General features: G+C 69.4%; 212 protein-coding genes, 2 tRNA genes and 5 pseudogenes (1 of these 219 only partly in view). 116 read left to right on the forward strand and 103 right to left on the reverse strand.

The genetic code is table 11. The features are described 5' to 3' along the window. From AB0B64_RS30010 to AB0B64_RS30025, 4 genes are all read left to right on the forward strand, one after another. Positions 1–154, forward strand: partial view of a hypothetical protein gene (locus tag AB0B64_RS30010; protein WP_357939863.1) — the 3' end only. Its footprint begins 227 nt before the window's first position; the window shows 154 of its 381 coding nt (coding positions 228–381); its start codon lies beyond the left edge, outside the window; the stop codon is at positions 152–154. A 29-nt stretch (positions 155–183) separates the two neighbouring features. Then, the gene (locus AB0B64_RS30015) at positions 184–870 is read left to right on the forward strand and encodes an SRPBCC family protein (protein WP_357939865.1); all 687 of its coding nucleotides are present in this window, start codon (positions 184–186) and stop codon (positions 868–870) included. A gap of 125 nt (positions 871–995) precedes the next feature. Then, positions 996–2,243, forward strand: coding sequence for an MFS transporter (locus tag AB0B64_RS30020; RefSeq protein WP_357939866.1), 1,248 nt, complete (start codon positions 996–998; stop codon positions 2,241–2,243). After that, positions 2,240–3,061, forward strand: coding sequence for a metal-dependent hydrolase (locus tag AB0B64_RS30025; protein WP_358181294.1), 822 nt, complete (start codon positions 2,240–2,242; stop codon positions 3,059–3,061). The genes AB0B64_RS30020 and AB0B64_RS30025 overlap by 4 nt, the downstream gene beginning before the upstream one ends. A gap of 3 nt (positions 3,062–3,064) precedes the next feature. Here the strand turns inward: AB0B64_RS30025 and AB0B64_RS30030 are convergent, their stop codons facing one another. Continuing rightward, positions 3,065–3,802: a dienelactone hydrolase family protein gene (locus AB0B64_RS30030; protein ID WP_357939870.1), complete on the reverse strand. Its 738-nt coding sequence runs from the start codon at positions 3,800–3,802 to the stop codon at positions 3,065–3,067. A gap of 90 nt (positions 3,803–3,892) precedes the next feature. On the opposite strand from AB0B64_RS30030, the gene AB0B64_RS30035 reads away from it, so the two are divergent. Further along, positions 3,893–4,108 carry a helix-turn-helix domain-containing protein gene (locus tag AB0B64_RS30035; protein WP_357648152.1) on the forward strand — a complete coding sequence of 72 codons (216 nt, stop codon included), beginning with the start codon at positions 3,893–3,895 and terminating at the stop codon, positions 4,106–4,108. A 4-nt stretch (positions 4,109–4,112) separates the two neighbouring features. Beyond that, positions 4,113–4,643: a Clp protease N-terminal domain-containing protein gene (locus tag AB0B64_RS30040; RefSeq protein ID WP_358181297.1), complete on the forward strand. Its 531-nt coding sequence runs from the start codon at positions 4,113–4,115 to the stop codon at positions 4,641–4,643. Positions 4,644–4,691: 48 nt separating this feature from the next. Here AB0B64_RS30040 and sigJ read toward each other — a convergent pair whose 3' ends face one another. Beyond that, positions 4,692–5,585 (reverse strand): RNA polymerase sigma factor SigJ, encoded by an 894-nt coding sequence (gene sigJ, locus AB0B64_RS30045; RefSeq protein ID WP_358181300.1) that lies wholly within the window; start codon positions 5,583–5,585, stop codon positions 4,692–4,694. A gap of 76 nt (positions 5,586–5,661) precedes the next feature. On the opposite strand from sigJ, the gene AB0B64_RS30050 reads away from it, so the two are divergent. After that, positions 5,662–5,734 (forward strand) — tRNA-Ala (locus tag AB0B64_RS30050). 318 nt (positions 5,735–6,052) lie between these two features. On the opposite strand, the gene AB0B64_RS30055 is transcribed toward AB0B64_RS30050, so the two are convergent. The 5 genes from AB0B64_RS30055 to AB0B64_RS30075 form a co-directional block, all read right to left on the reverse strand. Next, complete coding sequence (locus tag AB0B64_RS30055) at positions 6,053–6,628, reverse strand: dihydrofolate reductase family protein (RefSeq protein WP_357939876.1); 576 nt, start codon at positions 6,626–6,628, stop codon at positions 6,053–6,055. Positions 6,629–6,757: 129 nt separating this feature from the next. Further along, the gene (locus AB0B64_RS30060; protein ID WP_357939878.1) at positions 6,758–7,585 is read right to left on the reverse strand and encodes a trypsin-like serine protease; all 828 of its coding nucleotides are present in this window, start codon (positions 7,583–7,585) and stop codon (positions 6,758–6,760) included. Positions 7,586–7,806: 221 nt separating this feature from the next. Then, entirely contained in the window at positions 7,807–11,130 is a 3,324-nt protein-coding gene (locus AB0B64_RS30065; RefSeq protein ID WP_358181303.1) for a NucA/NucB deoxyribonuclease domain-containing protein, read from the reverse strand. 12 nt (positions 11,131–11,142) lie between these two features. Further along, positions 11,143–13,464 (reverse strand): hypothetical protein, encoded by a 2,322-nt coding sequence (locus tag AB0B64_RS30070; RefSeq protein ID WP_358181306.1) that lies wholly within the window; start codon positions 13,462–13,464, stop codon positions 11,143–11,145. A 163-nt stretch (positions 13,465–13,627) separates the two neighbouring features. Beyond that, on the reverse strand, positions 13,628–14,464 hold the full coding sequence (locus AB0B64_RS30075) for a DUF2690 domain-containing protein (protein WP_358181309.1): 837 nt from the start codon (positions 14,462–14,464) through the stop codon (positions 13,628–13,630). A gap of 310 nt (positions 14,465–14,774) precedes the next feature. Between AB0B64_RS30075 and AB0B64_RS30080 the strand changes: the two genes are divergently transcribed. Continuing rightward, positions 14,775–15,587 carry a hypothetical protein gene (locus AB0B64_RS30080; RefSeq protein WP_357939886.1) on the forward strand — a complete coding sequence of 271 codons (813 nt, stop codon included), beginning with the start codon at positions 14,775–14,777 and terminating at the stop codon, positions 15,585–15,587. Further along, positions 15,584–16,198 (forward strand): hypothetical protein, encoded by a 615-nt coding sequence (locus tag AB0B64_RS30085; RefSeq protein WP_357939888.1) that lies wholly within the window; start codon positions 15,584–15,586, stop codon positions 16,196–16,198. The genes AB0B64_RS30080 and AB0B64_RS30085 overlap by 4 nt, the downstream gene beginning before the upstream one ends. Positions 16,199–16,202: 4 nt before the next feature. On the opposite strand, the gene AB0B64_RS30090 is transcribed toward AB0B64_RS30085, so the two are convergent. Both AB0B64_RS30090 and AB0B64_RS30095 read right to left on the reverse strand, forming a co-directional pair. Beyond that, positions 16,203–17,009, reverse strand: a complete 807-nt coding sequence (locus AB0B64_RS30090; protein WP_358181312.1) for an SAM-dependent methyltransferase — start codon at positions 17,007–17,009, stop codon at positions 16,203–16,205. Positions 17,010–17,254: 245 nt separating this feature from the next. After that, a pseudogene (locus AB0B64_RS30095) lies at positions 17,255–17,560 on the reverse strand (transposase); the annotation flags it as partial. On the opposite strand from AB0B64_RS30095, the gene AB0B64_RS30100 reads away from it, so the two are divergent. Then, entirely contained in the window at positions 17,529–17,789 is a 261-nt protein-coding gene (locus AB0B64_RS30100; protein ID WP_357939893.1) for a hypothetical protein, read from the forward strand. The pseudogene AB0B64_RS30095 and the gene AB0B64_RS30100 sit on opposite strands and share 32 nt — an antisense overlap. Here AB0B64_RS30100 and AB0B64_RS30105 read toward each other — a convergent pair whose 3' ends face one another. Further along, positions 17,790–18,320 (reverse strand): hypothetical protein, encoded by a 531-nt coding sequence (locus AB0B64_RS30105; RefSeq protein ID WP_357939895.1) that lies wholly within the window; start codon positions 18,318–18,320, stop codon positions 17,790–17,792. 94 nt (positions 18,321–18,414) lie between these two features. On the opposite strand from AB0B64_RS30105, the gene AB0B64_RS30110 reads away from it, so the two are divergent. Next, a complete protein-coding gene (locus AB0B64_RS30110; protein WP_357939897.1) occupies positions 18,415–19,134 on the forward strand; it encodes a phytanoyl-CoA dioxygenase family protein in 720 nt (239 codons plus the stop codon). Positions 19,135–19,160: 26 nt separating this feature from the next. Here AB0B64_RS30110 and AB0B64_RS30115 read toward each other — a convergent pair whose 3' ends face one another. The 7 genes from AB0B64_RS30115 to AB0B64_RS30145 form a co-directional block, all read right to left on the reverse strand. Beyond that, a complete protein-coding gene (locus AB0B64_RS30115) occupies positions 19,161–20,543 on the reverse strand; it encodes an amidase (RefSeq protein ID WP_358181315.1) in 1,383 nt (460 codons plus the stop codon). Between the two features lie 166 nt (positions 20,544–20,709). Then, complete coding sequence (locus AB0B64_RS30120; protein WP_357939902.1) at positions 20,710–20,910, reverse strand: DUF4236 domain-containing protein; 201 nt, start codon at positions 20,908–20,910, stop codon at positions 20,710–20,712. A gap of 60 nt (positions 20,911–20,970) precedes the next feature. Continuing rightward, on the reverse strand, positions 20,971–24,990 hold the full coding sequence (locus AB0B64_RS30125; protein ID WP_358181318.1) for an Ig-like domain-containing protein: 4,020 nt from the start codon (positions 24,988–24,990) through the stop codon (positions 20,971–20,973). An 18-nt stretch (positions 24,991–25,008) separates the two neighbouring features. Further along, the gene (locus AB0B64_RS30130) at positions 25,009–27,129 is read right to left on the reverse strand and encodes a beta-L-arabinofuranosidase domain-containing protein (protein ID WP_358181321.1); all 2,121 of its coding nucleotides are present in this window, start codon (positions 27,127–27,129) and stop codon (positions 25,009–25,011) included. Beyond that, entirely contained in the window at positions 27,122–27,889 is a 768-nt protein-coding gene (locus tag AB0B64_RS30135) for a carbohydrate ABC transporter permease (RefSeq protein ID WP_357939908.1), read from the reverse strand. The genes AB0B64_RS30130 and AB0B64_RS30135 overlap by 8 nt, the downstream gene beginning before the upstream one ends. A gap of 81 nt (positions 27,890–27,970) precedes the next feature. Next, positions 27,971–28,885: a sugar ABC transporter permease gene (locus tag AB0B64_RS30140; RefSeq protein ID WP_357939909.1), complete on the reverse strand. Its 915-nt coding sequence runs from the start codon at positions 28,883–28,885 to the stop codon at positions 27,971–27,973. Then, positions 28,882–30,156, reverse strand: coding sequence for a sugar ABC transporter substrate-binding protein (locus AB0B64_RS30145; RefSeq protein WP_357939912.1), 1,275 nt, complete (start codon positions 30,154–30,156; stop codon positions 28,882–28,884). The genes AB0B64_RS30140 and AB0B64_RS30145 overlap by 4 nt, the downstream gene beginning before the upstream one ends. A 125-nt stretch (positions 30,157–30,281) precedes the next feature. Between AB0B64_RS30145 and AB0B64_RS30150 the strand changes: the two genes are divergently transcribed. From AB0B64_RS30150 to araA, 9 genes are all read left to right on the forward strand, one after another. Then, positions 30,282–31,289 carry a LacI family DNA-binding transcriptional regulator gene (locus tag AB0B64_RS30150; protein WP_357939914.1) on the forward strand — a complete coding sequence of 336 codons (1,008 nt, stop codon included), beginning with the start codon at positions 30,282–30,284 and terminating at the stop codon, positions 31,287–31,289. 226 nt (positions 31,290–31,515) lie between these two features. Beyond that, entirely contained in the window at positions 31,516–32,499 is a 984-nt protein-coding gene (locus AB0B64_RS30155; RefSeq protein ID WP_357941456.1) for a LacI family DNA-binding transcriptional regulator, read from the forward strand. Between the two features lie 71 nt (positions 32,500–32,570). Further along, complete coding sequence (locus AB0B64_RS30160; protein WP_357939916.1) at positions 32,571–33,536, forward strand: ABC transporter substrate-binding protein; 966 nt, start codon at positions 32,571–32,573, stop codon at positions 33,534–33,536. A 67-nt stretch (positions 33,537–33,603) separates the two neighbouring features. Continuing rightward, the gene (locus AB0B64_RS30165) at positions 33,604–35,127 is read left to right on the forward strand and encodes a sugar ABC transporter ATP-binding protein (RefSeq protein WP_357939918.1); all 1,524 of its coding nucleotides are present in this window, start codon (positions 33,604–33,606) and stop codon (positions 35,125–35,127) included. After that, the gene (locus AB0B64_RS30170; protein ID WP_358181324.1) at positions 35,124–36,137 is read left to right on the forward strand and encodes an ABC transporter permease; all 1,014 of its coding nucleotides are present in this window, start codon (positions 35,124–35,126) and stop codon (positions 36,135–36,137) included. Before AB0B64_RS30165 ends, AB0B64_RS30170 begins: the two co-directional genes overlap by 4 nt. After that, on the forward strand, positions 36,134–37,117 hold the full coding sequence (gene yjfF, locus AB0B64_RS30175) for a galactofuranose ABC transporter, permease protein YjfF (protein ID WP_357939922.1): 984 nt from the start codon (positions 36,134–36,136) through the stop codon (positions 37,115–37,117). Before AB0B64_RS30170 ends, yjfF begins: the two co-directional genes overlap by 4 nt. A 42-nt stretch (positions 37,118–37,159) precedes the next feature. Further along, a complete protein-coding gene (gene araB, locus AB0B64_RS30180; protein ID WP_357939925.1) occupies positions 37,160–38,812 on the forward strand; it encodes a ribulokinase in 1,653 nt (550 codons plus the stop codon). After that, positions 38,809–39,471 (forward strand): L-ribulose-5-phosphate 4-epimerase, encoded by a 663-nt coding sequence (locus tag AB0B64_RS30185; protein ID WP_357939927.1) that lies wholly within the window; start codon positions 38,809–38,811, stop codon positions 39,469–39,471. Before araB ends, AB0B64_RS30185 begins: the two co-directional genes overlap by 4 nt. Next, positions 39,468–40,922, forward strand: a complete 1,455-nt coding sequence (gene araA / locus AB0B64_RS30190) for an L-arabinose isomerase (protein WP_357939929.1) — start codon at positions 39,468–39,470, stop codon at positions 40,920–40,922. The genes AB0B64_RS30185 and araA overlap by 4 nt, the downstream gene beginning before the upstream one ends. Here the strand turns inward: araA and AB0B64_RS30195 are convergent. Beyond that, complete coding sequence (locus AB0B64_RS30195; protein ID WP_357939931.1) at positions 40,919–41,272, reverse strand: PLD nuclease N-terminal domain-containing protein; 354 nt, start codon at positions 41,270–41,272, stop codon at positions 40,919–40,921. The two genes, araA and AB0B64_RS30195, sit on opposite strands and share 4 nt — an antisense overlap. 151 nt (positions 41,273–41,423) lie before the next feature. Between AB0B64_RS30195 and AB0B64_RS30200 the strand changes: the two genes are divergently transcribed. Next, complete coding sequence (locus AB0B64_RS30200; RefSeq protein WP_358181327.1) at positions 41,424–42,587, forward strand: FAD-binding protein; 1,164 nt, start codon at positions 41,424–41,426, stop codon at positions 42,585–42,587. A gap of 36 nt (positions 42,588–42,623) precedes the next feature. Then, on the forward strand, positions 42,624–43,016 hold the full coding sequence (locus AB0B64_RS30205) for a DUF3224 domain-containing protein (protein ID WP_358181330.1): 393 nt from the start codon (positions 42,624–42,626) through the stop codon (positions 43,014–43,016). Here the strand turns inward: AB0B64_RS30205 and AB0B64_RS30210 are convergent. Then, positions 43,004–43,981 (reverse strand): hypothetical protein, encoded by a 978-nt coding sequence (locus tag AB0B64_RS30210; RefSeq protein ID WP_358181332.1) that lies wholly within the window; start codon positions 43,979–43,981, stop codon positions 43,004–43,006. The genes AB0B64_RS30205 and AB0B64_RS30210 overlap by 13 nt on opposite strands. A 130-nt stretch (positions 43,982–44,111) precedes the next feature. On the opposite strand from AB0B64_RS30210, the gene AB0B64_RS30215 reads away from it, so the two are divergent. Next, positions 44,112–45,650, forward strand: coding sequence for a carboxyl transferase domain-containing protein (locus tag AB0B64_RS30215; protein ID WP_357939939.1), 1,539 nt, complete (start codon positions 44,112–44,114; stop codon positions 45,648–45,650). 93 nt (positions 45,651–45,743) lie between these two features. Here AB0B64_RS30215 and AB0B64_RS30220 read toward each other — a convergent pair whose 3' ends face one another. Next, a complete protein-coding gene (locus tag AB0B64_RS30220; protein ID WP_358181334.1) occupies positions 45,744–46,433 on the reverse strand; it encodes an SDR family NAD(P)-dependent oxidoreductase in 690 nt (229 codons plus the stop codon). A gap of 80 nt (positions 46,434–46,513) precedes the next feature. On the opposite strand from AB0B64_RS30220, the gene AB0B64_RS30225 reads away from it, so the two are divergent. Beyond that, a complete protein-coding gene (locus AB0B64_RS30225; protein ID WP_357939943.1) occupies positions 46,514–47,047 on the forward strand; it encodes a helix-turn-helix domain-containing protein in 534 nt (177 codons plus the stop codon). Here the strand turns inward: AB0B64_RS30225 and AB0B64_RS30230 are convergent. Then, positions 47,044–47,454, reverse strand: coding sequence for a hemerythrin domain-containing protein (locus AB0B64_RS30230; protein WP_358181337.1), 411 nt, complete (start codon positions 47,452–47,454; stop codon positions 47,044–47,046). The genes AB0B64_RS30225 and AB0B64_RS30230 overlap by 4 nt on opposite strands. 50 nt (positions 47,455–47,504) lie before the next feature. Between AB0B64_RS30230 and AB0B64_RS30235 the strand changes: the two genes are divergently transcribed. From AB0B64_RS30235 to AB0B64_RS30260, 6 genes are all read left to right on the forward strand, one after another. Next, positions 47,505–48,203 (forward strand): helix-turn-helix domain-containing protein, encoded by a 699-nt coding sequence (locus AB0B64_RS30235; RefSeq protein WP_358181340.1) that lies wholly within the window; start codon positions 47,505–47,507, stop codon positions 48,201–48,203. Further along, the gene (locus AB0B64_RS30240; protein ID WP_358181343.1) at positions 48,187–49,272 is read left to right on the forward strand and encodes a class I SAM-dependent methyltransferase; all 1,086 of its coding nucleotides are present in this window, start codon (positions 48,187–48,189) and stop codon (positions 49,270–49,272) included. Before AB0B64_RS30235 ends, AB0B64_RS30240 begins: the two co-directional genes overlap by 17 nt. 114 nt (positions 49,273–49,386) lie before the next feature. Continuing rightward, the gene (locus tag AB0B64_RS30245; protein WP_358181346.1) at positions 49,387–50,406 is read left to right on the forward strand and encodes a 3-oxoacyl-[acyl-carrier-protein] synthase III C-terminal domain-containing protein; all 1,020 of its coding nucleotides are present in this window, start codon (positions 49,387–49,389) and stop codon (positions 50,404–50,406) included. Continuing rightward, the gene (locus tag AB0B64_RS30250) at positions 50,403–50,966 is read left to right on the forward strand and encodes an isoprenylcysteine carboxyl methyltransferase family protein (RefSeq protein WP_358181349.1); all 564 of its coding nucleotides are present in this window, start codon (positions 50,403–50,405) and stop codon (positions 50,964–50,966) included. Before AB0B64_RS30245 ends, AB0B64_RS30250 begins: the two co-directional genes overlap by 4 nt. Positions 50,967–51,060: 94 nt before the next feature. After that, a complete protein-coding gene (locus AB0B64_RS30255; protein ID WP_358181351.1) occupies positions 51,061–52,584 on the forward strand; it encodes a von Willebrand factor type A domain-containing protein in 1,524 nt (507 codons plus the stop codon). Between the two features lie 107 nt (positions 52,585–52,691). Further along, positions 52,692–52,764: transfer RNA gene (locus tag AB0B64_RS30260), tRNA-Ala, on the forward strand. 233 nt (positions 52,765–52,997) lie between these two features. Here AB0B64_RS30260 and AB0B64_RS30265 read toward each other — a convergent pair. Together AB0B64_RS30265 and AB0B64_RS30270 are read right to left on the reverse strand one after the other, a co-directional pair. Then, on the reverse strand, positions 52,998–53,216 hold the full coding sequence (locus AB0B64_RS30265) for a type II toxin-antitoxin system VapB family antitoxin (RefSeq protein WP_358181353.1): 219 nt from the start codon (positions 53,214–53,216) through the stop codon (positions 52,998–53,000). A gap of 529 nt (positions 53,217–53,745) precedes the next feature. Further along, the gene (locus AB0B64_RS30270; protein WP_357939959.1) at positions 53,746–54,051 is read right to left on the reverse strand and encodes an ArsR family transcriptional regulator; all 306 of its coding nucleotides are present in this window, start codon (positions 54,049–54,051) and stop codon (positions 53,746–53,748) included. Between the two features lie 58 nt (positions 54,052–54,109). Between AB0B64_RS30270 and AB0B64_RS30275 the strand changes: the two genes are divergently transcribed. Together AB0B64_RS30275 and AB0B64_RS30280 are read left to right on the forward strand one after the other, a co-directional pair. Beyond that, complete coding sequence (locus AB0B64_RS30275; protein WP_358181356.1) at positions 54,110–54,463, forward strand: putative quinol monooxygenase; 354 nt, start codon at positions 54,110–54,112, stop codon at positions 54,461–54,463. A gap of 213 nt (positions 54,464–54,676) precedes the next feature. Continuing rightward, on the forward strand, positions 54,677–55,324 hold the full coding sequence (locus AB0B64_RS30280) for a 2'-5' RNA ligase family protein (RefSeq protein ID WP_358181359.1): 648 nt from the start codon (positions 54,677–54,679) through the stop codon (positions 55,322–55,324). Between the two features lie 261 nt (positions 55,325–55,585). Here the strand turns inward: AB0B64_RS30280 and AB0B64_RS30285 are convergent, their stop codons facing one another. Next, positions 55,586–55,732 carry a hypothetical protein gene (locus AB0B64_RS30285; protein WP_358181362.1) on the reverse strand — a complete coding sequence of 49 codons (147 nt, stop codon included), beginning with the start codon at positions 55,730–55,732 and terminating at the stop codon, positions 55,586–55,588. Between the two features lie 33 nt (positions 55,733–55,765). Between AB0B64_RS30285 and AB0B64_RS30290 the strand changes: the two genes are divergently transcribed. The 7 genes from AB0B64_RS30290 to AB0B64_RS30320 all read left to right on the forward strand — a co-directional run bounded on the left by AB0B64_RS30290 (position 55,766) and on the right by AB0B64_RS30320 (position 62,223). Continuing rightward, the gene (locus AB0B64_RS30290) at positions 55,766–56,224 is read left to right on the forward strand and encodes a MarR family transcriptional regulator (protein ID WP_358181365.1); all 459 of its coding nucleotides are present in this window, start codon (positions 55,766–55,768) and stop codon (positions 56,222–56,224) included. Positions 56,225–56,267: 43 nt separating this feature from the next. Further along, a complete protein-coding gene (locus AB0B64_RS30295; protein ID WP_358181368.1) occupies positions 56,268–57,656 on the forward strand; it encodes an MFS transporter in 1,389 nt (462 codons plus the stop codon). A 34-nt stretch (positions 57,657–57,690) separates the two neighbouring features. Beyond that, on the forward strand, positions 57,691–57,984 hold the full coding sequence (locus tag AB0B64_RS30300) for a DUF1330 domain-containing protein (RefSeq protein WP_357939971.1): 294 nt from the start codon (positions 57,691–57,693) through the stop codon (positions 57,982–57,984). 406 nt (positions 57,985–58,390) lie between these two features. Continuing rightward, a complete protein-coding gene (locus AB0B64_RS30305; protein WP_357939975.1) occupies positions 58,391–59,029 on the forward strand; it encodes a response regulator in 639 nt (212 codons plus the stop codon). Between the two features lie 35 nt (positions 59,030–59,064). After that, entirely contained in the window at positions 59,065–60,561 is a 1,497-nt protein-coding gene (locus AB0B64_RS30310) for a PAS domain-containing protein (protein WP_358181371.1), read from the forward strand. A gap of 232 nt (positions 60,562–60,793) precedes the next feature. Further along, positions 60,794–62,017, forward strand: coding sequence for a cytochrome P450 (locus AB0B64_RS30315; protein WP_358181373.1), 1,224 nt, complete (start codon positions 60,794–60,796; stop codon positions 62,015–62,017). Between the two features lie 8 nt (positions 62,018–62,025). Next, entirely contained in the window at positions 62,026–62,223 is a 198-nt protein-coding gene (locus AB0B64_RS30320; protein ID WP_358181376.1) for a (4Fe-4S)-binding protein, read from the forward strand. 227 nt (positions 62,224–62,450) lie between these two features. Here AB0B64_RS30320 and AB0B64_RS30325 read toward each other — a convergent pair whose 3' ends face one another. Continuing rightward, complete coding sequence (locus AB0B64_RS30325; protein WP_358181379.1) at positions 62,451–63,404, reverse strand: sigma-70 family RNA polymerase sigma factor; 954 nt, start codon at positions 63,402–63,404, stop codon at positions 62,451–62,453. A gap of 18 nt (positions 63,405–63,422) precedes the next feature. Beyond that, on the reverse strand, positions 63,423–64,622 hold the full coding sequence (locus tag AB0B64_RS30330) for an FAD-dependent oxidoreductase (RefSeq protein WP_358181382.1): 1,200 nt from the start codon (positions 64,620–64,622) through the stop codon (positions 63,423–63,425). Positions 64,623–64,843: 221 nt separating this feature from the next. On the opposite strand from AB0B64_RS30330, the gene AB0B64_RS30335 reads away from it, so the two are divergent. The 5 genes from AB0B64_RS30335 (at position 64,844) to AB0B64_RS30355 (ending at position 68,375) form a co-directional block, all read left to right on the forward strand. Beyond that, positions 64,844–66,004: an acyl-CoA dehydrogenase family protein gene (locus tag AB0B64_RS30335; RefSeq protein WP_357939987.1), complete on the forward strand. Its 1,161-nt coding sequence runs from the start codon at positions 64,844–64,846 to the stop codon at positions 66,002–66,004. Between the two features lie 9 nt (positions 66,005–66,013). Continuing rightward, the gene (locus tag AB0B64_RS30340; protein ID WP_357939989.1) at positions 66,014–66,400 is read left to right on the forward strand and encodes a hypothetical protein; all 387 of its coding nucleotides are present in this window, start codon (positions 66,014–66,016) and stop codon (positions 66,398–66,400) included. A 52-nt stretch (positions 66,401–66,452) separates the two neighbouring features. Beyond that, positions 66,453–67,238 (forward strand): SDR family NAD(P)-dependent oxidoreductase, encoded by a 786-nt coding sequence (locus AB0B64_RS30345; protein WP_358181385.1) that lies wholly within the window; start codon positions 66,453–66,455, stop codon positions 67,236–67,238. A gap of 100 nt (positions 67,239–67,338) precedes the next feature. Beyond that, positions 67,339–67,863, forward strand: a complete 525-nt coding sequence (locus AB0B64_RS30350) for a flavin reductase (protein ID WP_357939993.1) — start codon at positions 67,339–67,341, stop codon at positions 67,861–67,863. A gap of 65 nt (positions 67,864–67,928) precedes the next feature. After that, a complete protein-coding gene (locus tag AB0B64_RS30355) occupies positions 67,929–68,375 on the forward strand; it encodes a group II truncated hemoglobin (protein ID WP_357939995.1) in 447 nt (148 codons plus the stop codon). A gap of 77 nt (positions 68,376–68,452) precedes the next feature. Here AB0B64_RS30355 and AB0B64_RS30360 read toward each other — a convergent pair whose 3' ends face one another. Further along, a complete protein-coding gene (locus tag AB0B64_RS30360) occupies positions 68,453–69,160 on the reverse strand; it encodes a hypothetical protein (protein ID WP_358181388.1) in 708 nt (235 codons plus the stop codon). A gap of 517 nt (positions 69,161–69,677) precedes the next feature. Here AB0B64_RS30360 and AB0B64_RS30365 point away from each other — a divergent pair. From AB0B64_RS30365 to AB0B64_RS30375, 3 genes are read left to right on the forward strand one after another with little or no spacing between them, the layout of a single operon-like run. After that, positions 69,678–70,301, forward strand: coding sequence for a TetR family transcriptional regulator (locus tag AB0B64_RS30365; RefSeq protein ID WP_358181391.1), 624 nt, complete (start codon positions 69,678–69,680; stop codon positions 70,299–70,301). Further along, a complete protein-coding gene (locus AB0B64_RS30370; RefSeq protein WP_358181393.1) occupies positions 70,298–71,782 on the forward strand; it encodes an FAD-dependent monooxygenase in 1,485 nt (494 codons plus the stop codon). The genes AB0B64_RS30365 and AB0B64_RS30370 overlap by 4 nt, the downstream gene beginning before the upstream one ends. Positions 71,783–71,809: 27 nt before the next feature. Beyond that, entirely contained in the window at positions 71,810–72,574 is a 765-nt protein-coding gene (locus AB0B64_RS30375) for a class II aldolase/adducin family protein (RefSeq protein ID WP_357940003.1), read from the forward strand. Between the two features lie 230 nt (positions 72,575–72,804). Here the strand turns inward: AB0B64_RS30375 and AB0B64_RS30380 are convergent, their stop codons facing one another. Next, positions 72,805–73,752: a DJ-1/PfpI family protein gene (locus AB0B64_RS30380; protein ID WP_358181396.1), complete on the reverse strand. Its 948-nt coding sequence runs from the start codon at positions 73,750–73,752 to the stop codon at positions 72,805–72,807. 71 nt (positions 73,753–73,823) lie between these two features. Here AB0B64_RS30380 and AB0B64_RS30385 point away from each other — a divergent pair, with 71 nt between their 5' ends. Together AB0B64_RS30385 and AB0B64_RS30390 are read left to right on the forward strand one after the other, a co-directional pair. Further along, positions 73,824–75,086, forward strand: a complete 1,263-nt coding sequence (locus AB0B64_RS30385; protein WP_357940007.1) for an MFS transporter — start codon at positions 73,824–73,826, stop codon at positions 75,084–75,086. After that, positions 75,083–75,742, forward strand: a complete 660-nt coding sequence (locus tag AB0B64_RS30390) for a peptidyl-tRNA hydrolase (protein ID WP_358181399.1) — start codon at positions 75,083–75,085, stop codon at positions 75,740–75,742. The genes AB0B64_RS30385 and AB0B64_RS30390 overlap by 4 nt, the downstream gene beginning before the upstream one ends. Positions 75,743–75,748: 6 nt before the next feature. Here the strand turns inward: AB0B64_RS30390 and AB0B64_RS30395 are convergent, their stop codons facing one another. Continuing rightward, entirely contained in the window at positions 75,749–76,717 is a 969-nt protein-coding gene (locus AB0B64_RS30395; RefSeq protein ID WP_358181402.1) for a DUF3616 domain-containing protein, read from the reverse strand. Positions 76,718–76,888: 171 nt separating this feature from the next. Here AB0B64_RS30395 and AB0B64_RS30400 point away from each other — a divergent pair, with 171 nt between their 5' ends. The 6 genes from AB0B64_RS30400 to AB0B64_RS30425 all read left to right on the forward strand — a co-directional run bounded on the left by AB0B64_RS30400 (position 76,889) and on the right by AB0B64_RS30425 (position 82,737). After that, entirely contained in the window at positions 76,889–77,680 is a 792-nt protein-coding gene (locus AB0B64_RS30400) for a hypothetical protein (protein ID WP_358181405.1), read from the forward strand. A 34-nt stretch (positions 77,681–77,714) separates the two neighbouring features. Continuing rightward, positions 77,715–79,676, forward strand: coding sequence for an ATP-dependent zinc metalloprotease FtsH (gene ftsH / locus AB0B64_RS30405; RefSeq protein ID WP_358181408.1), 1,962 nt, complete (start codon positions 77,715–77,717; stop codon positions 79,674–79,676). 29 nt (positions 79,677–79,705) lie between these two features. Beyond that, a complete protein-coding gene (locus AB0B64_RS30410) occupies positions 79,706–80,248 on the forward strand; it encodes a DUF937 domain-containing protein (protein ID WP_358181411.1) in 543 nt (180 codons plus the stop codon). A 16-nt stretch (positions 80,249–80,264) separates the two neighbouring features. Beyond that, complete coding sequence (locus AB0B64_RS30415) at positions 80,265–80,846, forward strand: nucleoside triphosphate pyrophosphatase (protein ID WP_358181414.1); 582 nt, start codon at positions 80,265–80,267, stop codon at positions 80,844–80,846. Between the two features lie 10 nt (positions 80,847–80,856). After that, entirely contained in the window at positions 80,857–81,597 is a 741-nt protein-coding gene (locus AB0B64_RS30420) for an EI24 domain-containing protein (RefSeq protein ID WP_358181417.1), read from the forward strand. 69 nt (positions 81,598–81,666) lie between these two features. Continuing rightward, positions 81,667–82,737, forward strand: a complete 1,071-nt coding sequence (locus AB0B64_RS30425; protein ID WP_358181420.1) for a DUF4192 domain-containing protein — start codon at positions 81,667–81,669, stop codon at positions 82,735–82,737. 661 nt (positions 82,738–83,398) lie between these two features. Here AB0B64_RS30425 and AB0B64_RS30430 read toward each other — a convergent pair. Beyond that, positions 83,399–83,542 (reverse strand): annotated as a pseudogene (locus tag AB0B64_RS30430) (transposase family protein); the annotation flags it as partial. Positions 83,543–83,565: 23 nt separating this feature from the next. Between AB0B64_RS30430 and AB0B64_RS30435 the strand changes: the two are divergent. The 9 genes from AB0B64_RS30435 (at position 83,566) to AB0B64_RS30475 (ending at position 92,769) form a co-directional block, all read left to right on the forward strand. Further along, on the forward strand, positions 83,566–84,594 hold the full coding sequence (locus AB0B64_RS30435; protein ID WP_358181423.1) for a hypothetical protein: 1,029 nt from the start codon (positions 83,566–83,568) through the stop codon (positions 84,592–84,594). 39 nt (positions 84,595–84,633) lie between these two features. After that, positions 84,634–85,089 carry a hypothetical protein gene (locus AB0B64_RS30440; RefSeq protein WP_358181426.1) on the forward strand — a complete coding sequence of 152 codons (456 nt, stop codon included), beginning with the start codon at positions 84,634–84,636 and terminating at the stop codon, positions 85,087–85,089. Positions 85,090–85,732: 643 nt separating this feature from the next. Then, a complete protein-coding gene (locus AB0B64_RS30445; protein WP_358181429.1) occupies positions 85,733–85,885 on the forward strand; it encodes a hypothetical protein in 153 nt (50 codons plus the stop codon). Between the two features lie 677 nt (positions 85,886–86,562). After that, positions 86,563–87,639, forward strand: coding sequence for a LacI family DNA-binding transcriptional regulator (locus AB0B64_RS30450; RefSeq protein WP_358181431.1), 1,077 nt, complete (start codon positions 86,563–86,565; stop codon positions 87,637–87,639). Positions 87,640–87,764: 125 nt separating this feature from the next. Further along, entirely contained in the window at positions 87,765–89,021 is a 1,257-nt protein-coding gene (locus AB0B64_RS30455) for a sugar ABC transporter substrate-binding protein (protein ID WP_358181434.1), read from the forward strand. 19 nt (positions 89,022–89,040) lie between these two features. Next, the gene (locus AB0B64_RS30460) at positions 89,041–90,006 is read left to right on the forward strand and encodes a sugar ABC transporter permease (RefSeq protein WP_357940035.1); all 966 of its coding nucleotides are present in this window, start codon (positions 89,041–89,043) and stop codon (positions 90,004–90,006) included. Between the two features lie 7 nt (positions 90,007–90,013). After that, a complete protein-coding gene (locus AB0B64_RS30465) occupies positions 90,014–90,838 on the forward strand; it encodes a carbohydrate ABC transporter permease (RefSeq protein ID WP_358181437.1) in 825 nt (274 codons plus the stop codon). A 24-nt stretch (positions 90,839–90,862) separates the two neighbouring features. Beyond that, positions 90,863–91,642: a ThuA domain-containing protein gene (locus AB0B64_RS30470; protein ID WP_357940039.1), complete on the forward strand. Its 780-nt coding sequence runs from the start codon at positions 90,863–90,865 to the stop codon at positions 91,640–91,642. Beyond that, the gene (locus tag AB0B64_RS30475) at positions 91,639–92,769 is read left to right on the forward strand and encodes a Gfo/Idh/MocA family oxidoreductase (protein ID WP_357940041.1); all 1,131 of its coding nucleotides are present in this window, start codon (positions 91,639–91,641) and stop codon (positions 92,767–92,769) included. The genes AB0B64_RS30470 and AB0B64_RS30475 overlap by 4 nt, the downstream gene beginning before the upstream one ends. A gap of 19 nt (positions 92,770–92,788) precedes the next feature. Here the strand turns inward: AB0B64_RS30475 and AB0B64_RS30480 are convergent, their stop codons facing one another. Beyond that, the gene (locus tag AB0B64_RS30480) at positions 92,789–93,130 is read right to left on the reverse strand and encodes a hypothetical protein (RefSeq protein WP_357940043.1); all 342 of its coding nucleotides are present in this window, start codon (positions 93,128–93,130) and stop codon (positions 92,789–92,791) included. Between the two features lie 141 nt (positions 93,131–93,271). On the opposite strand from AB0B64_RS30480, the gene AB0B64_RS30485 reads away from it, so the two are divergent. From AB0B64_RS30485 to AB0B64_RS30515, 7 genes and pseudogenes are all read left to right on the forward strand, one after another. Then, positions 93,272–93,856 carry a DUF1707 and DUF4870 domain-containing protein gene (locus AB0B64_RS30485; protein WP_357941458.1) on the forward strand — a complete coding sequence of 195 codons (585 nt, stop codon included), beginning with the start codon at positions 93,272–93,274 and terminating at the stop codon, positions 93,854–93,856. Positions 93,857–94,052: 196 nt separating this feature from the next. Continuing rightward, on the forward strand, positions 94,053–94,385 hold the full coding sequence (locus AB0B64_RS30490) for a putative quinol monooxygenase (RefSeq protein ID WP_357940045.1): 333 nt from the start codon (positions 94,053–94,055) through the stop codon (positions 94,383–94,385). 77 nt (positions 94,386–94,462) lie between these two features. Then, a complete protein-coding gene (locus AB0B64_RS30495; RefSeq protein ID WP_357940047.1) occupies positions 94,463–94,948 on the forward strand; it encodes a MarR family winged helix-turn-helix transcriptional regulator in 486 nt (161 codons plus the stop codon). Between the two features lie 269 nt (positions 94,949–95,217). Beyond that, positions 95,218–95,883, forward strand: coding sequence for a nitroreductase (locus AB0B64_RS30500; protein WP_357940049.1), 666 nt, complete (start codon positions 95,218–95,220; stop codon positions 95,881–95,883). 92 nt (positions 95,884–95,975) lie between these two features. After that, positions 95,976–96,542 (forward strand): NADPH-dependent FMN reductase, encoded by a 567-nt coding sequence (locus AB0B64_RS30505; protein WP_357940051.1) that lies wholly within the window; start codon positions 95,976–95,978, stop codon positions 96,540–96,542. A gap of 117 nt (positions 96,543–96,659) precedes the next feature. Then, a complete protein-coding gene (locus AB0B64_RS30510) occupies positions 96,660–97,334 on the forward strand; it encodes a nitroreductase (protein ID WP_357940053.1) in 675 nt (224 codons plus the stop codon). Between the two features lie 188 nt (positions 97,335–97,522). Then, positions 97,523–98,587, forward strand: a pseudogene (locus AB0B64_RS30515) (low temperature requirement protein A); the annotation flags it as partial. On the opposite strand, the gene AB0B64_RS30520 reads toward AB0B64_RS30515, so the two are convergent. Continuing rightward, on the reverse strand, positions 98,573–99,370 hold the full coding sequence (locus tag AB0B64_RS30520; RefSeq protein ID WP_358181440.1) for a sigma-70 family RNA polymerase sigma factor: 798 nt from the start codon (positions 99,368–99,370) through the stop codon (positions 98,573–98,575). The pseudogene AB0B64_RS30515 and the gene AB0B64_RS30520 overlap by 15 nt on opposite strands. 196 nt (positions 99,371–99,566) lie before the next feature. On the opposite strand from AB0B64_RS30520, the gene AB0B64_RS30525 reads away from it, so the two are divergent. The 6 genes from AB0B64_RS30525 (at position 99,567) to AB0B64_RS30550 (ending at position 104,797) form a co-directional block, all read left to right on the forward strand. Next, positions 99,567–101,297, forward strand: a complete 1,731-nt coding sequence (locus AB0B64_RS30525) for an FAD-dependent oxidoreductase (protein WP_358181443.1) — start codon at positions 99,567–99,569, stop codon at positions 101,295–101,297. Positions 101,298–101,432: 135 nt separating this feature from the next. Then, positions 101,433–102,185: an SDR family oxidoreductase gene (locus AB0B64_RS30530; protein ID WP_358181446.1), complete on the forward strand. Its 753-nt coding sequence runs from the start codon at positions 101,433–101,435 to the stop codon at positions 102,183–102,185. A 59-nt stretch (positions 102,186–102,244) separates the two neighbouring features. Further along, on the forward strand, positions 102,245–102,475 hold the full coding sequence (locus AB0B64_RS30535; protein WP_358181449.1) for a hypothetical protein: 231 nt from the start codon (positions 102,245–102,247) through the stop codon (positions 102,473–102,475). 30 nt (positions 102,476–102,505) lie between these two features. After that, positions 102,506–103,411: an RNA polymerase sigma-70 factor gene (locus AB0B64_RS30540; RefSeq protein ID WP_358181452.1), complete on the forward strand. Its 906-nt coding sequence runs from the start codon at positions 102,506–102,508 to the stop codon at positions 103,409–103,411. Between the two features lie 103 nt (positions 103,412–103,514). Continuing rightward, entirely contained in the window at positions 103,515–104,261 is a 747-nt protein-coding gene (locus AB0B64_RS30545; protein WP_357940065.1) for a hypothetical protein, read from the forward strand. A gap of 50 nt (positions 104,262–104,311) precedes the next feature. Then, entirely contained in the window at positions 104,312–104,797 is a 486-nt protein-coding gene (locus tag AB0B64_RS30550; protein ID WP_358181455.1) for an Ohr family peroxiredoxin, read from the forward strand. Between the two features lie 144 nt (positions 104,798–104,941). Here the strand turns inward: AB0B64_RS30550 and AB0B64_RS30555 are convergent, their stop codons facing one another. The 5 genes from AB0B64_RS30555 to AB0B64_RS30575 form a co-directional block, all read right to left on the reverse strand. Next, a complete protein-coding gene (locus AB0B64_RS30555) occupies positions 104,942–105,379 on the reverse strand; it encodes a cupin domain-containing protein (protein WP_358181458.1) in 438 nt (145 codons plus the stop codon). A 212-nt stretch (positions 105,380–105,591) separates the two neighbouring features. Beyond that, positions 105,592–106,869, reverse strand: coding sequence for an MFS transporter (locus tag AB0B64_RS30560; RefSeq protein ID WP_358181461.1), 1,278 nt, complete (start codon positions 106,867–106,869; stop codon positions 105,592–105,594). A gap of 161 nt (positions 106,870–107,030) precedes the next feature. Continuing rightward, complete coding sequence (locus tag AB0B64_RS30565) at positions 107,031–107,732, reverse strand: septal ring lytic transglycosylase RlpA family protein (RefSeq protein ID WP_358181464.1); 702 nt, start codon at positions 107,730–107,732, stop codon at positions 107,031–107,033. Positions 107,733–108,035: 303 nt separating this feature from the next. After that, the gene (locus tag AB0B64_RS30570) at positions 108,036–109,562 is read right to left on the reverse strand and encodes an ATP-dependent DNA ligase (protein ID WP_358181467.1); all 1,527 of its coding nucleotides are present in this window, start codon (positions 109,560–109,562) and stop codon (positions 108,036–108,038) included. A 111-nt stretch (positions 109,563–109,673) separates the two neighbouring features. Further along, the gene (locus tag AB0B64_RS30575) at positions 109,674–110,048 is read right to left on the reverse strand and encodes an FKBP-type peptidyl-prolyl cis-trans isomerase (protein WP_357940076.1); all 375 of its coding nucleotides are present in this window, start codon (positions 110,046–110,048) and stop codon (positions 109,674–109,676) included. Between the two features lie 77 nt (positions 110,049–110,125). On the opposite strand from AB0B64_RS30575, the gene AB0B64_RS30580 reads away from it, so the two are divergent. Continuing rightward, positions 110,126–110,881 carry an SDR family oxidoreductase gene (locus tag AB0B64_RS30580; RefSeq protein ID WP_358181470.1) on the forward strand — a complete coding sequence of 252 codons (756 nt, stop codon included), beginning with the start codon at positions 110,126–110,128 and terminating at the stop codon, positions 110,879–110,881. 22 nt (positions 110,882–110,903) lie between these two features. Here the strand turns inward: AB0B64_RS30580 and AB0B64_RS30585 are convergent, their stop codons facing one another. Further along, positions 110,904–112,343 carry a GuaB1 family IMP dehydrogenase-related protein gene (locus AB0B64_RS30585; protein ID WP_357940080.1) on the reverse strand — a complete coding sequence of 480 codons (1,440 nt, stop codon included), beginning with the start codon at positions 112,341–112,343 and terminating at the stop codon, positions 110,904–110,906. Between the two features lie 94 nt (positions 112,344–112,437). On the opposite strand from AB0B64_RS30585, the gene AB0B64_RS30590 reads away from it, so the two are divergent. The 7 genes from AB0B64_RS30590 (at position 112,438) to AB0B64_RS30620 (ending at position 118,311) form a co-directional block, all read left to right on the forward strand. After that, the gene (locus AB0B64_RS30590) at positions 112,438–112,893 is read left to right on the forward strand and encodes a GyrI-like domain-containing protein (protein WP_357940082.1); all 456 of its coding nucleotides are present in this window, start codon (positions 112,438–112,440) and stop codon (positions 112,891–112,893) included. 127 nt (positions 112,894–113,020) lie between these two features. After that, the gene (locus tag AB0B64_RS30595) at positions 113,021–114,238 is read left to right on the forward strand and encodes an FAD-dependent monooxygenase (RefSeq protein WP_358181473.1); all 1,218 of its coding nucleotides are present in this window, start codon (positions 113,021–113,023) and stop codon (positions 114,236–114,238) included. 54 nt (positions 114,239–114,292) lie between these two features. Continuing rightward, positions 114,293–115,414, forward strand: coding sequence for a glycosyltransferase (locus AB0B64_RS30600; protein WP_358181476.1), 1,122 nt, complete (start codon positions 114,293–114,295; stop codon positions 115,412–115,414). Positions 115,415–115,425: 11 nt separating this feature from the next. Then, the gene (locus AB0B64_RS30605; RefSeq protein WP_358181479.1) at positions 115,426–116,136 is read left to right on the forward strand and encodes a hypothetical protein; all 711 of its coding nucleotides are present in this window, start codon (positions 115,426–115,428) and stop codon (positions 116,134–116,136) included. After that, entirely contained in the window at positions 116,133–116,477 is a 345-nt protein-coding gene (locus tag AB0B64_RS30610; RefSeq protein WP_357940089.1) for a hypothetical protein, read from the forward strand. Before AB0B64_RS30605 ends, AB0B64_RS30610 begins: the two co-directional genes overlap by 4 nt. Beyond that, positions 116,477–117,556, forward strand: coding sequence for a glycosyltransferase family 4 protein (locus AB0B64_RS30615; RefSeq protein ID WP_357940090.1), 1,080 nt, complete (start codon positions 116,477–116,479; stop codon positions 117,554–117,556). The genes AB0B64_RS30610 and AB0B64_RS30615 overlap by 1 nt, the downstream gene beginning before the upstream one ends. Then, positions 117,553–118,311 (forward strand): hypothetical protein, encoded by a 759-nt coding sequence (locus AB0B64_RS30620; RefSeq protein ID WP_358181482.1) that lies wholly within the window; start codon positions 117,553–117,555, stop codon positions 118,309–118,311. The genes AB0B64_RS30615 and AB0B64_RS30620 overlap by 4 nt, the downstream gene beginning before the upstream one ends. Here AB0B64_RS30620 and AB0B64_RS30625 read toward each other — a convergent pair. Next, entirely contained in the window at positions 118,274–119,431 is a 1,158-nt protein-coding gene (locus tag AB0B64_RS30625) for a cytochrome P450 (protein WP_358181485.1), read from the reverse strand. The genes AB0B64_RS30620 and AB0B64_RS30625 overlap by 38 nt on opposite strands. Before the next feature lies 1 nt (position 119,432). Further along, positions 119,433–120,554: a CaiB/BaiF CoA-transferase family protein gene (locus tag AB0B64_RS30630; protein WP_358181488.1), complete on the reverse strand. Its 1,122-nt coding sequence runs from the start codon at positions 120,552–120,554 to the stop codon at positions 119,433–119,435. Between the two features lie 140 nt (positions 120,555–120,694). Here AB0B64_RS30630 and AB0B64_RS30635 point away from each other — a divergent pair, with 140 nt between their 5' ends. The 4 genes from AB0B64_RS30635 (at position 120,695) to AB0B64_RS30650 (ending at position 126,024) form a co-directional block, all read left to right on the forward strand. Further along, on the forward strand, positions 120,695–122,230 hold the full coding sequence (locus AB0B64_RS30635) for a serine/threonine-protein kinase (RefSeq protein WP_357940095.1): 1,536 nt from the start codon (positions 120,695–120,697) through the stop codon (positions 122,228–122,230). A gap of 66 nt (positions 122,231–122,296) precedes the next feature. After that, on the forward strand, positions 122,297–123,280 hold the full coding sequence (locus AB0B64_RS30640; RefSeq protein WP_358181491.1) for an NAD(P)-dependent oxidoreductase: 984 nt from the start codon (positions 122,297–122,299) through the stop codon (positions 123,278–123,280). A gap of 130 nt (positions 123,281–123,410) precedes the next feature. After that, the gene (locus tag AB0B64_RS30645; protein ID WP_357941460.1) at positions 123,411–124,760 is read left to right on the forward strand and encodes an FAD-binding oxidoreductase; all 1,350 of its coding nucleotides are present in this window, start codon (positions 123,411–123,413) and stop codon (positions 124,758–124,760) included. A gap of 4 nt (positions 124,761–124,764) precedes the next feature. After that, positions 124,765–126,024 carry a cyclopropane-fatty-acyl-phospholipid synthase family protein gene (locus AB0B64_RS30650; protein WP_357940099.1) on the forward strand — a complete coding sequence of 420 codons (1,260 nt, stop codon included), beginning with the start codon at positions 124,765–124,767 and terminating at the stop codon, positions 126,022–126,024. 97 nt (positions 126,025–126,121) lie between these two features. Here AB0B64_RS30650 and AB0B64_RS30655 read toward each other — a convergent pair whose 3' ends face one another. Beyond that, positions 126,122–128,032 carry a S8 family serine peptidase gene (locus AB0B64_RS30655; protein WP_357940101.1) on the reverse strand — a complete coding sequence of 637 codons (1,911 nt, stop codon included), beginning with the start codon at positions 128,030–128,032 and terminating at the stop codon, positions 126,122–126,124. Between the two features lie 625 nt (positions 128,033–128,657). Here AB0B64_RS30655 and AB0B64_RS30660 point away from each other — a divergent pair. Then, positions 128,658–129,302 carry a hypothetical protein gene (locus AB0B64_RS30660; RefSeq protein WP_358181494.1) on the forward strand — a complete coding sequence of 215 codons (645 nt, stop codon included), beginning with the start codon at positions 128,658–128,660 and terminating at the stop codon, positions 129,300–129,302. Between the two features lie 419 nt (positions 129,303–129,721). On the opposite strand, the gene AB0B64_RS30665 is transcribed toward AB0B64_RS30660, so the two are convergent. The 4 genes from AB0B64_RS30665 to AB0B64_RS30680 all read right to left on the reverse strand — a co-directional run bounded on the left by AB0B64_RS30665 (position 129,722) and on the right by AB0B64_RS30680 (position 135,880). Beyond that, on the reverse strand, positions 129,722–132,415 hold the full coding sequence (locus AB0B64_RS30665) for a PQQ-binding-like beta-propeller repeat protein (RefSeq protein ID WP_358181497.1): 2,694 nt from the start codon (positions 132,413–132,415) through the stop codon (positions 129,722–129,724). Beyond that, the gene (locus tag AB0B64_RS30670; protein ID WP_357940107.1) at positions 132,409–133,251 is read right to left on the reverse strand and encodes a hypothetical protein; all 843 of its coding nucleotides are present in this window, start codon (positions 133,249–133,251) and stop codon (positions 132,409–132,411) included. Before AB0B64_RS30670 ends, AB0B64_RS30665 begins: the two co-directional genes overlap by 7 nt. 223 nt (positions 133,252–133,474) lie before the next feature. Further along, positions 133,475–135,184: a hypothetical protein gene (locus tag AB0B64_RS30675; RefSeq protein WP_358181500.1), complete on the reverse strand. Its 1,710-nt coding sequence runs from the start codon at positions 135,182–135,184 to the stop codon at positions 133,475–133,477. A 51-nt stretch (positions 135,185–135,235) separates the two neighbouring features. After that, entirely contained in the window at positions 135,236–135,880 is a 645-nt protein-coding gene (locus AB0B64_RS30680) for an HAD family hydrolase (protein WP_358181503.1), read from the reverse strand. A 117-nt stretch (positions 135,881–135,997) separates the two neighbouring features. Here AB0B64_RS30680 and AB0B64_RS30685 point away from each other — a divergent pair, with 117 nt between their 5' ends. After that, positions 135,998–137,089: a glycerophosphodiester phosphodiesterase gene (locus AB0B64_RS30685; RefSeq protein WP_357940113.1), complete on the forward strand. Its 1,092-nt coding sequence runs from the start codon at positions 135,998–136,000 to the stop codon at positions 137,087–137,089. 126 nt (positions 137,090–137,215) lie between these two features. Further along, entirely contained in the window at positions 137,216–138,970 is a 1,755-nt protein-coding gene (locus tag AB0B64_RS30690) for a sensor histidine kinase (RefSeq protein WP_357940115.1), read from the forward strand. Here the strand turns inward: AB0B64_RS30690 and AB0B64_RS30695 are convergent. Next, complete coding sequence (locus tag AB0B64_RS30695; protein WP_357940117.1) at positions 138,955–139,599, reverse strand: response regulator transcription factor; 645 nt, start codon at positions 139,597–139,599, stop codon at positions 138,955–138,957. The two genes, AB0B64_RS30690 and AB0B64_RS30695, sit on opposite strands and share 16 nt — an antisense overlap. 473 nt (positions 139,600–140,072) lie before the next feature. Here AB0B64_RS30695 and AB0B64_RS30700 point away from each other — a divergent pair, with 473 nt between their 5' ends. Together AB0B64_RS30700 and AB0B64_RS30705 are read left to right on the forward strand one after the other, a co-directional pair. Continuing rightward, a complete protein-coding gene (locus AB0B64_RS30700; RefSeq protein ID WP_357940119.1) occupies positions 140,073–140,813 on the forward strand; it encodes an ABC transporter ATP-binding protein in 741 nt (246 codons plus the stop codon). A 4-nt stretch (positions 140,814–140,817) separates the two neighbouring features. Further along, entirely contained in the window at positions 140,818–143,448 is a 2,631-nt protein-coding gene (locus tag AB0B64_RS30705) for an ABC transporter permease (RefSeq protein ID WP_358181506.1), read from the forward strand. 132 nt (positions 143,449–143,580) lie between these two features. On the opposite strand, the gene AB0B64_RS30710 is transcribed toward AB0B64_RS30705, so the two are convergent. Then, positions 143,581–146,211, reverse strand: a complete 2,631-nt coding sequence (locus AB0B64_RS30710) for an ABC transporter permease (protein WP_358181506.1) — start codon at positions 146,209–146,211, stop codon at positions 143,581–143,583. Between the two features lie 4 nt (positions 146,212–146,215). Then, a complete protein-coding gene (locus tag AB0B64_RS30715) occupies positions 146,216–146,956 on the reverse strand; it encodes an ABC transporter ATP-binding protein (protein WP_357940119.1) in 741 nt (246 codons plus the stop codon). 473 nt (positions 146,957–147,429) lie between these two features. Between AB0B64_RS30715 and AB0B64_RS30720 the strand changes: the two genes are divergently transcribed. Beyond that, complete coding sequence (locus AB0B64_RS30720; protein ID WP_357940117.1) at positions 147,430–148,074, forward strand: response regulator transcription factor; 645 nt, start codon at positions 147,430–147,432, stop codon at positions 148,072–148,074. Here AB0B64_RS30720 and AB0B64_RS30725 read toward each other — a convergent pair. Together AB0B64_RS30725 and AB0B64_RS30730 are read right to left on the reverse strand one after the other, a co-directional pair. Next, on the reverse strand, positions 148,059–149,813 hold the full coding sequence (locus tag AB0B64_RS30725; protein WP_357940115.1) for a sensor histidine kinase: 1,755 nt from the start codon (positions 149,811–149,813) through the stop codon (positions 148,059–148,061). The genes AB0B64_RS30720 and AB0B64_RS30725 overlap by 16 nt on opposite strands. 126 nt (positions 149,814–149,939) lie before the next feature. Continuing rightward, positions 149,940–151,031, reverse strand: coding sequence for a glycerophosphodiester phosphodiesterase (locus AB0B64_RS30730; RefSeq protein ID WP_357940113.1), 1,092 nt, complete (start codon positions 151,029–151,031; stop codon positions 149,940–149,942). Between the two features lie 117 nt (positions 151,032–151,148). Here AB0B64_RS30730 and AB0B64_RS30735 point away from each other — a divergent pair, with 117 nt between their 5' ends. The 4 genes from AB0B64_RS30735 to AB0B64_RS30750 all read left to right on the forward strand — a co-directional run bounded on the left by AB0B64_RS30735 (position 151,149) and on the right by AB0B64_RS30750 (position 157,307). Next, positions 151,149–151,793: an HAD family hydrolase gene (locus AB0B64_RS30735; RefSeq protein ID WP_358181503.1), complete on the forward strand. Its 645-nt coding sequence runs from the start codon at positions 151,149–151,151 to the stop codon at positions 151,791–151,793. Positions 151,794–151,844: 51 nt separating this feature from the next. Continuing rightward, entirely contained in the window at positions 151,845–153,554 is a 1,710-nt protein-coding gene (locus AB0B64_RS30740; RefSeq protein WP_358181500.1) for a hypothetical protein, read from the forward strand. A 223-nt stretch (positions 153,555–153,777) separates the two neighbouring features. Beyond that, positions 153,778–154,620 (forward strand): hypothetical protein, encoded by an 843-nt coding sequence (locus AB0B64_RS30745; protein ID WP_357940107.1) that lies wholly within the window; start codon positions 153,778–153,780, stop codon positions 154,618–154,620. Then, positions 154,614–157,307: a PQQ-binding-like beta-propeller repeat protein gene (locus AB0B64_RS30750; RefSeq protein ID WP_358181497.1), complete on the forward strand. Its 2,694-nt coding sequence runs from the start codon at positions 154,614–154,616 to the stop codon at positions 157,305–157,307. Before AB0B64_RS30745 ends, AB0B64_RS30750 begins: the two co-directional genes overlap by 7 nt. 419 nt (positions 157,308–157,726) lie before the next feature. On the opposite strand, the gene AB0B64_RS30755 is transcribed toward AB0B64_RS30750, so the two are convergent. Continuing rightward, positions 157,727–158,371 carry a hypothetical protein gene (locus tag AB0B64_RS30755; RefSeq protein ID WP_358181494.1) on the reverse strand — a complete coding sequence of 215 codons (645 nt, stop codon included), beginning with the start codon at positions 158,369–158,371 and terminating at the stop codon, positions 157,727–157,729. Between the two features lie 625 nt (positions 158,372–158,996). Here AB0B64_RS30755 and AB0B64_RS30760 point away from each other — a divergent pair. After that, positions 158,997–160,907, forward strand: a complete 1,911-nt coding sequence (locus AB0B64_RS30760; protein ID WP_357940101.1) for a S8 family serine peptidase — start codon at positions 158,997–158,999, stop codon at positions 160,905–160,907. A 97-nt stretch (positions 160,908–161,004) separates the two neighbouring features. Here AB0B64_RS30760 and AB0B64_RS30765 read toward each other — a convergent pair whose 3' ends face one another. The 4 genes from AB0B64_RS30765 to AB0B64_RS30780 all read right to left on the reverse strand — a co-directional run bounded on the left by AB0B64_RS30765 (position 161,005) and on the right by AB0B64_RS30780 (position 166,334). Next, the gene (locus tag AB0B64_RS30765; protein WP_357940099.1) at positions 161,005–162,264 is read right to left on the reverse strand and encodes a cyclopropane-fatty-acyl-phospholipid synthase family protein; all 1,260 of its coding nucleotides are present in this window, start codon (positions 162,262–162,264) and stop codon (positions 161,005–161,007) included. Positions 162,265–162,268: 4 nt separating this feature from the next. Further along, on the reverse strand, positions 162,269–163,618 hold the full coding sequence (locus tag AB0B64_RS30770) for an FAD-binding oxidoreductase (RefSeq protein WP_357941460.1): 1,350 nt from the start codon (positions 163,616–163,618) through the stop codon (positions 162,269–162,271). A gap of 130 nt (positions 163,619–163,748) precedes the next feature. Beyond that, positions 163,749–164,732 (reverse strand): NAD(P)-dependent oxidoreductase, encoded by a 984-nt coding sequence (locus AB0B64_RS30775; RefSeq protein WP_358181491.1) that lies wholly within the window; start codon positions 164,730–164,732, stop codon positions 163,749–163,751. A 66-nt stretch (positions 164,733–164,798) separates the two neighbouring features. After that, entirely contained in the window at positions 164,799–166,334 is a 1,536-nt protein-coding gene (locus AB0B64_RS30780; RefSeq protein WP_357940095.1) for a serine/threonine-protein kinase, read from the reverse strand. 140 nt (positions 166,335–166,474) lie between these two features. Here AB0B64_RS30780 and AB0B64_RS30785 point away from each other — a divergent pair, with 140 nt between their 5' ends. Both AB0B64_RS30785 and AB0B64_RS30790 read left to right on the forward strand, forming a co-directional pair. Beyond that, a complete protein-coding gene (locus AB0B64_RS30785) occupies positions 166,475–167,596 on the forward strand; it encodes a CaiB/BaiF CoA-transferase family protein (RefSeq protein ID WP_358181488.1) in 1,122 nt (373 codons plus the stop codon). 1 nt (position 167,597) lies between these two features. Beyond that, a complete protein-coding gene (locus tag AB0B64_RS30790) occupies positions 167,598–168,755 on the forward strand; it encodes a cytochrome P450 (RefSeq protein ID WP_358181485.1) in 1,158 nt (385 codons plus the stop codon). On the opposite strand, the gene AB0B64_RS30795 is transcribed toward AB0B64_RS30790, so the two are convergent. The 7 genes from AB0B64_RS30795 to AB0B64_RS30825 form a co-directional block, all read right to left on the reverse strand. Further along, the gene (locus AB0B64_RS30795) at positions 168,718–169,476 is read right to left on the reverse strand and encodes a hypothetical protein (protein WP_358181482.1); all 759 of its coding nucleotides are present in this window, start codon (positions 169,474–169,476) and stop codon (positions 168,718–168,720) included. The two genes, AB0B64_RS30790 and AB0B64_RS30795, sit on opposite strands and share 38 nt — an antisense overlap. Further along, positions 169,473–170,552, reverse strand: coding sequence for a glycosyltransferase family 4 protein (locus AB0B64_RS30800; RefSeq protein ID WP_357940090.1), 1,080 nt, complete (start codon positions 170,550–170,552; stop codon positions 169,473–169,475). The genes AB0B64_RS30795 and AB0B64_RS30800 overlap by 4 nt, the downstream gene beginning before the upstream one ends. Next, positions 170,552–170,896 (reverse strand): hypothetical protein, encoded by a 345-nt coding sequence (locus tag AB0B64_RS30805; RefSeq protein WP_357940089.1) that lies wholly within the window; start codon positions 170,894–170,896, stop codon positions 170,552–170,554. The genes AB0B64_RS30800 and AB0B64_RS30805 overlap by 1 nt, the downstream gene beginning before the upstream one ends. Beyond that, the gene (locus AB0B64_RS30810) at positions 170,893–171,603 is read right to left on the reverse strand and encodes a hypothetical protein (RefSeq protein WP_358181479.1); all 711 of its coding nucleotides are present in this window, start codon (positions 171,601–171,603) and stop codon (positions 170,893–170,895) included. Before AB0B64_RS30810 ends, AB0B64_RS30805 begins: the two co-directional genes overlap by 4 nt. An 11-nt stretch (positions 171,604–171,614) precedes the next feature. Then, positions 171,615–172,736, reverse strand: a complete 1,122-nt coding sequence (locus AB0B64_RS30815) for a glycosyltransferase (protein WP_358181476.1) — start codon at positions 172,734–172,736, stop codon at positions 171,615–171,617. 54 nt (positions 172,737–172,790) lie between these two features. Further along, positions 172,791–174,008: an FAD-dependent monooxygenase gene (locus AB0B64_RS30820; protein ID WP_358181473.1), complete on the reverse strand. Its 1,218-nt coding sequence runs from the start codon at positions 174,006–174,008 to the stop codon at positions 172,791–172,793. A 127-nt stretch (positions 174,009–174,135) separates the two neighbouring features. Next, the gene (locus tag AB0B64_RS30825) at positions 174,136–174,591 is read right to left on the reverse strand and encodes a GyrI-like domain-containing protein (protein WP_357940082.1); all 456 of its coding nucleotides are present in this window, start codon (positions 174,589–174,591) and stop codon (positions 174,136–174,138) included. 94 nt (positions 174,592–174,685) lie between these two features. Here AB0B64_RS30825 and AB0B64_RS30830 point away from each other — a divergent pair, with 94 nt between their 5' ends. Next, on the forward strand, positions 174,686–176,125 hold the full coding sequence (locus AB0B64_RS30830; protein ID WP_357940080.1) for a GuaB1 family IMP dehydrogenase-related protein: 1,440 nt from the start codon (positions 174,686–174,688) through the stop codon (positions 176,123–176,125). 22 nt (positions 176,126–176,147) lie between these two features. Here AB0B64_RS30830 and AB0B64_RS30835 read toward each other — a convergent pair whose 3' ends face one another. Next, on the reverse strand, positions 176,148–176,903 hold the full coding sequence (locus AB0B64_RS30835; RefSeq protein WP_358181470.1) for an SDR family oxidoreductase: 756 nt from the start codon (positions 176,901–176,903) through the stop codon (positions 176,148–176,150). A 77-nt stretch (positions 176,904–176,980) separates the two neighbouring features. Here AB0B64_RS30835 and AB0B64_RS30840 point away from each other — a divergent pair, with 77 nt between their 5' ends. The 5 genes from AB0B64_RS30840 (at position 176,981) to AB0B64_RS30860 (ending at position 182,087) form a co-directional block, all read left to right on the forward strand. Then, entirely contained in the window at positions 176,981–177,355 is a 375-nt protein-coding gene (locus AB0B64_RS30840) for an FKBP-type peptidyl-prolyl cis-trans isomerase (RefSeq protein ID WP_357940076.1), read from the forward strand. 111 nt (positions 177,356–177,466) lie between these two features. Further along, a complete protein-coding gene (locus AB0B64_RS30845; protein ID WP_358181467.1) occupies positions 177,467–178,993 on the forward strand; it encodes an ATP-dependent DNA ligase in 1,527 nt (508 codons plus the stop codon). A gap of 303 nt (positions 178,994–179,296) precedes the next feature. Further along, positions 179,297–179,998 (forward strand): septal ring lytic transglycosylase RlpA family protein, encoded by a 702-nt coding sequence (locus AB0B64_RS30850; protein WP_358181464.1) that lies wholly within the window; start codon positions 179,297–179,299, stop codon positions 179,996–179,998. Between the two features lie 161 nt (positions 179,999–180,159). Next, on the forward strand, positions 180,160–181,437 hold the full coding sequence (locus tag AB0B64_RS30855) for an MFS transporter (protein ID WP_358181461.1): 1,278 nt from the start codon (positions 180,160–180,162) through the stop codon (positions 181,435–181,437). A 212-nt stretch (positions 181,438–181,649) separates the two neighbouring features. Then, the gene (locus tag AB0B64_RS30860) at positions 181,650–182,087 is read left to right on the forward strand and encodes a cupin domain-containing protein (RefSeq protein ID WP_358181458.1); all 438 of its coding nucleotides are present in this window, start codon (positions 181,650–181,652) and stop codon (positions 182,085–182,087) included. Between the two features lie 144 nt (positions 182,088–182,231). On the opposite strand, the gene AB0B64_RS30865 is transcribed toward AB0B64_RS30860, so the two are convergent. The 6 genes from AB0B64_RS30865 to AB0B64_RS30890 form a co-directional block, all read right to left on the reverse strand. Next, the gene (locus tag AB0B64_RS30865) at positions 182,232–182,717 is read right to left on the reverse strand and encodes an Ohr family peroxiredoxin (RefSeq protein ID WP_358181455.1); all 486 of its coding nucleotides are present in this window, start codon (positions 182,715–182,717) and stop codon (positions 182,232–182,234) included. Between the two features lie 50 nt (positions 182,718–182,767). Then, positions 182,768–183,514 carry a hypothetical protein gene (locus AB0B64_RS30870; RefSeq protein ID WP_357940065.1) on the reverse strand — a complete coding sequence of 249 codons (747 nt, stop codon included), beginning with the start codon at positions 183,512–183,514 and terminating at the stop codon, positions 182,768–182,770. Positions 183,515–183,617: 103 nt separating this feature from the next. Next, positions 183,618–184,523, reverse strand: a complete 906-nt coding sequence (locus AB0B64_RS30875; RefSeq protein WP_358181452.1) for an RNA polymerase sigma-70 factor — start codon at positions 184,521–184,523, stop codon at positions 183,618–183,620. A gap of 30 nt (positions 184,524–184,553) precedes the next feature. Beyond that, on the reverse strand, positions 184,554–184,784 hold the full coding sequence (locus AB0B64_RS30880; protein WP_358181449.1) for a hypothetical protein: 231 nt from the start codon (positions 184,782–184,784) through the stop codon (positions 184,554–184,556). Between the two features lie 59 nt (positions 184,785–184,843). Then, positions 184,844–185,596: an SDR family oxidoreductase gene (locus tag AB0B64_RS30885; protein WP_358181446.1), complete on the reverse strand. Its 753-nt coding sequence runs from the start codon at positions 185,594–185,596 to the stop codon at positions 184,844–184,846. 135 nt (positions 185,597–185,731) lie between these two features. Further along, the gene (locus tag AB0B64_RS30890) at positions 185,732–187,462 is read right to left on the reverse strand and encodes an FAD-dependent oxidoreductase (RefSeq protein WP_358181443.1); all 1,731 of its coding nucleotides are present in this window, start codon (positions 187,460–187,462) and stop codon (positions 185,732–185,734) included. A 196-nt stretch (positions 187,463–187,658) separates the two neighbouring features. Between AB0B64_RS30890 and AB0B64_RS30895 the strand changes: the two genes are divergently transcribed. Next, a complete protein-coding gene (locus AB0B64_RS30895) occupies positions 187,659–188,456 on the forward strand; it encodes a sigma-70 family RNA polymerase sigma factor (protein WP_358181440.1) in 798 nt (265 codons plus the stop codon). On the opposite strand, the pseudogene AB0B64_RS30900 reads toward AB0B64_RS30895, so the two are convergent. The 7 genes and pseudogenes from AB0B64_RS30900 to AB0B64_RS30930 form a co-directional block, all read right to left on the reverse strand. After that, positions 188,442–189,653: pseudogene (locus AB0B64_RS30900) on the reverse strand (low temperature requirement protein A); the annotation flags it as partial. The gene AB0B64_RS30895 and the pseudogene AB0B64_RS30900 overlap by 15 nt on opposite strands. Positions 189,654–189,694: 41 nt before the next feature. Continuing rightward, complete coding sequence (locus AB0B64_RS30905; RefSeq protein ID WP_357940053.1) at positions 189,695–190,369, reverse strand: nitroreductase; 675 nt, start codon at positions 190,367–190,369, stop codon at positions 189,695–189,697. A gap of 117 nt (positions 190,370–190,486) precedes the next feature. Then, positions 190,487–191,053, reverse strand: a complete 567-nt coding sequence (locus AB0B64_RS30910; RefSeq protein ID WP_357940051.1) for an NADPH-dependent FMN reductase — start codon at positions 191,051–191,053, stop codon at positions 190,487–190,489. A gap of 92 nt (positions 191,054–191,145) precedes the next feature. Further along, positions 191,146–191,811, reverse strand: coding sequence for a nitroreductase (locus AB0B64_RS30915; RefSeq protein WP_357940049.1), 666 nt, complete (start codon positions 191,809–191,811; stop codon positions 191,146–191,148). Between the two features lie 269 nt (positions 191,812–192,080). Continuing rightward, positions 192,081–192,566 carry a MarR family winged helix-turn-helix transcriptional regulator gene (locus AB0B64_RS30920; RefSeq protein WP_357940047.1) on the reverse strand — a complete coding sequence of 162 codons (486 nt, stop codon included), beginning with the start codon at positions 192,564–192,566 and terminating at the stop codon, positions 192,081–192,083. A 77-nt stretch (positions 192,567–192,643) separates the two neighbouring features. Further along, the gene (locus AB0B64_RS30925) at positions 192,644–192,976 is read right to left on the reverse strand and encodes a putative quinol monooxygenase (RefSeq protein WP_357940045.1); all 333 of its coding nucleotides are present in this window, start codon (positions 192,974–192,976) and stop codon (positions 192,644–192,646) included. A 196-nt stretch (positions 192,977–193,172) separates the two neighbouring features. Next, positions 193,173–193,799 carry a DUF1707 and DUF4870 domain-containing protein gene (locus AB0B64_RS30930; protein WP_358181509.1) on the reverse strand — a complete coding sequence of 209 codons (627 nt, stop codon included), beginning with the start codon at positions 193,797–193,799 and terminating at the stop codon, positions 193,173–193,175. A gap of 99 nt (positions 193,800–193,898) precedes the next feature. Here AB0B64_RS30930 and AB0B64_RS30935 point away from each other — a divergent pair, with 99 nt between their 5' ends. Then, the gene (locus AB0B64_RS30935; RefSeq protein WP_357940043.1) at positions 193,899–194,240 is read left to right on the forward strand and encodes a hypothetical protein; all 342 of its coding nucleotides are present in this window, start codon (positions 193,899–193,901) and stop codon (positions 194,238–194,240) included. 19 nt (positions 194,241–194,259) lie between these two features. On the opposite strand, the gene AB0B64_RS30940 is transcribed toward AB0B64_RS30935, so the two are convergent. The 9 genes from AB0B64_RS30940 to AB0B64_RS30980 all read right to left on the reverse strand — a co-directional run bounded on the left by AB0B64_RS30940 (position 194,260) and on the right by AB0B64_RS30980 (position 203,463). Beyond that, positions 194,260–195,390, reverse strand: coding sequence for a Gfo/Idh/MocA family oxidoreductase (locus AB0B64_RS30940; RefSeq protein WP_357940041.1), 1,131 nt, complete (start codon positions 195,388–195,390; stop codon positions 194,260–194,262). Continuing rightward, a complete protein-coding gene (locus AB0B64_RS30945; protein WP_357940039.1) occupies positions 195,387–196,166 on the reverse strand; it encodes a ThuA domain-containing protein in 780 nt (259 codons plus the stop codon). Before AB0B64_RS30945 ends, AB0B64_RS30940 begins: the two co-directional genes overlap by 4 nt. A gap of 24 nt (positions 196,167–196,190) precedes the next feature. Further along, positions 196,191–197,015, reverse strand: a complete 825-nt coding sequence (locus AB0B64_RS30950) for a carbohydrate ABC transporter permease (RefSeq protein ID WP_358181437.1) — start codon at positions 197,013–197,015, stop codon at positions 196,191–196,193. A 7-nt stretch (positions 197,016–197,022) separates the two neighbouring features. Then, positions 197,023–197,988: a sugar ABC transporter permease gene (locus tag AB0B64_RS30955; RefSeq protein ID WP_357940035.1), complete on the reverse strand. Its 966-nt coding sequence runs from the start codon at positions 197,986–197,988 to the stop codon at positions 197,023–197,025. Between the two features lie 19 nt (positions 197,989–198,007). Next, positions 198,008–199,264: a sugar ABC transporter substrate-binding protein gene (locus AB0B64_RS30960; RefSeq protein ID WP_358181434.1), complete on the reverse strand. Its 1,257-nt coding sequence runs from the start codon at positions 199,262–199,264 to the stop codon at positions 198,008–198,010. A 125-nt stretch (positions 199,265–199,389) separates the two neighbouring features. After that, a complete protein-coding gene (locus AB0B64_RS30965; protein WP_358181431.1) occupies positions 199,390–200,466 on the reverse strand; it encodes a LacI family DNA-binding transcriptional regulator in 1,077 nt (358 codons plus the stop codon). 677 nt (positions 200,467–201,143) lie between these two features. Next, positions 201,144–201,296: a hypothetical protein gene (locus AB0B64_RS30970; protein WP_358181429.1), complete on the reverse strand. Its 153-nt coding sequence runs from the start codon at positions 201,294–201,296 to the stop codon at positions 201,144–201,146. 643 nt (positions 201,297–201,939) lie between these two features. Further along, on the reverse strand, positions 201,940–202,395 hold the full coding sequence (locus AB0B64_RS30975; protein WP_358181426.1) for a hypothetical protein: 456 nt from the start codon (positions 202,393–202,395) through the stop codon (positions 201,940–201,942). 39 nt (positions 202,396–202,434) lie between these two features. Further along, complete coding sequence (locus AB0B64_RS30980) at positions 202,435–203,463, reverse strand: hypothetical protein (RefSeq protein WP_358181423.1); 1,029 nt, start codon at positions 203,461–203,463, stop codon at positions 202,435–202,437. A gap of 23 nt (positions 203,464–203,486) precedes the next feature. On the opposite strand from AB0B64_RS30980, the pseudogene AB0B64_RS30985 reads away from it, so the two are divergent. Further along, positions 203,487–203,630 (forward strand): annotated as a pseudogene (locus tag AB0B64_RS30985) (transposase family protein); the annotation flags it as partial. A gap of 661 nt (positions 203,631–204,291) precedes the next feature. Here the strand turns inward: AB0B64_RS30985 and AB0B64_RS30990 are convergent. The 6 genes from AB0B64_RS30990 to AB0B64_RS31015 all read right to left on the reverse strand — a co-directional run bounded on the left by AB0B64_RS30990 (position 204,292) and on the right by AB0B64_RS31015 (position 210,140). Beyond that, the gene (locus AB0B64_RS30990; protein WP_358181420.1) at positions 204,292–205,362 is read right to left on the reverse strand and encodes a DUF4192 domain-containing protein; all 1,071 of its coding nucleotides are present in this window, start codon (positions 205,360–205,362) and stop codon (positions 204,292–204,294) included. 69 nt (positions 205,363–205,431) lie between these two features. Beyond that, positions 205,432–206,172 (reverse strand): EI24 domain-containing protein, encoded by a 741-nt coding sequence (locus tag AB0B64_RS30995; RefSeq protein ID WP_358181417.1) that lies wholly within the window; start codon positions 206,170–206,172, stop codon positions 205,432–205,434. A gap of 10 nt (positions 206,173–206,182) precedes the next feature. Next, a complete protein-coding gene (locus tag AB0B64_RS31000; RefSeq protein ID WP_358181414.1) occupies positions 206,183–206,764 on the reverse strand; it encodes a nucleoside triphosphate pyrophosphatase in 582 nt (193 codons plus the stop codon). A 16-nt stretch (positions 206,765–206,780) separates the two neighbouring features. Further along, entirely contained in the window at positions 206,781–207,323 is a 543-nt protein-coding gene (locus AB0B64_RS31005; protein WP_358181411.1) for a DUF937 domain-containing protein, read from the reverse strand. A 29-nt stretch (positions 207,324–207,352) separates the two neighbouring features. Next, positions 207,353–209,314 carry an ATP-dependent zinc metalloprotease FtsH gene (gene ftsH, locus AB0B64_RS31010; protein WP_358181408.1) on the reverse strand — a complete coding sequence of 654 codons (1,962 nt, stop codon included), beginning with the start codon at positions 209,312–209,314 and terminating at the stop codon, positions 207,353–207,355. A gap of 34 nt (positions 209,315–209,348) precedes the next feature. Further along, positions 209,349–210,140 (reverse strand): hypothetical protein, encoded by a 792-nt coding sequence (locus tag AB0B64_RS31015; protein WP_358181405.1) that lies wholly within the window; start codon positions 210,138–210,140, stop codon positions 209,349–209,351. Positions 210,141–210,311: 171 nt separating this feature from the next. On the opposite strand from AB0B64_RS31015, the gene AB0B64_RS31020 reads away from it, so the two are divergent. Continuing rightward, positions 210,312–211,280, forward strand: coding sequence for a DUF3616 domain-containing protein (locus AB0B64_RS31020; protein WP_358181402.1), 969 nt, complete (start codon positions 210,312–210,314; stop codon positions 211,278–211,280). A 6-nt stretch (positions 211,281–211,286) separates the two neighbouring features. Here the strand turns inward: AB0B64_RS31020 and AB0B64_RS31025 are convergent, their stop codons facing one another. Together AB0B64_RS31025 and AB0B64_RS31030 are read right to left on the reverse strand one after the other, a co-directional pair. Further along, positions 211,287–211,946 (reverse strand): peptidyl-tRNA hydrolase, encoded by a 660-nt coding sequence (locus AB0B64_RS31025; protein WP_358181399.1) that lies wholly within the window; start codon positions 211,944–211,946, stop codon positions 211,287–211,289. Continuing rightward, positions 211,943–213,205, reverse strand: coding sequence for an MFS transporter (locus AB0B64_RS31030; protein WP_357940007.1), 1,263 nt, complete (start codon positions 213,203–213,205; stop codon positions 211,943–211,945). The genes AB0B64_RS31025 and AB0B64_RS31030 overlap by 4 nt, the downstream gene beginning before the upstream one ends. 71 nt (positions 213,206–213,276) lie before the next feature. Here AB0B64_RS31030 and AB0B64_RS31035 point away from each other — a divergent pair, with 71 nt between their 5' ends. Further along, entirely contained in the window at positions 213,277–214,224 is a 948-nt protein-coding gene (locus tag AB0B64_RS31035) for a DJ-1/PfpI family protein (RefSeq protein ID WP_358181396.1), read from the forward strand. 230 nt (positions 214,225–214,454) lie between these two features. Here the strand turns inward: AB0B64_RS31035 and AB0B64_RS31040 are convergent, their stop codons facing one another. The 3 genes from AB0B64_RS31040 to AB0B64_RS31050 are packed head-to-tail and all read right to left on the reverse strand — an operon-like array spanning position 214,455 to position 217,351. Beyond that, entirely contained in the window at positions 214,455–215,219 is a 765-nt protein-coding gene (locus AB0B64_RS31040) for a class II aldolase/adducin family protein (RefSeq protein ID WP_357940003.1), read from the reverse strand. Between the two features lie 27 nt (positions 215,220–215,246). Beyond that, complete coding sequence (locus AB0B64_RS31045) at positions 215,247–216,731, reverse strand: FAD-dependent monooxygenase (protein ID WP_358181393.1); 1,485 nt, start codon at positions 216,729–216,731, stop codon at positions 215,247–215,249. After that, entirely contained in the window at positions 216,728–217,351 is a 624-nt protein-coding gene (locus AB0B64_RS31050; protein ID WP_358181391.1) for a TetR family transcriptional regulator, read from the reverse strand. Before AB0B64_RS31050 ends, AB0B64_RS31045 begins: the two co-directional genes overlap by 4 nt. A gap of 517 nt (positions 217,352–217,868) precedes the next feature. Here AB0B64_RS31050 and AB0B64_RS31055 point away from each other — a divergent pair. After that, a complete protein-coding gene (locus AB0B64_RS31055; protein ID WP_358181388.1) occupies positions 217,869–218,576 on the forward strand; it encodes a hypothetical protein in 708 nt (235 codons plus the stop codon). A gap of 77 nt (positions 218,577–218,653) precedes the next feature. On the opposite strand, the gene AB0B64_RS31060 is transcribed toward AB0B64_RS31055, so the two are convergent. From AB0B64_RS31060 to AB0B64_RS31080, 5 genes are all read right to left on the reverse strand, one after another. Continuing rightward, on the reverse strand, positions 218,654–219,100 hold the full coding sequence (locus tag AB0B64_RS31060; RefSeq protein WP_357939995.1) for a group II truncated hemoglobin: 447 nt from the start codon (positions 219,098–219,100) through the stop codon (positions 218,654–218,656). A gap of 65 nt (positions 219,101–219,165) precedes the next feature. After that, on the reverse strand, positions 219,166–219,690 hold the full coding sequence (locus AB0B64_RS31065; protein ID WP_357939993.1) for a flavin reductase: 525 nt from the start codon (positions 219,688–219,690) through the stop codon (positions 219,166–219,168). A 100-nt stretch (positions 219,691–219,790) separates the two neighbouring features. Continuing rightward, entirely contained in the window at positions 219,791–220,576 is a 786-nt protein-coding gene (locus AB0B64_RS31070; RefSeq protein ID WP_358181385.1) for an SDR family NAD(P)-dependent oxidoreductase, read from the reverse strand. A 52-nt stretch (positions 220,577–220,628) separates the two neighbouring features. Next, a complete protein-coding gene (locus AB0B64_RS31075) occupies positions 220,629–221,015 on the reverse strand; it encodes a hypothetical protein (RefSeq protein ID WP_357939989.1) in 387 nt (128 codons plus the stop codon). A 9-nt stretch (positions 221,016–221,024) separates the two neighbouring features. Further along, positions 221,025–222,185, reverse strand: coding sequence for an acyl-CoA dehydrogenase family protein (locus tag AB0B64_RS31080; protein ID WP_357939987.1), 1,161 nt, complete (start codon positions 222,183–222,185; stop codon positions 221,025–221,027). A 221-nt stretch (positions 222,186–222,406) separates the two neighbouring features. Between AB0B64_RS31080 and AB0B64_RS31085 the strand changes: the two genes are divergently transcribed. Then, positions 222,407–223,606, forward strand: a complete 1,200-nt coding sequence (locus AB0B64_RS31085) for an FAD-dependent oxidoreductase (RefSeq protein ID WP_358181382.1) — start codon at positions 222,407–222,409, stop codon at positions 223,604–223,606. An 18-nt stretch (positions 223,607–223,624) separates the two neighbouring features. Beyond that, the gene (locus AB0B64_RS31090; RefSeq protein ID WP_358181379.1) at positions 223,625–224,578 is read left to right on the forward strand and encodes a sigma-70 family RNA polymerase sigma factor; all 954 of its coding nucleotides are present in this window, start codon (positions 223,625–223,627) and stop codon (positions 224,576–224,578) included. 227 nt (positions 224,579–224,805) lie between these two features. Here the strand turns inward: AB0B64_RS31090 and AB0B64_RS31095 are convergent, their stop codons facing one another. Together AB0B64_RS31095 and AB0B64_RS31100 are read right to left on the reverse strand one after the other, a co-directional pair. Beyond that, positions 224,806–225,003 carry a (4Fe-4S)-binding protein gene (locus tag AB0B64_RS31095; RefSeq protein ID WP_358181376.1) on the reverse strand — a complete coding sequence of 66 codons (198 nt, stop codon included), beginning with the start codon at positions 225,001–225,003 and terminating at the stop codon, positions 224,806–224,808. A gap of 8 nt (positions 225,004–225,011) precedes the next feature. After that, positions 225,012–226,235: a cytochrome P450 gene (locus tag AB0B64_RS31100; RefSeq protein WP_358181373.1), complete on the reverse strand. Its 1,224-nt coding sequence runs from the start codon at positions 226,233–226,235 to the stop codon at positions 225,012–225,014. Positions 226,236–226,386 lie beyond the last annotated feature (151 nt).

The following is a 226,386-nucleotide window of genomic DNA, read 5'->3' on the forward strand; positions in this document are numbered from 1 at the left end:
GCTGGCGGGCGTGCTGCTCATCGGCACGGCCAGCGTCCTCGATCCGGCCGCTTTCCCGGAGGCCACCGTCTGGTCGGTCTACGGGAAGGGTTACCTGTTCATCCCGCTGGTCCTGCCGTTCGTCGGCCTCTACTGGCTGCTGCGCAGGCGTTAACGGGCCGAGGGCTCGGGCAGGGGCCCCTCATGAGCACGATCGAGCACTCCGTAGATGTCCAGGTCCCCGTCAGGGTGGCATACAACCAATGGACGCAGTTCGAGAGCTTCCCCGAGTTCATGGAGGGTGTCGAATCAGTCAAGCAGCTCAGCGACACACGTACGGCATGGGTCACCGAGATCGCGGGAGTCAAGCGCGAGTTCGAGGCCGACATCACCGAGCAGCACCCGGACGAGCGGATCGCCTGGCGATCGGTCGACCGGCCGCACCAGGCGGGTGTGGTGACCTTCCACCACCTCGACCCGAACACGACCAAGGTCACGCTCCAGATGGAGTACGACCCTGAGGGCTTCGTCGAGACGGTCGGCGACTGGCTGCAGATCGTCCGCCTGCGCATCAGGAACGACATGGAACGCTTCAAGTCGTTCATCGAGGCGCGCGGCGGCGAGACCGGCGGCTGGCGCGGCGACGTGCCCGGGCCGCACCAGAGCGGCTCCGGTTACGACCAGGGCGACCAGCCGGTACCGCCCGTGACCGGGGACCGGCCGACGCCGCCCGGTGGTGGTGATCGGCCGATGCCGCCCGGCACCATCGGCGGTGGCGGCGAGTTCCCCGGCGGCGCCACGCTCCCGCCGCCCGGCCCCGTGCCGAGCCCCCCGCCCGGCCCGGTGCCTCCGCGTGACGAGCCGCCGCAGGAGCCGCGCCCCATCCTGTGATGGCTTTACCGCAAACCCCCCGGGTGTTCTCGGGGGGTTTGCCATGTTTAGGAATAAATGCGGGTTTCGGGCCTGTTAACATGGCGATTCATCCCATGACTTGATGAGTGGAGGACCGTCCCCGCATGAGCGTGCTCGTCCAAGAGACCGACCAAGAGTCCAAAGGCAGATCCCTTGTCTGGCTCCTCGTGCTGGGAATCGTTCTCGCGGCGCTCAACCTGCGTACCGCCGTCACCAGCGTGGGCCCACTGCTCGACCAGCTCGCCGGCGCGCTCGGCATGTCGAGCGTCGGCACCGGACTGCTCACCACGCTACCCGTGCTGGCCTTCGCGACGGTCGGCGCCGTCACGCCCACGCTGGCCAGGCGCGTCGGCGAGCACCGGCTGCTGCTGCTCGCGCTCGTCACGCTCGGCGTGGGCCTGCTCGTACGCTCGCTGGTCGACTCCGCGCCGGTGTTCCTGCTGAGCAGCGCGGTCGCGCTGTCGGGCGGGGCCGTCGGCAACGTGCTCATCCCGACGCTGATCAAGCGTCACTTCCCGGGTCGTACCGGGGTCATGACCACCGTCTACACCGTGGCGCTGGCCGTCGGCACCATGCTCGCCGCCGCGGCCACCGTGCCGATCGAGCGCGCGTCAGGTGACTGGCACATCGCGCTCGGCGTGTGGGCGGCCCTGGCCGCCGTCGCCGTCATTCCGTGGCTTGCGCTCCTGCGCAGTGAGCCGGAGCGGCGCATCGGCCAGGAGGACGCGGGCATCCGCCGGCTCGTCAGGAGCAAGCTGGCCTGGATGGTCGCGATCTACTTCGGCACCCAGTCCATGATCGCTTACATCATGTTCGGCTGGCTCGCCACCATCCTCACCGACGGCGGCTACACCACCGGCCAGGCCGGGCTCCTGCTCGGCGTGTTCACCGCGTTGAGCATCCCGGTCTCGATCCTGGTGCCCGTCCTCGCCTCCCGCTTCCGCGACCAGCGGCCGGTCGTCGTCGGGCTCGTCGCCTGCTACGCCATCGGGTTCGCCGGGCTGTGGCTCGCGCCGATCTCGACGGCGGCGGTCTGGGTGACGTTCGTGGCGATCGGCATGGGGTCGTTCCCGCTGGCGCTGATGATGCTCGCCCTGCGTACGCGTACGCCGGAGACCACCGCCGCGCTGTCGGCGTTCGGGCAGAGCGCCGGCTACCTGATCGCGGGTGCGGGGCCGCTGCTCGTGGGGGTGCTGCACCAGATGACCGGTGGGTGGACGCTGCCGTACGCGCTGATGTTCGCGGTGCTGGTCGTGCAGCTTCTCACCGGGCTGTACGCGGGACGTGACCGGTATCTCGAGGACGAGTCCCTGCCGGTGAACAAGCCCGTCCCTGCCAGAATGGGCGGATGAACTCGACAGTTGTCACCTTCCCCGACGGTCATGTCAGTGGCCGCTCGGAAATCGTCGGGGCCGTGCCGGCGGGGGGCCGGCACGGTCTCGTCGTCGCCGAAACACCGTTCCACCCGCTCGATCACACCTGGCCGGACCAGCCCGCCGACCGGGGCACGATCGGCGGGCTGCCGGTGGCCGACTGCGTCACGGGGGCCCAGTCGGGCACCGGCGAGATCTTCCTCGGCCCCGACATCCCGGTACGCCGGGGCACCGAGGGCTGGGCCTGGCTGGTCGTCCACGTGACCGAGACCCCGCTGCCCGTGGGGACCGAGGTCGCGCTGGAGGTGGACCCCGGCCACCGGGCGGCCCTGTCGGCCGGGCACACCGCCTGCCACCTGGCCGCGCTCGCCCTGAACGCCGCCCTGGCCGGGCACTGGCGCAAGCCCGCGGCGCCCGACGGGCTCGGCCACCCGGACTTCGACCAGAGCGCGATCACCTCGTCGCGGATCTCCCCCTTCGGCAGCGAGGACGTCTACCGGCTCGGCAAGTCCCTGCGCAAGAAGGGGTTCTCCGCCGAGGGACTGGACCTCTCGCAGGTCACCTCGGAGATGAACGACCGGCTCAAGGCGTGGGTCGCGGCCGACGCGGCGGTCTGGCTCGACGTGCCGGGGCCCGGGCTGACGGCCCGCCGTACGTGGCACTGCGCGCTGCCGGAAGGGGAGACCTCGATCCCGTGCGGCGGCACGCATGTCCGGGGTACGGCGGAGCTCGGGGTCGTCACGGTCGAGCTGGATCTGGCGGATGCCGCGCTGACCATGCGTACTACTTGTCGCTGAGGACTACTTGTCTCTGAGGAAGGCGAGCACCCGCTGCCAGGCGTCGGCGCAGGCCTCCTCGTGCCCGGCGGCGGTGGCGTCGAAGAAGCCGTGCGGGGCGCCCGGGTACGTGATCAGCTCGTGCGCCACCCCCGCCTCCGTCAGCGCCTCGCCGAACTCGCTCACCTGCTCACCGGTGATCTTTTCGTCGGCGCCCCCGAACAGGCCCAGGATCGGCGCGCCCAGCTCGGCCGCGTGCTGCGTCGGCCCGGGACCGTACGGGCCCACGATGCCCGGCGCGCCGTAGAAGCCGATCACGCCCGCCAGCCCGAAGCGCGGCGCCGATGCCAGGAACGCGTTGCGCCCGCCCGCGCAGAACCCGAGCGCCACCGCCGGCCTGCCCAGCCGGTCGGCCGCGGCCATGATGTCGTCCTGGATGCTCTCCCTGCCGAGCTTGGAGACGTGCTCCATGAAGGGGAAGTCCTCGCCCCGATCGTCGTCGGTGGCGGTCCTGCCGTAGTAGTCGATGGCGATGGCCGGGTGACCCTGCTCCGCCAGCCGTACGGCCAGCTGCTTGTAGAAGTCGTGCAGCCCGCGCAGGTCGGGCAGGATGACCACGCCCGGCCCGCGGACGTCGTCGGGACGAGCCTCGTAGGCGGCGAACACGGTGCCGTCGGCCGAGGTCAGCCTTATGCCGGAGGCGCTCGTGCCGGTGATGGGGGCGGTGGGGACGGGTGGTTGCGCATCGTCGTCGTAGCACATGATGGGGCGAAATTACCAAAGCACCGACTCGGCCGACAGGCGTGTCAGCATGTGTTGACAAGCGGATGCTTGTCAGCGCATGCTGACACCATGAAGGTCAACGAGCTGGCCGAGGCGGCCACCGATCGCGATCCCGGCGTGGGTCTGGCGGCCGTGGCCGCCCTGAGAGCTCTGCTGGAGGAGCTCGAGGCCACGCACGTGTCCAACGCCCGGGACCAGGGGTGGTCCTGGGAGCAGATCGCCGACGCCCTCGGGGTCAGACGGCAGTCCGCGCACCGCAAGCACGCCCGCCGAGTCGGAAGGTAGCCACATGCTCGCCAGATTCACCGACCCCGCCCGCCGCACGCTGATCAGGGCCGGCACGCTGGCCCTCGACGCGGGGCGTCCGGCGCTCACCCCTGACCTCCTGCTGCTCGCCCTGGCCGAGATCCGGCCCTTCTCGCTGGAGCGGTTCACCGTGACGGCTGAGGATGTACGGGGGCAGGTGGATCTCGGTGACGCCCGTGAACTGCTCGCCACCCTGGGGATCGACCTCGACGCCGTGCACCGCCGTTCCAGGGAGGGGACCTCCGACCCCGCGCGGTGGCGACTGACGAGGTCGCGCCTCAAGCCGCTGCGGATGACCCTGTACGGGCCGTTGGGCGCGGTACCACTGGCCATGCACGCGCGCAAAGCGGTGGAGGTGGCGATGTGGCGGCCGGGGGCGGTGACGGGGGAGCGGCTGCTTTGGGGGTTGTTGGCCGACTATTCGAACGGAGTGGGGCGGATTCTGCGGGACGGCGGGGTGGACTTGCGGGCGCTGGTGGAGGAGGCGGGGATACCGGTGGCCCAGACGGCGTAGCGCCGGTGGAGGCGGGGATGCCGGTGGCCCAGGCAGCGTAGTGCTGCGTCAGGACGGGACGTTGAGGTGGGTGATCTTGTCTGGGTTCGCGATGAGGTAGATCGTGTCGATCTTGCCGTCCGTGACGAGCAGGGAGATGACGGTGACGACCCGGCCCGCGGCCGAGGCGACTATGGCGGGTGCGCCGTTCACGTTCGCCAGATCGTACGACAGGGTGACCAAGTCGCTTACGCCGATCGAGGCCATGAACTTGGCGATGCCGCCGGGGGTGACGATGGACGTCATGAAGCGCGTCACGTTCGCGGCGCCGGTCAGGGCGCGCAGCGGGGACCGGGCCTTGCCGCCGCCGTCGCTCACCAACGTCACGTCGGTGGACAGCAGCTCGATCAACCCGTCCAGGTCACCGCTGGTGGAGGCGCGGATGAAGCGTTCGGTGATGCGCCGCCGCTCGCCGCGGTCCACATCGAAACGGGGCCGCTTCTCCTGTACGTGATCGCGGGCGCGCCTGGCCAGCTGCCGCGTGGCGGGCTCGGCCCGGCCGATCACCTCGGCGATCTCGGAGAACGGCAGATCGAACGCCTCCCGCAGCACGAACACCGCCCGCTCCAGCGGCGAGAGCGTTTCGAGCACCACGAGCAGCGCGAACTCCACGGAATCGGCCAGCTCCGCGTGCTCCGCCACGTCGGGCGCGGTGCTGATGGGCTCGGGCAGCCAAGGGCCGACGTACGACTCGCGCCGCGACTTCGCCCACCGCAGCCGGTCGATGGCCAGCCGCGACGTGATCCTGACCAGGTACGCCTTGGGGTCGGCGACGGTCGTCTCATCCACGCCGGACCAGCGCAGCCACGCCTCCTGCACCACGTCCTCGGCATCGGTCACGGTGCCCAGGATCCGGTACGCGACGCCGGTCAGCAGGCCGCGGTGGTCTTCGAAGGTCGACATGAGACTTAAGACGTATCACGGGGGATCGTGTGTGACACAGCCGCCGCAGGATTCCTATACACTGAGATCGCACCAAGGGGCTATAGCGCAGCTGGTAGCGCACCTCCATGGCATGGAGGGGGTCTGGGGTTCGAATCCCCATAGCTCCACTCGATCGGCGGGGTTTTCGTGGTTGCTCGCCCCCTACGGGGGCTTCGCTTCCCCACGGCGACTTTGTCGAGATGGCGCGCCTCGCCAAGTGATCCACGATCTCGTTGTACGGCTGCTCCGCTGTGTGGCCGAGAAACCGCACCGCTCTGCGGGACGTCATCTCGGTTGATCGTGTGACTACGTTCGCCCGCATGGGCGCAAGTCGCGGGAGGCCGTTTCCCCGTGTTGGGGCTTCTTCGGCCCCAGCGGCTTCACGGGTTCTAGGCGTTCGTGGTCGGCGAGGTTGCGGAAGCCCAGGGCGGACGCCCCGTCGCCGATCAACCGTGTCGGGTCGGCCGGTAGGTCAGTACCTGCGTGTGGCCGTCGAAGGTCCGGGCCTCGAGCAGTTCGAGGTCGAAGTCGTCCGCACCGTCGAAGATCCGGTCCACGCCGGTCGTCCCGGAGATCACTGGGAAGACCGTTACCTCGATGGCGTCGATCAGGCCGGCGTTCAGCAGTGTCCGGTTGAGGGTCAGGCTGCCGTGGGAGCGCAGCGGCACATCGGATTCGGCCTTGAGGCGCGTGACCACCTCGACAGGGTCGCCGGACTCGATGGTCGTGTCCGGCCAATCGAGCGGCTCGGTCAGCCGGCTGGAGAGCACCGTGACCGGGGAGTCGAACATGCGCGTGATCCACCCGTCGAACAGGCTGCGGTCGAAGCCCGCGTCAAGGAACGGCGCGTTCGACGAGTAGGTCTTGGCCCCGAGCACCATGCGCAGCGGGTCGCGGTAGGCGGCGGCGCGATGGGCGAGGAATTCGGGGCCCTGCTTGCTCCAGTAGCCGCCCCAGTCGCCGTTGTGGTTGGCGAAGCCGTCGAGCGTGGAGAAGATGTCGAAGGTGTACGTGGCAGTCATGGGTGTCTCCTTGCGGGAAGTTGGCCGCGCCTGCTTTGTCGCGGCCTCACCCTTGCTACGAACACCACCGCCCCGATCCGACACGTCTCCCGGATTTGTGGCAAAACTTTCCGGGCTCATCCAGGGGCACTACCGGAGGTCGGCAGAAGCGCTGGCAGCTTCGGGAAGAGGAACGTACTTGCCGAGGAACTGCCGGGCTGTCGGCTTGTCCAGGCGGTAGTCGTAGTTGGTTCCCTTGCAGGCGTCGTCGGCCCCGCTGATCGACGTGGCCACGAGGAGGTGCGAGTCGGGGCCGCCCAGGAAGTTCGGGCCGCCTGAGTCGCCGAAGCAGGTGCTGCCGTCCCCATGGGAAGCCAGGGACAGGTCCAGCCATTTGGCGGACAGGTTCTCGAAGGAGATGGACGCTTGGCGGCGCGTGTCGGTGTAATGCCACTGCTCGCCGTGCCCTCCCTTGTCCTGGGCGCCGTGCTCACCCTTGGCCGGGGAGAGGGCGCCGTACCCGACGGGGGTGAAATGGGCGGACTTCAGCTTGCCGTCGGCCTTGAGGCGGTCGAGCATGCCCACCTCCGGCAACTGGGCCGGGCGGATGCCCGTGACGGGCTTGTCGAAGACGACGACTGCCATGTCGTGCAGATCCGAGTCCGTCGTGAACCGCGGGTCGGGGATGTACCGGCCGGAGTAGAGCTGGTCGCCGCGCGTGTAGTGGTGGGCGAAGGAGACCTGGGCCGTCTTCTGATTCCGCTCCCCGCAGTGCGCGGCGGTGAGGAAGACCGTCGGCGAGACGAGGGTGCCGGTGCAGTACGCCCAGGTACCGTCGGAGTGCGGCTTCTCGGCGACGAGGGCCCCTACTTCCGGGTGGGCGTCACCGTCGTCCGAGCCGTTGGTGATGGCTGCCGCGGGCGTAGCTGAATAAGCAACCGTGGCCGCAATAACTAGGACAAAAGGGACGTAACGCATCTGAGGAGTGTAGGCGGAACATAGCCTCCGCATGGAATACCGTGCAAAAAATTTACCTCCGCCAGGGCTGATGTGACGCTTGTGAGTGCGGGGACGCGGGATTCGGCGATGCTGCGCGCATAGACGGGTGATCTATGCGTGGTGACTCTGCTCCGCTGGGTGCCATCACGCGATCTCCAGATGATCGCGTGATGGCCGTTCACCTGCGTCCCGAGCGCCGATCAGCCGGAGTTGCCCGGCCATGATGACGGCACGTTGTTCAGGAACAGGGACTTGCCGCTCATCGGCTCGCACCACACGCCACGATTGCCCGTGCAGAAGTCGTCCCGCTCGTAGCCGGCCCAGTTGGCGATCGGGCCGCCGTCCGGCCCCGTGAGGTGCTTCCAGGTCGGCAGTGTGCCGTCGATGAGCGTGCTGCCGAAGGAGTACATCTTTGTGCGGTCGGGGTAGTAGGTGATGGATGCGTTATTGCTGGAATCGAGCTGCTTTTTCATGATGTTGTTGAAGAAGATGTTGTTGTAGCCGGATGATCCGGACCACTTCACCGCCTTCTTTCCCGCGGCCCACCAGATCGGGAACCATTGCGAGTCGTCCGGTGGGCTCCCGCCCTCGTCACCGCAGTTGCTGTAGCAGCTCCCCGGCCGGTGCCCGTACGGCGTGTTGACGCGGTTGAGCTCGAAGATGTTGTTGCGTTCCCAGCCGCCGTGCAGGTTGAGGTCGGAGTCGAAGTCGTTGCCGATGGCCACGTTGCCGGAGGCCGACCACTGGAAGGTGAAGTGCCGCAGGTTGCGGGTGGCGTTGCCGGCGTACACCGAGTCCCAGACGCGGGAGCCGCGGAAGTAGCCGTTGCCGCCCTTGCCCTTGTTCCATGAACCTTCCAGGTAGTTGTTGATCACCGAAAGGTTCTTGGCCTCCTCGGTCACGATGGCGTGGGAACCCGTCATGTACGACCGGACCCCCTTGACCCAGCCGTTGATCGCCCACTTCAGCACGATGCCGTGCATCTCCCCGGCCGGATCCATGTTGCCGTAGTTGTGGCTGGCCGAGACGGCCTCCTCGGAGGGCATGTCCTGGGTGAAGTACAGGTTCTCGATCCCCACCCCCAGGACCGGATCGACGATCGGCGAGGCCTTGGAGTCGAAGGGCTTGTCGAGCCCGGGAATGGGGTCCGAACCGTCGGAGGTGGAGTTGACCGGCACGTCGTACTCCAGCGGCTTGTCCAGCGTGATGGTCTTGCCGTTGACCGCCGTGATCTTGAAGATCTGCTGCCGCATGTGCAGGTTCTGGAGTTCGTGCTCGGTCGGCACGGCCTCCATCTGCTGGTAGAACTTCATCGTGTTGGCGGCGCGGATGTTCACGTACGCGCCGGCCTTGAAGTTCGCCATGATCTTGCTGTTGGTGCTGTCGGCCAGGGCGATCGTCATGTCGCCCGTCCGCGCGGCGAGTCCCTCGCCCCACTTCGCGCTCTCCTTGAGCTTCGCGCCGACCTTCCAGTGCACGTTCACCGTGCCCTCGAAGATGTCCTTGCGGTTCTGCGGCGCCGCCTTCCAGCCGTTCTCGTAGTCGGGATGGCGCTCTCTGGCCTGCACCCGGAACAGGCCGCGCCCCGGCCAGATCCATCCGCCGGGAGCGGGTTCGGCATTGCCGTCCCCGCGGTCGACGGTCATCGCGTCCTCGTCCCAGTCCGCTCCGTCGGCGGTGAGTTTGTCGTAGCGGGTGTTGGCATCGGGGGTGTAGACGACGCGGGTGCCGGTGTCGGGATCGGAGCCCTCGCCGCGCAGCACCATGTAGTCGGCGTCCACGTAGATCTGGTGGGTCACGTTGAGCGTTCCGGCCGGCAGGGTGATCTGGCTGAGGCTGTGGTATCCGGCGCTCGGTGAGCACGTGCCCTTGATGTGGTCGATGGCGTTCTGGATGCCGCCGGTGTCGTCCTGCCCGTCGTTCGGCCGCACGCCGTACTGGCTCCGCATGGCGGCGGAGGTGATGGCGCACGCGCCGTTCGGGTTGAAGTCACCGGCGCCGGGCAGGTCGCCGCCGTCCAGATATCCGGCCTTGGTCCAGTCGCGCAGGCCGATCTGGAGCCCGCGGCGGTTCCCCGCGGACAGGTCCAGGTCCTTCAGCGGCGCGGGCGGGGGAATGTACAGGTCGGGGTAGCCGCACGTGTGCTCGGCGTTGGGCGACCAGGCGCGTGGCGACACCGCGTTGTACTTACCGGTGATCTGGACGTAGAACGCGTCGCCCTTCTCCGCGGGATCGGCGGGATTGTCGATCTTCAGGACGTGGTGGTTCTGATAGAAGCGATTCAGATCGGTACCGCCCTGGCTGTTCTGCGCTGCGTTGATCATCCGGCACGAGACCCCCTTGCCCGCGGCCGCGCCCTCCGCCGTGGAGTTGAAGGGATATTCGTCGCAGCTGTCTAGATCACCCGGGGGACGCGGCAGGCTGCGGGGGCAGGCGATGTCCCGGTTGTCGCCCTCCTTGGCGCCCCGCGTCAGCGGGACGCCGCCCGGCTCGCCGGGGGCGGGGCCGCCGTCCTTCATGCCGGGTACGCCGCGCCGTCGCTGAGCGTCGCGGATGTGCAGCGCGTGTTCCTGCACCTCTCTGTTGTCGAGGGCGAAGGTCATCGTGTCCGGTTGCTGCGGGAACACGCAACCGGCGTCCTTGATGGTGGAGTCGATCCCGTCGCAGCGGATGTCCGGCTCGGTGGCCAGCACCGACATCGCGGGCTGATCCGGGTGCTCCGGGAAGATGATCTCCACCCGGCCGAGCACCGTCGCCCAGGACACCTCACCGCTCCGGGCCGACACGACGGTGTCGGTGGTCCAGGTGCCGCGCACCGGAGCGTCGTACACCAGCGGGTGCGTGGGCAGGCCATCACCGCGCGGGAACTCCTTGTAGTCGCTCCCGTCGTCGAGCACCCTCGGGCAGGACGGCTTGACGCCGAGCTTCTCGCAGTAGAACGCCTTGGCCGCGACGCCGGCGCCGTTCACCTCGCCCCAGCTGCCCAGGGGGATCGCGACGACCTCGGCCTCGTAGCTCCAGGTGTTCATGGCCCGGCCGTCGGCGTTGACCTCGGCGTGCCAGTACTGCGTCACGAAGTAGTTGAGCTGGCCCAGCTGCTCGGTGCGGTCCCGGTTGTAGACCTTGGCGGCCTGCAGCGGGGTTCGCGCGCAGACCTCCACCCGGCTGATGAAGTGCCAGGCCCCCTCCGGGGAGGCCGCGCACCCGGCGGGCAGCGACGTGGCGGCCGCGCGGGTGGCCGTGCGTGCCTTTCGCGTGGTGAGGTCGGCGGTCTTCGGCTTCGTGCAGCCGTCTTTCCGTCCCCCGAAGAGCTTCACGGCCGCGGCGGAGCAGCCGTCGTGCACCTTGAGCCGGGAACCGGTCAGTGGAGTGTCCCAGTCCGCGTCGGCGGCGGGGACGCTGCCGGCGGGGGTGGTGGTGGGCGGCGGGGCAGGCTCGGCCGCCGCCGAGATTCCGGTCAGAAGGGGGAGGATGACGATGAGTCCAGCGAAAACCGCTAATAACCTCGATAAGCGTTGTAACACCCTGCCAGCTCCTTAGGGGATGACGGTGAGGAAGAGGGACGACTGTGTGTCGGTCCCGGTGGCGTCCACTCCGTGGCCGCCGGTGTAGTCGCGGCGTTCGTTGCCGGCCCAGTCGGTGATCGGGACGCCGCCGACGTCGAGGTGCTGCCAGCCGGTCCCGTTCCAGCCGAAGCGGTAGATCGTCGTGGGGCTCGGGTAGTAGTCCTCGTACGGTGCGGCCGGCCCGTCGGCCTGCTTCTTCAGCACGTTGTTGAACAGCACGTTGTTCGGCCCCGACGAGCCGGACCACTTGACGGCCTTGGGACCGGCCGACCAGTAGACGGGGAACCACGTGCCGTCGTCCGTGCCGCCGCCCTCGCCCCCGCAGCGCGCGGTGCAGCTGCCGGACCTGTGGTCGTACGGCACCGTGCTCCGGTTGAGCTCGAAGAGGTTGTTGCGCTCCCAGCCGCCGTGCAGGTTGATGTCGGAGTCGAACTTGTTGCCGATCGCCACGTTGCCGGAGGCCGACCACTGGAAGGTGAAGTGCCGCAGGCCGGTGGTGGTGTTCCCGGCGTAGACCGAGTCCCACACGCGCGAGCCGCGCAGGTAGCCGTTGCCGCCCTTGCCCTTGTTCCAGGCGCCGTCGAGCGTGTTGTCGACCACCGACAGGTTCTTGGCCTCCTCGGTGACGATGGGGTGCGACCCGGTCATGTGCGTGCGGATGCCCTTGATCCAGATGTCGGCCGCGTGCTTGACGACGATGCCGTGCATCTCGGCGGCCGGTGCCATGTTGCCGTAGTTGTGCACGGCGGCCTGTTCGTCCAGGCCGGGCATGTCCTGGGTGAGGAAGAAATTCGCGAAGCCCACGCCCACCACCGGGTCGATCAGCGGCGCGACCTTGGAGGCGTACACGGTGTTGTCGATGGCCGCGGAGCCGTCCGAGGTCGAGTCGACCGGCACGTCGAATTCGAGGGGCTTGTCGAGCTGTACGGTCTTCGCGGTGGTGTCGACTGCCTTGACCTTGAAGAGCTGCTGCCGCATGTGCAGGTTCTCCACCTCGCCGCTGCCGGCGGGCACGGTCATCTGCGCGTAGAAGTTTCGGGTGTTGGCCGCGCGTACGTTGACGTAGCCGCCCACCTTGATGCCCGCCATCAGCGCCGCCGAGGTGCTCGTGCTCAGGTAGACCGTGTCCTGGCCGGTCTTGCCGGCGAATCCCGGCGTGCCGGGCATGGCGCGCAGCTTGACGCCCGACACCCAGTGCGCGTTGACCGTGCCCTCGAACATGTCCTTGCGGTTGGCCGGGGCGTCGTCGTAGGTCTCGTCGTCCTCGTCGGCGGTTCCTGCGCCGGGGCAGCCGGTCTGCGCGCCGACCCGGTATTGGGCCGCCACGCATCGCGACTCGACCCGGAACAGCCCGCGGCCGGGCCACAGCCAGCCGCCGTTGGCCTTGCCCCACTCCATCGCGGACTGGTCCCAGTCGGAGCCGTCGGAGGTCAGCGTGTCGTACATGGTGGCGGAGCCCGGCCGGTAGACGATCTTGGTTCCGGTGGCCGGGTCGGCGCCGGCGCCGGTGATCACCAGGTAGTCGGCGTCCACCTTGATCTCGCCGGTCACCAGCAGCTCGCCCTGGGGGAGCTGGATGGAGCTGAGCCTGTTCGGGGCCGCGGTGGGGGAGCACTGTGTTCGTACGAAGTCGATCGCCGCCTGCAGGCCCGCGGTGTCGTCGCCGCCGTCGCCGGGGAGCACGTGGTACGTGGCGGCCAGTGTCGCGGGGGTCAGGCGGCACGCGGTGTCGGTGGTGTAGTCGGACGCGCCGGGGAGGGGCGCGCCCTCCCGGTAGCCCGCCTTGGACCAGTCGTAGAGCCCTGCCACGGGGGCACGGCGGTTGCCGGTCGTCAGATCGAGGCCGGTGCGCGCCTCACCGTCGGCGGGCGGCGTGGGGGTGACAGTGGGCGTGGGCGTGGGCGTGGGGGTTGGGGTTGGGGTTGGGGTGGGAGTCGGGGTCGGGGTGGGTGGCTGTGTGGTCACCGTGAACGTGGCCTCGGCGGAGACCGTGGTCCCGGCCGCGCTCCATCTCGCCTTCAGCTCGTGGCCACCGGTCGAAGCGCTCACCGTCCACTGGTACGGCGCGGTCGTGTCCTTGCCGAGGTAGGCGTTGTCCAGCAGGAACTTCACGCCGTCGGTCACCACGCCCGGATCGACGAGGTCCGCGGTGAAGGGCGCGGTCACGCTGCCCCCGGCCAGCGGGACCCCGTTCACCGCGAGGTACGGGCCATCGGCCCAGGCGACCGGAACCATGCCTAAGCCGAAGACGGCCACCAAGGCGGCCACCGGCCGCCGGCGAAACCTGAACACGTGGGAAGTCCTTCCTGTCGGGAAGCGCCGCCGATTCACGGGCGGGTGAATCGTCGCCGCCCCGGCGAGGGAAGTACATGGATCACGCACTACGCGGGAAACCGCGGGAAAGCCCACCTCCGACCTGCGGGGACGCCCGGAAAGCCGGGAAATCCCGGGACGCTCAGCGCCCTGCGGCCGCACACTTCCTGGCGCCGCTGGTGAGCTCGGCGCAGGCGTAACCCACCTCCGGGCCGGCCGCGGCGACCATGGGCGTGGCGGCGGCGGAGCCGGCGCGGTCCTTGCCCTTGGCTTCCGCTCCGGCGTCACCGGTGACGTTGACTCGGTCGTAGCGGCGCGCGCCGGTCAGCACGGCCCACGCGGCCCGGCACACCGCGCTGTAGCGCAGTTCGAGCCGCGCGTAGTCCACCTGCACCGACGCGGTGACGACGGCGTCGCGAGCGCAGCCCAAGGGCTCCGCCGTCCGCCCGGTGCAGTCGCTCGCCTGGCAGCTGCCCGCCGGGGCGGGCGTACGCGGCCCGGTCGGTGAGGCCACCGGGCGGGAGATCGCACCGGTCAGCACCGCGACCACCAACCCGATGGCCACCACCACGACCCCGATGGCGAGGATCGCGAGCCACCGCCGCGTCGGTGAGGAGTCTCTGACCACCCTGAAGGGCATGGTCGACTCCGCGTCATCCTCCTCGTCCACCCCGGGGCCGTCGCCGGTCGCCGTGTACGCCCCTTCGCCGGCGCGCCCGCCGGACTCGGCGGCCAGCTCCCACAGCGCCCGCAGCCGGGCCTGGTCGGCATCGGCCAACTCGCCCAGCGCGGCGACCACCGCGTATGGGGCGAGCGCCTGGCCGTTGAGGTACCGGCTCCAGGCCGACTTGCTGCACGCCGTCTTCTTCGCCAGCTGCCCCAGGCTCAGCGAGGTGCGGTCCTTCATGACGCGCAGTTCGCCGGTGAGGAGCCGCATCTCCGGGCTCAGCGAATCGGCTAACGGTCGCCAGGCGCTCACGCATCCCCCGTCCCCCGCGCGCACGCGGCCGAACTCATGGGCGTCATGGACTGATCTCGAGCCGATGATATTCGGCGAAATCACTCGGTATCTGGAGCGACCAGGCATTCGACCATGAGGATCCGGCCGGTCGGCAGGTAGCTGGTCGGCCCGGCGGTCGAAACGCAGCGGGCCGATCTGCCCTCCGTAACCCAATGGTTGCTTTACGTGTGCTTAGGTAGTCCTTTGACAAGTTTGTGGGCCGGAGTGGGGTTGAAGGGTGTCAAAGTACGGCTGGCGTCACTCGGCGTTCGCGCCTGCGGTGGGCCTGATGGTTTCCGCGCTGCTGTTCGTGGCCGGAGCGGTGGAAACGCTGCTGGTGTCCGTGGGTGCGACCACGGCCCCGCCGGCCGCGGAGGTCGTGGTCACGCTGATCATCGCGGTGTTCCTGACCACCGTTCTCCGGCTCGTCAGGGCCGTACCGGATATCCGGCGGGAGAGTGCCGCGACGGCGCGGGCCGTGGCGAACGTGCAGGCGGTGAAGCCGAACGAGGACACGCTGGTGGGGCGGCGGCTCAAGCTGTTCAAGGAGGCGGCCGAGGCCGGGAACGACTGTGAGGCGGTGCTGGGCGCCCGGTCCGCGCTGGACGACAGCGAGATGGCCAACAAGCACCACCTCGACCACGCGCTCATCTGGGCGCTGCCGGTGTTCGGGTTCATCGGCACCGCGCTGACGATGGCCGCGATGGTCAGCTCCTTCTCGAACGCCCTGGACAACCAGGGGGACCCCAGCGTGCTGATCACCGCGCTCAAGCAGCACGTGCTGCCCGAGCTGGCGTCGGCGTTCGGTGTCACCCTGGTCGCGCTGTTCCTGAGCGTGCTCGCCTTCGGTGGGATGGCGCTGATCGAGCGGGCGGAGCGGGCCAGCGTGGTGGCCGCCGACGAGGTGTTCCTCATCTACATCGCGCGCCTGCCGGTCAAGCAGGTGGCGCCCGCCATGACGGGGCTCACCCAGGAGCTGTCCCAGTCCAGAGGCAGGACCGAGGAGCTGGTCAAGGGCCTGGACGCGCTGCGTACCGCGGTGGAGCGGTTGAGCGCCGCCGAGAGCCGGCCGCAGAAGTACACGCTGGTGAGGGAGCAGTGAGGAAGCGGGCCGTCAGATCGTTCGCGCCGCCGCTCGACCTGCGCTTCATCGACCTGTTCATGTCCATCGTCCTGGCGCTGTCCTTCGTGGCGATCATGCTGACCGTCGTGGCGCGGATGCTGCCGACCGACGTCCCCACGCCGCCGCGTCAGGAGACGCGTCAGAGCGTGGCCCAGCTGCAGAAGCAGCTCGACGCCGCCATGGTGGCCAAGCGGAAGGCCGAGGCCGAGCTGCGCACCACGCAGGCGCAGATCGCCGAGCAGACCGCCTTCGCGCTGCCGTGGTGGCTGATCGGGTTCTGCGCGCTGCTCGGCGTGCTCACCGTGTTCATGAGCTGGCGGATCCGGCTGTGGAACAACGGGAACCTACCGCGTATACGCAGCTGGCTGATGGTCACCGTGGTAGTGGCCGCGGTGACGGTGGTGATCAGATCGCTGAGTGACAGTGACGGCTATCTGCTGCTCGCCGAGATCCCCTGGTGGGGCGCCGACGCTCTCTGTCTCGGGCTGTTGCTGGTCGCGTACGTGCTGATCTCCGACATCCGGGCCAGCCACGCCGCGCTCGGCCAGATCAGGGCGCGGTCGGCGCGCGCCTCCGTCCCGGAGCGGTAGAGGATCACGGTTTGCGGGCGACTCCGGCCAGGACCCAGGCTCGCTTCGTCTCCTGGTCGGAGACCGGGGTGCTGGCGCGCCACTTACGGACATAGATGAAGCCGGGTTCGACGAGCTCCAGCCCGTCGAAGAAGCGCACCGCCTGATCGCGGCTGCGCGGACCGCCCTTGGGCCGGTTGAGCGCCTCCCGGAAGACGTCGGCGATCTGCTCGGCTATCTCCGGGCGGCCGTCGAAGACGGCGTGGGTGAGGCAGAGGAAGCTCCCGGGCGCCAGCCGCTCGCACAGCCGGGCCACATGCTCGAACGGGCCGTCCTCGTCGGGGATGTACTGGAGCGCGCCAATGATCAGGACGCCGACGGGCCGGTCGAAGTCGATCAGCTGGCTCAGAGTGGGATCGTCCAGCATGGCGTCGGGGTGGAGGATGTCCCCTTCGACCACTCCCGTGCGCTCGTTGGTGGCGAGCAGCGCCCGCGCGTGGTTGAGCGCGACCGGGTCGTCGGCGACGTAGACGACGTTGGCGTCCGGGTCGAGCGACTGGGCGACCTCGTGGACGTTCCGCTTGGTAGGCAGCCCGGAGCTGACATGGACGAACTGCGTGACACCCTGCTCGACCAGGTAGCGCACGACCCGTTCGCGGAACTCCTGGACGTACTCGCCCATCACCCCGGCGTCGGGGATCAGCGCCAGGACCCGCGCGGCGGCCTCGCGGTCGGCGGCGAAGTTGTCCTTGCCGCCCAGGAAGTAGTCGTTCATGCGGGCGACGCTGGGAGCGTTGGCCGACACCCCTGGCCGTCGGGGCGTGTCATTCATTTGTCATCTCCTTCGCTCCCACCCGGCTAAGAGGACAGTAGCAAGCCAAGGGCAGTCCGGGTGGCTTGTCCTGGTTTGTGCTGACAGAGACTCATGAAAAGTTCATCCGCCGCAAATGGCGTCTCAAGGGGTGTTTCTTAACTTTGCTGGCGTAAGGGAAGTTCTGCTCGGGCTGGGCGGCCTGCTCGCAGCCTGCGGCCAGGACGCGCCGGCGGTGATCACCTCGACAGGGGCGAGCGTGTGAAGCCGCACGACGTACAGCGGAAGGTTTCCTGGTTGGGCCGGTTGCGCTTGTCCACGTGCCCGCACGCCGAGCACCCCTGCGAGGTGTACGCGGGGTCCACGTAGACGAGCGCAACCCCGGTGCGGGCCGCCTTGTAGGCGATGAACCGGCCGAGCTGGTGGAAGCTCCACGTGTGTAGCGTGACCCGCTGGGGCTTACGGAGCCGTACCCGGTCGCGGATGCCCTGGAGGTCTTCCAGGGCGATGCCGCGTCCGGTGCGTGCAGCCTCGGTCACGATGGTCTTGGAAATCACGTGGTTGACGTTCCTGCCAGGACAGGCACCGCTCGTCGAACGGCTGGGAGGCGTCCGGGCGGAACCCGATCGGCTTGGTGAGGGGCTTGCGCAGCCTCGCCTTCACATGGGCTTTCACCGTTGTGTAGGCGTCGGAGACCTTCTTGGGGTTCATCGCCATGGATTGCTGAAGATGGCCGAGGAGGACGACGGCTATCTGGGGGCGATCGTCTTCTCCGCCGACTCAGACAAGGACGGCAAGTGATCAGGCTCCGGCCTCGGGCGGGCGCAGGCGCCGCAGGGCCTCGCTGACGCTCTCGCCTTGTCCGGTGGCGATCGGATTGCCGTCGGAGTCGCGGGCGACGGCGGAGTAGGCCGGTCCCGGCAGCTGGGTCAGCAGGATGGTGTTGCCGTCGCGCAGCAGGTCCTCCGGTGCGAGGCGGTGTTCGCGCCGGTCGGCCAGGTTGCGGGCGGCGACCAGGGCGGCCACGGGGGCGCGGTGGCGGGTGAGGAGTATCGGGCCGCTGTCGTGCGGCTGGGCGGCCTGTCGTACGAGGTCGCCGAGCTTGCGGCGGACCGTTGACAGCGGCAGGGTGGGCAGGCCGGTCAGCGGCCCGGACACCCCGGAGATGGGGACCAGCGCGGCCCATTCCCAGCGTTCGCGGGTGATCAGCGTCGTCTCGCCGTCCTGGGCGGCGCGCACCAACCGGCCCCAGTGGACACGCGCCTCCTCGACGCCGAGCGGGGGGCCGAGGCGGGCGACGAGCTCTTCATAGACGGTCGGGGTGTCGTACATCCGGAAAATGTAAGCCGCCTTACCGAGAAAATGCAAGCCGCCTTACAAAAGTCGCGCTCGAAAACCGGTTGCGGCCATCAATAGCGTGGGCGGCATGGAGGCACTGGTGGAGTCGTTCGTGCGGGACGGCTTCGTGAAGTTGACGATCGGTTCGCGCGAGCAGGGTGAGGCGGCGCAGGCGCTGCTGTGGAAGCAGATCGGCCTGTCGCCGGACGAGCCCGAAGGATGGCGCGAGCCGGTGGTGTGGGCCGCGGACATGACCGGGCAGGGGCCGTTCGGCGAGTTGGTCAGGTCGCCCGAGCTGGCGGCCGGGTTGGACGCGGTGTGCGGGAAGGGCGGCTGGCAGCCGCGTGGCGCGGCGGGCAACATCCCGATCCGGTTCCCGCGGCGACCGCCGGCCGACGACCGCGGCTGGCACCTGGACGCCAACGTGTCGCGGCCTGACGGCAGCTGGGGGGTGACCGTCCGCTCGACTACGCTCCTGGTGCTGATGCTGTTCTCGGAGGTCGGCGAGTCGGACGCGCCGACCCGGGTCAGGGCGGGGTCGCAGCGAGACAGCTTCCGGGCGCTGGACGAGCAGCAGGTGTACGACCACGTCAGCGCGGGCGCGCTGGTGGACGCGGCCAGCAAGGACCGGCCGGTGGCGCTGGCGACCGGCTCGCCGGGGGACGCCTACCTGGTGCACCCGCTGACCGTGCACGCCGCGCAGGAGCACCTGGGAGAGAGGCCCAGGTTCATGGCGCAGATGCCGTTCATGCTGGCCGAGCCGTTGGACCCGGCGGCCGACACGCCGCTGGCCAGAGCGCTCCGCTGAGACCTGTCACTACCTCGACCCAAGGGTTATCGGGGGTCGATCGGTGTCAGGGGCGGGGTGCCGGCCTCGATGGCGGCGGCCGCGTCCAGGCACAGGTCCTCGCGGAAGCGCGGTCCGATGATCTGTACGGCCTGCGGCAGCCCGTCCGCCAGACCGGTCGGGACGGCGACCGAGGGCAGCCCCAGCAGGTTGGCCACCACGCTCATGCGCAGCGCCGCCGGCCACCCGGCCAGCCACTCGGGATCGAGGTCGGCGCCCACCGGGAACGTCGGGATCGTGCAGATCGGCGCGAGGACCAGCGGGGTCGAGTCCGTCCAGTCGGCCCAGGCCCGCAGGATGGCGGCGCGTTCCATCATCGGGTCGAAGGCGGCGCGCCCGCCCGCTCGCGTCCAGATCTCCTCGTAGGCGGCCCAGAACTGGACGAACCCCTTGGAGGCGACCGTCTCGACGGGCGGCTGCTCCTCGTGGACGCGGCCGTAGGAGGACATGATCTGGGTGTAGATCTCCGAGGCCCGGTCCAGGGCGGGAGGCAGGCTCTCCGTCACCCGATAACCGGCGTCGGCGAGCAGTTTGGCCGCCTGCCGTACGGCGGCGGTGACCTGGGGGTCCGCGTCGAGGCCGGTGACCGCGGCCACCCCGATCGGCGTCGCCGGGGCGGGGCCCCGCAGGGGGACCGGGGCGTACCAGGGGTCGCCGGGCGCGTGGCCGCACATGTGGTCGAAGGCCAGCCGCAGGTCGGCCACCCGCCGCGCGATCGGCCCGTGCACGCCCAGCAACTGGAACGCGAACGGCGACGCCTGCCCTCGCTGGGCGATCCGGCCCAGCGACGGCTTCAGCGCGGCGACGCCGCAGCACTGCGCGGGCCAGCGCAGCGAGCCCGCGCCGTCGTTGCCGATGCCGAGCGGGGTCAGGCCGGTCGCCACCGCGGCCGCGTCGCCGCCGCTGGAGCCGCCCGGCGTGTGGCCGGCCGACCAGGGATTGCGGGTCGCGCCGCGCAGGTCGTTGTCGGTGTGCCAGCGGATGCCGAACTCCGGCATGTTCGTCCGGCCGATCGGGATCGCGCCCGCCGCGCGCAACTGGGCGATGTGCTGGGCGTCGCGCTGGGCGACGGCGTCGCGCAGCGGGACGATGCCGAGTGTTGTCGCCGAGCCGGCCACGTCGACGTTCTCCTTGACCGTCATGGGGACGCCGCAGAGCGGGCCCGGCGCCGTGCCGTCGCGCAGGCCCCGGTCGGCCGCGTCCGCCGCGTCGAGGGCCTGCTCCTCCAGCACCACCGTGATGGCGTTGACCTGCGGATTCACCTCGGCGATCCGCGCCAGATGGGCCTGGACCACCTCACGGCTGGACACCTCGCGGGTGCCGATCAGCCGCGCCAGATCTCCGGCGGCCAATGCCCATAGTTCAGCCACGACATCCTCCTTGAGGGGTAAGCGGTGCCGAGGAATCTAGGGCGAGAATTCAGAAAGAGGCAGTCTTGTCTTTCCCGGCCGCGTCAGCCAGCCGGAGAACGCGCAGGTGGGAGCGGTACGAAAAAAGGGCCGGAGGCGATCGCCTCCGGCCCTTCGGAATATCCGGCTAGTTATGCCGGGTGGTCTTGCGCCAGGTGAAACCACCCGGCAGGTTGACGGATATCGTGCGGCGGCCGTCCGCCGTACGGGTGACACGGAACAACCGGTTGCCCCAGCTGTGCCCGACGCCGCCGCGCGACAGATTGAGCCTGAACGGCCCGAGCTTGATCGACTTTCGGTAGCTCCAGCCCATCGAGGTTCCCTCCATGAGATCGCGAGGGCTCCCAGCTACCCGAAAATTGGCGAAATATCGGGTTTAGTGTGGTGGTCACTCCACGGTCACCGTCGCGTTCGCCGGGACCGTGGTGCCCGCCACCTGCCCGGTCACCGAGAAGGTGCCGGGAGAGGCGTACGAGCTCGGGTCGATCTGCGCCCACGTGACCGCGACCGAGCTGTCCTTGGACCCGTCGTTGTACGTGGCCACGACGGTCGCCGGCAGCGACGGCGCGGTGCCCGCCCGGGTCCGCACCGCCTCCTCGGCGATCGAGGTGATGGTCACCGCCGGACTCGTCCTGACGTACACCGTGGCCTCGACAGGCGAGCGCAGACCCTCGGCGAGCCCGGCGACCTTGAAGCTGGTGCCACCGGTCTTGACCTGGTCGGCGGTCACCTGCTGCCACGTCACCGCGGCCTGACCCCGGCCGCCGTCCGCGTACAGCGTCTCCACCTTGGCCGGAAGCTGGGGCAGCGTGCCGGCCACCGTCGGGACGTACACCGGCCGCACCGAGTCCGGCGGCACCGCGTACGCCTTCCACTCCAGCACCCCGACGGACGCCGGCCCGGACACCAGTTCGGCGCGCAGCTTCGTCGTCGTCACCGTGTCGAACGAGACCGTGTTGTAGGCGTCGGCCGCGGTCGGATAGGAGGCGGCGCCGGTCACGTCCTCGAAGGAGTCGCCGTCCCACGCCTGGATCTTCCACGACGCCGGGACGCGGACGCCGCCGCCGTCGTCGAAGAAGTACAGGTCCGCCTTGTTCACCCGTACCGGCGACGGCCAGTCGAGCTGCACCCACTGCGTGCCCTCCTGCGGCCAGGTGCCCCAGCGCGGGTTGGCGCCGTCGTTGGAGCGCGGCGGCTCGATGCCGTCGTTGATCGCCGTCACCTTCTCCCACGGCGAGGTGTAGGAGGCGGTCGGTGTCGCGTACGGCGCCACGTTCACCTGCGTGCCCAGCGCGCCCACCGTGACGGCGACCGTACCGGACGCCGACTTGGCGCCGTCGGAGGCGGTCAGCTTCAGGTGGTACGTGCCCGCCTCGGTGAACGACGCGACCGTGGCCGGGCTCGCCGGATCGGTGAAGAACGCCTGGCCAGGCCCGTCGACGACGCTCCATGTCATGCTGAGCGTCCCCGACGGCAGCCCGTCGTCCTTGACGACCGCGTCCAGCCTGGCCTGGCCGGGACGGTTGAAGGTCGCGTCCTGTACGGCCAGCACGTAGGGGGCCCGGTTGCTTGTGGACGGCGGCGCCGAGCCGGTCGCGTACGCCTGCACCTCCTTCAAACCCGTCGAGTAGCCCGGCCGGTGGGTGACCAGCACGCGCAGCTTCTGGGCGGTGAGGGACCTGAAGCGGACCTCGTTGAGGTTGGCCCGGGGATAGACCGGGTCCTTGGCCTGGCCGGGCACGTCCTTCCAGGTGGAGCCGTCGAGGTACTGCGCCGAGTACAGGGCGGGCTCGCTGTAGCCCCCGGTCTTGCGGTCGTTGTAGAAGTACAGGCGCAGCCGGTCGACGGGCCGGGCCGAGCCCAGGTCCACCTCCAGCCAGTCCTGCGCCTTGCCGGAGCCCTTGCTGCCCCAGTACGGCTCGTTGATCGTGAACCCGTCCACCGCGCCCGCCGGGTCGCCGTACGAGGCCGTGGCGGACTTGACCAGGTTCGGCCGGGTGGAGCCGAGATCGACCCCGGCCTTCTGGAACAGGTCCTCGACCCGGTCACCCGACAGCTTCACCTCGGCCGGAGCCTTCATCGACCGCGCCGCCTCGGCGTGCACGACCGTGCTCTTCTCAACGCCGCCCTCGACCTTGCCCGTGGCCGGGTCCCAGACCGCGTGCGCGAGCCCGGACAGCGTGACCTTGCGCTTGCCGTCGATGAAGATCGAGTAACCCTCGGGCACGCCCGCGTAGTGCGTTTTTCCGTCGCCGGGCTTGTCCCAGACGATGCTCAGGTCGCTGCCGCGGTAGTTGATGCCGTTGACCGTGAAATGGTCCCAGCCGATGTCGACCGGCCACAGCTCGACCTTGCCGTCGGAGCGCGGGCGCAGGCCCATCACGTCCTCGATGACCGTCCAGTTGCTACTACCGAGGATCGTATGGTGGATCCACGACCGGTAGTCGATGGTCTTGGTGGCGGGATTCCAGTTCGACCAGAACTCGTTGGCGTCCGGGTAACGGGTGTCGCCGCCGACGAACTGCGACCAGGCGTTCCAGTACAGCAGTTGCTTGTACTGGTCGGCCGTGATGTACGGCGAGGTGTATTCGCGCAGCGCCTTGGAGAACAGCGAGAAGTTCCGGGTCGAATTGATCTGCGAGAAGTTGTTCGACCCCGGATGCCCTGCCGCCGCGGCCTCCGCTTTGTCCTTCTGATTAGCGGTATAGGCCGGGAAAATCGGATATTCAGCGGGGTCGGTCCATAGACGGAGCGCCTCCCGATATTTCGGGTCGTCCGTCGGGACCAGGCCGGTGGCGAACGGGATGTAGTTGTTCGATTCCTTCCACGGGATCAGGTTGCCCGTCTGCAGGTCGCGGTGCTTGAACAGCTTGTTCTGGTCGTCCCAGAGCAGGGTGAGGATGCCGTTCTTCACCTTGTCGGCCACGCCCCGCAGCTCGGCGGCCTTCGCGGTGTCGCCGATCAGCGTGTACGCCTGCGCCGCCGCCATCGCGTTGGCGTAGACATAGGCGCCCTCGAGCCGCTCGTTCGCCCGGTTGTAGTAGTGGAACGACACCGCGTCGGCGTCGTTGCCGGTCATCGCCTCCCAGTCGTACTCGATGACTCCGTTCTTGTTGGAGTCGTAGGCGTTGAGCTGCCCGTAGACGTCCTTTTCCGCGTAGCGGGCGAGGTTGCGCAGGATCGCGGGCTGGCCGCCGTGGAGTTGGTAGCTCTCCAGCGCGGAGGCCGAGATGTACTGGGTGTAGCTGTTCGACCAGTTCTCCGGATCACCCGGGTTATCCGTATATTTCGAGTTACGTGATACCTCGCCGGCCGACACCCACGGGCCGTACGAGTAGATCGGATCTCGCAGATACTTCAGATCCTGCAGGAACATCGGCACGGTCAGCACGATCGCGTTGTTGTAGCCGAGCGCCCCCTCCACCGACGTCGGGAACTGGAAGTCGTTGCCCGGAATGTCGGCGTCGAGGAAGTTGAACCGCATCAACCACCAGCGGTAGTAGACGAACTTCTTGATGTTGGCGTCCGGCGCGTCGATGTAGGGCAGGTTCTCCGCCCACCAGGCGTTGTAGTCCTGGAGCTGCCGTCGCAGCGCCTTCTCCGGCGAGCGCCCCTTGTAGCCGTCGTACTCGTCGCGCGACCCGGCCAGCTCCTCGGTGACGAAGCCCATCTGCACCTTGGTCCGCACGGTCTTGCCCGGCTCGACCGACAGCGTCCCCTTCAGCGCGCCGTCCGCGACCTTCAGGCCGTCGCCGCTGAGCCGGGGGAAGAGCGTGGTCAGCCGGTTCTTCGCCGCCACCACGCCGGTCAGCTCACGGTCGCCGTCCGCGGTCTTGGTGTACGGAGAGGTCACCGTGACCGGCACCTCCAGTTTCGCGGTGCCCCTGTTCGTGACCGCCAGCGTGGTGACCGCCACGTTCTCGTGCGTGATGAACTTCTTGACGGTCACGGCCAGATCGCCGCCCGCGTACTGGCCGATCCAGTGGCTGGGCATCTGCAACCGCTTGCTCACGTCCTCCTTGAGGTCCGTGCCGAGCGAGACGCTGTAGGCGTCGCGGTTGTCGATGCTCTCCCAGTACGCCACGCTGCCGCCGAAGCCGATGACCGACGGGTCGTGCTCCTTCATTAACAGCGTCCGGCCCCGCGACATCAGCCACGTGCCCGCCGGGTCGTCGCCGGGGCGGGCCAGCATGCGGTCGATCCAGTACGAGTCGCCGCCCTTCTCCTTCTTGTAGATCTCCTCCATCATCTTGCGCGGCTGGTAACGGACGGGCTCGGCCGGAACGGGGTCGGCGCCGGTGAACACCGGCATACCGAGATCGTCCTGGACGGCCGTGGCCGGGGAGCCGGCGGCGAGCAGACTGCCCGCGACGGCTAACGCGGCCAGGCCGGAGAGGGTTTTGCGCACGGAGTTCTCCATGGGGTGTCAGTCGGCGACGGGCAGCCAGACGCGCATGGTGGCGGGGCCGCGATTGCCCCAGCGGTGGTACGGCACCAGCCGCAGCACGGTGTCCGTGCCATCCGGCGCGTCGGGCGTCGGCCCGTACGGCCAGTCGTCGGTGGCCGGAGTCCCGAGCACGACGGCGACCTCGATCTCCACGACAGGATCGACAGCGGGACCAGCGGCGGGACCGACAGTGTGACCGGCGGCGAGATCGGCGGCGGGGTCAGTGGCGGGCGCGCCCGCGACGGGATCGGGCGCGCCCGCCTCGGAACCGGCCGCCCTCGGTACGGGGACGGCTGCGGACGCCCCTTCCGGAGAGCCGGCCTGGTGGTCGGCCGGATGGTCAGCTGGTTGATCGCCCAGAGGGGCGGCCGGAGGGGCGGCCGGAGGGTCGGCCGGACGCTCGATGGGTGCGGACGAGATGCGGGCGGCCACGTCGGCGAGTGGCGGCTCGTCGGCGACGGACTCCGCGCAGTAGACGAGCGGCCCGCGCTCCACCGCGACACTCCCGCGCAGCGCGTCCACGCGCCGGTCGGGGAAGGTCCATCGGGGAGCCATGGGCAGGTCGAGCCGGATCTCATCACCCGGCCGCCAGTCGCCCGCGACGACGGCGTACCCGGGCTCGACCTCCCGACTACCCGACATATGCGAAATGTCCGACCCACCGGCGTCCGACCCGCGAGCGTCCGACCCACCGGCGTCCGATCCAGCGCCACCGTCCGGCCCGGCCGGTCCGTACGCGAGCGTGGCGCCCTTCGCCCAGGCGGGCACGCGCAGCGAGATCCGCCCGCTGCCACCCGAAAGGACCCGCACGCGCACCCCGCCCGACCACGGATACCCGGTCTCCACCCGCAACGCGAGCGGCCCATGGGTGATCTCGCCCGGTGTGAAGTGGTGGATCTGCACCCCGCCCGCGTCACTCGTCGCCACGTAGGCCGCCAGCGAGGCGAGCGTGCGGGCGATGTTGTTCGGGCAGCACGACACGTCGAACCACGGCGAGCGCAGCCCGCCCTCGGCGGCGTGGTTGACCCCGTTCAGCGGCACGGCCGGCACCCGCACGCGCAGCGGGTTGGCGTAGAAGAACGACCGGCCGTCCAGGGCCACCGCGGTGGCCAGCACGTTGTACAGCGTCCGCTCGGCCACGTCGGTGTACCGGGCGTCGCCGGTGGCCAGCAGCAGCCGGTGCGCCAGCATGATCGAGGCGATGCCCGCGCAGGTCTCGGAGTAGGCGCGGTCCGGCGGCAGCTCGTAGTCCTCGCCGAAGGACTCGTCGGTGTGCCGCGAGCCCATGCCGCCCGTCAGGTGGGTGCGTCTGGCGACCGCCCGCTCCCACTGCGCTTCGACGGCCTTCAGCAATTCCTCGTCGCCCGTCTCCACAGCCACGTCGACGACGCCGCTGGCCAGGTAGAGCGCCCGTACGGCATGCCCGCGCAACGACTGCGCGCGCCGTACTGGAAGATCATCCTGGAAGTAGGCGCGGCCGAACGGGATCTCGGCCAGCGCGGGCAGGCCCCGGCGTTCGACGAAGCGGCGGGCCATCTCCAGGTAGCGCTCGGTGCCGGTGGCCCGGTACAGCTCGACCAGCGCCATCTCCACCACCGGGTGGCCGCAGGTCTCCGAGGTGTCCATGAAGCGGCGGCAGATGTGGTCCGCCGCCCGCTTGACCACCTCGGTCAGCCGGTCCTCGCCGTGCATGCGCAGCCTGGCGACCCCGGCCTGGATGAGGTGGCCGTAGCAGTAGAGCTCATGGCCCCACTCGAAGTCGGTGTAGCGGCTGCCGGACCATCGGGTGTTGAGGTAGCCGTCACCCTCCTGGGCCCTGGCCACGGTCTCGGCCAGCTCGGGCAGCGCGGGGTGGTCGGCCCACGCCATCCCCTCCAGCAGCTTGTAGATCTCCGAGTCGCTGAACTCCCTGCCCTTGCGGGGCAGCCGGCCTCGGAAGTTGTCGATCCAGCCTTCGCGCTCCATCCATTCCTGGCAGTGGGCGATGGTGACGTCCCGGTTGAGGGTGACGCGGTCGCCCCAGAAGCCGGGCGCCGGACGTACCGCGTCCAGGCCGAGGGGGGACAGCACACCCGATGAGGGGAGGACAGGATTAGCCACGCAGAGCTCCCGACATGAATCCGCGCACGTAGTGGCGCTGCAGAATGACGAACAGAATGAGACAGGGGAGTGCCATGACCATGACGCCGGCCTGGAGCATGCCGTAGTCGATGGCGCCGAACGTGCCCTGCGTCATGCTGACCACGGCCACCGGCAGGGTGAACGACGCGCCGTCGTTGAGCAGGATGAGCGGTGCGAAGAAGTCGTTCCACGAGGCGAGGAAGGCGAACAGGCCGACCGTGACGAGCGCGGGCCGTACGGCGTGCAGCAGGATCCGGGAGAAGGCCCGGAAGGTGCCGCAGCCGTCGACCAGCGCCGCCTCCTCCAGCTCGCGCGGGATCGCCTCGAAGGCGTTGCGCATCATGAACAGCGCGAACGGCAGCTGGAACATCACGAACACCAGCGACAGCCCCAGCAGCGAGTTCTGCAGGCCGAGGTAGCCGAGCAGCACGTAGAGCGGGATGAGGATCGTCGCGTACGGCACCATGAGGATCGCCAGCGTGGCCAGGAACAGCAGGTTCTTGCCGGGGAAGTCGAACCGGGCGAAGGCGTAGCCGCCCAGCGCGGAGACGATCAGCGTGCCGGCGACGGTCATCGACGACACCAGCACGCTGTTGGTGGCGTAGGTGCCGACGCCCTCGCCGAACTGGGCCATCTTCAGGTAGTTGGACGGCTCCTCCAGCGACGCCCAGCCGCTCCACACCAGCGGGAACAGGAACAGAATGGCCAGCGCCGTGACAGTGGGGTAATACCGCATCATTGGTCGTTCACCGCTCCTCACTCCCTCCGCGGGCCGCTCGTTCCTCGCGGACCGCTCCGTTCGCTGCGTCGGGTTCACTCCTCACTTGAGCCTCCGCATCAGCAGAGTGTTGAACCCGACCAGGGCGACCAGCAGCACGACGGACAGCGCCGCCGCCCCGCCGAGGTCGAAGCGGAAGAACGCGTCGCGGTAGACGACCATGACCATCGAGACCGTGCTGTTGTCCGGGCCGCCGTTGGTGAAGATGAAGAACTGGTCGAAGGCCAGCAGCGAGCCCGTGATGCTGAGGATCAGCATCAGCGCCAGCGTCGGGCGCAGCAGCGGCATCGTGATCTTGGTGAAGATCTGCCAGCGGTTGGCGCCGTCGCTCCTGGCCGCCTCGTACACCTCGACGGGGATCGACTGCAGGCCGGTCAGCAGGATGAGCATGTTGAACCCGGCGAAGCGCCACAGCACGAGCGCGATCGTGGAGAACAACGCCATGTTGGGCGTGCCGATCCACTTCACCGGCTCGTGCGTGATCCCCAGCGTCTGGAGCAGCGGGTCGATCGGGCCGAAGTCGTTGTTCAGCAGGCCGTAGAACAGCAGCGCGGCGGCGGCGAAGCCGACGGCTCCCGGCAGGAAGAACGCGGTACGGAAGAACGCGACGCCGGGGCGGCGCTCCTGCACCAGCAGCGCCAGGCCGAGCGCGACGGCCGACAGCAGGACGGTGGTGATGGCGGTGTACTTCAGCGTGAAGAGCACCGCGTCGAAGAACAGCGGGTTCTTGGGGATCTTGGCGTAGTTGTCGGGGGCGTTGAAGACCGCCTGGCCCAGCAGCGGCCAGCGGTTCAGCGACATCCAGACGACCAGCACCAGCGGTGCGAGGAACAGGACGCCCACGATGACGGCGGTCGGTGCGGCGTACAGCCAGCCTTGGACCTGTCTCCTCCGCCATCGGGCGGACGGCACTGTGTGGGCCGCCCGCCGCTTGGGCTTGCTGAGAGTTGCAATCATTGCTGCAGGGACTTCGTTATCTCGGCGTTCAGTTGGGGCACCTTCGAGGCGTCGCCGAACACCGCTTCGCGAGCAAGCCGCAGCCAGGGTCCCTGCGGGTCGTTGAACGTCTGGCCGAAGCGCAGCGCGTAGGGCGTCTGACCCTTGGCGACCAGCGAGTTGATCAAAACCACACGCGGGTCCTCAGCCGAGTACTTGTTGTTGGCCAGGTCCGTACGCGCGAGCACGTCCTTGTTCTTGGCCATGACCTCGACCTGCGCGTCATCGGAGACGGTCCAGGACAGGAAGTCCCAGGCCGCGTCGGCGTTCTTGGACGTCGAGGAGATGCCGATCGAGTCGCCGCCCACGAAGGTCGACTCGCCACCGTCGGGACCGGCGATGGGGGTGACGCCGATCTTCATGTCGGCGGGCATCGTGCCGAGCGTGGTCGACGGCATGGGCATGACGCCGATCTCGCCCTTGGGGAAGAAGCCGGTCCAGGTCGGGCCCTGCTCCTCCTTGGCCGTCGGGCCGGTGACCTTCTTCTCGTACAGGTCGCGGTAGGTCTTGAACACCTCGGTCATCGCGGGCTGGTCGTTGAGCGAGGTGGTGCCTTCGGCGTTCATGACCTGGGCGCCGGCCGCCCAGACCGAGGGCCAGAAGGTGAAGACGTAACAGCCGCCGCAGTTGCCGCCGAAGAACGTACCGTGCACCTTGCCGTCCTTGCCCAGCTTCTGCTGGATCGTGGTGGCCTGCTGGGCGAACTCCTTCAGCGTCTTGGGCCCCTTCTCCGGGTCGAGCCCGGCCTTGGCGTAGAGGTCCTTGTTCCAGAACCAGACCGACAGGTCCAGCGTGTGGGGCAGGGTGTAGAGCTTGCCGTCCAGCGTGCCCAGCTTCATGTGGGAGGGCGCGAGACCGGCCTTGTACGGCAGGGCGTTGACCCGGTCGGTGATGTCCATGAACAGGCCCTGCGAGGTGTAGTTCGGGACGAAGATCACGTCGGCCGCGAACACGTCCGGCAGCTGCTTGGCCCCGGCCGCGGCAGCGATGCGCGGCTGGTAGTTGTCCGTCGGGATGACGGTCAGTTTCACTTGGTTCTTGTGACTGCTGTTGTAGGCCTTCACCAGCCGTTCGCTCTGGGCCTGCGTCGCCGCGCGGGTCCACATGGTGATCGTGACCGGGCCTGCCGCTTGGGGCTGCTTCTCGCTCCCACCGCTCCCGCTGCTGCCGCAAGCGGCGGCTGTGAGCGCTAACAAACCGAGGAAGGCGATCCCAGCCAGCCGTCGTCTCATGGTTGTCTCCTTCGGGACCCCCGTGAACTGAAAGGTTTTCGGAAACGTAGAAGAAACATTGGGGCCTGTCAATGGGTATTATGGTTTGTCCTAGATACCGGGTTACTGAAAAGGGTTTCGAAAATATGGCGGGTAGGCGCGCGACCATCAACGACGTGGCCTCCCTGGCCGGGGTGTCGATCGCCACGGCCTCCAAGGCGCTCAACGGGCGGCAGGACGTGCGGGCCTCGACCCGTCAGCGCGTGCTCGCCGCGGCGGAGGAGCTCTCCTTCCAGCCGAACGCCCTGGCCAGGGGGCTGCTGTCCGGCCAGACGCGGACGGTCGGGCTGCTCACCTCTGACAGCGCGGGCCGGTTCGGCATCCCGGTGCTGCTCGGCGCGGAGGACGCGTTCGGCGCGGGGGAGATGGCGGTGCTGCTCTGCGACGCCCGCGGCGACGCCATCAGGGAGCAGCACCACCTGCGCGCACTGCTGTCGCGCCGCGTCGACGGGCTGATCGTGGTGGGCGAGAGCACCAACCCGCGGCCGTCGGTCAGCCGCGATCTCGGAGTGCCGGTGGTCTACGCCTACGGGCCGTCGGACGATCCGGAGGACGTGTCGTTCGTGCCGGACGACGTGGGCGGCGCGGTGATGGCGGTCAACCATCTGATCGCGCTGGGCCGGCGGCGGATCGCGCACGTCACCGGGCCCGAGCACTACAAGGCGGCCCGTGATCGCGTGGCGGGCGTGGAGCTGGCGCTGTCCGAGGCGGGTCTGGAGCAGGCGGGCGAGACGCTCTGGGGCGCGTGGTCGCAGCGGTGGGGGCGGCACGCGGCGGAGATGCTGCTGATGGCCCAGCCGGAGATCGACGCGGTGTTCTGCGGCAGCGACCAGGTCGCGGCCGGGTTCGTGGAGGCGGTCCGCGAGCGGGGGCGGCGGGTGCCCGACGACATCGCGGTGATCGGCTACGACAACTGGGAGGTGCTGTCGACCGAGACGCGCCCGGCCCTGACGACCGTGGACATGAACCTCGAGCTCCTCGGCAGGACGGCCGCCCAGCACCTGTTCGCGGCCATCGACGGACGGGCCACGCCGGGCATCCATCGCATGCCCTGCCAGCTGGTGATCCGCGACTCCACGGCGTCGTCGGCGTAACCGCGCGCAGAGGGCCTGGCCCTCCTGGTATGTTAGCGTTAACATTTCGAGTGAACTTCCTCTCCAGGCTGGGCGCCAAAGATGAGGAGCGCTCAAGGCAGAGCTCGTGTGACGCGACCGTAATCGGACGACCTCTTGACGAGACCTGTTGTTAACGTTCACAGTCATGCCAAGCCAGGAAGGGAGCACGGCAGTGGGAGCGACCCAGGGGCGTCGACCGCCGGTCATGGCCGATGTGGCCAAAGAGGCCGGGGTATCGCACCAGACGGTCTCACGCGTGCTCAACGAGCATCCCAACGTGCGCAGCGAGACCCGCGCGCGGGTGATGGAGGCGATCGACAAGCTCGGCTACCGCCGCAACCTTGTCGCCCGCGCCCTGGTCACCAAGCACTCCAGGACGCTCGGCGTGGTCAGCTTCGACACCACGCTGTACGGCCCGGCCAGCACGGTCTACGGCATCGAGCAGGCGGCCCGGGGGGCCGGCTACTTCGTCAGCATCGTGAGTCTCAAGTCCATCGACAAGATCGGCGTCAGTGATGCCCTCGACTACCTGGCCGACCAGGGCGTCGACGGCATCGTCGTGGTCGCGCCGCAACGGTCGGCCGCCCAGGCGCTGGGGGAGCTCCCGTTCGGGGTGCCCACGGTCGCCGTCGAGGGCGGCGAGGCCGGTGACGTGTCGGTCGTCTGCGTCGACCAGGTCCGCGGCGGCAGGATGGCCACCGAGCACCTGCTCTCCCTGGGACACGAGACGGTCTGGCACATCCGCGGCCCCTCCGACTGGCTGGAGGCCGAGGGGCGCGTGGCCGGGTGGCGGGCCGCGCTGGAGCAGGCGGGCCGTTCGGCCCCTGAGCCGCTCGCCGGAGACTGGAGTCCGCGCTCGGGATACGAGGCGGGGCGGAGTCTGGCGAGCATGAAGGACGTCACGGCGGTGTTCGTCGCCAACGATCAGATGGCGCTGGGCGTGCTGCGGGCGTTCACCGAGCAGGGGGTGAGAGTGCCCGACCAGGTGAGCGTCGTCGGTTTCGACGACATCCCCGAATCGGAGTTCTTCTCGCCGCCGCTCACCACCATCAGGCAGGACTTCGGCGCGGTGGGCAGGCACAGCATCGAGGTGCTCCTTCGGCAGATCGAGGGCCAAGGCTCCCACGAGCGCGAACGCCTCGTGGTCCCGCCCTCGCTCGTCTCCCGGGCCAGTACGGCCCGGCGGTAGGCCGTACACGATAGGAAGCGCGCACGCACCCACGCGTTCGGTGTTAGCGCTCACATCAGAAGGGACCCCACGTGTTGAAGAGGATCTCGGTGTTGATGCTCGCCGGGTTCACCGCCATGGCGGTGGCCGGATGCGGCAGTGGCGGCGGCGGTGGCGGTGGCGCGATCACCATGGGCTTCTCGCAGGTCGGCGCGGAGAGCGGCTGGCGCACCGCGAACACCAAGTCGGTGCAGGACTCGGCCAAGTCAGCCGGGATCACCCTGAAGTTCTCGGACGCCCAGCAGAAGCAGGAGAACCAGATCAAGGCGATCCGCTCCTACATCCAGCAGAAGGTGGACGTCATCGCCTTCTCGCCGGTGGTGGAGTCGGGCTGGGACACCGTACTCAAGGAGGCCAAGGACGCGAAGATCCCGGTGATCCTCACCGACCGGGCCGTGGACTCCAAGGACACCTCGCTCTACAAGACCTTCCTCGGCTCGGACTTCATCGAAGAGGGCCGCAAGGCCGGCAAGTGGCTGGTGGACGAGTACAAGAGCAGCACCGACCCGGTCAAGATCGTCGAGCTGCAGGGCACCACGGGCTCGGCGCCGGCCAACGACCGCAAGGCGGGCTTCCAGGAGGTCATCAAGGCCGAGCCCAAGTTCCAGATCGTCGCCTCGCAGACCGGCGACTTCACCCGGGCCAAGGGCAAGGAGGTCATGGAGGCCTTCCTGAAGTCCACTCCGGACATCGACGTGCTTTACGCGCACAATGACGACATGGGGCTGGGTGCGATCGAGGCCATCGAGGGCGCGGGCAAGGTGCCCGGCAAGGACATCAAGATCATCACGGTCGACGCCGTCAAGGACGGCATGCAGGCCCTCGCCGACGGAAAGATCAACTACATCGTCGAGTGCTCCCCGCTGCTCGGCCCGCAGCTGATGGACCTGGCCAAGAAGGTCGTCAAGAACGAGACCGTGCCGACCCGCGTGATCACGCAGGAGACGGCGTTCAACCAGGAGCAGGCCAAGGCCGCTCTGCCCAACCGCCAGTACTGACCGCCGACCGGGCCGGCCCTCGCGGGCCGGCCCACCCATACGAGCAAGAGCGAGGAGAGGGGCGCCGATGGCCGTACCCGCGCCGATCCTGCTGATGAGCGGAATCGGCAAACAGTTCCCCGGCGTGAAGGCTCTCGACGGCGTGGACCTGCGACTGCTGCCGGGCGAGGTGCACGCGCTCATGGGCGAGAACGGCGCGGGCAAGTCCACCCTGATCAAGGTGCTGACCGGCGTCCACTCCATCGACGCCGGCTCCATCGAGTTGCTGGGCGAGCCCGTCGCGTTCGGCAGCCCGCTGGAGGCTCAAGGGGCCGGCATCAGCACGGTCTACCAGGAGGTCAACCTCTGCGCGAACCTCTCGGTCGCCGAGAACATCTTCGTCGGCCGCGAGCCCCGGCGCTGGGGCCGGATCGACTGGCCGCGAATGCGGGCCAGGGCCGCGGAGCTGCTGGCCCGGCTGGAGCTCGACCTCGACGTCTCGGCCCCCCTGTCGACCTACTCGCCGGCCATCCAGCAGATGGTGGCCATCGCGCGGGCCATCGACATCGAGGCCCGGGTGCTGATCCTCGACGAGCCGACCTCCAGCCTCGACGCGAGCGAGGTCGAACAGCTCTTCCGCGTGATGCGCACCCTCAAGGAGGAGGGCATCGCGATCCTGTTCGTCTCGCACTTCCTCGACCAGGTCTACGAGATCTCCGATCGGATGACGATCCTGCGCAACGGGCGGCTGGTGGGCGAATACCTCACCGCGGAGCTCAGCCAGGTCGAGCTGGTCGCCAAGATGATCGGCCAGGAGCTCGCCGCCCTGGAGAAGCTGCACGGCGAGGCCAAGGTGTTCGACCGGCCGCTGCTGGAGGCGCGCGGGCTGGGCCGGGCCGGGGCCATCGAGCCGTTCACGCTGACCGTCCACGAGGGCGAGGTCGTGGGGCTGGCCGGGCTGCTGGGCTCGGGCCGTACGGAGGTCGCGCGGCTGCTGTTCGGCGCCGACCACGCGAGCGCCGGTGAGGTGACCATCGAGGGCGCGCCCGTCTCGTTGCGCACGCCGCGCGTCGCGATGAACCACCGGATCGCGTTCTGCTCGGAGAACCGCAAGTCGGACGGGCTGATCCCCGACCTCACGCTCCGGGAGAACATCATCCTGGCCCTGCAGGCCACCAGGGGCTGGACCAGGCCGGTCCCGCGTGAGCAGCAGGACGAGCTGGTCGGCAAGTACATCTCCGCGCTGAAGATCAGCCCGGCCAACCCGGAGCACCTCGTACGCGACCTCAGCGGCGGCAACCAGCAGAAGGTGCTGCTGGCCAGGTGGCTGATCCTGGAGCCCAGACTGCTCATCCTCGACGAGCCCACGCGCGGCATCGACATCGGCGCGAAGACCGAGATCCAGCGCCTGGTCGCCCAGCTCTCCGACGGCGGCATGGCGGTGCTGTTCATCTCCGCCGAGCTGGAGGAGGTGCTGCGGCTCAGCCACAAGGTCGGCGTCCTGCGCGACCGCAGGCTGGTCGCCGAGCTGCCCAACGACGACGACCTCACCACGGACGTGCTCATGGAGACCATCGCAAGTGGCGGCGCGGGCGGAGGGCGAGCGGAATGAGACGCCTGCTCTGGCCGGTCGTCATCCTGGCCCTGCTGCTCCTCGTCAACGTGTTCTTCACCACGAACTTCTTCTCGATCCAGATGCGCGACGGCCACCTCTACGGCAGCCTGATCGACATCCTGCGGTTCGGCGCCCCGCTCATCCTGGTCTCACTCGGGATGACGCTGGTCATCGCGACCGGCGGCATCGACCTGTCGGTCGGCTCGGTGGTGGCGATCGCGGGGGCGCTGGCCTGCCTGCAGATCAGCGACGACGCCGGCGTGTTCACCGCCGTGGCGCTGGCGCTCGGCCTGTCGGTGCTGCTCGGGGCGTGGAACGGCCTGCTCGTCGCGGTCGTCGGCATTCAGCCGATCATCGCCACGCTGATCCTCATGGTGGCCGGGCGCGGCCTGGCCCAGCTGATCACCGGCGGGCAGATCATCACCGTCAACAGCCCCTCGTACAAGGTCATCGGCGGCGGCTACTGGCTGACCGTGCCCTTCGGCATCCTGCTGGTCGTGGTGGTCCTGGCGATCACCGTCTTTCTCACCCGCAGGCTGGCCCTGGGCATGCTGATCGAGTCGGTCGGCGGCAACGCCGAGGCCAGCAGGCTCGCCGGGATCCGTTCGCGCGGCATCATCATCATGGTCTACGCCTTCGCCGCGCTCTGCGCGGGCGTCGCCGGGCTGATGATCAGCTCGAACGTGTCCAGCGCCGACGGCAACAACGCCGGCCTCTGGGTCGAGCTCGACGCCATCCTGGCCGTGGTCATCGGCGGCACCTCGCTGTCGGGCGGGCGCTTCTCGCTCGGCGGCACCGTGCTCGGCGCGCTGATCATCCAGACGCTGACCACGACCATCTACTCCATCGGCGTGCCGCCGGAGACCACGCTGCTGTTCAAGGCGCTCGTGGTGACCGCGGTCTGTCTCATCCAGTCGAAGTCGTTCCGCGAGAAGGTGTTCGGCCGTCGCCGCCGAGCCGTGCCGCCCAGCCCGGCGGCCGAGGAGAAGGTCAGGGTGACGGCATGACGACCGTGACGCTCAACGGCCTCAGGACGATCCCGGCCAAGTACGTGCCGGTCCTGGTGACCGCCGGCCTGTTCGTGGCGATGTTCGTCGCGGGCGGCATCCGCTACGAGGGGTTCGCCAGCGGGCAGGTGATTCTCAACGTCTTCATCGACAACGCCTTCTTGCTGGTCGTGGCCGTCGGCATGACGTTCGTGATCCTGACCGGGGGGATCGACCTGTCGGTCGGCTCGGTGGTCGCGCTGTCCACCATGATCTCGGCGAGCCTGATGAAGGGGCCCGGGTGGCCGCCGTACCTGGTGATCCCGCTGGTGCTGCTCATCGGCGCCGCGCTGGGGCTGGTGATGGGATACATCATCCACGCCTTCGACATCCAGCCGTTCATCGTCACGCTGGCCGGGATGTTCCTGGCCAGAGGGCTGTGCTACACGATCGGCACCGACTCGATCCCCATCGAGGACCCGACGTTCACGGCGTTCGCGCAGACCAGGATCGACCTGTTCGCCGGTCTGTGGATCTCGCCGAGTGTGATCATCGCTGCCGTTGTGGTGCTCGTGGCGGCGTACGTGCTGCACTACACGCGCCTGGGCCGCGCCGTCTACGCCACCGGGGGCAGTGAGCAGTCCGCGCTGCTGATGGGCCTGCCCGTGGCCCGGACGAAGATCACGGTCTACACGGTCAGCGGGTTCTGCTCGGCGCTCGGCGGGGTGCTGCTGTCGTTCTACATGCTCTCGGGGTACGGGCTGCACGCCGTCGGCATGGAGCTCGACGCGATCGCGGCCGTCGTGATCGGCGGCACACTGCTGACCGGCGGCTCGGGGTTCCTGCTCGGCACCGTGCTGGGCGTGCTCGTGCTGGGCCTGATCCAGACGGTCATCAGCTTCGAGGGCACGCTCAGCTCGTGGTGGACCAAGATATTCATCGGACTTCTGCTCTTCGTCTTCATCCTGCTCCAGCGTCTATTCTCGGCGCGCCGGACCTGACCTCCGGCACGGCCTCCGCCGTACCGGATCAAGGGAGATTGTGTGAACGCTAACAACAACAACACATACGTGATCGGTGTCGACTTCGGCACGCTGTCCGGCCGCGCCGTGGTGGTGCGGGTCGGCGACGGCGCCGAGGTCGGCACCGCCGTGCACGAGTACGCCCACCGCGTCATCGAAGACCGGCTGCCCGGCTCAGAGGTCCGGCTGGGACCCGACTGGGCGCTGCAGTCCCCGCAGGACTGGCTGGACGTGCTGCGTACCGCCGTGCCCGAGGCCGTGGCCGCGGCCGGGATCGACCCGGCGCAGGTCGTCGGGCTCGGCACCGACTTCACCGCGTGCACGGTGCTGCCGACCACCGGCGACGGCACGCCGCTCTGCTTCCAGACGCCCGAGCGGCCGCACGCCTGGCCCAAGCTGTGGAAGCACCACGCGGCGCAGGCGCACGCCGACCGGATCAACGAGCTGGCTGCGCGGCGCGGGGAGAGCTGGCTGCCGCGCTACGGCGGCAAGATCTCCTCGGAGTGGGAGTTCGCCAAGGGCCTGCAGGTGCTCGAAGAGGACCCGGAGACCTACGGGCGGGCCGAGCGGTGGATCGAGGCCGCCGACTGGATCATCTGGCAGCTCACCGGGGTCGAGACCCGCAACGTCTGCACCGCCGGATACAAAGGGATTTTTCAGGATGGGGGCTATCCGTCCGAGGACTTCCTCGCCGCCCTCAACCCCGGCTTCTCCGGGTTTGCCGGCAAGCTGGGGCATGAGCTGTCTCCGCTGGGCGGGCTCGCCGGGCGGCTGACCGCGCAGGCCGCCGAGTGGACCAAACTGCCCGAGGGCATCGCCATCGCCGTCGGCAACGTCGACGCGCACGTCACCTCCGCCGCGGCCGACGCCGTCCGGCCCGGCCAGATGGTCGCCATCATGGGCACCTCCACCTGTCACGTGATGCCCTCCGACCAGCTGGCCGAGGTGCCCGGCATGTGCGGGGTGGTCCGTGACGGGATCGTGCCGGGGCTGTGGGGATACGAGGCGGGACAGTCGGGCGTGGGCGACATCTTCGCCTGGTTCGTCGACAACGCCGTGCCCGCCTCGTACGCGCGGCTCGCGGCCGACCGGGGGCAGTCGGTGCATGACTACCTGACCGAGCTGGCCGCCGGGCAGCGGGTCGGGCAGCACGGCCTGGTCGCGCTCGACTGGCACAACGGCAACCGCTCGGTGCTGGTCGACCACGACCTGTCCGGCGTGGTCGTCGGCCAGACCCTGGCCACCAAGCCCGAGGACGTCTACCGCGCGCTCATCGAGGCCACCGCGTTCGGCGCCCGGGTGATCGTCGAGACGTTCGAGGCGTCGGGCGTGCCGGTGGCGGAGTTCGTGGTGGCCGGCGGCCTGCTGAAGAACCGCTTCCTCATGCAGGTCTACGCCGACGTGCTGCGCCGCCCGCTCTCGATCATCGACTCCGAGCAGGGCCCCGCGCTCGGCTCGGCGATCCACGCGGCCGTCGCGGCGGGCGCGTACGACGACATCCAGCAGGCCGCGGCCGTGATGGGCGCGCGGCAGGAGAACGCCTACGTGCCCGACGCGGACCGGGCCGACGCCTACGACCGGCTCTACGCCGAATACCGCAAGCTGCACGACTACTTCGGGGATGGACGAATGCTGCACACGCTACGCGCGATCAGGAACGAGGCCCGCTCATGACCGAGGCCATGCGGAAGACGGTCTGTGACCTGCACGCCGAGCTGGTGCGCAACAACCTGGTCGTCTGGACCGCCGGGAACGTCTCCGGCCGGGTCCCCGGTGAGGACCTGTTCGTCATCAAGCCGTCCGGCGTCACCTACGACGAGCTGACGCCGCAGAACATGGTCGTCTGCGACCTCGACGGCAACCTGGTGGCCGGCGAGCACGCGCCGTCCAGCGACACCGCCGCGCACGCCTACGTCTATCGCAACATGCCCGAGGTGAACGGGGTGGTGCACACCCACTCCACCTACGCTTCCGCCTGGGCGGCGCGCGGCGAGGCCATCCCGTGCGTCCTGACCGCCATGGCCGACGAGTTCGGCGGCGAGATCCCGGTCGGGCCGTTCGCGCTGATCGGCGACGACTCCATCGGCCAGGGCATCGTGAAGACGCTCAAGGGGCACCGCTCGCGGGCCGTCCTGATGCAGAACCACGGCGTCTTCAGCATCGGTCCGAGCCCCAAAGCCGCGGTCAAGGCCGCTGTGATGTGCGAGGACGTCGCCCGTACCGTGCACGTGGCCAAGCAGCTCGGCGAGCCGCTGGCCATCGCCCAGGACGACATCGACCGCCTGTACGACCGCTATCAGAACGTCTACGGACAACAGAGGAGCCCGCGTTGAAGATCTGGTTTCTGACCGGCAGCCAGGGGCTGTACGGCGAGGACACGCTGCGCCAGGTCGCCGAGCAGTCGCAGCGAATCGCCGCGGCGCTCCCGGTGCCCGTCGAGTGGAAGCCCGTGCTCACCGACGCGGCCGCGATCAGGCGGGTGATGCTGGAGGCCAACGCCGACGACTCGTGCGCCGGCGTGATCGCCTGGATGCACACCTTCTCCCCCGCCAAGATGTGGATCGCCGGGCTGGACACGCTGCGCAAGCCGCTGCTGCACCTGCACACGCAGGCCAACGTTGAGCTGCCGTGGAGCTCCATCGACATGGACTTCATGAACCTCAACCAGGCCGCGCACGGCGACCGCGAGTTCGGCCACATACAGACCCGGCTGGGCGTGCCGCGCAAGACCGTGGCCGGGCACGTCAGTGACCCGTTCGTGGCCGACCGGGTGCTCGCCTGGTCGCGGGCGGCGGCGGGCCTGGCGGAGGTGCGTACGCTCAAGCTCGCCAGGTTCGGCGACAACATGCGCGACGTCGCCGTCACCGAGGGCGACAAGGTCGAGGCGCAGCTCCGCTTCGGCGTCTCGGTCAACACCTACGGCGTCAACGAGCTGGTCGAGGCCGTGGACGCCGCCTCCGAGGCAGACGTGACGGCGCTGGTCAAGGAGTACGCCGAGCTCTACCGGGTGGCGCCGGAGCTGCTGGGCGAGCGGAACGACTCGCTGCGCTACGCCGCCAGGATCGAGCTGGGCCTGCGCGGCTTCCTGGAGGCGGGCGGGTTCCGCGCGTTCACCACGAACTTCGAGGACCTCGGCGGGCTGCGCCAGCTCCCCGGGCTGGCCGTGCAGCGGCTGATGGCCGACGGGTACGGCTTCGGCGGCGAGGGCGACTGGAAGACCTCGGTGCTGCTGCGCACGCTCAAGGCCATGGCGCCCGGCGGCACCTCGTTCATGGAGGACTACACCTACAACATGACGCCGGGCGAGGAGCTCATCCTCGGCGCGCACATGCTGGAGGTCTGCCCGTCGATCGCCACGGGCACCCCGTCGTGCGAGATCCACCCGCTGGGCATCGGTGGCCGGGAGGACCCGGTGCGGCTGGTGTTCGACGCCGAGCCGGGTCCCGGCGTCGTCATCGGGCTCGCCGACATGGGGGACCGGTTCCGGCTGGTGGCCAACGAGATCGACATCGTCGCGCCGCCGCACCCGCTGCCCAACCTGCCGGTGGCGCGCGCGGTCTGGCGGCCCCGGCCGAACCTGCGTACCTCCGCCGAGGCGTGGCTGACCGCGGGCGCGCCGCACCACACCGTGCTCTCGACGGCCGTGGGCACCGAGGAGCTGACCGACCTGGCCGACATGCTCGGGGTCGAGCTGCTGGTCATCGACGCGGACACGACGGCTCGGGGGTTCGCCAAGGAGCTGCGCTGGAACCAGGCGTACTACCGGCTGGCGCAGGGCTTCTAGTCGCCCTTGGGGGTGTCGTCAGGCGGCTTCGGGGCGTTCCTGCGTTGTTCCTCTGCCCGCTCGCGGAGGCGGCGCAGGAACTCCTCGTCGTCGTCGGGGTTGCTCGCGGTCGCGCGCCCCGGCCGGTCGTACTCGGGGTACCCGGTCGGCCGCGCCGGCGGGAGCGCCTGCGGGCGCCCGGCCACCAGCCAGATGATGGAGCCGACCAGCGGGAACAGCAGGACGATGAGCACCCAGAGGATCTTCGGCAGGTTGCGGCACGCCTCTTCCGGCGTGGTGATCGCGTCGAAGAGGCAGTACAGCCAGAGCACGAGCGTGGCCAGGCCGAGGGCCTCGGACAGGTAGAGCACGGAATTCTCCTCGGCGGCGCCCAGAGCGCCTTTGTCGTCGGCGCTTTCGTCGGCGGCACCCGAAACTAGCGCCCCCTCGCGGCGCTGACAAGAGCTATGGAACTGTAGGGCAGTGACGTTGAAGAATTGGGCGGGAAACATCGCCTTTCAGATGAAAAACGTGCATCATCCCTCCGCCCTCGACGAGCTCCAGAGCCTTGTCGCCGGCACCACCTCCATCCGGGCGTTAGGCAGTGGCCACTCCTTCAACGACGTCGCCGACTCGACGGGTGACCTGGTCGCCCTGGACCGCCTGCCGTACGAGATCGAGATCGACAGCGCCGCGGCGCGCGTGCGGGTCGGTGGGCGGGTGACGTACGCGGAGCTCGCGCCCGTGCTGCACGCGAGCGGTTTCGCGCTCGGCAACCTGGCCTCGCTGCCGCACATCTCGGTGGCGGGTTCGGTCGCGACCGGCACGCACGGCTCCGGCGGCGGCAACCAGAGCCTGTCGGCGGCCGTTTCGGCGCTGGACCTCGTCACCGCCGACGGCTCCCTGATCACCCTCGCGCGGGGTGAGGCCGACTTCCCCGGCGCGGTCGTGGCGCTCGGCGCGCTCGGCGTCGTCACCTCGGTCACGCTCGACCTCGTGCCCGCCTTCGAGCTGCGCCAGTACGTCCGGGAGGGCCTGCCCGACGACTTCGACTTCGAGGCCGTCATGTCGGCCGGCTACAGCGTCAGCCTGTTCACCAACTGGCTGGCGACCACCGTGTGGCTCAAGCGCCGCAGCGAGCTGCCCCCCGGTGACTGGCACGGCACCCGCGCGGCCGACGGGCCCCGCCACCCGGTGCCGGGCATGCCGGCCGGGAGCTGTACCGAACAGCTCGGCGTGCCGGGGGCGTGGCACGAGCGGCTGCCGCACTTCCGGGCCGACTCGCCGCCGAGCAGCGCGGGCGACGAGCTGCAGTCGGAGTTCCTGCTGCCCAGAGGGCGGGCGGCCGAGGCGCTGCGCGAGCTGCGGGCCATCGGCGACCGCCTCCGGCCGGTGCTGCAGATCTCCGAGGTGCGCACGATCGCCGCCGACGACCTGTGGCTCAGTCCGTATCTCGGCCGTGACACGGTGGGCCTGCACTTCACCTGGGTCAAGGACACCGAGGCGGTGCTCCCGGTGATCGAGCTGGTGGAGGAGCGGCTGGCGCCGTTCGATCCCCGGCCGCACTGGGGCAAGCTGTTCACCCGCTGGCCGTCGTGCCCGGAGCGCTTCCGGGACCTGGTGGGGCGCTACGACCCGGCGGGCAAGTTCCGCAACGACTTCGTAGGGACGCTGCTGGATACCTGACCGGATCTGACAGGTATGACCCGCACCATGGGACGCATGACAGCCAAGGGAACCTTCGACACCGCCGACTGGACGCCCCAGCCTCCGTACGAGGAGGGCGACGGCGTGTCGCTCGCCCACGTCACCCTGGGCAAGACCTTCCACGGCGACCTGACCGGCACCAGCACGGTCAGCATGATCATGGCGTTGACACCGGTAGCGGACTCCCGTGCGTACGTGGCGATGGAGCGGGTCGTGGGCACGTTGGCAGGCCGGTCGGGCAGCTTCGTCCTGCAGCACTTCGCGGTGGGCGACCGGGGCGAGCAGTCACTGCGCGTCTCGGTCGTCCCGGACTCCGGCACCGGCGGGCTGAGCGGTCTCAAGGGGGAGATGGACATCCTCATCGCTCCTGACGGCTCGCACTCGTACGTCTTCGACTACCGGCTCTGAGGAACATTGGCGTCCACGGCGACGCGGCGGGCGGCGAACGCGAGCAGGACCAGCGCGCCGAGGCCGAACACGATGTGGCTGACCAGGTTGATCAGGGGAGTCGCCGGCACGACCGGGCCGGAGAAGAAGGCGTGCCACACGTAGGTCAGCAGGGCGCCGCCCGCCAGCGCCATCCGGTGCCTGCCGTCCCATCCGCGCCGGGCCGACCAGAACAGGGCCAGGGCCGTCATCCCCACCTCGACCCCGGCCAGCAGGGTGATCCCCAGGCCGACCTGGTCGCCGAGCAGGATGTTCGGCGCCTCGAACAGCACGCCCGCCACCAGCGTCACCACGAGGACCAGCCAGGGCGCGGGCGCCTTGCCCGCTGCTTGGTCAGCGCTGGTCCGGCGCGGTAGGCGGAAGGCCAGCACGACGAGGGCCACCACGATCACCACGATCGACACCAGCTGCGGCACCGACGCCAGGAAGTGCCCGTTCATGTAGCTGAACACCGTCATCAGGGCCGCGCCCAGCACGGCCAGTACGGCAGTGACGGTCAGCCCGACCTTGCCGAGCCACGGCGTGGTGCGCCGCGCACCGGTCAGCTCCTCGACCAGGGCGATGGGCACGCTCATGCTCCACACAGTGTGCAGCGCCAGCACGAACAGCGTCCACGGCACCCCGATCCCCAAGGCCGGGACGAACCCGGGATCGAGCAGCCGCTGACCGGCGTAGTCGGGGTTGAACAGCGACATCGTCATGATCCCCTCCTCGAACACGCCGTAGGCGAGGGACATGAGCACGATGCCCGGCCAGCCGATCCCCGCCCTGCGCGCCACCTCGCGGATCAGCAGCGCGGCGCCGCCGTACGTGGGGGCGAGCAGGACCAGGAAGTACAGCGAGGTGAGCGGGAAGTCGCCGAGCAGGAACTCGGCCACGAGCGGAGACAGGAGCACGAGCCCGAAGGCCGGCAGGATGCGTCGCATGAAACCGATGCTCCCGAGAACCGGGCACGACGGGAGGTGCCATCCATCCTGACCTCTCTATGACAATCGTCCTATTCGGCCCTTAGGTTCAAGGGATCGTTACCGATCAGCCGGTGAAGGGACGAACGCCGTGTGGGACCCCGAACTCGCCGAACTGGAACGCCGCAAGCGGCTGGCCGAGCGCATGGGAGGCGAGGAACGGGTCGCCCGCCAGCACGCGACCGGGCGGCTGACGATCCGCGAGCGCCTCGCCGCCCTCACCGACAGCTGGCGCGAGGTCGGCGCGCTGACCGGCCAGGCCGAGTACGGGAAGGACGGGCTGGAGAGCTTCACCCCGTCGAACGTGATCATCGGCAGGGCCGTGGTCGCCGGTCGGCGGGTGGTTGTGGCGGGCGACGACTTCACCGTGCGCGGCGGGGCCGCTGACGCCGCCATCCATGAGAAGCAGGTGCTGGCCGAGCGCATGGCGGGGGAGATGCGGGTCCCGCTGCTCAGGCTGATCGACGGGACCGGCGGCGGGGGCAGCGTCAAGCAGCTGGAGGATCTCGGGCGTACGTACGTACCGCACAACCCCGGCTGGGACCAGGTGGTGGCGAACCTGGGCCGGGTGCCGGTGATCGCGCTGGCCCTGGGTCCCGTCGCCGGGCTGGGCGCGGCCCGCCTGGTGACCTCGCACGTATCGATCATGGTCAAGGAGCTCTCCCAGGTGTTCGTCGCCGGGCCGGCCGTGGTGGAGGCCGGGATGGGGGAGCGGGTCGGCAAGGAGGAGCTGGGCGGGTGGCGGACCATTTCGGCGGCCGGGACCGTGGACCTGGTCGCCGAGTCGGAGGAGGAGGCGTTCGAGCTGGCCAGGCGGGTGCTGGGGTACCTGCCGCAGAGCGCGTGGCGGCTGCCGCCCGTGGCGAAATCTGATGATATTTCCGGCAGGGAGGCGTCGGAGCTGCGGGACATCGTGCCCAGGGACCGGCGCCGGCCGTACGACATGCGGCGGATCATGGACCTCGTCTTCGACACCGGGAGCGTGCTGGAACTCGGCAGGCGGTTCGCACCCTCCACGATCACCGCGCTCGCCCGCCTCGCCGGGCACCCGGTGGCCGTGCTGACCGCCGACCCGCGCGTCTACGGCGGCGGTATGACGGCGCAGGGCGCGGACAAGACGGCCAGGTTCGTGGACCTGGCCGAGACGTTCCACCTGCCGGTCGTCCACCTCGTGGACCAGCCCGGCTTCGTGATCGGCAGCGCCGCCGAGCGGGCCGGCACCATCAGGCACGGCGCCCGCGCGCTGGCCGCCGTCTACCAGTCGACCATCCCATGGGCGTCCGTGCTGGTCCGCCGCGTCTTCGGCGTCGCGGGCGCCGCGCACCGGCCCCACGACAGGTACGGCCTGCGGGTCGCCTGGCCGTCGGGTGACTGGGGCTCGCTGCCGATCGAGGGCGGGCTGGAGGTGGCCTTCAAACGCCTGCTCGCCGAGGCGGGGCCGGAGGCGGAGACGCTGAAGGCGGAGATCGCCGAGCGGCTGGAGGCGGTCAGATCACCGTTCAGGACGGCGGAGGCGTTCCTCGTCGAGGACATCATCGATCCGGCGCAGACGCGGCCGGTACTCACGGAGTGGGTCCACGACGCCTACGCCGTCCTCGACCCGGGCCCCCGACACACGACCCGCCCGTAACCGGACCTCTGGCACACGACTCGCCTGTTACCGGGCCTCCCGTCCGCCGCCTGCCCGTGACCGGGTCGGCGGGTCTTGGGCCCTGCGGTCTGGTCAGGGGGCTGGGGCGGTGGTCAGTTGGTTGATCGCGGCCTGGACCGTGGCCAGGTCGCCCAGGATCACCTCGTTGCGGTCGCGGTCGGTGTGCAGGCGCCAGTGGGTCTCGGCCACCGCCTCGGGGGAGGCCGGGGAGCCCGGGGCGACGGCGGCGCCGATGGGGACATGGCCCACATGGACGCCACGGTGTGACACCGCCTGCGCCAGGGCGAGGACGTAGTTGCGCAGCCCCGCCACGGCGATGCCGATGTTGCCCAGGAAGTCGATCGGGTGGACGGCCGAGATGCCCGAGGTGAACAGCAGCGTGCCGGAGCCACGTTCGAGCATCCCGGGCAGCACCGCGCGGACCGCTGTGACCGCGCCCAGCACCGCTCCGTCGAAGGCGTCCTGCGCGCTCTCCCGCGTCACGTCCAGCGCGGAGGTGCGGGAGGCGGCGGTGCCGCCGCCGTTGTAGACGAGGACGTCGACCGGCCCCATGCCGTCGAGGGCCGTCGTCAGCGAAGCGGGATCGGTCAGGTCGCCGGGATGCGCGGACGCCGTGACGCCTTCGTGGGCGAGCGTGCCGGTCAGCGCGGTGAGGCGCCCGGCGTCGCGGGCGGTCAGTGCCACATCGAAGCCTTCCCGGCCGAACCTGCGGGCCACGGCCAGGCCGATGCCGGGCCCCGCGCCGATGATCGCGATCTTCATGTCTGGCTCCTTAAGTCGAGGGTATGCCTCAGGTTAGCAGGAAAGTGAGGGTATGCCTCGACTTCGATAGGATGGCCGGTGTGATTCGCCGCGACGCCCAGCGCAACCGTGAGGCCTTGGTCACGGCGGCCCGTGAGGTGCTGGCCGAGCGGGGCGTGGACGCGCCGCTGGAGGCCGTGGCCAGGCGGGCAGGCGTCGCGATCGGCACCCTCTACCGGCACTTTCCCGAGCGCGGCGATCTGGTCGACGCGATTCTCGACGAGAAGATGGCGGCCTGGAGCGACCTGGCCCGCGAGTCGCTCGCCGCCGACGACCCGTGGCTTGGGCTGGCGGGTTTCCTGGAGCGCACCTGCGAGCTGCAGGCCGCCGACCAAGCCTTCACCGAGCTGGCCTGCGCGTCCCACCAGGACGATCAGGCCGAGATCAATCAGCTGATCCGCCGGCTGGTGGAGCGGGCGCAGGCGGCGGGGGTGCTGCGGCTCGACGTCGGCCCGCTTGACCTGGCGTTCTTCATCATGGCCAACTCGCGCGTGGCGCAGGCCGACGCGAGCCGGTGGCGGCGCCACTTCACGCTCATGCTCGACGCCTTGAGACCCGCGCCGCCGGTCGGTTAGAGCTCCTCAGGGAAGTCGGTCATCGCGTTGAGCAGCGGCACCAACTGCTCCTCCTCGTAGTCGAGGTGCGCCTCCAGTTCGCGGGACAGCTGATCGAGCTCGGCGCCGACATCGCCCTCGTCGGGGAGCTCGCGGATCCGGGCGAGCAGCCGCGCCACCACCTCGTGCTCGGCGCGCAGCCGGGCCAGCACCTCCACCAGCTCGGGATGCGCGCCCGCCAGGTGCGGGAACAGGACGCCGTCCTCGCCGGTGTGATGGGCGTGCAGCGCGTCGCAGAACGTCAGGCAGTGCTCCCGCAGCTCGGGCCGCGAGCCGGGTGCCCGCCGCAGCTCCGCGAGCTCCCGCCGGAAGCCGTCGTGCAGCTTCACCAGCTCGTCACCCATGGCGATGAGTCGTTCGGCGCTCATGTCATACCCCTTCTGAGTTTCTATACGCGTATAGAAAGTAGCATGACAAGATGCCCGCACGTACTGGACGGCCGCCCAAGATCTCCCGGGCGGACATCGTGTCCGCCGCCCACCGGCTCATCGAGGCCGAAGGGACGGAGAGCCTGACGATGCGCAGGCTGGCCCGTGAGGTCGGCACCACGCCCATGGCCCTCTACCACCACGTGCACGACAAGGAGGAACTCCTGCTGCTGCTGCTCGATGACTACGCGGCGGCGATGCCCCGGCCCGAGCTCCCGGACGAGCCGGGCGAGCGGATGGCCGCGGCGGCCATCGCCATGCACGACGCGCTGGCGGGCGTCCCGTGGATCGTGGACGTCCTCAGGGCGGACGACCTGCTCTCGGTCAACGCGCTGTGGTATCCAGAGATGATCATCGACGCGGCCGTACGCGCCGGGCTGCCGCTGGAGCGGGCCGTGGCCGCGTACCGGATCATCTGGCACTACACGGCGGGGGAGATCACCGCGCGGGCGGCGGCGTTGCGCAGGCGGGAGCAGGGCGGGCCGACGTACCGGCGGCAGGTGTTCGCCGCGCTCGACGCCGAGGCGTTGCCGCGGCTCGCGGCGGTGGGTGAGCGGTGGGAGGAGCTCACCGCGCGCGACACCTACGGCGAGGGGCTGCGCGCTCTCGTGGCCGGGCTGCTGCTAAAAGGGTTGGCCATGGGCCGGTCGTCCGTGAAACGGTCTGAGCCTGATGATCACATGGACTGAGGCGGGCGAAGAGTATTCGGCGGCGTGGCGCTCCGCGCTGGAGGCGTCGCCACCGGCTCGGGTGGTGATCGCCGACGACCGGATGAAGGCCGACACCGCCTACCGCCTGGCCTGCGAGGGCACCGCCCTGCTGTGGCGCGGCGACTTCCAGAACGCCCGGCAGCTGCTTCAGGCGATGGGCCGCCGGTGCGAGCCGGTCGAGCCCGGCGCCACGTTCGACCGCTACCGCCAGGCCCAGGGCCGGCGGGCGCGGACGCTCGGCCTGCTGCTGATCCCGTACGACGATGGCCACGTCATCCCGCTCACCCGCGCTCCCGACGTGCGGCAGGCGTGCGAGGAGGTCTACGGGCCGGCGGAGGGTCCGTACGTGGGGTCGTTGCGGGAGCTGCTCGGGCTGATCGGCGCGCACGAATGGCGCAAGAAGGGCGTCGAGGTCCCGGCGCTGGGTGCCCGGATCCATCCGCATTACGGAGTGTTCTCCCCGATTCGCGGCGAATACATTGATCTGGTGGCCCAGGCGCCGCTGCCCGGCAAGCGGCTGGCCTTCGACCTCGGCACGGGCACCGGAGTTCTGGCCGCGGTGCTGGCCAGGCGGGGCGTCGAGCGGGTCGTGGCCACCGACCTCGACCGGCGCGCGGTGGTCTGCGCCCGCGACAACATGGCCCGGCTGGGCCTGGCCGATCGGGTCGACGTGGTGGCGGCCGACCTGTTCCCGCCGGGGCGCGCGTCGCTCGTCGTGTGCAACCCGCCCTGGTTGCCCGCCGAGCCGTCGTCGCCGCTCGACCGGGCGGTGTACGACCCCGGTGGGTGCATGCTCCGGGGCTTCCTCGACGGCCTGGCCGAGCATCTGGAGCCGGGCGGTGAAGGGTGGCTGGTGCTGTCGGACCTGGCCGAACATCTTGGCCTGCGGTCTCGTGCCGACCTGATGGCGGCGTTCGACGGCGCGGGGGTGCGGGTCATGGATCGGCTCGACACACGGCCGCGTCACCGGCGCGCGTCCGACGGCACCGACCCGCTGAGGGCCGCGCGGGCCGCCGAGGTGACGTCTTTGTGGCGGCTCGCCTGCTGAAAGGCTGTGGCGTTTGAGCGGTGTACTCCGGCTCGAACGGCTCAGAAGCCCGGCGCGTACGGGCATGAGCGCGGCCGCAGGTTAGCCGCCCCCTCTCCGCGGCAGAAGAGATACATGCACATTTCGGGGGTACAGACCGTTTTGCCCGATTACCGCTACGCGCAGGCGGAGATCACCGAGGCGTTCTCCCGGCTGACCGAGGCCGACCTCGATCAGCTCGAACGCTTCCACGCAGCCACCGGCGTCCAGAGCCGGAACCTGGCCCTCCCGCTGGACGACTACGCCAAGCTGGACTCGTTCGGCCGCGCCAACGACATCTACCTTGAGATCGCGCTCGACCTGAGCGAACGGGCACTCCGTGGTGCGCTGGACAAGGCGGGCATATCACCCCGGCGGGTGGATCACCTGGTGTTCTGCTCGACCACCGGCCTCGCCACGCCGTCCTTGGACGCGCGGCTGATCCAGCGCGTGGGACTGCGGCCGGACGTCAAACGGGTGCCGGTGTTCGGGCTCGGCTGCGCAGCGGGGGCCTCGGGCCTGTCGCGGCTGAACGACTACCTGCGCGGCTGGCCCGAACAGGTGGCGGCGCTGGTCTGCGTGGAGATGTGCTCGCTGACCACTCAGCGCGACGACACCTCGATCGCGAACCTGGTCGCCAGCGGCCTGTTCGGCGACGGCGCGGCGGCCGTGGTCGCGGTGGGACGCGGCCACGGGCCGGAGGTGGTGGCCACGCGCAGCAGGCTGTACTCGGGCACGGAGCACCTCATGGGCTGGCAGGTGAGCGAGCGGGGCTTTCGCCTCGTGCTGGACGCCGAACTCACCGCCTTCGTGGAGAAGGTGCTCGCGGGCGACATCAAGGGCTTCCTCGCCGACAACGGACTCACCCCCGAACAGGTCGGCACCTGGATCTGCCACCCCGGCGGCCCGAAGGTGATCGACAAGATCGTGGAGCGGCTGGGCCTGGATCCGGCGGCTCTGGAGGTCACGTGGCGGTCACTGCGCGAGCACGGGAACATGTCGTCGGTCTCGGTACTGCACGTCCTGCAGGAGACGCGCGGCCGCCCGGGCCAGCCGGCCGTGCTGCTCGCCCTCGGGCCCGGCTTCTCGGCCGAGTTGCTCCTGCTGCACTGGTGACTGTCTTGAGTCCGTACGGGCTGGTGATCGGGCTGGTGGGTGCGTACGCGAGCCTGATGAGTCCGTACACGCTGCTGATCGGGTTGGTCGTCGCTGAGCGGCTGGCCGAGCTGGCCGTGGCCCGCCGCAACCTGGCCTGGGCCAGGTCGAAGGGCGGCATCGAGTACGGCCGGCGGCACTATCCCTGGATCGTCCTGGCCCATACCGGACTCCTGCTGGCCTGCCCGGCCGAGGTATGGCTGCTCGACCGGCCCTTCATCCCGGCGCTCGGCTGGCCGATGCTCGCGATCGTCCTGCTGGCCCAGGGGCTGCGCTGGTCGTGCATCGCCGCCCTGGGCAGGCAGTGGAACACCCGCGTCGTCGTGGTGCCAGGGATGCCGCTGGTCGGCGCCGGGCCGTACAGGTGGCTGCGTCATCCGAACTACGTGGCCGTGGTCGCGGAGGGGGTGGCGCTGCCGCTCGTCCACACCGCGTGGCTCACCGCGCTGGCGTTCACGCTGGTGAACGGGGTGTTGCTGACGATTCGCATCCGGGTGGAGGAGGCGGCGCTGGTCGGCTGACCGGATCACGTGTTGATCGCGGTTTGCGCTCGCTTGCGTCACCGGCCCGGCCAGGCCATTTCCGGGAGCCGTCATACGGCCGGAGGTGGTTGCGATGAAATTTCGTCCTTTGGCGATCAGCGTCGGAATTGCTGGACTCCTGGCACTGGCCGCTTGCGGCGGCGGTCCCGGGGGGAACAAGGGAGACTCCGGCCTTCGGGCGCCCGCTTCGTCCAGGGCCGCACCGTCGGCTTCGTCCAGGCCCGAACTCCCCGCGGATGCCAAGCCCGAGGCTCGGGCGAGCGCGTCCGCAAGCGCCGCTCCCGAGGAGCAGAAGGACACGTCGGCGGAGCAGATCTCGACGTTCGCCCTGGACGTGGACACCGCTTCGTACACCTATGCCCGCCGTACCCTCCAGGAAGGACGCTGGCCCGAACCGGGGCAGATCCGGCCGGAGGAGTTCGTCAACGCGTTCCGGCAGGACTACGCACAGCCGCGGGACGACGGGTTCACCGTGCACGTCGACGGCGCCATGATGCCGTCACGCAACCAGGCCGTCCTGCGCGTCGGCCTGCAGACGCGCGCCTCCGACGCGGCGGCGCGGCGCCCCGCCAACCTCACCTTCGTGATCGACGTGTCCGGGTCGATGGCCGAGCCCGGCCGCCTCGACCTGGTGAAGCAGTCCCTGCACACGCTGATCGACCAGCTCGCGCCGGGCGACCAGGTGTCGATCGTCTCCTTCAGCGACGAGGCCACGGTGCTGGCCTCGATGACGCCGCTGGCCGCCCGTACCGAGCTGCACGCGGCGGTCGACCAGCTGACCGTGGCCGGCAGCACCAACCTCGAGGCCGGGCTGGTCACCGGCTATGAGCAGGCGGCCAAGGCGTTCCGCCCCGCGGCCACCAACCGGGTCATCCTGCTCTCCGACGGCCTGGCCAACCAGGGCAGCACCGAGTGGCGTTCCATCCTGGACCGGGTCAAGGAGTACGCGGGCCGGCAGGTCACCCTGCTGACCGTCGGCGTCGGCCGCGACTACGGCGACCAGCTGATGGAACAGCTGGCGGACAACGGAGACGGCGCCGCCGTCTACGTCAGCACGCAGGAGGACGCGGACAAGGTCTTCGCCTCCCAGCTCCCGGCCACGATCGAGCTGCGGGCGCGCGACGCCAAGGCGCAGGTGGTCTTCAACCCCTCGGTGGTGGAGGGCTACCAGCTCATCGGGTACGAGAACCGCGCCCTGTCCACCGAGGAGTTCCGCGACGACAACAGGGACGGCGGCGAGATCGGCCCCGGCCACTCGGTCACGGCTCTCTACGCGGTACGGCTCAAGTCAGGCGCGACGGGGCAGCTGGCCCAGGCGACCGTACGCTGGCAGAACCCCGACACCAGGAACCCCGCCGAGACGAGCAAGTCGGTGGACGTGGGGGCGCTGACGGAGTCGGTATGGGAGAAGGCGCCGGTGCGGCTGCAGGTGGACGTGGTGGCGGCGGCTTTCGCGGTGTACATGCGGGACCGGGAGGCGTTCGGGCTGACCCTGCCGACGCTGGGGGAGCAGGCCAAGCGGCTGGCGGAGGCGGCGGAGGACCCGATGGTGACTGAGCTGGCAGGACTCATCGACAAGGCCCGCTCGGTGGGGTAGCCGTTATCCAGGCATTTTCCGGCTGGGCCGCTTCCTTGAGAGGCGGCCCAGTTGCTTGGGGGCGGCTGCCCGGGGCTGGGAGTCGGATACACTTGGGGACGGTTCAAGGGGCTATGGCGCAGTTGGTAGCGCGCCTCCATGGCATGGAGGAGGTCTGGGGTTCGAATCCCCATAGCTCCACTTCCCCTCAAGGGCTTCATAGGGGGCGCTTCGCGCTCAAGGGCCTCAGGCGTTGCCCAGTCGCGCTGTAGCCGCGACCCCTGTAGGGCCTCCGTTTCGCTCCGGGCGCTTGTTTTGGGCGTGGGCTTCGCCCACGCGTTGCCCGTTGATCGATCGGACCATCGGAAAATCTTGTCGGCCGGACATCGATCATTTCCGGCTTCCGCCGAAGAGGGGTGAGCGCAGTCGGTGTGTCACAGGCGATAAGCCGCCTTGTCGCCAACGAACTCATCGAATTCTCCACGGTCGGCCATCTCGCCAAGCGCGGCCAGGGCCCGCAGCCGCACCAACCGCTGCCCCACCTCGCGGAGGGCTGCGTTGACCGTGTCCTTCTTCGTCTTGGTGCCGAGAACTTCGGCGGCTATCGCCAGGGCCTCCTGGTCGATCTCGATCGCGGTCTTCACCATGCTCATGGGATCACCGTCCTTCACGCTTGCGGGGGGGTGTCATGGACATCGTGATGGATGTCCAGGACGTCTCGCTCTTGGATCAGTGGTCCACTCGCTCAATTACTCCACCATTCCGCTGATCAACCAGGAAATGCGCGCCATCGATTCGCTCGGATAGGGCTGCAGGTAGATCATGGAGCAGACGCGCTTTCTCCAGGCGGTCTGCAAGTGATCGCGCGGAAAGGAGAACACCACCGCGCCCGAGACCAGTGGATCGCCCGCAGCGCCACCTCGAGAAGGCCGCCACGCTCGGCCTGCCTCAGGGCAGCCAGGTCATGCACGGGTGCCGAGGACAAGAGCATCCTGGAGGCGTCGGAATCCATCTAGTGCTGTGACCGGAAAGGTTCACCGGCTCGAGTGCCTCGACCGTCAGGCCGGCGAGACTGTCGGCCCCGCGAATATCGTGGTCCGATGTCACGCCGTTGAAGGCGAGGTCACGTTGCTTGTCACCCTCGACGAGACACATGATGCGGAATACGGTGCTCACCTTGTGTCATGACGTGGCGTCGTCTTCACCCGACTGGCCGAGCTCGACGACGAGTAGCTGTAGTAGGCCGGGATAGTGCTGCTCGATGTCCTTCCTGAGCAGCCTCAACGTGCTCCCGTTGCCATGATCGCGCTGCGCGACCAGGCCGGCCTCCCGCAGAACCCGGAAGTGATGGGTTCGTGTGGCTTTTTTCACCGGCAGGTCGAAGGATCCGCATGCCCGCTCCTGATCCTTGGGATCGGCCGCGAGCTCGGCCACCATGCGCCGCCGGGAGTCGTCGGCGAGCGCGGCGAGCACTTTGCCGAGCTCCATATCTCCTCCTTCAGGTACGGCTTGCATCATACCTCGGGCATGGCTAACCTCCTCAGGTATGAATATCGTCATACCTGAGGGAACCGGCCCCATCGGCATCTACGGATACGCCCGCCCCCGCCCGGAACGCGCCCAGGAGCTGGAAAGCCTGCTCCTTTCGTTCGTCGAGTCGACTCGTGCCGAGCCGGGCGCCTGGCAGTACCAGGTCCATCGCGATGCCTCCGACCCCACCACGCTGGTCTTCTACGAGCTGTGGCGTTCGGGGGACGACCTGCGCAATCACCTCGCCCAGCCCAACCTCGTCCAGTTCCAGAAAACTCGCATGAACTACCTGCGCGAGGACCTGGAGATCCACTGGTTGACGCCTCTCACCGCGAACGCTCCGGCCGAGTCACCACAGCAGGACGCGTAGCGCGCTCGCTTCTGGAACGCGCAGGCCGCCAACGCGGTCCCCTTGAACGCTCACCGAATCGAACACCCAAGGGTGGATATTCGCCGTCCCCCAACCCGGTGAACCTTTCCGGTCACCGCACTAGCCGCCGACCGCGTCACAATCATCGACGAGTACACAATCGAGCAGGACGAGCAAGCTCCCGACGTTCCCTCACAGATCTGAGGCGGTTCAATGAGCATGCATGACACCGACGAGGTGCGCTCGCACTGGTGGCCTCGGGAAGGGTGGCGGCCGGGGCGCCTGGTCTACACCTGGCACCTGACCTTCGAGCACGCGCCACAACTGCATCAGCTCGCCGAGCGCTACCAAGCGGCCCTCGCAACGATCGAGGAGCACAACCCGATACCCGCGCGATGGCTACATCTCACCGTGCAAGCGGTCGGGTTCGTCGACGAGGTGTCCGAGGAGCAGCTTGACCAGATTACCGAGGCCGTACGGGTCCGTCTGGGCGGGTTGACCCCCGTTGAGCTGACCTTCCACCGGCCGGCCTTGCTCGGTGAGGGAGTTGTACTGGCTCCGACTCCCACAGGGCCGCTGCATCAGATGTGGGGCGAGATCAGGAGCGGCATCGCCGAGGTGCTGGGTAACGCGCCCACAGCAGCAGAGCAAGCCAAGGGCTTTCACCCGCACGTCAGCCTGACCTACATCAACACACCAGGACCAGCCAGGCCGTACATCGACGCCCTGAGCGCGGTCGAAGCCGCGCCGGTCATTGTGGACGTCGAGCAGGTTGCGCTGATCGTGCAGAACCGGGTTCTTGATCCCGAGTGGCTCTATCGCTGGACCACCCGCACGATGGTGCCTCTCGGGGCTCGATAGAGAATAATTGGTCAGTTTGATTCTTAGTACTTGAAATGGCGTCAGAAATGCGTAGATGCTATTTGGGGGCATGCTAAAGCCATCGTGATGAGCATGCCTGGAGCTGCTGAAGCCTAGGCGTTCTTAGGCCCTAGGGCTTTGCGCGGCTTAGATGGGAAAACCGCGAAACGGGCGGTATCCATTGTGCAGACAAAAAGCCTGGGGTCTTTCGCTGTGGTGGTTCGCGCGGACGATCGACCCCGACGTGCTGCCGCAGGACTATCAGCGGCTGGTGGCCATCGTGCGGGAGGCGGCCGGGCCGGTCATGGTCCGGACCGGCAGGCCGAGGTGCTCGGCCTGCCGGTCGAGGTGCGGGGCAAGCTGGAGCCGCTGCGGGCGAAGCTGAACCGGCTGGCCGACCATTTCCATAAACTATGAATATAAAAAGGCTATGCTTCGAGCATGAGTCGTCAAGACACCGCTCCTGGCGCGTCCGCCGCCATCGGGGCAGCTCTCTACGGCCTGGCCACCAGGGCCGCGAGACGCCTGCCCCGGGACATGAGCCTGACGTCCGCTGCCACCCTGGCCACCCTGGACCGGACCGGCCCGCGGCGCATCACCGATCTGGCCGCGGTCGAGGGCGTCACCCAGCCCGCGATGACCACCCTGATCCGGGTGATGGAGGAGTCCGGCCTGGTCGAGCGGCGGGGCGACGCGTCCGACAAGCGGGTCACGCTGGTGTGCTTGACCGAGGCCGGCGCCTCCTATGTCCGGACGCGGCGCCAGGCGGGCGTCCACGCGTTCGAGCGGTTGATCGGCGAGCTCACCGGCGACGAGGTCGAGGCGCTGGTGGCGGCCCTTCCGGCGCTGAAGCATCTGGCAGAGCTCGAAAGCCAGGACCGCGAAGGGCCGAAGCAGTGACCGGGCAGCCCCGATCGGCGGGGTCGCGGTGAAGGCGTTCCCGGTGGCGCGTTCCGAGGCGCGGCTGCTGGTCCCCGCCCTGGTGTTCATCGCTCTGGTCGTGGCGGCGGTCGCCAGCCTCGGGACGCCGCTCATCACCAGCGTGGCGACCTCGTTCCACGTCTCGCTCGGCAGCGCGCAGTGGACGCTGACCGTCGCGCTGCTAAGCGGCGCCGTCGCCACGCCGGTCCTGGGCCGGCTCGGAGCCGGCCCGCACCGGCGGGCCACGATCCTCGTCACGCTGGCGGTCGTCGTCGCCGGCAGCGCGCTCACCGTGCTGCCGCTGCCGTTCGCGTGGCTGCTGGCCGGCAGGGCGGCCCAGGGCGTCGGGCTCGGGCTGACGGCGCTGATGATGGGCGTGGCCCGGGACCACCTCCCCGAGGAGCGCAGCGCGGCCGTGATCGCCCTGATCTCGGTGGTCTCGATCATCGGGGCCGGCGTCGGCTACCCGCTGGCCGCACTGCTCGCCGAGCTCGGCGGGGTACGGGCCGCCTACGGCCTCGGCCTGGTGGTCACCGCCGCCGCCCTCCTGACCGCGTGGCGCTCCATGCCCGAAGCCCCCGAAGGCCGCTCCGCCCACGTGGACGTGGCAGGCGCGGTCGTCCTGGCCGCTGCGCTGCTCCTGGTGCTGTTCCTCGCCGGCGAACGGAATCTGTGGAGCCGGCACCTCGCCGTGGCGGTGGGCCTCGCCGTCGTCGCGGTGGTGCTGCTCTGCGTCTGGGCCGTCATCGAGCTGCGCAGCACGACGCCCCTGGTCGATGTGCGGGCGGTGCGGCACCCAGCGGTCGCCGGGGCGAACCTCGCCATGTTCGTCGGCGGGATCGGCATGTACCTCCTGCTCACGCTCATCACCCGGTACGCGCAGACGCCGCACGGCGCCGGCTACGGCTTCGGGCTGACGACCTTCGTCGCCGGGCTGGTCCTCATCCCGTTCTCGGTGCTGGGGTTCGTCGCCGGCAAGCTCACGCCGCGGGTCCGGACGCGGATCGCCGACCCCCTGCTCCTGGCCGGCAGCGCCGTCGTGGTCGGCGGCGGGTTCGCCCTGTTCGCGGCGGCCCGGTCGGACCTGGCCGAACTGTTCGCGGCGATGGGCGTGCTCGGCTTCGGCGTCGGCGGCTTCTCGGCCGCGATGCCCGGTGTCATCCTGGCCGTCACCCCCAAGAGCGAGACGTCGAGCGCCATGAGCTTCAACTACGTCGTCCGCAGTGTCGGGTACTCCCTGGGCAGCGCCATCGGCGGCCTGATCCTCGCCGCGGGCACCGGCCCGGGCCACCTCTTCCCCGATGACGGCGCCTACACCACCGCGGCGCTGGTGGGCATCGGCGCCATGGCGATCACGACGCTGACAAGCCTCGCTCTCGCCCGCCGACGCTCGTCCGAGACCAACCCGTAAAGTCAGATGCACTCATCCCAACACTGGAGGTTCCGTGCCCAAGGGCTACTGGGTCAGCGTCTACCGCACCATTTCAGACCCTGAGAAGCTGGCTGCTTACAACAAGCTGGCCGGTCCGGCCGTCAAGGCCGGGGGCGGTCGGACCTTCGTCCGTGGCGGTCGGGTCGTGGCGCGTGACGCCGGAATCGCCGAGCGCACTGTCCTGATCGAGTTCGACAGCTTCGAGCAGGCCGTCGCGGCGTACGAGAGTGCGGCCTATCAGGAGGCGTTGGTCGTCCTCTCCGACGGCGTCGAGCGCGACTTCCGCATCGTCGAAGGCATCGACTGACCGAGGTCAAGATGGTGGATCTTCCCTGAAGATCCACCATCTTGGTTTTCGCTGGTGCGGCTGCTGGTGTGGCGGGGTTCGTGGGTGCTCGTGCTGGTCGTGGGCGGCTGTCAACGTGGCGACTCCGAAGGCGACGCCGGTGATGAGGGTGGTCCACACACCCCGGCTGGTGATCATGCGCATGTCGACCAGCGGTGCGCGGGCGCGCAGCTCGACCACCACCCAGGCGGAGAGTGCGACGGCCGCGCCGGCGAACAGGCCGAGTGCGTTCCGGCCTCTCTTTCAGACGGCATACGCGTTCCACTGAGCGGGACGGTCCAGTGGTCCACGACATATGTCCCATTACGCTGCTGGTGGCTGGCGAGTAGTGGACCGCCCCGGCGATGTGGGAGCCGATGACGTGAGCGTGAGCACGCGACGGAACGAGCCCGGCGAAGTGGTCTACATCTTGGATGACGACGAGCAGTTGTGCTCCTCGCTGGCCTGGTTGCTGGGGTCGGTGCACATCAATGCCGAGTGCTTCACCGAGGCCGCGTCCTTCCTGTCGGCGATCGATCCGGAACGGCCCGCCTGCCTTGTCCTGGACGTCCGTATGCCGCATACGGGTGGCTTCCAGGTGCAGGAGATCCTCAATCGGATGGGTTCGTTGCTTCCGGTGGTGTTCGTGTCGGCCCACGGCGATGTCCGTATGTCCGTACGGGCCATGCAGCAGGGTGCCGTTGACTTCCTGGAGAAGCCGTACGACCCCCAGCACATGCTGGAGGTGGTACAAAACGCCCTGCACAAGGCGCGGGAGCTGCATGCCGAGCGCGCCGGGCAGCGCGCGCTGGAGGCCCGGCTCGCCGTGCTCACCCCGCGCGAGCTGGAGATTCTGCGGCTGGTCGTGGAGGGGGTGCCCAGCAAGAACATCGCCGGGCGCCTGGGCATCAGCGTGAAGACGGTGGACGTGCATCGGGCGCACATCCGCGAGAAGACCGCGGCGGAAACCCTGGGCGCCCTGGTCGCGGACGTGCTGCGATACGGCCTGCGCCTGTCTGCGAGCTGAGCTGGAGAAATGCGAGCTGAGCCGGAGGAAACCGCATGGTCGACCTAACGCTGGCCGACCTGGGCCGGCTCTTTCAGGCGCTGCGCTACTGCGTCCTCGTACATGACGCGGTGACCAAGGAGATCATCTGGGCCAACCCGGCCGCCTGCGACGTCCTCGGCTTCACTCTCGACGAGCTGAAGCCCTTGAAGGCGCCCGACATGAGCTCCAACGCCCGCCAGTACGCCCGCGAGATCGGCGTCGCGTGGTTGCAGCGCGCCGCCGATCACGGCACTGCCACCATCGAGTGGAGCTATCGGTCCAAGGCGGGCGAGGACATCCTCACCGAGGCCGTCGCCATCCGCGTGGACCTCGCGGCCGGCCCTGTGGTGATGGTGCAGTTCCGTGACATCGCGGAGGAGAAGGCCACACGCCTGGATCTGTCGCGCACGGAGGGGCGACTGCAGACGTTCCTCCGCAATCTGGATGAGGGCATCGTGGTGCTCGACGACGACGCGCGGGTGCTGTTCGCCAGCGAATCGGCGGGTTCCCTGCTGCGGGTCGACGCCGGGCGGCTCGCCGGGGACGACTTCACCCGGTTCTGCGACCGCGAGTCGGCCACGAGGCTGCGCGAGGTGCTGGCCACGACACCGCGGGGCGGGGCGCCGAGGGACGGCCGTTACCGGTTGCGCGCGACGAACGGCGAGGAGCGCTGGCTCTCGGCCCGATGCCAGTACATCGACATCGAGGGCGACCTGCGAGGGTGGCTTCTGCTGTTCCACGACATCACCGACCAGGTCCGTGCGGAGGAGGAACACCGCCGGGACGCGCAACATCTCAACCACCTCGCCCGCTTCAACGCCATGGGCGACATGGCGATGGCCATCGCCCACGAGGTCAGCCAGCCGATCGCCGCCGCGCACAACTTCGTGGCGGGCGTGCGCGGCCGACTGGCGGGGGACGGCGTGGACGCCGCGTCGCTGGACTGGGGGCTGGACAACGCGACCGCGCAGATCGACCGGGCGGCGCAGATCATGGCCAGCCTGCGCCGGTACGTCGTCGGCCTCGAACAGTCGGAACAACTCGCCGACCTGAACGAGATCGTCGCCGACTGCGCTCATCTCATCGACGTACGGGCCCAGCAGAACGCGGTCGCGCTGGAATGGGAGGCGGCGGTGGAACCGCTTGTCGTGCGCTGCGAGAAAGTCCTTATCGGGCAGGTCGTGATGAACCTCGCCTTCAACGCGATCGACGAAATGACGCGCTGGCCCGCGGAGCGGCGCGTGGTGACCATCGCGACCCGCCGCGACGACGCGTTCGGCGAGATCGAGGTACGCGACCGGGGACAGGGCTTGGCGGCCTTCCCCCACGGCCGGATCTTCGACGGCGCGTTCACCTCGAAGCGGAACGGCAACGGCATCGGCCTCGCCCTCAGCCGCCGCATCGTCACACGTCACGGCGGCACCGTCCACGCGGCTGAGAACGCGCCCCAGGGCGCGGTGTTCGCCCTTCGGCTGCCGCTGGTCGACGAAGCGCCACCGCTGCGCCGCTGACGTCCAGCCGGCTGAAGTGCCCCTGGCTCGCTTCACGCTCTCGAAGGCGGCGGCCTCGTCGGTCACGTCGAGCGGAAGTCCCGCGGTCATGTGACCTACGCCACCGACCCATGGGTGTCACACAGCGGTGAGGGCCGGCGTCTTGTGCCTGGAGCACAGCGAGCGCCGCAAGGAGGTGCATGTCCGCCTCTGGCTCGCCGAGCTGGAAATCTCAGCCTGTGGGAGGTCTTTCATGACGAACAGCGTTGCCGGCGAACTCGCCGGCCTGGAGTTGCCGGTCGAGCGTGGCTGCCCGTTCGCCCCGCCCGCCGTCTACGAGCAACTGCGCGAGCAGGCGCCGATCAACAAGATCCGCATGACCAGCGGTGGCGAGGCGTGGTGGGTGTCCGAGCATGAGGAGGCCCGTGCCGTCCTCGCCGACCCCCGCTTCTCCTCCGACAAGCGCAAGGACGGCTGGCCGCTCTTCACCCTCGACGCGGCGACCCTGCAGCAGCTCCGCAGCCAGCCGCCGTTGATGCTCAGCATGGACGGCGCGGAACACGCCGCGGCCCGCCGCTCGGTGATCGGCGAGTTCACCGTGAAGCGCCTGGCCGCGCTACGCCCGCGGATCCAGGACATCGTCGACCACTTCATCGACGACATGCTCGCCGCCGACCAGCGCCCGGTCGACTTGGTGCAGGCGCTGTCCCTGCCGGTGCCCTCGCTGGTGATCTGCGAATTGCTCGGTGTCCCCTACACCGACCACGACTTCTTCCAAAGCCGCACCACCATGATGGTGCGCCGGGGCTCGCCGGAAGACCGCCGGCGAGCCTTCGCCGAACTGCGCGCCTACATCGACGACCTGGTCACCCGCAAGGAGTCCGAACCCGGCGACGATCTGTTCGGCCGACAGATCGCCCGGCAACGCCAGGAGGGCACCGGCGACCACGCGGGCCTGGTGAGCCTGGCCTTCCTGCTGCTGACCGCCGGGCACGAGACCACGGCGAACATGATCTCGCTCGGCGTGGTCGGGCTGCTCACCCATCCGGAGCAACTGGCTCTGATCACGAACGACCCGGGCAAGACGCCCATGGCCGTGGAGGAACTGCTGCGCTACTTCACCATCGCCGACGGGGTCACCTCCCGGCTGGCCACCGAAGACGTGGAGATCGGCGGGGTGAGCATCAAGGCCGGTGAGGGCGTCATCGTCTCGGGCCTGTCGGCGAACTGGGACCCGGCGGTGTTCGAGAATCCGGCCGAACTGGACGTCGAGCGTGGGGCTCGCCACCACGTCGCCTTCGGGTTCGGCCCGCACCAGTGCCTTGGCCAGAACCTGGCCCGGATGGAACTGCAGATCGTCTTCGACACGCTGTTCCGCCGCATCCCCACCCTGCGGTTCGCCGCAGGGGTCGAGGACCTGCCGTTCAAGAGGGACGCCGTCATCTACGGCGTTCACGAGCTCCCGGTCACCTGGTGAGGATGACAATGATGCGCATCAAAGCGGACACCGGCCTCTGCGTCGGCTCCGGCCAGTGCGTCCTGGCCGAGCCGGCCGTATTCGACCAAGACGACGACGGCATCGTGGCCCTGCTGACCGAGCACCCCGACGACAAGACCGCGGCACAGGCGCGCGAAGCCGTCATCCTGTGCCCGTCCCGAGCCCTGTCCATCCTGCAGGAGTAAGCACAATCCCGGTGGACTACGCGTCCATGCCGTTAGAGGGCGCCCACCCTTGCCTCCAGCGCCTCCACGCTGGTGCAAGGATGGGCGAGTCGTATGTGCCCACCGGCGCCTCAGCCGGCGAAGCCGTGGGATCCGCCCACCTGCTGGTGGAGGCACGGGCGCGGGACGAAGCCCGGGAGCGGTTCATCCCGGCGCGGGTGCCGCGCCGGGCCGCGGTCGGTGTCGGGTCACCACTGGGTGATGAGCGGCGTGTCCGGTTCGTGCCGCCGCCAGGCTTCGGCGAGGCGGGCGAGACGGCTGGGGGCGGCGATGCCGCGCACGGTTGCGATCTTGCCGTTGGTGATGTCGAACGCCACGGCGCCGACGACCTGGTCGCCGACCACGAAGAGGATGGCGGGGGCGCCGTTGACGAGCGCGTAGTGGATGGCGGGCGTGCCGCCGGCGAGTCGCCGTTTCGCGGGCGTGGGTTTGAAGCCGGCCCGTACGACGGCGGCGATGCGCTGCGGAGCGTCGTACCGCAGCAGCGTCTCGGCCAGGCCGGCACCGTCGGAGATCGCGGTCGCGTCGTCGGTGAGCAGTGCCACCAGCCGTTCGGTGCGGCCCACGGAGGCAGCGGCGAGGAACTCCTCGACGATCCTGCGGGCGGATGCCGGGTCGACTTCACCGCCGCGGCGGCGCGCGGCGGTGACTCGGTGCCGGGCCCGGTGAAGGTGCTGCTGGCTTGCGGATTCGGTGATGTCGAGGATCTCGGCGAGCTCGGCGTGGCTGTAGGAGAACGCTTCGCGCAGGAGGTAGACGGCCCGCTCGAGGGGTGACAGGCGCTCCATGAGAGTCAGCACGGCCAGGGAGACCGATTCGCGCTGCTCGAAAGTGTCGGCCGGGCCGAGCATCGGGTCGCCGTCGAGGAGCGGTTCGGGCAGCCAGGCGCCGACGGCGCGTTCGCGGCGGGCTTGTGCCGAGCGGAGCCGGTCGAGGCACAGGTTGGTGACGACCTTGGTCAGCCATGCTTCCGGCACCTTGATCCGTTGCCGGTCGGCGGCCTGCCAATGCAGGAACGCGTCCTGCACAGCGTCTTCGGCGTCGGCGGCGGAGCCCAGCAGCCGGTACGCCAGCGAGGCCAGCCGGTTCCGGTTGGCCTCGAACCGATCGGTGTCGAAGCGATCAGTGGCGGTGCTGTCCACGCGGACCACCCCAGGCGGCTACGCGAACGCCTTCTCGGCGGACGCATCTGGTGCGGCGGCCAGGCGGCGCTTGCGCTTGGGCAGGCCGAAGGTCGGGTGCGAGTTGGCCCACAGCGAGACCTTGAGGATGCCCGCCTTGATCCGCGCGGCCTTCCGGCCGCCCACGTACTTCGGCTTCGCCACCCCTTCGTCGTCGACCGCCTGCAGGATCCCGTCCCGGCGCCCGAGGCTGATGTGGTTGCCCAGGTAGACCAGCTTGGTGCGGGGGATCTCGCGGCCGGTCAGCTGTGCGAGGATCGCGGCGAGCGCCTGCATGCTGGTGAAACCGGCCGAAGCGCAGGACATCGGCAGCGGCCGGCCGTTGTCGCCGATGGCGTAGGCGCTGTCGCCGGCGGCGTAGACGTTCGGGTGCGAGACCGACCGCATGGTGCGATCGACGATGATCTGACCGTTCTCGGTGACCTCCAGCCCGCCGGCGGCGGCGATGGGGTTGACCGCGAACCCGGCCGTCCACACGGTCGCGTCGGACGCCAGGGCGGTGCCGTCGGCGCACAACACCCGCGTCGCTTCGACGGCTTCGACGCTGGTGTGCTCCAGGACGCTGATGCCCAGCCGGTCGCAGGCACGCCACAGATGGCTGCGGGCTCCGGCGGAGAGCCGGGCGCCCAGCTCGCCGCGGGCGACCAGCGCCACCGACAGGCCAGGCCGGGATTCGGCGATCTCGGCGGCGGTCTCGATGCCGGTCAACCCGTCGCCGACGACCAGCACACTCCCGCCTTCACCCCGCCTGCCCAGGCCGTCCAGGCGCTCGCGCAGGCGCAGCGCCGAGGGGCGGCCGGCGACGTTGAAGGCATGCTCGGCCACGCCGGGAACGCCGCTGTCGGCGACGTGGCTGCCGAGCGCGTAGACAAGCGTGTCGTAACCGAGCTCGCCGCCGCCGTCGGCGTCGGCCACGGTGACGACCTGGCGCTCAGGGTCGACACCGGTGACACGGGCCACGCGCAGCCGTATCCCCGTCCCCGCGAAGACGTCGGCGAGCTGTTGAGTCTCGAGCTCCTGACCGGCCGCCAACTGGTGCAGCCGCAGCCGCTCGACGAAGTCCGGCACAGCGTTGACCACGATGATCTCGGTGTCCACCGGGGACAACCGGCGGGCCAGGTTCCCAGCCACGTAGACCCCGGCATAGCCGGCGCCGAGGACGACGACGCGGTGCTTCATGTGCTGCTCCTATCGGTTCGCTTGTGCCCCTTGAGCGAGGCAACGCCGCGATTCCTGACAGGACTTGATGGTGATGTGGGTCACTCCCGCGCCCCGCGCGTGGACTAAGGAAATCCCCTAGGGCGTCCAACCAATTCCCAATTGTCGGCCGATCTCGGCGCGCATAGCGTGAGATCACTGCGGAAGGCCCTGCTGGCCGGCAATGCGAGGGAGAAATCACCATGGCGCGGACGTTGGATTCCCCGGCCCCTGCCGGTCCACCTTCGGCGAAAGAACTCGCCTTTGACGAGGTTCTGGTTAAAGTCGCCGAACGGCGGGCGGAATTCGATGAGAAACGCCACGTTCCTGGCGACATCATCGCCGAGTTCAAGCGCGCGGGAATCTATCGGGCGAGCACCCCCAGGCGCTTCGGCGGCGACGCGCTGCCGCCGGCCGACTTCCTGGCCCGTATCGAGCGGATCTCGATGATCGACGGCTCGGCGGGGTGGGTCGCCAGCTTCGGGTCCGCGCTGGTCTACCTGGCCGCGCTGCCGCTGGAGACGCAGGCCGAGTTGTACGCCGACGGGCCGGACGTCGTCTTCGCGGGCGGCCTGTTCCCGGTGCAGCCCGCCGCCATCGTCGAGGGCGGATATCAGGTCTCGGGCCGCTGGAAGTTCGCCAGCGGCTGCATGGGCGCCGACATCCTCGGCGTGGGCATCACCGCGGGCGAGCAGCAGGCCGGCCGTCCCCTGACCGCCCTGCTGCGCCCCGGACAGGTGGAGATCGTCGACAACTGGGACGTCATCGGACTGCGCGGCACCGGCAGCCACGACCTCAAGGTGGACGGCGTCGTCGTCCCTCCTGAGTGGACGTTCGTGCGCGGGGGCCAGCCGACCGTGGACGAGCCGTTGTACCGCTACCCGACCGTCCCGTACGCCTCCCAGGTGCTCGCGGTCGTCGGCCTCGGCGTCGCCCGGGCCGCCCTCGACCACGTCATCCGCAACGGCGGCCGCGGCGGCTACACAGGCGCCCCGAAGCCGGCCGATCGCGCCACCTATCGCATCTCGGTCGGCAGGGCGGAGGCCGACCTGCGATCCGCGCGCGCCTTCTTCTACGAGATCACCCACGAGGTGTACGAAACGGTTCTGGCCGGCGACCCGGCGACCGCGAACCAGGCCAGCCTGCTGCGCCTGGCCTCCGCCCACCTGGCCAGAACCTCCTTCGAGGTCGTGCGTACGGCCTATCAACTGAGCGGCATCCCGGCCATCGCCGACGGCAGCCCGATGCAGCGCTACCTGCGCGACGCCTCGGTGGTCCCGCAACACGCCTTCCTCCAGGAAGGCATGTACGACGGCGCCGGCGCGGTCCTCATGGGCGTACCGCCCTTTCCCGGCTATCTCTAAGGAATCCTCATGGCCCAGCCCACCACCCCGGAACGCCTGCGGGTGCTCTTCTGCATCGGCGTCAACCAGAACTTCTTCGACCTGCCGACCGGACAGGCCGGCCCGGTCTGGGATGGCTTCGTCAGCATGCTGAGGCAATTGTCGGAGCTGCCTGGTGTGACCGTTCTCGGCACCTTCGACGACGATCGGCACATGGTCGGTCCGTCCGCCTCCTGGCCCTGGACCTCCTACATCCTGGCCGACGTGCCCGAGCAGGCGACGGTCGCCGCGGCCTGCAACCTGTTCCGCACGGTGCAGGTCGGCGAGCACGGCCTCTGGCGGTACATGAAGATCGAGGCGCGCATGGGCCGCCCGCTGCCCGTCCCCTCCGACGCTGTCGAGGGGGACGCGCGATGACCGGGACGACCGGCCGCTTCGTCGGCGGTCAGGACAGCGTGACGGCGTTGGGATGGCTGCTGTGAGCTCTCCTCGTGTGGCACTGGTGACGGGAGCGGCGCGCGGTTTGGGCGCGTGCATCGCAGCTCGTCTGCACGGCGACGGATACCGCGTAGCGGTGACCGACCTCGACCAGCGCGCGGCGGCCAAGGTCGCGGCCTCGCTCGCCTCGGACGGAGAGTCGGCGGCCACGCCCGCCCCGGACGGAGGGTCGGCGATCGGGCTCGGGTTGGACGTGCGCGACAAGAATGCCTTCGTACGGGCGCGTGACGCTCTCGTCGAGCGGTGGGGCGCGATCCACGTCCTGGTCAACAACGCCGGATTCTCCAAGGTCGAGCCGCTCATGGACATCGAGCCGGACAGCTTCTCCTCGGTGATCGCCGTCAACCTCGACGGGACGTTTCTCGGCTGCCAGGTCCTCGGCGCCTACTTCGCCGAGCGTGGCCACGGACGCATCGTCAACATCGCCTCACTCGCCGGGCAGAACGGCGGCACCGCGACCGGCGCGCACTACGCGGCGGCCAAGGGCGGCGTGGCCACGCTCACCAAGGTGTTCGCCCGTGAGCTGGCCCCGCGCGGTGTGACGGTGAACGCCGTCTCACCGGGCATCCTCGACCTGCCCGTGGTCCGCGAGAGCGTCGCGCCTGACAAGCTCGCGGGGATCGAGGCGATGATCCCGGTCGGCCGGCTCGGCCGCCCCGAGTTCATCGCCGACATGGTGGCGCTGCTGGCCTCCGAGCGGGCGGACACGGTCACCGGCGCGTGCTGGGACGCCAACGGCGGCCTGTACATGCGCTGACTCATCCGAATGGGATGCCACCAGCGGGCCTGTACATGCGCTGACTCACCCGAAGACGGAAGACGGAAGACGGAAGACGAAGGCGGAGAGGAGCAAAGCCGTGACCGTCAGAGAACCCGATCAGACCCCCTCGCAGGCCGACTTCCGGGAGGCGATGGCGCATCTGCCCGCGGCCGTCAACATCATGACGACCGACGGTCCGAACGGCCGCTGCGGCATCACGGTCAGCGCGGTCTGCTCGGTGACCGACGACCCGCCGACCATCCTGGTCTGCCTCAACCGCAGCAGCGCCATGCACGACGTGTTCTGGGCCAACGGCCGGGTCTGCGTCAACGTTCTGGGCGGTGACCAGCAGGACTTGGCGCTGCACTTCGCCGGAGCGACGGAGGTCTCCATGGCCGAACGGTTCACCTGGAACGTCTGGGATCGCGGCCAGCGCGTGCCGGTGCTCAAGGACGCGTTAGTGGCCGTCATCGGCGTGGTGAAGGACTGCAAGCCGATGGGGTCGCACAGCGTGCTGTTCGTGGAGATCGAGCAGGTACGTACCCGGAGGGGCGGCCCGAGTCTCGTCTACTTCAACCGGAGCTTCCATCGCCTGGACTCCGGCTCGCCGATGGCCTGCTGAGGGATCGCGCCCCGGCCTCGGGAGCTACCTAGCGCTTGGGCGATTGATGGTGTAATGATGTAATCATGGAAACTCTCTTTGAGCACGCAGGCGGCCAAGAAGGGCTCCACAGGTTCATCGACATCTTCTATGGAAGCGTCTTGTCCGACCCGCTGCTCCAGCCATTGTTCGGCGAAGGACTTCCCCATCACGTGACACATCTGACGGCTTTCACGGCCGAGACCTTCGGCGGCCCCGACACATTCTCCAGGGAAATGGGCGGATTTTCCAGACTGATCGACGCGCACCGTGGGCTGGGGATCAGCGAGGCGCAGCGGCAGCGGTTCGTCGAGCTGTACATGGCGGCCGCCGATCAGGCCGGACTCCCGGAAGACGCGCCTTTCCGGGAGGCGCTGCGGTCGCATGTGGAGTTCGGATCGAAGGTGGCGATGCAGAACTCCCATGCCGAAACCGACGACCAACTCCACCCGCTCCGAGAGGTGCCGCAGTGGGGATGGTCCGAGCCGAGCTAGTTTCCACCGCCACGTCAATCGGAGCTCCCGGCACTTCCCGCCCAGGGCCCTCGCCCGGGCGGGAAGTGCCGGGAGCCCTACTTGTGCTGCAACAGCAGGGTGAACAGCACGTTGGTGGTCGTACTGAGCGCGAACATGGTCACCGCGACGATCAGGTCATCGCGCTTCCGTGACAGCAGCCCGCCCTGCGAGCCTTCCGGAACGTTGACGATGACCGCCTGAGTCAGGCCGGCGCCGAGCCGTTTCCACAGGTACTTGAAGCCCAGACCGAGGACCAGCGGGACCATCGTGACCGGGAGCAGGCTCCACCACACCGGGGCCGAGAACGAGCCGAGGAAGCGGCCGGCGATGGCCGCGCCGACGATGGCCGCGAGGGTGCCGACGGCCAGGCCAGGGATATGGGCGAACTGCGCCCAGGTCCGCTTCTTCTCGTTGCAGATCTCCCTGATCCTGGCCGCGTCGTTCGCCGTCTCGTCCACTCGGTAGCGGAGCAGTAGAGCCGTACCCGAGGAGAGCGTCAACTCCATGATCTTGTCGCTGTTCACGGGGTCGCGCCGGACCATCCGCACCATCTTCAGCGTCGGGGTCATCTTCGAGCCGAGGTCGGCGATGTCCGCCGACGAGTCGGACTCGTACACGACGTAGTTGCTGTCGGTCCAGATGCTGAAATAGACGCCGGTCTGCTCGAATATCTTGGCGAGCTGCGTCAGCTGCTCGCGGTGGAGCTTTGTCGGCCCGAGATTCTCTTTCCTTGGTGTCCCAAGGCATCGGGGGGTGATGGCCACTAGGCTGCCTTTCGATCTTCGTAGTGGTACTGACTGGCTGTTCGGGCCCCCAGGCGCCAACTCCGAAGCGGCCGAGCTGGTTAGCGCGCCTGTCTCATTCTTCTGCTTGATCGCCTGCACATGCGAACAAAATGGACATCAAGGCAATGTGTGCATAGTTCGCCCATGTGCTTATAAAGCGTAACTCGGGGCGGTTTAATGAACCGCCACCTGATCCTAGCTGAAGATCGCAAGAGTATTGCGTGTTCTCTTCGCGTTTGCCAAAGGACGAGGTTGGTGGGTGGTTATGTCCTTGGGAATGCCGGGAGTGCCGAGTGCGACATGGACGGTGGCGGTGAGATTTATTCACGTTGGTGTTCGGGAATGCCCTTTCCCGAATCCTTTGTGGCGGAAGATGGCGCCTTGGCTCAGGGGCTTGGGGCGTTGATCGGCGGGCTCCCCGCTGTGCCGGAGGGGCGACGAAAAGCTGCGGGATGCGAAAATTTGCCGAGTGCGCAAACTTCTGTAGTCTGGGGGCATGACCGGGCTACGCGAACGAAAGAAGCAGGCGACCCGCGACGCCCTGATGGCCGCCGCGCTCCAGCTCGCCATGGAGCGCGGGCTGGACAACGTGCGGGTCGAGGACATCGCCGAGGCGGCGGGGGTGTCGCCGCGGACGTTCAACAACTACTTCTCCAGCAAGTGGGAGGCGCTGGCCGCCCGCCACGTCGACCGGACCAGGCACTCGGTGCGGGTGCTGCGCGACAGGCCGCCGGGCGAGCCGCTGTGGGAGGCGGTGACGCGGGCCATGCTGGCGCCGTGGGAGAACGCGGAGCAGACCACGCGGGCGCCCAGCCCTGAGATGCGGGCCGCCCTGCGGCTGCTGACCAGCGCGCCCGCCATGGAGGGGGAGTCGCTGCGGGTGCTCTTCTCCGCCGACGCCGAGCTGGCCGCGGCCGTCGCCGAGCGCACGGGCACCGACCACGAACGCGACCTCTACCCGCAACTGGTCGCCACGGCGGTGATCACGGCCACGCAGACCGCCGTCCGCCATTGGCTGCTCGTCGAGCCCGCGGTGCCGCTCCTTCCTCTGATCGAAGAGGCGATGCGCCAGCTCGCCACCGGACTACCCGACCCAACGGCACAAGGAGAGCCCCAATGACCGCGGACGTCGTCATCGCCGGTGGTGGTCCCAACGGGCTGATGCTGGCCAGTGAGCTGGCCCTGGCCGGAGTCCGGCCGATCGTGCTGGAACGCCTGCCGGAGCGGAGCCAGGCGCCCAAGGCCAACGGCATCGTCGGGCAGGTCGTCAGGCTGCTCGACCAGCGCGGCCTCTACCGGCGCTTCCTGGATGTAGCCGAGCCGCCGCGACCGATCCCGATGTTCCTGTTCGGCGCGCTGCCGCTCGACCTGGCCGAGATCGAGGGCAACACGCTGTACGCCATGGGCATCAAGCAGGCCCGCCTGGAGGAGCTGTTCGAGGATCGGGCCCGCGAGCTGGGTGTGGAGATCAGGCGGGGGCGGGAGCTGACCTCGTTCACCCAGGACGAGTCGGGCGTGACGCTCGAACTGGACGGCGGCGAGCAGCTGCGCACCCGCTACCTGGTCGGCTGCGACGGCGCCCACAGCACGGTCAGGAAGCAGGCCGGCATCGGCTTCCCCGGTGTGAACGCCTTCTCCGTCATCTCGCGGGCCGCCCACGTCGTCCTACCTGAGGCGACGATCCGGATGGACCGGGCCGAGCTGGAACTGCCCGGCGTGGGCACGATCGCCCTCTACGCCTGGCACCGCACCGAGCGCGGCGCGTACGCCCTGCTGCCCGTGAGTTCTGAGGTCCTGACGATCAGCTGCGTCGAGTGGGACAGCGACGATCCCGGCGAGGACGTCGAGATGACGCTCGGCGAGCTGCGCGAGAGCCTGTCCAGAGTGCTGGGCGTCGACATCGCGCTGGCCACCCCGCCCGGTCCGGGGCCGCACCTGCTGCGCCGCCTCAGCGGGCGCAACACCCGGATGGCCGACCGCTTCCGGGCGGGCCGGGTGCTGCTGGCCGGGGACGCCGCCCACGTGCACTCCGCGGTCGGGGCGCCGGGACTGAACCTGGGTCTCCAGGACGCGGCCAACCTCGCCTGGAAGCTGGCGGCCACGGTACGCGGCACGGCGCCGCCCGGCCTCCTCGACAGCTACGATCGGGAGCGACGGCTGGCCGCCGAGCGGGTCACCATGCACAGCAAGGCCCAGCTCGCGCTCATGTCGCCGGGGCCGGAGGTGACGGCGCTGCGCGAGGTGTTCGGCGAACTGCTCCACGACAAGAGCGCGCGTGGCCGGATATCTGCCCTCATGTCGGGCGCGGATGTCACCTATCCCATGGCCGCCCCGGCACATCCGCTGACCGGCCACTTCGTACCCGACCTGGAGTTGGAGCCGGTGCCTCTCACCACGCTCATGCGGGAGGGGCGGCCGCTGCTGCTCGACCTCGCGGGAAGCGTTCGGAAGGAGGTGTGGGACGGCCGGATCGACGTGGTCACGGCCACGTGCGCGGCGCCGCCCGCCGACGCGCTGCTGATCCGCCCGGACGGGTACGTGGCCTGGGCGGGCACCCCGGACGACTCGCTGGACGAGGCTGTCAGAACCTGGTTCGGTTAACCTGATCCCGGACTCTGAGGAGGGCTCATGCCGGAGAATCTGATCTTTCGCCTGCCGCCGACGTTCGAGACGGTCGAGGAGGAACGGCGCCATCGCAAGGAGCGGCTCGCCGCCGCGCTGCGCATCTTCGGCAAGCTGGGCTTCGAGGAGGGCGTCGCGGGACACATCACCGCCCGCGACCCCGAGCTGACCGACCACTTCTGGGTCAACCCGTTCGGCATGTCGTTCAAGCACGTGCGCGTGAGCGACCTGATCCTTGTCAACCACGAGGGCAAGGTGGTCGAGGGCCGCTACCCCGTCAACGAGGCGGCCTTCGCCATCCATTCGCAGGTGCACCAGGCGCGGCCCGGCGTGGTGGCGGCCGCGCACAGCCACTCGGTCTACGGACGCGCGCTGTCGGCGCTCGGACGGGTCATCGAGCCGATCACGCAGGACGCCTGCGCCTTCTATGAGGACGTCTCGCTCTTCGACGACTACACGGGCGTGGTGACGGACTTGGAGGAGGGCAAGCGCATCGCCGCCGCACTGGGCGGCAACAAGGCCGTCGTGCTGCGCAACCATGGGTTGCTGACGGTGGGCGACACTGTGGACGCGGCGGCGTGGTGGTTCATCACGATGGAACGCTCGGCGCAGGTGCAGCTCGTCGCGCAGGCGGCCGGGCAGGTGGTGCCCATCGAACCGGACAACGCGGCCCTGACCCACCGGCAGATCGGCAACGATTTGGTCGGCTGGATCAACTACCAGCCCCTCCACGACCAGATCACCCGCGAGCAACCAGATCTATTCGAGTGACCCGCTTTGTTGCGGTCCGGACAAACCCTTCCATCCGTTACGGCAAGCCGCACTCACCGCCACCCGCCGCCCGTGGCTGAGGGCCTCCAGGAAAACGCCCGCTGAGCCCGCACGGGGCCGGGCGCCGATACGTGCGCTCAGTTGACCGTGGCTTCCGTAGCGGGCAGCCGTCTCGGTCCCTGCGACGGTCCGTGGTGACTGGGGCCCAAGGAGGGGACCCAGAGCGCGCCCTAGCGGCGGAAAGTGTGGCGATAGGTCAGTGGGGCGACGCCGACTGCGGCGTGGAGGTGTTGGCGGAGGGAGACCGTGGTGGTGAAGCCCGCTCGGCGGGCCACCTCCTCCACTCCCGCGTCCGTCGTCTCCAAGAGGTGTCTGGCGTGGTCGACTCGTTGTTTGGTCAGCCAGCGTGACGGGCTCAGGCCGGTTTCCTCGCGGAAGCGTCTGGTGAAGGTGCGGACGCTCATCTTCGCGTGCCCGGCCAGGGCGTCCAGGTCGAGTGGTTTGTCCAGGTGGGAGAGCATCCACATGCGGGTCGGGGCGGTGCTGGTGCCCGTCGGGTCGGGGAAGGGGCGGTCGATGTACTGGGCCTGGCCGCCGTCCCGCCAAGGAGGCATGACGCAGCGGCGGGCCGCCCTGTTGGCCACCTCGGTGCCGTAGTCGCGCCTGATCACGTGGAGGCAGAGGTCCAGTCCGGCCGCCACGCCCGCCGAGGTGAGTACGTCGCCGTCGTCGATGAACAGCACCGAGGGATCCAGGTCGACCTTGGGGAACAGCGCGGCGAAGTGGGCGGCCTCGCGCCAGTGCGTGGTGGCGGGGCGGCCGTCCAGCAGGCCCGCGGCGGCCAGGATGAACGCGCCCGTACAGATCGACATGATCCGCTTGTGGCCGTGCAGGGCGTCGCGCAGGTAGGGCTGGATCGTGCCGTCCTTCATCGTGCGGCCCGCGTGGATGCCGGGGACCAGGACCGTGTCGGCCGTGGCCAGGACGTCCAGGTCGTGGTCGGGCAGGACGCTGTATCCGGCCGAGCAGCGCACGGGCCGGCGGCCGGGGGAGCAGGTGACGACCTCGTAGAGCTTCTCGCCGGCCGCTGACTCCGCCGACCAGAAGACCTGGCCGGGAACGCCCAGGTCGAGAGGGGCGAAGTGGTCGAGAACGAGGACCGCGACACGATGCGCCATGGCCGAATTCTTTCACATATTGGCTATCCGGCCACTCGCGGCCATGAGGGTGGATAAATCAGGATTAGCGGATGACCATAAGCACCACCACTCGGACCAGGCGGTTGCATCGGGCCTGGTTCGTCGCGGCCGTCGCGTTCGTGGCCATTCTCGGCGCGGCCGGGTTCCGTGCCACTCCCGGCGTGCTGATCACGCCGCTCCAGGCGGAGTTCGGCTGGACCAAGGGCACGATCTCGCTCGCGGTGTCGGTCAACCTGGTGCTCTACGGCCTGACCGCGCCGTTCGCGGCCGCACTGATGGACCGGTTCGGGATGCGGCGGGTGGTGTCCCTCGCGCTGCTGCTGGTGGCCACCGGTAGCGGGCTCACGGTGCTGATGACGGCGAGCTGGCAGCTGCTGCTGTTCTGGGGCGTGTTCGTCGGGCTGGGCACGGGGTCCATGGCGCTGGTGTTCGTGGCGACGGTGACCGACCGGTGGTTCGTCAAGCACCGTGGCCTCGTCACCGGCCTGCTCACCGCGGCCGGCGCCACCGGTCAGTTGATCTTCCTGCCGGTGCTCGCCCAGCTGGCCGAGGGGCCGGGGTGGCGGGTGGCCTCGCTGACCGTGGCGGGGGCCGCGCTGGCGGTGGTGCCGTTCGTGTGGTGGCTGCTGCGCGACCATCCGGAGGACGTGGGCACCACGGCGCTGGGGGCGGAGCCCGGCACGGTCCGTACCCTGCCCGTCCAGCGGAACGCGGCCGTGCGGGCGCTCACGGTCCTCAGGTCGGCGGCGCGGACCCGGGCGTTCTGGTTCCTGGCGGGCGGCTTCGCCATCTGCGGCGCCAGCACGAACGGCCTGGTCGGCACCCACTTCATCCCCGCCGCGCACGACCACGGCATGGCCGAACCGGTCGCGGCGGGGCTGCTCGCGGTCATCGGGATCTTCGACATCGCGGGTACGGTCGCCTCCGGCTGGCTCAGCGACAAGGTGGATCCGAAGATCCTGCTCGGCGTCTACTACGGGCTGCGCGGGCTGTCGCTGATGGTGCTGCCGGGGCTGTTCGCGGCCACGACCCAGCCCAGCATGCTGATCTTCATCGTGTTCTACGGGCTCGACTGGGTGGCGACCGTGCCGCCGACCGTCGCGCTGTGCCGGCGCATCTACGGGGCGGACGGCGCGGTCGTGTTCGGCTGGGTGTTCGGCTCGCATCAGATCGGCGCCGCGTTCGCCGCCGTGGGCGCCGGGCTCACCCGCGACCACCTGGGCGCTTACGACCTGGCCTGGTACGTCTCGGGCGCCCTCTGCCTCCTGGCCGCCGGCATGTCCCTGGCCATCGGGCATGCTAAAGGGCGATGAGTGACGCAGAGTTGATGGTCCTGCCGCTGGTGGTCAGGATCGAGAGAGCGACGCCGCCGGAGCGTACCGACGCTTTGGAGGCGGCCGCGATGGCCGTGCTGAGCCTGCTCGACGACCCCGGCGAGTGGGGTGCGGAGCTGCACGCCTGGCAGTCCACCGGCAAGATCCGCAAGGTCGTGCGCCGGGCCAGGGGCGCCGAGTGGCGCCGGGCGCTGGCGCTGCCGGGCCGTACCGTCGAGCACCGTACGGCCGAGGTGCGCGTGCACCCGCCCGTGCCGCTCGACGACTGGCCCAGAGATCTCGCCCGGTTGCAGGTGTCGGGCACCGAGCTGACCGACACCGGCGACCTCGCGCCCGCCGAGCCGCCGATCCTGTGGGCCAACCCCGGGCTCGCCATGTCGGCGGGCAAGGCCATGGCCCAGGCCGGGCACGCCGCCCAGCTCGCCTGGTGGGCCAGCGACGAGGCCGAGCGCGCCGCGTGGCGGGCGGCCGGGCTGGCCGTGACGGTGCGCACCGCGGCGGCGGGCGACTTCCAGGCGAAGGTGGCCGCGGGGCTGCCCGTGGTGCGGGACGCCGGGTTCACCGAGATCGAGCCGGGTTCATGTACGTTCGTCGCCGACGCGCCGTGGCTCTATGGGCGGGTGGCCCGGTCATGACAGATGTTAGATCTCGATCACGTCGGCCAGGACGCCGCCCGCCGGGGTGATCCGGGCGGGCGACGGGCTGTCGTAGACGATCATCAGTCTGCCGTCCGCCAGCACGGCCATCCCTTCGGGATGGTCGCAGCCGATGCCGTACGGCAGCTCGGCGACCGTCTCCAGCTCGTCCGCCGCGACCACCTCGCCCGCTCGATGGACCCGCCAGCGCAGCACGCGCACCGGCCCGTCGAGGCTCATGCTCGGCCCGGCCAGCAGCAGCACGTCACGGCCGTACGGGCACAGGTCCCGCACGCCCAGCCCGCCCAGGTCCAGGAAGTGCTTGCGGTACGGCTCGCGCAGCCGCAGCCGGCCCGGATGGCTCTCGACGGGCCTGACCTCCAGGACCACCGCCCAGCCGCGTAGCACCGGGCCACGGAGTCCCAGGTAGACCCGCTCGTCCAGCACCGCGATGCCCTCGATGTCGAGGCCGTTGTCCTTGCCGGGCAGCGCGAGGAACGGCGCGAGGTGCGGGTCGTCCTCCAGATGGGCGGCGATGTTGTCCCGGCCCGACAGGATCGCGCCCGGCAGCGGGGCGTTGGTGGCGGGGTCGAGCGGCAGGCGTACCAGGATGAAGCGGTTCTCCTCGCGGACCACGGTCGCCAGCCGTTTGACGGCCTTGGCCGGGTCCTTGGCCGACTTGATCCGGCGGCGCTTGAGACTGTGCGAGCCGACGGCCCACAGGTGGCCGTCGGCCCTGGCCAGGCCCTCGATGTCCGCCTCGTCCTCGGGGCCCGCGGGCAGTCGTACGTAGTCGGCCAGCCGGAAGGTGCGCTGACCCGTGTAGTTCACGCCGGTCCAGGCCAGATGCTCGATGGTGGCGGTCTCGTCCCCGGCCAGCCACAGGCCGCTGCCGTCGTGCCGTAACGCGGAGAGGTTCGTGTGCGTTTGGGAGGCTTGCGAGGCCGGGTCGAATCGGAGCTCCACCTGTTCCACGAAGCCATGATGACACTTCGGCCGCTTCATAAGCGGAATGCCGGGATTTGTCGTACGCTCCCGATCGTGCTCGATGGGGATGATGGGACCGAAGGTTCCCGTGTGAGAACTGCTGCCAGGCCGGGAACCCCTGTTTCTTCACCCAGGCGATCCCGCATCGGCGATCTTCGGATGCGGGATGTATACCGGGGGCTCGCAGTCGTGACCGCGGTGGCGGTCGTCACTGTCACGCTGGTCATGCTGCTCCCGTCGCGGCCGGACGAGGTCGCCGCACGGCCGGTTGCCGCGCCATCGACCGTGCCGACCTCGTCCGCGCCGCCCCTTGCCACAGTGTCGTCCGAGCCGTCGGTGTCTCCCTCGCCGGTGGACTCCGCCGAGGCGGCCGCTCCCCGCGCCACACCGACTCCCGGCTCGACCATCGCGCCCGGATACACCGCCATGGAGGCCCTGTACGCCGACCCCCGGGTCCCCAAGCTGCCGAAGAAGGTCGCGCGGCTGAAGATGACCAAGCCCGGCAAGGCAGCGATCAAGGACCGGCGGACCGGCCTGGTCGTGCCCAGGCTCGGCAAGCCGTGGAAGGCGCATCGTGCGGCGCCGTTCACCAGCAAGCAGGTGCTCCCGCTCAAGCGCGGCTCGAACCAGCGGGGCATGCTCGTCACCTGCCCGCTCCCGATCGAGGAGCAGAAGTCGGCGCGTGACACCGCGCTGCTCGCCGCCCGCTGGACGCTCAACCACCACCCCAAGGGCGCCCGGATCCGCTGGCTGGTCTCCCAGCCGATCAAGCGCGGCTGGCTGCTCGCCTACCAGGTCAGGTACGGCAAGCACGTCTCGCGAGCGGCCGTGGTCGTGCTCGACGGGGGAATGGCCAAGCCGGGGCTGGCGTTCGTGACAGTGCCGGAGTCGCAGCGGACCAGGTGGCGTGACATCACGCGCGTGGTTTCCGGGGTGCGTGTTCTAGGCTAGAAGATCATGTACGGCGATATGGGGGAGTGACGCCGTGGAACGCCCAGGTCAGCCGAAGGCGCCTGACAATCGCTCGGGACAGCCGCAGGCGCCTGACAGAGACAAGCCCAAGCCGCCCTGGCGGGCGGAAGGGCTGCCCGGCTCGTCCGGCGGTGGTCGCCCGAAGATCAACTGGTGGCGCTTCGTCGTCACGTTGCTCGTCGTGTACGCGGCGTTCTTCCTGGTCTCGTCCTTCTTCGACTCCGGCTCGGTCGAGACGGTGTCCTACACCGAGTTCACCAAGCAGGTGACCTCGAAGAACGTCAAGGACATCTACGCCACGGGTCTGTCGGTCGAGGGCGATCTGCGGGCCGCGGCCAAGGATCCCGACAGCGGCAACAAGTCGTACACGAAGTTCAAGACGGAGATCCCCGCCTTCGCCAACAACGACCAGCTCTACCAGCAGCTGGAGAGCAACGGGGTCGACATCAAGGCCGACCCGATCAACAGCGGGCGCGGCTTCTTCGTCAACCTGCTGCTCTCCCTGCTCCCCGTCCTGCTGCTGGCCGGGCTCTGGATCTGGGTCATGCGCCGCGGCGCCAGCATGATGGGTGGCGGCGGGCTGAGCGGCCTCGGCCGGTCCAAGGCGGCCAAGCCGGTCGAAGCGGGTCAGATGCGGGCCACGTTCGCGGACGTGGCGGGCATCGACGAGGTCGAGAACGAGCTCGTCGAGGTCGTCGACTACCTGAAGGACCCCGACAAATACCGCAGGCTCGGCGCCAAGCTGCCCAAGGGCGTGCTGCTCGCCGGTCCTCCCGGCACCGGCAAGACGCTGCTGGCCCGCGCCGTGGCCGGTGAGGCGAACGTGCCGTTCTTCTCGGCCAGCGCCTCGGAGTTCATCGAGATGATCGTCGGTGTGGGCGCGTCGCGGGTACGCGACCTGTTCGAGGAGGCGCGCAAGGTCGCCCCCTCGATCGTGTTCATCGACGAGATCGACGCCATCGGCCGGGCCAGGGGCGGCGCCGGCGGCATCGGGGGGCACGACGAGCGCGAGCAGACGCTCAATCAGATCCTCACCGAGATGGACGGCTTCTCCGGCGTCGAGGGCGTCATCGTCATCGGGGCCACGAACCGGCCGGAGATCCTCGACCCGGCCCTGCTGCGGCCGGGCCGGTTCGACCGTACGGTGCAGGTGGGGTTGCCCGACGCCGCCGGCCGTACCGCGATCCTGGCCGTGCACAGCAGGAGCGTGCCGCTCGACGGCGAGGTCAGCCTCGACCAGATCGCCAAGACCACGCCCGGCATGACCGGCGCCGACCTGGCGAACCTCGTCAACGAGGGCGCGCTCCTGGCCGCCAAGCGCGGCAAGGAGAAGGTCGGCATCGCCGACTTCGCCGACGCGCTGGAGAAGCTGCAGCTCGGCGCGGCGCGCAGCATCGTGATGCCGGAGGAGGAGCGCACCAGGACCGCCTTCCACGAGGCCGGCCACGCGCTGCTCGGCATGCTGCAGCCGGGCGCCGACCCGGTCAGGAAGATCTCGATCATCCCGCGCGGGCGGGCGCTCGGCGTCACGCTGTCGACGCCCGACACCGATCGTTACGCCTACGACGAGCAGTATCTCCGTGGGCGCATCACCGGCGCGCTCGGCGGGATGGCGGCCGAGCAGGTGGTGTTCGGCGTGATCACCACTGGCGCCGAGAACGACCTGGAGCAGGTCACCATGATCGCCCGTGGCATGGTCGGGCGCTGGGGCATGTCGGAGAAGGTAGGGCCGCTGACCATCCTGCCCAGCGACGGTCAGCCGCCGCAGGCCTCGCCCGCCATGCTCGCCACCGTCGACGAGGAGGCGCGGCGGATCGTGGACGAGTGCTACGAGCGCGCGCTGCGTGTCCTCAGCGAGAACCGCGACAAGCTCGACGCCATCGTCGCGGCCCTGCTGGAGCACGAGACGCTGGACGAGGCGAGCGCCTACGCCGCGGCCGGGCTTTCCGGGGACTTGGGCAAGCCCGTAACGTAAATTGAGGCCGCGCCGGGCAGGTCTCCGATGTGACACTCAACGACGAGCTTCTCGCAGAGCTCGGCGATGCCGGGCTGGAGGAGGTCGCCGGGCTGCTCGGTACGGACACCGTAACGGCCCGCATCGTGCTCACGACGGTGTCCGGCACCATCATCGGCGGCCTGGCGCGCAACGCCGCGCACCCTGAAGGTGCGGAGGCGCTGCGCGCCGCCCTCGACGACCATGTGGACGCCGACCCGTTCAACGGCGACGTGGCGTCGCTGTCGCGTGACGGGCAGAGCATCCTGGGGCACGTACTCGGCGGGCAGGGCACCGAGCAGGCGGCCGACGGCTTGTCACGGCTGGTGGGGGTCGACGGCCGCACGATCATGAGGTTGCTGCCGCTGATCGCGCCCATGATCATGTCGTTGCTGGCCGGGCGGGCGACTCGCGGGCGGATGGAGGCCGCCGCCGTCGCCGACGCCCTGAACCAGGAGAGCGCCACCCTCCCCACCGAGCTGGCCGAGCTGCTCGGCGCGATCTTCGATGGGGACTCCATGGACGTACCCGGCCAGCCGAACTTCGACCGCTGAACGGTAAGCTGGTGCGGTGATCATCCTGGCTTCAGCGTCCCCTGCCCGGCTGGCCCTGCTCCGCAGCGCCGGACTCGACCCCAAGGTGATCGTCAGCGGCGTCGACGAGGAGTCATACTCCGCCTACTCGCCCGCCGCGCTCGCTCTTGAGCTGGCCAAGGCCAAGGCGTCGGCGGTCGCGAGCGGGCTCGACGAGGGCCTGGTCATCGGCTGTGACTCGATCCTGGAGCTCGACGGCAGGCCGTACGGCAAGCCGGCCACGGCCGAGGAGGTGCTCGAGCGGTGGCGGATCATGCGCGGCCGGACCGGACGCCTGGTGACCGGCCACTGCGTCATCGACGTACCCGCCGGCCGGCAGGTGGCCGAGGTGTCCACCACCGTGATCCACTTCGGCCGGCCGTCCGACGAGGAGATAGCCGCCTACGCTGACACGGGCGAGCCGCTGGGCCTGGCCGGGGCGTTCAGCATCGAGGGGCGGGGCGGCTGGTTCGTCGAGGGCATCGAGGGTGACCACGGCAACGTGCTCGGCATCTCGCTGCCGCTGATCCGCAACCTTTTCGGCGAACTGGGCTACGCGGTGACGTCGTTCTGGCGCTAGCGTGCCGGGCATGCGATCAGTACGCGACTTCTTGGCGGGTGTTGGCTTCTTCCTTCAGGGGGTGGGCTGGGTCGCCAAGAATGGCCGGCGGTGGCTGTTCGGGTTGATCCCGGCGCTGCTGGCCTTTGTCGTGTACGTGGTGGCGTTGATCTTCCTTGGCACGAACGCGTCGGATATGGCGGAATTTCTTACGCCGTTCGCCGACACGTGGGGGTGGCGGGACCTCTTCCGTACGCTGATCGGGATCGCGCTGGTCCTCGGCGGGCTGGCGCTGGCGGTGCTGACCTTCACGGCGCTCACGCTGGCGATCGGGGAGCCGTTCTACGAGAAGCTGTCCGCCACGGTGGATCCGCTGCCGGGGGTGGAGGAGCAGCCGTGGTGGCGTACCTTGCCCCGATCCATCAGGGACAGTCTGGTGACGCTGGGCTATGTGCTGCTTTTCACCGTGCCGCTGTTCTTCCTGGGATTCGTGCCGGTGGTCGGGCAGACGGTGGTGCCGGTGCTGGGGGCCATGGTCTCCGGGTTCTTCCTGACGGTGGAGCTGACGACGCTGGCGCTGGAGCGGCGGGGGATGGGGCGTAAGGAGCGGTTCGCGCTGCTGCGGGGGAACAAGGCGGGGGCCTTGGGGTTCGGGGTGGTGGTGTTCTTGCTGTTCTTGGTGCCTTTTGTGGCGGTCGTGGCGATGCCGGCGGGGGTGGCGGGGGCGGCCCTGTTCGTCCGCAACCGCCTGGCCCCAACCCCCGCCCCCTGACGTTCCTTTATCCCCAGAACGCGGTTCGGCGCCTTCGACACCCCCTCCGTTCAGGCACCCTCATGCCTCATGACGACCAACGCCTCCGAGCCCTGCCTGACTCTGACCAGCCCCACCGACGTCCTCGCCGCGGTGCCCTACCTCGTGGGGTTCCACCCGGTCGACAGCCTCATCGTGCTCGGTCTCGCCCGGGGCCAGGCCAAGCTGGCGACCCGCTGGCCACTACCGTTTCCGCCGGGCACGCTGGAGCCTTTGTCGGCGCTGTTCCATCGTGAGGCCATCACCCACATCATCCTGATCGGCTACGGCACTGGAGACCGGGTCACCCCCGCCGTGGACGAGGCCCGTCGACTGGCCGCCCGGGTAGGTGTCGGCGTGGACGAGGCCCTGAGAGCCGAGGGCGGCCGCTACTGGTCGTACGTGTGCGACGTGCCCCAGTGCTGCCCTCCCGAAGGCACTCCGTACGACACCTCGACCAGCCAGATCGCCGCCGAGGCCACCGTGCACGGCCTGGTGGCCCTGCCCGACCGCCAGAGCCTGGAACGCACCATCGCCCCGCTCACCGGCCCCGTCCGGGTGTCGATGCGCCGCGCCACGGCGGAGGCCGTCGCCGAGTTCCGAGCCCGGCTGATGGAGGCGACGGACGTGAACGCGTTCGCCCAGCAGTTCGTCACCCGGGGCCTGGTAAGAGTCCGCGCCGCCCTGGCCACCCACGCCGCCGGTGGCCGCCTGGACGACGCTGAAGCGGCCAGACTGGGCCTCGACCTGGCGGTGATCAGAGTCCGCGACGAAGCCTGGACCCTCGCCGGCGACACCCACGCCGCCCTCTGGAAAGACCTCACCCGCCGCCTGGAGCCACGCTTCACCCCACCGGCCGCGTCCCTGCTGGCGATGGCCAGTTGGCGCACGGGCGACAGCGTCCTGGCCACCATCGCCCTCGAACGCGCCCTGACCACCGACCCGAGCTACTCGATGGCCAACCTGCTCATGCACGCCCTGCAACAACTCCTGTACCCGACCACCCTGCTCGACCGCCTCCCCACCCCGTCCGAGTTGGACACCGCGATGGGGCCCGTCAATGCGGGTTGGCTAATCCCCCTGATCAACAACCTGGACGAGGACCATGAAACGGCCGCCTAAGCCAATCCACCCCAACCCCAGCCCCGAGCCCAACCGCCCCCACCTGCCCCGACCGTCCGCGGTCAGTCCAGGCACCGACCGGCCCAGACCCTGACCAGGCCAACCATCCTGGTCCGGCTACTGACCAGCCCTGATCTTGGGGCTGTAGAACTTACAACGGTGCGTCTGTGGCGTTCCCCCCGGGCCGCTCGAGCGCTACCAGCGTCGGACAAGCAGGCTCACCGGCCAACTGGGCGCGGTGGTCAAAGAGATGGCTGGTCGGGTGGGTGCTCGGCTCTCGGCGGTCCTGGCTGTGGCGGTGCACAGGTCCACGGCACTGCGATTGCTCATGCGGCTGCCGCTGCCACCGCGGCGGGTCCCGCATGTGCTGGGTGTCGATGATTTCGCTCTCAAGCGCCGTTCCGCCCAGTCTTCCGCCCCCAGCACGGTGACCTGTGCGAACTAAGGGTCGGGCAGGGCTCGTATCAGCCGGATCATGATGTCGCGGGACACAATGACGCCGAGCATGCTCAGCAGCCGGGAAGCGGCCCGGCCGGCCAGCGCCAACCATTCCAGCATGTGCCGCAGAAGCCGGGTGTTTCGTGCGTGCCGGTCGGCCAAGCCCTTGATGGGCTCGGCGAACGTCCGGATTTTGCACGCCAGGGTTCCCGCATTTCAGCCGCCGTACGGTGAGATCGATCAGGACCTGGCGCCCGCCGGCGGGCAGGTCCTGGAGCAGCCGCCGGTAGTGTCCGTGCAGCCGGGTCGAGGGCTGCCCGCACCCCGGGCAGCTGATGGGTGTGCCACGGGTGCGCTGGAGAAGCAATTGTCGATCCGAGCTACCTTCGGATGCGCGAGGTGGAGAACGAAAAGAGATTCTGGGCCGGGGAAGACGAACTTAAGAGATTGGGTTGGAAAATCATGCCCAACGGCCGACCCGTCGACCAGCCCAACTTCTGGTTCGCCAGCGAAAAAGTACAGAACGAATACATGTCCAACTGGTCACCCACAATGACTGACGAGCAGCTGGCCTTCAGCTGGGTGTCGGCCGGTGGCCTGGAGAGTTTCAAAGCGATGGAGAGGGCGGCTAAGGAAAACCCACACGACTCAAGGCTTGGTGAATGGCGAAATATGCAGAAGGTTGCGGCGAAGCTCAATGCCGGACAGGGGGGTAGTCGCGCGGTAGCCGCCCCGAATGGCAGCTCCGCATCTCGCTACAAGTACTACGGTGCGTATGAACAAGTCGTGAGATATTGGCGAGATATTGAGTCCGCCGCCGCTAATCACCATATCAATAAAAACGTCCTCGCGGCTGTCATCATATGGGAGAGCGCACACGCCAGGGAGGGAACCGGTCGAATGGGTGCGGAGGCGGCTAAGGCAAAAGACGATTTGATTGACGGCTACAAAGGCTGGGGTGTGTCTGTCGGTATCACTCAGCTTGAAATCTACAAAGCTCGAATGATGCTCATAAAGTACTACTACAAAGAAAGGGACTGGGGGAAGGCAACGCTCGGACAGGTTACTAATCAGCTCCTGCATGCACCTCGGGCCATACAATTGGCTGCGGCATGGATGGAATATCTGAAGCAGAATGTCTGGTATGAAAATAAGGATGGCAGCAGGCATAATCTAACAGACAGGGAAGCCGCCGAAGCCTATTGTGGTTGCTCTGGGGTAACGGTCGACAATCCACTAGGCGGTTATCCATTACTGTCGTTCAAGACATATAAGGATTGGAAGGAGACGGGATACCTCGACCGCAAAGACTCAACTAGCGTTGTCAATCGCCAGAGGGATCTGGAACATCTATGGAGCAATGGATCTGTCGAAGAATTCTGGAGGTGTGGTCGCGCTGCATGCTGGACAAGCAGATGATTTGAATGTAGGTCTACCAAGGGTCTGAAGGGAGATCTCGTGCGGCAACGCCGACGTGGCAGGTTGGCCTTAGCTCTGTTCGGGGTCATTATCTTAGCTGCAGGATGCGGATCACCGCGAACGTTTCAGGTGGCCCCGGCTGTTCTCGACAATGTACGTGGAATCGGCTCTGTAGTGGAGGAGACAAGCAGCCAGGCTGCCGTAGACGGTGGGATTGAAATTACGCGCACGCTGGTAGTAGATGTTGAGGCTGCGGATGCAAAGGACGCACTCAACGCGGCAGTCGAACGTCTCCGAAAGCGCGAATGGGAAATTCTGGCCGAGAATCGGCCAGTGAAGATATTGATGAAATCAAACAAGTGGGACAAGGCTCACTTGAGTATCGCCACCCTCGATCCGGAGAAGTCCGAGACCGCTCCAGATCCTAAGATTGCAGAAAAGATATTAACCAAGAAAAAGCCTCTTATCGTTATAGATGTATATGAGTACAATTGAGCGTTATATGCGATGACCCTAAGTTCGTTGAGCGTAGCCATAGCGTGAACGGCGTGTGGATCGTGCCGCTCACCCCCGGCAGCCCCCGTTGGCCCTCACGTCAGTGCTGGTCAGGGCGTGGATCAAGCTGGCTATCCGGCCCACGGTCAGAGCATGCGTGGCCGGGGAAGGGGCGCGAAACCCCCGCCAGTTGGCCCGCGGCACCCGTGTTCCCGCTGTGAACGTAATGCCAGGCCATGGTAGTGCTAATCGTGAGATCGGCGGTCAGGCACGCGCAGGTGTCGCTGTTACGAAGGTGGGCCAGCGCCTGCAACTTCTGCGAGCTGGGTCTAAACGTCGCCACCGAAAGTGCTGCAAAAGCATGATCATAAGTGGTACCCCATCGAGTATGAGTGCCTCATGCCACCGGGTCGCACAAGCCGCCTGAGGATCCGACGGGCCCGGTCACAGTTTTCCGATTGGCACTGACTGTCCCGACCGACACCCTCCCCCATACGGACGGCGGTTTTCGTTTGCTCTTGGAAGCTACGACGTCAGATCATCCGATTCGATGAAGGTGACGGCCACTGGACCGTCTCGGAGCTTCTCGACGGTCCTTGACATCGGAAAACGAGCTGACACAAATATGGTGACCAGCGGTGAAATGCGGATTGCGGTGACCGGTCCCGCAACCACGGCCTCCGGACGGGCGGTCAAGGCGTCCTTGGTCAGAACCGCAGGGATGCCGGACGCCGACTACGAGGGCGACATCGCGGCGACCCGGCAGACGGTCGATGACGAGATGAGGACTGCGTAGTGCTGCCAGAGCGGGCCGGTCGCTACTGGTTCAGCTCGTGTCGCCGCCGTTCGTTGTACGCACGCATCCAAGGCGGACGGCCCAGGATCTGCACGTCATACACCGGCAGGGCGAGGACATGCCGACCGTCAGTGTGTCAGCGCGGCGCCCAGTCAGCGGATCATGTCGGCCTCGCAGGGGTTGACGTGCACGCATTCGGTGATGGCTGCTCCGATGATGTCGTCCACCTGGGAGACGAAGTCGATCGGTCGCTGTGGCTGTGTGCCGTTAGGCTCCGGTACCAGGTCGCGCCGAAGACGGTGGGTTCGAAGGTGTCCAGGTCGATGCGTGCGTACACGGGGCCGCGCAGACCGTCGAACGCACGCTCCGGGTCGTCGACGCCGTATCTGCGCGATCCGATCTTCGCGCGGTGCTGATTCACAATCAGAGAACCACCTGCCGGCGCAGGGTGCCCACGGCAGGACCGGCCCTTTGTCGCAGCGGTGCCCACGGCGAGGCCAGCCTTTCGGCGATCCGGGGCATATGACAGCCCATCGCCACGATTCCTAGCTGATCATGACGAGGTGGCCGGATTGCGGAAATGTTGCCGGGAGATGTCTTGTGGCTCGGACGACCGACGTCGTAGCCTGTCGGGACTTGCGATTGATACGCATCGACGAATCCTCCAGGGAGGTGTCATGGCGGCGTTCACCAGCAAGGACGTCGCGCGTATCGCCGGTGTCTCGCAAAGCACCGTGTCCTATGTGATGACCGGCAAGCGACCCATTTCCGAGCGCACGCGGCAGCGGGTCCTGGACGCGATGGCACAGCTCACCTACGAGCCGCACGCCGGCGCCCGGGCTCTCGCGGGACGCCGCACCCGAGTGGTCGGTCTGGTGGTGCGCTTCGGGGCCGGGGGCGATGCCTTCGGGTTGCTGCCGTTCATCGAGACCATCGCCAGCTCGGCCCGCGCCCACGATCACGAGGTTCTGCTCGTGACCGCGGACGAGGGCTCCGCGGGTCTGCGGCGTCTCGCCGGACGGGCCCTGTGTGACGCGATCATCATGATGGACATCGAGGAGCAGGACGAGCGGGTCCCGGTGGCCGCCGCGCTGTCCGTTCCTGTGGTGCTCATCGGTGTGCCGGCCGACCCGGCCGGGCTGCACTGCGTCGACCTCGACTTCGAGGCGGCGGCCCGGATGGCGGTTGAGGAGCTGGCCGACACCGGCCACGACGAGATCGTCGTAGTGGGTTACCCGGCCGCGGCGATGGAGCGTGGACTCAACTACGTCGGCCGCTTCCTGCGATCGGTGCGGCGGCAGGCGCAGGTGCGCGGCCTTCCGTTGACGGTGATCGAACCGGTCGACCATGGGCAGGAGGCCGCCGCGGCCGATCGGCTCCTCGCCCGGCGGACCGGCGAGCGTCTCCGAGCGGTGGTGCCGCACGGCGACGACGCCTGGCAGACCGGCGGGCGTCTCGGAGTGGTGGTGCCGCACAGCGACGCGATCATGCCGCTGCTGACCGCACTGCGGAAGAAGGACGTCGTGCCGGGTCGTGACATCTCCCTCATCGGACTCAGTTCCGACCGTTGGGCCGAGCAGTCCGATCCGCCGTACACGAATATCTCCGTGGAACCGCGCGACGTCTCCCGGCGCGCGATGGAGACGCTGTTCTGGTTACTCGATCCGAGTTCCGGGGTGGAACGTCCCGCAATCGACCTGGTCGCGCCACGACTCACCCGGCGTACGACCGTGATGCCTACTCCCTCCAACTGATCACCGACAGGCTCGGCCAGCGATATGCATCGTCGATGCGTATCGACGGACACTTGTACAACCGACGTCGATGCGTATCGACGAATCGATTCACCCGGAAATTTCCGTATCCGAAAGGACGCGACATGATCCGCTCCCCCCGCACCCCCCGTTCCTCCCGATCCCGCCGAGCCCAGGCCGCCCTCGCCTCGATGTTCACCCTGTCTCTCGCAGTCACCGCCTGCGGCGGCGGCTCGAACGGCGGCTCCAACAGCGGCGGCGACTCCTCGACCCTGCGGGTGCTCGACTACTACAACAACGACCCGAGCAAGGCGGTCTGGCAGAAGGCCATCGACGCCTGCGGCAAGCAGGCCGGTGTCACCATCCAGCGCGAGGCGGTGCCCGGCGCGACCCTGATCCAGAAGGTGCTCCAGCAGGCGTCCTCGCGGACCCTTCCGGACGTCCTGATGCTGGACAACCCCGATCTGCAGCAGATCGCCCAGAGTGGCGCCCTCACTCCGCTGAACGACCTCGGGCTCAAGGCCGACGGGTACGTGGAAGGCGTGGTCAGCGCCTCGACCTACAAGGGCAAGCTCTACGGCCTGCAGCCGATCACCAACACCATCGGGCTGTTCTACAACAAGGACCTGCTCGCCAAGGCGGGCGTGACGCCGCCGAAGACCTGGGCGGAGCTGAGGACGGTGGCCAAGAAGCTGACCTCCGGCGGCACGTACGGGCTGGCGTTCTCGGCACCGGCGAACTACGAGGGCACCTGGCAGTTCCTGCCGTTCATGTGGTCCAACGGCGGTGACGAGAAGAACATCGCGACGCCGGAGACCGCGCAGGCCGTGCAGTTGTGGGTCGACCTGATGAACGACGGTTCGGTGTCGAAGTCCGCTCTCAACTGGACCCAGGCGGACGTCAACGACCAGTTCCGGGCGGGCAAGGCCGCGATGGCGATCAACGGTCCGTGGCAGTTCCCCGCATTGGCCGAGGGCAAGAGCGTCAAGTACGCGGTGGCGCCGATCCCGGCACCGGTCGCCGGCAAACCGATCGTCGCGCCGCTCGGCGGTGAGACGTGGGCCGTGCCGCAGACCGGGAACAAGGACAAGCAGGCCAAGGCCGCCAAGGTCATCGCCTGTCTCAACTCGGACGACAACCAGCTCAGCCTCGCCAAGGACACCCAGACCATCCCCACCAAAAAGGCGCTGCTGGAGAAGTTCAGCTCCAGCAACCCGAACATGGCCGGATTCGTCGACCAGATCCCGACGGCGCGGGCCCGCACCGGTGAACTCGGCGCGGATTGGCCGAAGGCGGCCACGAAGATCTACACCGCGTTCCAGTCCGCGCTGACCGGCCAGGCCACAGCGGCCAAAGCCCTGGAAACGGCCCAGAATGGTTGAGCACCCACAACAGTCCACAATGGTGCGTCAGACAGATCAACCACCGCCGGCCATCGTCGCGGACGACGGAATCGATGCCCGACCCCCCTTCTGGCACTCGCTCCACTTCCAGAACCGCGCCGCGCAGGTGCTGTTCCTGGCCCCGGCCGTGGTCTACATGGTGGCGTTCTTCGGCTACCCGATCGTCAAGAACTTCTTGATGGCCTTCCAGGAGTACTCGACGAGCACCTTCTACACCGGCGAGGCGCCGTGGGTCGGGTTCGCCAACTACTCCGCGGTGGTGTCCTCCCCGGTGTTCGGCAAGGCCATGCTGAACACCGTCCTGTTCACCGCCGGCTCGATCGCCGCGCAGTTCGTCATCGGTCTGGCCCTGGCGATGTTCTTCCGGCGCCGCTTTCCACTCAACGGTGTGCTCCGGTCGTTGCTGCTGTTGCCGTGGCTGATCCCGCTGATCGCCTCCGGCGCGGTCTGGCGGTGGATCCTCGACAAGGACAACGGCGCGCTCAACCGGTTCCTGGCCGCCATCGGAGTGGCGAGCGACCACCCTGGCTGGCTGACCAGCACCTCACTGGCCCTGGTGGCGGTGATCATGGTGAACATCTGGATCGGCATCCCGTTCAACCTGACCATCCTCTACGGCGGGCTCCAGGACATTCCGGAGGACCTGTACGAGGCGGCCGCGCTGGACGGGGCGGGGGGCTGGCAGCGGTTCCGATATGTGACCTGGCCGTTGCTGCGCCCGGTGGTGAGCGTCGTGCTGGTGCTCGGCGTGGTCTACACGATCAAGGTGCTGGACGTGATCCTGGCGCTGACCGGCGGCGGGCCGGCCAACGCCAGCCAGACCATCGCGACGCAGTCGTACCACCTGTCGTTCCAGCAGTTCGACTTCGGTCAGGGTGCCGCGCTCGGCAACATCCTGATCGCGATCTCCTTGGTGTTCGCCATCTTCTATCTGCGCGCCAACCGGCGTGCCGTGGACGAGTGAGGCCGTCATGACCACCACCACAAGGCGCACCCGGGCCGGCTGGGGCAGCACTGTCGCCGGGATCGTCATCCTCGCCGTTCTGCTGTTCCCGATCTATTGGATGGTCAACGTCTCGTTGCAGCCGGGCGGCTCGGCGGTCGGCACCCCGTGGCTGCCGTTCGACTTCAGTTTCGACGGCTACGCCACCGCGCTCGGCCAGCAGGGCCGCAACCTGGTCACGAGCCTGGTCGTCGCCCTCGGCTCGGTCGTGTTCAGCCTGCTGATCGCGATGCCGGCGGCCTACGCCCTGGCGCAGTTCAAGATCCGCTTCGTGGGCGCGTTCCTCTTCGGGATCCTGATCTCGCAGATGATCCCGGGGATCGTCATCGCGAACGCGCTCTACACCGCCTACAACGACCTGGGACTGCTCAACTCGATCCCGGGCCTGATCCTCGCCGACTCGACCGCGGGCATCCCGTTCGCGATCCTGATCGTCCGCGCGTTCATGATCAACATCCCGCGGGCGGTCCTGGAGGCCGGCCGGGTCGACGGGTCCGGTCACGTCCGGACGTTCGTCTCCATCGTGCTGCCGATGAGCCGCAACGCGCTCATCACCGCCGCCCTGTTCACCTTCCTCTTCTCCTGGGCGGACTTCCTGTTCGCCCTCACCCTCACCACGACCGAGGACGTGCGCCCGGTGACGCTCGGGCTCTACACCTACATCGGGACATATGTGAACGACTGGAGCTCGGTCATGGCCACCGCCGTGCTCGCCTCCATCCCGGCCATCGTCCTGCTCGTCGTCGCCCAGCGCTACGTCGCCGCGGGCACGACGGCAGGCGCGGTCAAGTAAATCCCCCAGCAGAAAAGGTTCGACATGACAAACGGAACTGCCGGCCCGCTGCGTGTGACGGTGTGGGGCGAGAACCGTCACGAGCAGATCGAGGAGCACGTGGCGAAGATCTATCCGAAGGGCATGCACACAACGATCGCGGAGGGCATCGAGGAGAACCTCGCCGACGGGTGCGTCGTCCGTACCGTCACCCTGGACGACCCGGAGCACGGGCTGACCGAGGAGGTGCTGGCCGACACCGACGTGCTCACCTGGTGGGGTCACGCGGCGCACGACGAGGTGGCCGACGAGGTCGTCGAGCGTGTCCACCGGCATGTGCTGTCCGGGATGGGGCTCGTCGTGCTGCACTCCGGGCACTGGTCGAAGATCTTCACCAAGCTCATGGGTACGAGTTGCACCCTGCGCTGGCGTGACGAGCACGACCGTGAGCTCATCTGGACGGTCGACCCCACGCACCCCATCGCCAAGGGCGTGCCGCACCCGCTGATCATCGACGAGGACGAGATGTACGGGGAGTTCTTCGACATCCCGGCACCGGACGAGCTCGTGTTCGTCAGCTCGTTCAGCGGCGGGGAGGTGTTCCGCAGCGGCTGCACGTTCCGCCGGGGCCACGGCAAGATCTTCTACTTCCGGCCGGGGGACCAGGCATACCCCACCTACCACCACAAGGACGTGCGCCGGGTCATCGCGAACGGCGTCGCCTGGGCCCGCACCGACCGGCCGGAGCGGAGCCATCCCGTGCTCCTGAGGTACGCCACCGAGGAGTTCTTCCAGGGCAAGGGCTACACGGGGCCGCTCCAGTGAGCTTTCGGACGATCCCCTCCAGCCCCGCGGATCCGCTCCGCGTGGTCATCGCCGGCGCCGGCGGCATGGGCCGGGCCTGGCTGTCCACCGTCACCGACTCGCCAGAGGTGCTGCTCACCGGCATCGCCGACCTGAACGTGGCGCTGGCCCGGGAGGTCGCCGACTCAGCCGGCCTGCCGGACCTCCCTGTCGGCGCCGACGCCGTCGCCCTCGCCCGGCAGACCGGCGCCCAGGCGCTGATCAACGTGACCATTCCGGAGGCGCACCACCCGGTGACCACCGAGGCGTTGTTCGCCGGTCTGCCGGTGCTCGGTGAGAAACCGGTCGCGGAGAACGTGAGCCGGGCGCTGTCCATGGCCGCCGCGGCCGAGGTCACCGGCGAACTGTTCATGGTCAGCCAGTCCCGCCGCTGGAACCCGCAGCTCGCCGCGCTGCGGGGGATGACCGCGCGGCTCGGCGCGATCGGGACGGTGAGCACGGCGTTCTTCCGGTCCGAGCGGTTCGGCGGGTTTCGCGATCTGATGGCGTACCCGCTGCTCGTCGACATGGCGATCCACGCTTTCGACTCGGCGCGTTTCCTGCTCCGGGCCGAGCCGGTGACGGCGTACTGCCAGTCGTACAACCCGCCGTGGAGCTGGTTCGCGGGGGACGCCAACGCGACCGTGGTGTTCGAGATGGACGGCGGGACCCGGTACGTCTACAACGGCAGCTGGTGCAGTCCCGGCGACATCACCTCGTGGAACGGGAGCTGGCGGGTCAGCGGTGAGAAGGGCACCGCGCTCTGGGACGGCGACCACGAGCCGGTCCTCGACGCCGAGGTGGACGCCGGTGAACCGGCCGGCCCGCCGTACTCCGGGATCGCCGGCGCCTTGCAGGTGTTCACGCGGGCGCTCCGGACCGGGGAGCCGCCGTCCGGCGAGGTGCACGAGAACGTGATGAGCCTGGCGATGGTGGAGGCGGCGGTGCGGTCGGCGACGAGCGGCCGGATCGAGCGCCTGGACGACGTGCTCGAACGGGCCCACACGCAGGCGCTGCGGGAGGAGACCCGGACGGACGTACGGGAGGCTCTCGCCGGATGGTCCTCGGTACGTGACGTGCTGGCCGGCGCCGAGCGGGTGGAGACGTGATGACGGGGGGCTGTGACGGCTACTGGTTCTCCTCGCGACGCCGCCGTTCGTTGTACGCACGCATCCGGGGTGGGTAGCCCATGATCTGAACGTCGTACACCGGCAGGGCCAGGTCGCGGGCGACCTTGTGGATCACGGCGGGGGAGCCGACCCGGCGGCGGGTCCACTCGCCGTCGTCGGCCACGGCGACGGCCGTGGTGTCGGTCGCGAAGGTTTCGGGTTCGACGAAGAACTCGACGCCTCGCCGCGATTTGGCGAAGGCGATGAGGGCCTCGATATCGGCGTCAGTGGCTTCCCGGTCGAACTTCGCGATTTTGGAACCGCGCAGCCGCCGAATGCCGTAGCGGTCTCGCCATCTCATGAGTCCTTTTTATACCGCCAAACGGTCACGCGCGTCGGGGTGATCTAGGGGACACATCGGGGATTCTCCCGATGGCCATGATGACGTGCGGCGGTCAGTATGGAGGGAGACTGCACGAATCTAAGGAGAGGCATGGCTGTTATGGCTGGGGTACCCACACACCGGGGCCCGGGACAGGTGCCGCCGGCTCACCTGCGCGTCACCAACCAGGACCGTGAGCACGTGGTCGAGCACGTTCAGGCGGCTTACGCGGAGGGGCGTTTCGACAAGCTCGAGTTCGACGACCGTCTGGAGCGCGCCATGACCGCGCGTACGCACGGTGATCTGATGCCCATCATGGCGGAGCTGTACGGCACGAGTGCCATCCCCAGGATTCGCCCCATGCCCGCGCCGGCTCGCCCCGAGGCGTCGCCGGAGAGCAACGAACGGCTCGGGGCTTCGGCGGCTCATCTGCTGACGCTGGTGGGGTTCCCGGTCATCGGGCCGTTGATTCTGCTGCTGACGGGCGGCAAGACCTCGCCCTACATTCGGCGGCACGCGTTGGAGGCCCTGAACTTCCAGCTCACGGTGGTGGGGGCGACGTTCCTGCTGCCGTTCACCATTATCGGTGTCGTGCTTCTTCCCGTCATTTGGGTGGCGGCGGTCGTGCTGTCCATTGCCGGTGGCATTTCGGCGCTCTCGGAGAACCCGTTCCGCTATCCAATGACGGTTCGCCTGGTGAAGTAACGCCTGGTCAGGCTCCTGAGCGGGTTGTCGCTTCGGGCTCGTGCCGCCGGCTGACGTCAATGCGTGTGTTGACGCCAGCCGACTGTACGAGCCTTCGCGCTTATGTCTGCCGGAGACCACTGGTGGGTACGTCGATTCGGCGAGGTGCTGACGCTAATCTCGACCTGTACGCAGCTCACCGAAGGAAATGGCCTCCATGATCTTCATTACCGCGAAGTTCCGCGTCCTGCCTGAGCACGCCGACCGGTTCATTGAGATCGTCGGCGACTTCACCCAGGCGACCCGCGACGAACCTGGCTGCCTGTGGTTCGACTGGTCGCGCAGTGTGGCGGATCCGAGCGAGTATGTGCTGGTCGAGGCGTTTCGCGATGACGAGGCCGGGGCGGCGCACGTCCAGTCCGAGCATTTCAAGCAGGCGCAGCGGACCCTGCCGCCGTACCTCGCCGAGACACCGCGCATCGTGAACGCGACCGTTCCTCAGGACGACTGGTCCCTGCTCGGTGAGATGGCCGTACCCGGGCGGGACTGAGCGCCCACACCGTCGGCACGTGATTGATTTCATTTGCTACGGTATCGAATGAAAAGATGGCCGGTAATATAGCGCTCATGAGCGCCGATGTTCCTCGTAGGACCGCCGCCTCGCGTGCGACCGACCGTCCGGGGGATGCCTCGCCCTTCGCTCTCGGCTTGCTGCTGCGTCAGGCGCACTGGCGCGCGGCCACGGTCATGTCAGAGGCGCTCCGGCCGCTCGGCATCGAGTTGCGGCACTTCGCCGTGCTGATCGTGCTGGTCGACCGCGGGCCCACGGTGCAGCGGGACCTGGCGGCCGCGACGGGGACGGACAAGGCGGGGATCATGCGGGTCGTGGACGACCTGGAGCGTAAGGGGCTGGCCGTACGCAAGAGCGTTCCGGGGGATCGGCGGGTGCGGGCGGTGGAGATCACTCCGCAGGGTGTCGAGCTTTTCGACGCGGCCCATGTGGCGGCGGAGCCGCTGGCTGAGCATCTGGTCGCCGACCTGGGGTCTGACGGGTCCGAGCAGCTGAGGGAGTTGCTGACCCGGTTCGCCTATCCCGCGGGCGACGAGGCGTAAGCGGGACAAGACGAACGACTTGAGCGCCTGGGCCCGTGACGGCCGGGTGCCCTTCGCGGTGCCGCGCGGCGCCTTCCCGAAGTAGATGTCGGCATCGGCCGGCTCCATCTCCCACAACGGCCGACCGAACCAGGCTTGGGGGTGGTCGCCACTCGTACAGGCGCGGCCTCCCGGACGCGACCCCAGCTTGACTTGTGTCGGACACGTTTGTCATCGAATGGTATTGAATGATACCGTCGTGATCGAGACAAAGATGGGAGGTGGGGATCTTGGACGTCTATGAGGCGGTCAGGAGCCGACGGGCGGTGCGGGGGTTCACCGATCGGCCTGTTCCTCGGGAGGCGCTGGAGCGAGTGTTGTCGGCGGCGGCTTGGGCCCCGTCCGCGTCGAATCTGCAGCCGTGGCGCGCCTATGTGGTGACGGGCGAGCCGTTGGCCGAGCTGAAGAAGCGTGCGGGTGAGCGGGTGGCCACGGGTGATCCCTGGGACGAGCGCGAATACGAGACGTATCCGCCCGCGCTGAAGTCTCCCTACTATGAGCGCCGATCCGCCTTCGGGGCGGAGCGTTACGGCGCTCTTGGTATCGCGCGGGATGACTGGGAGGCGCGGCAGAGGACCGCTGCCGACAACTGGCAGTGCTTCGGTGCTCCCGCGGCCCTGTTCTGCTACATCGACCGTGACATGGGCCGGCCTCAGTGGGCCGACCTCGGCATGTTCTTGCAGACCGTCATGCTGCTGTTGCGCGCCGAGGGCCTGAGCAGTTGCCCGCAGATGGCGTGGTCGATGTATCGCAAGACCGTCGCCGAGGTCGTGTCACCCGAGGAGGGGCTCATCCTCTTCTGTGGCATGTCCATCGGGTTCGAGGACGTCACGGTGGATTACGTCCGTACAGGGCGGGCGCCGCTCGACGAGACGGTCATGTTCGTCGACGGTTAGTCCGCCGAACAAGGATCACGGACGCCGTTCTTCATCACCGGCCAGACCGTCGATGTCGACGTCGGCACATAAAGAGATCGAGAGGAAACGCAATGACCTACACCGTGGGCTACATCGTCGGGAGCCTGTCCCAGAAGTCGATCAACAGGAAGCTCGCTGTGGCCTTGAGCCGGCTCGCGCCGCCGGAGCTCCGCCTCACGGAGATCCCCATCGGCGAGTTGCCCCTGTACAGCCACGACCACGACCCCAACTACCCCGCCGTGGCCCTGGAGTTCAAGGACGCGATCAAGGCCTCCGACGCGCTCCTGTTCGTCACCCCCGAGTACAACCGGTCCATCCCCGGCGCGCTGAAGAACGCCATCGACTGGGCGACCCGGCCCTATGGATCCAATGTGCTGAACGGCAAGCCGTCCGCGATCATCGGAACCTCACCCGGCCCGATCTCCACCGCGGTCGCACAGCAGCATCTCAAGACCATCCTGTCCTTCACCAACTCCCCGGTGCTGGGGCAGCCCGAGGCCTACATCCACTTCAGCAAGGGACTGATCGACGACAAGGGCGACATCCAGGTGCCGGCCACCGCCGAATTTCTGACCGGATACATGCGGGCCTTCGCGGCGCACATCCGACGCCACCATCACGACATCCCGGACCTGTAACCGCCATGGATCCCCCGGGGACCGAGCCTGGAAGCCGGACGTGATTCCTGACCGCTGCTTGTCACATTTTCCGCTCCTCTACTGTCAATTGTGTAAACACGTTGGGCAGGAACGGAGATGGCGATCTTGGACGTCTATGAGGCGGTCACGAGTCGGCGGGCGGTGCGGGGGTTCATCGATCGGCCTGTTCCTCGCGAGGTGCTGGAGCGGGTGTTGTCGGCGGCGGCTTGGGCCCCGTCCGGATCGAACCTTCAGCCGTGGCGGGCCTATGTGGTGACGGGCGAGCCGTTGGCCGAGCTGAAGAAGCGTGCGGGTGAGCGGGTGGCGGCGCGTGATGCTTGGGATGAGCGGGAGTACGAGATGTACCCGCCTGCGCTGAAGTCTCCGTACCAGGAGCGCCGCGCGGCTTTTGGGGAGGAGCGGTACGGCGCGCTCGGTATTCCACGGGGGGATTGGGAGGCGCGGCAGCGGGCCGCAGCCGGCAACTGGCAGGCGTTCGGTGCGCCGGCCGCGTTGTTCTGCTACATCGACCGTGACATGGGCCGGCCTCAGTGGGCCGATCTCGGCATGTTCTTGCAGACTGTCATGCTGCTGTTGCGCGCCGAGGGGTTGAACAGTTGCCCGCAGATGGCCTGGTCGGTGTTCCGCAAGACCGTCGCTGAGGTCGTGTCGCCTCCGGAGGGGCTCATCCTCTTCTGCGGCATGTCGATCGGGTTCGAGGACGTCACGGTGGATTACATCCGTACGGGCCGGGCGCCGCTCGACGAGACGGTCACGTTCGTCGACGGGTAGCACGGCGATCGCATCCGGCGTGACGGGGTGCCTCCCTCCCAATGTCATCGCTGCGGGGCCCGGACGGTTCAGAACCGGTTGTCACAGATCGGCCCGCTGCTCTGTCTTTCCGACGTACCAGGACGTCGCGCAGCCACAGGAGCGAGACCTTGCCATCACCCGGCAGCATCATCCGAGTCCGAGTCCGGATGAGCGCTCGTCCCATCGACGAGCCGCACCGCACTTCGAGCCAGCTCGAACTGCTGTTCGACCTCACCTTCGTGATCGCGGTCGCCAGTGTCACCGCCCAGCTCGCGCACAGCATCGCCGCCGGTCACGGTCTCGCCGGGCTGGTCCCGTTCCTCCAGGTGTTCTTCGCGATCTGGTGGGCGTGGATGAACTTCACCTGGTTCGCCTCGTCCTACGACACCGACGATGTCGCCTACCGGCTGCTGACCATGGTGCAGATGGCCGGCGTGCTGACCCTCGCCGCCGGTGTGCCCGCCGCGGCCGATCACTCCGACTATGGGATCGTCACCCTCGGCTACGTCATCATGAGGATCGGGCTCGTCGGCCAATGGCTGCGGGCCGGTCTCGAAGACCGGGCGCGCCGCCGCACCGCGCTGCGCTACGCCGGCGCCATCAGTCTCGTGACACTGGGCTGGGCGCTTCGCTTCCTGATCGCGCAGACGGGAGCCTTTCCCTGGTTCTCCGGGCTGCTGTCCTTCGTTCTCCTGGATGTCCTGGAACTCGCGGTGCCCCTGTGGGCGGAGCGGGCCAGGGCCACCAACTGGCATCCGCACCACATCGCCGAGCGCTACGGCCTGTTCACGATCATCCTGCTCGGTGAGAGCGTCCTGGCCGCGAGCCGGGGCGTCGAAGGGGCGCTCGCAACGGGCGAGATCAGGGCGCCCTTGGTCGTCATCGCCGGGTGCGGCCTCGTCCTGCTGTTCGCTCTTTGGTGGCTTTACTTCCTCGTGGAAGCCGGGGAGGGGCTCAGTGACCGCCGTCATCGGTCGTACCAGTGGGGGTACGGCCACTACGGCATCTTCGCCGCCCTGGCGGCACTCGGCGCCGGGCTCGAAGTGGCGGTGGAGCAGAGCGGGCGCGGCGTCGCGGCGTCACCGCCGGCACTCGGCTACGCGGTCGCCATCCCCGCCGCTGTGTATCTCGCCGCGCTGTGGGCGGTCCACGCGCTTGTCACCACCGAGCCCGTCATCCCTCCGGCGGCCGTCCTGGGTTGCGTCGCCCTCATCTTGTCAATGCCGCTCGCGACACCGCGGATCGGCGTGGCCGCTGTGGTCGCGGCCATCGCGGCCGGTTGCGTGCTGCTGGTCGCCGTCACGATCATGGCCGCGGCTGTCGGGGCCCGCGCCGGAGCGCGTCGCCAGGACCCGCGGCTTTCCAGCTCTGGCGACTCGTGAAGCAGACCGCGCGTTCGTGCTCGACCAGGCCGCGGTGAGGAGCGCTTCCAGCGCGGTCAGATCGCCGGAGCGGGCGGCGGTGACGAAGGCGGTCAGCAGTCTGCGTTGTTCGGCCCTGGCCACGGGGGTGCGGCGTTCGACGAGCAGGTGTTTGCGGGCCCTGCTGACCAGCTGGCGTACGGCCGGCTCGCTGAGCCGGATGATGTCGGCGATCTGCCGGTAGGGGTAGTCGAAGGCCTCGCGCAGCATGTACGCCGCCCGTTCGGCGGGCGTGAGCCGCTCCAGGAGCAGCAGGACCGCGGACTCCAGGACCTCGCCGCGCTCGGCGCCGAGGTACGGGTCCGCGCCGGTGTCGACGGGTTCGGGCAGCCACGGGCCGGCGCAGGTCTCGCGGCGCATGCGTACGGACTGGGCGGCGTTGATCGCCAGCCGCATCGTCACCGTCGCCAGGAACCCGCCCGGGCTGCCCACCGTGGCGCGATCGTAGGCCTGCCAGCGCAGCCAGACGTCCTGCACCAGGTCTTCGGCTTCGGTCGCGCCCAGCATCCGGTACGCGATCCCGAACAGGCGCGGCCGCACACTGACGAACACCGCCGCCGCATGTTCGAGATCTCCAGGATCAGCCACTGCCATCGCCCCCGCTCCGGCATCCCTTTTGTCGGCTAATGCGAGCTTTGGGATATTTCTGGCATATTACCTGCCGCCTATCTCTTGGGCAGTGGGGGGACAGGCCAGGGACGAGGGAAGCACCTCGATGGATGTCACAAATCACGCCGCTACCCGGTCTTGCTCCCGTAACGGCTTTCATCCATGCGGCCAAAGGAGCACCATGCACGTGCCGGAGAAGCGGATCGCCACGTCCGTCCTGGTCATCGGGACGGGAGGAGCCGGCCTGCGGGCCGCCATCGAACTCGCCGAGCGCGGGGTCGGCGTCCTCGCGGTGGGCAAACGGCCGAAGGCGGACGCGCACACCTCGCTCGCGGCGGGCGGCATCAACGCGGCGCTCGCCACGATGGACCCCGAGGACACCTGGCAACAACACGCGGCGGACACCCTCAAGGAGAGCTATCTCCTGGCCAATCCGGAGACGGTGAGAATCGTCACCGAGGGGGCGGCACGTGGCATCGAAGACCTTCAGCATTACGGCATGCCGTTCGCCCGCGAACAGGACGGGCGAATCTCGCAGCGCTTCTTCGGCGCCCACACCTACCGGCGCACCGCCTACGCCGGCGACTACACCGGGCTCGAGATCCAGCGCACCCTGATCAACCGTGCGGCGCAGCTGGATGTCCCCATCCTCGACACCGTGTACATCACCCGCCTTCTCGTCCGTGACAACGCGGTCTTCGGCGCGTATGGGTTCGACCTGACCGATGGCAGCCGTTATGTCATCCATGCCGACGCGGTGATCCTGGCCGCCGGCGGCCACACCCGGATCTGGCGGCGCACCTCCTCCCGGAGGGACGAGAACACCGGCGACTCCTTCCGCCTCGCCGTCCTGGCCGGCTGCCGCATCCGCGACCCCGAACTGGTGCAGTTCCACCCATCCGGTCTCATCGCCCCCGAGAACGCGGCCGGCACCCTCGTCTCCGAAGCGGCCCGGGGCGAGGGCGGAATCCTGCGCAACCAGCTCGGCGAGCGGTTCATGTCCAAGTACGACCCGGAGCGGATGGAGTTGTCCACGCGCGACCGCGTCGCACTGGCCGCGTACACAGAGATCAAAGAAGGCCGCGGGACCCCGAACGGCGGCGTTTGGCTGGATGTGTCGCATCTGCCACGCGAGACGATCATGACCCGGTTGCCGCGCGTCTACCAGACGCTTCTGGAGCTGCAGATGCTCGACATCACCAAGGAGCCGATCGAGATCGCGCCGACCGCGCACTACTCGATGGGCGGGGTCTGGGTGCGACCCGAAGACCATGGCACGGGCGTCGACGGCCTGTACGCGATCGGGGAGGCGGCCAGCGGCCTGCACGGCGCCAACCGCCTCGGCGGCAACTCCCTCATCGAGCTCCTCGTCTTCGGCCGCATCGTCGGCCAGGCGGCGGCCGAGTACTCCGCGGGCCTCGACGCCCAGCGCCGCTCGGCCGAGGCGCTCGACGCGGCACGGGCGGAGGTGGACGAACTCCTCGCCGCGGACGGCCCCGAGAACGTACGCGCGCTGCAGCGAGCCCTCCGCGACATCATGACGGAGCATGCCGGCGTGGTACGTGACGAGGGCGGCCTGCGGAAGGGTCTCGCCGAACTCGCCGCGGTGGAGGCGCGCATCGCCGACGTCGGGGTACATCCGGACATCGCCGGCTTCCAGGACCTGGCCCACGCCTTCGACCTGAAGTCCGCCGCGCTCGCCGCCCGCGCGACGGTCGAGACCGCGCTGGAGCGTCGCGAGACCCGCGGCTGCCACAACCGCTCCGACTACCCAGAACTCGACCCCTCGCTGCAGGTCAACCTGGTGTGGTCCGGTCCCGGATCGGTGGAGAGGGAGGCCATCCCGCCGATTCCCGCCGAGGTCGCGGCGCTCATGCGCGAGGTCTCCAGCGTCGGAAGACTCGTGGAGTAGCGACGTACGGACGGCGTCACCCGCGGCCCGAGAAAAGAAATTTCGCCGGAGCTGTCACAAGGCCGGAGGCTGCCCTGTCTTAGCTGGCGGACCGGTTGGCACATGGGTGCCCCGGCGGACGGAAAGGGCTGTGCCATGAAGGTCGTCGTGGTCGGCGGTACTGGCCTCATCGGATCGAACGTGGTGGCGAAGCTGGGTGAGCACGGTCACGAGGCGGTGGCGGCGGCGCCGAGCACCGGCGTCAACACGCTCACCGGTGAAGGGCTGGCGGAGGTGCTGGCGGGCGCGCAGGTGGTGATCGACGTGTCGAACTCGCCGTCGTTCGAGCGGGCCGCGGTGATGGAGTTCTTCGAGACCTCCACCCGCAACCTGCTCGCCGCCGAGGCGGTCGCCGGGGTCGGGCATCATGTCGCGCTGTCGGTGGTGGGGACGGAGCGGATGCCGGAGAACGACTACTTCGCGGCGAAGATCGCTCAGGAGCAGCTGATCGAAAAGTCGGGGATCCCGTTCTCGCTCGTGCACGCGACCCAGTTCTTCCAGTTCATCCGGAGCATCGCGGACCAGTCCACGGAGGGCGACCAGGTACGGATCGCGCCCGTGCGGTTCCAGCCCATCGCGGGTGAAGAGGTCGCGCAGGCGGTCGGCCGGGTCGCGGTGGGGCAGCCACTGAACGGCCGGGTCGAGGTGGCCGGGCCCGAGCAGTCACGGATGGACGAGTTCTTCCGCGACGCCCTGACCGCGTGGGGCGACCCGCGCACGGTGGTCGCCGACCCGCAGGCGCGCTACTACGGCAGCGTGCCGGGCGAGCGGACGCTGGTGCCGGGTGAGGGCGCGACCCTGGGCAAGATCCGCTACCGCGACTGGCTCGAGCAGAGCACCGCCCAGTAGCCACCCGTCTTCACTTCCGGTCGCCTTGACCGCACACCCAAGCCACGTATGGAGGAATCATGAGCGCTCCGAGCGGCGACGACGGCTTCTTGTACGAACTCCAGATCGAGGTCGAGGAGGAGGTGACCCTGATCGAGGCGAGCCGTGCGGAGGAGGCCGCCGAACTGCCGGTCACCGAATGGCTCTTCGATCCGACGGACGCCGAGCGCGAGGAGATCGGCCTGCGGGGTCTGCTCGGCGCGGTCGAGGCGCTGGAGGACGACTCCCGGCGCGGCGATCAGGGTGCGTGAGCCGCCGATGCCGCGGAGACGGGGGTAGGTATGCCTGCGGAATCCCTGGAACAGGTGAGCGCACTCGATCAGGCCGCATCCGCCTTCGTCGAGCTGCGCCCGCGCCTGTTCGGCATCGCCTATCGGATGCTCGGCAGCGCGGTGGAAGCCGAGGACATCCTTCAGGAAGTCTGGCTGCGCTGGCAGAACACCGACCGCGCGACCATCGAGAACCCCTCGGCCTTCCTGGCGTTGATCACCACCCGCCTGGCCATCAACGTCGCTCGCTCCGCTCATTCGCGACGCGAAACCTATATAGGGCCCTGGCTCCCCGAGCCGGTCGACACCAGCCTCGACCCCACATTGGGCGCCGAACGGGGCGAAGCTCTCGAACTCGCTTTCCTGCTGCTGCTCGAGAGGCTCGCCCCCACCGAGCGGGCCGCCTATGTGCTGCGCGAGGCCTTCGTCTACCCGTACACGCAGATCGCGGAGATCCTTCAGCTCACCCCGGTCAACGCTCGTCAGCTCGTGAGCCGCGCCCGCAAACGCCTGACCGCCGCACGACGCGAGCCCATCGACAAGATGGAGCATCGGCGTCTCCTGGCCGTTTTCCTGGACGCCGCCCAGACGGGGAACGTCGCCGCTCTCGAAGACCTCTTCGCCGCGGACGTGGTCAGCTCCTCCGACGGCGGCGGTATCAGAGGGGCGGCGCGATTCCCGCTGCTGGGCAGCACCCGCGTGGCGAAGTTCCTGGCCGCGTACGCGCCACGATTCTGGCCGGGCGCCGAGATGACGTGGGTCGAAGCGAACGGGCGCGCCGGCGTGCTCGTCCCTCGCAACCACACCGACGTCGTCCTGCTCACCATCGAGGCCTCGCCGCAGGGCATCCACCACGTCATGTGGATCGTCAACCCGGCCAAACTCGGCGCCTTCGAACGGTCACACCACCTGGTCTGACAGACCGTCCGCCGCCGCCCAGTACGTCCGCCTCTCGTGGTGTCACAACAAGACCGGCTGCGTGGTCTTAACTGCCGACACCGAAAGAACAGGGCGGCAGGACATGACCGAAGTGAGCGCCGGGACGCTGGCGGAGATGCTCGACGAACGGCAGCACCTCCTCGAGATCGCCTTGTGGATGTTCGGCTCGGAGGTGACGGCCGACTGGATCGTCCTTGAGACCTATCGCCGCTGGTACGCCCTCGACGACGAAGAACGCGCCGTCATCGCGGTACCGCGCGCCTGGCTGACGCGGGTCGCCGGAGGTCTCTGCCTGGACCTGCTCGCCACTGCCGCCCCGAGCCACGCCCCCGGCGGCACACCGCGACCCGGAGCGTTCACCACCGCCGGTCCGGTGCGCCGGCCGGAGCCCGCCGCCGGCCCGGCACGCTGGCCCGAGCCCGGCACGGGTCCGGTGCTCCAGCCGCCCAGGCCGGACCGAGCGATGCTCGCCAGACACGATCGTGTCGCGCGCCGGTTCGCCGCGGCCTGCGACACGGGGGACGCGGCGGCCCTGCGGGCGGTCCTGGCCGCCGACGCGATGGTCGTGAGCGACGGTGGCGGCAAACTGCGCGCCGCCGTACGCCCCACCTACGGCGCGGACGCGGTAGCCCGGTTCGTCACGGCCCTGCTGACCGGCCAGTCCGGCACCGAGGTGGCCGTCGAGTCCGTGAACGGCCGGACGGGCCTGGTCCTGCGCCAGGCGGGCCGAGCGGTGGCGGTGGCCGACGTGAGCGTCGCCGGAGCCGAGGTCACCGCAGTGTGGATCGTGCTGAACCCCGACAAGTTGCAGCGCTGGCACCGCCCATGACCAGCCTCCCCCTACCGCAGGCGCCCCGTGTGCCGCTGAAAGGCGTACCGGTGAACGACCCGACACTGTCCACGGAGCACGACTACCGCGGCTCCACGTTCAAACCGCTCTATGTCACGCGCGTCGCCGTGAGCGGCGGCAGCTCCGCTCACGGCCGGGCCACCGGCCGGGCCCGCTCCGCCGACGGCGTGCTCGATCTGGAGATGCGGATGCCCGAGGAACTGGGCGGTGACGTCACCGGCCCGAACCCTGAGCAGCTCTTCGCCGCCGGGTACGCCGCCTGCTTCCACGGCGCCCTCAGCCTGCTGGCCCGCCGGCACCTCCTCGACCCCGGACCGATCACCGTGGAGGTGACCGTCGCGTTCGGCCGCGACCCCGCCGACGGCGGTTACGAGCTACGCGCCGACCTCGTCGTGACCTGGCCCGGAGTCGAACGCGACACGGCCACCCCGCTGCTCGCCCAGGCGAGCGCGCTGTCCCCGTACGCCAAGATGACCCGCCAGGGCATCCCGGGCACCATCAACCTCGCCCCCTGAGCCCATGGCGCCACGGCATTGCCGTCCATGCGCACCCTTGTGCGCACCTGATCACCGGTCCGACAGCTCGGCGGCCGGAGAGCCGATGTCCGGCTCTCCGGCCGCCAGGTAAAGACGCGGGGTCCGCTGTATCGAACAGGCGGATCAGCCGCCGGTGGGACGCGGGGCGCGCAGGTGGGCCCGCTGCGCCAGCTCCTCTTCTTCGACGTACGTGAGCATCGGCTGACCCGGCTCACACAGCATGAACACGACGAACTTGGTCGGCGCGTCCGGCAAGGCGTTGCCGTCCTGGTAGTGGATCACGTCGCCGCCCGGCTCCCAGAACGTCTCTCCTGCCTTGATCACGCGCTCAGGCTCACCCTCGAGCTCGAACAGGACCGCGCCCTCGATCACGTAGCCGAAGGCCGGCCCCGAGTGGCGGTGCGGAGCGGCGCCGGGGTGGCCGGGAGGCCAGTCGACGAGGACGGTCATCGCCGAGGCACCGTCGGGAATGAAGGGCGGCTGGATGTCCGCCAGCATCTTGGGGCCGAACGCCGCAGAGCTCCCCTGATCGGCGGTCCTGTCCATCGAGTCGTTGGACACGGGTACTGCACCTCCGTATGTCTGCGCGGCACAGGCGATCTCGCGTCGGCCACGCCTTTCCGGACCGATGGACGGCGTGTCCGCTGCGGAGCGTGGCCTTGCGGTCAATGCCTGTTTACCCGCATATGCGCTGGTCAGGCTGGGTTTGAGCGCATAGGGCCGAGGCTTTGCGGACGCATGTCCTTACGCCCACCATCCGACCTGTCGAAGCCTCATTCCGCTGGTTCCGGCAGCCGGAGCGCGTACAAGAGCCAGACCAGGGCGAAGCCGACCGCGAGTACGCCGAGCGCGCGCGTGGCCCCCGCCATGCCCAGCGCGACGGCCAGCGGGGCCACCGCCAGCGACGACACCCCCTGCAGCCCCGACGACAGCCCGAAGGCGGTGACCATCACGCGGCCGCGGATGTGGTCGGGGCTGGCCAGTTGCAGCCCGTTGATGGCCAGGATGGCGCACGCGCCCACCCCGAGATGGCCGGCCATGGCGGCGGGTACGCCCGACCACAGCCCACCGGCCTGGGCCAGGGCGAGGTAGCCGAGCCCGAACACCGCCAGAGCGCCACCCGACACGATCAACCGCCGCCGCGACGGCGTCCCGATCAGCCGCCCCTTCCCAAGCGGTCGCCACTTCCCGATCAGCCACCGCCCCACGAACGGCCCGAGCACGGCGCCCACCCCCTGCGCTATGTAGAGGACGCCGACTCCGGCGTCGGTGGTGCCGAACCGTTCGAGCGCGTAGACGGGCAGGAGGCCGACCATGCCGTAGCACAAGCGCAGGCCCGCCGTCAGCAGGAGCAGGGCCGCCACGGTGGGAGTGGCGCGGATGAAGCGCCACAGTTCGGCGGTGTCGGTATGTACGCGCGTCCGGCGGGCCTCCGTCGCCGTGGAGAAGGGGCGGCGGATGCGGGCGATGAGGACGGCGGACGCGGCGAAGGAGGCGGCGTCGACCAGCAGCGTGGCCGTGCTGCCCCAGGCGGCCGTGGCCAGGCCGCCGAGCCCGGCGCCGAGCAGCAGGCCGGAGGAGTAGAGGCTGCCGAGCGCGGCCTGCGCGGTGGGCAGCCGGTCGGGGGCGACGAGGTTGGGGAGTACGACCTCGGGGATCGGGCTGGACACCGCGGCCGACACCGACAGCGCGGCCAGCGAGACCAGCGCCATGGGGACCGACTCCAGGTGGAAGGCGGCGAGCAGGCCCGCGAGGGGGACGATGGCGGCCAGGTCGCAGGCGATGCGCAGGCGGCGGCGGTCCAGGCGGTCGGTCAGCGAGCCGATGAGCGGCATCAGCAGGATGCCGGGCAGCGACTCGACGGCGAACAGCAGAGCCGTCAGCCCGGCCGAGCCGGTGCGGTGGTAGACGAAGGCGTTCAGGGCGACGAAGGTGAACCAGTCGCCGGTCAGGCTGAGGGCGGAGGCGAGGAAGAGCCGGCGGAAGTCGGGGTTGCCGCGCAGCAGCGCGAGCAGCGAGTTTCCGGGCAGGCGGGGAGGAACGGATGACACCTGGTGACTCCAAGCAGCCAAGCCGTCCGGCCGGTCCTGGGCCGGACGGGCGAAGAGGGGGGTCGCTTCGCGGGATGCCCGGCCGGTCATGGGCCGGGCGGCTGCTGATCAGTCACAGAGGTGTGGCATGGGTGGAGGTTAACGCACCGCGGGCCTCGGCGTCAGGAGCGGGCGAGGACCTCGTACTTGACCCGCATGACCCCGGACCCCGTGTCGCCGATGGCGGAGAAGGCGGCCGCCGAGAGGTCGAGGCAGCGTCCGCCCACGTACGGACCGCGGTCGTTGATGCGGACCGTGACCGAGTCGCCGTTCGCCGGGTTCGTGACGCGGACCTTGCTGCCGAGCGGGAGCGTCTTGTGGGCGGCGGTCATGGCCGACGGGTCGAAGCGTTCGCCGCTGGCGGTCATCTGCCCTTCGTCGTAGTAGGACGCGCCGCAGGTGCCCGAGCTGAGGACGCGGGTCTTCAGCTTGTGAACCTCGGTCTTCACCTTGCGTACCGGCTCGGTCTTCGGTTTGTCGGTCGGCTTGGTCGGCGGCTGGGCGGCTTCGGCCTTCGGGAGAGCGGTGGCCTTGGGGCTGGATGAGGGCTTGGGGGCCGCCGACTTGGTGCTGGGCTTGTTCGGCTCGGGGGTCTTGGGGGCGGGGGAAGGGGTGTCGGTCCTCGTGTACGTGGGGGACGGAGACACGTCCAGCGCGGCGGTGGGCTTGGGGGCGTCGTCGTTGGCGACGGCCGCCCAGGCGGTGGTCGAGGCGGCGGCTACGACGGCCGCACCGGCCGCGACGGTGACCCAACGGCGCTTGCCTGGAGCCTTCTTGTGGCTCTCCGGGTTCGGACGGCTCGGGTTGTAGGAGTGCTGGCCCAAGGTAAACCACAGTCCTAGCTAGGGGACAGGACAGGGAAAGGCCAGGTCGGGGCGGATATGGGGGCGCGCGTCGGCCGATCCCTCGCTCGGGGCGGGTGCCCCGCGAACGTGGTCGAACATATGCGACAAACAGCGAGTAAAGACAACTTAATGGGACATTCAGTGAAATATCTCACTTTGGTCACGAGTCGACCAGAACGCTGAGCGTACGCCGGGGATCTTGAGGCAGCCGGAAAACGCCGACTCTGTCACCTTGGGGATAGGTGAGGACGTCCCAACAGGAGTAGAGCCGTACCAAAAGGGTCAGAGCATGAGCGACCGGACGGTCTCCACCGTGTCGGCGTCCGCGGCCCGCTTGTCGGGCCGGTACCTCAGCACCCGCGCGAACCGCAGCGCCATCCCCCCGGGATAGCGCGGCGACCGCTGCACCCCGTCGAAGGCGATCTCCACGACCAGCTCGGGCCGCAGACTGACGGTCCACTCGTCGGTGGGCCCCTCGGCCAGCTCCAGGAAGCGTTCGGTCTGCCAGGCGAGCAGCTCGTCGGTCAGCCCCTTGAAGGTCTTGCCCAGCATCACGAACCCGCCGCTCTCCGGGTCGCGGGCGCCGAGGTGGAGGTTGGACAGCTTGCCTTCGCGGCGGCCGTGACCCCATTCGGCCGCGAGGACGACCAGGTCGAGCGTGTGCCGCGGCTTGACCTTGATCCACCCGGCGCCCCGGCGGCCGGCCGCGTAGGGGGAGGCCAGCGACTTGACGACCAGGCCCTCGTGGCCGGCCTTGATCACGTCGATGAAGTACTTCTCCGCCTCCGGCACCTCGCCCGTGACGAGGCGCGGCGTGAGCAGACCGGGCGTGACGGTCCGGCCGAGGACCTCCTGGCGCTGGGCGTAGGGGAGATCGAGCAGGTCGGCCCCGTCCACCCGCAGCGCGTCGAAGAAGAACACGCTCAGCGGCGTGTCCTCCCGCAGTCGCGGGACGCCGGTCTTGGTGGTCACCCTGCTGGCCGTCACCTGGAACGGGTGCGGCCGCCCGTCGGGCCGCAGCGCGATCACCTCGCCGTCGAGCACGAGATCGTCGCAGGCCAGGCCGAGCACGGCCTCCACGAGTTCGGGCACCTGCGCGGTGATGTCGTCGAGCGTGCGGGTGAACACGCGCACCTGGTCGCCGGAGCGGTGCGCCTGCACGCGTACGCCGTCGAGCTTCCACTCCAGCGCGGCCGGGGTGCCCGCCTTCTCCAGCGCGGCGGCGACGTTCGGGGCGCTGCCGGCGAGCATGGGCGAGACCGCCCGGCCCACCTCCAGCTTGAAGGCGTGCAACGCCGCCACGCCACCGCTCAGCGCCGCCGCGCCCACGGCGGGCAGCCAGCCGCGCAGCGTGAGCGCCCGCCGCACGTCGGCGGACGGCGCGCCCGACGCTTTGGCGATCGCCTCGATCATCACGCCGTCGAGGGCGCCCTGGCGCAGCTCGCCGCCGAGCAGCCGGAGCATGAACGCCTGCTCCTGACTGGTCAGCCCGGCGAACAGTTCGGTGACCAGAGCCTTGCGGGCCGCCTGCGAGCCCTGGCCGGAGACGGACTTGATCTTCGACAGCAGGGCGTCGACGTGGGTCAGGGTGGCGGTGGCGGCGAGCTTGGCGGGAGGCGGATCCTGAAGGGTCCGCCAGCCCACGCCCACCTGACGCTGCGGGAGCTCACCCGACAGGTAGGAGATGGCGATCTCCGCCTCGTCGGCACCGACCCTGCCGAGCAGTTCGGCCAGATGGCCGACCTTGCCGAGCCGGGCGGACGTGCGCGTCACAGCCTCCGAAACCCGTACCACGTCGATCAACAGCACATGCCCTATGTTGCCGTACTTCGCCGACAAATCCGTCGCGCCAAGACCAGCATTTTGCCCGGCGATGGGCCCCCTGAGGGGTGGGGCGGGTGTGCGACCCGCCCCAGGGTGTTAGCGGACGCCCAGGAGGTCGACCACGAAGATGAGCGTCTCGCCCGGCTTGATGCGGGCGCCTGCGCCGCGGTTGCCATAGCCGAGGTGCGCGGGGATCACCAGCTTGCGGCGACCGCCCACCTTCATCCCGGCCACGCCCTGGTCCCAGCCGGCGATGACACGCCCGCCGCCGAGCGGGAACTCGAACGCCTCGCCGCGGTTCCACGACGCGTCGAACTCCTCGCCGGTCGAGAACGCGACGCCCACGTAGTGGACGCTGACGTTCTGGCCGGGCTTGGCCTCGGGGCCGTCCCCCTCGACGATGTCGACGATCTCCAGGTCGGTGGGCGGGTTGCCCTCCGGGAAGTCGATTTCCGGCTTCTCGAGTGCCACGAATTGCTCCTGTTACGAATATTGGCGATCAGGAATGGACCCGACGACTCTATGCGGTCGGGATATGGTCATCGTTCATGGCCGCCCTTTCCGCCGATGCGATCCTGCTCACCGGGCGCGTCGCCGTGATCACCGGGGCGACGCGGGGGATCGGGCGGGCGATCGCGGAGACGTTCGCGGCATTCGGGGCTCATGTCGCGATCTGCGACCGCGACAAGCCGCAGCAGAGCAGCGAGCTGGCGATGACCCTGGACGTACGGGATCCGGTCGCCGTGGAGGTGTTCGCGCAGGCCGTGCACGAGCGGTGGGGGCGCGTGGACATCCTGGTGAACAACGCAGGCGGGACCTTCCACGCCGCGTTCGCCGACACCACGGCCCGCGGCGAGCGGACCCTGATCGAGGAGAACTTCACGCAGGTCACCGGCATGATCCGCCGGATGCTGCCGATGATGGGCGCCGGGGCGTCGATCATCAACGTGACCTCCAGCGAGGCGCACCAGGCGGCGCCGGGGTTCGCGGTCTACGCGGCGATGAAGGCGGGGCTGGAGAGCCTGACGAAGTCGCTCGCGCTGGAGTTCGCGCCCCTGGGCATCAGGGTGAACGCCATCGCGCCCGACGGGCTGCCCACCGAGGGCGAGACACAGGTGCGGGAGCGGATGGCGGACGGACCCTTCGAGCCGGTACGCCTGCCGCCGCTCGGGCATCTCGGGGAGCCGGCCGACGCGGCGGGCGCGGCGGTGTTCCTGGCCAGTGAGCTGGCCAGGTTCGTGACCGGCACGACGCTGCACGTCGACGGCGGGATCCACGCGGCAGGCGGCTGGCGCCGCACCTGAGCCAGCCGGAGCCTGAGCCGCGCTACCAGCTCTGGTGCAGCGGCATGCCCTCGGTGTAGCCGGAGGCGCTCTGGATGCCGACCACCGCGCGCTCGTGCAGCTCCTCCAGGTTCGCCGCCCCCGCGTACGTGCACGAGGACCGCAGCCCGGCCACGATCGCGTCGATCTGGTCCTCCACGCTCGGCCGCCGCGGATCCAGGTACATGCGCGAGGTCGAGATCCCCTCCTCGAACAGCGCCTTCCTGGCCCGATCGAACGGGCTGTCCTCCGCCGTGCGCAGCCGCACGGCCCGCGCGGACGCCATGCCGAAGTTCTCCTTGTACCTGCGTCCGTCGGCGTCGGTGCGCGCGTCGCCGGGCGACTCGTACGTCCCGGCGAACCACGAGCCGATCATCACGTTGGCCGCGCCCGCGGCCAGGGCGAGCGCCACATCACGCGGGTGCCGGACACCGCCGTCGGCCCACACGTGCCGCCCGAGCCGCCGCGCCTCCACCGAGCATTCGAGCACGGCCGAGAACTGCGGCCGCCCCACCCCGGTCATCATCCGCGTCGTGCACATGGCGCCGGGGCCGACCCCCACCTTGAGGATGTCCGCGCCCGCGTCCACCAGGTCGCGCACGCCCTCGGCGGTCACCACGTTGCCCGCCGCGACCGGCACGCCCGGGTCGAGGGCCCGGACCGCGCGCAGGGCGGAGACCATCTTCTCCTGGTGCCCGTGCGCGGTGTCGACCACCAGGCAGTCGATCCCGGCATCGAGCAGTTCCTTGGCCTTGGCCGCGACGTCGCCGTTCACGCCGACGGCGGCCGCGACGCGCAGCCGGCCGGCGGCGTCGAGCGCGGGCTGGTAGAGCGTGGCGCGCAGGGCGCCCGTGCGGGTCAGGATGCCGACCAGGCGGCCGTCGGCGTCCACGATGGGCGCCAGGCGGTGGCGGCCCCCGTGCAACCGGTCGAACGCCGCGCGCGGCTCAAGACCGGCCGGCAGCGTCAGCAGCTCGCTCGACATCACCTGCGACAGCTGCGTGTACATGTCGACGCCCTGGCAGTCGGCCTCGGTCACCACGCCGGTCGGCCGGTTGTCCCAGTCGACGACGATGACCGCGCCGTGGGCGCGCTTGGGCAGCAGCTGCATGGCCTCGCCGACCGTGTCGTGCGGCGTCAGCGTGAGCGGAGTGTCGTGGACCAGGTCGCGTTTCTTGACCCAGTCGACGACTTCCGTCACGACATCGATGGGAATGTCCTGGGGGATCACGGTGATGCCGCCCCGGCGGGCGATCGTCTCGGCCATGCGCCGGCCGGCGACCGCGGTCATGTTCGCCACGACGATCGGAATGGTGGTACCCGTGCCGTCGTTCGTCGAAAGATCGACCGCGAGCCGGGAACCGACCGAGGAACGCGACGGGACCATGAACACGTCGCTGTACGTCAGGTCGTATTGCGGCTCGAGGCCGTTAAGGAACTTCACGTTCGTCCATCTTATGCGCTGGGTGGCTTATGAGGAGTTTCCCGATTGTTATGGCCATATGATCGGCCGGGATACTTAGGGGGATGGAGGGCCTGTGGAGGTCACTGAGAGAAACGAGCTGACAGTCGTCGGTATCGCCGTACGCACCTCGAACGCCGACGAGATAGACCCCGCCAGGGCGAAGCTGCCCGTGCTGTGGCAACGGGCGGGCGCGCCCGGGGCGTTCGCCCACATTCCGGGACGCGTCGACGAGAACCTTTACGCGGTGCTGACCGACTACGAGGGCGACCATCACGGCGCCTACACGCAGATCGTCGGCATCGGCGTGCGGACGGTCCCCAGGCTGCCCGAGGGCATGGTCGCCGTACGCGTTCCCGCGGGCCCGGCTCTGCGGGTCGAGGCGCGCGGTCAGATGCCGCAGGCGATCGTCGACGCCTGGCAGCAGGTGTGGAAGCACACCGAGTCGGGCGGCACGCCCGCGCGGGCGTTCAGGACGGACCTCGAGGTGCACCACCCCGGTGGCGCGGACCTCTACATCGCCGTCTACTGATCGCTGAACCCGAGCCCGAACGGGCTCGGGTCGTGGCTTCATGGTCCACCTCTTACCTATCGTTAAGTAACCTCTTGCGGGCGTCGCTCCGGGTCGCTTACCATCCGTTAGGTAAGGGGGTGTCACCATGCAGATCCTGATCTCCGGCGCGAGTGTCGCCGGACCCGCGCTGGCGTACTGGCTCAACAGGTACGGCTTCGACGTCACCGTCGTGGAGCGCGCCCCGTCGCTCCGCAAGACGGGCGGCCACGCGATCGACCTGTTCAGACCCGCGATGGACATCGTCGAGAAGATGGGCCTGATCGACCCGATCACGGCCAAGAAGACCGGCACGAACTGGCTCACCATGTATCGCGAAGGCCAGGAGGGGGCCGTGGAGCTGGACCTCCGGCGCGTCTTCACGGCCGTGTCGGACCGGCACGTCGAGATCATGCGCGACGACCTCAGCGAGATCTTCTACGACGCCACCCGCGCCGACATCGAGTACGTCTTCGACGACTCCATCACCGCCATCGCCGAGGACGGCACGGTGACCTTCGAGCGCGGGCCGTCCAGGCGGTTCGACCTGGTCGTCGGCGCCGACGGGCTGCACTCGAACGTGCGCGGCCTGGTCTTCGGCCCCGAGTCGCGCTTCTCCACCTGGGTCGGCGCCTATCTGGCCGTCTTCTCGGTGCCCAACTACCTCGACCTCGACGGCCGCATGGAGGGGCTGTCCGGCATCGGGCGGATGGCCGGGATGTACGGCGCGGCGCACATGTCCGACGCGCGGGCGCTGTTCCTGTTCAGGACGCCGGAGCAGCTCCAGTATCACCATCGCGACATCGCCCGGCAGAAGAAGCTGCTGCGCGAGCGGTTCGCGGGGATGGGCTGGCAGGTTCCCCGGTTGCTGGCCGAGCTCGACCGCACCCCGGCCTTCTACTTCGACTCGATCACCCAGCTGCGCCTCGACACCTGGTCGCGTGGCCGCGTGACGCTGGTCGGCGACGCGGGCTACTGCCCGGGACCGGCCGTGGGCGGCAGCACGAGCCTGGCCGTCGTCGGGGCGTACATTCTCGCGGGCGAGCTGGCCGCCGCGCGCGGCGACCACGAGCGCGCCTTCCCGGCCTACGAGGCAGAGATCGGTGAGTACGTACTGCGGAGTCGCACGTTCGCGGTCGGGGCGGCCAAGCGGATCGTGCCCGGCAACCGGTTCGACCTGTGGACGCTCACCCAGGCCGCGCGGCTGATCGGCCACCTGCCGGTCGCGGTGACCAAGGCCGCTACCAAGCTGGGCAGCAAGGGCATGCGGCTGCACGACTCGATCGCGTTGAAGGACTACTCGGCGTACGAGGGCGTGCGGCAGTAGCCAGCTGTACGCCAGCTATGCGTCAGTGGAAACGGCGCGAATAGACTGCGCGCCGTGCGTGCCGCCTATTTCGCCTTTGACCGGTTCCCTTCGAGCAAGGGGTCGGCGGTGCACATCGGGCAGATGGCCGCCGAGCTGTTCGACCGGTTCGGCGGCGGGCTGCTGGGGGTGCTGGGCGGGGGCGGGCTGCCGCGCTACCAGCGCGAGGGCGATGTCCAGATCGCCAGGTTCGACGAGCAGATCCCCAACCTGATCGACCGGGCCGAGGCGTACTCGCACTGGGTCGCCCGCCATCTCGCACCGCACCTGGACACGCTGGAACTGGTCCACGTGCGTGACCCCTGGAGCGCGCTGCCGGTGCTCGGCCACCGGCACAAGGTGGTGTACGAGGTGAACGGGCTGCCGTCCATCGAGCTGCCGCACACCTGGCCCCAGGCGGCCCCCGCCACGGTGGCCAAGTTGCGGCGGCTGGAGGCGCACTGTCTGGAACAGGCGGACGCGGTTGTCGTGCCATCGACCGTCATCGGGGACGCCATCCGCAAAATGGGGATAAAACCTGAAAAGGTGTTCCTCGTTCCGAACGCCGCCAACCCCGTCACCCCGGCACCGACCGCACCGACCGCCGCGCCCGAGCACTACCTGATCTACGTAGGCGCCCTCCAGCGCTGGCAGGGCGTGGACGTGCTGTTCCGTGCCTTCGCCAGGCTGGCCGACCTGACCGAGCTGCGCCTGGTCGTCTGTTCCTCCGTCCCGGAACGTCGCGCCAAACCCCTCCAGCGCCTCGCCGACCGCCTGGGGGTGGCCGAGCGGATCGTGTGGCGGTTCACGCTGCCCCACGACGAGGTGGCCGGCTGGCTGGCCGGCGCGGCCGTGTCCGCCGCCCCGCTCACCGCCTGCCCGCGCAACCTCGACCAGGGCTGCGCCCCGCTCAAGATCCTGGAGTCGATGGCGGCCGGCACACCGGTGGTGGCCTCGGACCTGCCGGCCGTACGGGAGATCCTGGGGGAGGACGGGCGGCTGGTCGCGCCCGATCGGCCCGCCGAGTTGGCTCGCGCGATCCGGATCCTCCTGGAGTACCCCGACCAGGCGCGGGCGATGGCGGAGCGGGCCAGGGTCAGGGTGCCCAGCTGGGCGGATTCCCGGGCGAGGCTCGCCGAGGTTTATCGCCGTGTGTAGTGTTTCGAGCCATGTTCTGGCGGAAGACACGGGCGGCGATCGCCGGGTTCCACCCGCTGCACCAGACCCTCATCTGGGAGCACACGCTCTCGGCCACGCTGCCCAAGGCGGAATGGGCGGCGCTGCTGGCCAGCCTCTCCCGGCATCGCGGGCTCGTCCGCCGGCCCAAGTGGCGGCTGCCCGCGCGTACGGAGAGCCTGCTCGTGCCGCTGATCAGGGTGCTCTGTGAAGACGTCGGCGGCGGCGTGGTCGGTATCACCGCGGATCTGCGCGGCCACGGCGTCCCCGGCAAGGAGAGCCCGCGCCGGTCCCTGCCGGTCGTACGGCCGGTGCGGCGGGCCGAGGAGTGGTGGGTGCGCGATCCGTGGCTCAGCGTCCGCTCGGAGTTACGCGACGGCAGCGTGCTCACGCTCGCCGTCACCGACCTGGTCAGGCGCCGCCGCGTCGTCAAGGTCAACCCGCGGGGCAAGCACAAGACCAAGACCAAGACGAAGGCCGTACAGCACATTCGGACCAGCCGCTCGCTGGCCAAGGGCCAGGTGCCGGCGCGGCCGGGCAGCCCGCCGCCGTGGTGGATCCGGGTGAAGGTCCGTCCGGGCGTGAAGACCGTGATCAGGGCCGCCGCCAAGGTGCCGCTGCCCGCCGAGCGCGACCAGCTCGGGGCGATCATGACGGTGGCGACCGAACCGTTCAGGTGGACGCAAAGGAGGCGGGCCGCGTGATCCCGTGCATGGTGAGCACCGGATTCTTCGTGCTCGGCCGCTGCGGCCGGGCGCCGGTCGCCGCCTGCGCCGGGTGCGGCAGGCCGATCTGTGACCGGCACGTCGGTCCCGGCGGCGTCTGTCCCGAGTGCGCGACCGCCCAGGGCTACGGCTCCGCCTACGACCCGTTCTGGACCAGCGGCTTCCGCCGCGACCACTACCAGAGCACCTCCTCCACCTACCAGGACCCCGGCTGGTACGGCACGTTCGACGACTACGACAGAGGCGCCTTCGACCCCGAGGACCAGGGCGACTTCGGTGACTTCGGCGACGGCGACGAGCGCGATTTCGTGGACAGCTGATGCGGCTGCTGTGGCTCACCGAGCACTACCCGCCGAGCAGGGGCGGCATGGCCGAGTCCTGCGACAGGATCGTCAGGGGCCTGCGTGAGGCGGGCGTGGAGATCGACGTCGCGCACCTGACCAGGCGGGACCGGCCCTGGCAGACCGGCGGCGAGCGGGGCGGGCGGCTGCTCACCGTGCCGCTGGAGGACAATCCCGAGCACGCGCTGCGCCGGCTGTGGACCGTGCTGCGCGGTGAGTCGTACACGCACGTGGTGGCGTTCGGCGGCACATACGCCATGCTCGGCGCCCCGATCCTGGCCGCGTGGCTCGGCGCGCCGCTGGTGACGCTGCTGCGCGGCAACGACTTCGACACCGGCGTCTTCTCGCTGCGCCGGAGGGGCGCCCTGCTCGACGCGTTACGGGCCTCGGCCACGGTGTGCGTGGTGGCCTCGGGGCACGCGCCGCTGGTGTCCGCGCTGGTTCCGGAGGCGCGGGTGCGGTGGGTGGCCAATGGCATCGACACCGCCGGCTGGCAGATCCTGCCCTCCGAACGCGCGGCGGGCCTGGCCAGGCGGGCCGCCGCCGGCCGGCGCACGATCGGGCTCATCGGGCAGCTCAAGAACAAGAAGGGCGTCGGCTTCCTGCTCGACGCGCTGGCCGCCTCCGGGCACGCGGACCTGTTCCACCTGCTGCTCGTCGGGGAGTTGGAGGCGGACCTGGACGTGCCGGTCGGGCACACGCGGCTGCCGTTCCTCGACCGGTACGAGCTGCCCGCGCTCTACGCCGCCTGCGACCTGGTCGCGCTGCCCTCGTTCTACGACGGGCTGCCGAACGTGGCCCTGGAGGCCGCCGCCCTCGGCGTCCCGCTGCTCGCCTCCGACGCGGGCGGGCTGGCCGACCTGGTCGACGACGAGATCGGCTTCCGCTTCGCCGCCGGGGACCCGCACGAGTGCCGGGCGGCGGTCGACCAGGCCGCGCGGGCGACGGACGAGCAGCTGGCCAAGCTCGGCACGGCGGCGGCCGAGCGGGTACGCAGGGACTTCACGGTGACCGCCGAGACGGAGGGCTACCTGAGGGTGTTCCACGAGAGCGCATGATCGTCTGTTACGCCAGAGGCGGCGGGCTCGGCCATCTCACGCGGGTCCGGGCCTACCTGCACACGGTCCATCCGGGCGCCGCGGCCACGATCCGCACCGAGTGGCCGCGCGACCCGGCCGTGCTCGCGCGGGCCGACGAGATCGTGGTGGACGCCTTTCCCGCCGGGCTCGACGGCGAGATCGAGGCGGCGGTGCCGCCGGGGCCGCGTGTCGTGCACCTGGCCAGGCTGCTGCGCTGGGACGCGTACCGGCCGCTGATCCCGGCCCGGCCGTTGCGTTTCCACCGGACGTGGCTGGCCGAGCCGGTGAGCGATCCCCACCTGGCCTACCTGGAGTCGGTGTCGGACGAGGTGGTCCCGCTGGCACTGGCCGATCCACCGGCCCCGCCCGCCACGGCTCCGGAAGACTGGCTGACGGCTTCGGGGGACTGGCTGATCGTGCATTCCGGGCCGCCGGGCGAGATCCTGGAGCTGGTGGCGTACGCCCGCGAGAGCGCCGTCCACGAAGGTCTCAGCCCGCGCCTCGTGCTCGTCTCGCCCGCCGCGCCGCCCGGCCTGCCCGCCGGGGTGGCCCACCTCGCCGTCCGCCCGGCCTGGCCGCTGTTCGCCACGGCCGGCCGCATCGTCTCCGCCGCCGGGTTCAACGTGGTACGGCAGGCCGCGCCGTACCGGCACAAGCATCGGATGGTGCCCTTCCCCCGCCGCTTCGACGACCAGTTCACCCGCGCGGCGAGAGCACGACGGGAAAGGACGTGACGCCGCGCACGAACGCGTTGGGCAGGATGCGCGGGCCCGCGTCGTCGGCCCAGGCGGCTGAGCCCACCCGGTCGATCCACTCCTCGAAGAAGATCCGTAACTCCAGCCGGGCCAGGGACGCGCCCAGGCAGAAGTGGGTCCCCAGGCCGAACGCGATGTGCCCGCCCGGCTTGCGCGTCACGTCGAACACCTCCGGGCGGTCGAACACCGACTCGTCCCGGTTCGCCGAGCCGTACATGAGCAGGACCTGCTGGCCGCGGCCGATGCGCTGCCCGTGGAGCTCGGTGTCGCGGGTGGCCGAGCGGCACATGTTCAGGATCGGGGTGGTCCAGCGGATGAACTCCTCCACGGCGTTCTCGATCAGGCCGCGGTCCTCCCGCAGCAGCCGCCACTGGTCCGGGTGCCGGATCAGCGCGTCGATCGCGGTCGCGATGACCGTACGAGTGGTCTCCGCGCCGCCGTCGAGCAGCAGCAGCGCCTCGTTCGCCAGGTGGTCGTCGTCGTAGGCGGCCCGGCCGGACCACAGGGTCACCAGGTCGTCGGCCGGGCACGTCCGGCGCTCGGCGGCCAGGGCCAGTACGGCCTCGCCGAACTCGCCCGCGGCGACCGCGGCCTCGTGCGTGACGTAGCGCAGGCCGCCGCCCGCCACGATCGTGGTCTCCGACCAGTGCTTGAGCCGCGGCCAGTCCGTGTCGGGGAAGCCGAGCAGCCAGCCGATCATGCGGGCGGGCAGCGGCGCGGCCAGGGCGGGCACCGCGTCGACGGTGCCGGTCTCCAGGGCCTGGTCGATCAGCTCGACGACGACCTCGCGGACGCGGGCGGCGTAGCGCTCGTGGACGTAGCGCGGCGTGAAGCGGCGGTAGACGAGGCGGCGGTGCTCGGCGTGCTCCGGGTCGTCCATGCCGATCATCGACGGATCGGAGGGCAGCTGGGGGCGGTAGCCGCCGGTGCTGGTCCACAGCCCGGGATCGCGCTCGATGGCCGTGATGTCGGCGTGGCGGGAGATGCCCCACAGCCCGTTGGCGGCGTCGTGGTGAACGGGGGAGTGCTCGCGCAGCCAGGCGTAGACGGGTGCCGGGTCGCCCGCGTACAGGGCGCCGTCGAGCAGGTCGGGGTTCATGTCAGGCCAGCACCCCCTGGGAGCGCAGCTTCTCCGCGGCCTCGGCGCTCAGGCCCCAGGCGGACAGGTCGGTGAGCCGGGTGGCGGGTGAGAGGTCCTGGTCCGGTACGCCGAGCAGGCGCGGGGCGGGTACCGGCTGGCTGAGCCCGCCGACGTCGGCGAAGGCGCCCCTGGCCACGTTGTGCGGATGCCGGACGGCCTCCTTCATGGACAGGACCGGCGACACGCACGCGTCGGAGCCCTCGAACACCGCCTCCCACTCCGCCCGCGTCCGCGACTTGAACTCCTCGGCCAGGCGGGCCTTGAGCGCCGGCCACTGCTTCTTGTCGCCGCGGTCCGGCAGGTCCGTCAGCCCCATCCGGGTCACCATCGCGTTCCAGAACTGCGGCTCCAGCGAGCCGACCGCCATGAACTCCCCGTCGGCCGTCTCATAGGTGTCGTAGTGGGGCGCGCCGGTGTCCAGCAGGTTCGTGCCGCGCGGGCCCCAGAAGCCGCTCTGCACGCCGTGGTAGAACATCGCGAACAGGATCGCGGCGCCGTCCACCATGGCCGCGTCGATCACTCGGCCCTTGCCGGTGCGTTCCCGCTCGAACAGGGCGAGCAGCACGCCGTACGCGAGCATGAGACCGCCGCCGGCGAAGTCGCCCAGGATGTTGATCGGCGGCGTCGGCTTGTCCTCCGCGCGGCCGAGCATCGACAGGATGCCGGAGATCGCGATGTAGTCGATGTCGTGGCCCGCGGTGGTGGCGAGCGGCCCGTCCTGTCCCCAGCCGGTCATCCGGCCGTAGATCAGCCGCTCGTTCACCGCGTGGAGGTCGGCGGGGCCGATGCCGAGCCGCTCCGCCACTCCGGGCCGGAACACCTCGATGACGACGTCGGCGTTCCTCGCCAGTTCCTTGAGCGCGGCGACGCCCTCGGGCGACTTCAGGTCCAGGCCGATGGTGTGCTTGCCGCGGTCCATGACGTCCGTCCGCGGCTCGTCGGAGACGGCGGACACGCGGTCGACGCGCAGCACGTCGGCGCCGTGGTCGGCGAGCATCATCCCGGCGAACGGGCCCGGCGCGAGCCCCGCGAGCTCCAGCACCCGGATCCCGGCGAGCGGGCCCTGACGGCCTTCAGACATCGGCATCTCCTACGACTCGGCTGGCCTCAGTAGAACAACATTCGGTGACCTCTGGCAAGACGCCTTCCCGACCTCCAGGCAGACATACGCGAGGTATGGGAAACTTGCCCACTGTTCGGGTGGGTCTACAAGGGTTGGACATGGTTTCGGATAGCAACCAGCTGGTGGCCAAGCGCTACCAGTTACTGCGCGAACTGGGGCGCGGCGGTATGGGCGTGGTCTGGGAAGGCCGCGACACACTGCTCAACCGGCAGATCGCCGTTAAGGAAGTGCTCCTGCCCGCGGGACTGCCCCGGGCCGACCAGGAACGGCAGCTGCTCCGTACCGCCCGCGAGGCGCGTATGGCGGCACGGCTGAACCACCCGTCCGTCGTCGCGATCTACGACGTGGTCGAGGAGGACGGCCGGCCGTGGATCATCATGGAGCTGGTACGCCACCCCTCGGTGGAGGAGGTCGTCGCCACCTCCGGCGCTCTTCCGGTACGGCAGGCGGCCGACGTGGGCCGCCAGGTGCTGTCGGCGTTGCGGGCCGCGCATGAGGTCGGGATCCTGCACCGCGACGTCAAGCCGAGCAACATCCTGCTCACCGACGACGGCCGGGCCGTGCTCACCGACTTCGGCATCGCCACCGCCGAAGGAGACGCGTCGCTCACCCAGACCGGGATGGTGACCGGCTCGCCGAGCTTCCTGGCTCCCGAACGGGTGCGCGCGGCCGAGTCCGGGCCCGCCTCCGACCTGTGGTCGCTCGGGGCCACGCTCTACGCCACGCTGGTCGGCCGGTCGCCGTTCGAGCGCGGCGATCCCATGGCCACGCTGAACGCGCTGCTGAGCGAGGAGCCGGACTACCGCCGGATCCCGCCGATCATGCACCCGGTCCTGCAAGGGCTGCTACGCAAGGAGCCGCACGAACGGGTCAACGCCGAGCAGGCAGACGCGCTGCTGGCCGCCGTCGTCGCCGCCAAGCAGCCGAACGCCGACCGGGTCGTGGTGGAGCCGAAGCCGCCCCGCGGCGGCCGTACCCTCCTCGCGGCGGCAGCGGCGGCGGTGCTGGTGGTCGCCGGCGGCGGGTTCGCCTTCTTCAAGTTCAGCGGGTCGGCGGAAGGCGCGCCGCGCGTCACGCAGAGCGCCGTGGCCAGCGCGCCGCCGAGCACGCCGCCGCCCAGCGCCGAGACCAGCGCGACGCCCACCCCCACCCCGACGCCCACCCCGACCAGGGTGGTGGCGACGGTACGGGCCTGGAAGTCCCCCGACGGCTGGTCCATCATGCGGCCCATCGGCTGGCGGGGCGCCCGCAAGGAGGCCTACACCGAGTGGACGCGCCGGGACCGGAGCGGGCACTTCGGCGTCCAGGCCATCTACGTCAACCCGGACCCGAACCAGATCATCCGCGACTCGCAGGAGACCGCCGGGCAGAACGACCAGGACGTTCGGACCCTGCGCCGCAGGTCCGTCACCCACCAGGGGACCAAGGCCGTGGAATGGGAGTTCACCTACACGGCGGGGCCGACCGGCGACGCGCCGTGGAGCACGCAGGGCGTGAAGTACCACGAGGTGCAGCGGGCGGTGGCGATCGGGGACACCGCCTACGTCCTGTCGTGGACGGCCACCGAGGCGCGCTGGAAACAAGACCAGGGGTTGATGCGGCAGGTGATCGCCAGCTTTACGGTAGCGGCATGAGTAACCCCTCCACGGTCATGCCGGTGATGGCATGACGCCCCGGAATCAGAGTGCCGGTGGTGTGGCATGACGCCTTGGAATCTGCTCGCGCTGGCGCCGCTCCCCGAGGAGGTGCTGCGGCAGTTGCTCGCGCCGCTCGGCGACCGGGTGGCCGTGCGGGTGCCACCGGCCCGCGACCGCGCCGCGCTCCTCGCCTCGCTGGCCGAGGCGGAGATCGTGCTCGGCGACTGGACGGCGCTGCTGGCGCTCGACGCCGAGGCGGTGGCCGCCGCGCCCCGGCTGGCCTTCGTCCAGCAGCCCTCGGTCGGCGTCGACGGCCACGACCTAACCGCGCTGGCCGCCGCGGGCGTGCCGCTGGCCAACACGGCGGGCGTCAGCGCCGTCGCGGTGTCCGAGTGGTGCCTGGCCGCCGCCCTGTCGCTGTCGCGCAAGCTCGCCGAGGCCGACGCCGCCGTCCGCGCGGGCCACTGGCCGCAGCAGGGGCTGCAGCCCCGCGAGCTGCACGGCCGGCAGGTGGGCATCGTCGGCTACGGTCCGATCGGCGCGGCCTGCGCCCGGCTGTTCCGGGCGTTCGGCTGCCAGGTGTCCTACTGGACCCGCACGCCTCGCGCCGAGCCGGGCTACCAGGAGCTGGCACCGCTGCTGTCCGACTCCGACGTGGTCGTCGTGGTGATCGCGCTGTCCGACGAGACTCGTGGCCTGATCGACCCCAGGCGGCTGAAGCAGGGCGCGTTACTGGTCAACGCGGCCAGGGGCGGGGTCGTCGACCAGGCGGCGCTGGCCGGCGCGCTCACCGACGGGCATCTCGGCGGCGCCGCGCTCGACGTGTTCGACATCGAGCCCCTGCCCGACGGCGACCCGCTGCGCGAGATCGACGGCGTGCTGCTGTCGCCGCACGTCGCCGGAGTGACGCCGGAGTCCACCGGACGCCTGCTCACGGCCACGATGGCCAACCTCACGGCCGCGCTGGACGGCCACGAGGTGGCCAACGTGATCAACGGGGTCTCGCCGATCATCTGCCGGAAGTTTCCGGGTTCGCCCACCGCGTAGGCATTCGACCGGGCACGATAAACAGTTTTCGAGTCTTTAACGACCCCGGTCTGGTCGATGTCAGTCCAGGGAGATACCTTCTTACGGACGATCTCTACCGGCTCAAGGGGGTGCTTCCGTGACGACAACGATGTCGACACACCGACGGGCAGTAGAGCACATCAGGCAGTCGTACGCGGAGATCCCGGGGGACGCTTCGCCCCGGCTGTCCAAGGCCACGTCCAACCTCTTCAGATTCCGCGACTCGGGCAAGACCGCCAAGCTCTCCGCCAGGGAGCTCGACGAGGTCATCAGTGTCGACCCGGTGACGATGACGGCCGAGGTCCAGGGCATGACGACCTACGAGCACCTGGTCGACGCCACGCTGCCGCACGGGCTCATGCCCTATGTGGTGCCCCAGCTCAAGACGATCACGCTGGGCGGCGCGGTGACGGGGCTCGGGATCGAGTCGACCAGCTTCAGAGACGGGCTGCCGCACGAGTCGGTCGAGGAGCTCGAGATCCTGACCGGCGACGGCCGCATCGTCGTCGCCCGCGACGACAACGAGCACCGCGACCTGTTCCGGGCCTTCCCCAACTCCTACGGCACGCTCGGCTACGCCCTGCGCATCAGGATCAAGCTCAGGAAGGTCCAGCCCTACGTCAAGCTGACGCACGTCAAGTTCACCGACGCCGACAAGTGCATGCTGGCCATGCAGGAGATCTGCGACAGCATGGAGCATGACGGGGAGCCCGTCGACTTCATCGACGGTGTCTTCTTCGAGCCGGGGGAGATGTATCTCACGGTCGGCCGCTTCGCCGAGCGTGCGCCCTACACCTCCGACTACACCGGCATGCGGATCTACTACCAGTCCATCAGGCAGCGCAACCGCGACTGGCTGAGCATCCGCGACTACCTGTGGCGCTGGGACACCGACTGGTTCTGGTGCTCGCGTGCCTTCGGCGTGCAGCAGCCGGTGGTCCGCTCGCTGATGCCGCGCCGCTGGATGCGCTCCGACGTCTACCGGCGGCTGGTCGCGCTCGACCGGAAATACGGGGTGGTCGCGCGGGTCGACAGATGGCGCGACCAGCCCGTCCAGGAATCGGTCATCCAGGACGTCGAGACCCCGGTCGAGCGGGGCGCGGAGTTCCTGGAGTTCTTTCACGACAAGGTCGGCATGACGCCGGTGTGGATGTGCCCGCTGCGGGCCTCCTCCCGCTGGCCGCTCTACCCCCTGGAGCCCGGCAAGCTGTACGTGAACTTCGGCTTCTGGGGAATGGTGCCACTGCCACGGGGGCAGTTCGACGGTTATTACAACCGTCTCATCGAGAACTCTGTGCACGAGCTCGACGGGCACAAGTCGCTTTACTCGACTTCTTTCTACGCCCGTGAGCAGTTCTGGCAGCTGTACAACGGCGATGCTTACTGGCCGGTCAAGCAGGAATACGACCCGAACGGCCGAATGCTTGACCTGTACGACAAGTGTGTACGGGGAAGGTGAGCAGATGGCTCTCGCATCCATCTTTGAGAAGATCGTTGGCCCGCAGGCCAACATCGCGTTCATGGCCTACGACGGCAGCAAGGCGGGGCCGGACGGCGCGGACCTCGCCCTGGAGGTGAAGTCCCCGATAGCGGTCGCCTACCTCGCGCAGGCACCCGGAGAGCTCGGCCTGGCCCGGGCGTACATCTCCGGCCACATCGACGTCCACGGCGACATGTACACACTGCTCGACCGCATGTGGAACATCACCACCAACGACCTGACGACCGCCGAGAAGGTGGCGGCCGTCCGATCGCTGGGCCTGAAGCCGTTGATGATGCGCGTCCCGGCGCCGCCGCAGGAGATCCGCCAGAGCACGCTGGCCAAGCTCGGCTCCCGGCACGCCAAGCAGCGTGACGCCGAGGCGATCCACCACCACTACGACGTCTCCAACCGCTTCTACGAGTGGGTCCTGGGCCCGTCCATGGCCTACACCTGCGCCGTCTTCCCCACCAAGGAGTCGTCGCTGGAGGAAGCGCAATACGCCAAGTTCGACCTGGTGGCCCGCAAGCTCGGCCTCAAGCCCGGCATGCGGCTGCTCGACGTCGGCTGCGGCTGGGGCGGCATGGTCATGCACGCCGCCAAGCACTACGGCGTCAAGGCCCTGGGCGTCACCCTCAGCAAGCAGCAGGCCGAATGGGCCCAGAAGGCCATCGTCGAGGCCGGCCTCGAGGACCTGGCGGAGGTCCGCTTCATGGACTACCGCGACGTCGTCGAGTCGGAATTCGACGCGGTCAGCTCCATCGGTCTCACGGAGCACATCGGCAAGCGCAACCTGCCGTCCTACTTCGCCTTCCTCTACAGCAAGCTCAAGCCGGGCGGCCGCCTGCTCAACCACTGCATCACCCGGCCGACCGGCACCGAGAAGACGTTCAACAAGGGCGGCTTCATCAACCGCTACGTCTTCCCCGACGGCGAGCTGGAGTCGGTCGGTTACCTGGTCAGGCAGATGGAGGACCTCGGCTTCGAGATCCGCCACGAGGAGAACCTGCGCGAGCACTACGCCGAGACCCTCCGGCACTGGTGCGCCAACCTCGACGCCAACTGGGCCGACGCGGTGCAGGAGGTGGGCATGGGGACCGCCCGCGTCTGGGCCCTGTACATGGCGGGCTGCATCGTGGGCTTCGAACGCAACAAGGTGCAGCTGCACCAGGTGCTGGGGGTCAAGCTGGACTCGGAGGGACACTCCGGCGTCCCGCTTCGTCCGTCGATCGACTGGCCTTGAGGTTTATCGACTTGAGGCTTATCGATTTTAAGGCTTATCGATTTTAAGGCTTGAGGTGTGAGGGGCTCACCGGCCCCTCACACCCGGTGCCGACGGTTCAGAACCTCAGCATCCACCCGTTGATGTAGCCGGTGTCGCCGGTTGTGACGTCTTCGACGCGTAACGTCCACGTCCCGTTGGCCGGTGAGGATCTTCCATCCACCGGATAGGTCTCCTCGATCTGGTCGGCGTCGTCTTTGGAGTTCGCCGCGCGAAGCGGATAAACGATGCCGGTCGGGCCGATCAGATCGATCTTCAGGTCGCCTCTCCAGGGATGACTGATGTCCACGGAGACCGTCATCTTCTGGGGTGCGTTACCCGGGAGCCAGCCCGTGACCGTGATGGGCGATTTGACGAGGCGGCCCTTGTCCGGGATGGCGTATTCGGTCCAGTTCTCGAAGTAGGGGAAGTCCATCGACCAGGCATCGATGATGCCGGCATGGGGTGACCAGCCGTCCGCGGCACGCAGCTTCCAGGTCCCGTTCTGCTTCGTCACGGCGCTGATGTCCACGTCGTACGTCTCGTCGATGAAATCGCTGCCGTCCGAGGACGGCGACCTCAGCACATATGCCTTTCCGTCTGGGCTGATCAGGGAGAGCTTCAGATCACCCACCCAAGGGTGCTGGATGGAGACGTAGACGTGCACCTGGGACGGGGTCTTGCCGAGGAGGTCGCTCACCACGATCGGCGAGTCCACACTGCCCGGGTCGGGGATGGCGTAGTCGTTGAAGTTGGAGAAGTACATCGGCCAGAGGGCGCCGTCGGTGGGCTGGGTCGGCGGGAGGGCCGCGCTGTCCAGCCGGAGGCGGGGCGTGGTGGCGCTGGTATAGGCGATGGGCTTGCCCGTGCTCTCCATGGCCGCTTCCAGCTGCCCGATGCTCGCCTGGGGGAAGGCCTGGCGGAGCACGGCCAGCGCGCCGGCCACGTGCGGAGCGGCCATCGACGTACCACTCAGCGACCCAAAGGTGTTGCCGGGCACCGAGGAGACGATCGACGTGCCGGGGGCGAACAGGTCCAGCAGCGGACCGCGGTTGCTGAAGGCGGACACCTCGTCCGTGTCGGTGGTGCTGCCGACCGTGATGGCCGAGGGCACACAGGCGGGCGCGCTGACCGCGTCGCCGTAGCCGTTGTTCCCGGCCGCGACCACCGTGGCCACCCCGGCCGCCAGGAGCGCGTCGATGGCCGGCTTGCGCGGGTCGGTGTCACACGCGGAGGTGTACTGGCCGCCGCCCAGGCTCAGGTTGGCGGCCACCAGCGCCGTACCGGCCTCCTTCAGCTGCAGGACCTTCTCCAGTCCCGCCACCTGGGCGCTGGTGAAGCTCAGCACGCACGGCGCGGCGCCCACCCCGCAGAAGTCGTCGGTGGTGAACTTGCTGAACACCTGGATGGCGACGAGTTTGGCCCCAGGGGCGACCCCGGCCGGCGGGGCGCCGGCCACGTTCGTGCCGTCGCCGACCGCGATCCCGGCCACGTGCGTGCCGTGATCACAGTCGAGGGCCGCGTCGGCGCACGGCCCGCTCTCGGAGTCGGCCGAGCCGGCTCCCGTCTGCGTGGCGGTGCCGTTCGGGCACAGGCTGGTGGCGCCGTAGTCGGCGTCGATGGGGGAGAAGCAGGCCTGCTCGATCACCCGTCCGCCCAGGAAGGGGTGCTTGACGGCGACGCCGGTGTCCAGCACGGCCACCACGCTGCCCGCGCCGGTCAACCCGGCCGCCCGAGTCTTGTCCGCGCCGATCAGCGGGATGCTCTCGGCGAGCACCGGTGGTACGGGCTTGTCCTCCGACACGCTCACCACGTTCGGCAGCTTGGCCAGCCGGTCCACCGCCGCCGCGTCGACGCGCAAGGTGACCATGGGGAACCGGGACATCGTCTGCAGCACCTGACCGGCACTCGACGCCTCAGGCAGATCCGTCCGGCTCTTGGTGATCACATTCACCCTGATCTTGGCACCGGCGGCCAGCCGCGCGCTCAACCCGGGCTCTATCGTCGGGGGCTGGTCAATCAGATTCGCCGACGTGGCATGGGCCGGCACGCTCACGCCTGTCGTGGCCGCTAACGCCATGATGATGCAGGATAAAACCCACTTTTTCATCCGCCACTCCAAGGTGAGTGAATTGATCACCTGGACAGTAAATGATCGAAACCTACTCAACAAGGGCCGGGGCTTAGGTAGATGTTCAAATCGCCGCTCAAGATGCTGAAATCTCACATCTGCGCAGGTGGATGCAGTCGTATGGCGAAATTGTGGCGAATATATGGCGCCTTGGTGGACAATTCACATGCGCGCTGTAAATCGCGCGGAAGGCGCGCTCATCGGCCATAGTGGCGTAATGAAGAAAGGCGGTCTCTACGGCGTCCCTGGGAGGGGATGTCCATTCTGAAGGACCTCAGCCACAACGGACCGTCTTCGTCCGCGTTCCCAGAGGGGGCATCTCTGGAGGGACCTCAGCCACAACGGACCGTCTTCTTCCGCGCGCGTTCCCAGAGGGGGCATCTCCCGAGGGACCCCAGCCACCACGGACCGCCACCGAGATCGAGACGGTCGTGTGACGAAACACCTGGGACCCCCGGTGATCACCTCACTAGGATGCGATCCCATGCGCTCCGTGATCTTAGGTGGCACTGCCGCCGCCCTCCTTCTGGCCTCCGCCACCCCCGCGCTGGCCACCGCCCCCGACAAGCCCCTGACCTCGGCCCAGTTGAGTGAAGCCCTCATCACACCCGAGGACCTGGGCGACGCTTACGCCCCCAACCCGAAGCACATCCGCGAGGCGTTGGACGCCGACTCGGCCCACACGAAGAAGTGCGTACGAGCGATGAGGGCGCTGAAGCCCCTCCTCAGCAGCCCGGCAGCCGTCTACATCGACAAGGAGGGCCTGCCGTCGGGCGTCAAGCAGTTCGCCGTCAGCGGCACCTCGGCCAAGATGGCCGCCTGGCAGACGGTGGGCAAGGTCATGGTCCGGGACTGCGTCGGCACCAAGACGAAGACCAAGCGCGCCAAGTCGGCCATCACCAAGCTCTCCGTCGGTACGGTCGGGAACTGGGTGTACGGGATCAGGTACAAGGAGACGATGGCGACGAGGAACGCCGAGCTTCAGGCGGCGGATGTCGTGCTCATCAGAGTCAAGAACGCCGTCACGCTGCTGGTGAGCGACGGGTTCTTCGGAGCGTTCGAGCCCGGTCTGAGCAAGCGGGCGGCGAGGCTGGCGGTGCCGAAGCTCCGGGACGCCCAGAACGAGTGACGCGCGTGCGCACACGATGCCTGACGACGCAGATGACGGCGATCTCGCGCTTCCCGGCGGACGGTCACACGGGGACGTAGCGGGCGACCCGACCGACGTCGCGACCCGGCAGCCAGGAGTGTTCTGATGATGTTGTTGGTCAGGGCTCCGATCATGTAGGTCGGGGGTCAGGCCGGCGGCATGATGGGGCATCGTCCCGAGCGGCCGATGGAGCCGGATGTGTGGGACGCCTGCCGGGAGTTGATCCCGGCAGGCAGCGCGTACGCGTTTTCGGCGTGTGGAGGACGGCGCCGCGCCGCCGCCCGGACGATGCACGCGAAAGCCACAGGCCTGGCACAGGCGGCCAGCCGCGGACAGGGTTTCCAGCAGCGCGAGCCGGGTGGCCGGCTCACCGGCGATTCGCACCGAACGACCCGTACTCACCCGGGGCGCCGGTCAAGCTCGGCCGGATTCGGCCCGGGGAGTCCGTCCGTGGCGCGCAGCGCGTACAGGTTGCCGTTCGAGCTGCCGACGTAGACAAGACCGTCGGCCACGACCGGCAGCGTCTGGAAATGGCCGCCGGTCTGGAAGCGCCAGCGGGGCGCGCCGGTGGCCGCGTCCAGCGCGTGCAGCATGCCACCCTCGTCTCGGGCGAAGACAGTGTCCCCGTGGACCGACACCTTGGCGGTGAGCGGCCTGCGCCACCGTTCTTGCCCGGTTTCGGGGTCGAGGGCGTGCAGGTCCTGGCCGCCGATGTAGACCGTCCCTCGTGACTCGGTCACGCTCCAGAGGCCGCTGTCGCCTGCGGTGGTAAGCCTCCATCGCTCCTGGCCGGAGGCGGTGTCCAACGCGTACGTGCGTCCGGCGAGGTCGCCGAGGTAGACGGTGCCGCCGATCATGATGGGGTCGTACCGGACGAGGTCGCCGAAGCCGGCGCGCCATCGCGCCTTCCCCGTGGCGGGGTCGAGCGCGACCACCCTCGCGCCGGTGACCGCGAAGACGGCCTCCTTGGTCGCGGTGAGGTAACCGGCCGGGATGGAGTTGGCGGCGCCCAGACGGGAGCGCCAGCGAAGGGCGCCCGTCTTGGCGTCGAGGGCGGACAGCAGGCCTTGCTCGCTGCCCACGCGACCTTCCTGGCTGCTCACGTAGACGGTGCCGGCGGCCACGGCCACGTTGCCCAGGGAGCCGGGGACGCGGAATCGCCACCGCTGCTTGCCGGTGGCGGCGTCCAGCGCGATGACGTGGGTGAAGCCGACGCCCGCGTACACGCCGCCGGCCTGGATCACGATGTCACTGGCGTCAAACTGGCGGTTCCATCGCATCCGGCCGGTGGCGGCGTCGACGGCCGCCACCCCGTCGCTCCTCGCGCCGTAGAGTAGGCCGTCCACCAGCATGGGCGCGGCCGGTCCTGACCTCCAGCGCATACGGCCGGTGGCGGCGTCCAGGGCGTACAGCCCGTCGTCGGCGCCGGCGTAGACGACATCGCCGTCCACCACCGGGTCGGCGCGGACGCCCTCGTCGGCGAGGTGGGTCCAGCCGCCCGTCCGCGCCGGAGGACGGACGCGCTCCCCTGGCCGGTAGCGGGCCATCAGGTTGTCGCGCACCCGGGCCGCGGCCAGGCGTTGGACCAGCCTGGATGGCGACGTCAGATGGACGATGACCGGGCCCACGTTGACGAGCGTCGCGCCGAAGGTCCCGCGGGGGCCGTGGGCCGTGTAGGAGAAGATGCCCTCGCCCTCGATCGTGGGGTCGTAGTCGAAGCTCTCGTGCCCCTTGATCTGCCCGGCCGCGGCGGCGAAGAGGGCGCCGGCGTCCGGGGACACCCAGCTCACGGAGAGCGAGACGACTCCGCGGTCGTCCTCGGGCGGCACCCAGTCGCAGGTCACGGGCTTGGGCAGCGTGAGGCGGCCCAGCGACCTGCGGCCGGGGAGGAAGCGGGCGCCGGGGGCGACGTCGCGCGGAGTGAGCAAGGAGCACGCGTCCGGCCAGTCGCCCGGCGGGACGCCGCCGAGCGCGACGGGCCCAGTGGGACGTCCGTAGACGGGACGGAAGGCGGTGACATGGGCGTCACTGTGGATGAGGGCCAGGTGCGAGGTCGACCCCAGGAGAGTGATGTAGTGGGGGAGCGGCCTGTCCAGGGGGAATGCGCCGAGACGGCCGGTATCGCGGTCGCGCGAGATGAGGAAGCCGGGCAGCGGCCACGCGTTGTTCGAGTCGAATCCGGCGGAGTCCTCGACGTCGGGATGACGGCCGACCTCCAACGGCATGCTCCAGCGGCCGTTGCCGCCGAGCCCGTGAGAGATGGGCAGGTCAGAGATAGGCCGCGGCGTGCCGTCCTCGGCGAAGAGGAACCGCTCGTCGTGTACATCCGCGACGACGAAGCCCTCCGGCGCCTGCTCGTACCCGATCCACGCGCCGTCGTCCGCGACGACGAAGCCCTCCGGCGGCTGCTCGTAGCCGAGCCGCGCGCCGTCGTCTGCGGCGGTGTGCCGGGTGGTGACCGGACGCGTCCAGTTCCGGCGCAGCGTGCGCGGGTCGTAGGAGGCGAGCTGGACGCCGCCGTTCTTGCAGCGGGTCAGGAGCATCACGGACCGGGAGGTGCCGGTGATCACCCCGTCGCGGTCCGGCAGGTCGCCGGCGCGTGCCTGGACGCCGCCGGTTCGGGCGTCGAGCGAGAGCAGCCCGGATCTCCGCTGGTAGAGGACGGCTGCGCGCCCTACCACCTGGATCTGCGGGAGGTCGCCGTTCTCCGACGCGGGTACCGCGTGCCGCCACAAGACGCTGCCGGAGGCGAGATCGTACGCGTGCACGACCCAGTTGGTCACTCCCTTCGTCGAATCGGTGAAGAAGAGGATCCCGGCCTCGGTGGAGAGGACGGTAGGGTTCGTGACCGCGGTGGAGACGGTACGCCGGATCGCGCCGGTATCGGCGTCGCGCACGGTCACCGTCCCTGGCGTCTCCAAGAGCAGGTTGTCGCCGGACAGGCGGGACTGCAGGGCATCCTCCCCGGCGGGGACCGACCAGGCAGCCTTCCACCCGATGAGTTCCGGCGCAGGCCGCCCGTCGTCGGCGACCGCGAGCGCGGCGGCCACCGAGAGCGCCGTCAGGGCCTTGACGCAACGGGTGATCAGCACGTCCGGCGCCCCTGACAGGAGACCGGCTGCCAGCCTCCCTGCGGCGCCTGCCGGTAGTAGGTCCGGTAGCGGGCGGCCTCGCCGCTCAACCGGAACGGCCCTCCGTCCGGCCCTTTGATCACGACCTCTTCCGTACGGCCGTCCGCGAGCACCGTGACCCGGAGATCGAACTCGTAGTACGCCTTCTTGCCGGAGAAGCTCAGGCTGAGCGTGACCGGCTCGTCCCGTTTGAGGTCGATCTGCTTCTTCCGGAAGTACGGGGTTTCGCCGCCGCTCGTGAACCGGGGCGTGGGACGGTCGAGGTCGGCGGCCATCTCGACGGTGCCCGCCTCGCCGCCCTTGATGACGATCAGGCGGGCGCCCTCCGACACCGGCATGCGGGTGAGGACCTGCGGCTCGATGTTCACGATGCGCAGGCTGCTGCGGTTGCCGGTCAGCGCGACTGTGACGTTCATGCCGCCGATCGGGGCCATCCGGTGGCGCGCCAGCATCGTCTCACGCTGCTTGTCCGCGTGGGCGGCGAGCATGACCGCCCGGTCCTCGGGGTCGGTCACCGGTTCGCGCAGGACGGTGTCGCGCTCGGAATAGTCGACGGCCACCTGACCGACGGTGATCGGGGCGGTGCCGCGTACCTGCTCGACCGTGTCGGAGCCGTGCGCGTTGTACCACTCGGTGAACACGACGCCGAACGCGGCCAAAACCACGGCGCTGGCGATCCCCGCCAGCCACGCAAGCAGCCCTTTCGACCGGGCAGGATCAGACGCCTCGCCTCCCTGCTGCTGTGCCGCGACGTCGCGGCCGACCGATGTGCGCTTGTTCCGGCGCGCTCTGCCCATGGGGACGCGTCCCTCCACGACCGATCGTCGAGACCAGAGTAGGCACGAGCTCGAGCGCGCAGGAGCGGATTGCGGCTATTCACGACTGTCGGCGAGCGTGTCCGGCGTGTCCTGCAGATCGTCGATCATCTTCGAGTGACCAATCGCTCTGACCGCGCCGTTCGTTGGTCTTCGGAAGTGGGTGTCGCGAAGTGTTGGGGTAATGGCCTATCGCCGAACCAGGTCACTTCAGTAGCGCGGGCCGCTCGGACTTCCCCGGATAGACCATGATGAGGAACTCCTGCCGGGCATCCTCATCCCTCTTCAGCGCGGCCTTCGCGCCGCGCATGTGCACCCGAACCCGGTAGCGGCCCGGGCCGTTGATCGCCAGGTTCTTCAGGCCGACCCCGTCATCACCGGTGAAGGTGAGGGCGCCGTTGCCGCTGCGGTACCCCACCTCCACCACCTTCTCCCAGCCCTTGAGCTCGACGGGGGGCCGCCTGCGGTAGGCCTCCCCGGTGACGCACACGTGCATGGCCTCGTCGGCGGTCAGGATGCTGAGCTGCCCGGGCGCGCTCCCCACCAGCCCGTTGGTGAAGGCGTTGTCGAGCGCGGGGAAGTCGTCGTCCGGGTCGTCCTCGTACGCGTTGATGCTGCCGGCCTCTGACCACAGCGTGGCCCGGTAGGTCCGGGACGCGCGGATCGACGGCCGGTGTCCCGGCACCTCGGCGCAGCGCGCGCGGGCCTTCTCCTTGAAGGCCACATCGGCGTCCTGTTGCTGCTCGGCCTGCAGGTCCTGGCGCTGCTCGACTTCCGGGCACAAGTACGCGAGCGCCTCGACCGTCTCATAATTCCGCAGGTACGGCCCCAGCGGCCCCTCCTCGGCCAGCCGGTTCGGTGCGCCGCCGCGCAGGACCGCCTCGCACAGCCGCCGGCCGATCGCGACCACTCGATCATCGGGCACACCGGCGAACTGCCCCGGCAGCTCACCGTCCTGTCTGACGAGGCAGACGAAGGCGAGCTCGCGCTGCCCGGCGGACGGTCGCACGGGGACGTAGCGGGCGGTTTGCCACGGTTCGCAGGCCGAGGAGCTCGCCGCTGTGATCTTCCCGATCGGTGCGTCCATGCGCGGCACGGTGACCAGCAGCAGGACGACGGCGAGCGTGACGGCGACGCGGACGTCCGGACTCCGGTACGGCCATCGCACGCGGCGTACGCGTACCGCCACGATGATCAGAACGGCGGTGACGACATCGTAGAGCTGCCAGGCCCACGAGGCGGGCTCGTACATCTGACCCCAGGTTCGCGCGCATCCCTCACCGGCGACCGCGTCGAATCCGGCCATCAAGAAGGCCAGCGCCCCGAACAACCCCAAGGGGATCACTGTGGCCCAGCCGACCGCGCGGCCCCACCGCCGGTAGCCCTTGCGCACCAGCAGCGCCCACACTCCGAAGCCCACCGCCACCACCGCGGGTTGCGGCACGAGGTGCAAGGGGGACAGCAGGAAGCTGGCCGATAGGTAGACCTCGAAGCCGGGACAGCTCCCCCACATCGCGAACAAGTCGTACTCGGTCGTGGTCGAAGAGAACAGGGAGCTCGCGTACGGGATGCTCACCAGCGCGAAGGCGACGCTCCACAGTGTCAGCGACAGTCGCCACCGCACCGGGAGGACTTCTCGCGGGCCGATCCCCTGACGGCGGCCGACCAGGAGCAGCAGTATCGCGGCCGCGGCGAGGGCGGCGCCGATCAGCAGCAGCGCGGCGTCGTCGAAGGGCAGGAGGGCGGCGATGCCGGTGCGGTGGCCGGCGGCGACGGCGGGAGCTTCGCCCATGGCGAGCCGGTCTCGCACCTCCGCCTCGCTCGGTCGGCCGAGCCCGGTGAGCGGCGGCGTGACGGCGGCCGCGGCGAGCAGGATCAGGAGCGCCGCGCTCAGCCGGAGGACCCATCGCCGCATACCTATCGCTCCCGTTGTTCGTGGGGAACGGGGTCCCGGCGTGAAGAGCCGCTAATAGTCGACATCGAGCAGGGCGATCGCTTCCAGTACGTCGGTCACCTTGTGGTCCGCCCCCGGGGATAACCCCGGGGACAGGCCGCGGTCGATCCAGATCGTGTGCAGGCCCGCGCCGCGTCCGCCCGCCACGTCCTTCTCCACGTCGTCCCCGATCATCCAGTCCCCGTCCGCGAGCGTGGTGTCGCACCGGCGGGCGGCGATCTCGAACAGCTCGCGGTCCGGCTTGCTGAAGCCCTCGGCGTCGGAGATGGCCCAGCCGTCCACCCGGTCCACCAGGCCGCTGTGGTGGATCTTGCCGGACTGGTTGTCGGCCATGCCGTTGGTCACGATGCCGACCCGCCAGCCGGACATGCGCAGGCGATCGAGGGACTCGAGTACGGCCGGGCGGCAGGTGACGAGGTGCGGCAGGCGGTCACGGTAGCCCTGCCACAGCGACTCGGCCGACTCGGCGAGCCCGAACCGCTCGCGGACGTGGGTGAAGAACGTGCTCATCGGGATGGAGCCGTCAGCGTCCAGCTCGATCATCCACGCCACATCCTGCGCGCCCAGTCCCCTGTCGGCGGCGAACTCGGCGGCCCAGCGCTTGAAGGCGGCCAGGCGGTCGATCAGGGTGTTGTCGAGGTCGAAGAGTGCCAGCACGCCTCAGGACCATACAGGTGTTCGATGACGCGCGGCGGCCTTCCGCGCAACAGGTGATCAACGGTTGTGCGCCCGGTGGTCACTCACCGGCCACTTTGCCGGTCTAACGTACGCGGCATGCTGACGCGCAGATTATTCGCGAGCGCTCTGGCCGTCCTGACCGGTGGTACGGTCGCGGTCGTGCTGCTCCAGCCCAACACCGCCACGGCCGAGCGCCGCGCCCAGGCCCCCGTCGTCATCGGGCACCGGGGCGCCAGCGCCCACCGGCCCGAGCACACGCTGCTCTCGTACGAGGCGGCCATCGCCATGGGCGCCGACTACATCGAGCCCGACCTGGTCTCCACCAAGGACCACATCCTGGTGGCCAGGCACGAGAACGACATCACCGGCACCACCGACGTGGCCGCGCATCCGGAGTTCGCCGACCGGCGCGCCACCAAGACGGTCGACGGGCGGCCGATCACCGGGTGGTTCACCGAGGACTTCACGCTGGCCGAGCTGAAGACGCTACGGGCCAAGGAACGCGTGCCCGACCTGCGGCCCGACAACACGGCCTTCGACGGGGTGGCGGAGATCCCGACGTTCGAGGAGGTCGTGCGGCTGGCGCAGCGCCACGGCGTGGGCGTCTATCCCGAGACCAAGCATCCGACGTACTTCGACTCCATCGGCCTGTCGCTGGAGGAGCCGCTGCTGGAGACGCTCAACAGCAACCACATGCGCAAGGTGTACATCCAGTCGTTCGAGACCGCGAACCTGCGGGAGCTGCGCAAGAAGACCAGGCTGCCGCTGATCCAGCTGATCACGTTCGGCGGGGCGCCGTACGACTGGGTCGCCGCCGGAGATCAGCGTACTTATGACGACATGGTGAAGCCGGAAGGGCTGCGTGAGGTGGCCTCGTACGCGAACGGGATCGGCGTGGACACCCGCCGCGTCGTGCCCGTGGGAGCGGACGGCAAGCTGACGGAGCCCACCACACTCGTCCAGGACGCCCACCGCAGGCGACTGGACGTGCATGTCTGGACCGTCCGCAACGAGAACTCCCAGCTCCCCCTCGACTACCGGCTGGGCAACCCGGCCAGCCCCGCCTTCCCGCGCGCCACCGGAGACGTGATGGGCTGGCTGAACAGGCTGCTCGACCTGGGCGTGGACGGCGCGTTCTGCGACGACCCGGCCATGGGCCGGGCCGTGGTGGCTCAGCGGACAAGCTAGCCCGGATCGACTGATCGACGTGGGCGGGCCGCTCGCTCCGCCGGAGCGGGTGATGGACGTGGGCGGGCCGCCGTGACGTCGGTCGGCGGGCCCGCTCGTTAGAGTGGGCGGATCTTCAGAATCGCCGTGCTCGCCGTCGCCCTCGTGGCGACGGCGGGAGACCTCGTCTGGGGGCTCAGCCACGCCGCGACGCCGCCCCTCACCCAGCTGCCCCTGCTCGCCGTGGGCCTCGCGGGCGGCTGGTCATTCGTCGTCTCGGGCCTCTTCGTCAGGGCCAGGCGGCCCATGGGCGGTACGGGCGGGCTGATGGCCGCGGTGGGGCTCTGCCTGCTGCTGTCGGGCGTGAACTACCTTCCGGAACGCTGGGCCCTGCTGACCGGGAACGTGATCGGGTGGCTGGCCCTGACACTGCTCGCGCACGTCGTGCTGATCATGCCCGAAGGCAGGGCCGTCGGGCGCAGGCAGCGGGCCACGGTCCTGGTCCTGTACCTCGGCATGGCGCAGGCGCTGGCGGTCTGGCTGCGGTTCGGCCGGCTCGGCGACGGCAGCTGCACCTGCCTGCCGCTGCTGCCCGGCGGCGAGGACGTCTCGCGGCCGCTGATCGCGGCCGTGGCCGTCTTCCTGTGGCTCTTCGGGCTGGGGATGACGGCGATGCTCGGCTGGCGCTGGCTGGTCCGGCTGCCCGCGCCGCGCCGCCACACGTTCGCTCCGGTCGCGCTGGCGGGCGGGCTGATGCTGCTCACCACCTGGACCCGGCAGGCCGTCTACATCTGGCCGGACGCCACCAACTCCCTTCTCCAGGCGGTCCTGCACGGGGTGCAATTGCTCACGCTGGCGACCTGGCCGCTGGGGGTGCTCGCGGGACTCATGCGCGCCCGGCTCGACCAGGCGGCGGTGGCGCGGCTGGCGACCGGGCTGGACCTGTCGCCCGGCGCATTGGAGAAGACGCTCGCGAGCGTGCTGCGCGACCCGACGCTGCGCCTCGGGTACTGGACCGGCGACGGGTACGTCGACGCGGCGGGCGATCCGCTGACCGTCCCGGGAACGCGGTCCGCCAGCGTGTCGGGCGACCCGTTGACCGTCCCGGGAACGCGGTCCGCCGCGTACCTGGAGGTCGGTGGGGAACCGGCCGCCGTGCTCCTGTACGACCCGGCGCTGGACCTCGACCCGGAGCCGGTGCGGTCGGTGGCGGCCATCACCCGGCTGATCGTGGAGAACGAGCGCATGCGGGCCGAGCTGGCCGCCCAGCTCGTGGAGGTGCGGGCGTCCAGGGCCCGCATCGTGGCCGCCGGCGACGCCGAACGCAGCCGCATCGAACGCAACCTGCACGACGGAGCCCAGCAGCGGCTCGCCGGCCTCGCGGTGCTGCTCGGGCACGCCCGGCTGCGCAACGCCGACGCCGAGGTGGCGGAGTTGCTCGACGAGGCGGTGACGGGAGTACGGGCGGCGCTGGCCGAGCTACGCGAGCTGGCGGGCGGCATCCATCCGGCCATCCTGAGCCAGTCGGGGCTGGCCGCCGCGCTGCACTCGCTCGCGGAGCGCTCGCCCGTTCCCGCCGTGGTGGAGGAGGCGCCGGACGGACGGCTGCCGCCCGACGCCGAGCAGGCCGCCTACTTCGTCGCCGCCGAGGCGCTCGCCAACGTTGCCAAGCACGCGGACGCGTCCAAGGCGTCGATCAGGGCCGTCGTGCGTGATGGCGTCCTGCTGCTGGAGGTGACGGACGACGGGACGGGCGGCGCGCGGCCGGAGTCAGGTACGGGCCTGCGCGGCCTCGCCGACCGGGTAGCCGCGCTCGACGGCCTGCTGCACGTGCACAGCCCACCAGGCCAGGGCACCCGCGTGACGGCCGAGATCCCGCTCGCCGGTCAGGAGCGCAAATAGGTCAGGACGGCCAGGACACGACGGTGGTCGTCCTCCGTCGCGGTCAGGCCCAGCCGGACGAAGATGTTGTGCACGTGCGTTTCCACCGTCTTGGGGCTCAGGTGCAGGCGGCGGCTGATCGCCTGGTTGGAACGGCCTTCGGCCATCAACCCGAGCACCTCCCGCTCCCGGCCGCTGAGCCGGGCGACCGGGCCGTCGCCGCGTCGCCTGCCGACGAGCCGCTGGACGACGTCCGGATCGATCACCGTGGCCCCGTCGCGTACCCGCTTGAGCGCGTCGGTCAGCTCGGTGACGTCGGCGACCCGGTCCTTGAGCAGGTAGCCCACTCCCCGGGCGTCCTCGCCCAGCAGGCCGACCACGTGCCGCGTCTCGATGTGGTTCGACAGCACCAGGACGCCCACCCCTGGATGTTCCCTGCGGATGAGGTGCGCCGCCTCCAGCCCCTCGGCGTTGAACCCGGGCGGCATCCGTACGTCCACGACGACCACGTCGGGCGGGTCCGCCCGGACCGAGGTCAGCAGGCTCGCGGCGTCGCCGACCTCCGCGGAGACCGTGACACCGCAGTCTCCGAGCAGCCTGGCCAGCCCTTGCCTGAACAACACGCTGTCCTCAGCCAGCACGACGCGCATAGTGAGGGACAGCGTCTTCAACTCTCTGTGTTTACCTTAGTAAAACGGACATCAGCGTAGCCTCGTTGCTTCCCGGCCGAGGTCGGGAGGCGATCCGGTGGAAGCCGATGCCGCGTCCGTCCGGCGAGCCGGGCGGACCGTGGTTGAGAGCCTCGTTGTCGGGGCCTGATTCCGCATTCCCAGATGGGGTGCGGCTCTTGGGCCACCGCCCCGCCGGACGCTGTCCCGTTGGTGCGAACACCAATGGGGGCGGGGACCGAGCGCCAGTCAGGCACCCGGCTGTGACTGAACATTACCATATGATTACTTTCAGTAGCGGTCGATCGGACGCTTCGATCACAGTTCTTCTGGCAACCACAGGGTGGTGTAGCGAGCGCTGGCAACGGTTCATACCCTAGCTTTCCGGGTTAACCCTGAGCGGATTGGGGGACTGCCCGGTGGGCAGCCCGGCCCGGTGTTGCCAGCATTCCAGGGTGAAAGACTTCGACTCCACGGCGGCCATCAGGCTGATAGAGGTGACCCGGCGTTTCGGCCGGGGCAAGAGTGCCGTGGCCGCGCTGCGTGGCGTTTCCGTCGGGCTGAGGGCCGGCTCGTTCAACGCGATCATGGGACCGTCGGGATCGGGTAAGAGCACCCTGCTGCAGTGCGCGGCGGGCCTGGACCGGCCGACATCCGGCCGCGTGTTGCTGGGCGAGACAGACCTGGCCACGATGAACGAGTCACAGCTGACCAAGCTGCGCCGGGACCGGATCGGCTTCGTGTTCCAGTCCTTCAATCTCATCCCCGCGCTGACGGCGCGGCAGAACATCACGCTGCCGCTGCGGCTGGCGGGTCGCCGAGCCGACCAGGAGTGGCTGGCCGACCTGGTCAAGCGCACCGGGCTGAGCCATCGGATCGGCCACCGGCCGACGGAGATGTCGGGCGGCCAGCAGCAGCGGGTGGCCATCGCCCGCGCGCTGATCACCCGGCCGGCCGTGGTCTTCGGTGACGAGCCGACGGGCGCGCTCGACATCGCCACAGGCCGGGAGATCCTCACGCTGCTCAGGGAGGTCGTCGACGCGCTCGGCCAGACCCTGGTGATGGTGACCCACGACCCCGTCGCCGCCTCGTACGCCGACCAGGTGCTCTTCCTGGCCGACGGCTCGATCGTCGACAGCATGGATCGGCCCACCGCCGACCAGGTCGCCTCGCGGCTGACGCGCCTGGGCGGGTGACGGCATGCTGCGCCTCACGTTGAGCACCATCCGTACCCGCAAGATCGGGTTCGCCGGGTCCGTCGCCTCCGTGCTGGTCGCGGTGGCGTTGATCTCGGCCTGCTTCATGATGATCCAGTCGGGGCTGAGCGCGACGCCCGAGGTGGACCGGTTCGGGGCCACGGCCGCCGTCGTACGCGCCGATACGGATCTGCACGTCGGTTCGGGCGACGACGAGGAGGCTGTGCCGCTGGAGGAACCGCCCCGCCTCTCGGCGGCGCGGCTGGCCGAGTTGCGTGCCGTGCCCGGTGTCGCGGCCGTGGTCGCTGACACGCCGTTCTACGCGCAGGCGGTGAACCGGCACGGCGTCGCCCTGGCCGGGCCGGGCAGCGGGCCGTCGTGGGGGCACGGCTGGCCGGTCGCGCGGCTCACCCCGTTCGTGCTGAACGCCGGGCGGGGTCCGGAGGCGGACGACGAGGTCGTGCTCGACGCCGACCTGGCGCGGCGCGCCTCCGTCCGCCCAGGGGACGAGGTACGGGTCGTCACCGTGGCGGGCACCCAGCGTTTCCGGGTCAGCGGCGTGGCGCGGCTGGACAGCGGCCGGGCCGGACTGCCGACGCAGTCGGCGCTCTTCTTCACCGAGCGGGCCGCCGCCCGGCTGTCCGGCGCGGACGGTTCGGTGGAATTCGCCGGAGTGCTCGCCCGCCCCGGGACTTCGGACGCCGAGCTGGCGGACCGCCTGCGCCAGACCCTCCGGGATCCCGGTCTGCGGGTGCTGACCGGGGGCGAGCGGGCTCGGGCGGGGGCGCCGGAGACGGCGGAGAAGCTGGAGTACTCGACGCAGCTGTTCGGGCCGATGGCCGGGATCGGCGGTTTCCTCGCCGTCTTCGTCATCGGCGGCACCTTCGGCCTGTCGATCCTGCAACGCCGCCGCGAGATCGCGCTGCTGCGGGCCATCGGTACCACACCGGGACAGATCAGCCGCATGATCGCCGGGGAGGCGGTCGTGGTGGCACTGGTGGCCGCCCTGCCGGGCTACGCGCTGGGCGTCCCGCTGGCGCATCTGCTGCGCGCCGTGCTGGTCGGGCAGGGGCTCGCGCCGCCGGAGTTCGTCGTGGTGACGGGCCCGCTGCCGCTGGTCATCGGGGGTGGCGCCGGGCTGCTGCTGACGCTGCTGTCGGCGCTCACCGCGGTACGCCAGGCGGCCCGGGTCCGCCCGGCCGAGGCGCTCCAGGAGGCCGTCGGGCCGCGGCGGGTGATGACCGTGCCGCGCCTGCTGTTCGCGCTGGTCACGCTGGCCGGCGGGGCGGCTGTCCTGGCGCTCAGCCAGCATCTCGGCGGTGAGGTCGGCGTCGCCTTCCTGGCCCTGGTGGTCATCCTGTTCATCGGCGCGGCCGGGCTGCTGTCCCCGGTCCTGACGCGGGTGCTCGAGCGGCCGGCCGGCGCGGTCGTCGGGGCCGTCACGCGGACGACCGGCTGGCTGGCGCATGCCAACTCCGCCGCCGCCGTCCGCCGGGTGTCGTCGGCCGCGGCGGCGATCATGATCAGCGTGGCCATGGCCGGGTACGCGCTGCTGGTGACCGCCGTGCTGAACGACACCTCGGCGGCCCAGGGCCGGGAACGGGTCGTCGCGGACCGCGTCCTGGTGCCACGCAACGGCCCCGGGCTGCCTCCCGGCGTCGCCGACGCGGCCCGGCGGTTGCCCGGCGCCGAGACGGTCTCCGCCGTGCGCGCGACCTCGTTCGTGTCGTACGTTCTCGGCACGCCCGACGTGGTGCCCGCGCAGCTGGTGGACCCCGGCACCATCGACAAGGTGCTCGACCTGCGCGTCCTGGAAGGCTCGCTCGCCGCCGTCAAGGAGGCGGGGACCGTCGCGGTCAACCGTACCCACGCCGGTGAGCACGGCTGGCACGTCGGATCCCGTTTCCACGGGTGGCTGGCCGACGGCAGCCCCGTCGACCTGCGCGTGGGCGCCGTCTTCGACCGGGGGCTCGGCTTCGCCGACATCGTCCTCCCACGCACCGAAGCACGCACCGAAGCACGCACCGAAGCACGCACCGAAGCACGGGCCGGGGCACAGACCGGGGTACGGGCCGGGGTACGGGCCGGGCTCGACAGCGCCGTCCTGGTCCGCGCCCGTCCGGGGCACGCCGACGAGCTGGACCGGGCGCTGGCCGCCTTCGAGCGGGAGCAGCCGGCCGTACGGGCGCTGGACCGGGAGGAGTACGGTGGGGCCGCCGAGACGTCGATCGAGCGGAACATCACCGGGACCTACCTGGTGCTCGCCGTGCTGGTGTCGTTCACGGCGGTGTCGCTGGTGAACACGCTGGTCATGGGGACCGCGGCCAGGACCAGGGAGTTCGCGCTGCTGCGGGCGGTCGGGGCGAGCCGCAGGCAGATCGTCCGCATGATCGGCTGGGAGACGGGAATCGTGCTGGCGATCGGGGTGGTCGTCGGGACGGTGATCGCCTGCGTCGCGCTGGCCGGGGCCAACGGGGCGCTGTCGGGCAGCATGATGCTGACCGGGTTGCCGATGCCGCTCTACCCGCTGGCGCTGGCGGGTGTCGCCGTCATGGGGCTGGCGAGCGGCCTGCTGGCGGCGGGAATGGCGCTGCTCTCCCGCCCGATGGACGCCCTGGGCGGCGCCCGCGAGTGACGGCGCGGCACACACGCGATGCCAGGCAGCGGCGGCGTGACGGCCTGGAGTGACGGCGTGGCGCACGTGCGCCACGCCGTCACTCCAGGCCGTCACGCCGCCGCTGCCTGGCATCGCGTGTGTGCCGCGCCGTCACTCGCGGGCGCCGCCCAGGGCGTCCATCGGGCGGGAGAGCAGCGCCATTCCCGCCGCCAGCAGGCCGCTCGCCAGCCCCATGACGGCGACACCCGCCAGCGCCAGCGGGTAGAGCGGCATCGGCAACCCGGTCAGCATCATGCTGCCCGACAGCGCCCCGTTGGCCCCGGCCAGCGCGACGCAGGCGATCACCGTCCCGACGACCACCCCGATCGCCAGCACGATTCCCGTCTCCCAGCCGATCATGCGGACGATCTGCCTGCGGCTCGCCCCGACCGCCCGCAGCAGCGCGAACTCCCTGGTCCTGGCCGCGGTCCCCATGACCAGCGTGTTCACCAGCGACACCGCCGTGAACGACACCAGCACGGCGAGCACCAGGTAGGTCCCGGTGATGTTCCGCTCGATCGACGTCTCGGCGGCCCCACCGTACTCCTCCCGGTCCAGCGCCCGTACGGCCGGCTGCTCCCGCTCGAAGGCGGCCAGCGCCCGGTCCAGCTCGTCGGCGTGCCCCGGACGGGCGCGGACCAGGACGGCGCTGTCGAGCCCGGCCCGTACCCCGGCCCGTACCCCGGTCTGTGCCCCGGCCCGTGCTTCGGTGCGTGCTTCGGTGCGTGCTTCGGTGCGTGCTTCGGTGCGTGGGAGGACGATGTCGGCGAAGCCGAGCCCCCGGTCGAAGACGGCGCCCACGCGCAGGTCGACGGGGCTGCCGTCGGCCAGCCACCCGTGGAAACGGGATCCGACGTGCCAGCCGTGCTCACCGGCGTGGGTACGGTTGACCGCGACGGTCCCCGCCTCCTTGACGGCGGCGAGCGAGCCTTCCAGGACGCGCAGGTCGAGCACCTTGTCGATGGTGCCGGGGTCCACCAGCTGCGCGGGCACCACGTCGGGCGTGCCGAGAACGTACGACACGAACGAGGTCGCGCGCACGGCGGAGACCGTCTCGGCGCCGGGCAACCGCCGGGCCGCGTCGGCGACGCCGGGAGGCAGCCCGGGGCCGTTGCGTGGCACCAGGACGCGGTCCGCGACGACCCGTTCCCGGCCCTGGGCCGCCGAGGTGTCGTTCAGCACGGCGGTCACCAGCAGCGCGTACCCGGCCATGGCCACGCTGATCATGATCGCCGCCGCGGCCGACGACACCCGGCGGACGGCGGCGGCGGAGTTGGCATGCGCCAGCCAGCCGGTCGTCCGCGTGACGGCCCCGACGACCGCGCCGGCCGGCCGCTCGAGCACCCGCGTCAGGACCGGGGACAGCAGCCCGGCCGCGCCGATGAACAGGATGACCACCAGGGCCAGGAAGGCGACGCCGACCTCACCGCCGAGATGCTGGCTGAGCGCCAGGACAGCCGCCCCGCCGGCCAGCGTGACCAGCGCGAACAGCAGGCGCGGCACGGTCATCACCCGCCGCGGCCCGACGGCCTCCTGGAGCGCCTCGGCCGGGCGGACCCGGGCCGCCTGGCGTACCGCGGTGAGCGCCGACAGCAGCGTCAGCAGCAGCCCGGCGCCACCCCCGATGACCAGCGGCAGCGGGCCCGTCACCACGACGAACTCCGGCGGCGCGAGCCCCTGCCCGACCAGCACGGCGCGCAGCAGATGCGCCAGCGGGACGCCCAGCGCGTAGCCCGGCAGGGCGGCCACCAGTGCCACCACGACCGCCTCCCCGGCGATCATGCGGCTGATCTGTCCCGGTGTGGTACCGATGGCCCGCAGCAGCGCGATCTCGCGGCGGCGTTGCAGGATCGACAGGCCGAAGGTGCCGCCGATGACGAAGACGGCGAGGAAACCGCCGATCCCGGCCATCGGCCCGAACAGCTGCGTCGAGTACTCCAGCTTCTCCGCCGTCTCCGGCGCCCCCGCCCGAGCCCGCTCGCCCCCGGTCAGCACCCGCAGACCGGGATCCCGGAGGGTCTGGCGCAGGCGGTCCGCCAGCTCGGCGTCCGAAGTCCCGGGGCGGGCGAGCACTCCGGCGAATTCCACCGAACCGTCCGCGCCGGACAGCCGGGCGGCGGCCCGCTCGGTGAAGAAGAGCGCCGACTGCGTCGGCAGTCCGGCCCGGCCGCTGTCCAGCCGCGCCACGCCGCTGACCCGGAAACGCTGGGTGCCCGCCACGGTGACGACCCGTACCTCGTCCCCTGGGCGGACGGAGGCGCGCCGCGCCAGGTCGGCGTCGAGCACGACCTCGTCGTCCGCCTCCGGACCCCGCCCGGCGTTCAGCACGAACGGGGTGAGCCGCGCGACCGGCCAGCCGTGCCCCCACGACGGCCCGCTGCCCGGCCCGGCCAGGGCGACGCCGTGCCGGTTCACCGCCTGCGCGTAGAACGGCGTGTCAGCGACCACGGCCGCGACACCGGGCACGGCACGCAACTCGGCCAGCCGCGCCGCCGAGAGGCGGGGCGGTTCCTCCAGCGGCACAGCCTCCTCGTCGTCGCCCGAACCGACGTGCAGATCCGTATCGGCGCGTACGACGGCGGCCGTGGCCCCGAACCGGTCCACCTCGGGCGTCGCGCTCAGCCCCGACTGGATCATCATGAAGCAGGCCGAGATCAACGCCACCGCGACCAGCACGGAGGCGACGGACCCGGCGAACCCGATCTTGCGGGTACGGATGGTGCTCAACGTGAGGCGCAGCATGCCGTCACCCGCCCAGGCGCGTCAGCCGCGAGGCGACCTGGTCGGCGGTGGGCCGATCCATGCTGTCGACGATCGAGCCGTCGGCCAGGAAGAGCACCTGGTCGGCGTACGAGGCGGCGACGGGGTCGTGGGTCACCATCACCAGGGTCTGGCCGAGCGCGTCGACGACCTCCCTGAGCAGCGTGAGGATCTCCCGGCCTGTGGCGATGTCGAGCGCGCCCGTCGGCTCGTCACCGAAGACCACGGCCGGCCGGGTGATCAGCGCGCGGGCGATGGCCACCCGCTGCTGCTGGCCGCCCGACATCTCCGTCGGCCGGTGGCCGATCCGATGGCTCAGCCCGGTGCGCTTGACCAGGTCGGCCAGCCACTCCTGGTCGGCTCGGCGACCCGCCAGCCGCAGCGGCAGCGTGATGTTCTGCCGCGCCGTCAGCGCGGGGATGAGATTGAAGGACTGGAACACGAAGCCGATCCGGTCCCGGCGCAGCTTGGTCAGCTGTGACTCGTTCATCGTGGCCAGGTCTGTCTCGCCCAGCAACACGCGGCCGGATGTCGGCCGGTCCAGGCCCGCCGCGCACTGCAGCAGGGTGCTCTTACCCGATCCCGACGGTCCCATGATCGCGTTGAACGAGCCGGCCCTCAGCCCGACGGAAACGCCACGCAGCGCGGCCACGGCACTCTTGCCCCGGCCGAAACGCCGGGTCACCTCTATCAGCCTGATGGCCGCCGTGGAGTCGAAGTCTTTCACCCTGGAATGCTGGCAACACCGGGCCGGGCTGCCCACCGGGCAGTCCCCCAATCCGCTCAGGGTTAACCCGGAAAGCTAGGGTATGAACCGTTGCCAGCGCTCGCTACACCACCCTGTGGTTGCCAGAAGAACTGTGATCGAAGCGTCCGATCGACCGCTACTGAAAGTAATCATATGGTAATGTTCAGTCACAGCCGGGTGCCTGACTGGCGCTCGGTCCCCGCCCCCATTGGTGTTCGCACCAACGGGACAGCGTCCGGCGGGGCGGTGGCCCAAGAGCCGCACCCCATCTGGGAATGCGGAATCAGGCCCCGACAACGAGGCTCTCAACCACGGTCCGCCCGGCTCGCCGGACGGACGCGGCATCGGCTTCCACCGGATCGCCTCCCGACCTCGGCCGGGAAGCAACGAGGCTACGCTGATGTCCGTTTTACTAAGGTAAACACAGAGAGTTGAAGACGCTGTCCCTCACTATGCGCGTCGTGCTGGCTGAGGACAGCGTGTTGTTCAGGCAAGGGCTGGCCAGGCTGCTCGGAGACTGCGGTGTCACGGTCTCCGCGGAGGTCGGCGACGCCGCGAGCCTGCTGACCTCGGTCCGGGCGGACCCGCCCGACGTGGTCGTCGTGGACGTACGGATGCCGCCCGGGTTCAACGCCGAGGGGCTGGAGGCGGCGCACCTCATCCGCAGGGAACATCCAGGGGTGGGCGTCCTGGTGCTGTCGAACCACATCGAGACGCGGCACGTGGTCGGCCTGCTGGGCGAGGACGCCCGGGGAGTGGGCTACCTGCTCAAGGACCGGGTCGCCGACGTCACCGAGCTGACCGACGCGCTCAAGCGGGTACGCGACGGGGCCACGGTGATCGATCCGGACGTCGTCCAGCGGCTCGTCGGCAGGCGACGCGGCGACGGCCCGGTCGCCCGGCTCAGCGGCCGGGAGCGGGAGGTGCTCGGGTTGATGGCCGAAGGCCGTTCCAACCAGGCGATCAGCCGCCGCCTGCACCTGAGCCCCAAGACGGTGGAAACGCACGTGCACAACATCTTCGTCCGGCTGGGCCTGACCGCGACGGAGGACGACCACCGTCGTGTCCTGGCCGTCCTGACCTATTTGCGCTCCTGACCGGCGAGCGGGATCTCGGCCGTCACGCGGGTGCCCTGGCCTGGTGGGCTGTGCACGTGCAGCAGGCCGTCGAGCGCGGCTACCCGGTCGGCGAGGCCGCGCAGGCCCGTACCTGACTCCGGCCGCGCGCCGCCCGTCCCGTCGTCCGTCACCTCCAGCAGCAGGACGCCATCACGCACGACGGCCCTGATCGACGCCTTGGACGCGTCCGCGTGCTTGGCAACGTTGGCGAGCGCCTCGGCGGCGACGAAGTAGGCGGCCTGCTCGGCGTCGGGCGGCAGCCGTCCGTCCGGCGCCTCCTCCACCACGGCGGGAACGGGCGAGCGCTCCGCGAGCGAGTGCAGCGCGGCGGCCAGCCCCGACTGGCTCAGGATGGCCGGATGGATGCCGCCCGCCAGCTCGCGTAGCTCGGCCAGCGCCGCCCGTACTCCCGTCACCGCCTCGTCGAGCAACTCCGCCACCTCGGCGTCGGCGTTGCGCAGCCGGGCGTGCCCGAGCAGCACCGCGAGGCCGGCGAGCCGCTGCTGGGCTCCGTCGTGCAGGTTGCGTTCGATGCGGCTGCGTTCGGCGTCGCCGGCGGCCACGATGCGGGCCCTGGACGCCCGCACCTCCACGAGCTGGGCGGCCAGCTCGGCCCGCATGCGCTCGTTCTCCACGATCAGCCGGGTGATGGCCGCCACCGACCGCACCGGCTCCGGGTCGAGGTCCAGCGCCGGGTCGTACAGGAGCACGGCGGCCGGTTCCCCACCGACCTCCAGGTACGCGGCGGACCGCGTTCCCGGGACGGTCAACGGGTCGCCCGACACGCTGGCGGACCGCGTTCCCGGGACGGTCAGCGGATCGCCCGCCGCGTCGACGTACCCGTCGCCGGTCCAGTACCCGAGGCGCAGCGTCGGGTCGCGCAGCACGCTCGCGAGCGTCTTCTCCAATGCGCCGGGCGACAGGTCCAGCCCGGTCGCCAGCCGCGCCACCGCCGCCTGGTCGAGCCGGGCGCGCATGAGTCCCGCGAGCACCCCCAGCGGCCAGGTCGCCAGCGTGAGCAATTGCACCCCGTGCAGGACCGCCTGGAGAAGGGAGTTGGTGGCGTCCGGCCAGATGTAGACGGCCTGCCGGGTCCAGGTGGTGAGCAGCATCAGCCCGCCCGCCAGCGCGACCGGAGCGAACGTGTGGCGGCGCGGCGCGGGCAGCCGGACCAGCCAGCGCCAGCCGAGCATCGCCGTCATCCCCAGCCCGAAGAGCCACAGGAAGACGGCCACGGCCGCGATCAGCGGCCGCGAGACGTCCTCGCCGCCGGGCAGCAGCGGCAGGCAGGTGCAGCTGCCGTCGCCGAGCCGGCCGAACCGCAGCCAGACCGCCAGCGCCTGCGCCATGCCGAGGTACAGGACCAGGACCGTGGCCCGCTGCCTGCGCCCGACGGCCCTGCCTTCGGGCATGATCAGCACGACGTGCGCGAGCAGTGTCAGGGCCAGCCACCCGATCACGTTCCCGGTCAGCAGGGCCCAGCGTTCCGGAAGGTAGTTCACGCCCGACAGCAGCAGGCAGAGCCCCACCGCGGCCATCAGCCCGCCCGTACCGCCCATGGGCCGCCTGGCCCTGACGAAGAGGCCCGAGACGACGAATGACCAGCCGCCCGCGAGGCCCACGGCGAGCAGGGGCAGCTGGGTGAGGGGCGGCGTCGCGGCGTGGCTGAGCCCCCAGACGAGGTCTCCCGCCGTCGCCACGAGGGCGACGGCGAGCACGGCGATTCTGAAGATCCGCCCACTCTAACGAGCGGGCCCGCCGACCGACGTCACGGCGGCCCGCCCACGTCCATCACCCGCTCCGGCGGAGCGAGCGGCCCGCCCACGTCGATCAGTCGATCCGGGCTAGCTTGTCCGCTGAGCCACCACGGCCCGGCCCATGGCCGGGTCGTCGCAGAACGCGCCGTCCACGCCCAGGTCGAGCAGCCTGTTCAGCCAGCCCATCACGTCTCCGGTGGCGCGCGGGAAGGCGGGGCTGGCCGGGTTGCCCAGCCGGTAGTCGAGGGGGAGCTGGGAGTTCTCGTTGCGGACGGTCCAGACATGCACGTCCAGTCGCCTGCGGTGGGCGTCCTGGACGAGTGTGGTGGGCTCCGTCAGCTTGCCGTCCGCTCCCACGGGCACGACGCGGCGGGTGTCCACGCCGATCCCGTTCGCGTACGAGGCCACCTCACGCAGCCCTTCCGGCTTCACCATGTCGTCATAAGTACGCTGATCTCCGGCGGCGACCCAGTCGTACGGCGCCCCGCCGAACGTGATCAGCTGGATCAGCGGCAGCCTGGTCTTCTTGCGCAGCTCCCGCAGGTTCGCGGTCTCGAACGACTGGATGTACACCTTGCGCATGTGGTTGCTGTTGAGCGTCTCCAGCAGCGGCTCCTCCAGCGACAGGCCGATGGAGTCGAAGTACGTCGGATGCTTGGTCTCGGGATAGACGCCCACGCCGTGGCGCTGCGCCAGCCGCACGACCTCCTCGAACGTCGGGATCTCCGCCACCCCGTCGAAGGCCGTGTTGTCGGGCCGCAGGTCGGGCACGCGTTCCTTGGCCCGTAGCGTCTTCAGCTCGGCCAGCGTGAAGTCCTCGGTGAACCACCCGGTGATCGGCCGCCCGTCGACCGTCTTGGTGGCGCGCCGGTCGGCGAACTCCGGATGCGCGGCCACGTCGGTGGTGCCGGTGATGTCGTTCTCGTGCCTGGCCACCAGGATGTGGTCCTTGGTGGAGACCAGGTCGGGCTCGATGTAGTCGGCGCCCATGGCGATGGCCGCCTCGTACGAGAGCAGCGTGTGCTCGGGCCGGTGGGCGCTGGCGCCCCGGTGCCCGATGACGACGGGGGCCTGGGCGCGGCGCTCGGCCGTGGCGGTGTTGGGCTGGAGCAGCACGACCGCGACCGTACCACCGGTCAGGACGGCCAGAGCGCTCGCGAATAATCTGCGCGTCAGCATGCCGCGTACGTTAGACCGGCAAAGTGGCCGGTGAGTGACCACCGGGCGCACAACCGTTGATCACCTGTTGCGCGGAAGGCCGCCGCGCGTCATCGAACACCTGTATGGTCCTGAGGCGTGCTGGCACTCTTCGACCTCGACAACACCCTGATCGACCGCCTGGCCGCCTTCAAGCGCTGGGCCGCCGAGTTCGCCGCCGACAGGGGACTGGGCGCGCAGGATGTGGCGTGGATGATCGAGCTGGACGCTGACGGCTCCATCCCGATGAGCACGTTCTTCACCCACGTCCGCGAGCGGTTCGGGCTCGCCGAGTCGGCCGAGTCGCTGTGGCAGGGCTACCGTGACCGCCTGCCGCACCTCGTCACCTGCCGCCCGGCCGTACTCGAGTCCCTCGATCGCCTGCGCATGTCCGGCTGGCGGGTCGGCATCGTGACCAACGGCATGGCCGACAACCAGTCCGGCAAGATCCACCACAGCGGCCTGGTGGACCGGGTGGACGGCTGGGCCATCTCCGACGCCGAGGGCTTCAGCAAGCCGGACCGCGAGCTGTTCGAGATCGCCGCCCGCCGGTGCGACACCACGCTCGCGGACGGGGACTGGATGATCGGGGACGACGTGGAGAAGGACGTGGCGGGCGGACGCGGCGCGGGCCTGCACACGATCTGGATCGACCGCGGCCTGTCCCCGGGGTTATCCCCGGGGGCGGACCACAAGGTGACCGACGTACTGGAAGCGATCGCCCTGCTCGATGTCGACTATTAGCGGCTCTTCACGCCGGGACCCCGTTCCCCACGAACAACGGGAGCGATAGGTATGCGGCGATGGGTCCTCCGGCTGAGCGCGGCGCTCCTGATCCTGCTCGCCGCGGCCGCCGTCACGCCGCCGCTCACCGGGCTCGGCCGACCGAGCGAGGCGGAGGTGCGAGACCGGCTCGCCATGGGCGAAGCTCCCGCCGTCGCCGCCGGCCACCGCACCGGCATCGCCGCCCTCCTGCCCTTCGACGACGCCGCGCTGCTGCTGATCGGCGCCGCCCTCGCCGCGGCCGCGATACTGCTGCTCCTGGTCGGCCGCCGTCAGGGGATCGGCCCGCGAGAAGTCCTCCCGGTGCGGTGGCGACTGTCGCTGACACTGTGGAGCGTCGCCTTCGCGCTGGTGAGCATCCCGTACGCGAGCTCCCTGTTCTCTTCGACCACGACCGAGTACGACTTGTTCGCGATGTGGGGGAGCTGTCCCGGCTTCGAGGTCTACCTATCGGCCAGCTTCCTGCTGTCCCCCTTGCACCTCGTGCCGCAACCCGCGGTGGTGGCGGTGGGCTTCGGAGTGTGGGCGCTGCTGGTGCGCAAGGGCTACCGGCGGTGGGGCCGCGCGGTCGGCTGGGCCACAGTGATCCCCTTGGGGTTGTTCGGGGCGCTGGCCTTCTTGATGGCCGGATTCGACGCGGTCGCCGGTGAGGGATGCGCGCGAACCTGGGGTCAGATGTACGAGCCCGCCTCGTGGGCCTGGCAGCTCTACGATGTCGTCACCGCCGTTCTGATCATCGTGGCGGTACGCGTACGCCGCGTGCGATGGCCGTACCGGAGTCCGGACGTCCGCGTCGCCGTCACGCTCGCCGTCGTCCTGCTGCTGGTCACCGTGCCGCGCATGGACGCACCGATCGGGAAGATCACAGCGGCGAGCTCCTCGGCCTGCGAACCGTGGCAAACCGCCCGCTACGTCCCCGTGCGACCGTCCGCCGGGCAGCGCGAGCTCGCCTTCGTCTGCCTCGTCAGACAGGACGGTGAGCTGCCGGGGCAGTTCGCCGGTGTGCCCGATGATCGAGTGGTCGCGATCGGCCGGCGGCTGTGCGAGGCGGTCCTGCGCGGCGGCGCACCGAACCGGCTGGCCGAGGAGGGGCCGCTGGGGCCGTACCTGCGGAATTATGAGACGGTCGAGGCGCTCGCGTACTTGTGCCCGGAAGTCGAGCAGCGCCAGGACCTGCAGGCCGAGCAGCAACAGGACGCCGATGTGGCCTTCAAGGAGAAGGCCCGCGCGCGCTGCGCCGAGGTGCCGGGACACCGGCCGTCGATCCGCGCGTCCCGGACCTACCGGGCCACGCTGTGGTCAGAGGCCGGCAGCATCAACGCGTACGAGGACGACCCGGACGACGACTTCCCCGCGCTCGACAACGCCTTCACCAACGGGCTGGTGGGGAGCGCGCCCGGGCAGCTCAGCATCCTGACCGCCGACGAGGCCATGCACGTGTGCGTCACCGGGGAGGCCTACCGCAGGCGGCCCCCCGTCGAGCTCAAGGGCTGGGAGAAGGTGGTGGAGGTGGGGTACCGCAGCGGCAACGGCGCCCTCACCTTCACCGGTGATGACGGGGTCGGCCTGAAGAACCTGGCGATCAACGGCCCGGGCCGCTACCGGGTTCGGGTGCACATGCGCGGCGCGAAGGCCGCGCTGAAGAGGGATGAGGATGCCCGGCAGGAGTTCCTCATCATGGTCTATCCGGGGAAGTCCGAGCGGCCCGCGCTACTGAAGTGACCTGGTTCGGCGATAGGCCATTACCCCAACACTTCGCGACACCCACTTCCGAAGACCAACGAACGGCGCGGTCAGAGCGATTGGTCACTCGAAGATGATCGACGATCTGCAGGACACGCCGGACACGCTCGCCGACAGTCGTGAATAGCCGCAATCCGCTCCTGCGCGCTCGAGCTCGTGCCTACTCTGGTCTCGACGATCGGTCGTGGAGGGACGCGTCCCCATGGGCAGAGCGCGCCGGAACAAGCGCACATCGGTCGGCCGCGACGTCGCGGCACAGCAGCAGGGAGGCGAGGCGTCTGATCCTGCCCGGTCGAAAGGGCTGCTTGCGTGGCTGGCGGGGATCGCCAGCGCCGTGGTTTTGGCCGCGTTCGGCGTCGTGTTCACCGAGTGGTACAACGCGCACGGCTCCGACACGGTCGAGCAGGTACGCGGCACCGCCCCGATCACCGTCGGTCAGGTGGCCGTCGACTATTCCGAGCGCGACACCGTCCTGCGCGAACCGGTGACCGACCCCGAGGACCGGGCGGTCATGCTCGCCGCCCACGCGGACAAGCAGCGTGAGACGATGCTGGCGCGCCACCGGATGGCCCCGATCGGCGGCATGAACGTCACAGTCGCGCTGACCGGCAACCGCAGCAGCCTGCGCATCGTGAACATCGAGCCGCAGGTCCTCACCCGCATGCCGGTGTCGGAGGGCGCCCGCCTGATCGTCATCAAGGGCGGCGAGGCGGGCACCGTCGAGATGGCCGCCGACCTCGACCGTCCCACGCCCCGGTTCACGAGCGGCGGCGAAACCCCGTACTTCCGGAAGAAGCAGATCGACCTCAAACGGGACGAGCCGGTCACGCTCAGCCTGAGCTTCTCCGGCAAGAAGGCGTACTACGAGTTCGATCTCCGGGTCACGGTGCTCGCGGACGGCCGTACGGAAGAGGTCGTGATCAAAGGGCCGGACGGAGGGCCGTTCCGGTTGAGCGGCGAGGCCGCCCGCTACCGGACCTACTACCGGCAGGCGCCGCAGGGAGGCTGGCAGCCGGTCTCCTGTCAGGGGCGCCGGACGTGCTGATCACCCGTTGCGTCAAGGCCCTGACGGCGCTCTCGGTGGCCGCCGCGCTCGCGGTCGCCGACGACGGGCGGCCTGCGCCGGAACTCATCGGGTGGAAGGCTGCCTGGTCGGTCCCCGCCGGGGAGGATGCCCTGCAGTCCCGCCTGTCCGGCGACAACCTGCTCTTGGAGACGCCAGGGACGGTGACCGTGCGCGACGCCGATACCGGCGCGATCCGGCGTACCGTCTCCACCGCGGTCACGAACCCTACCGTCCTCTCCACCGAGGCCGGGATCCTCTTCTTCACCGATTCGACGAAGGGAGTGACCAACTGGGTCGTGCACGCGTACGATCTCGCCTCCGGCAGCGTCTTGTGGCGGCACGCGGTACCCGCGTCGGAGAACGGCGACCTCCCGCAGATCCAGGTGGTAGGGCGCGCAGCCGTCCTCTACCAGCGGAGATCCGGGCTGCTCTCGCTCGACGCCCGAACCGGCGGCGTCCAGGCACGCGCCGGCGACCTGCCGGACCGCGACGGGGTGATCACCGGCACCTCCCGGTCCGTGATGCTCCTGACCCGCTGCAAGAACGGCGGCGTCCAGCTCGCCTCCTACGACCCGCGCACGCTGCGCCGGAACTGGACGCGTCCGGTCACCACCCGGCACACCGCCGCAGACGACGGCGCGCGGCTCGGCTACGAGCAGCCGCCGGAGGGCTTCGTCGTCGCGGACGACGGCGCGTGGATCGGGTACGAGCAGGCGCCGGAGGGCTTCGTCGTCGCGGATGTACACGACGAGCGGTTCCTCTTCGCCGAGGACGGCACGCCGCGGCCTATCTCTGACCTGCCCATCTCTCACGGGCTCGGCGGCAACGGCCGCTGGAGCATGCCGTTGGAGGTCGGCCGTCATCCCGACGTCGAGGACTCCGCCGGATTCGACTCGAACAACGCGTGGCCGCTGCCCGGCTTCCTCATCTCGCGCGACCGCGATACCGGCCGTCTCGGCGCATTCCCCCTGGACAGGCCGCTCCCCCACTACATCACTCTCCTGGGGTCGACCTCGCACCTGGCCCTCATCCACAGTGACGCCCATGTCACCGCCTTCCGTCCCGTCTACGGACGTCCCACTGGGCCCGTCGCGCTCGGCGGCGTCCCGCCGGGCGACTGGCCGGACGCGTGCTCCTTGCTCACTCCGCGCGACGTCGCCCCCGGCGCCCGCTTCCTCCCCGGCCGCAGGTCGCTGGGCCGCCTCACGCTGCCCAAGCCCGTGACCTGCGACTGGGTGCCGCCCGAGGACGACCGCGGAGTCGTCTCGCTCTCCGTGAGCTGGGTGTCCCCGGACGCCGGCGCCCTCTTCGCCGCCGCGGCCGGGCAGATCAAGGGGCACGAGAGCTTCGACTACGACCCCACGATCGAGGGCGAGGGCATCTTCTCCTACACGGCCCACGGCCCCCGCGGGACCTTCGGCGCGACGCTCGTCAACGTGGGCCCGGTCATCGTCCATCTGACGTCGCCATCCAGGCTGGTCCAACGCCTGGCCGCGGCCCGGGTGCGCGACAACCTGATGGCCCGCTACCGGCCAGGGGAGCGCGTCCGTCCTCCGGCGCGGACGGGCGGCTGGACCCACCTCGCCGACGAGGGCGTCCGCGCCGACCCGGTGGTGGACGGCGATGTCGTCTACGCCGGCGCCGACGACGGGCTGTACGCCCTGGACGCCGCCACCGGCCGTATGCGCTGGAGGTCAGGACCGGCCGCGCCCATGCTGGTGGACGGCCTACTCTACGGCGCGAGGAGCGACGGGGTGGCGGCCGTCGACGCCGCCACCGGCCGGATGCGATGGAACCGCCAGTTTGACGCCAGTGACATCGTGATCCAGGCCGGCGGCGTGTACGCGGGCGTCGGCTTCACCCACGTCATCGCGCTGGACGCCGCCACCGGCAAGCAGCGGTGGCGATTCCGCGTCCCCGGCTCCCTGGGCAACGTGGCCGTGGCCGCCGGCACCGTCTACGTGAGCAGCCAGGAAGGTCGCGTGGGCAGCGAGCAAGGCCTGCTGTCCGCCCTCGACGCCAAGACGGGCGCCCTTCGCTGGCGCTCCCGTCTGGGCGCCGCCAACTCCATCCCGGCCGGTTACCTCACCGCGACCAAGGAGGCCGTCTTCGCGGTCACCGGCGCGAGGGTGGTCGCGCTCGACCCCGCCACGGGGAAGGCGCGATGGCGCGCCGGCTTCGGCGACCTCGTCCGGTACGACCCCATCATGATCGGCGGCACCGTCTACCTCGGCGACCTCGCCGGACGCACGTACGCGTTGGACACCGCCTCCGGCCAGGAGCGATGGAGGCTTACCACCGCAGGCGACAGCGGCCTCTGGAGCGTGACCGAGTCACGAGGGACGGTCTACATCGGCGGCCAGGACCTGCACGCCCTCGACCCCGAAACCGGGCAAGAACGGTGGCGCAGGCCGCTCACCGCCAAGGTGTCGGTCCACGGGGACACTGTCTTCGCCCGAGACGAGGGTGGCATGCTGCACGCGCTGGACGCGGCCACCGGCGCGCCCCGCTGGCGCTTCCAGACCGGCGGCCATTTCCAGACGCTGCCGGTCGTGGCCGACGGTCTTGTCTACGTCGGCAGCTCGAACGGCAACCTGTACGCGCTGCGCGCCACGGACGGACTCCCCGGGCCGAATCCGGCCGAGCTTGACCGGCGCCCCGGGTGAGTACGGGTCGTTCGGTGCGAATCGCCGGTGAGCCGGCCACCCGGCTCGCGCTGCTGGAAACCCTGTCCGCGGCTGGCCGCCTGTGCCAGGCCTGTGGCTTTCGCGTGCATCGTCCGGGCGGCGGCGCGGCGCCGTCCTCCACACGCCGAAAACGCGTACGCGCTGCCTGCCGGGATCAACTCCCGGCAGGCGTCCCACACATCCGGCTCCATCGGCCGCTCGGGACGATGCCCCATCATGCCGCCGGCCTGACCCCCGACCTACATGATCGGAGCCCTGACCAACAACATCATCAGAACACTCCTGGCTGCCGGGTCGCGACGTCGGTCGGGTCGCCCGCTACGTCCCCGTGTGACCGTCCGCCGGGAAGCGCGAGATCGCCGTCATCTGCGTCGTCAGGCATCGTGTGCGCACGCGCGTCACTCGTTCTGGGCGTCCCGGAGCTTCGGCACCGCCAGCCTCGCCGCCCGCTTGCTCAGACCGGGCTCGAACGCTCCGAAGAACCCGTCGCTCACCAGCAGCGTGACGGCGTTCTTGACTCTGATGAGCACGACATCCGCCGCCTGAAGCTCGGCGTTCCTCGTCGCCATCGTCTCCTTGTACCTGATCCCGTACACCCAGTTCCCGACCGTACCGACGGAGAGCTTGGTGATGGCCGACTTGGCGCGCTTGGTCTTCGTCTTGGTGCCGACGCAGTCCCGGACCATGACCTTGCCCACCGTCTGCCAGGCGGCCATCTTGGCCGAGGTGCCGCTGACGGCGAACTGCTTGACGCCCGACGGCAGGCCCTCCTTGTCGATGTAGACGGCTGCCGGGCTGCTGAGGAGGGGCTTCAGCGCCCTCATCGCTCGTACGCACTTCTTCGTGTGGGCCGAGTCGGCGTCCAACGCCTCGCGGATGTGCTTCGGGTTGGGGGCGTAAGCGTCGCCCAGGTCCTCGGGTGTGATGAGGGCTTCACTCAACTGGGCCGAGGTCAGGGGCTTGTCGGGGGCGGTGGCCAGCGCGGGGGTGGCGGAGGCCAGAAGGAGGGCGGCGGCAGTGCCACCTAAGATCACGGAGCGCATGGGATCGCATCCTAGTGAGGTGATCACCGGGGGTCCCAGGTGTTTCGTCACACGACCGTCTCGATCTCGGTGGCGGTCCGTGGTGGCTGGGGTCCCTCGGGAGATGCCCCCTCTGGGAACGCGCGCGGAAGAAGACGGTCCGTTGTGGCTGAGGTCCCTCCAGAGATGCCCCCTCTGGGAACGCGGACGAAGACGGTCCGTTGTGGCTGAGGTCCTTCAGAATGGACATCCCCTCCCAGGGACGCCGTAGAGACCGCCTTTCTTCATTACGCCACTATGGCCGATGAGCGCGCCTTCCGCGCGATTTACAGCGCGCATGTGAATTGTCCACCAAGGCGCCATATATTCGCCACAATTTCGCCATACGACTGCATCCACCTGCGCAGATGTGAGATTTCAGCATCTTGAGCGGCGATTTGAACATCTACCTAAGCCCCGGCCCTTGTTGAGTAGGTTTCGATCATTTACTGTCCAGGTGATCAATTCACTCACCTTGGAGTGGCGGATGAAAAAGTGGGTTTTATCCTGCATCATCATGGCGTTAGCGGCCACGACAGGCGTGAGCGTGCCGGCCCATGCCACGTCGGCGAATCTGATTGACCAGCCCCCGACGATAGAGCCCGGGTTGAGCGCGCGGCTGGCCGCCGGTGCCAAGATCAGGGTGAATGTGATCACCAAGAGCCGGACGGATCTGCCTGAGGCGTCGAGTGCCGGTCAGGTGCTGCAGACGATGTCCCGGTTCCCCATGGTCACCTTGCGCGTCGACGCGGCGGCGGTGGACCGGCTGGCCAAGCTGCCGAACGTGGTGAGCGTGTCGGAGGACAAGCCCGTACCACCGGTGCTCGCCGAGAGCATCCCGCTGATCGGCGCGGACAAGACTCGGGCGGCCGGGTTGACCGGCGCGGGCAGCGTGGTGGCCGTGCTGGACACCGGCGTCGCCGTCAAGCACCCCTTCCTGGGCGGACGGGTGATCGAGCAGGCCTGCTTCTCCCCCATCGACGCCGACTACGGCGCCACCAGCCTGTGCCCGAACGGCACCGCCACGCAGACGGGAGCCGGCTCGGCCGACTCCGAGAGCGGGCCGTGCGCCGACGCGGCCCTCGACTGTGATCACGGCACGCACGTGGCCGGGATCGCGGTCGGCGACGGCACGAACGTGGCCGGCGCCCCGCCGGCCGGGGTCGCCCCTGGGGCCAAACTCGTCGCCATCCAGGTGTTCAGCAAGTTCACCACCGACGACTTCTGCGGGGTGGGCGCCGCGCCGTGCGTGCTGAGCTTCACCAGCGCCCAGGTGGCGGGACTGGAGAAGGTCCTGCAGCTGAAGGAGGCCGGTACGGCGCTGGTGGCCGCCAACCTGAGCCTGGGCGGCGGCCAGTACACCTCCGCGTGTGACACCGACCCGCGCAAGCCGGCCATCGACGCGCTCCTGGCGGCCGGGGTGGCCACGGTGGTCGCGGCCGGGAACAACGGCTACGGCGACGCGGTCAGCGCGCCCGCCTGTGTGCCCTCGGCCATCACGGTCGGCAGCACCACCGACACGGACGAGGTGTCCGCCTTCAGCAACCGCGGTCCGCTGCTGGACCTGTTCGCCCCCGGCACGTCGATCGTCTCCTCGGTGCCCGGCAACACCTTTGGGTCGCTGAGTGGTACGTCGATGGCCGCTCCGCACGTGGCCGGCGCGCTGGCCGTGCTCCGCCAGGCCTTCCCCCAGGCGAGCATCGGGCAGCTGGAAGCGGCCATGGAGAGCACGGGCAAGCCCATCGCCTATACCAGCGCCACCACGCCCCGCCTCCGGCTGGACAGCGCGGCCCTCCCGCCGACCCAGCCCACCGACGGCGCCCTCTGGCCGATGTACTTCTCCAACTTCAACGACTACGCCATCCCCGACCCGGGCAGTGTGGACTCGCCGATCGTGGTGAGCGACCTCCTCGGCAAGACCCCGTCCCAGGTGCACGTCTACGTCTCCATCCAGCACCCTTGGGTGGGTGATCTGAAGCTCTCCCTGATCAGCCCAGACGGAAAGGCATATGTGCTGAGGTCGCCGTCCTCGGACGGCAGCGATTTCATCGACGAGACGTACGACGTGGACATCAGCGCCGTGACGAAGCAGAACGGGACCTGGAAGCTGCGTGCCGCGGACGGCTGGTCACCCCATGCCGGCATCATCGATGCCTGGTCGATGGACTTCCCCTACTTCGAGAACTGGACCGAATACGCCATCCCGGACAAGGGCCGCCTCGTCAAATCGCCCATCACGGTCACGGGCTGGCTCCCGGGTAACGCACCCCAGAAGATGACGGTCTCCGTGGACATCAGTCATCCCTGGAGAGGCGACCTGAAGATCGATCTGATCGGCCCGACCGGCATCGTTTATCCGCTTCGCGCGGCGAACTCCAAAGACGACGCCGACCAGATCGAGGAGACCTATCCGGTGGATGGAAGATCCTCACCGGCCAACGGGACGTGGACGTTACGCGTCGAAGACGTCACAACCGGCGACACCGGCTACATCAACGGGTGGATGCTGAGGTTCTGAACCGTCGGCACCGGGTGTGAGGGGCCGGTGAGCCCCTCACACCTCAAGCCTTAAAATCGATAAGCCTTAAAATCGATAAGCCTCAAGTCGATAAACCTCAAGGCCAGTCGATCGACGGACGAAGCGGGACGCCGGAGTGTCCCTCCGAGTCCAGCTTGACCCCCAGCACCTGGTGCAGCTGCACCTTGTTGCGTTCGAAGCCCACGATGCAGCCCGCCATGTACAGGGCCCAGACGCGGGCGGTCCCCATGCCCACCTCCTGCACCGCGTCGGCCCAGTTGGCGTCGAGGTTGGCGCACCAGTGCCGGAGGGTCTCGGCGTAGTGCTCGCGCAGGTTCTCCTCGTGGCGGATCTCGAAGCCGAGGTCCTCCATCTGCCTGACCAGGTAACCGACCGACTCCAGCTCGCCGTCGGGGAAGACGTAGCGGTTGATGAAGCCGCCCTTGTTGAACGTCTTCTCGGTGCCGGTCGGCCGGGTGATGCAGTGGTTGAGCAGGCGGCCGCCCGGCTTGAGCTTGCTGTAGAGGAAGGCGAAGTAGGACGGCAGGTTGCGCTTGCCGATGTGCTCCGTGAGACCGATGGAGCTGACCGCGTCGAATTCCGACTCGACGACGTCGCGGTAGTCCATGAAGCGGACCTCCGCCAGGTCCTCGAGGCCGGCCTCGACGATGGCCTTCTGGGCCCATTCGGCCTGCTGCTTGCTGAGGGTGACGCCCAGGGCCTTGACGCCGTAGTGCTTGGCGGCGTGCATGACCATGCCGCCCCAGCCGCAGCCGACGTCGAGCAGCCGCATGCCGGGCTTGAGGCCGAGCTTGCGGGCCACCAGGTCGAACTTGGCGTATTGCGCTTCCTCCAGCGACGACTCCTTGGTGGGGAAGACGGCGCAGGTGTAGGCCATGGACGGGCCCAGGACCCACTCGTAGAAGCGGTTGGAGACGTCGTAGTGGTGGTGGATCGCCTCGGCGTCACGCTGCTTGGCGTGCCGGGAGCCGAGCTTGGCCAGCGTGCTCTGGCGGATCTCCTGCGGCGGCGCCGGGACGCGCATCATCAACGGCTTCAGGCCCAGCGATCGGACGGCCGCCACCTTCTCGGCGGTCGTCAGGTCGTTGGTGGTGATGTTCCACATGCGGTCGAGCAGTGTGTACATGTCGCCGTGGACGTCGATGTGGCCGGAGATGTACGCCCGGGCCAGGCCGAGCTCTCCGGGTGCCTGCGCGAGGTAGGCGACCGCTATCGGGGACTTCACCTCCAGGGCGAGGTCCGCGCCGTCCGGCCCCGCCTTGCTGCCGTCGTAGGCCATGAACGCGATGTTGGCCTGCGGGCCAACGATCTTCTCAAAGATGGATGCGAGAGCCATCTGCTCACCTTCCCCGTACACACTTGTCGTACAGGTCAAGCATTCGGCCGTTCGGGTCGTATTCCTGCTTGACCGGCCAGTAAGCATCGCCGTTGTACAGCTGCCAGAACTGCTCACGGGCGTAGAAAGAAGTCGAGTAAAGCGACTTGTGCCCGTCGAGCTCGTGCACAGAGTTCTCGATGAGACGGTTGTAATAACCGTCGAACTGCCCCCGTGGCAGTGGCACCATTCCCCAGAAGCCGAAGTTCACGTACAGCTTGCCGGGCTCCAGGGGGTAGAGCGGCCAGCGGGAGGAGGCCCGCAGCGGGCACATCCACACCGGCGTCATGCCGACCTTGTCGTGAAAGAACTCCAGGAACTCCGCGCCCCGCTCGACCGGGGTCTCGACGTCCTGGATGACCGATTCCTGGACGGGCTGGTCGCGCCATCTGTCGACCCGCGCGACCACCCCGTATTTCCGGTCGAGCGCGACCAGCCGCCGGTAGACGTCGGAGCGCATCCAGCGGCGCGGCATCAGCGAGCGGACCACCGGCTGCTGCACGCCGAAGGCACGCGAGCACCAGAACCAGTCGGTGTCCCAGCGCCACAGGTAGTCGCGGATGCTCAGCCAGTCGCGGTTGCGCTGCCTGATGGACTGGTAGTAGATCCGCATGCCGGTGTAGTCGGAGGTGTAGGGCGCACGCTCGGCGAAGCGGCCGACCGTGAGATACATCTCCCCCGGCTCGAAGAAGACACCGTCGATGAAGTCGACGGGCTCCCCGTCATGCTCCATGCTGTCGCAGATCTCCTGCATGGCCAGCATGCACTTGTCGGCGTCGGTGAACTTGACGTGCGTCAGCTTGACGTAGGGCTGGACCTTCCTGAGCTTGATCCTGATGCGCAGGGCGTAGCCGAGCGTGCCGTAGGAGTTGGGGAAGGCCCGGAACAGGTCGCGGTGCTCGTTGTCGTCGCGGGCGACGACGATGCGGCCGTCGCCGGTCAGGATCTCGAGCTCCTCGACCGACTCGTGCGGCAGCCCGTCTCTGAAGCTGGTCGACTCGATCCCGAGCCCCGTCACCGCGCCGCCCAGCGTGATCGTCTTGAGCTGGGGCACCACATAGGGCATGAGCCCGTGCGGCAGCGTGGCGTCGACCAGGTGCTCGTAGGTCGTCATGCCCTGGACCTCGGCCGTCATCGTCACCGGGTCGACACTGATGACCTCGTCGAGCTCCCTGGCGGAGAGCTTGGCGGTCTTGCCCGAGTCGCGGAATCTGAAGAGGTTGGACGTGGCCTTGGACAGCCGGGGCGAAGCGTCCCCCGGGATCTCCGCGTACGACTGCCTGATGTGCTCTACTGCCCGTCGGTGTGTCGACATCGTTGTCGTCACGGAAGCACCCCCTTGAGCCGGTAGAGATCGTCCGTAAGAAGGTATCTCCCTGGACTGACATCGACCAGACCGGGGTCGTTAAAGACTCGAAAACTGTTTATCGTGCCCGGTCGAATGCCTACGCGGTGGGCGAACCCGGAAACTTCCGGCAGATGATCGGCGAGACCCCGTTGATCACGTTGGCCACCTCGTGGCCGTCCAGCGCGGCCGTGAGGTTGGCCATCGTGGCCGTGAGCAGGCGTCCGGTGGACTCCGGCGTCACTCCGGCGACGTGCGGCGACAGCAGCACGCCGTCGATCTCGCGCAGCGGGTCGCCGTCGGGCAGGGGCTCGATGTCGAACACGTCGAGCGCGGCGCCGCCGAGATGCCCGTCGGTGAGCGCGCCGGCCAGCGCCGCCTGGTCGACGACCCCGCCCCTGGCCGCGTTGACCAGTAACGCGCCCTGCTTCAGCCGCCTGGGGTCGATCAGGCCACGAGTCTCGTCGGACAGCGCGATCACCACGACGACCACGTCGGAGTCGGACAGCAGCGGTGCCAGCTCCTGGTAGCCCGGCTCGGCGCGAGGCGTGCGGGTCCAGTAGGACACCTGGCAGCCGAACGCCCGGAACAGCCGGGCGCAGGCCGCGCCGATCGGACCGTAGCCGACGATGCCCACCTGCCGGCCGTGCAGCTCGCGGGGCTGCAGCCCCTGCTGCGGCCAGTGGCCCGCGCGGACGGCGGCGTCGGCCTCGGCGAGCTTGCGCGACAGCGACAGGGCGGCGGCCAGGCACCACTCGGACACCGCGACGGCGCTGACGCCCGCCGTGTTGGCCAGCGGCACGCCCGCGGCGGCCAGCGCGGTTAGGTCGTGGCCGTCGACGCCGACCGAGGGCTGCTGGACGAAGGCCAGCCGGGGCGCGGCGGCCACCGCCTCGGCGTCGAGCGCCAGCAGCGCCGTCCAGTCGCCGAGCACGATCTCCGCCTCGGCCAGCGAGGCGAGGAGCGCGGCGCGGTCGCGGGCCGGTGGCACCCGCACGGCCACCCGGTCGCCGAGCGGCGCGAGCAACTGCCGCAGCACCTCCTCGGGGAGCGGCGCCAGCGCGAGCAGATTCCAAGGCGTCATGCCACACCACCGGCACTCTGATTCCGGGGCGTCATGCCATCACCGGCATGACCGTGGAGGGGTTACTCATGCCGCTACCGTAAAGCTGGCGATCACCTGCCGCATCAACCCCTGGTCTTGTTTCCAGCGCGCCTCGGTGGCCGTCCACGACAGGACGTAGGCGGTGTCCCCGATCGCCACCGCCCGCTGCACCTCGTGGTACTTCACGCCCTGCGTGCTCCACGGCGCGTCGCCGGTCGGCCCCGCCGTGTAGGTGAACTCCCATTCCACGGCCTTGGTCCCCTGGTGGGTGACGGACCTGCGGCGCAGGGTCCGAACGTCCTGGTCGTTCTGCCCGGCGGTCTCCTGCGAGTCGCGGATGATCTGGTTCGGGTCCGGGTTGACGTAGATGGCCTGGACGCCGAAGTGCCCGCTCCGGTCCCGGCGCGTCCACTCGGTGTAGGCCTCCTTGCGGGCGCCCCGCCAGCCGATGGGCCGCATGATGGACCAGCCGTCGGGGGACTTCCAGGCCCGTACCGTCGCCACCACCCTGGTCGGGGTGGGCGTCGGGGTGGGGGTGGGCGTCGCGCTGGTCTCGGCGCTGGGCGGCGGCGTGCTCGGCGGCGCGCTGGCCACGGCGCTCTGCGTGACGCGCGGCGCGCCTTCCGCCGACCCGCTGAACTTGAAGAAGGCGAACCCGCCGCCGGCGACCACCAGCACCGCCGCCGCTGCCGCCGCGAGGAGGGTACGGCCGCCGCGGGGCGGCTTCGGCTCCACCACGACCCGGTCGGCGTTCGGCTGCTTGGCGGCGACGACGGCGGCCAGCAGCGCGTCTGCCTGCTCGGCGTTGACCCGTTCGTGCGGCTCCTTGCGTAGCAGCCCTTGCAGGACCGGGTGCATGATCGGCGGGATCCGGCGGTAGTCCGGCTCCTCGCTCAGCAGCGCGTTCAGCGTGGCCATGGGATCGCCGCGCTCGAACGGCGACCGGCCGACCAGCGTGGCGTAGAGCGTGGCCCCGAGCGACCACAGGTCGGAGGCGGGCCCGGACTCGGCCGCGCGCACCCGTTCGGGAGCCAGGAAGCTCGGCGAGCCGGTCACCATCCCGGTCTGGGTGAGCGACGCGTCTCCTTCGGCGGTGGCGATGCCGAAGTCGGTGAGCACGGCCCGGCCGTCGTCGGTGAGCAGGATGTTGCTCGGCTTGACGTCGCGGTGCAGGATCCCGACCTCATGCGCGGCCCGCAACGCCGACAGCACCTGGCGGCCCACGTCGGCCGCCTGCCGTACCGGAAGAGCGCCGGAGGTGGCGACGACCTCCTCCACCGAGGGGTGGCGTACCAGCTCCATGATGATCCACGGCCGGCCGTCCTCCTCGACCACGTCGTAGATCGCGACGACGGACGGGTGGTTCAGCCGTGCCGCCATACGCGCCTCGCGGGCGGTACGGAGCAGCTGCCGTTCCTGGTCGGCCCGGGGCAGTCCCGCGGGCAGGAGCACTTCCTTAACGGCGATCTGCCGGTTGAGCAGTGTGTCGCGGCCTTCCCAGACCACGCCCATACCGCCGCGCCCCAGTTCGCGCAGTAACTGGTAGCGCTTGGCCACCAGCTGGTTGCTATCCGAAACCATGTCCAACCCTTGTAGACCCACCCGAACAGTGGGCAAGTTTCCCATACCTCGCGTATGTCTGCCTGGAGGTCGGGAAGGCGTCTTGCCAGAGGTCACCGAATGTTGTTCTACTGAGGCCAGCCGAGTCGTAGGAGATGCCGATGTCTGAAGGCCGTCAGGGCCCGCTCGCCGGGATCCGGGTGCTGGAGCTCGCGGGGCTCGCGCCGGGCCCGTTCGCCGGGATGATGCTCGCCGACCACGGCGCCGACGTGCTGCGCGTCGACCGCGTGTCCGCCGTCTCCGACGAGCCGCGGACGGACGTCATGGACCGCGGCAAGCACACCATCGGCCTGGACCTGAAGTCGCCCGAGGGCGTCGCCGCGCTCAAGGAACTGGCGAGGAACGCCGACGTCGTCATCGAGGTGTTCCGGCCCGGAGTGGCGGAGCGGCTCGGCATCGGCCCCGCCGACCTCCACGCGGTGAACGAGCGGCTGATCTACGGCCGGATGACCGGCTGGGGACAGGACGGGCCGCTCGCCACCACCGCGGGCCACGACATCGACTACATCGCGATCTCCGGCATCCTGTCGATGCTCGGCCGCGCGGAGGACAAGCCGACGCCGCCGATCAACATCCTGGGCGACTTCGCCGGCGGCGGTCTCATGCTCGCGTACGGCGTGCTGCTCGCCCTGTTCGAGCGGGAACGCACCGGCAAGGGCCGAGTGATCGACGCGGCCATGGTGGACGGCGCCGCGATCCTGTTCGCGATGTTCTACCACGGCGTGCAGAGCGGCTTCTGGGGCCCGCGCGGCACGAACCTGCTGGACACCGGCGCGCCCCACTACGACACCTATGAGACGGCCGACGGGGAGTTCATGGCGGTCGGCTCGCTGGAGCCGCAGTTCTGGAACGCGATGGTGACCCGGATGGGGCTGACGGACCTGCCGGACCGCGGCGACAAGAAGCAGTGGCCGGCGCTCAAGGCCCGCCTGGCCGAGGAGTTCAAGTCGCGGACGCGGGCGGAGTGGGAGGCGGTGTTCGAGGGCTCCGACGCGTGCGTGTCGCCGGTCCTGTCCATGAAGGAGGCCGTCCGGCATCCGCACAACGTGGCCAGGGGCGCCTTCGCCGACGTCGGCGGGCTCAGCCAGCCGGTACCCGCCCCGCGCCTGCTCGGCGTACCGGACCAGGACCTCTCACCCGCCACCCGGCTCACCGACCTGTCCGCCTGGGGCCTGAGCGCCGAGGCCGCGGAGAAGCTGCGCTCCCAGGGGGTGCTGGCCTGACATGAACCCCGACCTGCTCGACGGCGCCCTGTACGCGGGCGACCCGGCACCCGTCTACGCCTGGCTGCGCGAGCACTCCCCCGTTCACCACGACGCCGCCAACGGGCTGTGGGGCATCTCCCGCCACGCCGACATCACGGCCATCGAGCGCGATCCCGGGCTGTGGACCAGCACCGGCGGCTACCGCCCCCAGCTGCCCTCCGATCCGTCGATGATCGGCATGGACGACCCGGAGCACGCCGAGCACCGCCGCCTCGTCTACCGCCGCTTCACGCCGCGCTACGTCCACGAGCGCTACGCCGCCCGCGTCCGCGAGGTCGTCGTCGAGCTGATCGACCAGGCCCTGGAGACCGGCACCGTCGACGCGGTGCCCGCCCTGGCCGCGCCGCTGCCCGCCCGCATGATCGGCTGGCTGCTCGGCTTCCCCGACACGGACTGGCCGCGGCTCAAGCACTGGTCGGAGACCACGATCGTGGCGGGCGGCGGCCTGCGCTACGTCACGCACGAGGCCGCGGTCGCCGCGGGCGAGTTCGGCGAGGCCGTACTGGCCCTGGCCGCCGAGCGCCGGACGTGCCCGGCCGACGACCTGGTGACCCTGTGGTCCGGCCGGGCCGCCTACGACGACGACCACCTGGCGAACGAGGCGCTGCTGCTGCTCGACGGCGGCGCGGAGACCACTCGTACGGTCATCGCGACCGCGATCGACGCGCTGATCCGGCACCCGGACCAGTGGCGGCTGCTGCGGGAGGACCGCGGCCTGATCGAGAACGCCGTGGAGGAGTTCATCCGCTGGACCACCCCGATCCTGAACATGTGCCGCTCGGCCACCCGCGACACCGAGCTCCACGGGCAGCGCATCGGCCGCGGCCAGCAGGTCCTGCTCATGTACGGCTCGGCGAACCGGGACGAGTCGGTGTTCGACCGCCCGGAGGTGTTCGACGTGACGCGCAAGCCGGGCGGGCACATCGCGTTCGGCCTGGGGACCCACTTCTGCCTGGGCGCGTCCCTGGCCCGGCTGGAGTTACGGATCTTCTTCGAGGAGTGGATCGACCGGGTGGGCTCAGCCGCCTGGGCCGACGACGCGGGCCCGCGCATCCTGCCCAACGCGTTCGTGCGCGGCGTCACGTCCTTTCCCGTCGTGCTCTCGCCGCGCGGGTGAACTGGTCGTCGAAGCGGCGGGGGAAGGGCACCATCCGATGCTTGTGCCGGTACGGCGCGGCCTGCCGTACCACGTTGAACCCGGCGGCGGAGACGATGCGGCCGGCCGTGGCGAACAGCGGCCAGGCCGGGCGGACGGCGAGGTGGGCCACCCCGGCGGGCAGGCCGGGCGGCGCGGCGGGCGAGACGAGCACGAGGCGCGGGCTGAGACCTTCGTGGACGGCGCTCTCGCGGGCGTACGCCACCAGCTCCAGGATCTCGCCCGGCGGCCCGGAATGCACGATCAGCCAGTCCCCCGAAGCCGTCAGCCAGTCTTCCGGAGCCGTGGCGGGCGGGGCCGGTGGATCGGCCAGTGCCAGCGGGACCACCTCGTCCGACACCGACTCCAGGTAGGCCAGGTGGGGATCGCTCACCGGCTCGGCCAGCCACGTCCGGTGGAAACGCAACGGCCGGGCCGGGATCAGCGGCCGGTACGCGTCCCAGCGCAGCAGCCTGGCCAGGTGCACGACACGCGGCCCCGGCGGCACCGCCGCCTCGATCTCGCCGTCGAGCCCGGCGGGAAAGGCGTCCACCACGATCTCGTCGGCCCGCGCGAGCACGGCCGGGTCGCGCGGCCACTCGGTGCGGATCGTGGCCGCGGCGCCCGGATGGACCGTGTGCAGGTAGGCCCGGACCCGCGTGAGATGGCCGAGCCCGCCGCCTCTGGCGTAACAGACGATCATGCGCTCTCGTGGAACACCCTCAGGTAGCCCTCCGTCTCGGCGGTCACCGTGAAGTCCCTGCGTACCCGCTCGGCCGCCGCCGTGCCGAGCTTGGCCAGCTGCTCGTCCGTCGCCCGCGCGGCCTGGTCGACCGCCGCCCGGCACTCGTGCGGGTCCCCGGCGGCGAAGCGGAAGCCGATCTCGTCGTCGACCAGGTCGGCCAGCCCGCCCGCGTCGGAGGCGAGCAGCGGGACGCCGAGGGCGGCGGCCTCCAGGGCCACGTTCGGCAGCCCGTCGTAGAACGAGGGCAGCGCGACCAGGTCGCAGGCGGCGTAGAGCGCGGGCAGCTCGTACCGGTCGAGGAACGGCAGCCGCGTGTGCCCGACCGGCACGTCCAGGTCCGCCTCCAACTCCCCGACGAGCAGCAGGTGGAACAGGTCCGCGTGCCCGGAGGCGGCCAGCGCGTCGAGCAGGAAGCCGACGCCCTTCTTGTTCTTGAGCTGCCCGATGAGCCCGATCGTGCGCCGGCCGGCGGCGGCCCGCCTGGCCAGGCCCGCCGCGCGTTCGGAGGGCAGGATCTGCCAGCCGGCGGTGTCGATGCCATTGGCCACCCACCGCACCCGCGCCTCCGGAACCAGCGCGGACACCAGCGGCGCGTGCCCCGAGGCCACCACGCACACCGTGGCCGAGGCCCGTAACGCGTCGAGCAGGGCGCCCCTCCGGCGCAGCGAGAAGACGCCGGTGTCGAAGTCGTTGCCGCGCAGCAGCGTCACCAGCGGCGCGCCGAGCCACGCGGCCAGGATCGGGGCGCCGAGCATGGCGTATGTGCCGCCGAACGCCACCACGTGCGTGTACGACTCACCGCGCAGCACGGTCCACAGCCGGCGCAGCGCGTGCTCGGGATTGTCCTCCAGCGGCACGGTGAGCAGCCGCCCGCCCCGCTCGCCGCCGGTCTGCCAGGGCCGGTCCCGCCTGGTCAGGTGCGCGACGTCGATCTCCACGCCCGCCTCACGCAGGCCCCTGACGATCCTGTCGCAGGACTCGGCCATGCCGCCCCTGCTCGGCGGGTAGTGCTCGGTGAGCCACAGCAGCCGCATCAGCTGTCCACGAAATCGCGCTCGTCGCCGTCGCCGAAGTCACCGAAGTCGCCCTGGTCCTCGGGGTCGAAGGCGCCTCTGTCGTAGTCGTCGAACGTGCCGTACCAGCCGGGGTCCTGGTAGGTGGAGGAGGTGCTCTGGTAGTGGTCGCGGCGGAAGCCGCTGGTCCAGAACGGGTCGTAGGCGGAGCCGTAGCCCTGGGCGGTCGCGCACTCGGGACAGACGCCGCCGGGACCGACGTGCCGGTCACAGATCGGCCTGCCGCACCCGGCGCAGGCGGCGACCGGCGCCCGGCCGCAGCGGCCGAGCACGAAGAATCCGGTGCTCACCATGCACGGGATCACGCGGCCCGCCTCCTTTGCGTCCACCTGAACGGTTCGGTCGCCACCGTCATGATCGCCCCGAGCTGGTCGCGCTCGGCGGGCAGCGGCACCTTGGCGGCGGCCCTGATCACGGTCTTCACGCCCGGACGGACCTTCACCCGGATCCACCACGGCGGCGGGCTGCCCGGCCGCGCCGGCACCTGGCCCTTGGCCAGCGAGCGGCTGGTCCGAATGTGCTGTACGGCCTTCGTCTTGGTCTTGGTCTTGTGCTTGCCCCGCGGGTTGACCTTGACGACGCGGCGGCGCCTGACCAGGTCGGTGACGGCGAGCGTGAGCACGCTGCCGTCGCGTAACTCCGAGCGGACGCTGAGCCACGGATCGCGCACCCACCACTCCTCGGCCCGCCGCACCGGCCGTACGACCGGCAGGGACCGGCGCGGGCTCTCCTTGCCGGGGACGCCGTGGCCGCGCAGATCCGCGGTGATACCGACCACGCCGCCGCCGACGTCTTCACAGAGCACCCTGATCAGCGGCACGAGCAGGCTCTCCGTACGCGCGGGCAGCCGCCACTTGGGCCGGCGGACGAGCCCGCGATGCCGGGAGAGGCTGGCCAGCAGCGCCGCCCATTCCGCCTTGGGCAGCGTGGCCGAGAGCGTGTGCTCCCAGATGAGGGTCTGGTGCAGCGGGTGGAACCCGGCGATCGCCGCCCGTGTCTTCCGCCAGAACATGGCTCGAAACACTACACACGGCGATAAACCTCGGCGAGCCTCGCCCGGGAATCCGCCCAGCTGGGCACCCTGACCCTGGCCCGCTCCGCCATCGCCCGCGCCTGGTCGGGGTACTCCAGGAGGATCCGGATCGCGCGAGCCAACTCGGCGGGCCGATCGGGCGCGACCAGCCGCCCGTCCTCCCCCAGGATCTCCCGTACGGCCGGCAGGTCCGAGGCCACCACCGGTGTGCCGGCCGCCATCGACTCCAGGATCTTGAGCGGGGCGCAGCCCTGGTCGAGGTTGCGCGGGCAGGCGGTGAGCGGGGCGGCGGACACGGCCGCGCCGGCCAGCCAGCCGGCCACCTCGTCGTGGGGCAGCGTGAACCGCCACACGATCCGCTCGGCCACCCCCAGGCGGTCGGCGAGGCGCTGGAGGGGTTTGGCGCGACGTTCCGGGACGGAGGAACAGACGACCAGGCGCAGCTCGGTCAGGTCGGCCAGCCTGGCGAAGGCACGGAACAGCACGTCCACGCCCTGCCAGCGCTGGAGGGCGCCTACGTAGATCAGGTAGTGCTCGGGCGCGGCGGTCGGTGCGGTCGGTGCCGGGGTGACGGGGTTGGCGGCGTTCGGAACGAGGAACACCTTTTCAGGTTTTATCCCCATTTTGCGGATGGCGTCCCCGATGACGGTCGATGGCACGACAACCGCGTCCGCCTGTTCCAGACAGTGCGCCTCCAGCCGCCGCAACTTGGCCACCGTGGCGGGGGCCGCCTGGGGCCAGGTGTGCGGCAGCTCGATGGACGGCAGCCCGTTCACCTCGTACACCACCTTGTGCCGGTGGCCGAGCACCGGCAGCGCGCTCCAGGGGTCACGCACGTGGACCAGTTCCAGCGTGTCCAGGTGCGGTGCGAGATGGCGGGCGACCCAGTGCGAGTACGCCTCGGCCCGGTCGATCAGGTTGGGGATCTGCTCGTCGAACCTGGCGATCTGGACATCGCCCTCGCGCTGGTAGCGCGGCAGCCCGCCCCCGCCCAGCACCCCCAGCAGCCCGCCGCCGAACCGGTCGAACAGCTCGGCGGCCATCTGCCCGATGTGCACCGCCGACCCCTTGCTCGAAGGGAACCGGTCAAAGGCGAAATAGGCGGCACGCACGGCGCGCAGTCTATTCGCGCCGTTTCCACTGACGCATAGCTGGCGTACAGCTGGCTACTGCCGCACGCCCTCGTACGCCGAGTAGTCCTTCAACGCGATCGAGTCGTGCAGCCGCATGCCCTTGCTGCCCAGCTTGGTAGCGGCCTTGGTCACCGCGACCGGCAGGTGGCCGATCAGCCGCGCGGCCTGGGTGAGCGTCCACAGGTCGAACCGGTTGCCGGGCACGATCCGCTTGGCCGCCCCGACCGCGAACGTGCGACTCCGCAGTACGTACTCACCGATCTCTGCCTCGTAGGCCGGGAAGGCGCGCTCGTGGTCGCCGCGCGCGGCGGCCAGCTCGCCCGCGAGAATGTACGCCCCGACGACGGCCAGGCTCGTGCTGCCGCCCACGGCCGGTCCCGGGCAGTAGCCCGCGTCGCCGACCAGCGTCACGCGGCCACGCGACCAGGTGTCGAGGCGCAGCTGGGTGATCGAGTCGAAGTAGAAGGCCGGGGTGCGGTCGAGCTCGGCCAGCAACCGGGGAACCTGCCAGCCCATCCCCGCGAACCGCTCGCGCAGCAGCTTCTTCTGCCGGGCGATGTCGCGATGGTGATACTGGAGCTGCTCCGGCGTCCTGAACAGGAACAGCGCCCGCGCGTCGGACATGTGCGCCGCGCCGTACATCCCGGCCATCCGCCCGATGCCGGACAGCCCCTCCATGCGGCCGTCGAGGTCGAGGTAGTTGGGCACCGAGAAGACGGCCAGATAGGCGCCGACCCAGGTGGAGAAGCGCGACTCGGGGCCGAAGACCAGGCCGCGCACGTTCGAGTGCAGCCCGTCGGCGCCGACGACCAGGTCGAACCGCCTGGACGGCCCGCGCTCGAAGGTCACCGTGCCGTCCTCGGCGATGGCGGTGATGGAGTCGTCGAAGACGTACTCGATGTCGGCGCGGGTGGCGTCGTAGAAGATCTCGCTGAGGTCGTCGCGCATGATCTCGACGTGCCGGTCCGACACGGCCGTGAAGACGCGCCGGAGGTCCAGCTCCACGGCCCCCTCCTGGCCTTCGCGATACATGGTGAGCCAGTTCGTGCCGGTCTTCTTGGCCGTGATCGGGTCGATCAGGCCCATCTTCTCGACGATGTCCATCGCGGGTCTGAACAGGTCGATCGCGTGGCCGCCCGTCTTGCGGAGCGACGGGGCGCGCTCCACGACGGTGACGTCGAAGCCGTACCTGTTGAGCCAGTACGCCAGCGCGGGTCCGGCGACACTCGCGCCGGAGATCAGGATCTGCATGGTGACACCCCCTTACCTAACGGATGGTAAGCGACCCGGAGCGACGCCCGCAAGAGGTTACTTAACGATAGGTAAGAGGTGGACCATGAAGCCACGACCCGAGCCCGTTCGGGCTCGGGTTCAGCGATCAGTAGACGGCGATGTAGAGGTCCGCGCCACCGGGGTGGTGCACCTCGAGGTCCGTCCTGAACGCCCGCGCGGGCGTGCCGCCCGACTCGGTGTGCTTCCACACCTGCTGCCAGGCGTCGACGATCGCCTGCGGCATCTGACCGCGCGCCTCGACCCGCAGAGCCGGGCCCGCGGGAACGCGTACGGCGACCATGCCCTCGGGCAGCCTGGGGACCGTCCGCACGCCGATGCCGACGATCTGCGTGTAGGCGCCGTGATGGTCGCCCTCGTAGTCGGTCAGCACCGCGTAAAGGTTCTCGTCGACGCGTCCCGGAATGTGGGCGAACGCCCCGGGCGCGCCCGCCCGTTGCCACAGCACGGGCAGCTTCGCCCTGGCGGGGTCTATCTCGTCGGCGTTCGAGGTGCGTACGGCGATACCGACGACTGTCAGCTCGTTTCTCTCAGTGACCTCCACAGGCCCTCCATCCCCCTAAGTATCCCGGCCGATCATATGGCCATAACAATCGGGAAACTCCTCATAAGCCACCCAGCGCATAAGATGGACGAACGTGAAGTTCCTTAACGGCCTCGAGCCGCAATACGACCTGACGTACAGCGACGTGTTCATGGTCCCGTCGCGTTCCTCGGTCGGTTCCCGGCTCGCGGTCGATCTTTCGACGAACGACGGCACGGGTACCACCATTCCGATCGTCGTGGCGAACATGACCGCGGTCGCCGGCCGGCGCATGGCCGAGACGATCGCCCGCCGGGGCGGCATCACCGTGATCCCCCAGGACATTCCCATCGATGTCGTGACGGAAGTCGTCGACTGGGTCAAGAAACGCGACCTGGTCCACGACACTCCGCTCACGCTGACGCCGCACGACACGGTCGGCGAGGCCATGCAGCTGCTGCCCAAGCGCGCCCACGGCGCGGTCATCGTCGTCGACTGGGACAACCGGCCGACCGGCGTGGTGACCGAGGCCGACTGCCAGGGCGTCGACATGTACACGCAGCTGTCGCAGGTGATGTCGAGCGAGCTGCTGACGCTGCCGGCCGGTCTTGAGCCGCGCGCGGCGTTCGACCGGTTGCACGGGGGCCGCCACCGCCTGGCGCCCATCGTGGACGCCGACGGCCGCCTGGTCGGCATCCTGACCCGCACGGGCGCCCTGCGCGCCACGCTCTACCAGCCCGCGCTCGACGCCGCCGGCCGGCTGCGCGTCGCGGCCGCCGTCGGCGTGAACGGCGACGTCGCGGCCAAGGCCAAGGAACTGCTCGATGCCGGGATCGACTGCCTGGTGGTCGACACCGCGCACGGGCACCAGGAGAAGATGGTCTCCGCCCTGCGCGCGGTCCGGGCCCTCGACCCGGGCGTGCCGGTCGCGGCGGGCAACGTGGTGACCGCCGAGGGCGTGCGCGACCTGGTGGACGCGGGCGCGGACATCCTCAAGGTGGGGGTCGGCCCCGGCGCCATGTGCACGACGCGGATGATGACCGGGGTGGGGCGGCCGCAGTTCTCGGCCGTGCTCGAATGCTCGGTGGAGGCGCGGCGGCTCGGGCGGCACGTGTGGGCCGACGGCGGTGTCCGGCACCCGCGTGATGTGGCGCTCGCCCTGGCCGCGGGCGCGGCCAACGTGATGATCGGCTCGTGGTTCGCCGGGACGTACGAGTCGCCCGGCGACGCGCGCACCGACGCCGACGGACGCAGGTACAAGGAGAACTTCGGCATGGCGTCCGCGCGGGCCGTGCGGCTGCGCACGGCGGAGGACAGCCCGTTCGATCGGGCCAGGAAGGCGCTGTTCGAGGAGGGGATCTCGACCTCGCGCATGTACCTGGATCCGCGGCGGCCGAGCGTGGAGGACCAGATCGACGCGATCGTGGCCGGGCTGCGGTCCTCGTGCACGTACGCGGGGGCGGCGAACCTGGAGGAGCTGCACGAGCGCGCGGTGGTCGGCATCCAGAGCGCCTCCGGCTACACCGAGGGCATGCCGCTGCACCAGAGCTGGTAGCGCGGCTCAGGCTCCGGCTGGCTCAGGTGCGGCGCCAGCCGCCTGCCGCGTGGATCCCGCCGTCGACGTGCAGCGTCGTGCCGGTCACGAACCTGGCCAGCTCACTGGCCAGGAACACCGCCGCGCCCGCCGCGTCGGCCGGCTCCCCGAGATGCCCGAGCGGCGGCAGGCGTACCGGCTCGAAGGGTCCGTCCGCCATCCGCTCCCGCACCTGTGTCTCGCCCTCGGTGGGCAGCCCGTCGGGCGCGATGGCGTTCACCCTGATGCCCAGGGGCGCGAACTCCAGCGCGAGCGACTTCGTCAGGCTCTCCAGCCCCGCCTTCATCGCCGCGTAGACCGCGAACCCCGGCGCCGCCTGGTGCGCCTCGCTGGAGGTCACGTTGATGATCGACGCCCCGGCGCCCATCATCGGCAGCATCCGGCGGATCATGCCGGTGACCTGCGTGAAGTTCTCCTCGATCAGGGTCCGCTCGCCGCGGGCCGTGGTGTCGGCGAACGCGGCGTGGAAGGTCCCGCCTGCGTTGTTCACCAGGATGTCCACGCGCCCCCACCGCTCGTGCACGGCCTGCGCGAACACCTCCACGGCGACCGGATCCCGTACGTCCAGGGTCATCGCCAGCTCGCTGCTCTGCTGCGGCTTGTCGCGGTCGCAGATCGCGACATGAGCCCCGAATGCCGCGAACGTCTCCGCGATCGCCCGCCCGATCCCCCGCGTCGCCCCGGTGATCACGGCGACGCGCCCGGTGAGCAGGATCGCATCGGCGGAAAGGGCGGCCATGAACGATGACCATATCCCGACCGCATAGAGTCGTCGGGTCCATTCCTGATCGCCAATATTCGTAACAGGAGCAATTCGTGGCACTCGAGAAGCCGGAAATCGACTTCCCGGAGGGCAACCCGCCCACCGACCTGGAGATCGTCGACATCGTCGAGGGGGACGGCCCCGAGGCCAAGCCCGGCCAGAACGTCAGCGTCCACTACGTGGGCGTCGCGTTCTCGACCGGCGAGGAGTTCGACGCGTCGTGGAACCGCGGCGAGGCGTTCGAGTTCCCGCTCGGCGGCGGGCGTGTCATCGCCGGCTGGGACCAGGGCGTGGCCGGGATGAAGGTGGGCGGTCGCCGCAAGCTGGTGATCCCCGCGCACCTCGGCTATGGCAACCGCGGCGCAGGCGCCCGCATCAAGCCGGGCGAGACGCTCATCTTCGTGGTCGACCTCCTGGGCGTCCGCTAACACCCTGGGGCGGGTCGCACACCCGCCCCACCCCTCAGGGGGCCCATCGCCGGGCAAAATGCTGGTCTTGGCGCGACGGATTTGTCGGCGAAGTACGGCAACATAGGGCATGTGCTGTTGATCGACGTGGTACGGGTTTCGGAGGCTGTGACGCGCACGTCCGCCCGGCTCGGCAAGGTCGGCCATCTGGCCGAACTGCTCGGCAGGGTCGGTGCCGACGAGGCGGAGATCGCCATCTCCTACCTGTCGGGTGAGCTCCCGCAGCGTCAGGTGGGCGTGGGCTGGCGGACCCTTCAGGATCCGCCTCCCGCCAAGCTCGCCGCCACCGCCACCCTGACCCACGTCGACGCCCTGCTGTCGAAGATCAAGTCCGTCTCCGGCCAGGGCTCGCAGGCGGCCCGCAAGGCTCTGGTCACCGAACTGTTCGCCGGGCTGACCAGTCAGGAGCAGGCGTTCATGCTCCGGCTGCTCGGCGGCGAGCTGCGCCAGGGCGCCCTCGACGGCGTGATGATCGAGGCGATCGCCAAAGCGTCGGGCGCGCCGTCCGCCGACGTGCGGCGGGCGCTCACGCTGCGCGGCTGGCTGCCCGCCGTGGGCGCGGCGGCGCTGAGCGGTGGCGTGGCGGCGTTGCACGCCTTCAAGCTGGAGGTGGGCCGGGCGGTCTCGCCCATGCTCGCCGGCAGCGCCCCGAACGTCGCCGCCGCGCTGGAGAAGGCGGGCACCCCGGCCGCGCTGGAGTGGAAGCTCGACGGCGTACGCGTGCAGGCGCACCGCTCCGGCGACCAGGTGCGCGTGTTCACCCGCACGCTCGACGACATCACCGCGCAGGTGCCCGAACTCGTGGAGGCCGTGCTCGGCCTGGCCTGCGACGATCTCGTGCTCGACGGCGAGGTGATCGCGCTGCGGCCCGACGGGCGGCCGCACCCGTTCCAGGTGACGGCCAGCAGGGTGACCACCAAGACCGGCGTCCCGCGACTGCGGGAGGACACGCCGCTGAGCGTGTTCTTCTTCGACGCGCTGCGGGTGGACGGGGCCGACCTGCTCGATCTCCCCTACGCCCAGCGCCAGGAGGTCCTCGGCCGGACCGTCACGCCCGGTCTGCTCACGCCGCGCCTCGTCACGGGCGAGGTGCCGGAGGCGGAGAAGTACTTCATCGACGTGATCAAGGCCGGCCACGAGGGCCTGGTCGTCAAGTCGCTGGCCTCCCCCTACGCGGCCGGCCGCCGGGGCGCCGGGTGGATCAAGGTCAAGCCGCGGCACACGCTCGACCTGGTCGTCCTCGCGGCCGAATGGGGTCACGGCCGCCGCGAAGGCAAGCTGTCCAACCTCCACCTCGGCGCCCGCGACCCGGAGAGCGGCGGGTTCGTGATGCTGGGCAAGACCTTCAAGGGGCTGACCGACGAGCTGCTCGCCTGGCAGACCGAACGCTTCCTGGAGCTGGCCGAGGGGCCCACCGACGAGTGGACCGTCAGTCTGCGGCCCGAGCTGGTCGTGGAGATCGCCTTCGACGGGGTGCAGCGGTCGCCGCGCTATCCCGGGGGGATGGCGCTGCGGTTCGCGCGGGTGCTGAGGTACCGGCCCGACAAGCGGGCCGCGGACGCCGACACGGTGGAGACCGTCCGGTCGCTCATGCTCTGACCCTTTTGGTACGGCTCTACTCCTGTTGGGACGTCCTCACCTATCCCCAAGGTGACAGAGTCGGCGTTTTCCGGCTGCCTCAAGATCCCCGGCGTACGCTCAGCGTTCTGGTCGACTCGTGACCAAAGTGAGATATTTCACTGAATGTCCCATTAAGTTGTCTTTACTCGCTGTTTGTCGCATATGTTCGACCACGTTCGCGGGGCACCCGCCCCGAGCGAGGGATCGGCCGACGCGCGCCCCCATATCCGCCCCGACCTGGCCTTTCCCTGTCCTGTCCCCTAGCTAGGACTGTGGTTTACCTTGGGCCAGCACTCCTACAACCCGAGCCGTCCGAACCCGGAGAGCCACAAGAAGGCTCCAGGCAAGCGCCGTTGGGTCACCGTCGCGGCCGGTGCGGCCGTCGTAGCCGCCGCCTCGACCACCGCCTGGGCGGCCGTCGCCAACGACGACGCCCCCAAGCCCACCGCCGCGCTGGACGTGTCTCCGTCCCCCACGTACACGAGGACCGACACCCCTTCCCCCGCCCCCAAGACCCCCGAGCCGAACAAGCCCAGCACCAAGTCGGCGGCCCCCAAGCCCTCATCCAGCCCCAAGGCCACCGCTCTCCCGAAGGCCGAAGCCGCCCAGCCGCCGACCAAGCCGACCGACAAACCGAAGACCGAGCCGGTACGCAAGGTGAAGACCGAGGTTCACAAGCTGAAGACCCGCGTCCTCAGCTCGGGCACCTGCGGCGCGTCCTACTACGACGAAGGGCAGATGACCGCCAGCGGCGAACGCTTCGACCCGTCGGCCATGACCGCCGCCCACAAGACGCTCCCGCTCGGCAGCAAGGTCCGCGTCACGAACCCGGCGAACGGCGACTCGGTCACGGTCCGCATCAACGACCGCGGTCCGTACGTGGGCGGACGCTGCCTCGACCTCTCGGCGGCCGCCTTCTCCGCCATCGGCGACACGGGGTCCGGGGTCATGCGGGTCAAGTACGAGGTCCTCGCCCGCTCCTGACGCCGAGGCCCGCGGTGCGTTAACCTCCACCCATGCCACACCTCTGTGACTGATCAGCAGCCGCCCGGCCCATGACCGGCCGGGCATCCCGCGAAGCGACCCCCCTCTTCGCCCGTCCGGCCCAGGACCGGCCGGACGGCTTGGCTGCTTGGAGTCACCAGGTGTCATCCGTTCCTCCCCGCCTGCCCGGAAACTCGCTGCTCGCGCTGCTGCGCGGCAACCCCGACTTCCGCCGGCTCTTCCTCGCCTCCGCCCTCAGCCTGACCGGCGACTGGTTCACCTTCGTCGCCCTGAACGCCTTCGTCTACCACCGCACCGGCTCGGCCGGGCTGACGGCTCTGCTGTTCGCCGTCGAGTCGCTGCCCGGCATCCTGCTGATGCCGCTCATCGGCTCGCTGACCGACCGCCTGGACCGCCGCCGCCTGCGCATCGCCTGCGACCTGGCCGCCATCGTCCCCCTCGCGGGCCTGCTCGCCGCCTTCCACCTGGAGTCGGTCCCCATGGCGCTGGTCTCGCTGGCCGCGCTGTCGGTGTCGGCCGCGGTGTCCAGCCCGATCCCCGAGGTCGTACTCCCCAACCTCGTCGCCCCCGACCGGCTGCCCACCGCGCAGGCCGCGCTCGGCAGCCTCTACTCCTCCGGCCTGCTGCTCGGCGCCGGGCTCGGCGGCCTGGCCACGGCCGCCTGGGGCAGCACGGCCACGCTGCTGGTCGACGCCGCCTCCTTCGCCGCGTCCGCCGTCCTCATCGCCCGCATCCGCCGCCCCTTCTCCACGGCGACGGAGGCCCGCCGGACGCGCGTACATACCGACACCGCCGAACTGTGGCGCTTCATCCGCGCCACTCCCACCGTGGCGGCCCTGCTCCTGCTGACGGCGGGCCTGCGCTTGTGCTACGGCATGGTCGGCCTCCTGCCCGTCTACGCGCTCGAACGGTTCGGCACCACCGACGCCGGAGTCGGCGTCCTCTACATAGCGCAGGGGGTGGGCGCCGTGCTCGGGCCGTTCGTGGGGCGGTGGCTGATCGGGAAGTGGCGACCGCTTGGGAAGGGGCGGCTGATCGGGACGCCGTCGCGGCGGCGGTTGATCGTGTCGGGTGGCGCTCTGGCGGTGTTCGGGCTCGGCTACCTCGCCCTGGCCCAGGCCGGTGGGCTGTGGTCGGGCGTACCCGCCGCCATGGCCGGCCATCTCGGGGTGGGCGCGTGCGCCATCCTGGCCATCAACGGGCTGCAACTGGCCAGCCCCGACCACATCCGCGGCCGCGTGATGGTCACCGCCTTCGGGCTGTCGTCGGGGCTGCAGGGGGTGTCGTCGCTGGCGGTGGCCCCGCTGGCCGTCGCGCTGGGCATGGCGGGGGCCACGCGCGCGCTCGGCGTACTCGCGGTCGGCTTCGCCCTGGTCTGGCTCTTGTACGCGCTCCGGCTGCCGGAACCAGCGGAATGAGGCTTCGACAGGTCGGATGGTGGGCGTAAGGACATGCGTCCGCAAAGCCTCGGCCCTATGCGCTCAAACCCAGCCTGACCAGCGCATATGCGGGTAAACAGGCATTGACCGCAAGGCCACGCTCCGCAGCGGACACGCCGTCCATCGGTCCGGAAAGGCGTGGCCGACGCGAGATCGCCTGTGCCGCGCAGACATACGGAGGTGCAGTACCCGTGTCCAACGACTCGATGGACAGGACCGCCGATCAGGGGAGCTCTGCGGCGTTCGGCCCCAAGATGCTGGCGGACATCCAGCCGCCCTTCATTCCCGACGGTGCCTCGGCGATGACCGTCCTCGTCGACTGGCCTCCCGGCCACCCCGGCGCCGCTCCGCACCGCCACTCGGGGCCGGCCTTCGGCTACGTGATCGAGGGCGCGGTCCTGTTCGAGCTCGAGGGTGAGCCTGAGCGCGTGATCAAGGCAGGAGAGACGTTCTGGGAGCCGGGCGGCGACGTGATCCACTACCAGGACGGCAACGCCTTGCCGGACGCGCCGACCAAGTTCGTCGTGTTCATGCTGTGTGAGCCGGGTCAGCCGATGCTCACGTACGTCGAAGAAGAGGAGCTGGCGCAGCGGGCCCACCTGCGCGCCCCGCGTCCCACCGGCGGCTGATCCGCCTGTTCGATACAGCGGACCCCGCGTCTTTACCTGGCGGCCGGAGAGCCGGACATCGGCTCTCCGGCCGCCGAGCTGTCGGACCGGTGATCAGGTGCGCACAAGGGTGCGCATGGACGGCAATGCCGTGGCGCCATGGGCTCAGGGGGCGAGGTTGATGGTGCCCGGGATGCCCTGGCGGGTCATCTTGGCGTACGGGGACAGCGCGCTCGCCTGGGCGAGCAGCGGGGTGGCCGTGTCGCGTTCGACTCCGGGCCAGGTCACGACGAGGTCGGCGCGTAGCTCGTAACCGCCGTCGGCGGGGTCGCGGCCGAACGCGACGGTCACCTCCACGGTGATCGGTCCGGGGTCGAGGAGGTGCCGGCGGGCCAGCAGGCTGAGGGCGCCGTGGAAGCAGGCGGCGTACCCGGCGGCGAAGAGCTGCTCAGGGTTCGGGCCGGTGACGTCACCGCCCAGTTCCTCGGGCATCCGCATCTCCAGATCGAGCACGCCGTCGGCGGAGCGGGCCCGGCCGGTGGCCCGGCCGTGAGCGGAGCTGCCGCCGCTCACGGCGACGCGCGTGACATAGAGCGGTTTGAACGTGGAGCCGCGGTAGTCGTGCTCCGTGGACAGTGTCGGGTCGTTCACCGGTACGCCTTTCAGCGGCACACGGGGCGCCTGCGGTAGGGGGAGGCTGGTCATGGGCGGTGCCAGCGCTGCAACTTGTCGGGGTTCAGCACGATCCACACTGCGGTGACCTCGGCTCCGGCGACGCTCACGTCGGCCACCGCCACCGCTCGGCCCGCCTGGCGCAGGACCAGGCCCGTCCGGCCGTTCACGGACTCGACGGCCACCTCGGTGCCGGACTGGCCGGTCAGCAGGGCCGTGACGAACCGGGCTACCGCGTCCGCGCCGTAGGTGGGGCGTACGGCGGCGCGCAGTTTGCCGCCACCGTCGCTCACGACCATCGCGTCGGCGGCCAGGACCGCCCGCAGGGCCGCCGCGTCCCCCGTGTCGCAGGCCGCGGCGAACCGGCGCGCGACACGATCGTGTCTGGCGAGCATCGCTCGGTCCGGCCTGGGCGGCTGGAGCACCGGACCCGTGCCGGGCTCGGGCCAGCGTGCCGGGCCGGCGGCGGGCTCCGGCCGGCGCACCGGACCGGCGGTGGTGAACGCTCCGGGTCGCGGTGTGCCGCCGGGGGCGTGGCTCGGGGCGGCAGTGGCGAGCAGGTCCAGGCAGAGACCTCCGGCGACCCGCGTCAGCCAGGCGCGCGGTACCGCGATGACGGCGCGTTCTTCGTCGTCGAGGGCGTACCAGCGGCGATAGGTCTCAAGGACGATCCAGTCGGCCGTCACCTCCGAGCCGAACATCCACAAGGCGATCTCGAGGAGGTGCTGCCGTTCGTCGAGCATCTCCGCCAGCGTCCCGGCGCTCACTTCGGTCATGTCCTGCCGCCCTGTTCTTTCGGTGTCGGCAGTTAAGACCACGCAGCCGGTCTTGTTGTGACACCACGAGAGGCGGACGTACTGGGCGGCGGCGGACGGTCTGTCAGACCAGGTGGTGTGACCGTTCGAAGGCGCCGAGTTTGGCCGGGTTGACGATCCACATGACGTGGTGGATGCCCTGCGGCGAGGCCTCGATGGTGAGCAGGACGACGTCGGTGTGGTTGCGAGGGACGAGCACGCCGGCGCGCCCGTTCGCTTCGACCCACGTCATCTCGGCGCCCGGCCAGAATCGTGGCGCGTACGCGGCCAGGAACTTCGCCACGCGGGTGCTGCCCAGCAGCGGGAATCGCGCCGCCCCTCTGATACCGCCGCCGTCGGAGGAGCTGACCACGTCCGCGGCGAAGAGGTCTTCGAGAGCGGCGACGTTCCCCGTCTGGGCGGCGTCCAGGAAAACGGCCAGGAGACGCCGATGCTCCATCTTGTCGATGGGCTCGCGTCGTGCGGCGGTCAGGCGTTTGCGGGCGCGGCTCACGAGCTGACGAGCGTTGACCGGGGTGAGCTGAAGGATCTCCGCGATCTGCGTGTACGGGTAGACGAAGGCCTCGCGCAGCACATAGGCGGCCCGCTCGGTGGGGGCGAGCCTCTCGAGCAGCAGCAGGAAAGCGAGTTCGAGAGCTTCGCCCCGTTCGGCGCCCAATGTGGGGTCGAGGCTGGTGTCGACCGGCTCGGGGAGCCAGGGCCCTATATAGGTTTCGCGTCGCGAATGAGCGGAGCGAGCGACGTTGATGGCCAGGCGGGTGGTGATCAACGCCAGGAAGGCCGAGGGGTTCTCGATGGTCGCGCGGTCGGTGTTCTGCCAGCGCAGCCAGACTTCCTGAAGGATGTCCTCGGCTTCCACCGCGCTGCCGAGCATCCGATAGGCGATGCCGAACAGGCGCGGGCGCAGCTCGACGAAGGCGGATGCGGCCTGATCGAGTGCGCTCACCTGTTCCAGGGATTCCGCAGGCATACCTACCCCCGTCTCCGCGGCATCGGCGGCTCACGCACCCTGATCGCCGCGCCGGGAGTCGTCCTCCAGCGCCTCGACCGCGCCGAGCAGACCCCGCAGGCCGATCTCCTCGCGCTCGGCGTCCGTCGGATCGAAGAGCCATTCGGTGACCGGCAGTTCGGCGGCCTCCTCCGCACGGCTCGCCTCGATCAGGGTCACCTCCTCCTCGACCTCGATCTGGAGTTCGTACAAGAAGCCGTCGTCGCCGCTCGGAGCGCTCATGATTCCTCCATACGTGGCTTGGGTGTGCGGTCAAGGCGACCGGAAGTGAAGACGGGTGGCTACTGGGCGGTGCTCTGCTCGAGCCAGTCGCGGTAGCGGATCTTGCCCAGGGTCGCGCCCTCACCCGGCACCAGCGTCCGCTCGCCCGGCACGCTGCCGTAGTAGCGCGCCTGCGGGTCGGCGACCACCGTGCGCGGGTCGCCCCACGCGGTCAGGGCGTCGCGGAAGAACTCGTCCATCCGTGACTGCTCGGGCCCGGCCACCTCGACCCGGCCGTTCAGTGGCTGCCCCACCGCGACCCGGCCGACCGCCTGCGCGACCTCTTCACCCGCGATGGGCTGGAACCGCACGGGCGCGATCCGTACCTGGTCGCCCTCCGTGGACTGGTCCGCGATGCTCCGGATGAACTGGAAGAACTGGGTCGCGTGCACGAGCGAGAACGGGATCCCCGACTTTTCGATCAGCTGCTCCTGAGCGATCTTCGCCGCGAAGTAGTCGTTCTCCGGCATCCGCTCCGTCCCCACCACCGACAGCGCGACATGATGCCCGACCCCGGCGACCGCCTCGGCGGCGAGCAGGTTGCGGGTGGAGGTCTCGAAGAACTCCATCACCGCGGCCCGCTCGAACGACGGCGAGTTCGACACGTCGATCACCACCTGCGCGCCCGCCAGCACCTCCGCCAGCCCTTCACCGGTGAGCGTGTTGACGCCGGTGCTCGGCGCCGCCGCCACCGCCTCGTGACCGTGCTCACCCAGCTTCGCCACCACGTTCGATCCGATGAGGCCAGTACCGCCGACCACGACGACCTTCATGGCACAGCCCTTTCCGTCCGCCGGGGCACCCATGTGCCAACCGGTCCGCCAGCTAAGACAGGGCAGCCTCCGGCCTTGTGACAGCTCCGGCGAAATTTCTTTTCTCGGGCCGCGGGTGACGCCGTCCGTACGTCGCTACTCCACGAGTCTTCCGACGCTGGAGACCTCGCGCATGAGCGCCGCGACCTCGGCGGGAATCGGCGGGATGGCCTCCCTCTCCACCGATCCGGGACCGGACCACACCAGGTTGACCTGCAGCGAGGGGTCGAGTTCTGGGTAGTCGGAGCGGTTGTGGCAGCCGCGGGTCTCGCGACGCTCCAGCGCGGTCTCGACCGTCGCGCGGGCGGCGAGCGCGGCGGACTTCAGGTCGAAGGCGTGGGCCAGGTCCTGGAAGCCGGCGATGTCCGGATGTACCCCGACGTCGGCGATGCGCGCCTCCACCGCGGCGAGTTCGGCGAGACCCTTCCGCAGGCCGCCCTCGTCACGTACCACGCCGGCATGCTCCGTCATGATGTCGCGGAGGGCTCGCTGCAGCGCGCGTACGTTCTCGGGGCCGTCCGCGGCGAGGAGTTCGTCCACCTCCGCCCGTGCCGCGTCGAGCGCCTCGGCCGAGCGGCGCTGGGCGTCGAGGCCCGCGGAGTACTCGGCCGCCGCCTGGCCGACGATGCGGCCGAAGACGAGGAGCTCGATGAGGGAGTTGCCGCCGAGGCGGTTGGCGCCGTGCAGGCCGCTGGCCGCCTCCCCGATCGCGTACAGGCCGTCGACGCCCGTGCCATGGTCTTCGGGTCGCACCCAGACCCCGCCCATCGAGTAGTGCGCGGTCGGCGCGATCTCGATCGGCTCCTTGGTGATGTCGAGCATCTGCAGCTCCAGAAGCGTCTGGTAGACGCGCGGCAACCGGGTCATGATCGTCTCGCGTGGCAGATGCGACACATCCAGCCAAACGCCGCCGTTCGGGGTCCCGCGGCCTTCTTTGATCTCTGTGTACGCGGCCAGTGCGACGCGGTCGCGCGTGGACAACTCCATCCGCTCCGGGTCGTACTTGGACATGAACCGCTCGCCGAGCTGGTTGCGCAGGATTCCGCCCTCGCCCCGGGCCGCTTCGGAGACGAGGGTGCCGGCCGCGTTCTCGGGGGCGATGAGACCGGATGGGTGGAACTGCACCAGTTCGGGGTCGCGGATGCGGCAGCCGGCCAGGACGGCGAGGCGGAAGGAGTCGCCGGTGTTCTCGTCCCTCCGGGAGGAGGTGCGCCGCCAGATCCGGGTGTGGCCGCCGGCGGCCAGGATCACCGCGTCGGCATGGATGACATAACGGCTGCCATCGGTCAGGTCGAACCCATACGCGCCGAAGACCGCGTTGTCACGGACGAGAAGGCGGGTGATGTACACGGTGTCGAGGATGGGGACATCCAGCTGCGCCGCACGGTTGATCAGGGTGCGCTGGATCTCGAGCCCGGTGTAGTCGCCGGCGTAGGCGGTGCGCCGGTAGGTGTGGGCGCCGAAGAAGCGCTGCGAGATTCGCCCGTCCTGTTCGCGGGCGAACGGCATGCCGTAATGCTGAAGGTCTTCGATGCCACGTGCCGCCCCCTCGGTGACGATTCTCACCGTCTCCGGATTGGCCAGGAGATAGCTCTCCTTGAGGGTGTCCGCCGCGTGTTGTTGCCAGGTGTCCTCGGGGTCCATCGTGGCGAGCGCCGCGTTGATGCCGCCCGCCGCGAGCGAGGTGTGCGCGTCCGCCTTCGGCCGTTTGCCCACCGCGAGGACGCCGACCCCGCGCTCGGCGAGTTCGATGGCGGCCCGCAGGCCGGCTCCTCCCGTCCCGATGACCAGGACGGACGTGGCGATCCGCTTCTCCGGCACGTGCATGGTGCTCCTTTGGCCGCATGGATGAAAGCCGTTACGGGAGCAAGACCGGGTAGCGGCGTGATTTGTGACATCCATCGAGGTGCTTCCCTCGTCCCTGGCCTGTCCCCCCACTGCCCAAGAGATAGGCGGCAGGTAATATGCCAGAAATATCCCAAAGCTCGCATTAGCCGACAAAAGGGATGCCGGAGCGGGGGCGATGGCAGTGGCTGATCCTGGAGATCTCGAACATGCGGCGGCGGTGTTCGTCAGTGTGCGGCCGCGCCTGTTCGGGATCGCGTACCGGATGCTGGGCGCGACCGAAGCCGAAGACCTGGTGCAGGACGTCTGGCTGCGCTGGCAGGCCTACGATCGCGCCACGGTGGGCAGCCCGGGCGGGTTCCTGGCGACGGTGACGATGCGGCTGGCGATCAACGCCGCCCAGTCCGTACGCATGCGCCGCGAGACCTGCGCCGGCCCGTGGCTGCCCGAACCCGTCGACACCGGCGCGGACCCGTACCTCGGCGCCGAGCGCGGCGAGGTCCTGGAGTCCGCGGTCCTGCTGCTCCTGGAGCGGCTCACGCCCGCCGAACGGGCGGCGTACATGCTGCGCGAGGCCTTCGACTACCCCTACCGGCAGATCGCCGACATCATCCGGCTCAGCGAGCCGGCCGTACGCCAGCTGGTCAGCAGGGCCCGCAAACACCTGCTCGTCGAACGCCGCACCCCCGTGGCCAGGGCCGAACAACGCAGACTGCTGACCGCCTTCGTCACCGCCGCCCGCTCCGGCGATCTGACCGCGCTGGAAGCGCTCCTCACCGCGGCCTGGTCGAGCACGAACGCGCGGTCTGCTTCACGAGTCGCCAGAGCTGGAAAGCCGCGGGTCCTGGCGACGCGCTCCGGCGCGGGCCCCGACAGCCGCGGCCATGATCGTGACGGCGACCAGCAGCACGCAACCGGCCGCGATGGCCGCGACCACAGCGGCCACGCCGATCCGCGGTGTCGCGAGCGGCATTGACAAGATGAGGGCGACGCAACCCAGGACGGCCGCCGGAGGGATGACGGGCTCGGTGGTGACAAGCGCGTGGACCGCCCACAGCGCGGCGAGATACACAGCGGCGGGGATGGCGACCGCGTAGCCGAGTGCCGGCGGTGACGCCGCGACGCCGCGCCCGCTCTGCTCCACCGCCACTTCGAGCCCGGCGCCGAGTGCCGCCAGGGCGGCGAAGATGCCGTAGTGGCCGTACCCCCACTGGTACGACCGATGACGGCGGTCACTGAGCCCCTCCCCGGCTTCCACGAGGAAGTAAAGCCACCAAAGAGCGAACAGCAGGACGAGGCCGCACCCGGCGATGACGACCAAGGGCGCCCTGATCTCGCCCGTTGCGAGCGCCCCTTCGACGCCCCGGCTCGCGGCCAGGACGCTCTCACCGAGCAGGATGATCGTGAACAGGCCGTAGCGCTCGGCGATGTGGTGCGGATGCCAGTTGGTGGCCCTGGCCCGCTCCGCCCACAGGGGCACCGCGAGTTCCAGGACATCCAGGAGAACGAAGGACAGCAGCCCGGAGAACCAGGGAAAGGCTCCCGTCTGCGCGATCAGGAAGCGAAGCGCCCAGCCCAGTGTCACGAGACTGATGGCGCCGGCGTAGCGCAGCGCGGTGCGGCGGCGCGCCCGGTCTTCGAGACCGGCCCGCAGCCATTGGCCGACGAGCCCGATCCTCATGATGACGTAGCCGAGGGTGACGATCCCATAGTCGGAGTGATCGGCCGCGGCGGGCACACCGGCGGCGAGGGTCAGCACGCCGGCCATCTGCACCATGGTCAGCAGCCGGTAGGCGACATCGTCGGTGTCGTAGGACGAGGCGAACCAGGTGAAGTTCATCCACGCCCACCAGATCGCGAAGAACACCTGGAGGAACGGGACCAGCCCGGCGAGACCGTGACCGGCGGCGATGCTGTGCGCGAGCTGGGCGGTGACACTGGCGACCGCGATCACGAAGGTGAGGTCGAACAGCAGTTCGAGCTGGCTCGAAGTGCGGTGCGGCTCGTCGATGGGACGAGCGCTCATCCGGACTCGGACTCGGATGATGCTGCCGGGTGATGGCAAGGTCTCGCTCCTGTGGCTGCGCGACGTCCTGGTACGTCGGAAAGACAGAGCAGCGGGCCGATCTGTGACAACCGGTTCTGAACCGTCCGGGCCCCGCAGCGATGACATTGGGAGGGAGGCACCCCGTCACGCCGGATGCGATCGCCGTGCTACCCGTCGACGAACGTGACCGTCTCGTCGAGCGGCGCCCGGCCCGTACGGATGTAATCCACCGTGACGTCCTCGAACCCGATCGACATGCCGCAGAAGAGGATGAGCCCCTCCGGAGGCGACACGACCTCAGCGACGGTCTTGCGGAACACCGACCAGGCCATCTGCGGGCAACTGTTCAACCCCTCGGCGCGCAACAGCAGCATGACAGTCTGCAAGAACATGCCGAGATCGGCCCACTGAGGCCGGCCCATGTCACGGTCGATGTAGCAGAACAACGCGGCCGGCGCACCGAACGCCTGCCAGTTGCCGGCTGCGGCCCGCTGCCGCGCCTCCCAATCCCCCCGTGGAATACCGAGCGCGCCGTACCGCTCCTCCCCAAAAGCCGCGCGGCGCTCCTGGTACGGAGACTTCAGCGCAGGCGGGTACATCTCGTACTCCCGCTCATCCCAAGCATCACGCGCCGCCACCCGCTCACCCGCACGCTTCTTCAGCTCGGCCAACGGCTCGCCCGTCACCACATAGGCCCGCCACGGCTGAAGGTTCGATCCGGACGGGGCCCAAGCCGCCGCCGACAACACCCGCTCCAGCACCTCGCGAGGAACAGGCCGATCGATGAACCCCCGCACCGCCCGCCGACTCGTGACCGCCTCATAGACGTCCAAGATCGCCATCTCCGTTCCTGCCCAACGTGTTTACACAATTGACAGTAGAGGAGCGGAAAATGTGACAAGCAGCGGTCAGGAATCACGTCCGGCTTCCAGGCTCGGTCCCCGGGGGATCCATGGCGGTTACAGGTCCGGGATGTCGTGATGGTGGCGTCGGATGTGCGCCGCGAAGGCCCGCATGTATCCGGTCAGAAATTCGGCGGTGGCCGGCACCTGGATGTCGCCCTTGTCGTCGATCAGTCCCTTGCTGAAGTGGATGTAGGCCTCGGGCTGCCCCAGCACCGGGGAGTTGGTGAAGGACAGGATGGTCTTGAGATGCTGCTGTGCGACCGCGGTGGAGATCGGGCCGGGTGAGGTTCCGATGATCGCGGACGGCTTGCCGTTCAGCACATTGGATCCATAGGGCCGGGTCGCCCAGTCGATGGCGTTCTTCAGCGCGCCGGGGATGGACCGGTTGTACTCGGGGGTGACGAACAGGAGCGCGTCGGAGGCCTTGATCGCGTCCTTGAACTCCAGGGCCACGGCGGGGTAGTTGGGGTCGTGGTCGTGGCTGTACAGGGGCAACTCGCCGATGGGGATCTCCGTGAGGCGGAGCTCCGGCGGCGCGAGCCGGCTCAAGGCCACAGCGAGCTTCCTGTTGATCGACTTCTGGGACAGGCTCCCGACGATGTAGCCCACGGTGTAGGTCATTGCGTTTCCTCTCGATCTCTTTATGTGCCGACGTCGACATCGACGGTCTGGCCGGTGATGAAGAACGGCGTCCGTGATCCTTGTTCGGCGGACTAACCGTCGACGAACATGACCGTCTCGTCGAGCGGCGCCCGCCCTGTACGGACGTAATCCACCGTGACGTCCTCGAACCCGATGGACATGCCACAGAAGAGGATGAGCCCCTCCTCGGGTGACACGACCTCGGCGACGGTCTTGCGATACATCGACCACGCCATCTGCGGGCAACTGCTCAGGCCCTCGGCGCGCAACAGCAGCATGACGGTCTGCAAGAACATGCCGAGGTCGGCCCACTGAGGCCGGCCCATGTCACGGTCGATGTAGCAGAACAGGGCCGCGGGAGCACCGAAGCACTGCCAGTTGTCGGCAGCGGTCCTCTGCCGCGCCTCCCAGTCATCCCGCGCGATACCAAGAGCGCCGTAACGCTCCGCCCCGAAGGCGGATCGGCGCTCATAGTAGGGAGACTTCAGCGCGGGCGGATACGTCTCGTATTCGCGCTCGTCCCAGGGATCACCCGTGGCCACCCGCTCACCCGCACGCTTCTTCAGCTCGGCCAACGGCTCGCCCGTCACCACATAGGCGCGCCACGGCTGCAGATTCGACGCGGACGGGGCCCAAGCCGCCGCCGACAACACTCGCTCCAGCGCCTCCCGAGGAACAGGCCGATCGGTGAACCCCCGCACCGCCCGTCGGCTCCTGACCGCCTCATAGACGTCCAAGATCCCCACCTCCCATCTTTGTCTCGATCACGACGGTATCATTCAATACCATTCGATGACAAACGTGTCCGACACAAGTCAAGCTGGGGTCGCGTCCGGGAGGCCGCGCCTGTACGAGTGGCGACCACCCCCAAGCCTGGTTCGGTCGGCCGTTGTGGGAGATGGAGCCGGCCGATGCCGACATCTACTTCGGGAAGGCGCCGCGCGGCACCGCGAAGGGCACCCGGCCGTCACGGGCCCAGGCGCTCAAGTCGTTCGTCTTGTCCCGCTTACGCCTCGTCGCCCGCGGGATAGGCGAACCGGGTCAGCAACTCCCTCAGCTGCTCGGACCCGTCAGACCCCAGGTCGGCGACCAGATGCTCAGCCAGCGGCTCCGCCGCCACATGGGCCGCGTCGAAAAGCTCGACACCCTGCGGAGTGATCTCCACCGCCCGCACCCGCCGATCCCCCGGAACGCTCTTGCGTACGGCCAGCCCCTTACGCTCCAGGTCGTCCACGACCCGCATGATCCCCGCCTTGTCCGTCCCCGTCGCGGCCGCCAGGTCCCGCTGCACCGTGGGCCCGCGGTCGACCAGCACGATCAGCACGGCGAAGTGCCGCAACTCGATGCCGAGCGGCCGGAGCGCCTCTGACATGACCGTGGCCGCGCGCCAGTGCGCCTGACGCAGCAGCAAGCCGAGAGCGAAGGGCGAGGCATCCCCCGGACGGTCGGTCGCACGCGAGGCGGCGGTCCTACGAGGAACATCGGCGCTCATGAGCGCTATATTACCGGCCATCTTTTCATTCGATACCGTAGCAAATGAAATCAATCACGTGCCGACGGTGTGGGCGCTCAGTCCCGCCCGGGTACGGCCATCTCACCGAGCAGGGACCAGTCGTCCTGAGGAACGGTCGCGTTCACGATGCGCGGTGTCTCGGCGAGGTACGGCGGCAGGGTCCGCTGCGCCTGCTTGAAATGCTCGGACTGGACGTGCGCCGCCCCGGCCTCGTCATCGCGAAACGCCTCGACCAGCACATACTCGCTCGGATCCGCCACACTGCGCGACCAGTCGAACCACAGGCAGCCAGGTTCGTCGCGGGTCGCCTGGGTGAAGTCGCCGACGATCTCAATGAACCGGTCGGCGTGCTCAGGCAGGACGCGGAACTTCGCGGTAATGAAGATCATGGAGGCCATTTCCTTCGGTGAGCTGCGTACAGGTCGAGATTAGCGTCAGCACCTCGCCGAATCGACGTACCCACCAGTGGTCTCCGGCAGACATAAGCGCGAAGGCTCGTACAGTCGGCTGGCGTCAACACACGCATTGACGTCAGCCGGCGGCACGAGCCCGAAGCGACAACCCGCTCAGGAGCCTGACCAGGCGTTACTTCACCAGGCGAACCGTCATTGGATAGCGGAACGGGTTCTCCGAGAGCGCCGAAATGCCACCGGCAATGGACAGCACGACCGCCGCCACCCAAATGACGGGAAGAAGCACGACACCGATAATGGTGAACGGCAGCAGGAACGTCGCCCCCACCACCGTGAGCTGGAAGTTCAGGGCCTCCAACGCGTGCCGCCGAATGTAGGGCGAGGTCTTGCCGCCCGTCAGCAGCAGAATCAACGGCCCGATGACCGGGAACCCCACCAGCGTCAGCAGATGAGCCGCCGAAGCCCCGAGCCGTTCGTTGCTCTCCGGCGACGCCTCGGGGCGAGCCGGCGCGGGCATGGGGCGAATCCTGGGGATGGCACTCGTGCCGTACAGCTCCGCCATGATGGGCATCAGATCACCGTGCGTACGCGCGGTCATGGCGCGCTCCAGACGGTCGTCGAACTCGAGCTTGTCGAAACGCCCCTCCGCGTAAGCCGCCTGAACGTGCTCGACCACGTGCTCACGGTCCTGGTTGGTGACGCGCAGGTGAGCCGGCGGCACCTGTCCCGGGCCCCGGTGTGTGGGTACCCCAGCCATAACAGCCATGCCTCTCCTTAGATTCGTGCAGTCTCCCTCCATACTGACCGCCGCACGTCATCATGGCCATCGGGAGAATCCCCGATGTGTCCCCTAGATCACCCCGACGCGCGTGACCGTTTGGCGGTATAAAAAGGACTCATGAGATGGCGAGACCGCTACGGCATTCGGCGGCTGCGCGGTTCCAAAATCGCGAAGTTCGACCGGGAAGCCACTGACGCCGATATCGAGGCCCTCATCGCCTTCGCCAAATCGCGGCGAGGCGTCGAGTTCTTCGTCGAACCCGAAACCTTCGCGACCGACACCACGGCCGTCGCCGTGGCCGACGACGGCGAGTGGACCCGCCGCCGGGTCGGCTCCCCCGCCGTGATCCACAAGGTCGCCCGCGACCTGGCCCTGCCGGTGTACGACGTTCAGATCATGGGCTACCCACCCCGGATGCGTGCGTACAACGAACGGCGGCGTCGCGAGGAGAACCAGTAGCCGTCACAGCCCCCCGTCATCACGTCTCCACCCGCTCGGCGCCGGCCAGCACGTCACGTACCGAGGACCATCCGGCGAGAGCCTCCCGTACGTCCGTCCGGGTCTCCTCCCGCAGCGCCTGCGTGTGGGCCCGTTCGAGCACGTCGTCCAGGCGCTCGATCCGGCCGCTCGTCGCCGACCGCACCGCCGCCTCCACCATCGCCAGGCTCATCACGTTCTCGTGCACCTCGCCGGACGGCGGCTCCCCGGTCCGGAGCGCCCGCGTGAACACCTGCAAGGCGCCGGCGATCCCGGAGTACGGCGGGCCGGCCGGTTCACCGGCGTCCACCTCGGCGTCGAGGACCGGCTCGTGGTCGCCGTCCCAGAGCGCGGTGCCCTTCTCACCGCTGACCCGCCAGCTCCCGTTCCACGAGGTGATGTCGCCGGGACTGCACCAGCTGCCGTTGTAGACGTACCGGGTCCCGCCGTCCATCTCGAACACCACGGTCGCGTTGGCGTCCCCCGCGAACCAGCTCCACGGCGGGTTGTACGACTGGCAGTACGCCGTCACCGGCTCGGCCCGGAGCAGGAAACGCGCCGAGTCGAAAGCGTGGATCGCCATGTCGACGAGCAGCGGGTACGCCATCAGATCGCGAAACCCGCCGAACCGCTCGGACCGGAAGAACGCCGTGCTCACCGTCCCGATCGCGCCGAGCCGCGCGGTCATCCCCCGCAGCGCGGCGAGCTGCGGGTTCCAGCGGCGGGACTGGCTGACCATGAACAGTTCGCCGGTGACCTCGGCCGCGGCGGCCATGGACAGCGCCCGGCTCACGTTCTCCGCGACCGGTTTCTCACCGAGCACCGGCAGACCGGCGAACAACGCCTCGGTGGTCACCGGGTGGTGCGCCTCCGGAATGGTCACGTTGATCAGCGCCTGGGCGCCGGTCTGCCGGGCGAGGGCGACGGCGTCGGCGCCGACAGGGAGGTCCGGCAGGCCGGCTGAGTCGGCGACCTCCCGGGCCAGCGCCACGTTCAGGTCGGCGATGCCGGTGAGCAGCACCTCTGGCGAGTCGGTGACGGTGGACAGCCAGGCCCGGCCCATGCCGCCGGCGCCGGCGATGACCACGCGGAGCGGATCCGCGGGGCTGGAGGGGATCGTCCGAAAGCTCACTGGAGCGGCCCCGTGTAGCCCTTGCCCTGGAAGAACTCCTCGGTGGCGTACCTCAGGAGCACGGGATGGCTCCGCTCCGGCCGGTCGGTGCGGGCCCAGGCGACGCCGTTCGCGATGACCCGGCGCACGTCCTTGTGGTGGTAGGTGGGGTATGCCTGGTCCCCCGGCCGGAAGTAGAAGATCTTGCCGTGGCCCCGGCGGAACGTGCAGCCGCTGCGGAACACCTCCCCGCCGCTGAACGAGCTGACGAACACGAGCTCGTCCGGTGCCGGGATGTCGAAGAACTCCCCGTACATCTCGTCCTCGTCGATGATCAGCGGGTGCGGCACGCCCTTGGCGATGGGGTGCGTGGGGTCGACCGTCCAGATGAGCTCACGGTCGTGCTCGTCACGCCAGCGCAGGGTGCAACTCGTACCCATGAGCTTGGTGAAGATCTTCGACCAGTGCCCGGAGTGCAGCACGACGAGCCCCATCCCGGACAGCACATGCCGGTGGACACGCTCGACGACCTCGTCGGCCACCTCGTCGTGCGCCGCGTGACCCCACCAGGTGAGCACGTCGGTGTCGGCCAGCACCTCCTCGGTCAGCCCGTGCTCCGGGTCGTCCAGGGTGACGGTACGGACGACGCACCCGTCGGCGAGGTTCTCCTCGATGCCCTCCGCGATCGTTGTGTGCATGCCCTTCGGATAGATCTTCGCCACGTGCTCCTCGATCTGCTCGTGACGGTTCTCGCCCCACACCGTCACACGCAGCGGGCCGGCAGTTCCGTTTGTCATGTCGAACCTTTTCTGCTGGGGGATTTACTTGACCGCGCCTGCCGTCGTGCCCGCGGCGACGTAGCGCTGGGCGACGACGAGCAGGACGATGGCCGGGATGGAGGCGAGCACGGCGGTGGCCATGACCGAGCTCCAGTCGTTCACATATGTCCCGATGTAGGTGTAGAGCCCGAGCGTCACCGGGCGCACGTCCTCGGTCGTGGTGAGGGTGAGGGCGAACAGGAAGTCCGCCCAGGAGAAGAGGAAGGTGAACAGGGCGGCGGTGATGAGCGCGTTGCGGCTCATCGGCAGCACGATGGAGACGAACGTCCGGACGTGACCGGACCCGTCGACCCGGCCGGCCTCCAGGACCGCCCGCGGGATGTTGATCATGAACGCGCGGACGATCAGGATCGCGAACGGGATGCCCGCGGTCGAGTCGGCGAGGATCAGGCCCGGGATCGAGTTGAGCAGTCCCAGGTCGTTGTAGGCGGTGTAGAGCGCGTTCGCGATGACGATCCCCGGGATCATCTGCGAGATCAGGATCCCGAAGAGGAACGCGCCCACGAAGCGGATCTTGAACTGCGCCAGGGCGTAGGCCGCCGGCATCGCGATCAGCAGGCTGAACACGACCGAGCCGAGGGCGACGACCAGGCTCGTGACCAGGTTGCGGCCCTGCTGGCCGAGCGCGGTGGCGTAGCCGTCGAAACTGAAGTCGAACGGCAGCCACGGGGTGCCGACCGCCGAGCCGCCCGGCTGCAACGAGACGTTGACCATCCAATAGATCGGGAACAGCAGAACGGCGAGGATGACGATCCCGGCGACAGTGCTGCCCCAGCCGGCCCGGGTGCGCCTTGTGGTGGTGGTCATGACGGCCTCACTCGTCCACGGCACGCCGGTTGGCGCGCAGATAGAAGATGGCGAACACCAAGGAGATCGCGATCAGGATGTTGCCGAGCGCGGCACCCTGACCGAAGTCGAACTGCTGGAACGACAGGTGGTACGACTGCGTCGCGATGGTCTGGCTGGCGTTGGCCGGCCCGCCGCCGGTCAGCGCCAGGATCACGTCCAGCACCTTGATCGTGTAGACCACGCCGAGCACCAGCACGACGCTCACCACCGGGCGCAGCAACGGCCAGGTCACATATCGGAACCGCTGCCAGCCCCCCGCCCCGTCCAGCGCGGCCGCCTCGTACAGGTCCTCCGGAATGTCCTGGAGCCCGCCGTAGAGGATGGTCAGGTTGAACGGGATGCCGATCCAGATGTTCACCATGATCACCGCCACCAGGGCCAGTGAGGTGCTGGTCAGCCAGCCAGGGTGGTCGCTCGCCACTCCGATGGCGGCCAGGAACCGGTTGAGCGCGCCGTTGTCCTTGTCGAGGATCCACCGCCAGACCGCGCCGGAGGCGATCAGCGGGATCAGCCACGGCAACAGCAGCAACGACCGGAGCACACCGTTGAGTGGAAAGCGGCGCCGGAAGAACATCGCCAGGGCCAGACCGATGACGAACTGCGCGGCGATCGAGCCGGCGGTGAACAGGACGGTGTTCAGCATGGCCTTGCCGAACACCGGGGAGGACACCACCGCGGAGTAGTTGGCGAACCCGACCCACGGCGCCTCGCCGGTGTAGAAGGTGCTCGTCGAGTACTCCTGGAAGGCCATCAAGAAGTTCTTGACGATCGGGTAGCCGAAGAACGCCACCATGTAGACCACGGCCGGGGCCAGGAACAGCACCTGCGCGGCGCGGTTCTGGAAGTGGAGCGAGTGCCAGAAGGGGGGTCGGGCATCGATTCCGTCGTCCGCGACGATGGCCGGCGGTGGTTGATCTGTCTGACGCACCATTGTGGACTGTTGTGGGTGCTCAACCATTCTGGGCCGTTTCCAGGGCTTTGGCCGCTGTGGCCTGGCCGGTCAGCGCGGACTGGAACGCGGTGTAGATCTTCGTGGCCGCCTTCGGCCAATCCGCGCCGAGTTCACCGGTGCGGGCCCGCGCCGTCGGGATCTGGTCGACGAATCCGGCCATGTTCGGGTTGCTGGAGCTGAACTTCTCCAGCAGCGCCTTTTTGGTGGGGATGGTCTGGGTGTCCTTGGCGAGGCTGAGCTGGTTGTCGTCCGAGTTGAGACAGGCGATGACCTTGGCGGCCTTGGCCTGCTTGTCCTTGTTCCCGGTCTGCGGCACGGCCCACGTCTCACCGCCGAGCGGCGCGACGATCGGTTTGCCGGCGACCGGTGCCGGGATCGGCGCCACCGCGTACTTGACGCTCTTGCCCTCGGCCAATGCGGGGAACTGCCACGGACCGTTGATCGCCATCGCGGCCTTGCCCGCCCGGAACTGGTCGTTGACGTCCGCCTGGGTCCAGTTGAGAGCGGACTTCGACACCGAACCGTCGTTCATCAGGTCGACCCACAACTGCACGGCCTGCGCGGTCTCCGGCGTCGCGATGTTCTTCTCGTCACCGCCGTTGGACCACATGAACGGCAGGAACTGCCAGGTGCCCTCGTAGTTCGCCGGTGCCGAGAACGCCAGCCCGTACGTGCCGCCGGAGGTCAGCTTCTTGGCCACCGTCCTCAGCTCCGCCCAGGTCTTCGGCGGCGTCACGCCCGCCTTGGCGAGCAGGTCCTTGTTGTAGAACAGCCCGATGGTGTTGGTGATCGGCTGCAGGCCGTAGAGCTTGCCCTTGTAGGTCGAGGCGCTGACCACGCCTTCCACGTACCCGTCGGCCTTGAGCCCGAGGTCGTTCAGCGGAGTGAGGGCGCCACTCTGGGCGATCTGCTGCAGATCGGGGTTGTCCAGCATCAGGACGTCCGGAAGGGTCCGCGAGGACGCCTGCTGGAGCACCTTCTGGATCAGGGTCGCGCCGGGCACCGCCTCGCGCTGGATGGTGACACCGGCCTGCTTGCCGCAGGCGTCGATGGCCTTCTGCCAGACCGCCTTGCTCGGGTCGTTGTTGTAGTAGTCGAGCACCCGCAGGGTCGAGGAGTCGCCGCCGCTGTTGGAGCCGCCGTTCGAGCCGCCGCCGCAGGCGGTGACTGCGAGAGACAGGGTGAACATCGAGGCGAGGGCGGCCTGGGCTCGGCGGGATCGGGAGGAACGGGGGGTGCGGGGGGAGCGGATCATGTCGCGTCCTTTCGGATACGGAAATTTCCGGGTGAATCGATTCGTCGATACGCATCGACGTCGGTTGTACAAGTGTCCGTCGATACGCATCGACGATGCATATCGCTGGCCGAGCCTGTCGGTGATCAGTTGGAGGGAGTAGGCATCACGGTCGTACGCCGGGTGAGTCGTGGCGCGACCAGGTCGATTGCGGGACGTTCCACCCCGGAACTCGGATCGAGTAACCAGAACAGCGTCTCCATCGCGCGCCGGGAGACGTCGCGCGGTTCCACGGAGATATTCGTGTACGGCGGATCGGACTGCTCGGCCCAACGGTCGGAACTGAGTCCGATGAGGGAGATGTCACGACCCGGCACGACGTCCTTCTTCCGCAGTGCGGTCAGCAGCGGCATGATCGCGTCGCTGTGCGGCACCACCACTCCGAGACGCCCGCCGGTCTGCCAGGCGTCGTCGCCGTGCGGCACCACCGCTCGGAGACGCTCGCCGGTCCGCCGGGCGAGGAGCCGATCGGCCGCGGCGGCCTCCTGCCCATGGTCGACCGGTTCGATCACCGTCAACGGAAGGCCGCGCACCTGCGCCTGCCGCCGCACCGATCGCAGGAAGCGGCCGACGTAGTTGAGTCCACGCTCCATCGCCGCGGCCGGGTAACCCACTACGACGATCTCGTCGTGGCCGGTGTCGGCCAGCTCCTCAACCGCCATCCGGGCCGCCGCCTCGAAGTCGAGGTCGACGCAGTGCAGCCCGGCCGGGTCGGCCGGCACACCGATGAGCACCACAGGAACGGACAGCGCGGCGGCCACCGGGACCCGCTCGTCCTGCTCCTCGATGTCCATCATGATGATCGCGTCACACAGGGCCCGTCCGGCGAGACGCCGCAGACCCGCGGAGCCCTCGTCCGCGGTCACGAGCAGAACCTCGTGATCGTGGGCGCGGGCCGAGCTGGCGATGGTCTCGATGAACGGCAGCAACCCGAAGGCATCGCCCCCGGCCCCGAAGCGCACCACCAGACCGACCACTCGGGTGCGGCGTCCCGCGAGAGCCCGGGCGCCGGCGTGCGGCTCGTAGGTGAGCTGTGCCATCGCGTCCAGGACCCGCTGCCGCGTGCGCTCGGAAATGGGTCGCTTGCCGGTCATCACATAGGACACGGTGCTTTGCGAGACACCGGCGATACGCGCGACGTCCTTGCTGGTGAACGCCGCCATGACACCTCCCTGGAGGATTCGTCGATGCGTATCAATCGCAAGTCCCGACAGGCTACGACGTCGGTCGTCCGAGCCACAAGACATCTCCCGGCAACATTTCCGCAATCCGGCCACCTCGTCATGATCAGCTAGGAATCGTGGCGATGGGCTGTCATATGCCCCGGATCGCCGAAAGGCTGGCCTCGCCGTGGGCACCGCTGCGACAAAGGGCCGGTCCTGCCGTGGGCACCCTGCGCCGGCAGGTGGTTCTCTGATTGTGAATCAGCACCGCGCGAAGATCGGATCGCGCAGATACGGCGTCGACGACCCGGAGCGTGCGTTCGACGGTCTGCGCGGCCCCGTGTACGCACGCATCGACCTGGACACCTTCGAACCCACCGTCTTCGGCGCGACCTGGTACCGGAGCCTAACGGCACACAGCCACAGCGACCGATCGACTTCGTCTCCCAGGTGGACGACATCATCGGAGCAGCCATCACCGAATGCGTGCACGTCAACCCCTGCGAGGCCGACATGATCCGCTGACTGGGCGCCGCGCTGACACACTGACGGTCGGCATGTCCTCGCCCTGCCGGTGTATGACGTGCAGATCCTGGGCCGTCCGCCTTGGATGCGTGCGTACAACGAACGGCGGCGACACGAGCTGAACCAGTAGCGACCGGCCCGCTCTGGCAGCACTACGCAGTCCTCATCTCGTCATCGACCGTCTGCCGGGTCGCCGCGATGTCGCCCTCGTAGTCGGCGTCCGGCATCCCTGCGGTTCTGACCAAGGACGCCTTGACCGCCCGTCCGGAGGCCGTGGTTGCGGGACCGGTCACCGCAATCCGCATTTCACCGCTGGTCACCATATTTGTGTCAGCTCGTTTTCCGATGTCAAGGACCGTCGAGAAGCTCCGAGACGGTCCAGTGGCCGTCACCTTCATCGAATCGGATGATCTGACGTCGTAGCTTCCAAGAGCAAACGAAAACCGCCGTCCGTATGGGGGAGGGTGTCGGTCGGGACAGTCAGTGCCAATCGGAAAACTGTGACCGGGCCCGTCGGATCCTCAGGCGGCTTGTGCGACCCGGTGGCATGAGGCACTCATACTCGATGGGGTACCACTTATGATCATGCTTTTGCAGCACTTTCGGTGGCGACGTTTAGACCCAGCTCGCAGAAGTTGCAGGCGCTGGCCCACCTTCGTAACAGCGACACCTGCGCGTGCCTGACCGCCGATCTCACGATTAGCACTACCATGGCCTGGCATTACGTTCACAGCGGGAACACGGGTGCCGCGGGCCAACTGGCGGGGGTTTCGCGCCCCTTCCCCGGCCACGCATGCTCTGACCGTGGGCCGGATAGCCAGCTTGATCCACGCCCTGACCAGCACTGACGTGAGGGCCAACGGGGGCTGCCGGGGGTGAGCGGCACGATCCACACGCCGTTCACGCTATGGCTACGCTCAACGAACTTAGGGTCATCGCATATAACGCTCAATTGTACTCATATACATCTATAACGATAAGAGGCTTTTTCTTGGTTAATATCTTTTCTGCAATCTTAGGATCTGGAGCGGTCTCGGACTTCTCCGGATCGAGGGTGGCGATACTCAAGTGAGCCTTGTCCCACTTGTTTGATTTCATCAATATCTTCACTGGCCGATTCTCGGCCAGAATTTCCCATTCGCGCTTTCGGAGACGTTCGACTGCCGCGTTGAGTGCGTCCTTTGCATCCGCAGCCTCAACATCTACTACCAGCGTGCGCGTAATTTCAATCCCACCGTCTACGGCAGCCTGGCTGCTTGTCTCCTCCACTACAGAGCCGATTCCACGTACATTGTCGAGAACAGCCGGGGCCACCTGAAACGTTCGCGGTGATCCGCATCCTGCAGCTAAGATAATGACCCCGAACAGAGCTAAGGCCAACCTGCCACGTCGGCGTTGCCGCACGAGATCTCCCTTCAGACCCTTGGTAGACCTACATTCAAATCATCTGCTTGTCCAGCATGCAGCGCGACCACACCTCCAGAATTCTTCGACAGATCCATTGCTCCATAGATGTTCCAGATCCCTCTGGCGATTGACAACGCTAGTTGAGTCTTTGCGGTCGAGGTATCCCGTCTCCTTCCAATCCTTATATGTCTTGAACGACAGTAATGGATAACCGCCTAGTGGATTGTCGACCGTTACCCCAGAGCAACCACAATAGGCTTCGGCGGCTTCCCTGTCTGTTAGATTATGCCTGCTGCCATCCTTATTTTCATACCAGACATTCTGCTTCAGATATTCCATCCATGCCGCAGCCAATTGTATGGCCCGAGGTGCATGCAGGAGCTGATTAGTAACCTGTCCGAGCGTTGCCTTCCCCCAGTCCCTTTCTTTGTAGTAGTACTTTATGAGCATCATTCGAGCTTTGTAGATTTCAAGCTGAGTGATACCGACAGACACACCCCAGCCTTTGTAGCCGTCAATCAAATCGTCTTTTGCCTTAGCCGCCTCCGCACCCATTCGACCGGTTCCCTCCCTGGCGTGTGCGCTCTCCCATATGATGACAGCCGCGAGGACGTTTTTATTGATATGGTGATTAGCGGCGGCGGACTCAATATCTCGCCAATATCTCACGACTTGTTCATACGCACCGTAGTACTTGTAGCGAGATGCGGAGCTGCCATTCGGGGCGGCTACCGCGCGACTACCCCCCTGTCCGGCATTGAGCTTCGCCGCAACCTTCTGCATATTTCGCCATTCACCAAGCCTTGAGTCGTGTGGGTTTTCCTTAGCCGCCCTCTCCATCGCTTTGAAACTCTCCAGGCCACCGGCCGACACCCAGCTGAAGGCCAGCTGCTCGTCAGTCATTGTGGGTGACCAGTTGGACATGTATTCGTTCTGTACTTTTTCGCTGGCGAACCAGAAGTTGGGCTGGTCGACGGGTCGGCCGTTGGGCATGATTTTCCAACCCAATCTCTTAAGTTCGTCTTCCCCGGCCCAGAATCTCTTTTCGTTCTCCACCTCGCGCATCCGAAGGTAGCTCGGATCGACAATTGCTTCTCCAGCGCACCCGTGGCACACCCATCAGCTGCCCGGGGTGCGGGCAGCCCTCGACCCGGCTGCACGGACACTACCGGCGGCTGCTCCAGGACCTGCCCGCCGGCGGGCGCCAGGTCCTGATCGATCTCACCGTACGGCGGCTGAAATGCGGGAACCCTGGCGTGCAAAATCCGGACGTTCGCCGAGCCCATCAAGGGCTTGGCCGACCGGCACGCACGAAACACCCGGCTTCTGCGGCACATGCTGGAATGGTTGGCGCTGGCCGGCCGGGCCGCTTCCCGGCTGCTGAGCATGCTCGGCGTCATTGTGTCCCGCGACATCATGATCCGGCTGATACGAGCCCTGCCCGACCCTTAGTTCGCACAGGTCACCGTGCTGGGGGCGGAAGACTGGGCGGAACGGCGCTTGAGAGCGAAATCATCGACACCCAGCACATGCGGGACCCGCCGCGGTGGCAGCGGCAGCCGCATGAGCAATCGCAGTGCCGTGGACCTGTGCACCGCCACAGCCAGGACCGCCGAGAGCCGAGCACCCACCCGACCAGCCATCTCTTTGACCACCGCGCCCAGTTGGCCGGTGAGCCTGCTTGTCCGACGCTGGTAGCGCTCGAGCGGCCCGGGGGGAACGCCACAGACGCACCGTTGTAAGTTCTACAGCCCCAAGATCAGGGCTGGTCAGTAGCCGGACCAGGATGGTTGGCCTGGTCAGGGTCTGGGCCGGTCGGTGCCTGGACTGACCGCGGACGGTCGGGGCAGGTGGGGGCGGTTGGGCTCGGGGCTGGGGTTGGGGTGGATTGGCTTAGGCGGCCGTTTCATGGTCCTCGTCCAGGTTGTTGATCAGGGGGATTAGCCAACCCGCATTGACGGGCCCCATCGCGGTGTCCAACTCGGACGGGGTGGGGAGGCGGTCGAGCAGGGTGGTCGGGTACAGGAGTTGTTGCAGGGCGTGCATGAGCAGGTTGGCCATCGAGTAGCTCGGGTCGGTGGTCAGGGCGCGTTCGAGGGCGATGGTGGCCAGGACGCTGTCGCCCGTGCGCCAACTGGCCATCGCCAGCAGGGACGCGGCCGGTGGGGTGAAGCGTGGCTCCAGGCGGCGGGTGAGGTCTTTCCAGAGGGCGGCGTGGGTGTCGCCGGCGAGGGTCCAGGCTTCGTCGCGGACTCTGATCACCGCCAGGTCGAGGCCCAGTCTGGCCGCTTCAGCGTCGTCCAGGCGGCCACCGGCGGCGTGGGTGGCCAGGGCGGCGCGGACTCTTACCAGGCCCCGGGTGACGAACTGCTGGGCGAACGCGTTCACGTCCGTCGCCTCCATCAGCCGGGCTCGGAACTCGGCGACGGCCTCCGCCGTGGCGCGGCGCATCGACACCCGGACGGGGCCGGTGAGCGGGGCGATGGTGCGTTCCAGGCTCTGGCGGTCGGGCAGGGCCACCAGGCCGTGCACGGTGGCCTCGGCGGCGATCTGGCTGGTCGAGGTGTCGTACGGAGTGCCTTCGGGAGGGCAGCACTGGGGCACGTCGCACACGTACGACCAGTAGCGGCCGCCCTCGGCTCTCAGGGCCTCGTCCACGCCGACACCTACCCGGGCGGCCAGTCGACGGGCCTCGTCCACGGCGGGGGTGACCCGGTCTCCAGTGCCGTAGCCGATCAGGATGATGTGGGTGATGGCCTCACGATGGAACAGCGCCGACAAAGGCTCCAGCGTGCCCGGCGGAAACGGTAGTGGCCAGCGGGTCGCCAGCTTGGCCTGGCCCCGGGCGAGACCGAGCACGATGAGGCTGTCGACCGGGTGGAACCCCACGAGGTAGGGCACCGCGGCGAGGACGTCGGTGGGGCTGGTCAGAGTCAGGCAGGGCTCGGAGGCGTTGGTCGTCATGAGGCATGAGGGTGCCTGAACGGAGGGGGTGTCGAAGGCGCCGAACCGCGTTCTGGGGATAAAGGAACGTCAGGGGGCGGGGGTTGGGGCCAGGCGGTTGCGGACGAACAGGGCCGCCCCCGCCACCCCCGCCGGCATCGCCACGACCGCCACAAAAGGCACCAAGAACAGCAAGAACACCACCACCCCGAACCCCAAGGCCCCCGCCTTGTTCCCCCGCAGCAGCGCGAACCGCTCCTTACGCCCCATCCCCCGCCGCTCCAGCGCCAGCGTCGTCAGCTCCACCGTCAGGAAGAACCCGGAGACCATGGCCCCCAGCACCGGCACCACCGTCTGCCCGACCACCGGCACGAATCCCAGGAAGAACAGCGGCACGGTGAAAAGCAGCACATAGCCCAGCGTCACCAGACTGTCCCTGATGGATCGGGGCAAGGTACGCCACCACGGCTGCTCCTCCACCCCCGGCAGCGGATCCACCGTGGCGGACAGCTTCTCGTAGAACGGCTCCCCGATCGCCAGCGTGAGCGCCGTGAAGGTCAGCACCGCCAGCGCCAGCCCGCCGAGGACCAGCGCGATCCCGATCAGCGTACGGAAGAGGTCCCGCCACCCCCACGTGTCGGCGAACGGCGTAAGAAATTCCGCCATATCCGACGCGTTCGTGCCAAGGAAGATCAACGCCACCACGTACACGACAAAGGCCAGCAGCGCCGGGATCAACCCGAACAGCCACCGCCGGCCATTCTTGGCGACCCAGCCCACCCCCTGAAGGAAGAAGCCAACACCCGCCAAGAAGTCGCGTACTGATCGCATGCCCGGCACGCTAGCGCCAGAACGACGTCACCGCGTAGCCCAGTTCGCCGAAAAGGTTGCGGATCAGCGGCAGCGAGATGCCGAGCACGTTGCCGTGGTCACCCTCGATGCCCTCGACGAACCAGCCGCCCCGCCCCTCGATGCTGAACGCCCCGGCCAGGCCCAGCGGCTCGCCCGTGTCAGCGTAGGCGGCTATCTCCTCGTCGGACGGCCGGCCGAAGTGGATCACGGTGGTGGACACCTCGGCCACCTGCCGGCCGGCGGGTACGTCGATGACGCAGTGGCCGGTCACCAGGCGTCCGGTCCGGCCGCGCATGATCCGCCACCGCTCGAGCACCTCCTCGGCCGTGGCCGGCTTGCCGTACGGCCTGCCGTCGAGCTCCAGGATCGAGTCACAGCCGATGACCAGGCCCTCGTCGAGCCCGCTCGCGACCGCCGACGCCTTGGCCTTGGCCAGCTCAAGAGCGAGCGCGGCGGGCGAGTAGGCGGAGTATGACTCCTCGTCGACGCCGCTGACGATCACCTTGGGGTCGAGTCCGGCGCTGCGGAGCAGGGCCAGCCGGGCAGGGGACGCTGAAGCCAGGATGATCACCGCACCAGCTTACCGTTCAGCGGTCGAAGTTCGGCTGGCCGGGTACGTCCATGGAGTCCCCATCGAAGATCGCGCCGAGCAGCTCGGCCAGCTCGGTGGGGAGGGTGGCGCTCTCCTGGTTCAGGGCGTCGGCGACGGCGGCGGCCTCCATCCGCCCGCGAGTCGCCCGCCCGGCCAGCAACGACATGATCATGGGCGCGATCAGCGGCAGCAACCTCATGATCGTGCGGCCGTCGACCCCCACCAGCCGTGACAAGCCGTCGGCCGCCTGCTCGGTGCCCTGCCCGCCGAGTACGTGCCCCAGGATGCTCTGCCCGTCACGCGACAGCGACGCCACGTCGCCGTTGAACGGGTCGGCGTCCACATGGTCGTCGAGGGCGGCGCGCAGCGCCTCCGCACCTTCAGGGTGCGCGGCGTTGCGCGCCAGGCCGCCGATGATGGTGCCGGACACCGTCGTGAGCACGATGCGGGCCGTTACGGTGTCCGTACCGAGCAGCCCGGCGACCTCCTCCAGCCCGGCATCGCCGAGCTCTGCGAGAAGCTCGTCGTTGAGTGTCACATCGGAGACCTGCCCGGCGCGGCCTCAATTTACGTTACGGGCTTGCCCAAGTCCCCGGAAAGCCCGGCCGCGGCGTAGGCGCTCGCCTCGTCCAGCGTCTCGTGCTCCAGCAGGGCCGCGACGATGGCGTCGAGCTTGTCGCGGTTCTCGCTGAGGACACGCAGCGCGCGCTCGTAGCACTCGTCCACGATCCGCCGCGCCTCCTCGTCGACGGTGGCGAGCATGGCGGGCGAGGCCTGCGGCGGCTGACCGTCGCTGGGCAGGATGGTCAGCGGCCCTACCTTCTCCGACATGCCCCAGCGCCCGACCATGCCACGGGCGATCATGGTGACCTGCTCCAGGTCGTTCTCGGCGCCAGTGGTGATCACGCCGAACACCACCTGCTCGGCCGCCATCCCGCCGAGCGCGCCGGTGATGCGCCCACGGAGATACTGCTCGTCGTAGGCGTAACGATCGGTGTCGGGCGTCGACAGCGTGACGCCGAGCGCCCGCCCGCGCGGGATGATCGAGATCTTCCTGACCGGGTCGGCGCCCGGCTGCAGCATGCCGAGCAGCGCGTGGCCGGCCTCGTGGAAGGCGGTCCTGGTGCGCTCCTCCTCCGGCATCACGATGCTGCGCGCCGCGCCGAGCTGCAGCTTCTCCAGCGCGTCGGCGAAGTCGGCGATGCCGACCTTCTCCTTGCCGCGCTTGGCGGCCAGGAGCGCGCCCTCGTTGACGAGGTTCGCCAGGTCGGCGCCGGTCATGCCGGGCGTGGTCTTGGCGATCTGGTCGAGGCTGACCTCGCCGTCGAGCGGCACGCTCCTGCTGTGCACGGCCAGGATCGCGGTACGGCCGGCGGCGTCGGGCAACCCCACCTGCACCGTACGGTCGAACCGGCCCGGCCGCAGCAGGGCCGGGTCGAGGATCTCCGGCCGGTTCGTGGCCCCGATGACGATGACGCCCTCGACGCCGGAGAAGCCGTCCATCTCGGTGAGGATCTGATTGAGCGTCTGCTCGCGCTCGTCGTGCCCCCCGATGCCGCCGGCGCCGCCCCTGGCCCGGCCGATGGCGTCGATCTCGTCGATGAACACGATCGAGGGGGCGACCTTGCGCGCCTCCTCGAACAGGTCGCGTACCCGCGACGCGCCCACACCGACGATCATCTCGATGAACTCCGAGGCGCTGGCCGAGAAGAACGGCACGTTCGCCTCACCGGCCACGGCGCGGGCCAGCAGCGTCTTGCCGGTGCCGGGAGGACCGGCGAGCAGCACGCCCTTGGGCAGCTTGGCGCCGAGCCTGCGGTATTTGTCGGGGTCCTTCAGGTAGTCGACGACCTCGACGAGCTCGTTCTCGACCTCGTCGATGCCCGCCACGTCCGCGAACGTGGCCCGCATCTGACCCGCTTCGACCGGCTTGGCCGCCTTGGACCGGCCGAGGCCGCTCAGCCCGCCGCCACCCATCATGCTGGCGCCGCGGCGCATGACCCAGATCCAGAGCCCGGCCAGCAGCAGGACGGGGAGCAGGGAGAGCAGCAGGTTGACGAAGAAGCCGCGCCCGCTGTTGATCGGGTCGGCCTTGATGTCGACCCCGTTGCTCTCCAGCTGCTGGTAGAGCTGGTCGTTGTTGGCGAAGGCGGGGATCTCCGTCTTGAACTTCGTGTACGACTTGTTGCCGCTGTCGGGATCCTTGGCCGCGGCCCGCAGATCGCCCTCGACCGACAGACCCGTGGCGTAGATGTCCTTGACGTTCTTCGAGGTCACCTGCTTGGTGAACTCGGTGTAGGACACCGTCTCGACCGAGCCGGAGTCGAAGAAGGACGAGACCAGGAAGAACGCCGCGTACACGACGAGCAACGTGACGACGAAGCGCCACCAGTTGATCTTCGGGCGACCACCGCCGGACGAGCCGGGCAGCCCTTCCGCCCGCCAGGGCGGCTTGGGCTTGTCTCTGTCAGGCGCCTGCGGCTGTCCCGAGCGATTGTCAGGCGCCTTCGGCTGACCTGGGCGTTCCACGGCGTCACTCCCCCATATCGCCGTACATGATCTTCTAGCCTAGAACACGCACCCCGGAAACCACGCGCGTGATGTCACGCCACCTGGTCCGCTGCGACTCCGGCACTGTCACGAACGCCAGCCCCGGCTTGGCCATTCCCCCGTCGAGCACGACCACGGCCGCTCGCGAGACGTGCTTGCCGTACCTGACCTGGTAGGCGAGCAGCCAGCCGCGCTTGATCGGCTGGGAGACCAGCCAGCGGATCCGGGCGCCCTTGGGGTGGTGGTTGAGCGTCCAGCGGGCGGCGAGCAGCGCGGTGTCACGCGCCGACTTCTGCTCCTCGATCGGGAGCGGGCAGGTGACGAGCATGCCCCGCTGGTTCGAGCCGCGCTTGAGCGGGAGCACCTGCTTGCTGGTGAACGGCGCCGCACGATGCGCCTTCCACGGCTTGCCGAGCCTGGGCACGACCAGGCCGGTCCGCCGGTCCTTGATCGCTGCCTTGCCGGGCTTGGTCATCTTCAGCCGCGCGACCTTCTTCGGCAGCTTGGGGACCCGGGGGTCGGCGTACAGGGCCTCCATGGCGGTGTATCCGGGCGCGATGGTCGAGCCGGGAGTCGGTGTGGCGCGGGGAGCGGCCGCCTCGGCGGAGTCCACCGGCGAGGGAGACACCGACGGCTCGGACGACACTGTGGCAAGGGGCGGCGCGGACGAGGTCGGCACGGTCGATGGCGCGGCAACCGGCCGTGCGGCGACCTCGTCCGGCCGCGACGGGAGCAGCATGACCAGCGTGACAGTGACGACCGCCACCGCGGTCACGACTGCGAGCCCCCGGTATACATCCCGCATCCGAAGATCGCCGATGCGGGATCGCCTGGGTGAAGAAACAGGGGTTCCCGGCCTGGCAGCAGTTCTCACACGGGAACCTTCGGTCCCATCATCCCCATCGAGCACGATCGGGAGCGTACGACAAATCCCGGCATTCCGCTTATGAAGCGGCCGAAGTGTCATCATGGCTTCGTGGAACAGGTGGAGCTCCGATTCGACCCGGCCTCGCAAGCCTCCCAAACGCACACGAACCTCTCCGCGTTACGGCACGACGGCAGCGGCCTGTGGCTGGCCGGGGACGAGACCGCCACCATCGAGCATCTGGCCTGGACCGGCGTGAACTACACGGGTCAGCGCACCTTCCGGCTGGCCGACTACGTACGACTGCCCGCGGGCCCCGAGGACGAGGCGGACATCGAGGGCCTGGCCAGGGCCGACGGCCACCTGTGGGCCGTCGGCTCGCACAGTCTCAAGCGCCGCCGGATCAAGTCGGCCAAGGACCCGGCCAAGGCCGTCAAACGGCTGGCGACCGTGGTCCGCGAGGAGAACCGCTTCATCCTGGTACGCCTGCCGCTCGACCCCGCCACCAACGCCCCGCTGCCGGGCGCGATCCTGTCGGGCCGGGACAACATCGCCGCCCATCTGGAGGACGACCCGCACCTCGCGCCGTTCCTCGCGCTGCCCGGCAAGGACAACGGCCTCGACATCGAGGGCATCGCGGTGCTGGACGAGCGGGTCTACCTGGGACTCCGTGGCCCGGTGCTACGCGGCTGGGCGGTGGTCCTGGAGGTCAGGCCCGTCGAGAGCCATCCGGGCCGGCTGCGGCTGCGCGAGCCGTACCGCAAGCACTTCCTGGACCTGGGCGGGCTGGGCGTGCGGGACCTGTGCCCGTACGGCCGTGACGTGCTGCTGCTGGCCGGGCCGAGCATGAGCCTCGACGGGCCGGTGCGCGTGCTGCGCTGGCGGGTCCATCGAGCGGGCGAGGTGGTCGCGGCGGACGAGCTGGAGACGGTCGCCGAGCTGCCGTACGGCATCGGCTGCGACCATCCCGAAGGGATGGCCGTGCTGGCGGACGGCAGACTGATGATCGTCTACGACAGCCCGTCGCCCGCCCGGATCACCCCGGCGGGCGGCGTCCTGGCCGACGTGATCGAGATCTAACATCTGTCATGACCGGGCCACCCGCCCATAGAGCCACGGCGCGTCGGCGACGAACGTACATGAACCCGGCTCGATCTCGGTGAACCCGGCGTCCCGCACCACGGGCAGCCCCGCGGCCACCTTCGCCTGGAAGTCGCCCGCCGCCGCGGTGCGCACCGTCACGGCCAGCCCGGCCGCCCGCCACGCGGCGCGCTCGGCCTCGTCGCTGGCCCACCAGGCGAGCTGGGCGGCGTGCCCGGCCTGGGCCATGGCCTTGCCCGCCGACATGGCGAGCCCGGGGTTGGCCCACAGGATCGGCGGCTCGGCGGGCGCGAGGTCGCCGGTGTCGGTCAGCTCGGTGCCCGACACCTGCAACCGGGCGAGATCTCTGGGCCAGTCGTCGAGCGGCACGGGCGGGTGCACGCGCACCTCGGCCGTACGGTGCTCGACGGTACGGCCCGGCAGCGCCAGCGCCCGGCGCCACTCGGCGCCCCTGGCCCGGCGCACGACCTTGCGGATCTTGCCGGTGGACTGCCAGGCGTGCAGCTCCGCACCCCACTCGCCGGGGTCGTCGAGCAGGCTCAGCACGGCCATCGCGGCCGCCTCCAAAGCGTCGGTACGCTCCGGCGGCGTCGCTCTCTCGATCCTGACCACCAGCGGCAGGACCATCAACTCTGCGTCACTCATCGCCCTTTAGCATGCCCGATGGCCAGGGACATGCCGGCGGCCAGGAGGCAGAGGGCGCCCGAGACGTACCAGGCCAGGTCGTAAGCGCCCAGGTGGTCGCGGGTGAGCCCGGCGCCCACGGCGGCGAACGCGGCGCCGATCTGATGCGAGCCGAACACCCAGCCGAACACGACCGCGCCGTCCGCCCCGTAGATGCGCCGGCACAGCGCGACGGTCGGCGGCACGGTCGCCACCCAGTCGAGCCCGTAGAACACGATGAAGATCAGCATGCTGGGCTGGGTCGTGGCCGCGAACAGCCCCGGCAGCACCATCAGCGACAGCCCGCGCAGCCCGTAGTAGACGCCGAGCAGGATCTTCGGATCCACCTTGTCGCTGAGCCAGCCGGAGGCGACCGTACCCGCGATGTCGAAGATCCCGATGACCGCGAGCAGCCCCGCCGCGACCGGTTCGGCCATGCCGTGGTCGTGCGCGGCGGGGATGAAGTGGGTGCCGACCAGGCCGTTCGTGCTGGCGCCGCAGATGGCGAAGCCGCCCGCCAGGAACCAGAACGCCCGGGTCCGCGCCGCCGACCTGAGGACCGTGAGCGCCCGCACGGCCGCGTTCCGCTGGACGGGCAGGGTACGGACCGTGCCGGGCTCCGCCCCCAGCGCCGTGGTGCCCACGTCCTCCGGATGGTCGCGCAGCAGCCACCACACGAACGGCACCACCGCCAGCGCGGCCCCCGCCACGGTCAGCGAGGCCACCCGCCACCCCGGCCCCTCGGCCAGCTGGGCGAGCACCGGCAGGAAGATCAACTGACCGGTGGCGCCGGCCGCGGTGAGCAGGCCGGTGACGAGGCCACGGTGCTTGACGAACCACCGGTCGGTCACCGTCGCCACGAACACCAGCGCCATGGACCCCGTGCCCAGCCCGACGAACACGCCCCAGAACAGCAGCAGCTGCCAGCTCGCCGTCATCAGCACCGTGAGCCCGCTACCGGTGGCCACCAGCAGCAGCGCGAGGGACACCACCCGCCGCATCCCGAACCGGTCCATCAGTGCGGCCGCGAACGGCGCGGTCAGGCCGTAGAGCACCAGGTTGACCGACACCGCGAGCGAGATCGTGCCCTTGGTCCAGCCGAACTCCGCCTGGAGCGGCGTGATCAGCACGCCGGGAGTGGCACGGAACCCGGCCGCGCCGAGAATGGCCACGAACGCGACGGCCGCGACGAACCAGGCCCGATGCAACCGCCTGGTCCGAGTGGTGGTGCTTATGGTCATCCGCTAATCCTGATTTATCCACCCTCATGGCCGCGAGTGGCCGGATAGCCAATATGTGAAAGAATTCGGCCATGGCGCATCGTGTCGCGGTCCTCGTTCTCGACCACTTCGCCCCTCTCGACCTGGGCGTTCCCGGCCAGGTCTTCTGGTCGGCGGAGTCAGCGGCCGGCGAGAAGCTCTACGAGGTCGTCACCTGCTCCCCCGGCCGCCGGCCCGTGCGCTGCTCGGCCGGATACAGCGTCCTGCCCGACCACGACCTGGACGTCCTGGCCACGGCCGACACGGTCCTGGTCCCCGGCATCCACGCGGGCCGCACGATGAAGGACGGCACGATCCAGCCCTACCTGCGCGACGCCCTGCACGGCCACAAGCGGATCATGTCGATCTGTACGGGCGCGTTCATCCTGGCCGCCGCGGGCCTGCTGGACGGCCGCCCCGCCACCACGCACTGGCGCGAGGCCGCCCACTTCGCCGCGCTGTTCCCCAAGGTCGACCTGGATCCCTCGGTGCTGTTCATCGACGACGGCGACGTACTCACCTCGGCGGGCGTGGCGGCCGGACTGGACCTCTGCCTCCACGTGATCAGGCGCGACTACGGCACCGAGGTGGCCAACAGGGCGGCCCGCCGCTGCGTCATGCCTCCTTGGCGGGACGGCGGCCAGGCCCAGTACATCGACCGCCCCTTCCCCGACCCGACGGGCACCAGCACCGCCCCGACCCGCATGTGGATGCTCTCCCACCTGGACAAACCACTCGACCTGGACGCCCTGGCCGGGCACGCGAAGATGAGCGTCCGCACCTTCACCAGACGCTTCCGCGAGGAAACCGGCCTGAGCCCGTCACGCTGGCTGACCAAACAACGAGTCGACCACGCCAGACACCTCTTGGAGACGACGGACGCGGGAGTGGAGGAGGTGGCCCGCCGAGCGGGCTTCACCACCACGGTCTCCCTCCGCCAACACCTCCACGCCGCAGTCGGCGTCGCCCCACTGACCTATCGCCACACTTTCCGCCGCTAGGGCGCGCTCTGGGTCCCCTCCTTGGGCCCCAGTCACCACGGACCGTCGCAGGGACCGAGACGGCTGCCCGCTACGGAAGCCACGGTCAACTGAGCGCACGTATCGGCGCCCGGCCCCGTGCGGGCTCAGCGGGCGTTTTCCTGGAGGCCCTCAGCCACGGGCGGCGGGTGGCGGTGAGTGCGGCTTGCCGTAACGGATGGAAGGGTTTGTCCGGACCGCAACAAAGCGGGTCACTCGAATAGATCTGGTTGCTCGCGGGTGATCTGGTCGTGGAGGGGCTGGTAGTTGATCCAGCCGACCAAATCGTTGCCGATCTGCCGGTGGGTCAGGGCCGCGTTGTCCGGTTCGATGGGCACCACCTGCCCGGCCGCCTGCGCGACGAGCTGCACCTGCGCCGAGCGTTCCATCGTGATGAACCACCACGCCGCCGCGTCCACAGTGTCGCCCACCGTCAGCAACCCATGGTTGCGCAGCACGACGGCCTTGTTGCCGCCCAGTGCGGCGGCGATGCGCTTGCCCTCCTCCAAGTCCGTCACCACGCCCGTGTAGTCGTCGAAGAGCGAGACGTCCTCATAGAAGGCGCAGGCGTCCTGCGTGATCGGCTCGATGACCCGTCCGAGCGCCGACAGCGCGCGTCCGTAGACCGAGTGGCTGTGCGCGGCCGCCACCACGCCGGGCCGCGCCTGGTGCACCTGCGAATGGATGGCGAAGGCCGCCTCGTTGACGGGGTAGCGGCCCTCGACCACCTTGCCCTCGTGGTTGACAAGGATCAGGTCGCTCACGCGCACGTGCTTGAACGACATGCCGAACGGGTTGACCCAGAAGTGGTCGGTCAGCTCGGGGTCGCGGGCGGTGATGTGTCCCGCGACGCCCTCCTCGAAGCCCAGCTTGCCGAAGATGCGCAGCGCGGCGGCGAGCCGCTCCTTGCGATGGCGCCGTTCCTCCTCGACCGTCTCGAACGTCGGCGGCAGGCGAAAGATCAGATTCTCCGGCATGAGCCCTCCTCAGAGTCCGGGATCAGGTTAACCGAACCAGGTTCTGACAGCCTCGTCCAGCGAGTCGTCCGGGGTGCCCGCCCAGGCCACGTACCCGTCCGGGCGGATCAGCAGCGCGTCGGCGGGCGGCGCCGCGCACGTGGCCGTGACCACGTCGATCCGGCCGTCCCACACCTCCTTCCGAACGCTTCCCGCGAGGTCGAGCAGCAGCGGCCGCCCCTCCCGCATGAGCGTGGTGAGAGGCACCGGCTCCAACTCCAGGTCGGGTACGAAGTGGCCGGTCAGCGGATGTGCCGGGGCGGCCATGGGATAGGTGACATCCGCGCCCGACATGAGGGCAGATATCCGGCCACGCGCGCTCTTGTCGTGGAGCAGTTCGCCGAACACCTCGCGCAGCGCCGTCACCTCCGGCCCCGGCGACATGAGCGCGAGCTGGGCCTTGCTGTGCATGGTGACCCGCTCGGCGGCCAGCCGTCGCTCCCGATCGTAGCTGTCGAGGAGGCCGGGCGGCGCCGTGCCGCGTACCGTGGCCGCCAGCTTCCAGGCGAGGTTGGCCGCGTCCTGGAGACCCAGGTTCAGTCCCGGCGCCCCGACCGCGGAGTGCACGTGGGCGGCGTCCCCGGCCAGCAGCACCCGGCCCGCCCGGAAGCGGTCGGCCATCCGGGTGTTGCGCCCGCTGAGGCGGCGCAGCAGGTGCGGCCCCGGACCGGGCGGGGTGGCCAGCGCGATGTCGACGCCCAGCACTCTGGACAGGCTCTCGCGCAGCTCGCCGAGCGTCATCTCGACGTCCTCGCCGGGATCGTCGCTGTCCCACTCGACGCAGCTGATCGTCAGGACCTCAGAACTCACGGGCAGCAGGGCGTACGCGCCGCGCTCGGTGCGGTGCCAGGCGTAGAGGGCGATCGTGCCCACGCCGGGCAGTTCCAGCTCGGCCCGGTCCATCCGGATCGTCGCCTCAGGTAGGACGACGTGGGCGGCCCGCGAGATGACGGAGAAGGCGTTCACACCGGGGAAGCCGATGCCGGCCTGCTTCCTGACCGTGCTGTGGGCGCCGTCGCAGCCGACCAGGTAGCGGGTGCGCAGCTGCTCGCCGCCGTCCAGTTCGAGCGTCACGCCCGACTCGTCCTGGGTGAACGAGGTCAGCTCCCGCCCCCGCCTGATCTCCACACCCAGCTCGCGGGCCCGATCCTCGAACAGCTCCTCCAGGCGGGCCTGCTTGATGCCCATGGCGTACAGCGTGTTGCCCTCGATCTCGGCCAGGTCGAGCGGCAGCGCGCCGAACAGGAACATCGGGATCGGTCGCGGCGGCTCGGCTACATCCAGGAAGCGCCGGTAGAGGCCGCGCTGGTCGAGCAGCCTGACGACCTGCCCGACGATGCCGTTGGCCTTGGGCGCCTGGCTCCGCTCCGGCAGGCGTTCCAGCACGATCGGCCGGACTCCGGCCAGGGCCAGCTCACTGGCCAGCATCAGCCCGTTGGGACCACCACCGGCGATGACGACGTCCGCGGTCATTGGGGCTCTCCTTGTGCCGTTGGGTCGGGTAGTCCGGTGGCGAGCTGGCGCATCGCCTCTTCGATCAGAGGAAGGAGCGGCACCGCGGGCTCGACGAGCAGCCAATGGCGGACGGCGGTCTGCGTGGCCGTGATCACCGCCGTGGCGACCAGTTGCGGGTAGAGGTCGCGTTCGTGGTCGGTGCCCGTGCGCTCGGCGACGGCCGCGGCCAGCTCGGCGTCGGCGGAGAAGAGCACCCGCAGCGACTCCCCCTCCATGGCGGGCGCGCTGGTCAGCAGCCGCAGGGCGGCCCGCATCTCAGGGCTGGGCGCCCGCGTGGTCTGCTCCGCGTTCTCCCACGGCGCCAGCATGGCCCGCGTCACCGCCTCCCACAGCGGCTCGCCCGGCGGCCTGTCGCGCAGCACCCGCACCGAGTGCCTGGTCCGGTCGACGTGGCGGGCGGCCAGCGCCTCCCACTTGCTGGAGAAGTAGTTGTTGAACGTCCGCGGCGACACCCCCGCCGCCTCGGCGATGTCCTCGACCCGCACGTTGTCCAGCCCGCGCTCCATGGCGAGCTGGAGCGCGGCGGCCATCAGGGCGTCGCGGGTCGCCTGCTTCTTTCGTTCGCGTAGCCCGGTCATGCCCCCAGACTACAGAAGTTTGCGCACTCGGCAAATTTTCGCATCCCGCAGCTTTTCGTCGCCCCTCCGGCACAGCGGGGAGCCCGCCGATCAACGCCCCAAGCCCCTGAGCCAAGGCGCCATCTTCCGCCACAAAGGATTCGGGAAAGGGCATTCCCGAACACCAACGTGAATAAATCTCACCGCCACCGTCCATGTCGCACTCGGCACTCCCGGCATTCCCAAGGACATAACCACCCACCAACCTCGTCCTTTGGCAAACGCGAAGAGAACACGCAATACTCTTGCGATCTTCAGCTAGGATCAGGTGGCGGTTCATTAAACCGCCCCGAGTTACGCTTTATAAGCACATGGGCGAACTATGCACACATTGCCTTGATGTCCATTTTGTTCGCATGTGCAGGCGATCAAGCAGAAGAATGAGACAGGCGCGCTAACCAGCTCGGCCGCTTCGGAGTTGGCGCCTGGGGGCCCGAACAGCCAGTCAGTACCACTACGAAGATCGAAAGGCAGCCTAGTGGCCATCACCCCCCGATGCCTTGGGACACCAAGGAAAGAGAATCTCGGGCCGACAAAGCTCCACCGCGAGCAGCTGACGCAGCTCGCCAAGATATTCGAGCAGACCGGCGTCTATTTCAGCATCTGGACCGACAGCAACTACGTCGTGTACGAGTCCGACTCGTCGGCGGACATCGCCGACCTCGGCTCGAAGATGACCCCGACGCTGAAGATGGTGCGGATGGTCCGGCGCGACCCCGTGAACAGCGACAAGATCATGGAGTTGACGCTCTCCTCGGGTACGGCTCTACTGCTCCGCTACCGAGTGGACGAGACGGCGAACGACGCGGCCAGGATCAGGGAGATCTGCAACGAGAAGAAGCGGACCTGGGCGCAGTTCGCCCATATCCCTGGCCTGGCCGTCGGCACCCTCGCGGCCATCGTCGGCGCGGCCATCGCCGGCCGCTTCCTCGGCTCGTTCTCGGCCCCGGTGTGGTGGAGCCTGCTCCCGGTCACGATGGTCCCGCTGGTCCTCGGTCTGGGCTTCAAGTACCTGTGGAAACGGCTCGGCGCCGGCCTGACTCAGGCGGTCATCGTCAACGTTCCGGAAGGCTCGCAGGGCGGGCTGCTGTCACGGAAGCGCGATGACCTGATCGTCGCGGTGACCATGTTCGCGCTCAGTACGACCACCAACGTGCTGTTCACCCTGCTGTTGCAGCACAAGTAGGGCTCCCGGCACTTCCCGCCCGGGCGAGGGCCCTGGGCGGGAAGTGCCGGGAGCTCCGATTGACGTGGCGGTGGAAACTAGCTCGGCTCGGACCATCCCCACTGCGGCACCTCTCGGAGCGGGTGGAGTTGGTCGTCGGTTTCGGCATGGGAGTTCTGCATCGCCACCTTCGATCCGAACTCCACATGCGACCGCAGCGCCTCCCGGAAAGGCGCGTCTTCCGGGAGTCCGGCCTGATCGGCGGCCGCCATGTACAGCTCGACGAACCGCTGCCGCTGCGCCTCGCTGATCCCCAGCCCACGGTGCGCGTCGATCAGTCTGGAAAATCCGCCCATTTCCCTGGAGAATGTGTCGGGGCCGCCGAAGGTCTCGGCCGTGAAAGCCGTCAGATGTGTCACGTGATGGGGAAGTCCTTCGCCGAACAATGGCTGGAGCAGCGGGTCGGACAAGACGCTTCCATAGAAGATGTCGATGAACCTGTGGAGCCCTTCTTGGCCGCCTGCGTGCTCAAAGAGAGTTTCCATGATTACATCATTACACCATCAATCGCCCAAGCGCTAGGTAGCTCCCGAGGCCGGGGCGCGATCCCTCAGCAGGCCATCGGCGAGCCGGAGTCCAGGCGATGGAAGCTCCGGTTGAAGTAGACGAGACTCGGGCCGCCCCTCCGGGTACGTACCTGCTCGATCTCCACGAACAGCACGCTGTGCGACCCCATCGGCTTGCAGTCCTTCACCACGCCGATGACGGCCACTAACGCGTCCTTGAGCACCGGCACGCGCTGGCCGCGATCCCAGACGTTCCAGGTGAACCGTTCGGCCATGGAGACCTCCGTCGCTCCGGCGAAGTGCAGCGCCAAGTCCTGCTGGTCACCGCCCAGAACGTTGACGCAGACCCGGCCGTTGGCCCAGAACACGTCGTGCATGGCGCTGCTGCGGTTGAGGCAGACCAGGATGGTCGGCGGGTCGTCGGTCACCGAGCAGACCGCGCTGACCGTGATGCCGCAGCGGCCGTTCGGACCGTCGGTCGTCATGATGTTGACGGCCGCGGGCAGATGCGCCATCGCCTCCCGGAAGTCGGCCTGCGAGGGGGTCTGATCGGGTTCTCTGACGGTCACGGCTTTGCTCCTCTCCGCCTTCGTCTTCCGTCTTCCGTCTTCCGTCTTCGGGTGAGTCAGCGCATGTACAGGCCCGCTGGTGGCATCCCATTCGGATGAGTCAGCGCATGTACAGGCCGCCGTTGGCGTCCCAGCACGCGCCGGTGACCGTGTCCGCCCGCTCGGAGGCCAGCAGCGCCACCATGTCGGCGATGAACTCGGGGCGGCCGAGCCGGCCGACCGGGATCATCGCCTCGATCCCCGCGAGCTTGTCAGGCGCGACGCTCTCGCGGACCACGGGCAGGTCGAGGATGCCCGGTGAGACGGCGTTCACCGTCACACCGCGCGGGGCCAGCTCACGGGCGAACACCTTGGTGAGCGTGGCCACGCCGCCCTTGGCCGCCGCGTAGTGCGCGCCGGTCGCGGTGCCGCCGTTCTGCCCGGCGAGTGAGGCGATGTTGACGATGCGTCCGTGGCCACGCTCGGCGAAGTAGGCGCCGAGGACCTGGCAGCCGAGAAACGTCCCGTCGAGGTTGACGGCGATCACCGAGGAGAAGCTGTCCGGCTCGATGTCCATGAGCGGCTCGACCTTGGAGAATCCGGCGTTGTTGACCAGGACGTGGATCGCGCCCCACCGCTCGACGAGAGCGTCACGCGCCCGTACGAAGGCATTCTTGTCGCGCACGTCCAACCCGAGCCCGATCGCCGACCCTCCGTCCGGGGCGGGCGTGGCCGCCGACTCTCCGTCCGAGGCGAGCGAGGCCGCGACCTTGGCCGCCGCGCGCTGGTCGAGGTCGGTCACCGCTACGCGGTATCCGTCGCCGTGCAGACGAGCTGCGATGCACGCGCCCAAACCGCGCGCCGCTCCCGTCACCAGTGCCACACGAGGAGAGCTCACAGCAGCCATCCCAACGCCGTCACGCTGTCCTGACCGCCGACGAAGCGGCCGGTCGTCCCGGTCATCGCGCGTCCCCCTCGACAGCGTCGGAGGGGACGGGCAGCGGGCGGCCCATGCGCGCCTCGATCTTCATGTACCGCCAGAGGCCGTGCTCGCCGACCTGCACCGTGCGGAACAGGTTGCAGGCCGCGGCGACCGTCGCCTGCTCGGGCACGTCGGCCAGGATGTAGGAGGTCCAGGGCCAGGAGGCGGACGGACCGACCATGTGCCGATCGTCGTCGAAGGTGCCGAGAACGGTCACACCAGGCAGCTCCGACAATTGCCTCAGCATGCTGACGAAGCCATCCCAGACCGGGCCGGCCTGTCCGGTCGGCAGGTCGAAGAAGTTCTGGTTGACGCCGATGCAGAAGAGCACCCGCAGGCGTTCCGGGGTGGTGGGCTGGGCCATGAGGATTCCTTAGAGATAGCCGGGAAAGGGCGGTACGCCCATGAGGACCGCGCCGGCGCCGTCGTACATGCCTTCCTGGAGGAAGGCGTGTTGCGGGACCACCGAGGCGTCGCGCAGGTAGCGCTGCATCGGGCTGCCGTCGGCGATGGCCGGGATGCCGCTCAGTTGATAGGCCGTACGCACGACCTCGAAGGAGGTTCTGGCCAGGTGGGCGGAGGCCAGGCGCAGCAGGCTGGCCTGGTTCGCGGTCGCCGGGTCGCCGGCCAGAACCGTTTCGTACACCTCGTGGGTGATCTCGTAGAAGAAGGCGCGCGCGGATCGCAGGTCGGCCTCCGCCCTGCCGACCGAGATGCGATAGGTGGCGCGATCGGCCGGCTTCGGGGCGCCTGTGTAGCCGCCGCGGCCGCCGTTGCGGATGACGTGGTCGAGGGCGGCCCGGGCGACGCCGAGGCCGACGACCGCGAGCACCTGGGAGGCGTACGGGACGGTCGGGTAGCGGTACAACGGCTCGTCCACGGTCGGCTGGCCCCCGCGCACGAACGTCCACTCAGGAGGGACGACGACGCCGTCCACCTTGAGGTCGTGGCTGCCGGTGCCGCGCAGTCCGATGACGTCCCAGTTGTCGACGATCTCCACCTGTCCGGGGCGCAGCAGGGCGGTCAGGGGACGGCCGGCCTGCTGCTCGCCCGCGGTGATGCCCACGCCGAGGATGTCGGCGCCCATGCAGCCGCTGGCGAACTTCCAGCGGCCCGAGACCTGATATCCGCCCTCGACGATGGCGGCGGGCTGCACCGGGAACAGGCCGCCCGCGAAGACGACGTCCGGCCCGTCGGCGTACAACTCGGCCTGCGTCTCCAGCGGCAGCGCGGCCAGGTAGACCAGCGCGGACCCGAAGCTGGCGACCCACCCCGCCGAGCCGTCGATCATCGAGATCCGCTCGATACGGGCCAGGAAGTCGGCCGGCGGCAGCGCGTCGCCGCCGAAGCGCCTGGGGGTGCTCGCCCGATAGATTCCCGCGCGCTTGAACTCGGCGATGATGTCGCCAGGAACGTGGCGTTTCTCATCGAATTCCGCCCGCCGTTCGGCGACTTTAACCAGAACCTCGTCAAAGGCGAGTTCTTTCGCCGAAGGTGGACCGGCAGGGGCCGGGGAATCCAACGTCCGCGCCATGGTGATTTCTCCCTCGCATTGCCGGCCAGCAGGGCCTTCCGCAGTGATCTCACGCTATGCGCGCCGAGATCGGCCGACAATTGGGAATTGGTTGGACGCCCTAGGGGATTTCCTTAGTCCACGCGCGGGGCGCGGGAGTGACCCACATCACCATCAAGTCCTGTCAGGAATCGCGGCGTTGCCTCGCTCAAGGGGCACAAGCGAACCGATAGGAGCAGCACATGAAGCACCGCGTCGTCGTCCTCGGCGCCGGCTATGCCGGGGTCTACGTGGCTGGGAACCTGGCCCGCCGGTTGTCCCCGGTGGACACCGAGATCATCGTGGTCAACGCTGTGCCGGACTTCGTCGAGCGGCTGCGGCTGCACCAGTTGGCGGCCGGTCAGGAGCTCGAGACTCAACAGCTCGCCGACGTCTTCGCGGGGACGGGGATACGGCTGCGCGTGGCCCGTGTCACCGGTGTCGACCCTGAGCGCCAGGTCGTCACCGTGGCCGACGCCGACGGCGGCGGCGAGCTCGGTTACGACACGCTTGTCTACGCGCTCGGCAGCCACGTCGCCGACAGCGGCGTTCCCGGCGTGGCCGAGCATGCCTTCAACGTCGCCGGCCGCCCCTCGGCGCTGCGCCTGCGCGAGCGCCTGGACGGCCTGGGCAGGCGGGGTGAAGGCGGGAGTGTGCTGGTCGTCGGCGACGGGTTGACCGGCATCGAGACCGCCGCCGAGATCGCCGAATCCCGGCCTGGCCTGTCGGTGGCGCTGGTCGCCCGCGGCGAGCTGGGCGCCCGGCTCTCCGCCGGAGCCCGCAGCCATCTGTGGCGTGCCTGCGACCGGCTGGGCATCAGCGTCCTGGAGCACACCAGCGTCGAAGCCGTCGAAGCGACGCGGGTGTTGTGCGCCGACGGCACCGCCCTGGCGTCCGACGCGACCGTGTGGACGGCCGGGTTCGCGGTCAACCCCATCGCCGCCGCCGGCGGGCTGGAGGTCACCGAGAACGGTCAGATCATCGTCGATCGCACCATGCGGTCGGTCTCGCACCCGAACGTCTACGCCGCCGGCGACAGCGCCTACGCCATCGGCGACAACGGCCGGCCGCTGCCGATGTCCTGCGCTTCGGCCGGTTTCACCAGCATGCAGGCGCTCGCCGCGATCCTCGCACAGCTGACCGGCCGCGAGATCCCCCGCACCAAGCTGGTCTACCTGGGCAACCACATCAGCCTCGGGCGCCGGGACGGGATCCTGCAGGCGGTCGACGACGAAGGGGTGGCGAAGCCGAAGTACGTGGGCGGCCGGAAGGCCGCGCGGATCAAGGCGGGCATCCTCAAGGTCTCGCTGTGGGCCAACTCGCACCCGACCTTCGGCCTGCCCAAGCGCAAGCGCCGCCTGGCCGCCGCACCAGATGCGTCCGCCGAGAAGGCGTTCGCGTAGCCGCCTGGGGTGGTCCGCGTGGACAGCACCGCCACTGATCGCTTCGACACCGATCGGTTCGAGGCCAACCGGAACCGGCTGGCCTCGCTGGCGTACCGGCTGCTGGGCTCCGCCGCCGACGCCGAAGACGCTGTGCAGGACGCGTTCCTGCATTGGCAGGCCGCCGACCGGCAACGGATCAAGGTGCCGGAAGCATGGCTGACCAAGGTCGTCACCAACCTGTGCCTCGACCGGCTCCGCTCGGCACAAGCCCGCCGCGAACGCGCCGTCGGCGCCTGGCTGCCCGAACCGCTCCTCGACGGCGACCCGATGCTCGGCCCGGCCGACACTTTCGAGCAGCGCGAATCGGTCTCCCTGGCCGTGCTGACTCTCATGGAGCGCCTGTCACCCCTCGAGCGGGCCGTCTACCTCCTGCGCGAAGCGTTCTCCTACAGCCACGCCGAGCTCGCCGAGATCCTCGACATCACCGAATCCGCAAGCCAGCAGCACCTTCACCGGGCCCGGCACCGAGTCACCGCCGCGCGCCGCCGCGGCGGTGAAGTCGACCCGGCATCCGCCCGCAGGATCGTCGAGGAGTTCCTCGCCGCTGCCTCCGTGGGCCGCACCGAACGGCTGGTGGCACTGCTCACCGACGACGCGACCGCGATCTCCGACGGTGCCGGCCTGGCCGAGACGCTGCTGCGGTACGACGCTCCGCAGCGCATCGCCGCCGTCGTACGGGCCGGCTTCAAACCCACGCCCGCGAAACGGCGACTCGCCGGCGGCACGCCCGCCATCCACTACGCGCTCGTCAACGGCGCCCCCGCCATCCTCTTCGTGGTCGGCGACCAGGTCGTCGGCGCCGTGGCGTTCGACATCACCAACGGCAAGATCGCAACCGTGCGCGGCATCGCCGCCCCCAGCCGTCTCGCCCGCCTCGCCGAAGCCTGGCGGCGGCACGAACCGGACACGCCGCTCATCACCCAGTGGTGACCCGACACCGACCGCGGCCCGGCGCGGCACCCGCGCCGGGATGAACCGCTCCCGGGCTTCGTCCCGCGCCCGTGCCTCCACCAGCAGGTGGGCGGATCCCACGGCTTCGCCGGCTGAGGCGCCGGTGGGCACATACGACTCGCCCATCCTTGCACCAGCGTGGAGGCGCTGGAGGCAAGGGTGGGCGCCCTCTAACGGCATGGACGCGTAGTCCACCGGGATTGTGCTTACTCCTGCAGGATGGACAGGGCTCGGGACGGGCACAGGATGACGGCTTCGCGCGCCTGTGCCGCGGTCTTGTCGTCGGGGTGCTCGGTCAGCAGGGCCACGATGCCGTCGTCGTCTTGGTCGAATACGGCCGGCTCGGCCAGGACGCACTGGCCGGAGCCGACGCAGAGGCCGGTGTCCGCTTTGATGCGCATCATTGTCATCCTCACCAGGTGACCGGGAGCTCGTGAACGCCGTAGATGACGGCGTCCCTCTTGAACGGCAGGTCCTCGACCCCTGCGGCGAACCGCAGGGTGGGGATGCGGCGGAACAGCGTGTCGAAGACGATCTGCAGTTCCATCCGGGCCAGGTTCTGGCCAAGGCACTGGTGCGGGCCGAACCCGAAGGCGACGTGGTGGCGAGCCCCACGCTCGACGTCCAGTTCGGCCGGATTCTCGAACACCGCCGGGTCCCAGTTCGCCGACAGGCCCGAGACGATGACGCCCTCACCGGCCTTGATGCTCACCCCGCCGATCTCCACGTCTTCGGTGGCCAGCCGGGAGGTGACCCCGTCGGCGATGGTGAAGTAGCGCAGCAGTTCCTCCACGGCCATGGGCGTCTTGCCCGGGTCGTTCGTGATCAGAGCCAGTTGCTCCGGATGGGTGAGCAGCCCGACCACGCCGAGCGAGATCATGTTCGCCGTGGTCTCGTGCCCGGCGGTCAGCAGCAGGAAGGCCAGGCTCACCAGGCCCGCGTGGTCGCCGGTGCCCTCCTGGCGTTGCCGGGCGATCTGTCGGCCGAACAGATCGTCGCCGGGTTCGGACTCCTTGCGGGTGACCAGGTCGTCGATGTAGGCGCGCAGTTCGGCGAAGGCTCGCCGGCGGTCTTCCGGCGAGCCCCGGCGCACCATCATGGTGGTGCGGCTTTGGAAGAAGTCGTGGTCGGTGTAGGGGACACCGAGCAATTCGCAGATCACCAGCGAGGGCACCGGCAGGGACAGCGCCTGCACCAAGTCGACCGGGCGCTGGTCGGCGGCGAGCATGTCGTCGATGAAGTGGTCGACGATGTCCTGGATCCGCGGGCGTAGCGCGGCCAGGCGCTTCACGGTGAACTCGCCGATCACCGAGCGGCGGGCCGCGGCGTGTTCCGCGCCGTCCATGCTGAGCATCAACGGCGGCTGGCTGCGGAGCTGCTGCAGGGTCGCCGCGTCGAGGGTGAAGAGCGGCCAGCCGTCCTTGCGCTTGTCGGAGGAGAAGCGGGGGTCGGCGAGGACGGCACGGGCCTCCTCATGCTCGGACACCCACCACGCCTCGCCACCGCTGGTCATGCGGATCTTGTTGATCGGCGCCTGCTCGCGCAGTTGCTCGTAGACGGCGGGCGGGGCGAACGGGCAGCCACGCTCGACCGGCAACTCCAGGCCGGCGAGTTCGCCGGCAACGCTGTTCGTCATGAAAGACCTCCCACAGGCTGAGATTTCCAGCTCGGCGAGCCAGAGGCGGACATGCACCTCCTTGCGGCGCTCGCTGTGCTCCAGGCACAAGACGCCGGCCCTCACCGCTGTGTGACACCCATGGGTCGGTGGCGTAGGTCACATGACCGCG

This window comes from Nonomuraea sp. NPDC049129, from assembly GCF_040648495.1.
Taxonomy (GTDB): domain Bacteria; phylum Actinomycetota; class Actinomycetes; order Streptosporangiales; family Streptosporangiaceae; genus Nonomuraea.

Coding starts and splice junctions, on each gene's coding strand:
- AB0B64_RS30485 (WP_357941458.1), top strand. CDS start 93,272: ATGGCTGGGGTACCCACACACCGGGGCCCGGGACAGGTGCCGCCGGCT.
- AB0B64_RS30980 (WP_358181423.1), bottom strand. CDS start 203,463: ATGCGCGAGGTGGAGAACGAAAAGAGATTCTGGGCCGGGGAAGACGAA.
- AB0B64_RS30220 (WP_358181334.1), bottom strand. CDS start 46,433: ATGAAGATCGCGATCATCGGCGCGGGGCCCGGCATCGGCCTGGCCGTG.
- AB0B64_RS30955 (WP_357940035.1), bottom strand. CDS start 197,988: ATGGTGCGTCAGACAGATCAACCACCGCCGGCCATCGTCGCGGACGAC.
- AB0B64_RS31025 (WP_358181399.1), bottom strand. CDS start 211,946: ATGAGTGACGCAGAGTTGATGGTCCTGCCGCTGGTGGTCAGGATCGAG.
- AB0B64_RS31060 (WP_357939995.1), bottom strand. CDS start 219,100: ATGGAAACTCTCTTTGAGCACGCAGGCGGCCAAGAAGGGCTCCACAGG.
- AB0B64_RS31070 (WP_358181385.1), bottom strand. CDS start 220,576: ATGGCTGCTGTGAGCTCTCCTCGTGTGGCACTGGTGACGGGAGCGGCG.
- AB0B64_RS30885 (WP_358181446.1), bottom strand. CDS start 185,596: ATGAAGGTCGTCGTGGTCGGCGGTACTGGCCTCATCGGATCGAACGTG.
- AB0B64_RS30390 (WP_358181399.1), top strand. CDS start 75,083: ATGAGTGACGCAGAGTTGATGGTCCTGCCGCTGGTGGTCAGGATCGAG.
- AB0B64_RS30780 (WP_357940095.1), bottom strand. CDS start 166,334: ATGGTTTCGGATAGCAACCAGCTGGTGGCCAAGCGCTACCAGTTACTG.
- AB0B64_RS30335 (WP_357939987.1), top strand. CDS start 64,844: ATGGCGCGGACGTTGGATTCCCCGGCCCCTGCCGGTCCACCTTCGGCG.
- AB0B64_RS30945 (WP_357940039.1), bottom strand. CDS start 196,166: ATGACAAACGGAACTGCCGGCCCGCTGCGTGTGACGGTGTGGGGCGAG.
- AB0B64_RS30155 (WP_357941456.1), top strand. CDS start 31,516: ATGGCCGATGTGGCCAAAGAGGCCGGGGTATCGCACCAGACGGTCTCA.
- yjfF (WP_357939922.1), top strand. CDS start 36,134: ATGACGACCGTGACGCTCAACGGCCTCAGGACGATCCCGGCCAAGTAC.
- AB0B64_RS31030 (WP_357940007.1), bottom strand. CDS start 213,205: ATGACCATAAGCACCACCACTCGGACCAGGCGGTTGCATCGGGCCTGG.
- AB0B64_RS30450 (WP_358181431.1), top strand. CDS start 86,563: ATGGCGGCGTTCACCAGCAAGGACGTCGCGCGTATCGCCGGTGTCTCG.
- AB0B64_RS30615 (WP_357940090.1), top strand. CDS start 116,477: ATGCGGCTGCTGTGGCTCACCGAGCACTACCCGCCGAGCAGGGGCGGC.
- AB0B64_RS30810 (WP_358181479.1), bottom strand. CDS start 171,603: ATGTTCTGGCGGAAGACACGGGCGGCGATCGCCGGGTTCCACCCGCTG.
- AB0B64_RS30755 (WP_358181494.1), bottom strand. CDS start 158,371: ATGCGCTCCGTGATCTTAGGTGGCACTGCCGCCGCCCTCCTTCTGGCC.
- AB0B64_RS30765 (WP_357940099.1), bottom strand. CDS start 162,264: ATGGCTCTCGCATCCATCTTTGAGAAGATCGTTGGCCCGCAGGCCAAC.
- AB0B64_RS30895 (WP_358181440.1), top strand. CDS start 187,659: ATGGCAGTGGCTGATCCTGGAGATCTCGAACATGCGGCGGCGGTGTTC.
- AB0B64_RS30265 (WP_358181353.1), bottom strand. CDS start 53,216: ATGAGCATGGTGAAGACCGCGATCGAGATCGACCAGGAGGCCCTGGCG.
- AB0B64_RS31035 (WP_358181396.1), top strand. CDS start 213,277: ATGGCGCATCGTGTCGCGGTCCTCGTTCTCGACCACTTCGCCCCTCTC.
- AB0B64_RS30245 (WP_358181346.1), top strand. CDS start 49,387: ATGCACATTTCGGGGGTACAGACCGTTTTGCCCGATTACCGCTACGCG.
- AB0B64_RS30340 (WP_357939989.1), top strand. CDS start 66,014: ATGGCCCAGCCCACCACCCCGGAACGCCTGCGGGTGCTCTTCTGCATC.
- AB0B64_RS30990 (WP_358181420.1), bottom strand. CDS start 205,362: ATGACGACCAACGCCTCCGAGCCCTGCCTGACTCTGACCAGCCCCACC.
- AB0B64_RS30720 (WP_357940117.1), top strand. CDS start 147,430: ATGCGCGTCGTGCTGGCTGAGGACAGCGTGTTGTTCAGGCAAGGGCTG.
- AB0B64_RS30520 (WP_358181440.1), bottom strand. CDS start 99,370: ATGGCAGTGGCTGATCCTGGAGATCTCGAACATGCGGCGGCGGTGTTC.
- AB0B64_RS30120 (WP_357939902.1), bottom strand. CDS start 20,910: ATGGAGGGAACCTCGATGGGCTGGAGCTACCGAAAGTCGATCAAGCTC.
- AB0B64_RS30630 (WP_358181488.1), bottom strand. CDS start 120,554: ATGTCTGAAGGCCGTCAGGGCCCGCTCGCCGGGATCCGGGTGCTGGAG.
- AB0B64_RS30785 (WP_358181488.1), top strand. CDS start 166,475: ATGTCTGAAGGCCGTCAGGGCCCGCTCGCCGGGATCCGGGTGCTGGAG.
- AB0B64_RS30545 (WP_357940065.1), top strand. CDS start 103,515: ATGACCGAAGTGAGCGCCGGGACGCTGGCGGAGATGCTCGACGAACGG.
- AB0B64_RS31045 (WP_358181393.1), bottom strand. CDS start 216,731: ATGACCGCGGACGTCGTCATCGCCGGTGGTGGTCCCAACGGGCTGATG.
- AB0B64_RS30960 (WP_358181434.1), bottom strand. CDS start 199,264: ATGATCCGCTCCCCCCGCACCCCCCGTTCCTCCCGATCCCGCCGAGCC.
- AB0B64_RS30330 (WP_358181382.1), bottom strand. CDS start 64,622: ATGAAGCACCGCGTCGTCGTCCTCGGCGCCGGCTATGCCGGGGTCTAC.
- AB0B64_RS30480 (WP_357940043.1), bottom strand. CDS start 93,130: ATGAGATGGCGAGACCGCTACGGCATTCGGCGGCTGCGCGGTTCCAAA.
- AB0B64_RS30595 (WP_358181473.1), top strand. CDS start 113,021: ATGCAGATCCTGATCTCCGGCGCGAGTGTCGCCGGACCCGCGCTGGCG.
- AB0B64_RS30695 (WP_357940117.1), bottom strand. CDS start 139,599: ATGCGCGTCGTGCTGGCTGAGGACAGCGTGTTGTTCAGGCAAGGGCTG.
- AB0B64_RS30455 (WP_358181434.1), top strand. CDS start 87,765: ATGATCCGCTCCCCCCGCACCCCCCGTTCCTCCCGATCCCGCCGAGCC.
- AB0B64_RS30020 (WP_357939866.1), top strand. CDS start 996: ATGAGCGTGCTCGTCCAAGAGACCGACCAAGAGTCCAAAGGCAGATCC.
- AB0B64_RS30025 (WP_358181294.1), top strand. CDS start 2,240: ATGAACTCGACAGTTGTCACCTTCCCCGACGGTCATGTCAGTGGCCGC.
- AB0B64_RS30620 (WP_358181482.1), top strand. CDS start 117,553: ATGATCGTCTGTTACGCCAGAGGCGGCGGGCTCGGCCATCTCACGCGG.
- AB0B64_RS30660 (WP_358181494.1), top strand. CDS start 128,658: ATGCGCTCCGTGATCTTAGGTGGCACTGCCGCCGCCCTCCTTCTGGCC.
- AB0B64_RS30090 (WP_358181312.1), bottom strand. CDS start 17,009: ATGAATGACACGCCCCGACGGCCAGGGGTGTCGGCCAACGCTCCCAGC.
- AB0B64_RS30835 (WP_358181470.1), bottom strand. CDS start 176,903: ATGGCCGCCCTTTCCGCCGATGCGATCCTGCTCACCGGGCGCGTCGCC.
- AB0B64_RS30420 (WP_358181417.1), top strand. CDS start 80,857: ATGCGATCAGTACGCGACTTCTTGGCGGGTGTTGGCTTCTTCCTTCAG.
- AB0B64_RS30910 (WP_357940051.1), bottom strand. CDS start 191,053: ATGACCTACACCGTGGGCTACATCGTCGGGAGCCTGTCCCAGAAGTCG.
- AB0B64_RS30995 (WP_358181417.1), bottom strand. CDS start 206,172: ATGCGATCAGTACGCGACTTCTTGGCGGGTGTTGGCTTCTTCCTTCAG.
- AB0B64_RS30790 (WP_358181485.1), top strand. CDS start 167,598: ATGAACCCCGACCTGCTCGACGGCGCCCTGTACGCGGGCGACCCGGCA.
- AB0B64_RS30285 (WP_358181362.1), bottom strand. CDS start 55,732: ATGGAAATGGTCGGCCAGCCGGTTCAGCTTCGCCCGCAGCGGCTCCAG.
- AB0B64_RS30920 (WP_357940047.1), bottom strand. CDS start 192,566: ATGAGCGCCGATGTTCCTCGTAGGACCGCCGCCTCGCGTGCGACCGAC.
- AB0B64_RS30185 (WP_357939927.1), top strand. CDS start 38,809: ATGACCGAGGCCATGCGGAAGACGGTCTGTGACCTGCACGCCGAGCTG.
- AB0B64_RS30100 (WP_357939893.1), top strand. CDS start 17,529: ATGGTCTTGGAAATCACGTGGTTGACGTTCCTGCCAGGACAGGCACCG.
- AB0B64_RS30345 (WP_358181385.1), top strand. CDS start 66,453: ATGGCTGCTGTGAGCTCTCCTCGTGTGGCACTGGTGACGGGAGCGGCG.
- AB0B64_RS31085 (WP_358181382.1), top strand. CDS start 222,407: ATGAAGCACCGCGTCGTCGTCCTCGGCGCCGGCTATGCCGGGGTCTAC.
- AB0B64_RS30605 (WP_358181479.1), top strand. CDS start 115,426: ATGTTCTGGCGGAAGACACGGGCGGCGATCGCCGGGTTCCACCCGCTG.
- AB0B64_RS30165 (WP_357939918.1), top strand. CDS start 33,604: ATGGCCGTACCCGCGCCGATCCTGCTGATGAGCGGAATCGGCAAACAG.
- AB0B64_RS30645 (WP_357941460.1), top strand. CDS start 123,411: ATGTCGACACACCGACGGGCAGTAGAGCACATCAGGCAGTCGTACGCG.
- AB0B64_RS30740 (WP_358181500.1), top strand. CDS start 151,845: ATGCGGCGATGGGTCCTCCGGCTGAGCGCGGCGCTCCTGATCCTGCTC.
- AB0B64_RS30170 (WP_358181324.1), top strand. CDS start 35,124: ATGAGACGCCTGCTCTGGCCGGTCGTCATCCTGGCCCTGCTGCTCCTC.
- AB0B64_RS30465 (WP_358181437.1), top strand. CDS start 90,014: ATGACCACCACCACAAGGCGCACCCGGGCCGGCTGGGGCAGCACTGTC.
- AB0B64_RS30310 (WP_358181371.1), top strand. CDS start 59,065: ATGGTCGACCTAACGCTGGCCGACCTGGGCCGGCTCTTTCAGGCGCTG.
- AB0B64_RS30080 (WP_357939886.1), top strand. CDS start 14,775: ATGGTTTCCGCGCTGCTGTTCGTGGCCGGAGCGGTGGAAACGCTGCTG.
- AB0B64_RS30745 (WP_357940107.1), top strand. CDS start 153,778: ATGGGCAGAGCGCGCCGGAACAAGCGCACATCGGTCGGCCGCGACGTC.
- AB0B64_RS30040 (WP_358181297.1), top strand. CDS start 4,113: ATGCTCGCCAGATTCACCGACCCCGCCCGCCGCACGCTGATCAGGGCC.
- AB0B64_RS30820 (WP_358181473.1), bottom strand. CDS start 174,008: ATGCAGATCCTGATCTCCGGCGCGAGTGTCGCCGGACCCGCGCTGGCG.
- AB0B64_RS31095 (WP_358181376.1), bottom strand. CDS start 225,003: ATGATGCGCATCAAAGCGGACACCGGCCTCTGCGTCGGCTCCGGCCAG.
- AB0B64_RS30925 (WP_357940045.1), bottom strand. CDS start 192,976: ATGATCTTCATTACCGCGAAGTTCCGCGTCCTGCCTGAGCACGCCGAC.
- AB0B64_RS30510 (WP_357940053.1), top strand. CDS start 96,660: ATGGCGATCTTGGACGTCTATGAGGCGGTCACGAGTCGGCGGGCGGTG.
- AB0B64_RS30870 (WP_357940065.1), bottom strand. CDS start 183,514: ATGACCGAAGTGAGCGCCGGGACGCTGGCGGAGATGCTCGACGAACGG.
- AB0B64_RS30290 (WP_358181365.1), top strand. CDS start 55,766: ATGAGTCGTCAAGACACCGCTCCTGGCGCGTCCGCCGCCATCGGGGCA.
- AB0B64_RS30580 (WP_358181470.1), top strand. CDS start 110,126: ATGGCCGCCCTTTCCGCCGATGCGATCCTGCTCACCGGGCGCGTCGCC.
- AB0B64_RS30315 (WP_358181373.1), top strand. CDS start 60,794: ATGACGAACAGCGTTGCCGGCGAACTCGCCGGCCTGGAGTTGCCGGTC.
- AB0B64_RS30935 (WP_357940043.1), top strand. CDS start 193,899: ATGAGATGGCGAGACCGCTACGGCATTCGGCGGCTGCGCGGTTCCAAA.
- AB0B64_RS30145 (WP_357939912.1), bottom strand. CDS start 30,156: ATGAGACGACGGCTGGCTGGGATCGCCTTCCTCGGTTTGTTAGCGCTC.
- AB0B64_RS30445 (WP_358181429.1), top strand. CDS start 85,733: ATGCGGATTGCGGTGACCGGTCCCGCAACCACGGCCTCCGGACGGGCG.
- AB0B64_RS30355 (WP_357939995.1), top strand. CDS start 67,929: ATGGAAACTCTCTTTGAGCACGCAGGCGGCCAAGAAGGGCTCCACAGG.
- AB0B64_RS30675 (WP_358181500.1), bottom strand. CDS start 135,184: ATGCGGCGATGGGTCCTCCGGCTGAGCGCGGCGCTCCTGATCCTGCTC.
- AB0B64_RS30370 (WP_358181393.1), top strand. CDS start 70,298: ATGACCGCGGACGTCGTCATCGCCGGTGGTGGTCCCAACGGGCTGATG.
- AB0B64_RS30435 (WP_358181423.1), top strand. CDS start 83,566: ATGCGCGAGGTGGAGAACGAAAAGAGATTCTGGGCCGGGGAAGACGAA.
- AB0B64_RS31100 (WP_358181373.1), bottom strand. CDS start 226,235: ATGACGAACAGCGTTGCCGGCGAACTCGCCGGCCTGGAGTTGCCGGTC.
- AB0B64_RS30535 (WP_358181449.1), top strand. CDS start 102,245: ATGAGCGCTCCGAGCGGCGACGACGGCTTCTTGTACGAACTCCAGATC.
- AB0B64_RS30710 (WP_358181506.1), bottom strand. CDS start 146,211: ATGCTGCGCCTCACGTTGAGCACCATCCGTACCCGCAAGATCGGGTTC.
- AB0B64_RS30795 (WP_358181482.1), bottom strand. CDS start 169,476: ATGATCGTCTGTTACGCCAGAGGCGGCGGGCTCGGCCATCTCACGCGG.
- AB0B64_RS31075 (WP_357939989.1), bottom strand. CDS start 221,015: ATGGCCCAGCCCACCACCCCGGAACGCCTGCGGGTGCTCTTCTGCATC.
- AB0B64_RS30930 (WP_358181509.1), bottom strand. CDS start 193,799: ATGGAGGGAGACTGCACGAATCTAAGGAGAGGCATGGCTGTTATGGCT.
- AB0B64_RS30905 (WP_357940053.1), bottom strand. CDS start 190,369: ATGGCGATCTTGGACGTCTATGAGGCGGTCACGAGTCGGCGGGCGGTG.
- AB0B64_RS30490 (WP_357940045.1), top strand. CDS start 94,053: ATGATCTTCATTACCGCGAAGTTCCGCGTCCTGCCTGAGCACGCCGAC.
- AB0B64_RS30880 (WP_358181449.1), bottom strand. CDS start 184,784: ATGAGCGCTCCGAGCGGCGACGACGGCTTCTTGTACGAACTCCAGATC.
- AB0B64_RS30270 (WP_357939959.1), bottom strand. CDS start 54,051: ATGGAGCTCGGCAAAGTGCTCGCCGCGCTCGCCGACGACTCCCGGCGG.
- AB0B64_RS30380 (WP_358181396.1), bottom strand. CDS start 73,752: ATGGCGCATCGTGTCGCGGTCCTCGTTCTCGACCACTTCGCCCCTCTC.
- AB0B64_RS30135 (WP_357939908.1), bottom strand. CDS start 27,889: ATGATGCGGTATTACCCCACTGTCACGGCGCTGGCCATTCTGTTCCTG.
- AB0B64_RS30635 (WP_357940095.1), top strand. CDS start 120,695: ATGGTTTCGGATAGCAACCAGCTGGTGGCCAAGCGCTACCAGTTACTG.
- AB0B64_RS30060 (WP_357939878.1), bottom strand. CDS start 7,585: ATGCGTTACGTCCCTTTTGTCCTAGTTATTGCGGCCACGGTTGCTTAT.
- AB0B64_RS31015 (WP_358181405.1), bottom strand. CDS start 210,140: ATGCGGGATGTATACCGGGGGCTCGCAGTCGTGACCGCGGTGGCGGTC.
- AB0B64_RS30035 (WP_357648152.1), top strand. CDS start 3,893: ATGAAGGTCAACGAGCTGGCCGAGGCGGCCACCGATCGCGATCCCGGC.
- AB0B64_RS30015 (WP_357939865.1), top strand. CDS start 184: ATGAGCACGATCGAGCACTCCGTAGATGTCCAGGTCCCCGTCAGGGTG.
- AB0B64_RS30365 (WP_358181391.1), top strand. CDS start 69,678: ATGACCGGGCTACGCGAACGAAAGAAGCAGGCGACCCGCGACGCCCTG.
- AB0B64_RS30705 (WP_358181506.1), top strand. CDS start 140,818: ATGCTGCGCCTCACGTTGAGCACCATCCGTACCCGCAAGATCGGGTTC.
- sigJ (WP_358181300.1), bottom strand. CDS start 5,585: ATGTCGACCTTCGAAGACCACCGCGGCCTGCTGACCGGCGTCGCGTAC.
- AB0B64_RS31050 (WP_358181391.1), bottom strand. CDS start 217,351: ATGACCGGGCTACGCGAACGAAAGAAGCAGGCGACCCGCGACGCCCTG.
- AB0B64_RS30030 (WP_357939870.1), bottom strand. CDS start 3,802: ATGTGCTACGACGACGATGCGCAACCACCCGTCCCCACCGCCCCCATC.
- AB0B64_RS30775 (WP_358181491.1), bottom strand. CDS start 164,732: ATGACGCCTTGGAATCTGCTCGCGCTGGCGCCGCTCCCCGAGGAGGTG.
- AB0B64_RS31040 (WP_357940003.1), bottom strand. CDS start 215,219: ATGCCGGAGAATCTGATCTTTCGCCTGCCGCCGACGTTCGAGACGGTC.
- AB0B64_RS30150 (WP_357939914.1), top strand. CDS start 30,282: ATGGCGGGTAGGCGCGCGACCATCAACGACGTGGCCTCCCTGGCCGGG.
- AB0B64_RS30875 (WP_358181452.1), bottom strand. CDS start 184,523: ATGCCTGCGGAATCCCTGGAACAGGTGAGCGCACTCGATCAGGCCGCA.
- AB0B64_RS30495 (WP_357940047.1), top strand. CDS start 94,463: ATGAGCGCCGATGTTCCTCGTAGGACCGCCGCCTCGCGTGCGACCGAC.
- AB0B64_RS30770 (WP_357941460.1), bottom strand. CDS start 163,618: ATGTCGACACACCGACGGGCAGTAGAGCACATCAGGCAGTCGTACGCG.
- AB0B64_RS30230 (WP_358181337.1), bottom strand. CDS start 47,454: ATGAGCGCCGAACGACTCATCGCCATGGGTGACGAGCTGGTGAAGCTG.
- AB0B64_RS30200 (WP_358181327.1), top strand. CDS start 41,424: ATGAAAAACGTGCATCATCCCTCCGCCCTCGACGAGCTCCAGAGCCTT.
- AB0B64_RS30255 (WP_358181351.1), top strand. CDS start 51,061: ATGAAATTTCGTCCTTTGGCGATCAGCGTCGGAATTGCTGGACTCCTG.
- AB0B64_RS30385 (WP_357940007.1), top strand. CDS start 73,824: ATGACCATAAGCACCACCACTCGGACCAGGCGGTTGCATCGGGCCTGG.
- AB0B64_RS30640 (WP_358181491.1), top strand. CDS start 122,297: ATGACGCCTTGGAATCTGCTCGCGCTGGCGCCGCTCCCCGAGGAGGTG.
- AB0B64_RS30235 (WP_358181340.1), top strand. CDS start 47,505: ATGCCCGCACGTACTGGACGGCCGCCCAAGATCTCCCGGGCGGACATC.
- AB0B64_RS30320 (WP_358181376.1), top strand. CDS start 62,026: ATGATGCGCATCAAAGCGGACACCGGCCTCTGCGTCGGCTCCGGCCAG.
- AB0B64_RS30460 (WP_357940035.1), top strand. CDS start 89,041: ATGGTGCGTCAGACAGATCAACCACCGCCGGCCATCGTCGCGGACGAC.
- AB0B64_RS31080 (WP_357939987.1), bottom strand. CDS start 222,185: ATGGCGCGGACGTTGGATTCCCCGGCCCCTGCCGGTCCACCTTCGGCG.
- AB0B64_RS30890 (WP_358181443.1), bottom strand. CDS start 187,462: ATGCACGTGCCGGAGAAGCGGATCGCCACGTCCGTCCTGGTCATCGGG.
- AB0B64_RS30670 (WP_357940107.1), bottom strand. CDS start 133,251: ATGGGCAGAGCGCGCCGGAACAAGCGCACATCGGTCGGCCGCGACGTC.
- AB0B64_RS30105 (WP_357939895.1), bottom strand. CDS start 18,320: ATGTACGACACCCCGACCGTCTATGAAGAGCTCGTCGCCCGCCTCGGC.
- AB0B64_RS30470 (WP_357940039.1), top strand. CDS start 90,863: ATGACAAACGGAACTGCCGGCCCGCTGCGTGTGACGGTGTGGGGCGAG.
- AB0B64_RS30540 (WP_358181452.1), top strand. CDS start 102,506: ATGCCTGCGGAATCCCTGGAACAGGTGAGCGCACTCGATCAGGCCGCA.
- AB0B64_RS30530 (WP_358181446.1), top strand. CDS start 101,433: ATGAAGGTCGTCGTGGTCGGCGGTACTGGCCTCATCGGATCGAACGTG.
- AB0B64_RS30375 (WP_357940003.1), top strand. CDS start 71,810: ATGCCGGAGAATCTGATCTTTCGCCTGCCGCCGACGTTCGAGACGGTC.
- AB0B64_RS30280 (WP_358181359.1), top strand. CDS start 54,677: ATGAGCATGCATGACACCGACGAGGTGCGCTCGCACTGGTGGCCTCGG.
- AB0B64_RS30275 (WP_358181356.1), top strand. CDS start 54,110: ATGAATATCGTCATACCTGAGGGAACCGGCCCCATCGGCATCTACGGA.
- AB0B64_RS30965 (WP_358181431.1), bottom strand. CDS start 200,466: ATGGCGGCGTTCACCAGCAAGGACGTCGCGCGTATCGCCGGTGTCTCG.
- AB0B64_RS30055 (WP_357939876.1), bottom strand. CDS start 6,628: ATGACTGCCACGTACACCTTCGACATCTTCTCCACGCTCGACGGCTTC.
- AB0B64_RS30970 (WP_358181429.1), bottom strand. CDS start 201,296: ATGCGGATTGCGGTGACCGGTCCCGCAACCACGGCCTCCGGACGGGCG.
- AB0B64_RS30140 (WP_357939909.1), bottom strand. CDS start 28,885: ATGATTGCAACTCTCAGCAAGCCCAAGCGGCGGGCGGCCCACACAGTG.
- AB0B64_RS30625 (WP_358181485.1), bottom strand. CDS start 119,431: ATGAACCCCGACCTGCTCGACGGCGCCCTGTACGCGGGCGACCCGGCA.
- AB0B64_RS30240 (WP_358181343.1), top strand. CDS start 48,187: ATGATCACATGGACTGAGGCGGGCGAAGAGTATTCGGCGGCGTGGCGC.
- AB0B64_RS30950 (WP_358181437.1), bottom strand. CDS start 197,015: ATGACCACCACCACAAGGCGCACCCGGGCCGGCTGGGGCAGCACTGTC.
- AB0B64_RS30525 (WP_358181443.1), top strand. CDS start 99,567: ATGCACGTGCCGGAGAAGCGGATCGCCACGTCCGTCCTGGTCATCGGG.
- AB0B64_RS30400 (WP_358181405.1), top strand. CDS start 76,889: ATGCGGGATGTATACCGGGGGCTCGCAGTCGTGACCGCGGTGGCGGTC.
- AB0B64_RS30650 (WP_357940099.1), top strand. CDS start 124,765: ATGGCTCTCGCATCCATCTTTGAGAAGATCGTTGGCCCGCAGGCCAAC.
- AB0B64_RS30800 (WP_357940090.1), bottom strand. CDS start 170,552: ATGCGGCTGCTGTGGCTCACCGAGCACTACCCGCCGAGCAGGGGCGGC.
- AB0B64_RS30685 (WP_357940113.1), top strand. CDS start 135,998: ATGCTGACGCGCAGATTATTCGCGAGCGCTCTGGCCGTCCTGACCGGT.
- AB0B64_RS30730 (WP_357940113.1), bottom strand. CDS start 151,031: ATGCTGACGCGCAGATTATTCGCGAGCGCTCTGGCCGTCCTGACCGGT.
- AB0B64_RS30505 (WP_357940051.1), top strand. CDS start 95,976: ATGACCTACACCGTGGGCTACATCGTCGGGAGCCTGTCCCAGAAGTCG.
- AB0B64_RS30210 (WP_358181332.1), bottom strand. CDS start 43,981: ATGCGACGCATCCTGCCGGCCTTCGGGCTCGTGCTCCTGTCTCCGCTC.
- AB0B64_RS30425 (WP_358181420.1), top strand. CDS start 81,667: ATGACGACCAACGCCTCCGAGCCCTGCCTGACTCTGACCAGCCCCACC.
- AB0B64_RS30205 (WP_358181330.1), top strand. CDS start 42,624: ATGACAGCCAAGGGAACCTTCGACACCGCCGACTGGACGCCCCAGCCT.
- AB0B64_RS30110 (WP_357939897.1), top strand. CDS start 18,415: ATGGAGGCACTGGTGGAGTCGTTCGTGCGGGACGGCTTCGTGAAGTTG.